This window comes from Pseudoalteromonas sp. SIMBA_162, assembly GCF_046535955.1.
In the GTDB taxonomy this organism is placed as follows: Bacteria; Pseudomonadota; Gammaproteobacteria; order Enterobacterales; family Alteromonadaceae; genus Pseudoalteromonas; species Pseudoalteromonas marina.
Genome location: NZ_JAWJBQ010000008.1, coordinates 1 through 170,355 on the forward strand (window position 1 = coordinate 1; position 170,355 = coordinate 170,355).

Below are 170,355 nucleotides of genomic sequence, written 5' to 3' on the forward strand. Positions count from 1 at the left end.
GAATCAAGCTGAAAAAGTGCCTGTGATTCCTGTTTCAATTAAGTTATCGGCATCACTAAAATATACTTTAATTTTTTATAACATTATTTAATTGTAAGTTTAGTAAAATTAAAAACCAGAGCGATGCTCTGGTTTTTCAATATATAAATTACAACTTAAAGTATTATTGTAATAAAGAAAGAGCTATTTGCGGTTGCTGGTTAGCCTGTGCAAGCATTGAGCTTGATGCTTGTTGCAGAACTTGATTACGGGCTAAATTGGCACTTTCTTTTGCAAAATCGGCATCCATAATTCGAGACTTAGATGCAGAAACATTTTCGGCAACATTTTCTAAATTACGGATAGTAGAACTGAACCGGTTTTGTTTAGCACCTAAATCTGCGCGAACGTCATTAACTGTAGATAACGCATTATCAATCGCTGTTATTGCATCTTGTGCATCAGAGGCTGTATCTATATCTATAGCACTCAGCGCTAAACCTGTTTGGTTCATGTTTGTAGTAATTTTGACGCCTATAATCTGATTTGCGTCTGCACCAACTTGGAAGTCAACATCATATGTACCATTTAACACTTTCACACCACCAAAGGTAGTATCACCTGCTATACGATCAATTTCTGCCTTCATCTCAATAAACTCTTTGTTCAAAGCACCACGGTCAGAAGCTGAGTTTGAGCCATTAGCGGATTGAATTGAAAGTACTCGCATTCTTTGAAGCATATTTGTGGTTTCGTTTAATGCCCCTTCAGCTGTCTGTGAAATAGAGATCCCATCATTTGCATTACGCGCTCCCTGATTGAGTCCATTAACTTGAGACTGCAACCTTGTACCTATCTGTAGACCTGCTGCATCATCTTTTGCGCTGTTTACACGTAACCCCGAAGACAGTCTTTCGAACGAGGTACTTAAGTCATTTGTAGAATTGCTCAAGTTTCGTTGTGAGTTAAGTGAAGATACATTTGTATTTACTGTTAAAGCCATTTTGCCTTCTCCTAGTCAAAGCAGAGTGTGGTTCAACTCTTTTAACAGAACCACTTTTATGTTGTTTTTATAAAGCATGTATTGTGCCAAGTTATAAAACCAATCAAAGGTACTGTTTTAAGGTGTTTTTTTGTTTGATCATGATAATAAGAGGTATATAAATTATTATATTTGCAGGAATGACAATTTATTGCCGTAGTGTCAGCGCAACTTATTGCCGCAATATAAAATAAAGCGGCAATAGTTTACAGTTTATAAATAATCAAATAAGGAAAGTTTTGATAAACGACCAAACGTGGCCTGTGAAGCCTGCAAAGCAGTTTCTTGCTTGGTGAGTTCGCTAATAGCCTCGGCCATATCAACTTCAATTAAATTGGCACGATTGTCTTTATTTTGTATGTCTTGCGCTAAGTTAGAATCAGTTATACGACTGAGAGCACTCATACGCCCTCCTAAGCTTGCCTGAGTAAACAAAACTTGTTCGCTGGCATTTTTTAATTGCACTAAACCATCATTTAAGACATCTTGAAAGTCAGCACCATCAAGTGAGCCATTATTTAATTCGCTGATCAGCTCTTGCAAAGTATTAAGCACATTTACTTTTTTTGGCTCTTCAAGACTAAAGTTAAACTGACCTAACGCGGTACTATCTAGTTGAATTTTCATACCAGCAAACTCAATTCCCCCCTCACTGACTTCACCCATAACAGGTGGAGACAGCGCGGAACCATCGCGAAGTATTTGGTATTGATTCGCATCACCAGGATTAACACCAGCTGTAACCTGTACGTTAAAGGTATTAGCAGTAGCTGCAGCTGCAGGGTCGGAGTTGTAATTGGATTTATGATATTGATCAAACATGCCTTGTTCATCAACATAAACTGTTCCTGTAAGCGTACTTGTTGTATCACCAGTATTTGATGCAACATCGAGACGTGCATCGACTTTTTCAAAGGTATCAAAACCATTATCACTTGATTTAACAGAGACTCCTTCTGCAATTGTAATGCTATGCTGCCCTTGATCACCATTGTAATTGTACTTACCAGAACTAGTTTCAAACTGGTAGGGTTGTGTACTATCCTGATAACCAGAAAAAATATATTTACCATCTTCAGATCGAGTATTCATGAGACTTAGTAATGTTTGCTGCAGCTCTTCAAGCTCTTTACTTATTGATACTTTATCGTTGGTATTTAAGGCACCATTACCAGCCTGAATAGTCAATGTTTGCGCTTTTTGAATTGCATCCGTGATACTGCTTAATACAGTTTCTTCTGTATTTAGGCGGTTATTCAATTGGTTAATATTTTTAGTGTACTGTTCGTTAGTTTGAATTTTAGTAGTGTATAGAGCCGCTTGTGAATAAGCTGATGGGCTTTCTGATGTGCTTAAATACTTTTCACCTGTTGTTACTCGCTCTTGAGCATTTGCAACACCTTGTTGGTTGTCGAGTATTTTATTTATATTGTTTTGGTACATCAAATTGTTTGATAAGCGCATAATTACCTCGCAGCACTTAATATAGTGTCAAAAACAGTACGAGCAGTTGCAAGTACCTGTGCAGAAGCCGCATAAGACTGTTGAAAACGTAATAAATTGGCAGCCTCTTCATCAAGGTTTACGCCAGAAAGCGATTCATACCAGGCTTCAGATTGCTGAGCAAGCGCTTCAAATGCTTCCCCATTCGTTTTTGCTTGGTTAGTTACCACACCTATATCGCTTACCAATCCTGCATAAGCTTGGTTAAATGTTTTGTGGTTGTCCGAATTTACACCACTAACAACATTTTGACGCACTAATTCACCTTGCTGTAACCCCGCTAACTTTTGACCGTTACGGTTATCATCAAAGCCACCTTGGTTAAACTCAAGTGTGAATGTATCGCCTGTTTCAGGGCTGCCTTCAATATCAAAGTCAAAACCATATAGTTCAAAGCCATTACCTGCTTGTTGTAACATGTCTTTTGCTGGCAAAGTTGCTGTAAAAGTACTGGTATTTACACCATCACTTATTGTGTATTCATTTAGGTTAGCGGTTTTAACAACAGTAATAGGGCCATTTGTAAGACCTGCCGGTGACGTTGTAAAGCTACCAGTAGTAACATCACTTACCTCACCAACCGTAATGGTGGCATTTCCTATATTGTTAATGTCGTTTGCTGTTCTTATTGGTGCTGCAAGCGCTAAATCTTCACCACGAGTGGTTGCTAAAGACATATTTGCCGCCGACTCAGAGTTAAGCTTTATTTGAAACTGATCACCTGTATTAGCAGCGCCCGCTACAGTAATTTCTAAACCAAACGATTCGCCACTCGTGATTGTAGATGAATCAATGACGCCAGCGGTTATATTTGCTGTCGATGCTGTGCCTAGCGGCTCACCTTTATTATCTATTGGCTGAATTTCGACCGTTGTAGCACTGGTATAAGTGATTATAAAGTCACTTGCAGGCAATTCACTACCCTTGCCAGCTTCAAGGGTTGCAGTCATGCTTGAACTGCCCGTATTCGCCGTATAAGCATAGCCACCAACCGTAGGAATATTAAAAATATTACCCCCGAGCTCTCCATTAGCGTCCATACCCAGCTTGTTTTGTTCATTAAAAGAATCGGCTATTGCTAAACCCATTTGGCCAATTTGATTTTGAGCAGGGACTAGCACATCGTCTCTAAATGCCAGTAATCCACCAATTTTTCCCTTTAATTTAGATACATCAACTTCAAGCGGCACTGCCTTGCCCCCATTAACATCTAACCTAAGTTCTTTAAAGTTTGGATCAGGATCGCCACGCATAGAAAACAAATTAAACGAGCCATTTTGCATTACAACCGCTTCACCGGTGCCCATAAATACAAGTTTTTCACCATTTGGGCCATCCAGTGTTTCTATATCAATAAGTTCTGATAAATCACGGATTGCCTTATCGCGTTCATTATAAGTAGAACTTGCATCAGCCTGGTTATTAGTGCCGTTAACAGCAGCAATATCTTGATTTAATGTACCAATTTTTTGAATTAAGCCATTTGCCTCTTCTGTAAATATGTCTAGCTGTTCATTTACAATATTTTTCTGATCGAAAACAATGCCTGAGAGTCTGTCCATTTGATTCACTAAATTTTCAGCATCCGTCATTACCAGCGAGCGAGCAACGGTAGACGAAGGCTGATTTAACGACTCCTGAACATTATTAAACAATGAATTTATACTAGTAGATAAACTATTAGAATCTTCTGAAAATAAACTATCAACGCGGTTTGACTCTGTAACAAATTGATCAAAAAACGTTTTATTAGAGGTATCTCTGTTGAGTTGCTCTTGGGCAAACTGGTTTAACAAGCGATAGGTTTCTCCTTTCCCTACCTGGTTATCGACCATAGTTGTATGCTCTGTGCGCTCTCGCACATAGCCTTCGGTATTTACATTCGCTATATTTTTACTTGTCGTTTGCAGTAGTTCCGAATTTGCTCTAACCCCAGAACTGGCAATGTTTAATAAGTTAAACGACATTTACTTTACTCCTTGGCGAATAACACTGGCTGCAACATCTTTTAATTGAGCACTGTTAAGCACTTTTTTTATTTTACTAGCGTAATTAGGATCCGTTGCGTAGCCGGCTTTTTGTAATGAATCTAAAAACTCGCTTGGCTTAGCTGTATTTTGTAATGCTTCTTGGTAGCGTGGGTTTTGGGTTAAAAAATCAACAAAGTCGTTTACGCTCTCTTTTATTGAGTCATAAGCTCTAAAGCTTGCTTGTTTTTTAACAGGCGTTCCTTGTTCAAACTCTAAGGTTACTTTACTTGCTTTTTCGCCATCCCAGCTTTTATCTGATTTGATATTGAATAAGTTATTTGAACTGTTACCGTCGCTTTTATTAATAATGTGCTTACCCCAACCGGTTTCAAGTGCGGCTTGTGCAACCATAACAGCAGGGTTTAAGCCAATTTTTTGTGCTGCAGTTTTAGCGTGTTCCCATACTGTAGTTACAAACTCTTCAGTACTTTTGAATGGCGCTGAAGAAGCTTCAGGCACTTTAGAATCGGTTTTATCGTTTTGAACATTAACAGCAGCTTTTTCTTCATTTTGGGTATGAGGAAGCGAAGAGCCCGCACGCATATCACTTAAAAAGTCATTGGTGGTTCTCAAAACAGAACCCGGCATAAAAGTTTTGCCGTCTGGCGATAACTGCTGAACAATTAAATCAGCAAGGCCTAAAGACCCATTTGATGAAAGCTCAGTAGATAATTGTTGATCATGCATGTCTTCAAAAAACTTAACGCTACTTGAGTTAAGTGGGCTTTCTTTATCTTCAAAAGCTTCGTTAGCTTTACGCATACTTTTAAGTAGCATTTGGGTAAAAATAGCTTCAAATTGCGCAGCTGCTTTTTTAAGAGCGGCTTTAGATGCATCGGTTGATGCATCACCACCGCTTAAGGCTTCTTTACGAAGTGAATCTAAATTGCCTAAATCAAAAAAGTTTTGTTTGTCTAGATGATTAGTTTCCATCAGCTTTTTGACACAATAATGAATAATACAAATTAAAATGCAAAAATTAAGCCAGATTGAAAATGTGAATGAGGGAGTGAAAGGGAAGCTTTAGCAAAGGCTTTGCTAAAGCTTAATAAATATTAAATAACAACAAGTTGACCGTTTATTGCTCCGGCTTCTTTAAGGGCCTCTAAAATAGCCATTAAATCGCCAGGCGCTGCGCCTACCTCGTTTATAGCACGAACTAAATCGTCTAAACTAACACCCGGGTTAAACACAAATGCACGCGAATCGTCTTCATTTACATCTATAATTGATTGCTGCGTTACAACGGTTTCGCCCTCAGCTAATGCATTAGGTTGAGCCACATTTTGTTGCTCTGAAATGGTGACGGTTAACCCGCCATGTGTTATTGCTGCAGGCTGTAACTTGACATTTTTACCAATCACAATGGTGCCCGTACGCGAGTTAACGATAATTTTTGCAGACATATCTGCAGGTTTAAATTCAAGATTTTCAAGCGTTGATAAATAAGACACACGTTGAGAAGCATCTCTAGGGGCAATCACACGAACAGACACAGAATCAATTGCTTTTGCACTGTTAGGCCCGACTAAATCGTTAATTGTTTTTTCAAGGCGCTTTGCCGTTGTAAAATCAGGGCGGTTCAAGTTAAACGTAATAAAATCGCCTTGCATAAACGGACTTTTAACTTCACGCTCTACTGTTGCGCCATTTGGAATACGACCAACTGTTGGGGTATTAATAACAACACGGCTGCCGTCAGCGCCTTGGGCACCTAAGCCCCCCACTATTAAACTACCCTGAGCTACGGCATATACATTGCCATCAGCCCCTTTTAAAAACGTTTGTAATAACGTGCCACCGCGCAAGCTACCCGCACTACCAATAGATGAAACGGTTATATCAATTGTTTGTCCTGGCTTTCTAAATGCGGGTAATTCAGCATGTACAGCAACGGCAGCAACGTTTTTAATTTTAGGGCTTAAATTTGCAGGTAGCGAAATACCAAAATTGCTTAACATGCCTTTAAAACTTTGCTGAGTGAAGCGGCTCTGCTCACCCGTGCCGGGTAAACCCACTACTAAGCCATAACCTACCAACTGGTTCGATCTAACCCCTTCAACCATAGAAATATCTTTAATACGCTCAGCATGTGCCGAAAATTGACAACCTATTAGCGTGATTAAACAAATTAATTTTAATACATTCATAATGAATGCCCTCTAAAAAGGAAAAATCGAGCTGCTGAAAAAGCGTGTTAACCAACCTGCACTTTGCGCTTCTTGTGTTTGCCCTTTGCCAGAGTACTGAATACGCGCATTGGCTATTCGGTTTGACTCAACCGTATTATCAGAACTCACATCTTGCGGGCGTACTAAACCTTCCAAACGAATAAATTCTTCGCCAGTGTTTAATGTTAACCACTTTTCGCCACGAATAACTAAGTTACCATTAGGTAAAACACGCATAACATTAACCGAAATATTGCCAAATAAGCTGTTTGATTGATTTGATTTAGAATCCCCCGTAAAAGAGGCGTCACTACCAATACCAAACTGAATACTGTCGCCACCTATATTCACAGGGAGGCCACCAAGCCCTATGACAGGGTCTAGGCTTGCATCAGATTGCTTATCGGTTTCGGTTTTAGCTGCTTTAGTAGCTTGAGTAGACTCTTGTAAATTTACAGTAATAATGTCGCCAGTACGCAGTGCTTTTCTATCTGCGTATAAGTCGTTTGAAACATTAGTATTAAATAACGAACCCGTTGCAACTACGGGTTCCATACTTGGTTCAGGATACATTGGCGCATAATAGGGGTCATCTTGAACAACATCACTATTTTGTGTTGAAACACAGCCACTTAAAAATAATGTACCTACCGCAAATAACATATAATGACGCATAATTCCCCCTACACCTTATAATTGCTGATTGATGTAACTCATCATCTCGTCAACAGCCGAGATGACTTTAGAGTTCATTTCGTAAATACGCTGCGTCTCAATTAGGTTAACCAGCTCTTCAGTTACATTTACGTTTGATGTTTCAAGTGAGCCCTGAATAATTGTGCCTAAGCCTTCTACACCCGGATTACCTTGCACAGGCGCGCCACTTACTGCCGTCTCGGTATAAAGATTTTGCCCTACAGGCTCAAGGCCCGATGGATTAATAAAATCACTAATTGTAAGCTGGCCAATAACAACATTATCGGCTTGACCTGAAATACGTACAGATACCTCACCATCTTGTGAAATAGTAATTGATTGAGCATCATCGGGAACATTCATTTCTGGTTGCACTACATAACCAGATCCAGACGTTACAATTCGACCATCGCCATCGGTAGTAAACTGCCCATTACGAGAATAAGCAATATTGCCATCGGGTTGTAATACTTCAAAAAAGCCAGGCCCTGAGATCATCCAATCCAATGAATTCTCAGTAGTTAGCATATTACCCTGAGAAAAGTTTTTTTGGTTAGCCACTACTTTTGCACCAGCACCTAACATTAAACCAGACGGCATTTCAGTGTCTTGCGACGATCGCCCACCTGGCTGGTTAATATTTTGATAAAGTAAATCTTCAAAAATAGCGCGGCTTTTTTTATAACCTACCGTACTGGCATTCGCTAAATTGTTTGATATAACCGAAATATCGGTTTGCTGAGCGTCTAGCCCCGTTTTACTGATCCACAATGCTGGATTCATAATCGTGTCCTCATTTAAAGTTAAACTATGCGCATCAGCTGATCTTGTGATCTATCCAGATCTTCAGCTGTTTTCATCAGTTTTACTTGTAACTCAAATTGACGTTGATGGCTGATCATATCGACCATTTCGTGAACTGGGTTCACATTAGACATTTCTAAGGTTCCGCTTAATACTTTGACATTGGCAGAAGTATCAACAACTTCTCCTGCCTTAGGCCTAAATAAACCATCATTCCCTTTTTCTAGTTGAAAACTATTAGCTTCAACCACCTTTAAGCGGTCAACTTCTTCTAAAAACGTAGCAGGCGCCCCCTGCGGGCGAACTTGAATTGCACCGTCTTCACTAAATTCAATTTTTTCAATCGGTACTGGTAAAATGACAGGCCCGCCTTCGCCAATTACTTGACGACCATGGCTGGTCATTAACATACCTTCAGCGGTAATATTTAATGTACCCACCTTGGTGTAAGCTTCATTGCCTGAGGCATCTTGGACGCTTAACCATGCGTTATCACTCATTGCAATGTCGAGGTCTCTGCCTGTTTCAACTATGCCGCCAGAAGTCATATTAGAACCTGGGCGCTCTTGCATAGAAAACACACGTGATGGCAACCCTTCACCAAAAGCCTGCATAGAGCGAGCTTGTGCAAAGTCTGACTTAAATCCAGTAGTATTCGCATTCGCCAAATTATTGGCTTTAAGGGCCAGCCCCTGTAGGCTTTGTTTAGCGCCTGAGGCCGCAATGTAGACCATTTTGTCCATAGCATCGACTCATATTAAAAATCTCTATACACAAGAAATGCAAAATAGATGCCACAATAGGAAGTGATGTGAAATGGTTATAAAACAAACTAAATGAAGTGAAAATAAAAAGGGCCACTTTAAAAAGCAGCCCTTAAAATTATGTTAAGTATTAAATTAACGAATCTGTAAGATTGCCTGTTGTAGTGTTGAGTTAACCTCAAGCGCACGAGAGTTAGCCTGGAAGTTACGCTGAGCACTTATTAGGTCAACCAGCTCATTAGTTAAATTCACATTTGATTGCTCTAGTGCTGATGAATTTATTGAACCTAAAGTACCTGAACCAGGTTCACCTGCAATTGGCTCTCCTGACGTTAAGCTCTTTTTCCAAGAGGTATCACCAACTTGCGATAAACCCTGTGAATTAGAAAAACGAACCATCGCTACCTGACCTAAGAAAGATGTGTCGCCATTACTGTATGAAGCCACTATTTTTCCGTCGGTACCAATATCAATACCCGCTAAACGACCAACCGTAGCGCCATCTTGGTCTAGCGCTTTAACTTCAAATCGACTTGCGTACTGAGTGGGCTGCTTATTTGTAGTTGCAGCCTCATCTCGCCAATTAAGCTCTACGCCCGTATCAGGAAATGACGCGCCGTTGGTCAGTAACGAAGATAAACCAGTCCCAGCACCCGCAGGTAAAACTAACTCATCGAAACTGCTTGGGTTTGCATTAGCAACCCCATTTGTTGTTTCAGGTAAACCGCTTGAGCTAAAACCTAGGGTAGTTAAAGGTGTATATGGCGCAGTAGTTTGCTCAGCGCCCGTTGCTGGATCAACAACTAAACCATCGAGCGTTGCATGTATATCCCACTCATTAGGGTTTGTCGTCGGATCATTTTTTACAAAAAAGTATTGTAAAACATGTGCCTCACCCAGTGAATCGTAAACAGTGGTTGAAGTTGATGAGTTATACGAAGCACTTTCTGTTGGATCAAATGGCAACGAAGGCGCATCCGCACGCGAATCTAAGTTAAATGAACTGTATACCGTTGCCGTTGCACGAGGTGACCCAGACGAATCAGGGATTTGAAGTGCCGACGAAGTACTCAAACTGACTGAGGTAGTATCTCCGGTAGCTTCATCAACAGGGAAACCTTGTAAAAAGTTACCTTTGGCATCTACGATAAAGTTATCTTTATCTAATTTAAAAGCCCCTGCTCTTGTAAAGGTAAAATCTTGCGCCCCCAGGTCTTGGCTCATTGCAAAGTAGCCTTCACCTGTAATGGCTAAATCCAATGAGTTATTAGTAAATTGCAGCGAACCTTGGTGGAATTGCTGAGCAACCATAGTAGTTTGAACACCGTCACCATTTTTAGTTCTACCTGAACTAAACACTGAAGAAGCATATACATCTGCAAACTCAGCGCGAGACTCTTTAAAGCCGGTTGTATTAACGTTCGCAATATTATTTGCGGTAACGTCTAAATCTTTTTGTGCGGCAGCTATGCCTGTTAATGCAATATTGAAGCTCATAATTGACCTCTAATCTATTAAATACAGCCTGCAAACAGGCGAAATATTATCAAACTCTATTACGCGATCTCTGCGACATCAGTCAGCCTAACCGCACCTTCTTTAGTGTTAATAATGATGCCATTGGCACCGTTTATATTTACACTTTCAATATTCTTGAACGTAGCAATGGGTAAGCTTGAAAACTCACCATTTGTACTGCCTTCAGCTACAATATTGTATTCACCCTCAGGCAACCGCTCACCGGCTTCGTTTTTACCATCCCAAGCAAAGCGTATTGCACCAGCAGACTGTGAACCTAAATCAATACTGCGAACTAATTGACCTGACTCATCAGTAATACGAAGCGTTAAGCTATCTACTGGGCTTTCTGCAACGACTGAACCTTTCGCTTCACCCGTTGCATTTAAATCTAAGGAATCCGACTCAAGTAATGCTTGCTTACCAACCAATGTTGATGCCTGCAAAGCAGAGTTAGATGTCATCGAAGCTGCTAGCGACTCAAAATTACTATTAAGATTTGAGATACCTTCAGCCATCGTGAAATTGGTCATTTGTGCAATCATTTGATCGTTATCAGCAGGTTTACTCGGATCCTGAAACGATAATTGCTGAGTTAACAACGAGAAGAAATCTTCTTGAGTTAACGCATCGCTTTGCTCTTCGGTTGTCGTTGGTGTTGTATCCTGCCAACGCAAAGAATCTAAATAGGATGAAGATGTACTAATATCGTTACTCATAACCTACCCTCGGTTAACGCTGACCTAGCAGCAGAGTTTTACTTAACATTTGCTTAGCTGCATCAGCAACTTGCACGTTTGTTTCATAAGAGCGAGAGGCAGAAATCATGTTCGCCATCTCCTCTACAACATTAACGTTGGGTTTGTAGATATAACCATTTTCATCCGCACTCGGGTGATTAGGGTTGTATTCAATCTGCAGTGGTGCACTGCTTTCAACAATGCCCAGCACTTTAACACCAACAGAAGAGCCCTGATTATTACTTACCGACTCAGAAGCTTTGGTAAGCTCTGCAGCAAATACAGGTTGTCGCGCTCGGTACGTTTTGTCTTGAGAAGAGCTAATTGTATTAGCATTCGAAATATTACTCGCAGTGGTATTTAAACGAACATTCTGTGCGCTCATACCAGAACCAGCAATATCAAAAACGTTATATAAACTCATAATTATTATCCTTGACTACCGAGGGCTTTATTCAGGCCTTTAAATTTGCCGCTTAAAAATTGTAAGCTGGCCTGATACTCCATAGCATTCTGTGTATACAAGTTCCGTTCCACCTGTACATCCACTGAGTTACCATCACCTGTATCTGTTTGATTTGGCGTACGAAATAATTCATCACCACCCACACTACGGGTACCACCACCAATGTGTTTTTCATTAGTAGTTACCATTGTATTGCCGCTTTGCTGGTGTGATTTTGCCGCTTTTAATGCTGAGGCAAAGTTAATATCTTTTGCTTTGTAGCCCGGCGTATCAGCATTAGCAATATTACTTGCTAGCACTTCTGCTCGTTGTGAACGGATCAACATAGTATGCTGATGCACACCTAAAGCTTTATCAAAACTGATAGCCATAACCATCTCCAAAAAATTGACTTAACTTGAATAAAGCAATAAATAAGCCATTTATAATTGAGTGATTATATTTTTTGTAATCGAATGATTTAAAATGAAAAACGACACATAATGTGTCGTTTTGAAGGAAAGAAAAAAGGTTTATTTCTTTTGGTAAATAATGCCAGGGTTGCATCTAACCATATCAAATTCGTCACTCAACCCGGCCATTGACTCCGAAGCCCCTAAAAATAAATAACCTTTAGGATTAAGCGCTTGTGCAAATTGTTTAATAATTTTTGCTTTTACCTCTGGAGAGAAGTAAATAAGTACATTGCGGCAAAAAATAATATCGAATTTACCCATTAATGCATACGAATCTAGCAAATTTAAATGCCTAAAGCTCACTTGTCTTTTCAAAGTGTCGTTAACTTTTGCCATACCATTGCCGCTGTCTGTAAAAAACTTTTTTCGACGTTCTGCAGACAACCCGCGCGCCAAGGCTAACGCGTCATACTCGCCATTTTTACACATGTCTAGCATAGTGTTAGAAATATCAGTACCAATGATCTGAGCACCCATTTTTAAAACGTTAGGCTGCTTAGATTGAAACTCAGCAACCGACATAGCAATAGAATAAGGCTCTTGACCAGACGAACTAGCTGCAGACCAAATTTTTACAGGCCGCCTCAAATCTTTAAACTCAGGAAACAATCTGTTTTGAAGTAGCTCAAAGGGGTATTGGTCTCTGAACCACAAGGTCTCGTTTGTAGTCATCGCATCAACAACAGCCGCGCGCAATTGCCTCTCATGCGGCCCGAGTGTTTTGCTAACAAGTTCAGATAACGACCCTACATCAAAACGAGCCATAAGGGGCGCAAGTCTACTTTTTACCAAGTATTGCTTGTTTTCACCAAGAACAATACCGCATTGCTGTTCTAAAAACGAACGGAACTGATCGTATTCATTTTGCTGCAAGTCTTTATTATTCAAATTAGTAGCACCTGTTTTGATTATTCACAATGAACCCACTTTTTAACCGCCGTGGCTAATTCATCAGGGTTAAATTTGGCAATAAAATCGTCAGCCCCAACCTTTTCAATCATTGCTTGGTTAAATACACCACTCAGTGATGTATGCAAAATGACATGCAAAGGGGCAAGTTTAGGGTCTGCTTTTATTTCTGCAGTTAGTGTATAGCCATCCATTTCAGGCATTTCAACATCAGATATAAGCAAAGCAACACGTTCTGTAATATCTGTTTGACAATCAAGCTTAGCAATTTCTTTTAATCTTACGAGTGCTTCTTTGCCATTTTTAGCCAACTCAGTTTGTACACCCAGCGGCTCAAGTGCTCGTTTTACCTGATTTCGCGCAACCGCACTGTCATCAGCTATAAATACAATTCGTTCACCTAAATCTTTTTGAATGTCACCACTTTCAGCAACTTCAGAACTTACTTCTGTGTTAACAGGGCAAATTTCATTTAATATTTTTTCAACATCTAAAATTTCTACTAGCTCGTTTTCTATTTCAGTAACGGCGGTTAAATATGAATAACGTCCGGCACCAGAAGGTGGTGGCATTATTTTTTCCCAGTTCATATTAACTATTCGTTCAACACCACCGACCAAAAAACCTTGCACTGAGCGATTATATTCAGCAATTATGATAAAGCTGTCTTTGATGTTATCAATTGGACGTCCACCTACCGCCATAGATAAATCTATGACAGAAATAGTTTGTCCACGAATATGAGCTACACCACGAATATAAGAATTCGATTTTGGCATACTAGTAAGCGGAGGACATTGAAGGACTTCTCTTACCTTAAATACATTGATCCCAAAACGCTGGCGCCCTCTGAGTTTAAATAATAGTAATTCTAGGCGGTTCTGGCCAACCAACTGAGTACGCTGGTTTACTGAGTCTAAAATGCCTGCCATTAAAATCTCCTTTAGAAAACAAATAATACGGAACGATAATTGCTTCCTACATATACAAAGCTACACAACATCGTGGGAGCGTCTTAATTTTGACGCAAAATATTTATACCCTGTTTGAAACCATAAGCATAGTCGAAACATTATGAGTTTGTTAAAAAAAATCAAAAGATACAGTGTTTTTTATTTTGTTACTAGCCTAGGAATGGCATTCCCTGTATCTGCACAAGTATTTAGTAAAGCATCACTACAAGAAATGGCTGTAAAATACATTGCTGAGCAAATTGGCGAACACGATAGTGAGCAAATACACCTCAGTGCATTGCCATTAGACAGCCGTATACCTGATCGTGCTTGTTCAACGACACCTGATATTATTTCATCAAGTGAACCACCGTTTAACAGACAAATTACAATACAAGTAAAATGCGACGATCCACAAAGCTGGGCACAATACGTACATATAAAGGTGCTAAAAATGGCACCTGTTGTTGTAACAACTGATAATATTGCGCGCGGTGAAGTAATAACCAGCGCTCACCTAACCATTGAGATGAAACCGACACACTTTGTAAGAGTGCAATATCAAGACGATCCTAAAGCACTTATTGGCAGTCGAAGTAAACGCAACATTCGCGAAGGTATGCCAATATTGCTCAATCAAATATGTATGGTATGCAAAGGTGATGCTATTAATATTTATGCAAGCACAAAAGGCTTACAGATAAAAACGACCGGTGTTGCGCTTGAAGATGGCACTCTGGGCGAACAAATACTTGTAGAGAACAAAAAAACAGGTAAAGTTTTAAATGCGCGTGTAGATGGTGTAGAGTCTGTACAAGTAAATATTTAATTAAAAATAATATTAAAGTTTACTAAAGATATGCCGATATACTGGTATTAGTTGGGTAAATTATGGATTTTTATTATGGTTAATCAAGTCAATTCAGGTAATCAACAACCAAGCGCTTTAGCTAATGCTAAACAACAAAAGGTTGATTTGCAAAGAGATAATGCAAATACACAAGCGGCTCAATCGGCTACGCCTAAAGCTGCTAGCGATTCTGTAAGCTTAACACCACAAGCACAGCAATTAAAAACACTGCAAGAAAAAGCACAGCAATCTTCTGGTTTTGACAGTAATAAAGTTGCTGAGCTAAAAAAAGCAATCACTGAAGGCAAGTACCAAATAGACAGTGAAAAGCTTGCCAAAAATTTAGCTGACTTCGAGTTTGATGTCTATGGCTGATCATAATAGCTTAATTATTGTTAAGCTAAACGAGCAAGATAAGTGTTTAGATTCTCTCTCTGTTTTATTAAACGACGAGCTAACAGCTATTGCCTCAAGAAGAGGTGAAGGTTTAAAAGAAATTACCCAACAAAAAATGACTTTTTTAACCAAGCTAAATAGCCTAGATCAAGAGTTGAACAAGTTACTTGCTAAGAATGACGAGCAGTCTGAAGAGCTTCCCGAGCTTATAGCCCAAGTTCGCAGTAAGTTAGAGAAATGCCAAAAACAAAACGAAGTAAACGCGCATGCAGCACATCAGGCGCAGCTTAGTGTAAAACAACTAAAAAACATTTTAATTGGTGCCCCATCGTCCACCACATATAATCAGTCTGGCGGTGAAGTTAACACCAACGGTCAGCTTGTCAGAAATTTAAAAGCATAAATTCAAAACGCTTCAGCCAAATTATCTACTTTTTATAATATTTAAACCTGCTAGTTACCGGTATCTCAAACTTGAAAACCCAAAAATTGAGCCAAGCTGCGTCAACTTTTTTGACTGAGGTTTTTGTACTCAGGTGAGACTGTTTAGTTGACGCATTGTAATATTTAAACTGCTGTATACTTAAAACTCTAACTTGCCTAAATACTAAACGTACAGCTGTAAAATTTATTGCGAACGTCAATTTATCAGTAATACGTTACTTTTTTTACTTCACGTGGTTTTATTTCGCCAATATATAAATCATGCACGCGCTTCATATTGAGTTCCAGCTCAGTGACGTATGTGTCGTCTACTGCATACGTTTTTATAATTTGTGCACCTTTAATAACGCCCTGCACTTTGCTTTCTAGATAATCATCCTTAGCGACTGCGTTTTCAACGCTCATACCCGCGGTTACCTTTTGCCCATATACTTGCTCTGTAAGCTCTCTGTATGCTTCAAGTTTAGAGGCTTTAATAGCCATAAGCTGCTTTTGTGATGCGCTTGCCCCTTTTTGTAAACTAATAGGTGCATAACCTACCGCTTTTAATACCGGGTAATTATTAGGCTCAACATATTTGTACTCAACATGCTTATCAAACACGCTGCTGCACCCACTCAAGGTTAAACACCCAAGTGTAATAACTAATGAAATTGCTCGCATAATTTTGTGCCCTAGTAAATTAATTACGGTGGTATATGCATGTTTAATGCCATTTATAACGTTATTTTTATTGATTAATAACATTGGTACAGTCCTTGCTGCCTCAAGGTAAAGCTAACGTTTATTTGGAGCAAAAAGTATGAAATCGTTTTTATTAAAGGCATTTGCAGGATTAAGCGCAACTGCGTTATTTACGTTTTCGACTTTTTCAAATGCGCAGTGGTATGAATCTACAGGGCACGCACTTATTCAAAACGACGACATAAGCGCGGCCAAATCTGCAGCTATAAAAGATGCCATAACTCAAGCGTTGGTTTTTTCTGGGGCGCGTGTCAGCTCAGTACAAACCTTGGTAGACGGCGTATTAATGCAAGATCAGTTAAAAATTAGTAGCCACGGCGAAATTCAAAAAATTGAACTTGTAAGTGAAAATAAATACGACGATAAATTTGCCATTACCCTGCGTTTAGATATATTTGCGCAAACAGAGCAATGCCCGCAAAGCAGCTTTAACAAGTTTGTTGCCGTAACACAAAGTCAGCTAGCTCATCGAGAGCAAGCTAGAATGGGTCAAATATTTGACGTAAACAAAGCAATCAGTAAACGAATATTCACTACCTTACAAAAATCAAAAATGAGCGCCCTACCCGTTGCTTATTACAATATACCTTTAAATGTAGATAGTTACTTTTCGCAGCAGTACGACTACTCAAAAGTTCAGTTAGAAGAAATATCATCTCGCACCAACGCTCAGTACGTATTACTGAGCCAAATTACCGACCTATCAACAAGTGATAAACTCAATAGCGATTATGCTTTTTGGCAAGACGATAGCTACCAACGCAACTACAAAATAGAGTTTAGTCTTTTTAATGGCACAACCTATGAGCAGCTTTGGAGCAATAGTTATCAGGGCCAAGGCACTTGGCCATTCGAAAAAACCGCCATCATTGATGTAAACAGTGATAGATTTTGGCAATCACCCTACGGTCAAAGTATACAAGATATAAATCAAACCCTAAGTTATGACTTACAAGCTGTATTAGCCTGCTTTCCAACGCAAGGTAAAATAATGCATATGGAAAACAGCAAAATAGTAATTAATTTAGGTAAAGCACATGGCCTAAAAAAAGGGCAAATGCTGAGTATTGCACACCATAACTACCTAACTGATGCAGCTGGTAATGTAATGCCTCACACCACTACAACACTCAACAAAATACGTGTAGAGCAGTTATATCAACAAACTGCGGTTGCAGTAAGCATTGACGACCAGCCCTTACCCGGCGTACAAATCAACGATGTAGTTGAAGTAATAAGCCAAGATCTTTAAAGCGCTTTAGCAAGCTGTGTTTTTAAATTAGGGTGAGCCGACAACCACTCACCCAACTGCTCAACCCCTGCCAAATGCGGATAATGCTTTCTGCATGCAAACACCACATTACGCTGCTGATTTGGAAATATAGGCATATAATCAATACCCGTTCGCTGTGTGCAAGCTAACTTTGGCACAAAAGTAACGCCATCATCCATTGCCACCAGCGCAAGTAACGTTTCTAAACTATTGCCTTTATATTGATTAGACACATCAACCCCTGCTGAAAAACAAAACTTTTGGGCTTGATCTTTAAAGCAATGGCCATCACTTAACATTAATAGGCTGCAACCTTGAAGATCGCTAAGCGCGACTTTTTTATGCTTAGCCAGCGCGTTATCTTTTGAAACAGCGACTAAAAAGTCTTCTTTATAAAGTGGAATAGTGTGGTAATGATTAAGCTCAGCTACATCGGCCAAAATTGCAAAATCAAGCTCACCATTGTTAAGCGCATCTAATATGGTGGCTGTTTGCATTTCAATAAACGCAAATTGGCTATCTACAAATGCTTCTTTCATTGAGGTTAACAAAGTTGGCAATAAATACGGCGCAATAGTTGGAATAATACCAATTGTTATCTTACCTTGTAATGGTTCATTAGAGGTAGAAGCCAGCTCTTTGAGTATTTGAGTTTGCTCTAAAATAACCTCTATTTGCGCTAATAAACGTACACCTTTAGCTGTTAGGGTTACTTGTTTGGTTGAGCGGTCAAATAAAGTAACACCTAATGTTTGTTCAAGTTTTTTAACCTGCCCACTCAGTGTAGGTTGGCTAACAAAGCACGCATCGGCTGCTTTACGAAAATGTTTATGTTGTGCTATGGCTTTAACGTATTCAAAGTCTTTTAAGTTCATGTTCAGCTCCACCCTGATAGCTTTTGACTATCAGTTTAATACAAACAAACGATTAGAACTATATTTAAATTTTCGCCATAATGGCTTTAACAAATCAAGAGGAACTAAACCATGTTAAAGAATATTGAAGGTCAAACAATCCCAAACGTTACATTTGCAACACGTCAAAACGACGAATGGAAATCGGTTACAACAGACGAAATTTTTAAAGGCAGAACAGTCGCTGTATTTTCACTACCGGGTGCATTCACCCCAACATGTTCATCTACTCACCTTCCTCGCTACAACGAGCTAGCTGGTGTGTTTAAGCAAAATGGCGTAGATGAAATTGTATGTTTGTCAGTTAACGATACATTTGTAATGAATGCATGGGCTGAACACCAAGAAGCGCAAAACATTACTTTACTACCAGACGGCAATGGCGAGTTTACAGACGGCATGGGTATGTTAGTAGACAAAAACGATTTAGGCTTTGGTAAGCGCAGCTGGAGATACTCTATGCTGGTAAAAGATGGCGTAATTGAAAAAATGTTCATCGAACCAGACCTTCCAGGCGACCCGTTTGAAGTGTCTGATGCAGACACCATGCTTGATTACATCAACCCTAAACAAGCTAAGCCTGAGCCAGTGAGCGTTTTCACTAAGCCCGGTTGTCCATTCTGTAAAAAAGCAAAAGAGCTTCTTACAGAAAAAGGCTTTGCCTATGAAGAAATTGTTATGGGTGCAGGTGCATCATTAACAAGCCTAAAAGCAATCTCTGGCCGCGACACCGTTCCACAAGTATTTATTGGTGGGAAACACATTGGTGGCTCAGACGACCTAGAAAAATACTTTGCTTAATAAGTAATATTAAATGGGGGCCAAGTGCCCCTATTTATTAAAGGAAAATACAATGAAACAATTGCAAACCGACGTAGTAGTTATAGGCGCAGGTACAGCAGGCTTAAGTGCATACCGAAACGCTAAACAGTTTACCCCTAACGTACTTATGATCGAATCAGGTCCTTATGGTACAACCTGCGCACGCGTAGGGTGTATGCCAAGCAAATTATTAATAGCTGCTGCAGAAGCTGCACACGCTATAGAAATGGCACCTGCATTTGGTGTGCATAGCTCAAAGCCGGTAATAGACGGCAAAGCAGTTATGGCACGCGTTAAAAGTGAACGCGATCGTTTTGCTGGTTTTGTAGTAGAAGCCGTTGATGAACTACCAGACGAAGACAAAATTAAAGGTTACGCTAAATTTTTAGATGCTAACCGCGTACAAATAGATGACCACACAATTATTACAGCCAAGCGGTTTGTCATTGCTACAGGCTCTCGCCCTTCTTACCCTGGCGTATTTAATAACTTTGGTGACAAATTAATCATTAACGACGACGTATTTGAGTGGGACGACCTACCAGAATCTGTTGCCGTATTTGGCCCGGGCGTAATTGGCCTTGAAATTGGTCAAGCACTTAGCCGTTTAGGTGTTAATGTAAAATTATTTGGTGTAGGTGGTGCAATTGGTCCACTCACCGACCCCGTAGTAAAAGACTATGCAAATACAGTTTTTGCAAAAGAGTTTTTTGTTGATACCGACTCAAACGTATCAGACATGATGCAAGTAGGCGATAAAGCGCAGCTTACTTACACCGACAAACAAGGTGAAAAACACACCGAACAGTTTGACTATGTACTAGCCGCAACAGGCCGAGTTCCTAATGTAGACAAGCTAGGCCTCGAAAACACAGGTATAGAACTTGACGAACGCGGCGTACCGCATGCCGATCCGCACACAATGCAATGTGGCGAATCAAACATATTTATAGCCGGCGATGCAAGCAACATGATCCCGCTACTTCATGAAGCGTCTGATCAGGGAACCATCGCAGGGCAAAATGCAGGGCGTTTCCCAGATGTACGTATTGGCCTGCGCAGAGCTAAAATTGCCGCTGTATTCAGCGACCCACAAATTGCCATGGTAGGCGAAAGCTTTACCCAAATAACAGACCGTTTAGGCTCATGTGGCTGTTTTGAAGTGGGCGAAGTCAGCTTTGAAAACCAAGGCAGAAGCCGCGTAATGCTTAAAAATAAGGGCTATATGCGTGTATACGCAGAGCAAGGCACCGGCTTATTTTTAGGCGCCGAATTTATTGGCCCACAAGCCGAGCACATAGCGCATCTGCTTGCATGGGCAGTACAAAATAAAATGACCGTACCACAAATGCTTAATATGCCGTATTACCACCCGGTTATTGAAGAAGGTTTACGCACCGCACTGCGCGATTTAAACGCCAAGCTTAAGTTTGGCCCAGATATCATTAACCACTGTATGGAATGTGGCCCAGGCGCATAACTTACAAAAAATAAACACTTGCTATCAAAAAGCCAAAACGTCTGTTTTGGCTTTTTTATTTATATAATTTTTAAGCACTGGTATCTCAAAAAATAGTTTAGCTGTTACACTTAATACGTAACTTAATTAAAAAGATGGAATAGCTATGCCCAATAATAAATTTAGACTAGTCACTCGTAGCGATTTTGATGGCCTTGTATGTGCTGTACTACTAAAAGATTTAGATCTAATTGATGACATTTTGTTTGTACACCCAAAAGACATGCAAGATGGAAAAATAGACATCACCGCTAACGATATTACCACTAACCTTCCCTACGTAGCGGGTTGTCACATAGCATTTGACCACCACTTAAGTGAAACCGTTCGAAACGCAAGCGACATTAAAAATCACATAATTGACCCTAAAGCGCCTTCAGCTGCGCGAGTCGTTTACGACTACTACGGCGGCGCCGAAAAATTTCCTAATATTTCAGTAGATATGATGGACGCTGTAGATAAAGGCGACGCAGCTCAGTTTTCTAAAGATGAAATACTCAATCCAACCGACTGGGTGTTAATGAACTTTATAATGGATGCCCGCACAGGCCTAGGCCGCTTTCGCGAATTCAAAATTTCAAACTACCAGTTAATGATGAAGCTCATTGATGCATGTAAAGATCAAAGCATCGACGACATTTTGCAAATGGAAGATGTTGCAGAGCGAGTTGCGCTTTATAATGAGCACAACGAAAAAGCAAAAGCACAAATAACACAGTGTGCAACAGTGCATAAAAACCTAGTGGTATTAGATCTAACCCAAGAAGAAACCATTTACGCCACCAACCGCTTTGTAATTTACGCCATGTACCCCGACTGCAATATTTCAATTCATAAAATGTGGGGGCTTAAAAAGCAAAACGTAGTATATGCAATTGGTAAGTCAATTACTAACCGCAGCTCAAACACAAACGTAGGTGAGTTATGCCTTAAATACGGCGGCGGCGGCCACTTAAATGCAGGCACCTGCCAAGTAGAGACCAGCCAAGCCGACACAGTACTCACTGAGCTGATCGATAAAATCACTAATGATGGTTAATTACTAACGATTAAATATCAAAATAAACAAGCGAGTAAATTTTCATTTACTCGCTTTTTTATGTGTAGTTATAAACTTTTAGCTATAAAAAACTGTTTTGCTAATGCTTCAACTCAATAGTTGTTGATATCTTAGGTTTTTAAGGGCAAGTTTGAGAGAGAAGTAATCAGTCAAAAGTTTTATTGTCTGCTCATGGCACTTTGAGGAAGTTCGGCTTGGAGCGATAACCAGTCATTGAGATTGGCTAAATATTGTAGTTAATTGATTTGTTAAACTGCTCTGCGCATATATTCATGAAAGTAAGCGCTGCGCGCATATTGGTTAATTTAACTTTACCTAAAAACTTTAGAAAACTTTGCGATAGTAATACCTTAGGTAATTTGTTAAAACTATATAATGTAGAAAAATGAGCGTAGCGTCGGCAGAAATATGCGTGACGAGCGCACTATTAAATTGTTATGAGCTTTAGTCGTCGTGTTAATTTTAAATAAAAGGAATTTTAAGTGTTTTATTTGCAGCTAGTATTTTCAATATTGTTTGTTTTTCTAACTATCTATGGGTATGTAAAAAACAAACGAAACACTATGCTTCTAGGCGCTATGTGTTTGGTAATTGCGACCGCGGTAGAGCCATTCTCTAAAGGTTTTAACGATGGTTTTTCCAGTGCTAAAGAGCAACTGAAAGAATCAAATGGAAAGGACTAAGGTTTGAAATCAGCTCATAACAAATCTATCAACCGGATGTTGGCAAGAGCGGCCAACACAGGTTAAAAGTGAATGGGTTCAAATCTTGACTTAAGACATTAAAGTCGATGTCTGCTAATGGCACAAAGCAGCCTGAATGTAATTTGGCTATTTTAATAAAAGGACAGCGCTAAATTCTTTATATTTCAATTTACGATGCTACATATGTACTACACAGAAATTAAAGAGAAGAAGTGGAAAAACGTAACTCATTGATTTTATTGGTAGCCCCTGCAGGAATCGAACCTGCAACTGCCCCTTAGGAGGGGGCCGTTATATCCATTTAACTAAGAGGCCACAGCGGTGTGCTAGGGTTAAATTATAACGGCATCTGATTTTTAATATCAAGTTTTAAATCAAGTGGAATTTGAGTTAATTACTTGATAAATATATATCTTCTTTGCTTAGTATGTATTGCGGTATAAACTCTCGGCTGCTGGCCACTATTTGCTTGGTGTTGACATTTATAATGCGTGTATTAATAACAATACCGTTTTGCCTGTAAATTAAGGTGCCCGCGAGTATATGACTTGCCATATGATCTTCACTCAGCTTTTTGATATTTCGTGAAAACACAAAATCACCGCGTCTGTTTACGTCTATTGTGCTGGTGGTTTTAAAATCAACCACACTGTAACCAAACTTTTGTAATTGATGGATTAGTGTTTCAGATATTTGGTTACCTAACTGATTACTTTTATTGAGTGACGAGTCAAAGTTTACCAATGTACTAACAGCAATATTAACCTGTGTATCGGCTTCTGTGTCGTACTCTAGCGTGTCAACTAAGTCTAAAGCCATTTGTTCTACGTAATTAACGAGCGTTTTATGATGCTTTACTGGCTTAAAGGGTTTTGACGCATCGTAATCATTGTTTGGTTGCACAGTTTGGCTGTGTGTTTGAGTATCGTAACGGCCATTTAGTACATAGCTGGTACTTGCTTGCGTTGTTGTGTGTGAATTTGAATCATGCTCATGGTGATGCGTTAGCGAGCAACCAGATAGAGCAACGACTAACCCAGCTAGTGATAATGTCCGTAAATTGGTGTTTAGTGTAAAGCGCATACTCACCTCACTCACTCGCTTGTTTTAGCATAATACCATCGGTACGGTAATTACCATTTAACGCATCAATAACTGATTGCGGTAAAAACCCTTGCGCCGAACCAACAACCGCTTTACTTGTTAAGCCAACAATTCGTGCATTGACTAACACTCCGCCTTGGTGACTTACTAGCGTGCCTGCCAGTACGTATTGAAAGTTTTGCTCTGGGTCTAATTCAAGATAGTCTCGGCTAAAAACAAAGTCGCCGGTTTGTGTTACACGCACATAATCGGTGGTTTTAAAATCAATGACCGGTACACCAAAATTGTGAAGCTCATGCATAAAGCTTTCAGCAATTTGATTTCCTAATAAGCTACCATTACTGTAATCGTCGTCTAAAAATACAAAACTTGATACCGCTAGTGGTGTTTTATCATTTACGTATTGTAAGTTTTCGACCATGTCTTGCATTATTCCGCGCACATAGTGGTTTATATTTTTATGCATTGGCGGCGTCGATTTTGTGTAGTTAGTTTGCTGAGCTAACCCCGACTGAAACATGTTATCGTGATTAACTGGAGCACTCACTTTGCGTTGGCTTGTTGCCAGTTGCGCTCCTTGGTTACTTTGCTCAACAGCTGGGTCGGCACTAGGGGTGTTCATAATTTGTGAACAACCAAAACCTAGTGGCAAACATAGCGTGATTAATAAGTTTCTCATTGTGTACTCCTCGTTAATATTCACTGCGATAGAGTGAGCCATCGCGCTGCTGAATTTTTTCATTTCCCCACATTACATTGATTGGGATCTCAGTACTGCCAGCAGATAAAACTTGCTTATTGCTAATGTTTACCATGCGCGCATTTACAATGTATGCATGCTGTTGACGTGTCACGGTGCCGGTGATTATAAGGTCAATATTTTGGCGCTCTCGTAACTGTTCTAAATTACGGGTCAGCGCGCTGTCGGCATTATGAGATAAGTGTAGGTTATTTGCTAAGCGATATTCGACCGTGTGATAACCCATTTGCGTCATTTTGGTTAATATACTTTCTTGTATTTGTTGGCTTAAGCCCGACGCTTGCTGCGTCATTAGCTTATTGTCGAGCGCATCTGCAAAGTAAAAACTACTCACACCTATGCGAGTATTGTTGCTTAATGGACCTTTTAAATGACTTAATTGCACAGTTAAGTTGTGTACATAGTCACTTACTGTATAAGGTGCCATCGCTGCTTTTGGGGCATATGTGCTTATACTTGGCTCGGGTTCAGGAATTAAACTGCACGCGGCCAAGTTAATTAATAATAAGGGTAGTAAAAGGCGCATAGTTGCCATCCTCTTGTGATCATACAAGAGACTAAGCAATTATTATGCCTAGAGGGTTGGTTGTGGTTTTTCCTGCGTATAATAGGTGACAAAACAATTAATTTTTTGCTGTTTTAATGCTTCGCAAGCGGTTGTTGCTTGTTTATTTGTTTTATATGCGCCTAACTTTAAACGATAAAACGTATTGGTTTTTATTACTTTAGTTTCAATATTAACAGCTATATTAGTATCAAAAAACGTCGGTATTTTACGTTTTAAATTAGCCAGTGCCGTGTTTAATTTAATTTTACTGTTAAATGCTGCTACTTGAATAGCGAAAAATGCCTGGTCGCTTTTTAAAATACTTTCTGTTGGAGTGGTTGTTTGAGCGTTGTTTGTTCCAGCCGTATTGGTTTCGTCAATGGCTTTTAAACGAGTAGTCAGCTTTGATAGCTGCCCTTCAAGCTCAAGCAGATCGTTAACTTTAGGCTCAACTGTTTTCCACTCATTTGCAGACTGTTTGAGCGCTTTTAAATCCTCGCTTGAAATAAGGACAGTGTTTGGTGTTGTTGAACTCGGTGGCGCTTTTTTAGATGAAGTACACCCTGTTATAACGAGCAAAACCCCAATACAAAATAAAGTGTTTATAAATTCCTTTTTAATAACCATACTTTTTACCTACCACCCTTTTAGTTATGGTCAGGTATTTTATGGATAAAAAAATTTTTAGCAAGTTTCTATTTTAACTACAGCTTTACGGGTTTATCTGTGTAGTTACTCACTATGCAGTCAAGCTTATACACTTTAAATACTTCGCAGTCTGCTTTGGCATTTTTTAGATTTTGGTACGAACCTAACTTAAGCCTGTAAAACGTTTTTTTGTTAATTTTTGCGGTTTCAACATTGGTCAGTATTTTTTTTCTGAATAAGGGGGCAGCTTTGGTGTTTAGCTCTTTCCACGCTTTTGCGATGTCTTTTTCTGAGTCAACCGATGCCACTTGCAGAGCAAAAATATGCCTAGGTGTATTAAGTTTAACCGTCTGCTTTTTATTTCTGTATTGATTAACACTTTGGCTACGCGAACGTGCAGCTTGCTGATTGTGAATTGTGCGCGTGCTGTACGAGCTATTTGTAGGCTGATTAGATTGGGCTATTGCCTTACTGTTAATAATATCTATGTGATTAACAAGGTAGGTAATTTCTTTTTCTAGCTTTAAAATACGCTCTATACCCGCTCTTGCCTGCTGCCATTGCAATGCTGCATCTTTTAACTGAGCCAGCTCTAATGCAGTAATAGGTACATACTCAGGCGAATTAGTTTGTGTTTCTGGTGCTGGCACTAATTTAGCTTCAGGCGTAATAGAGCATGCTGTACCAAATAGCAGTATCAGCAGGCTTAAAAGTAATCCTGTTATTTTTTTGTTATTAGTTAACATTTATTCGCTGTCCTGAAAGCAGTGTAATCACACTTACATTTCAGTTAAACATCCTCTTTACAAAGCGTTTAACCTTACTTTAAATTTTTGAGCCACACCCTAGCCCTTTACCTAAATAAGCGTATTTAATTCAATAAGCTTATGTTTTTGACTCCTCCATGAGAGCACATTTCAATACAATTTTAATGCCACTTAAAACAAACATTACAACATAAATTACATTATGTCTGTAAAGTAATCAAAACTATTCTAATTTTTACATTAAAAAAACAAGTTATGCAAAAAACAATAAAAAAAGCGCCTAATTAGGCGCTTTTTGCTGATTAAATGTAAACGGTTATACAAGTGTTTTAATAAACGTTTTTAACTCATCGGCAAATTCGTCACGACGAAGTGCAAACTCAATGGTTGCTTTTAAATAACCAATTTTACTACCACAATCGTGGCTTCGGCCTTTCATTGCGTAAGCATCTACTTTTTCGCTTTGCATCAACATAGCGATGGCATCGGTCAGCTGAATTTCATCGCCAGCACCTTGCGGCGTTTTTGCAAGTAGTGGCCAAATATTTTCACTTAACACGTAGCGCCCAACTACGGCTAGGTTTGAAGGTGCCTCGTCAACCGGTGGTTTTTCTACCATGCTAACAATTGGTGAGCTTTCACCCTGTGCTATTTCGGTGCCACCTAAGTCCACCACACCAAACTTATCTACTTCCTGCATTGGTACAGGCTCTACCATAATTTGGCTGTGCTTAGTTTGTTCAAAGTGAGCGATCATCTCTGCAAGGTTGTCTTTTTTAAGATCGCTTTCAACGTCGTCTATAATCACATCGGGTAAAATAACGACAAACGGTTCGTTACCAATAATTGGCGCGGCGCAATTAATAGCGTGGCCTAGCCCTTTTGCTTCGCCTTGGCGAACGTGAATTATTGTTACGTCTTTAGGGCATATAGCTTGCACTTCGGCAAGCAATTGCCGCTTAACACGCTTTTCAAGCGTTGCTTCTAACTCAAAGCTGGTATCAAAATGGTTTTCGATAGAGTTTTTACTTGAGTGGGTGACAAGTACTATTTCTTTTATACCTGCAGCAACCGCTTCGTTTACTACGTATTGTATTAAAGGTCGGTCTACGACAGGAAGCATCTCTTTAGGGATTGCTTTTGTGGCTGGTAGCATGCGCGTACCAAGTCCCGCTACTGGGATCACTGCTTTCATGTTGTTTTCCTTAATCGGTTATTATACTGAAAATGGATATTGAATTGCGTCATGGCATTGATAGCCAGTTACTTCAAAATCGTCTCGGGTAACCCACGTTTCTATGTCTTCAAGTGACTTTATATTTGGATTAATTGTAAGTGTAGGCGATTCAAATGGTTCGCGCTTGAGCTGGACGTCGCGCATTAATTCGAGCTGATTTTCGTAAATATGAGCGTTAGCTATTTTATGATACGCCTTACCCGGTTTGTGGCCGGTAATCTGAGCGACCAATGCAAGCAATACAAAACATTGAATTTGATTAAAATTTAGCCCCAACGGCACATCGCAGCTGCGCTGATAAGATGTTAAGTAAAGCGTGTCACCTAATAGTGAAAACGTGTGCGTGTGCATGCAAGGTCTTAAACAACCTAGTTCAAATTCACCTGGATTATAAAACGTGATTATTTCACCACGATCATCAATGCCATTTTTTAAATTGTTAATTACCTTAGCTAACTGATCGAGTGTTGAGCCATCAGGGCGTTGCCAGCCGCGGCCTTGGACGCCGTAAACGCGCCCCATATCGTCTTCACCTTTACGATTTGGGTTATTAAGCCAAGCTTGGTTATCGTTGGCATTAGCATCCCATGTTTTACAGCCAATTTCACGAAATTGTTCTGCGCTATCGTAGCCTCGTAAATAGCCAAGTAACTCTGCAATGGCCGCTTTATAGTAACTTTTACGCGTTGTGATCATCGGGAACTGATTGTTTGCTACATCATATTCTAAATCGGCGTTTATAACGGTTAAGCAACGTGTGCCTGTGCGTTTGTTTTCTACCCATTGACCTTCGTCAACGATACGCTGACATAATTTTAAATATTGTTTCATGCTTTTATTATGCCTTTGCTGCTGTTACTTGCTGCGGGTTTTTATAAGCCCAAATTAATAAACCTAAACCACCTATAATCATAGGCAGTGACAGTATTTGTCCCATAGAAATAAAGTCGGCAAATAAGCCTAGTTGTGCGTCTGGTTGGCGGAAGTATTCAATACCAAACCTAAACACACCGTAACCTAATAAAAATACACCGCCAACACTGCCCGCAGGGCGTGGTTTTTTAATAAACCATAGCATAATTAAAAATAAAACGAGCCCTTCAAAAAAGGCTTCGTATAACTGCGAAGGGTGGCGAGCAAGCGGCCCGCCGGTTGGAAATACCATAGCCCAAGGGACGTCTGATACACGCCCCCATAACTCACCATTTATAAAGTTACCTATACGCCCTGCTAATAACCCCACTGGCACTAGTGGCGCTACAAAGTCGCCAACTTGTAGCAGTGATTTTTTGCGTGTCCACGAAAAAATAGCAACGGCTGTAATTACGCCCAGCGTACCACCATGAAACGACATACCGCCCTGATCAATGCGGAATAAGTAAAGTGGGTTTTCTAAAAAATAGCTAAATTGGTAAAACAATACATAGCCAATACGACCACCAAGTATGACCCCTAACATGCCATAAAATAATAGATCACTTACCTGCTCTTTGGTCCAGCCAGAATTAGGCTTTGCTGCTTGACGATTTGCAAACCACATCGCAAATGCAAAACCAATTAAATACATCAATCCGTACCAACGTACGCTCAGTGGTCCAATCGAAAAAATAATTGGATCGATTTGAGGAAACTCAAGTGCCATAAAAATAAACCTTTAGCTAAAAACCATTTTAATTGCGATAACAACAAGCAGTACCGCGAAAACTTTCTTTATTGTATTAACAGGTAAATAATGAGTTGCTTTAGCCCCGTAAGGCGCCACAAACCACGACGTAATAACAATACCAAATAACGCAGGTAAATATACAAACCCTGCAAAACCATGTGCTAAGTCGGTCACCTTCCAACCCGCGCTAATGTAGCCAATAGAGCCAAATAAGGCAATTACAATGCCCGAAACGGCAGCGCAGCCAATGGCTTTTCTTATATCAATAGAAAAGTAATTGAGCATAGGCACAATTAACGCTCCACCACCAATACCAATCAAGCCCGATAAACCACCCATAATAGCGGAAATACACCCTAAAATAGGACCCGGTGGGAGCGGCTTAGTTGATGAGGGTTTATTACGTGATGATAGCGCCATTCTAGCTGCAATAAATACAACACTTACTGCAAATACACTACGAAGTAACTGCTCCGGTATTAAGCTTGCGGCAAAGCCACTAATTAAAGCCCCTACTGCTACACCAGCCATAACCCAAGGTGCAACATGCCAAGGCACATTATCATTTTTATGATGAGCCAATGCTGAAGACGTAGAAGTAAATAAAATAGAGGCCAAAGAGGTCGCAATCGAAATAACTACAACATGTTCTGCAGATGTAACATTAAATAAAATCAGCAATGTGCTCAGTGCGGGCACAATTATTAATCCGCCGCCAATACCTAATAATCCTGCTAAAAAACCAACAATACAGCCTAGTAGTACGCAACATGCGACCAACAAACCTAAGTCATACATAGTTATCTCAAATGCCTTTTGAAGGCTTATATGTTAAAGGATTATAAAACGAATAGCATCTGCGTATTAAAATTAATTAAGTCAGTACTTTTTACTTTGGGGTATAAAATAGGTCACCTAAATTATGCTCTAACATAAAATTGCGCGTTAAACGCAAGACCTGTTTAGCCGTTGATTGTGCTAAACACTCGCTCAACAACTGCTCCATGTCGGCAACGCTCAAACGCCTAAGCACCCATTTTACCTTATTTAAAGACGATAAGTTCATACTCAATCGTCTGTAGCCCATAGCTATTAGCAATATGGCCCCTTCTGGGTCACCACCAAGTTCACCACATAAACTAAAGGGTAACTCGTAATTTTCACACTCACTGGCTATTTTACTTAAAACTCTGAGCACCCCGGGATGATAAGGATTAAAAAGCTCAGCAACACGCGCGTTGGCTCTATCTACTGCCAATAAATATTGTGTTAAATCGTTACTGCCTACTGAACAAAAATCTACTTTTTTAGACCATTCAGGCAACATAAACACACTGGAAGGCACCTCAAGCATAATACCAATATCGGGGCGATCTATTTGCTGCTCAGGAAAGTGTTCGTTGAGTTCAAAATAAGCTTGCTCAAATAAACCCAATGCTTCATCTACTTCTTCAGTGCCGCTGATCATAGGCAGCATTATTTTTAAATTGCCTAAACCTATATTTGCCTTAAGCATTGCTTTGAGCTGATCTAAAAATAACTCGGGGTGATCAAGGCTAATACGTATACCGCGCCAACCCAAAAATGGGTTTTCTTCGGTTATATTAAAATAGTCGAGCACTTTATCGCCGCCAATGTCGAGCGTTCGCATTACAACTGGGTTAGGGTAATAACTAGTGAGCACTTCTCGATACCAATTCTCTTGCTCTAACTGAGAAGGAAACTGGCCTTTCTGCATAAACCACGCTTCAGTGCGGTATAAACCTACGCCGTCGCACACATGTGCGTTGTTTTGATCTGTTTTTAGCTCTAGCCCGGCATTTAACAATAAACTGACGTGTTCGCCATCTAAAGTAATAGACTCATACTCTTGCTCTGCTAAAAAGCGATTATTTAACAGGTTATCTTGATGTTGTAAGTCTGCATACTCATCTAATAACATCTGCGAGGGTGAGATATACAAGCGCCCTGCAAACGCATCTAAAATCATTGGCTTACCATCAAATTGAAGTAATGGTAAATCTTCTATCCCCCAAATAGCAGGGATCCCCATTGCGCGAGTCAAAATAGAAGCATGACTATTGGCAGAGCCGTTAACACTAACAACCCCTGCTAAATACCCTTTTGGTACTTCAGCAAGCATGGCGGGAGTTAATGTATTAGCAATCAAAATAGTATTTGGGGGGTAATCTTTTATTGCGTGTTCGGTATTAACTAAGTGATGTAATACGCGTAAGCCTATGTCTTTAACATCAACAGCACGCTCTTTTATGTATGGGTCTTGCATCGCATTAAATTGCGAAATTAAACGCTCAATCACAATTTTAAGTGCGCTTTTTGCACACCATCCCTCGAGTAACTGAACCTCTACATTTTGACCTAAACTTTTAGCATCCAATAACTGTTGGTAAACATCAAATACGGCTAACGCCTCTTGAGGAATAGAGTCACTCAACGTCATCGAAAGCGTGTTAAATTCTTTTCGTGTGGCGGCCACCGCTTGAGTAAATAGCCGCCGCTGCTCTGTTACATCACTATTTTTTTGAAGCTCAATTGATTTAAAGTCAAGCTTTGGTAAAAGTACAAAAGCAGTACCTATACCTATACCCGGTGCACTGGATACACCTTTTAAAACGGATGTTTGATGAGATGACTCGTCTTGGCGAAGTACTTCTTTAATTTCGGCATGTGCCAATTGTGAAGCAAGCTGAGCAGAAAGCGTTATTAAAAATGATTCTTCATCTTGGCTGAAAACACGGGCCACTTTTTGTTGAACAACAATAACGCCTAACACTTTTTTTTGATGTACCACAGGCACCGATAAAAAAGCATTATAGCCTTCTTCGTTTACCTCAGGAGAGAGCTTAAAACGCGGGTGTGATTTAGCAAAGGCAATGTTTATGGGCTCTTCGCGTTGAGCAACTAATCCCACTAAGCCTTCTGTAAAGCCAATTCTAAACTTACCAACCGCATCAGGATTTAACCCTTCGGTAGCCATAAGCACAAAGTTGTCTTGGCTATAATCAGCAAAATAAATAGAGCAGCACTGGGTTTTCATGGCGTCTTTAACCATTTGCACAAAGCACACTAATGCAGTGTCTAAATTCGCTTGTTGCGATACAGACTCAGCAATAGACCTCAATGTTGCCAGCATGTCCTGCTCCTTTATTTTACTATAATGTTATTACCTTTTACTTCGCCAGTGGTCTTTATGTTGTTCTCTTTTATTAAAAGGCATAGCGAAAGGAGCAAACTCCTTCATTACACGTCGGTAAACGTCCCGTTTAAACGACACAACCTGCCTTACAGGATACCAATAGCTCACCCAACGCCAGTCATCAAATTCTGGGTGATGAGTTTTAAGTAAGTTTACATCTTCGTCTTTACAACGAAGTTTCAGTAAAAACCATTTTTGTTTTTGCCCAATACACACCGGACTTGAGTCGCGACGAATTAATCGTTTGGGTAATTTATAGCGTAACCAATGTTTTGAACTTGCGACAATTTCTACATCTTCTGGTCGCAGTCCGACCTCTTCGTGTAATTCACGGTACATAGTTTGTTCTGGTGTTTCACCATCATCAACACCGCCTTGGGGAAATTGCCAAGAGTGCTGACCGTAGCGCCTGGCCCAAAATACTTGTCCCTGATTATTGCAAATTACAATTCCGACATTGGCACGAAAACCTTCGGCATCAATCACCTTAGTGCCTCATTTGTAAGTCGATTTTTAATGATTGTTCCACATTAGCCGCAATACGGCAAACACTATTATAAGCGAGCCACTGGGTAAGTGTAATTTACACCCAGCCCAGAGATGAAAATACTGAGATACGAGTAAAAAGATTTAAAAAAATGTATGAAAGCTATTGCAGTTATTATTTTGCTCTAGTTACTCACAGTTTGTGCATAACTTTTAAAAAACACGTTCATTTTGCAAACAAATCCACAATACAAGATCGAAAACGTGTTGTTCTCCACAGATTCTGTGGATAAACATGTTTATATAGTTGTATTTATCCCTGTAACTTTTATTACGACCGATACAAGCAATACTCGCTAACAAAAAAAAGCCAAGCTAGTCAGCAACTTAACAAATTAGGTGCAACTTTCACAATGTATAAAATTAACACACCCAACCACCGAACAAAAAACACACAACCCTAAAGATATCCACGGCTTAGCTGATTTGCTATCATGAGCATGGTATTTATTCAACTCAAATTAGTGCTATGCGTCCAACTAAACCACATTCAATTAATGACCTTATCCAGCGTGTTAACAGTATTGCAGGCCTTACGCTTGGGCAACTTGCCGAGCAATATAACTTTAAAACCCCTGATGACTTATTAAGAGAAAAAGGCTGGACGGGTCAATTAATTGAGTACGTTTTAGGTGCAACAGCGGGTTCTAAACCCCTTCCAGACTTTGAGGATTTAGGTATTGAACTCAAAACGCTACCTATTTCCTATAAGGGCAAACCTCTTGAAACCACCTTTGTATCGGTAACGCCACTAATAAACGTAACAGGCATGACATGGCACACTAGTGCGGTTCGTAAAAAGCTTAACCACGTTTTATGGCTTCCGGTTTTAAGCGAGCGTGATATAGCACCGTTTAATAGAACCATTGGCAGTGGCTTTTTATGGCAGCCAACGCCTGAGCAGGACGCTTTATTACAGCGCGACTGGGAAGAGCAAATGGAGCTTATTGCGCTTGGTAGGGTTGATGAAATATCAGGCCATTTAGGCGATGCAATGCAAATTCGTCCAAAAGCCGCAAATAGCAAAATTGTGACCGATGCCATTGGCCCAAACGGGCAAATAATAAAAACCCTGCCCCGTGGCTTTTATTTAAAAACCAGCTTTACGAGTGAAATTTTAAAGCAGCAATTCACTTTGTGAGCGTTTTATTATCAGGGACTTCGTTGAGCACTTTGTTAATAACGTAAAAAAAATGAAATAGACCTAAAATGATATTCACAAACGTCAAAACCAAACTTATACCTATACTACTTTTAGTATTAGAGTTTTTATTTAGAAAAAAAATAAAGCCTGAAAAAATAAGCAAAAATGGTAAGACGAGAATGTAATAAAAAGATGAGTGAAAATACATTATTTAAAACTCCTAAAAAGGGGAGTTCTCCCCTAAATTTAAATTATTGAGCGTTGCATTTACGCTTTTTTATTGATGTATAAATACACCAAATAAAATGTGCAAACCCAGCGGGGAAAAATAACATCGTTAAAATAAAGTTAAGTATAACGTTATGTTTAACGTTTGTTTTTAATGTCGCTTTTTTTAATAAATAAGCCATTGTTAACGCTATAGGCAATATTACTATTAAGTAACTGTAATCGTTGACTGAAATATTCACTTTAATTAAAGCCATTAAGTTGTGTAAGGATTGATAAGGAAAGCGCTGCAGAAAAAATGAAATGTTTTTTCACTACAATTCCCTGTAAGTTGAAGTTCATATTAACAAAAAAACCTAAAATAGAAATAAAAAATCCCCGCATTGGCGAGGATTTTATAGCTTAAAATTTAAAACCAGCTTCTAAAAAGAATTACTGACCTTTAACTTCTTTTAAACCGTTGTACGGTGCTTTAGCGCCTAATTGCTCTTCAATACGAAGCAATTGGTTGTACTTAGCTACGCGGTCAGAACGACTTAATGAACCTGTTTTGATTTGACCTGCCGCAGTACCTACTGCTAAATCAGCAATTGTTGCATCTTCTGTTTCACCAGAACGGTGAGAGATAACAACAGTAAAGCCAGCGTCTTTCGCCATTTTAATAGCTGCTAACGTTTCAGTTAGTGAGCCGATTTGGTTAAACTTAATTAAGATTGAGTTAGCAATACCGTTGTCGATACCACGTTTTAAAATCTTAGTGTTAGTTACGAATAAATCATCACCTACTAACTGGATTTTATCGCCCATTAATTTAGTTTGGTGAGCAAATCCATCCCAATCAGACTCATCTAAGCCATCTTCAATTGAAACAATTGGGTATTGCTGAGTAAGCTCTTGCAAGAAGAAGTTAAATTCTTCAGACGAGAATTTTTTGCCTTCACCTTTAAGATCGTAGATGTTTGCTTCTTTGTCGTAAAACTCAGAGGCAGCACAATCCATTGCAAGCGTAATATCTTTACCTAACTCGTAACCTGCATTTGCTACTGCAACTTTAATTGCTGCAAGTGCTGCTTCGTTAGACTCAAGGTTTGGCGCAAAGCCACCTTCATCACCTACAGCTGTTGAGTGACCATCTGCTTTAAGTACTTTTGCTAGGCTGTGGAAAACTTCTGCGCCCATACGTAGACCTTCGCGGAAGTTTGAAGCGCCAACAGGTTGGATCATAAATTCTTGAATATCTACAGAGTTATCCGCGTGTTCGCCACCATTGATGATGTTCATCATTGGAAGTGGCATTGAATAAACACCCGGTGTGCCGTTTAAATCAGCAATGTGCTCGTATAGCTCTACTTTTTTAGACTGAGCTGCGGCTTTAGCTGTTGCTAGTGATACTGCTAAGATTGCATTTGCACCTAATTTTTCTTTGTTTTCAGTGCCGTCTAAATCTAGCATTACTTTATCAACTGCACTTTGGTTAAGTGCGTCTTGGCCAGCTAGCGCATCAGCAATTTCTTTATTGATGTAACCAACCGCGTTTAATACGCCTTTACCTAAATAACGCGCTTTGTCACCATCACGTAACTCTAATGCTTCGCGAGTACCAGTAGATGCGCCAGAAGGTGCTGCCGCACGACCCCATGAGCCATCAGCTAAATGTACATCCGCTTCAACAGTTGGGTTACCACGCGAGTCCATGATTTCGCGACCAATTACTTTTACGATATTTGACATCTTGTTTCCTCTATATTCCCAAAATGGTGAGTTTTGTTAACTTTACTATGTTTGATATAGCTTAGTCAGTCTTAAAAACAAAAAAGCCGTACAATATATGCACGGCTTTTTATAAGTTACGATGACGCTTTTTGGTGGATATGCGCTGCTGCTACAAACCCTTCAAATAGCGGATGACCATCACGTGGTGTTGACGTGAATTCCGGGTGGAACTGCGCGGCAATAAACCAAGGGTGATCTTTGTTTTCAATAATTTCTACTAGTTTTTTATCTTCAGATAAACCCGAGAATGTTAAACCTGCTTTTTCTAGTTGGTCTACGAAGTTGTTATTTACTTCGTAACGATGGCGATGGCGTTCTACAATTTCCTCGCTACCGTAAACTTCGTGCACTTTAGAGCCTGGTGTTAAGTAACATTTTTGTGCGCCTAAGCGCATTGTGCCACCAAGATCTGATTTCTCGTCACGAACTTCTACTTTACCTTCGGCGTCTAACCACTCGGTGATTAAGCCAACAACCGGCGCTGCAGATTTGGCATTAAACTCAGTAGAGTTTGCATCAGCTAAGCCTGCTACATTTCGTGCATACTCAATAAGCGCGACTTGCATACCTAAACAAATACCTAAGTAAGGCACTTTATTTTCACGTGCGTATTTTGCCGCTAAAATTTTACCTTCAACACCACGACCACCAAAACCACCTGGAACTAAAATAGCATCAAGGTGAGAAAGTAATTCTACGCCTTTACTTTCTAGGTCTTGTGAATCTACATATTCGATGTTGATTGTTAAACGGTTTTTAAGGCCCGCATGTTTTAATGCTTCGTTAACCGACTTATAGGCATCAGGTAATTCAATGTATTTACCCACCATACCAATGGTCACTTCGCCCGTAGGGTTAGACTCTTGGTATAATACTTGTTCCCACTCAACCAAGTCAGCTTCAGGCGCGTCTAAGTGAAAACGACGACATACAAAATTGTCTAGCTCTTGTGATTTTAACAATGCTGGAATTTTATAAATACTGTCTACATCAGGTAATGAAATTACCGCTTTTTCTTCAACATTGGTAAACAATGCAATTTTTGCACGCTCGTTATTAGGTAACTTACGATCTGAGCGACAAATAAGAATATCTGGCTGAATACCAACAGAACGAAGCTCTTTAACTGAGTGCTGTGTTGGTTTTGTTTTCACTTCGCCCGCAGGGCCTAAGAAAGGCACTAACGTTAGGTGAATAAAGAGTGCGCGTTCGCGACCTATCTCTGTGCCCATTTGACGAATTGCTTCGATAAACGGTTGTGATTCAATATCACCTACCGTGCCACCAATTTCAACAATGGCAATATCGTGGCCTTCAGCGCCTTCATAAACACGCTGTTTAATATCGTTAGTAATATGAGGGATAACCTGAATAGTGGCGCCTAGGTATTCACCACGACGCTCGCGACGCAATACGTCTTCATATACGCGGCCTTGCGTGAAGTTATTTCGGCTAGTCATTTTGGTGCGAATAAAACGTTCGTAGTGACCTAAATCAAGATCAGTCTCTGCGCCGTCTTCTGTAACGTATACTTCACCGTGTTGAATTGGGCTCATTGTGCCTGGGTCAACGTTGATGTAAGGATCCAGCTTTAAAATAGTAACATTTAAGCCACGGGCTTCTAAAATAGCCGCCAACGATGCTGCTGCAATACCTTTACCCAACGAAGAAACAACCCCGCCAGTAACGAAGATAAATTTTGTACTCATGCGAACCCTAGAATATCAGGAATTAAAAGGAATATAACACCCAAAAAAGTGGCTATGGGCATATCATCAAGACGGGGCGAAATTGTACCAAAACCTGCTTTAGCAATCCAGCTAAAATTAGCGAATAAGCGATTAAAAAACGTGCGCTATTTTATTTATGTTTTTTGATTGCTTCCCACGCATTATCCATTTCTTCAAGGCTTGCTGTCTCTAGGCTTTTACCTTGCGCTTGCAAATATGCTTGTACCTTTTCAAACCGGGCAGAAAACTTATCGTTTGCATTTCTAAGGAGCTGCTCTGGGTCACGTTTGACATGACGCGCTACATTAACGGTGGCAAATAGTAAATCACCAAGCTCTTCTGCTGTGTGATCCGACAAGGGGTCGTGCGTTATTGCTTCTTTAACTTCAAGTACTTCTTCGCTTACTTTATCAAGCGCACCATGATAAGTCGGCCAGTCAAAACCCATTGAAGCTACTCGCTGTTGAATTTTTTTAGCCTTGCTAAGGCTTGGCATATTTGCAGGAATATCTTGCCATAACAGTGATTCTTCAGATATTGCTTTTTCGCTTCGCTCTTGGGCTTTAATAGCTTGCCACTGCAATGACAACTGCTCATCATTGAGGGCTTTTTTCTCGCCAAAAACATGGGGGTGGCGACGTGTTAATTTTGCATTTAATTGTTCTATTACGTCGTTAAAGTCAAACAAGCTTTGCTCTTGAGCTAATTGGGCATAAAAGACAATTTGAAACAGTAAGTCACCAAGCTCATTTTTAAGCTCATTTAAATTACCCGATTCGATGCAGTCGGCAACTTCATAGGCTTCTTCAAGTGTATGCGGCACAATTGATTTAAAGTCTTGCTTAAGATCCCACGGGCAGCCGCCATTGGGATCTCTGAGTGTTTGCATAATACTTAAAAGTTCTGTTAATGCTGAATGGTTAGCCAAAGCTACTGCCCTCGCTTAGCGTGGTGAACACCTTCAATTTGATGCAATTTAGACAGCACTCGGTTTGTGCCCGACAAATCGTGTACTTCTATTTGCATGGTAAATACCGCTAACTGGTCAGCACCCACGGTATTTACATTCATGTTAAGTACGTTTACTTTTTCGTTAGCCAGTACAGAACTGATATCGCGAATTAGTCCAGATCTGTCGCTTGCTTCAATTTTTATACTGAGCGCGTATGATCCATTTATATCTTCAGACCAACTAACTTCAACAACACGCTCTGGGTGCTGCGTTTTCAAATTATTAAATGAATCACAATCATCACGATGTACACCAATACCACGGCCTTGCGTGATATAACCGATGATCTGATCACCTGGAACGGGGCGGCAACATTTAGCAACGTGGCTCATTAAACTACCCACACCATCAACCACTATGCCGTTTTTATCGCCCGTTACTTTGCTTGGTGCTTTAAAACGAATAACAGGTTCGTCTTCTGTACGGTCAGTAACAAAATTAAGCATTTGGTTAAGACGCACATCGCCTGCTCCAATTGCGACCATTAAGTCATCAAGCTCTTTAAAGTTAAATCGCTTGATTGCTGGGGCTAAATCTTTGTATGTTAAATCAAGCTTTTGCAGCTCGTTATCAAGAATCTCTTTACCCGCACTTAAGTTTTTGTCGCGGTCAAGTTGCTTAAACCAATGGTGTATTTTGGCACGTGCACGAGATGATTTAATATAACCCAGTGACGGATTTAACCAATCTCTACTGGGATTTGGCTGTTTTTGTGTGAGGATTTCGACCTGATCGCCCGTCGTTAATTGATGCGTAAACGGCACTATTTTGCCAAATACTTTTGCGCCAATACAACGATGTCCCACATTAGAATGAATGTAGTAAGCAAAATCGAGCGGCGTGGCCCCTAATGGTAGATCAAAAATATCGCCGCGCGGGGTAAATACATATACACGGTCTTCAACAACTTGGTTTTTTAGCTCTTCAGCTAAATCGCCGCCATCCACCACTTCTTCCTGCCATTGCAGTAATTTACGTAACCAGCTAATTTTTTGCTCGTAACCCGAGCCACGCCCAGGTAAAGCCCCTTCTTTGTACATCCAATGAGCGGCTACACCGAGTTCTGCATCTTGATGCATATCTTGCGTGCGTATTTGTATTTCTACGGTTTTGCCCTCAGGGCCAAAAACAACGGTATGAATTGACTGATAGCCATTTTGCTTAGGCGTTGCAACATAGTCATCAAACTCTTTGTTCAAATGGCGCCAGTTGGTATGCACTATACCGAGCGCACCGTAGCAATCTTGCAAGCGGTCAACCACAATACGCATAGCACGTATGTCAAAAAGTTGATCAAACTCGTAGTTTTTTTGCGCCATTTTTTTGTAAATACTGTAGATATGCTTAGGCCGACCATATACCTCAGCCTCTATACCTGCTTCACTTAAACGGCTTTTAACCTGTTCTACCATGTCTTCCATATAGGCTTCACGAGCAAGACGTTTATCATCAAGCTGTTTTGCTATTTTTTTGTACGTATCTGGGCGTAAATACCTGAACGATAAATCTTCAAGTTCCCACTTTAACTGGCCAATACCAAGTCGGTTTGCTAAAGGAGCAAAAATGTCGGCTGTTTCTTTGGCGGCAATAACACGCTCTTCTTCACCTGCATTTTTAACGTTACGTAAATGACATACCTGCTCAGCAAGTTTAATCACCACAGCGCGCACATCCTCAACCATGGTTAATAACATTTTACGAATATTATCGACTTGAACAGTGCCTTTACCTTGGTGCGACAAAGTACTAATAGTCGCCATTTGAGAAACCCCCGTTAACAACAAGGATATATTGCTTCCAAGCTGCTCTTGAACGGTTTCAAGGGAGACCACATTATTTAAAAAATAGGGTGTTAGATACGCTGTAGCTAACGACTCAGCATCGAGGTTTAACTCGACTAAAATTTCCACCATTTCTATGGCTGTATTTTGCCAGTCTTGGTTATCACTTTTAACACAGAGCGCTTGCGCCTTATTAAGCAACTGAGTCTTTTCTGTAGATAGGTCGAGTGCTTTTAACCGTGTAAAAAGATCACCCGTTTCATCTTGTTGATGTGATTGACGTGTCGCTACCATAATGCGCTTTACCTCCGTTGAAATAACGCCATAGTTTCAATATGCCCAGTATGAGGAAACATATTCATTAGCCCAATTTTGTTGAGCTCAAAGCCTGCTTGCGAAATAATAGCGCTGTCACGGGCTAGGGTAACAGGGTCGCAAGAGACGTATAAAATTGTTTTAAATTGCTTTAAAGGTAACTGCTCTAATATAGCCATTGCACCAGTACGTGAAGGGTCTAATACCAACACATCTAGGTTTTTATTAAACCACTGCGCATTTTGTATTTTTTGCGTTAAATCAAAACAATGAAACTGCGCGTTACTGATAGAGTTAGTTTGCGCATTTTGCGCGGCCATTGCAACCGCAGAAGCAACACCTTCTATACCAATCACCGTTTTTGCTTGTTTTGCCAGCACAAGTGAAAAGTTACCAATACCACAAAATAAATCTAATATATTTTCATTACCACTTAAACCAAGCCAATCTACCGATTGTTTTAACATAGCTTGATTAACTTGAGCATTAACTTGAATAAAATTATCCAAACCAAACTCAAATTTTAGTTTAAATTCATCTAGGTAATAGTACGGCATAGTAATATTAGTATGGTCAATTACATCACTTTCGCTTTGCCAAATAACTGAGTATTTGTAAGGCGTACAGGCTTTTATTACCACAGCCTTTGCTTCATCACTAATTGCTTTAGTGTGACGAATGACCACAAAGTTATGCGTTTCACTTTGGCATAATTGTAGGTGGCTTATACTGTGTAATGGCTTATTGTGATTAATTAATTCATCAAAGAGTGTAAAAACAGTTTCATAGGCGTCAGTCAAAACCGCACACTTATTAATACTCACAATATTTTTTGAACCACTCGCTCTGTACCCTATACGCATTTTTTTAGCAGCCTTATCAAACATAACCGCTATTCGTGCACTTCGCCTATAATGCGTTGCACTACTTAATATTGGAGCTTGCCAGTTTAAATTTGTTTGCTTGGCAAATTTTTCGAAAAGCTGTTCAACTGCGGCTTGCTTTTCAACTACTTGCTGGTTTACATCTAAATGCTGTAATTGACAGCCTCCACAATGGTTATAATGCTCACAAAAAGGCGCTACTCTGGCTTCACTTGCTTTAATCACTTTGTGTGTAACAGCACTACTGTAACGCGCCTTATCATCAACAAGGGTCGCTTTTACTTTCTCGCCCGGTAATGCGCCTGCGACGAAGCACACTTTATTGTTATATTTTGCTATGCCACGGCCTTGGTGATCCATATTTGTTATATCGAGCACCACTGACTTTTGCTGAAGAGGTTTTTTTTTCGCTTTAAAAATTTGCGCCATGTGGCATTACCTTACATTTATTTAGGTTAAAACTCGTAACTAATCACGTGTAGGTGAAGCTTTGAGAATAGGCATCGAAACGTATATACTCAAAACATACTAATAATGATAATAATGCTCCCACTATGACCAAATTAGGCTTACGTGATTCTGTTTTAACTTTGACCCTGATCCCCACGGTGATCATTGGATTGCTGCTTGGTGGTTATTTTACAATAAATCGTTACATTGAGCTTGATGAAATTTTATATCAGCAAGGTGCAACTATTTCAGAGCCTTTAGCAATTGCCTTAGAACAACCGCTTCTTGATAAAAATAAAGTATTACTAAATCGTTTAATCAGTTTTACACATAATCGGCACTCCCCGTCTATTAAATCAATTGCTATATTTGACACTAACAACGAGCTGTTGATGACGAGTAATTACCACCGTTCATTCGATGAATTAATCAATCAAGCGTCTCTTGCATCACTTAAAGCCACAAAAATAGAATCCTCAAAAGATATAATTACTTTCTATACGCCAATTGTTGGTCATTCTTCACCTAATACTCAATGGGACGCTTCAGCCTTTCAAACATCGTTAGGTACGGTCATTTTACAGCTAAACAAAGATAAAGCCGTTATAGGCCAACAACGCGCCTTACTTATTAGTGGCATAGTTATTATTTTATCTTTGGTATTAGCGGCAATTATGGCATTTAAACTTAGCCGCATGTTCATGACCCCTTTAAATAAGTTAGTGCTTGCAACCGACAAACTCGTTGAGGGAAAAAGAAGTACTGGCCTTACTGATACCATGTTGGGTGAATTTGATATTCTTCGTGAAGGGTTAAATACCATAGCCGATACTATGGTAATGCAAAAAGACGAAATGCAAAAAAATATTGACCAAGCAACCAGTGATTATCGTGAAACGCTTGAACAATATGAAACGCAAAATATTCAGCTCACAATGGCAAAAAAAGAAGCACAAGATGCCAACCGTGTTAAGTCAGACTTTTTAGCAAAAATGAGTCACGAGTTACGTACGCCACTTAATGGTGTAATGGGATTTACCCGCCAGCTTTATAAAACACCACTGAACAAGCATCAAAAAGATTACCTCGATACAATCATGTTATCGGCTAATAGTTTAATGACTATTATCAGCGATATTTTAGATTTTTCTAAACTAGAAGCTGGAGCGATGGAACTTGAATCGATTCAATTTCAATTGCGCGATGCGGTAAATGAAGTAATGACATTGCTTGCCCCAAGCGCCCATGAAAAACAGCTTGAGCTCTCTATTTATATAAACCCACAAGTCCCTGACGATTTGACTGGCGATCCTACTCGCTTTAAACAAGTACTTATTAATTTATTAAGTAACGCAATTAAATTTACCGAGCAAGGTTCTATAAAAGTAGATATTAGCTACCGCTTACTTGATGAAGAAAGTGCCTCTGTTTTAGTGTCGGTAACAGATACCGGTGTGGGTATACCAATGGATAAGCAAGATTCATTGTTTACTCCTTTTGGCCAAGCAGATTCAAGCATAACGCGCAAATTTGGGGGGACCGGCCTCGGCCTGATTATCACGAAACATATTGTTGAAGCGATGAATGGTCGAATATCGTTAAACTCAGCACCTGGTAACGGAACGTGTTTTACATTTAATAGTGTTTTTAGACTGCCTAATCACGTATTTACAAACGATCTACCAAGTAAGTCACTCATTGGTAAGCGTATTTTATACCTTGAGCCGCACGAGCATACGCATCATGCTGTACTGTCTTTATTGACAGAGTGGCAAGCAAATGTAACGCCATGCTTTAACGAAGCCAGCTTTTTATCGGCCGTAGAAAATACCCAAACTAAATTTGATATTTGTTTAATTGGCCACATGGCATCGGTTGATCACATGCAACTATTAAAAGGCTATGTAAAAACAGTAAGAGACTCGACCGACTATTTATATTTAATGCTTAATACCGTTTCACATAATATGCGTGAGGCGTTTATTGGCAGCGGTGCAGATGCTTGCTTAAGTAAGCCGCTTAATCATCGTAAGTTATGTGAAGTGCTTGCCGCACCATATAGACTCGACCATCCTGTTCATAATATAGAGCAGAGCGAGCAAAAATTATTACCGCTTAAAGTGCTGGTTGTTGATGATAACGATGCTAACTTAAAACTTATATGTACATTGCTCGATGAACAGGTTGAAGTAATTGATACAGCTCATAATGGTTCACAAGCTTATAGTTTAAGTAAAAGCCATAAGTACGATGTTATTTTTATGGACATTCAAATGCCGATAATGGATGGCATAACCGCGTGTAAACTTATCCAAGAGTCATCGCTTAATGAAGACACACCTATAATAGCAGTAACTGCGCATGCCCTGCATAGTGAAAAAGAACAACTACTGAAAGATGGCTTTAAAGGATATTTAACCAAGCCTATTGATGAAGATACACTTAAACAAATTATTAGCGACCACAGCCCACAAACGCCAATAAACCGTGAAAAAAGCAAAAATGAAATACCACAAAGTCCAGCGCCTTTTGAGAGTAGCCGAATAGATTGGCCCCTTGCATTACAACGGGCTGGTGGAAAAAACGAATTGGCGCTTGAAATGCTTAATATGCTGCTTTTAAGCGTACCAGAAACGCTTAATTTACTGACTAAAGCTATTGATGATGAAGCTTGCGAACAAGTACTCAGTATTGTGCATAAATTTCATGGTGCGTGTTGCTACACCGGTGTACCTAAATTAAAATCGTTAGCTGAAACTATTGAGACTTCACTTAAAAATGAGTGCGTGCTCGAAAATATAGAACCTGAACTTTTTGAGCTACAAGATGAGCTTGAAAACCTATTGGTTGACGCAAAAATGGACAGTAAAAACAAAAAAGACGTGCTTTAAGCGCGTCTTTCAATTATGCCTTAACACTCATATGTGATTGTTAAGTTAAAACAGCTATTTATAATTGAAGTTAAATCCGCGCTTCAATCATTAGGCGCTTCATATCACGCACCGCTTTATCTAGGCCATCAATGGCGGCACGCGCAATAATAGCGTGGCCTATATTTAACTCATAAATTTCTGGCATAGCCGCTATTGGTTTTACATTATGGTAATTTAAACCATGCCCTGCATTTACAATTAAGCCTAAACTTGCTGCGTATTGTACACCTTGACGAATGTGTTCAAGTTCTTTGCTTAAGTCGCTATCGTTTGTAGCGTCTGCGTATGCACCGGTGTGTATTTCTACATAAGGTGCGCCACAGGCTTTTGCAGCATCTAATTGTGCAGTATCCGCGTCAATAAATAATGAGACTTTGATACCTGCATCAGTAAGGGTTTTAGTTGCCGCTTTTATTTTTTCTATATTACCTGCAACATCTAAACCGCCCTCAGTGGTCAATTCCTCTCGCTTTTCCGGCACTAAACAAACATATTCAGGCTTCACCTCTAAAGCAATAGCAATCATTTCATCGGTTACTGCTATTTCGAGGTTCATACGCGTTTGAATGGTTTTTGCCATTACGTACACGTCACGGTCTTGAATGTGGCGGCGGTCTTCACGTAAATGAATGGTAATGCCGTCTGCACCGGCGTGCTCTGCAACGCTTGCTGCATGTGCTGGGTCAGGATAAGTTGTTCCTCGTGCTTGGCGAAGCGTTGCAATGTGATCAACATTTACACCCAAAAGAATATCTTTCATTGTTTTACCTGTAAAATTACGTTTATTGAGAGGCCGTAAATAACTCACGACTTTTTAATGGCTTATTACCTAACAAAGGTTTTAGTAAATAGCGACTTAACTGTTTTGCCATATATAACACATCTTTTCGGCTAAAGTCATGATTTGCTATTGCTTGAAGCTGTTCACCGCTAAAACCTGAGCGAGTATCTTCTTGGATAACAAACCCAAGTTCAGAGAAATAACTATACGTAAGCGCTTCATCTATTGGCTCACCGTTGGTATCAAAACTGAAATCAACACCGTAACCCAGTAATTCTAGTAATTGAAATTCGTACGAACGCAAAACAGATTGCAAATTGGCGCCACGGTTTAAGTTTTCTAAATGAGATTTATAAAGCTCATAAGCTTGTTCAATAGGCTCATTAACAGGCACTATTCTGTTTGTTAACTCGTTTAAATAAAACCCACAATAAAGCTCGTCACCAGATAGAAAAAGCGGTGCGCCGTGCAGCTCAAATTTATTAATGTATTTTAAATCGTACTTACCACTATAGTGAACAAGTAGAGGTTGAAAAGGTTGTAATTGCGCTTTGTGTTTAGTGGCCTGGCGGCCACTAATTCGTGCGATCATTCTAAGCTGGCCAACGCCTTCTACTAGCATATCGAGCATTACTTGTGAGTCACTATAAGGACGTCGGTGTAATAAATATGCGGTATAGAAGTCACTATCCATAAAGTAGGTTACTTACTATTTTAGTCTTCACCATAGCCTAGGCTTCTAAGTGCGCGTTCGTCATCAGCCCAACCAGACTTAACTTTTACCCAAAGCTCTAAAAATACTTTGTTATCGAGCATTTCTTCAAGATCTTTACGGGCTTCACGGCCAATTACTTTTAGCTTTTCGCCTTTGTTACCAATAACCATGCGCTTTTGTGTTTCACGTTCAACTAAAATTAAGCCATTGATATGCCAAACACCGTTTTCTTGCCACTTAAACTGCTCTATTTCAACAGTAACCGAGTAAGGTAATTCTTCGCCCATAAAGCGCATTAGCTTTTCACGGATAACCTCTGCAGCCATAAAGCGCATTGAACGATCGGTCACGTAGTCATCTGGAAAGTAAAACTCACATGGCGGAAGACGTTTGGTTACTTCGTCTTTTATAAGGTCAATATTTTTACCTTGCTTAGCCGAAACCGGCATAATGCTTACAAAGTCAAACTTATCGCCTAATAACTTCATGTGCGGAAGCACTAAATCACGGTCTTTCACTTGGTCAATTTTATTAATAACCAACATCACGGGCTTACCGCTTTGTGATACTTTATTTAGTACCATTTCATCATCAGCAGTCCAGTGTGTTCCTTCAACCACAAAAATAATCAGTTCTACGTCACCAATCGAACTAGATGCAGCGCGGTTCATTAAACGGTTAATTGCGCGCTTTTCTTCTATGTGAAGTCCCGGCGTATCAACATAAACGGCTTGATGCTTACCTTCTGTATGAATACCCATAATACGGTGGCGCGTTGTTTGCGGCTTACGTGAAGTAATACTGACTTTTTGCTCAATAATCTCATTGAGTAAAGTCGATTTACCTACGTTAGGACGTCCTACAATGGCAATCATGCCACAAAATGTATCAATATCGCCTTCATGAGGTTGTATTAGGGTATCAAGATTCATTTTTAATTATCTTCAATGCTTTTTCAGCAGCTTTTTGTTCGGCCTTACGGCGTGAGCTACCAACAGAAATTATGCTATCCATTCCATCAACAATACATTCAACCGTGAATGTTTGATTGTGCGCTTGGCCCTTTGTATCAACCACAGTGTAACCTGGTAAAGGAAGTTTGCGACCTTGTAGATGCTCTTGCAGCAGGGTCTTCGGATCTTTTTGATTAAGCCCTGGTGAAATAGCATCTAACCGTGATTCGTACCACGATAAAATAAGCTCGCTGCAACGCTCAATACCTGAATCTAAGAACGCAGCACCAATGATGGCTTCTACTGCATCGGCAAGTGTTGATTCGCGGCGGAATCCACCACTTTTAAGCTCACCTGGGCCTAAACGTAAGTAATCACCTAAACCAAACTCAACGCCAAACTCAGCAAGTGTTTGACCACGTACCAGTGTTGAACGCATGCGGCTTAAGTCGCCTTCACGTGCTTTAGGGAATTTGGCATAAAGTGCATTAGCAATAACAAAACTCAAAATTGAGTCGCCTAAAAACTCCAAGCGCTCGTTATGCTGACCTTTGTGACTGCGGTGCGTCATTGCCTGTTCAAGTAAACCTTGATCAGAAAACTCGTAGCCGATTTTGTTGTATAACTCTGTTACATTTTTTTTCATTGTTACTGAATATTACCTAGGCGTTCAAAGCGAACACCAGTTGGAACCCATCCTGGTAAAACATCATCAGGGCCATTCTCAAATTCAAAACTCATCCATATAAAGACAGCTTTCCCCACCAAGTTTTCTTTTGGTACAAATCCCCAAAATCGACCATCTTCACTATTATCTCGGTTGTCACCCATCATAAAATAGTGATCTGCGGGTACAACCCACTCATCGGTGCGAGTACCAGCTTGTCTGAAGTAGCGACCTTTTTTCTCTGGAACCTCAGGGTAAATTAAAATATCGTGACCATCTTCTGTTAGCGATTCATTTATTCGAACCGACTCCATGCCTTTTAGCATAAACTCGCCTCTATCTTTCACTTCCATATCAATTTTGTTGTACTCACCACATTGTAAGTTACTGCGGTTTACTTCACCCTCAGTACACTTTGGCTGAATGTATAGGTGCTTATCGCGGTATACAACCTTATCGCCAGGTAGTCCTATTGTTCTTTTGATGTAGTCAATTGTTTCATTGCCAGGAAACTTAAAAACAACAATATCACCACGTTCAGGCTCGTCCATCTCAACTAATTGAGTGCGCCAAACGGGGTCTTTTATACCGTATGAATACTTTTGTACTAAAATAAAATCGCCCACGAGTAGTGTTGGCATCATTGAACCTGACGGAATTTGAAAAGGTTCAAAGATAAACGATCTGAAAATAGTAATAGCAGCAATCATCGGAAAAATCGATTTTGCAGTTTCAGTTAATACTGGCTCTGGTGCAATTAATGCTGCTGTTTCATCATCTAACTTTGCGCCAGCAGAGGTTTGTGCTAACGCTAAACGCTCTTGCCTTTTTGGTGCATACATTAAGTGGTCTATTAACCATATTAAGCCTGAGCCTAAGGTTAACAGCACCAATAAAATTGAAAAGTAACCAGCCATTTATAATCCTTTGTTGTTATTTGCCAACTTTCAAAATAGCTAAAAACGCCTCTTGAGGTACTTCTACATTACCTACTTGTTTCATGCGTTTTTTACCATCTTTTTGTTTTTTGAGTAGCTTTTTCTTACGACTCACATCACCACCGTAACATTTAGCAATTACGTTTTTACGTAGCTGTTTTACAGTTGTACGCGCAATAACATGCTGGCCAATCGCGGCTTGAATTGCAATATCAAACATTTGGCGCGGAATAAGCTCTTTAAGTGCATCAGCAAGTTGACGTCCACGCGATTGCGCACTGTCTCTGTGAGCAATAATTGCAAGCGCGTCAACACGTTCACCATTAATTAAAATATCAACGCGAACCATGTCTGAGGTTTGAAAGTGCTTAAAATTATAATCTAGCGATGCAAAACCACGACTTGTAGATTTAAGCTTATCGAAGAAATCCATTACCACTTCAGCCATTGGTAACTCATACGTTACTGCAACTTGCTTACCGTGATAAGTCATTTTGGTTTGGCTACCGCGCTTTTCTATACATAGGGTAATTACATTACCTAAGTACTCTTGCGGCACTAATATATTTGCCTCAACAATCGGCTCACGAATTTCTACAATGTCATTTACTGCGGGTAAGTCAGACGGATTATCGATTTGGAAAGTGCGATCGTCCTTCGTTACGATTTCGTAAATTACCGTTGGTGCGGTTGTAATCAAATCAATATCGTATTCGCGCTCTAAACGTTCCTGAATAATTTCCATGTGGAGCATACCCAAGAAACCACAACGAAAACCAAAACCAAGTGCCGTTGAGTTTTCTGGCTCGAAGAACAAAGACGCATCGTTTAAGCTTAGCTTGTTAAGCGCATCACGGAATGACTCATACTCGTCAGACGCAATTGGGAACATACCTGCATATACTTGCGGTTTAATTTTTTGAAAGCCAGGTAAACGTTCTGGTGCTGCGTTTCTTTGATGCGTAATCGTATCACCAACGGGTGCACCGTGAATCTCTTTAATACCTGCGATAACAAAACCTACTTCACCGGTACGTAAAATACCTGTATTGGTTTGCTTAGGTGTGAATATACCCACTTGATCGGCTGTATGAATGTGCTCGTTAGACATGATTTTAATTTTGTCACCCGTACGTAGCTCACCATGCTTAATGCGCACAAGCGATACAACGCCTTGGTATGGGTCAAACCATGAATCAATAATTAGCGCTTGTAGAGGCTCATCTTTTTCACCAACTGGTGGCGGGATGTCTTTGACGATCATTTCAAGTACTTCGGCAATACCAACACCTGTTTTAGCACTACACTGCACAGCGTCTAAAGCATCAATACCAATAATTTCTTCGATTTCTTCAGCAACACGCAATGGATCTGCTTGTGGCAAATCGATTTTGTTTAATACAGGAATTACTTCTAAGTCCATTTCAATTGCGGTGTAACAGTTTGCTAAAGTTTGCGCTTCAACGCCTTGTCCTGCATCAACAACTAATAATGCGCCTTCACATGCAGCCAAAGAACGCGATACTTCATAGGTGAAGTCAACGTGCCCTGGGGTATCGATAAAGTTAAGTTGATATGTTTCGCCGTCATTTGCTTTGTAGTTCAACGTTACACTTTGTGCTTTGATGGTAATACCACGTTCGCGCTCAATATCCATTGAATCTAAAACTTGTTTTTGCATTTCACGGTCGGTTAAACCGCCACAAACTTGAATCAAACGATCTGAAAGGGTCGATTTACCGTGGTCAATATGGGCGATTATCGAAAAATTACGGATATGCTTCATAAACTGAGTTCAATACTTCTTATTTAAAGGACTAAATATGGATACCTAAGTGACTTGCAAATACTTGTTTTAGTATGCTTTTGTTAGTTAATTTAAAACATACATAATGACGAAAAATGATATGAACAATCAATAAAGGCTCACACAGCAACCATGCTGATTAACTTTTATTAAATTGTTTTAAATCACAGCTTCCTGTATTTCCAAGTTACTTGGGTATAAAACACCAATTTTACATTTAATTGGCGTCAATCACCATCTATTTGAGTTAAAGGGATACTAATTGGGTGAATTTTTACTACTTTTATATCGTGCCTGAGCGATTTAACACGTGTTTTTGCAATATAAAACCCCAAAACACCGCCCATAACAGCTGCAAATATTTGCCACACTTCGCCCATTAGTAATAACTCAGACGTAGCAAGTGCAAAAACAAGACTTAAAAAAAGCGGCAGCATGTACACAGCAAATGCGTGTTTTACCATATGGCTATCATCAAGGGATAAAGTGATCTTCTGGCCTATTTCGACAGGGGACTCAAATTTATAAGGGAGTGTTTTTTTTGCAGTGCCAAATAATTTACTAAATACTTGGGAGCCGCAACGACCGTTGCAGCCAGCGCAAGCTTGCTTTTGCTCGGCTTCTAAATGAGCCGTGTGGCCACTAAGGGCCACAACAGTGAGGGTTTGTTCAATCATAACAATCCTTACGAATCGTTTATAAAGCGCGCGTAACAGATTCGGCTATTGCCTTTGCAGTTAAGCTTGGCACATTACCAACAACCGATACATCAAAATTACCGCCATTATGCACATAAACCGTTGTAGCGCCAGAGGTGAGTGCACCACTTAAACGTTTACCAGGTAGTGGTCGCTGAATAAATACCGACACTTCAACAAACCCATCTGAATATAGATAGTAATCCGTAAGCTCGTTATTCAAATCTAGCTTGTGTCTATCCGATTTGAGTAGCTCAAAACCGGCAGGTAACCAGCTTATTTTCCAGTTAGTTGACGAACTATCAACCCCTTCCAACTCGCTTTCAGGTAACGGTGTAGGAAAATTTCGATTTAACACTTCTAATAGCATAGGTGCTGGTTGTTCAGTCACACTAATATGAGTTAGCTGAAGCTGCTCAAGAGCCTCTCCTTGATGGTTTACATAAGCAGCTTTCAATAGCAGCGCCGATTCCATATCGAGCCAAATCCAGTAGTTATATTTGTGCTCATCTTTTGACTCTATACGTACAAGCTGTGCAGCACGCCCGGCAATACGCCCTTTTCCGCCAAGTACAAAATCGTAGTGCTCACTTAAGCGCTGTATGTCTTTAAAAAGTACTTCTGGGATAGGCCCTGCAATAGAGTCTGTTTTTAGTGAATAAGGTTCAGACTGAGGTTCAAAATAAGTTACCTGGTCGTTGACTCTAATCATTTCAAGGCCTGCGCCATTGAGCAAACTCAAGTGTTCGAGTTCAATTTCACCCTGTTTGGCGTGCACCCATCGATAGGGTTCCATTGATTTACCTTTAACAACCACAAACGAGGCATCAAAGTTACGATTATGAACAGCATTAGCCATTTCTAATAATAGCATTTTGGCAGGATTTGAGTCGTTGGCAACTGCAGTAAAGCTCAATACCAACGACAGAACAAAAGTGATTACTTTCATTTAATTAGTTTTTTTCCTCTTGCGCTTTTGTTTCATTTTGCGCTGTTTGAAGAGAGTTAGCAACACGTGCTTGACGTTGATGCTCTAATACTAACGCGCCAATACGCTGTTGTTGCAATTCACGTAAACCTTGCTCTGCGTTTTCAAGAGCGGGCGCAGATGAGTAGCTCACTGGTGACGCCATACCTGTTAACGGTGTTGTTTGCAGTAATGGGATTTCATTTTGCTGTGGATCACTTTGCGGTAAAGTGCTTACTCCCACAATCGCAAACATTGCCACACTTGCAGCGATTGCAAGCTGAGCAACAGGCTTACGCCAATTAAATGCCACTACGTTATTTTGTTCTGACTTATCGGCCACTTCAGACTGCGCTTTCGACTGGGTAAAGTCAGCATAAACAGGCTCGTTTTCAAGTGCTAGAGCAACGCGTTCGCTAATATCAATATGGATGTCGTGATTATTTTTTTGAGCACGCATTGCATCACCAATTAACGCATAACGACCAAACGTAGAAACATCTTGCTCTGCAATTTTTGCATCAGCTAGGTGCTGCTCGCCATCAAGTAATGCAGATAACGATTCGTTATCTAACTTGTTAAGGTGTGCTTTTGTCATACTAAGACTCGCCTATTAATGGGTTTAATTTGTTATCAATTGCTTCACGGGCACGAAATATACGCGAACGTACTGTGCCTACAGGGCAATCCATTACCACAGCTATTTCTTCATAGCTCATACCCTCAATTTCTCTGAGAGTTATTGCGGTTTTAAGGTCTTCAGGCAAACTATCAATTGTATTAAAAATTACAGCGCGAACCTCTTCACTTAATAAAAGGTTTTCAGGTGATGCGTTTGAACGCATCGAGTCACCACAATCATAAAATTCAGCTTCTTCAGCGTCAATATCATTAGCTGGCGGCTTACGTCCCTGAGCAACTAAATAATTTTTAGCACAATTAACGGCAATACGGTATAACCAAGTATAGAAAGCACTGTCGCCTCTAAAGTTGGGAAGTGCACGGTAAGCTTTTATAAAAGCTTCTTGCGCTACATCAGCAATATCGCCTTGATTTGATACATAACGAGAGATCAAACCTGCAATTTTGTTTTGATACTTCTTTACTAATAGATTGAAGGCATTTTTATCGCCCTGCTGCACTCTTCTTACTAGCACTAAATCCAATTCCTGCTCGCTCATTCGAGCCGGTACTCCTATGTCTGGTTTTTGCTTGTTATTCATATTATCGCCATTGTTCACAAATACTCTGACCGCGACATGAATAAAAAGTTCTGCTTAATATTATTTTTATATAAAATAGTTCATAAATAACGGCGCTAAGCCATTAAAATCACTACATAGTGGTATGACAAATATGATACAACTACAAATATTAAAAACAAATACTGCTTTATTTAAGCATTGTAACCGCAAAGTACCCCTGACATGAACCAAAATAAACATCACATCGCAGATGTCGCTATTATCGGAAGCGGCGCGGCTGGCTTATCTCTTGCCTTATCACTAGCTAACTATTGTAACGTTACCGTTATTAGTAAAGGCGCGCTTACCGAAGGCTCTACACTTTATGCACAAGGTGGTATAGCCGCAGTATTTGATAAAAAAAATGACAGTATTGAATCGCATGTTGAAGATACTCTGGATGCTGGCGGCGGCCTATGTGACCGTGAAGCTGTTCACTATACAGCAAGTAATGCACACGATTGCCTTCAATGGCTAATTGACCAAGGTGTGCCTTTTGACATGGAATTTGATAGCAAAGGCAAAGAGCGTTTTCACTTAACGCGAGAAGGCGGTCATAGCCATCGTCGAATTTTGCATGCCGCCGATGCGACTGGTAAAGCCGTTCAAACAACATTAATAAGCCAAGTAAAATTACATAAAAACATCACTCTACTTGAGCAATACAATGCAATTGATTTAATTACTGATAAAAATACTGGCAAAGCAGGAACACACGTTGAGGGTATGTATGTGTGGAACAAAAAAGCTAAAAAAGTCGAAACTATATCGGCTAAATTTGTAGCACTTGCGACCGGTGGAGCAAGCAAGGTGTACTTATATACATCTAATCCTGATGTATCAAGCGGTGACGGTATTGCTATGGCTTGGCGAGCTGGCTGTAAAGTAGCTAATATGGAATTTAACCAATTCCATCCCACCAGCTTATACCACCCTGAATTACAAAACTTTCTAATTACCGAGGCAATGCGCGGTGAGGGTGCGTATTTAAAACGCCCAGATGGCACTCGCTTTATGAAAGATTTTGATGAACGTGAAGAGCTAGCCCCTCGTGATATAGTCGCTCGCGCAATCGATTTTGAAATGAAGCGCTTAGGTGCAAATTGCGTTTATTTAGATATTAGCCACAAAGATAAAGAATTTATTATTGAGCACTTCCCTACCATTTATGCAAAATGCTTGAGTGTTGGGTTAGATATTACAAAAGAAGCGATTCCGGTTGTCCCTGCCGCACACTACACTTGCGGTGGTGTAATGACTGACTTTAACGGTAAAACAGATTTAGATAATCTATATGCCGTTGGTGAAGTAGCTTACACCGGCCTGCACGGTGCAAACAGAATGGCAAGTAACTCATTGTTAGAGTGCATTGTGTTTGCCCATGCTGCAGCGAAAGATATTTTAAGCAAAATTGAACATGCACCAGAACCCATGACCTTGCCGCAATGGGATGAAAGCCGTGTAACTAACTCGGACGAAGAAATAGTCATTACGCATAATTGGCATGAGCTACGCCTCTTTATGTGGGATTATGTCGGTATTGTTCGTTCAACTAAGCGTTTAGAGCGCGCACTACATCGGGTTGAGTTACTGCAACAAGAAATACACGACTATTATGCTAACTTTAGAGTAAGTAACAACTTACTCGAGCTACGTAATTTAGTGCAAGTAGCAGAGTTAATAATTAGAAGTGCAATGCAAAGAAAAGAAAGCAGAGGGCTTCATTACACAATTGATTACCCTGAGCAAAACGAAAACCCAACCCCCACTATTTTGACCCCTGAGCGCCATTAACCGCACTCAAAACAGCTCGTTTTAATCGGGCATAGCTTTGCTTATCAACACCATTGGCTGAAATAATAAGCCAATGGTTGTTATTAAATCCTCTTATAAATAGCCAAACACTGCCCGTAAACACTTTGCTTTTTGGACTTATTTGCCCTTCTATTTTATGTACGTCATTTTCGAATCTAAACAAACTAGGCTCTAAAATAATCACGCCCATTTGCGGTTGGCAGGCTTTTACTTTACGCCCGACTAAAACCCCAGTTATTAGGTTGGCAAAAATACATATTAGGGTTGCCAAAAAAGAGCTTAAAAATAAACACATTATTAAAGTAAGCACACAAAAAAAGACCACAATGGGTTTGTGGTCTGCTTTATTATTTTTTACAGTGAACCTATACACGAACTCTGTTTAATATGAGTTGTACCATACTATTTAGCTGCTCGTCTTTGCATTTTTCATGGCCCATAAACCATGCAAATAGATCAGGATCTTCTTGTGTTAACAAGCGCTGAAAAATAGCTTGTTGCTCTGCATTTAAAGAATCGTATGCTTCTTCTACAAACGGCATAAACAAAACATCTAGCTCTAACATACCACGACGACAAGCCCAACGAATACGTGCTTTACTATGAATTTCAACCATTTTAAACCTCATACTGAATTGACTCGAGTTTAACAAACACAAGCCGGTTTAGCAGCTATTAATCAACTATAAAATAAATACACCCCTGCGGGTGCTTGTCTGTACCATACGTAGCAACTGCGTTATTATGTCATTTCATTTGTATTGCAAAGAAGGTTTTTATGTCTAGCGTTTACGCATGTCCGTTATCTCACCAACTTATTAGCCTTACAGGTGTTGATAAATTATCTTATCTGCACGGGCAAATTACTCAAGATCTAAATAAACTAACCAGCAGCAATTTTTTATGGACCGGCCACTGTAGCGCCAAAGGAAAACTTTGGGGCGTATTTAAGCTATTTTCTCACCAAGACAGTTACTACTTATCTGGCAGTAGTGCTGAGGTAGAGCAATCGTTAGTTGAGCTAAAGAAATACGCAGTATTTGCAAAAGTAGACATAAGTGCGTCTTCAAACCGGTTAATTGGTCTTATTGGTGATGACTTATCTACGATTTTAACAGAGCTGGGTATTGCTTTTGACGACAATATAATAGCGTGTGACTTTGATAACGGTAAAGCATTGAAGCTGGCTGATAACCGAGTGTTGCTTATGGTTGATAGTCAGTTTGCAATCCCTGATAGCGTTTTAACGCTTGATAACGATGCCCCATGGCAGCAAGCAGCAATTTTAGCTGGCGAGCCACAGCTTAGCAGTGATGCAATTGGCGAATATGTACCGCAAATGGTTAACTTACAAGCCATTGGTGGCATCAGCTTTAAAAAAGGCTGTTACACAGGACAAGAAACTGTAGCGCGCATGAAGTACCTTGGTAAAAATAAGCGTGCAATGTATATCGTATCAGGGCAAAGCGAAAGCATGCTGGATGAACCCGAACTTGAAGTACAACTGGGTGAAAACTGGCGCCGTGCTGGTAAACTTATTGCGCAAAGCTTTAATGAAAAAACTAATATATTAACTGGCCTTGTTGTGTTGCCAAACGATACTGAAACAACGCAAGTACTTCGTGCAAAACACGCGCCTGAGGTAGAGCTAAGCATTCTGCCTTTACCTTACTCTTTAGATGATGAATAAATAGGAATGACTATGATCGTTGCGGCAAACAAAGTGGTAAAAATGCATTATTCAGTAATGGATAATGATAACAATAGCATTGATAACTCGTTCGGTGGTGAGCCGCTACATTTTATTGTGGGTACTGGTTACCTCATTTCAGGCCTTGAAAATGCGCTACTAGGCAAACAACCTGGTGATACGCTTAGCGTAAAAGTTGAGCCTGAAGATGGTTACGGTGAACGCCACGACAACCTAATGCAAGCTGTGCCAAAATCGATGTTCGAGGGTATGGAAATTGAAGTAGGTATGCAATTTCGCGCATCAACAGATGATGGCGACCAATCAGTAATGATTATTGATATTCAAGATGAAGAAGTGATTGTTGATGGCAATAACCCGCTTGCAGGTATTACACTTAACTTTGATGTAGAAATACTTGAAGTGCGTGACGCAACAGAAGACGAACTCACCCATGGCCATGTTCATGGCGAAGGGGGGTGTGGCCACGACCACTAACTCAAACATATAAAGAAAGCGCCTAAGGCGCTTTTTTTATATCATGTTATTGCGTTTGACCACTTTGGGTTCGCTTTGTTGCTTTTGAGGCTGCGCCATTGGTACGTTTTGTTTTTTTAGTGCGTCTAGTAACCCTTGTTGGTCGTTTGTACCCACTCTATACAAGGTGCCATCGTTAAGCGTTAGCTGAACAGCACTAAATCCAGACACAGTATAAACCCACCCATCGTGCGTTATTCGAATACCAATACCATGCCTGTAAGAGTTTTGAACTGCTTTCGCCTCAGAAATATCGCTAAGCGTAATTTGCTGGCCTGCCACACCAGGGCCAAATCCCCAGCTAATTGTTTTATCGTTTACTTTAACTGTTAAGCCATGAAACAAAAAGCCCACCAGTACCAATACACCTGCAAAAATAATTAACGGCCAATCTGCCCCAATTAAATTCCACGCTAAAGCAACAAAGCCACCAATCCAGGTCAAAACAAAAAAGATAAACACCGCATACTGTTTATGCTGATACATATTATTCTCTAATTAAATAAAATACTTAAAAGCTATACACTAAAGTAGCACTGAGCTCAGAATCAAACTTAAGTTTATCATCTTCTGGTTTTGAATTATAACGATACATATAAGCAAACTTAAGAGACACCGCCCCTATAACCTGACTAATCAGCGCAGTTTCAGATTTTAATCGTGAATTTAACCCTGACAATGACTGCTCTATACTCACATCTTGATTAAAACGAGTGCGTTTTGAAACCAGTCGTTCCCATTGCATAGCAACACGAAGTAAGTAACCGGTTTTATTTTCTTCGCTATCACTTACCGTTGAGTCTTCATCAGCCACCGAACGATACAGACCAGGCCCTATATCAATATCGACTTTGTTCTTAGTGCCCTGATAAACACGTGCGCCATACCCCGTTGCAATGGTACTTTTGAATTTAAGGCCACTAAACTGATCTTCCTCGTAATCGCCATAGATAAAGAACGATGAGTTTTTAACGCCTACTTTATAGTTACCTTGTGCAGATACAAATACACGGTTTGCAGTTACGTCGCTGTCTCCAGTGTCGTCATTTTCGTCGCGCTTATAGAGGGTGTCAATTTTAAATTGGTTTCGCCACTTTTCAAAATCTTGGTACAGGTTACCTTTGAGCTTAAAGCTGGTTGAATTAATATTTCCCCGAGACAAAATAAACCCAAACTCAGTATCGCCGTAAAGCATTTCACCTTTGTGCAAATCATGGATTTCTTCGTCAGAAAGCTGCCCATACTCATGAAAATCTTCAAATGGATCAACAGCCCAGCAAGAGCTACTAATTAAAATAAAAATTATAAATAAATACTTACGCAACATTCTCTCTCGCCACTTAATAAAAAATAAACAAGCAGTGGGGCTTATTCACTTTCTTTCCATAAAATATGGCAAAACGGAGCGTCTTTATCACGGCTAATTAAAATTTTTGCAAATAGCACATCTTCATTATCAAACTCTAAACCCACTAACACTTGAATAAAGTGTTCTGGCTCAATTTCAAGCGCTACAAAATCTTGCCACTGGTCGTCAGGTTCATCTTCTTCAATAAAGCCAAGGTCTTCTCGATATTCATTAAAGTTTTCAACGTCGTCATCACTTAAGTTACTCGGTGCTAACTCTAAAAAAATATCATAAGCTTGATGTGTTGCTTCTTCGATTGTAAATAAACGTGGACCCGACATAGTTGCGTAACCTTAACCTTAATAATTGGCGTATGTTATCAAATCTGATTAGCTATTTGATAAAAAAGCGTTTAAAAACCTGACTTTTTTAACCTCAAACCACACTTTGTTAATTATCAAAATAAAACCAAGTCATTCAGACTGCTCATTTACAAATAAATTCAATCTATTTTAAAAACTACATCACTTTACTTCACCTTTCTAACCGCATAAGCTCAAGCAACAGGTCAGAGGAGTTAATAATGATAAAACTAGAAAAGCAAGAAGGTATTGCAACGGTTACCTTGAGTCGAGCTGATAAACAAAACGCATTAAACTTTGCCATGTTTATGTCGTTAAATAACACGATTAAAAATATAAAAAAGGATCGTACTATTCGTGCGGTAATTATAAAGGGGGATGGCGATCATTTTTGTTCAGGGCTTGATATTGCCGCAGTTATGGCCTCACCTTTAAATATCATAAAATTACTGTTTAAGTGGTTACCCGGCAACCAAAACTTAGCCCAAAAAGTAGTACTGGGTTGGCAGTCTTTAAGCGTACCTGTTATTGCACAAATTAATGGCAATTGCTTAGGTGGGGGTTTACAAATAGCGTTAGGAGCTGATTACAGAATTGTTCACAATGACGCCAAGCTAGCTATTATGGAAGCCCGCTGGGGGCTTTGTCCTGACATGGGAGCAAATGTAATGATGGGCGGACTAGTTAAACGCGACCAAGCACTTTTACTTGCAAGCCATGCGAACCCTATAACTGCAGAGCAAGCAAACGAGCTTGGACTGGTCACACAACTAACAAACAACACCGAACTTGCAACCCAAACACTGCTGAGTACATTGCTTGAACGCTCACCCGATACCCTAGCTGCCATTAAACGTATTACTCAATTAAGCTACAAGTCACGGCAACGAAAAATACTCGCAAAAGAAACCTGGAGTCAAATTCGTTTACTAACAAACCCAAATACAAAAAAAGCCATTGCAAAAGCAAAAGGTAAATCCGATATAAAATACAAAAACGCCAAACGGTGGTAATGCATTAATATCGGTAATACTAAGGCACAATGTACACACTGTTTTTGATTGTTAAACTAAATGCACCCTATTAAATTGAGTAATAATGATGAAATACCTTTTAAGTAGCGCAATCATTTTGCTGTGTTTAGCCTGCGCTAAACTTATTATGCATTATACAGGAGGCAGCTTTCCTGCCCCTTTACTCGCTATGGTTATTTTATTAGCGTTGCTGCTAGCAGGCATAGTAAAAGAGCAACACCTAAAGCCTTGTGCCTCCCCAATTTTAAATGTTATGCCTATTTTTTTTATTCCCGCTGGCGTTGGCTTTATTGAACACCTAAACCTTATAAAATCTAATTGGCCTTTTTTAATGTCTGTTATTTTTATTGTGCCAGCTAGTACATTATTACTAGTAAGCTCAGTAATGTTTTTTTTTCAAAAGCAGAAAAAACAATGACTGAATTAAAGCCTGACATTTGGTGGTTGTGTGTTCCTATAGTTATTGCTTTATTTTTACTGCTTAGGGCCTTTAACACAAGCATGAAAAACAGTGCTTTAAAATCAATTACAAACCCTGTTTTTTTAAGTATTGCCATTATTGCTTTGTTATTGATTAACTTAAACCTGCCTTACTCCAAGTTTGCCCATCATAGCCAGCTACTAAGCTGGCTTTTAGAGCCCGCCATAGTCGCATTAGCGCTACCTTTGTATCAGCAGTTTATTCATGTACGTAAAAATCTATTACTCATACTAGGTACTTGCAGTCTAGGTATTGTAAATGCAACTTTTGTGGCTTTTTTATTAAGTGTATTTTTTAAGGTTCCTTCTGAGTTAAGTGCCTCTGTGGCGGCACTTAGCGTCACTACGCCTATTTCGTTAATTGTTACAGATTCGTTGGGGGGGATCAGCTCTTTGGCCGCCGCTATGGTTATTTTTATTGGCTTATTAGGGGCATTATTTGGTTTCATGCTGTTTAAATTAGTAAAAATAGGCAGTCATGAATCCCAAGGGGTTGCTATGGGGACGGCCTGCCACGCTATTGGGACAGCAGCGGCACTTGCTGAACACCCTAAAATAGGTGCATTTTCATCAGTAGCTATGGCGCTCAGTGCATTGCTAACGGCCATAATAGTCCCACTCCTCTATCCTTTTTTAGTAAACAGTTTGCTATAGTTTACAAAAATTTAATTACACGAGTTAAGAGCCCACAATGATCAGTTCTGAAATCGAACAGTTTGAAAAGTATTACAATATGCTCACTGAGTATTTAGTTACCTACAGCATGCAAATTGTAGGGGCTGTTTTTATATTGTTGATTGGCCTTTGGATAGCACAAAAACTATCTAAAATAGTCGCCAATTTAATGACTCGCCATAATGTGGATATTACGCTTACAAACTTTGTTAGTAGTGTTGTAAAAGTACTGCTTATTGTTATGGTTATTATTATAGCGCTTGGCAAGATAGGGATAAGTGTTACTCCCTTTGTGGCGGCAATAGGTGCAGCTTCTTTGGGTGCAGGTTTAGCACTACAGGGCATGCTGTCTAATTATGGTGCTGGCCTTGCCATTATCGCTACACGCCCTTTTGTAGTTGGCGATACCATTGAAGTTAAAAATGTAAGCGGTCAAGTTAAAACAATAGAGCTTGGCTACACCATTTTAATAGATGAAGAAAAAGTAGAAATCACCATCCCTAACAAACATATAATGGGCGAAATAATTCATAACTCATTTAGTTACTCGTTAGTTAAGGGTGAAATAGATATTGCCTATAGCGCATGTGCTGATACCGCAATCAATCTTATTGAAGAGGTACTCAACGCACACGAGTTAGTTGCTCAAAACCCGCACTCGCAAATAGGCATTGAGCGCTTTGCCGATAGCGGTGTTACCCTTAGCTACCGATACTGGGTACCCACCACGAAAATTATAGAAACAAAGTTAGCTATAAACGGTGGAGTGTACAAAGCCATTAACGACGCCAATATCGAAATTCCTTTCCCGCAACGTGTTGTTACCATAAATAAAAACGACCTATAACTGTAAATACAACGCTGGTCTAGCCAAGGGCTGGCGTTAAAATAACTCAACACCACTGACTAAAAGCCATACTGGTTTGCCATTTTTTCTGTACTATCAAGTTACAGCTTAACAAGCCGATACATTTTTAGAACCACAAAAACAATAATGAGTCACTATGAACCTCAGCCCATTTTATTTAGGCGATTGGCAGGTAAGCCCCCTATCAAACAGCATTCAACATGCTGGTAAAAACAAGCAGCTAGAACCAAAAGCCATGGATGTTTTAATCTATTTATGCTTAAAAAAAGGGGAGCTTGTAAGCAGTGACGAACTACTTAACCACTGTTGGAAAAATATTGAAGTAGGCGATAACCCGCTACATAAAATAATTACACAGTTGCGCAAAGCTCTTGGCGATAAAGCAAGTGCACCACAATACATAGAAACAATAAGAAAACGTGGCTACCGTATTATTGCAAAGTTAGACTTTCCTTTAAGTGAAGAAGCCCCCAAAGTAACAAGCTGGCAAGGTGGATCTCCATTTTTAGGATTAAGCGCTTATAATACAACCGATAACCACCTGTTTTTTGGCCGAAATCAGGCTATTACCACTTTATTGGAAAGAGTGGATAGCCAAGTGAATTTTGGTCGCGCTTTTTGCTTAATTTTAGGCCCAAGTGGTACAGGTAAATCATCCTTAGTGAACGCGGGCATTTTACCTAAACTGCTTGATAAGCGCGGCTACAATGGGATTGGTGTTGTTTCGTATACTCAACTAGATTTTGCAGATATTGACCACAGTCGACTTTATTTAGACTTAGCGTCTGCCATGCTTGATTGGGATATAAATAACCTTCCTGTATTTGATGGTTTAAGTGCCGAAACACTCGCCCAGCAATTAACGCAAAACACCAATAACGTTATTCATACTTTAACAAATGCCCTAACTAAAACGGTAACAACACTCAAAAACCCGAAATTATTTTTGTTCATAGATCGTTTAGAGGTCCTTCTTTCATCACCTTTATTTGATGATGAAACACGTAGCCAATTTTTATCAGTTATTGAGCGCTTAGCAACGTCTAAAGCGGTGATTGTATTTAGTGCGTGCAGAAACGATTTTTATCCTTTAGTGGTTGAGCAACCAAGCCTAATGGCTGGCAAGGCTCATGGCGCGCATTACGACTTAACACCACCGAACAGGCACGAGCTTCAACAAATTATTCGTTTGCCAGCAATAACCGCTAATTTAACGTTTTCACATGACCCACAAACCCAAACACCACTGGATGAAATACTCTGCGCCGATACCGCCAACAATCCCGATGCACTGCCCATGCTGCAATACACACTGCAAGAGCTGTATTTACAGCGCAGTGATAATAATGAGTTGTTACACAGTGTGTATAAAAAACTTGGCGGTATTGAGGGCGCCATAGGCAAAAAAGCAGAAGATGTATTTATAGGCCTTAGCAACAAACAACAACTGCAACTAAAAAGCGTGTTATCACAATTAATAACGCTAAACCCTGATGGTAAAACTATTACTAGCCGCGCAGCCCGCTGGAAGGCATTAACTAACACCAGCCAAATAGAACTTGTACAAGCCATGGTCGATAGCCGCTTATTTGTATCGCACTTACAAAATGGCGAAGCCTGTTTTAGCCTTGCGCACGAAGCATTATTGCGTCAATGGCCACGCGCAAAGCAGTGGATAAGCGATCACAAAGATTCATTAGCAATAAAAAGCCGTTTACAACACCAAGCACAAAATTGGATAGATGAAGGTAAAAGTAATGCTTACCTCCTTGCGACAGGAAAACCGCTGCAAGAGGCCGTTACCTTATTGAACGACAACACATTCGAACTAGGTGATGACGAACACGCCCTTATAACCAGCTCTCTTAAGCATAGTAAAACAAAAACCACCCTGAAACGTGGCACCGTCGCTTTGCTTTGTTTACTTACCTGTGTTGCCCTATTAATGAGTGTTACTAGCTATCAAGCACAGCAACTAGCACAGCAAAAACGCCAAGAGGCCGAAAGCTTACTGGGGTTTATGGTCGGCGACTTTGCGGATAAATTACGTAGCGTTGAACGTATGGACTTACTTGATGGTATTAGTAATAAAGCACTTGAGTATTTTACTGATCAAACTGACGATTCAAGTTCACTTTTTAGCTTTAGCAATAATAAAGCACAATTTAACAACCGTTTTCAGTACGCACAAACCCTTGAGGCCATGGGGGAAGTGGCCTATTCGCGCGGAAAAACCATTGAGGCCTTCACCGCCTTTGAAAACGCCCGCATTCGCCTTGAGGCATTATTAAAAATTCAGCCAAACAACTTAGAGCTACTCACGCTTGCAGGCGCCAATGCCTTTTGGCTTGGTCAATTAGCTTATGATCAAAATGATCATCAAGCTACTGAGCAAATGTTTAAAAGATACCACGATTACAGTAAAAAAATGTATGCGCTGGCAGCCAATGATTTTAACTCCATTATGGAATTATCGTATTCATCTAATTCTTTAGGTTCTTTATACATAGAAAAATCTAACTACAGCGCTGCAAAAAAGAACTTTGCAGAGTCACTTTTACTTAAGAATAAAGCGCTTGAACTGAAACCTAATAACAAAGACTTACTTCGAGATAAATCCGATACAATTAGTTGGCTTGCAAAAACAGAAGAGAGGCTAAGTAACTTTAATGAAGCAGTTAATATATTAGAAGCTGCAGTTAAAGTAATCACAAAATTGATTGCTAACTACCCTAGTGATGCAAGCCTTTTTTACACATCAGCAAACCTATATATGCAACAAAGTTATTTACTGAGCTATTTGAGTGATAAACGGATGGCACATAAAAAAGCCAGCTTGGCTAATCAAGTTATCAATGAAGCTTTAGTACAAGATCCAAAAAACAATAAATTTCAGCTTATGTATTATCGCTCTTTAGCACTTTCACTAATGCTATCTACTGATGAAGCTACTGACTCAACAATTGAAAAAATAATTAATTTTTTAAAATCTCAAAATTTTAAAAATACCAGCACTATTAATACACAAATTACACTGATTCAATATTTTATAAATAGACAATCATCACTCAAAGCGCAGAAGTTATTAACTGAGCTTGAGAATAATGAAAACTACAAACATCAATTATCCAACCTAACTAAAACTGGTGATTACTTAGTATATACAAGAATAAACTTAATCAAAGCAAACTTAGCTACAACTAATAAACAGCGAGAGCAATTTTGCTTAAGCGCTATCAAAGCTATTTCTGAAGCTGCAAAAATAAGTCAGAGCGTAAAAATAACATACCCACTAGTACAAGCTTATACCTGTTTAAACAGGGAAGACGAGATATCAGAAATAAAAACAAGCCTAGTTAAATTAGGCATTACGAACTTCCAACTATAATTACTCATAAAGGAAATAATATGAATAACACCCTAGAAAATGTCGACTTTCAAGTAAATATTAAACTTAACAACAATGAAGCTATTTTTAGCTATACAAAAAATGGCGAACCCGCTACTGGCGGTGGTGTTGTAAGAACTGAAACCGCTGGCAACTATAATTTAGACGACGCCACAATTCAAAATGGTTTCGTATTTACTGGCGCTACTATCACCGATATCGACACACAAAAACCATGCGCCCAAGACTTCAGCTATAAAGTAAGTGACAACGGCCACACAATTATCATTACCGACACAGATGAAAATAATGGCTCTGTATGCTTAATTTTTAACGTTGAATGTAATGGCAATAAATATGAAAGCGCTGATCCACAAGTTAAGAATGAAAAAGAACTCTAATTAGTAATACTTATTCTTAAAATTAAATAAATATAAATAACAATAACTTAAACCAGAAGGTTACCGAAAGGTTTAAAAACCATAAATTGAATAAACTGCTAGACATCAAGTTTCATTAACAATAAAAATGAGCAACACCATGTCTAACAATAATGAAAATAGCAGAGAAAATAACACCGACAACGCTGTATCTGCATTAATGAGCAGCATTTCTAATACCGTTAACAATGAAAAAATAAGCGCGATTATTAATGTTACTAATGTGATGGCCGATGCTATTTTTATTGTAAATGCACACGGTGTGTTTGAATCGGTAAACCCGGTAGCTGCACGATTTTTTAATGTTCCTTCAGATATACTAATTGGTAAAAAGTGGCAGCATTTTTTACAAGAGCAATACCGTAACGATTATGAATACATGTTTGAAAGTTGGAAAAGCAATTATCAAACCCCCCTTAATCATGGCCCCAAAGAAGTAAAAATAATTAAAGCCAATGGTAACTTTTTAGATGTAGAACTTTCGGTTTCATGCATTCCACCAGCAACAACTAATAATACTCCTTTATTTATTTGCATCATGCATGACATTTCTAAACATATAAAAAAGTATAAAGTACTCGAAACACTTTCAAAGCTCGATCACCTAACGGGTATTGCAAATCGTGGCACGTTAGAAAAAACAATCCACAAAGATTGGCAAACATGCCTAATGAACAAGCAGCCATTAAGTTTTATATTGATTGATATTGATTATTTTAAACTATTTAACGATAACTTTGGGCATGTAAAAGGTGACAAGTGTTTACAAAAAGTAGCAAAAACAATTGAAGAATGCCTACCGTCAAAAGACAGCTTAGTTGCCCGATACGGTGGAGAAGAGTTTGCCGTGATATTACCACGGTCTCATATTTCGAACGCTGAGATGATAGCCAAGCGTATTCAAGATAGAATTTTAAATTTAAACTTTAGAGAAATAGGCCTACCTGACAACATTAAAATTAGCGTTAGCCAAGGCTTAGCGTGTGAATACAATAACCAATATAGAACATCTGAAGCATTAATGTGTGCGGCCGATAACGCTTTGTATAGAGCTAAATCGGAAGGAAGAAACATGATTTGTATCAGGTAATGATTAATATTTAAAACAATAAACTTTTTAAAGGCCATTTTATAAGCGAAATGGCTTTTAAATTTATCCAGAACTGACAATAAAAACTTACATTTCTTTACAAATCTCGTTTAAAATCCAAGCCTTTCTTGAAGGTTTTATTTATTTAAATTCATTAACTTGCAATAATAAAACCACCTAAATAATAGATTAATTTAGTATAAATTTAAAACAACATGATAGACCTTTTATTTTTGTTAACATATAATAATACTTAATAACTAATACAAAATAACTAGAAAAGCCTCGAAATGCTTTCCTTTGAGCAATAGTTTAAAATTAACATAACGAATCATTAATGAAATATATTTTATGGCTTTTGCTTTTAGTATCAGCGCAGTTACTAGCAAAGCCCGTTAATAACAGCCTGGCATTTTACTATTCAGCCCCAATGCCTTTAGCTGAAATGACTTTTTACTCGCGCGTTGTTGTGCAACCTGAGTTAGTGACTGAGCATGAATTAAATTGGTTTAAAGAACGTAACATTGCTGTTTATGCTTATTTGAGCATTGGCGAATCATATAATAAAAGTGACTATTCACTCACCACTAACCCGAATTGGAACAGCTATATTTCCGATTTAACTTCAACACAATGGCAACAACAATTAAATAGCTCGGCTGTTATATTAAAAGAACGTGGCTTTAGTGGGTTGTTTTTAGACACCCTTGATAGCTATCAATTATTAGACAACGCACGCTATGATAAATCAGCGCAGCAGGCTGGATTAGTTTCAATAATAAAAGATCTTTCTTTAGTATTTCAAAAGCAATTAGTGCTCAATCGTGGCTTTGAATTACTGCCAAGCCTACAAAACCTTGCAACCGACTTAGTTGCTGAGGGATTATTTAGCCACTTTAATCCACTTGATAATAGCTACAAGTTAACCTCTAAGAACGATCAAGCATGGTTAACAGCTCAACTTAAAAAAGCGCAAAGCTTCGGTTTTAATGTTCAAGTAATTGACTATGCAAAACCTGATAAACGCCTTGTAATGGCTGAAAAAATTATCGCTTCTGGGTTTAGTGCTTGGGTGACCGATGGGCATTTACAAACCTGGGGAACATCAACTATTAGCCCCGTGCCTAGGCGCGTACTTATTCCGTACAATAGTGACTTAAAACCCCTTATTTATTCTACAGTTCATTTAAAGCTAGCCACTCTTATTGAGTATTTAGGTTATATTCCTGACTACATTGATATAGCAAAACGAGAGTTGCCATTAGTTGATCCAAGTTTACATGCTGGAATTATTTCATGGACAAACATGGGGGGCTTTTACTCCCCAAGTGTAATAAATTGGCTCGAAGCTAGCCTAGGTACAGTGCCTCAGTTAGTGGTAGGTGAGCTACCACAATCAGCTAAATTATTAGCCGCATTAGGCGTGGAAACACTTAACAGCTCCCCTCCAGGGCCTTATGAACTTAACTATTTAGCACCATGGTTAAAAGGTGAGTCAAGCTCTTCGCCTGCCATTACCAAACCTTATTTATTAAAATTAGCGCCAGAAGCCACAACTCTTATTGATATAAAAGCGGCTGATGGCAGCACCGTTGTACAAAGTGCCAAAACCAAATATGGCGCAGTTATTGTTGCCCCATGGCTGATTGATACGCTCCCAATGGAAGGTAGTAATTGGGTTATTGACCCACTGACACTGCTTACTAAAGCCATGGGGTTACCCACAATACTCGCTCCAGACACAACGACAGAAAGTGGCAGACGTATGCTTACTATGCATATAGATGGGGATGGCTTTACCAGCATTGCACACTTTGATGGCAGCCCGTACGCCGCAGAGGTAATACGCGATGATATTATTAAACCTTATAAACTTCCCATCACATCTTCTATTATTCAGGCTGATATAGAGCCTGGAGGAATTCATGCTAAGCACAGTAAAAAACTAGAAAAAATTGCGCGTAGTATTTTTGAACTTCCCTATGTAGAGGTCGCTTCGCATACTTATAGTCACCCTTACTTTTGGACCGCGCTTTCTGGCCGAAAAGAAATTGACGAAGAAGATACAGATTATGGGTTTCACTTAGATGTACCTGGCTATGACACAATTAGCTTAGAAAAAGAAATTACCGGCACCATTAATTATATTAATGAAAGACTAGTACCTAAAGGAAAAAAAACGGTGCTTATGTTGTGGTCGGGCGATGCTACACCCGGTCCAGACGCATTAAAAATAGCGCGTAATGCTGGTGTACTAAACGTAAATGGCGGCAATACTGATGTAAATAGTGATAACCCTAGCCTTTCACATATATCGCCGATTGCGCGCCCTGAGGGTGATTTACTGTATCAAATTTACGCGCCAATACTGAACGAAAACGTATACACTAATTTATGGCATGGTCCGTATTACGGATTTAAGCGACTAACAGAAACCTTTGAAATAACCGAAAAGCCATACAGGTTAAAGCCCTATACTATTTACTATCATTTTTATTCTGGCGAAGTTCCTGCAGGGCTTGACGCCCTAAAGCATAATATTGACTATGTATTACAAAGACCTAATACACCGGTGTACTTAAGCCACTATGCAAAAATTGCGAAAGATTTTTACTTTTCTGCTTTAGCTAAAAATAGTAAAGGCGACTGGTTGTTTAGTTCAAAAAATATTCGCACCCTTCGCATACCAAGCGACTTTGACATTGCAAATATATCACAAAGCGATGGGCTGCTAGGGGTAACGCAACAAGGCAACTACGTACACACTATTGAGGGTATCTCGCGTATTAGTTTTGACCACAGCCAAAAAAATAATACCCCTTATTTAGCCTCTGCCAATGTAGTAATAGATACATGGCAAGTAAATGGTGCGGTTAGTTTTAAAGCGTGGATACCTGCAACACTTGATTTAGTGAATGCCCGCTCATGCCAATTTATATCTCACATGGGAAAAAGGTATAAAGGTATCACTCGTGGAAAAATAACCCACTTTAAACTCCCTGCAGGTGATTTTTTTGGTTATTTAAACTGCACAGGGGTTGCTAAGTAATGAATACCAAAAAGCGCCCTCATTTAGTTTCAATAAAAACAATTTTAACAATACTCGCTGTTAGCTGTTTTTCGTTGTATGCGCTATTTCCGCACACCTTATTTTTTGAAGACGATGCACTTTCGCAAGACTACACGTTTGAAAAGTCATACTTGCATGCTGCACTTAATACTGACCCTAACAATGAAAAGCTGCGCGCTAAATTGGCTGAACTTCATATAGCATTGAGTGAATATTCAAACGCAACTAATGAGCTTGAAAAACTGCCAAAAAGTAAGCGTAAAACAGAACTTGAAATAAAGTTACTTTACTCATTATGGCTTGCAAGTGGTGCCAATGTAGATGACCGATTTGAAGAACTTTCATTAAAGGTTAGCGCCTATAAACCATGGAACGAAGACATCCTTAGTATAGCTAAAGCACTCGGCTTGAATGTAAAGCTTGCACAATATTATGAAACACACAAAAAGCCGTTAATTGCCGCTGATTATTGGCTAACGGCAGGCCAACCTGTAAAAGCGTTGCTGCTTTACAAAAATAACATGAGCAAAACAATAGCCGAAAAAGCGATTGAAACCGCACTGGGTGCAAACGAAGCGGTGCAAGCTTATGCGTGGTGGAAGCAATATGGAGATCAATCAAATATAAAGCGCACACTTTATCTTGCTGACTTAGCAGGCAATAAAGAAGATGCAATTATTGCAGCTACAAAACTTCTGCAAGAAGAGCCTAACAATATTAAGTATTTAACACAGGCAATGCAGCTTCACTTAGCCAATGGCGATGCTAACGGCGCTGAATTATTGCTTTCAAAACTACTAAAACAAAAACCTAACGATAAAGATCTTCATTTACTAAATTGGAAAATAAAGCGCTGGCTCAATAAGCCAAGAGCTGCACTTAAAGAATTTAAATGGTTAATGATAAATAAAGCCGTTACCGCAGCTATGCTTACAGACAGTATTAACGATGCAACGGCATTATATTTGTACCAAGACGCTAACGACATTTACGCTTACAAAGCTAAAAATAGGCAACTAAAAGGCAATGGCTTTTCTAAATGGATGCAAACCAACGAGTTTATTGGCGATGCCAAACAAGAGCTCAAGCATATAGAGCGTTTTGAAAGCATAAACGGTAAAAGCGTATTATCACAATATTGGAAAGCAAAAGTATTACATGACACAGGTAACTTAAGCGGTTTACGTAATTTGTGGCCTATTTATCAGGGCCCCAAAAACGAAGAAGATTTAATGTGGCTAGCCCGTGCGTTTTGGTTAAATAATGACTTTAACACGGCACTAACTATTTTAAAGCAAAAGCAGCAAAGCAGCGACGACGAGTTCTGGAGTGCCCGCGTTGACATGGCGCTCAGGGTAAATGATAAAAAAGAACAGCTTCATGCGCTTGAGCAACTAAAGTTACTGGGTAAATTAGGCGAAAGCGATTTATTGCAATACCAGCAAGTACGCTTTGAAGGTAACCCCAAAGCGTTACTTGCGCATTTATGGCAGCAACCTTCGCTGAGCGAAAGTCAGTTAATTGACATTGCTAATTTAAGTACGCAAATAAACGATTCAAACGCCGTTGAACGAATCCACAACGAACTGAACAAGCAACGCTACAACAAGGCGCTATACCCTGCTTGGTTAACGCTTGCTAGCTGGTATCAAAATCAAAGCGATTTGAATTCAGCTTATACAACACTTAACCGCGCCGCAAAACTGAGCGAATACAGCCCCGATGTGGTACTAGCACAAGGCTGGTTAGCACTGCAAATGCATGACAGCATCATGATTAAACGTATTTTGAATAACTATGCGGACAACGACCCAACGTATGCGTGGGGTCAACTTTTAGCGAGCTTATCTATTTATGAAAAGTCATATAATAGTGCTTATTTTTACCTACGAAAACTAGCGATAGCTGAGCCTAGCGACTTAACCACATTAGTAAACTTAGCCGATGTAATGAAACAACTCGGCTATTACGCCAACGCCACAGAGCTTAATCATTATCTTCTTCAGCATTTACCTAAAGATAAATATGCATATCGAGGACTTATGTTTAGATGGGCTGGCGCTATGGCTATGCCACATTTAATGCAGCTAAACACACTCGATGAGTTAGCCCCTGAAACCATAGGCACAGCACAAGCAAACTGGTGGTTATCACGCCGTGCTGCTCAAAAACTTGAGCCTTGGCAAGCACTTCAGCTATACATGACTCAAGGTGAATTTAGTAAAGTAAAACAATTAGTTGATACAAATACACTTGGCAAAAACGATCAGTTAAGTGCGCTTTTATACTTAAACCAACCTTATGCAACTATGCAACGTTGGTATGAAGAGCTAATTAACGAGCCAAGTGAAGCCCAGCTAGGCTTTTTAAGAAACGCGCGCACAGCTTACTTTCGCGCACTTGAAGTAAACCTATCACCACAAGCAGGGCTCAATAGTACGCAATACGACATAAATGTGTATTTTCCTTATGCAAAAGGCCAGTGGAAACTGAGCCTTAGCGATCAGCAAAACCTTGGCAATAACGGACTGCTATTCGCAATAGAAAACACTATGACGTTTGGCCGGTGGGCTTTTAATACAAAAGTTGATACGCATCAGGGCAGTATTCTTAGCCGACAAGGCGTAAATTTAGACTCTCGTTATCAGTGGGATGCGCGCACTCAAGTTGGCGTAAACTTACAATACAAAGCCGAAAACCGTCAATCTGAAGTGTTACTTAGCTATGCGCAACTTAATAAAGCCACGGCTTATATAAATTATAATATTGATAACAGGCAAAGCGTGCAGCTATCAGCAGCTGCTATGTCGTTCACGCGTAGAGACAACGACAGCACACTCGTTAATGGACAAGAATATAACGCACGCTACCAATATAGTATTTTAAAAGATCGCCCCATTTGGAACGCCTACTTTAGTGCGCAATGGCAAGACTTTGACCCAGTAAATACTGCTATTAATACAAATAGAAGACCCAGACGCATAGTTATTGAACCTTTTAGGCGCTTTGCCCTAGGTACTTCGTTTGCCTCAACAGGCTCATTAACGCCCCCATACTTGGGTGCCAGTCCATCTTGGTTATTTGACATAAGTACGGGCTACCAAACACTGAACGATACAATTGATGTGTCTGTTTCCAGTGGTGCTGGATGGTCAGTACTTGGTGATGATTTATTTAAATTACAGCTCGGTTACCAAAGTAGTAATAAGGTCGGTAACTCAGATACACAGTTACAATTAGGATATTACATACATTTTTAATGTTAGGAGAGAATATGTTTCGCTTAGTTATACTTAGTTTGGTTTTGCTCTTGTCGGCGTGTACTACAAGTCGAATTGCTGATGATATCGAAATTAGCCCAGCAACTACCGTGGCTTTATTACCGCTTGTTAATCATGCACAAACACCACTGGCAGGTGAGCGCGCTGAAGGTATATTAGCAAGTATTTGGCAACAAAATAAGCTTCCTAAGTTACTTCGTGCACCAAGAAATAGCAGTAAAGACCTGCCACCTTTAGACGATCAATACCGTTTAAACAACGCAATGCAATGGCTCAATACTCAACAAGCTGACTATGTACTTAGTGGCAGTATTGAAGAATGGCGTTACAAAGCAGGTCTTGATGGAGAGCCTGTGGTTGCACTTACTTTATTGCTTACAAAAAACGGTGAAACAACGCCAATTTGGACCGGCACCATTGCAAAAAGCGGTTGGGGACGCGATAGCATTGCAGCAACTGCGCAAGATGTAATTGCCGATTTAGTGTCTTATATTGAGGTTAGTGAGTGAAAACACATTTCTTACGCCCAAGAGACGTTCCTGAGCTACAGATATGGGCTGAGGTATGTTTTTTTACCGCTTTAGCTTTAGGGCTGCCTGTTCTATTTAATGCTGAGGACCCCTATTGGACGCAAGGAGGGTTTTCTTGGCCAGTATTAGGGCCGTTGCTTGTTGCTTTACGCTATGGCTTTTCAAAAGGTTTTATTAGTATTTTAACCTTACTAGTAGGGCAATTATTGCTAATACAAAGCAATATATTAGACCCTCAAAGTGAGTTTAATATTAACGCCATGATTGGCTACATTATTGTAGTTATGGTAGCAGGTGAATTTAGAGATGTATGGGAGCGAACTAATCAACAGCAAAGCATTCAACTAGCCTATGTATCAGACCGACTTGAAAAATTTACGCGCCAGTATCACTTAATTAGCTCATCACATGACCGAATCGAACAAATGCTTGCTGGACATACACTTAGTTTACGTGAGTCATTACAAGCCGTACGAGAATCAATTGGTAAATTAAAAGAAAGACGCTTAGACAGTGCCGCTGAGGTTATTTTAAATCTATTTATAGAATATGGCTCAATAGAAAAAGCAGGCTTATATAAAGTTGAAAACGATAAAATACAAGAGCCTGCACTAGCTAGTGTAGGAAAAATGAGTGAGCCATCTAATTCAGACCCATTAATAGCTGCCATGTTTGACGAAAAAGAACTGGTGTCACTTAAAAATCCAAAGGCTTCGTCGGGTGATAGCAAGTATCATATTGCTATTCCATTGATTGATGTGAACGACACAATTTATGGGGCTATCTTAGTTGAAAAAGTGAAGTTTTTTGCTCTCAAAGAAAACACCCTTACTTTACTTGCCGTTATGGCCGGACATCTTGGTGACCTACTGCGTCACGAAATCACTAATCCAATAATGACCCGTGAAGAGTCGCCATACTTTAAGCGCCAAGTTAAACACGCAAACAAAGAAGCAAAGCGTTATAAAATTCCTTCACACTTTTTAAAGGTGAACGCGCTAAGTATTAATGATGAATCTCGACGGCTGATGGAGTATTTAACCGAGGCTCGCCGAGGGTTAGACATCTATTTATACGATAATGAAAAACAAGTTCTGTTAATACTGATGCCGCTTGCCGATGAGCTTGAAAAAGATGGTTTTGTAATGCGAATGAATAGCTGGTGTAAAGAACGTACCGGTAAAACATTACAAGAACTCGATATTATTATTGAGCAAGAAGTGGCGTTTCCAGTCAATAAGGATGAATTATCTAAACTGGTAGCCCTACATGATTAAAGTTGTGATAGCCGCCTTAGTTGCATGTTTATGCGAGTATTTTGCACTGCAAGAAATTCTTAGTACACCAAACTGGTTTGGTGTACTTTTCCTGCATGCCATTGCAAGCATACTTTTTACCTTTGTAAGCTACGTTTTAATTCCTAAAAAATATAAAACAACGCTTATAAATGGCACGCTATTATTATTCTTATTACTGTTTAGCTTACCTGTATTTGGTATTTTAGGTGTTGTGATGGCGCTTACGTTTGCGCTATGTAAGCCACTTAAAAGTGATGATACCGAAATAATAGAGCATGAAATTCCAGAGCTCCCCTTTGAAGTTCCTGATACTTCAGCGAACCCTACTTATTCAATTGGTGGTGTAAAAGCCATTTTAAAATACGCAAGCGAACCTAACAAACGCTTAACTGCAGTAATGGCTGCTCGCCACATGCGCGACAGCCAAGCAATCCCAATATTAAAACTCGCACTCAAAGATTTAGAAGACGATATACGCTTACTGGCCTACTCAACACTTGATGCCAAAGAAACAAAATTAAACGAAAAAATTAGTGTTTATCAGCAACAAATAGCTAACACCACAAAGCAGCCTGAGCTGAGTAACTTACAACAACAATTAGCACACGTATATTGGGAGCTTAGTTATTTAGGGCTTGCACAAGGCGCTCTAAAAACATATGTATTAGAAAAAGCTGAAGCACTCAGTTTACAAAGTATTGAGTACGCACAAAAACCAGCCAGTTATGTATTTTTAGGGCGTGTTTATCTAGCGCTGGGTCATTACGAACGTGCGCTTGATTTTCTTGTACAAGCAACTGAATTAGGTATGGCGCGTCGCCATGTTTTACCCTACAAAGCCGAAGTTGCCTTTTGCATGAATAAGTATGATGACTGTAAACGCTACTTAAAAGAGTTACCTGAACAACCTAAAGGGAGCGAACTTCGCCAATTACAGGAGTATTGGAATGCCTAAACCCAATGCCGATATATTATTATTATTAGAAGGTACTTATCCTTATGTTCGGGGGGGGGTATCAAGTTGGGTTCATCAAATTATTGAAGGGCTACCTCATTATAACTTTGAGCTTATTTTTTTAGGCGGTGCTTCTGAGCACTATGGCGATATTAAATACACACTTCCAAAAAATGTTACAAAATTGCATGTTCATTATCTAGTAGAGCAAAATAATACTGATATAAAAGCAAAGCACGGCGTTAAATATAAAAAAGAGTTGTTTGAGTTTTGGCAGCAACTGCAAAGTTATTTTAGAGACTCAAAAGAGCCTATTCCCACCGAGTTACTTGAATTTACATTTGAACAACTTGGGCAAAAAAACGGTATAAACGAAGCTGACTTTTTATATAGCGAGTCATCTTGGCAGGTATTGGCTGACTACTATTTAACATTTTGCGACGAATCATCTTTTATTGATTTCTTTTGGTCGTACCGTAATTTGTATAAGCCTTTGTTTAAAATTGCAGATATTGCCCGCCAATTACCGAATGTTAAACTTATACACTCTATTTCTACAGGCTATGCTGGTTTTTTAGGTGCAGGTGCAAGCGTAATTAATAACACGCCTTACTTATTAACAGAGCACGGTATTTATACGAAAGAGCGAAAAATAGACTTAATTCAAGCCGATTGGATAAAAGAGTCTGAAGCTATTTTAGGTAAAAACTTAAATACCGAAATGGGCTTTATTCGCCGAATGTGGATCACTTTTTTCGAGCAAATTGGCCGCACGAGTTACCACCAAGCCGATAGAATAATTTCACTATACGAAGGTAATAGGCAGCGCCAAATTAAAGATGGAGCCTGTGAGAAGCGCTCTTTAGTCGTACCAAACGGCATTAAAACCGCTCACTACGCTAAAGCACTGGCTGCACGTTCTAAAACTATTCCATTAACAGTAGGCTTAATTGGGCGTGTAGTACCAATCAAAGACATTAAAACCTTTATTCGTGCCATTAAAGAAGTGCAATCAAGCATGCCCGCAATAGAGGGATGGATCATAGGTCCTTTTGAAGAAGACCCAAAGTACTACAAAGAGTGCAAGTTACTGGTGGGCAGCCTTGAGTTACAGAACAGTGTGAAGTTTTTGGGTATGCAAAATATAGCTGAAATACTCCCTAAATTAGGCCTTGTTGCATTAACATCTATTTCTGAAGCCCAACCCTTAGTGTTACTAGAAGCAATGGCAGCAGGCGTACCTGTTCTAGCCAGTGATGTTGGCTCGTGTCGAGAAATTATTGAAGGTGCCACAGAACAAGACAAGGCTTTAGGTAAAGCAGGTGAAGTTGTTTCTATTGCATCGCCAAGCGATACAGCCGTACAAATTACAAGCATACTTAATAACGACGATAAATGGCATGAGTATCAATCAAGCGGCTTAAAACGTGTAAAAGCATTTTATGACGAAAGCCACATGTTTGCCCGATACGACAAGCTTTATAAGGATACAATGTCATGGCCGGAATAGGTTTTGAGATACGAAAAATTCTCAAAAAAAATACCCTCCTCTCTGTTTTTGAAGCCTATAGCTACGCTGGTCTCATTGGTTCAGGCCCTTGGTTATTGTCAATCATCGCACTAATGCTTATTGGTATTTTAAGCCTTGGAATAGTATTACCTAAGCTGTTAATTATTCAGTTTCTAACCCTGATAACTTACATGATGGCGGCCTCGTTAATATTAACTGGCGGCTTACAGCTTATGCTAACGCGCTTTGTGGCAGATTTATTTTTTACAAAAGACGACGACTCAGTACTCCCCAATTTACTTGGTGCGCAACTTATTACAACGATTGGTGCATTACTGGTTGGATTTGCTGTTTGGCCATTTTTACCTTTACCCGTTGTAACCAAGATTATTATTTTAGGTGGCTTTGTTAGCCTTTGTAATCAATGGCTTGGTGCTATATTTTTATCGGGTATGAAAGAGTATCGGCTTATTTTAATCACTATGCTCAGCGGGTACGCGTTTATGGTGCTACTTGCATTATTACTACGTGACTGGCAATTAGATGGACTCTTTTTTGCTTTTTTTGCAGGTGAGGCACTGTTATTTTTTAGTTTTTTATTCATGATTATTCGTCGCTACCCAGGTAATAAACTAATAAGCTTCGACTTTATGAGTCGAAAAAAAGTCTATTACATGCTGTTCTTTTGCGGGCTATTTTACAATATTGGCGTTTGGGCAGATAAAATTTTGTTTTGGTTTTCACCAAGTACATCCATACATATTATAGGCCCCCTTAGAGCTAGCCCAATTTACGATCTCCCCATATTTTTGGCCTATTTATCAATTATCCCCGGCATGGCGGTATTTTTAGTAAGAATGGAAACTGACTTTGTAGAACAATATGACCGGTTTTATTCTGCGATAAGGGGTGGCTCCTCGCTCGAAGAAATTTACTTTTTAAAAGACAACATGATAACGACAGCCCGAGGTGGCTTGTACGACATATTTAAAATTCAAGGCATTACTGTTGCATGTTTACTATTGTGGGGCGAGCAAATTCTTACCTACATTGGGATTGATCCTAACTATAAAACACTACTTTTTATTGATGTAGTAGGCGTAGGCGTGCAGGTAATATTTTTATCTATTCTCAATATTTTGTTCTATCTTGATAAGCGCTTTACTGTGTTGGTTCTTTCGGGCCTATTTTTAGCATTAAACATTGTGCTTACGTATTTATCTATTGCACTTGGGCCACAGTTTTATGGCTACGGATTTGCCCTTTCTACAATAATTACTTCTGTAGTTGGCTTGTTTTGGTTATCTAGGCAGTTTGAAGACCTAGAATACGAAACGTTTATGTTGCAATAAAAACACTTACACCTAATAAAAAGTAGCTAATATATTTATTGTTTATTAGGTGTAAACTTTATTTACTTACCCAGCGGGCTTTAAAACCACGTGTATCTACATGTATAAATGCCCCTCGGTGCGGTTTAGGGCCATAAACGCCCAACCCACCTAATAAGCCTTTAAATGATTCGCGTCTGGCTAAAGACTCTACAATATTTGCCATCACTTTTGCATCTTCAATAGTGTATTTTGCATCTTTATTAATATCATCCATACGGTAATTTCCATCGTTATCGATAAAAATATCTGCTGCGTCCCCAAACACATGACGGCTCAGTTTCACATTCCCAATGGCTTTATTGTAATAAGGTGTTCGGTAACCACTCATCACCACCATGTTACTAACTGGAATGCCTTCTAAAATTAGTTCCTTACGAATCATTTCTAACTTTAGCAGCAGTTTATTTTGTAAAAAAAGATACTTGGGATGATTGCTTTTTTGCTTACTCACAAATTCTTTTAAAGAAAAGTGAGGCGATAATTTGGTACTTTCATTCTCTGGGGTCACTTCAACAAACCCGTCAGGAACAATATAGTGCTTTGAATCTTTTATTTGCGATGGCTTTGGGTAGTGCCCTATTTGGTAATATTTTAGCTTTCCGCCCTCTACTCTATCGGCAGGTACTTTTACAAACACGTTAATTTTCATACGCTGTTTTTTATTTGGCGATTCAATTATTACCGATGTTAAGCCGGGAGTATCCGGTGCCTGCCATTGCCAACGGTTAGTATCATTTAGCATGAACTTTTCATCGCTAATTAATGTGTAAGCATCGGGTGATTGCGCATATAGCACTTCAAATTCAACCTGCTCATTGGGCATTACAAACACCGAAAAAAGTGAGTATGGCATGACAATATCGTTAATTTTTAAACTAAATTCTGCATCCTCAAAAACAGGCCTGTTTTGTATATCAACAACCTGATGAGCCGTTTTAGCAGGCTGAGAAGCAAATAAATGCGTACTAAGCAGAGTAGTCAGCATACTAATTAATAAAATACCGATTAATTTCATATTACCTCTCATTATTTACTTTCTAATAATGCTGCAATAACCGACTGGTTATCATTTTTTATGAGTGCTTTTTGATCGCGTTTGTAAATATCATCTCTAAAATTAACGAGCTTGTTTTCATCCACCCACGCAGTCCAATAAACTAAATGAATAGGTAATGGCTCGTCCAAATAAAATGTTTGTGTGCTGTTTTCATTTCGTGCATCGTTAACTTGTGCCAATGCATGCTCTTCACCTTGGTGTTTAATTATTTCTTGAGCAAGTGAAAAAGGGTCTTCAATTCTTATGCAGCCATGCGATAGCGCACGTCTTGTTTGGCTAAATCGCTGCTTTGCAGGTGTATCATGAACATATATAGCCTCGGGGTTAGGGAACAAATATTTTACTTCACCAAGGGGATTTTTTTCACCCGCACGCTTCACTAAAAAATGGTCAAACTGATAAGGCTTAATTGAATCCCAATCAATATTATTTGAGTTAACTGTTTGTGAGTCTATGTAGCTGTTTTTTCTGATTTCAATATTGTTTTTAACAAGGTAATCAGGATCTTCTGCTACTTTAGGGGCTATTTCCCTAGTAGCAATTGAAATAGGTATGCGCCACTCAGGATTAACAACAAATTTTTCTATTTCATCACTAAATGCCGGTGTTTCCCAGCTAGGTTTGCCAACAATCACGTTGTTTTGAAGTTTAACATCACCTACTTTCACATAACGCAACTGATACTCAGGAATATTTACATACACGTACTGTTCATCGCTCGAACCGGCAAAGTTGGTAATGCGATAAAAGTTTAACTTTAGCTTATTGAGTTTTTGCTCAGCTGAAATATTAAGTTTAGCAAACGTGTTTTTGCCAACTCGTCCATCAACGTTTAAGCCATGGCGATGTTGAAACTGCTTTACAGCGCGCTCAATATGTTCATCAAAAATGCACGGCGCTTTAGTGCATACGTTAGTGAGTAAATCTTGTTCTTGAAATAAACGCATAGCGAGTAAACTTACCGCTTTACTGTTACTACCTAGTTCAAGCAACTCGCTGGCGGGTAAAGAAATAAACCCACCGCGATTCACTATTTCTTGGTACCAATTAATCGCTTTTTCAGTACGCTTTATTAATTGGGCTGAGTATTGATCAAAGTAATAGCTATCTTTAGTTTGCGTGTAGCGCTGCGAGCTGTAGGTGGTCAGTGATGAGCTGGCAAGTAAAACACCATCAAGATCATCATTCGCGAGTAAAGGTGAAGCAAACATGCTTGCTAAGCTCACAAACAAAGCCCCTTTCAAAGTAGCTTTGTTTGTTTTGGTAAAACCTTTTTTTGTAAATAATCCCTTCACGGTGCGCCCCTCGCTAAATAGTGTTGATAAATGCATGTGTACTTGCCGTTTAATTATCAACGAGAGGTGCAACGTCAGTGCCAAAAACAAACTCAACACTAAGACACTGAAAAGGTTAGGCTTATTAAAATAAAATCATTTCATTTAAGTTACAATACAAACTACTTGTGTAATAAATATACTCAAGTGTGTAAAGTTGCTATGTCGATTAATCGCTTAAAAACGCTAAAAAACCACGTTCGTATCTGCTTAAATACTTAGTCTTGCGAGGTAACGTAAGTGACTCACGCCACGCATTTTGAGCTGCTTCATCTTCTTTACACAGTGTAATTAAATCAGGGTGAACATAAGATTTGCGTGCTATTGCTGGGGTATTACCTAATTGCTGAGATACACAATCGAGCATGCTTTTTAAGGTAAGTGCGCCTTTGGCTTTAGCGAGCTGCTTAAAAGCAATAACGCTTGCTCGCCAGGTTCTAAAATGTTTTGCACTAAACTCCTCCCCCATTATGTGCTGTATATATTGGTTTATTTCGCTCGATGTTACGTTAGTGCGCTCACCTTCACTTATATACTGAAATAGATGTTGCCCAGGTAAGTCTTGTAAGTCTTTAATTACATGGCTTAGTACTCTGTCGGTAATGTTAACCTCACGCTCTTTTCCAGATTTAGCCCGGTATTTTAACTGAATATTTTTCCCAGTCAGCTTTGCGTGTCGGGTGCGTAAGGTTGTAGCGCCAAAGCTTTTGTTTTGTTTTACGTTTCGCTCGTTACCGACTCTAAGTGCCCCTAAGTCCATAAGCCTAACTACTGCAGCTAATGTACGTTCTACATTAAGCTCACTGCCTTGTAAGTCTGACTCCAAGCGAGCTCTCAATAAAGGAAGTTTATGGCCAAATACACCACAAGCCTGGTATTTTTTGGCTTCTTGCTGAGCTCTAAACTCTGGGTGGTATCGGTATTGTTTTCTCCCTTTACTGTCAAACCCTGTCGCTAAAATATGTCCGTTTTCTTCGGGGCAAAACCATGCGCTTTTATACGCAGGCGGAAATGCTAAGCCATTCAAACGCTCAATAACCGCTTCATCTTTTATTACTTTGCCAATAGGGTCGAAATACTGCCATTGCTTGTTTTTAAGCTTTCGAGTGATACCAGGTAAATTATCATCCACATAAATTAACTTCATAATCACTGCACTCCGTTTTGATCAATGACAGCCTATAAAACATTTAAACTAACATATTCAAATAACCTTAAACTGAACACTATTATTGATATACAATCAAAAATTAAGCAATAATGTTTAAAGTGCATACGTTATTGTAACTCTACTGATATTCCCTTTTTTGGATGTGTTATTTATAAGGAGCATTTAATGGCTTTTGATTACGGATCAATCGATCTTGGACTAAAAAACCCTTTTAAACTAGAAGGTAAAGTAAAGGCTGTAAGAGGGCTGATTGAGGCTGTTGTGGGTGTTAGCCTGTTAGTTACCGCATCTAGCTCTGTAAAAGACGATGCTACCGCAGGTTGGATTTTGATGATATTTGGCATGTTAATACTCGCGCTAGGTATTCGTACCTTATCTGGCGGTATATATGCCACACTTAAGTACTTTGTAGGAAGAAATCACCCTACATCGCTGGCGTTTAACTTTAGTAAATCGCAAACCTCAACTGCACAAGAAGAAAAAAACGAAGTAGCCTACACAGCACAAACATTAGAGGAAATGCTTGTTGGGCGCAAAAACAGTACGTTCAAAGAACCAAACGGCTTTTTATCTCGCTTACTACACAGCTTAATACCAAAACTATTATTTCTACCCTATCCAATACGTAATGTTGCCCAACGTTTATTTGGCTCATGGGTTAGCACGCTGGTTGCACTTATTGCTTATGCGTTGGTTGCATTTGTATCACTGTCAGGCTTTACAGGCGAAGCAGGAGAACTTGCTTTTCCGATATATAGCGCAATTTTAATGTTTTACGTGCTGTTTTCTTGGCGTTCGTCTGGCAAACCCATTTCACGAAATGCCGAAAAAAACATTGAAGCCTTGGGTACGGGTGCGCTTGCTAAAATCATTTCCTTATCGTTTATATTACCCATTGCTATAGGGCTTTCTATGTCGTGGCTAATGCAAGAGCAACGCATTAGTAAACAACAAATAGACAACTGGCTAGAACAATTACCTAGCCTTAATGCTGGGCTGTATTTAACAGCCATTATTATACTCGCTACACTAAGTTGCGCCCTTGTGTTTGTAATGATTAAAGCTCGTTTAAATATTGTGACCCCCACTGCCGAGGTATCAGAACTGAGAGAGAACTGGCAAGAGTCTGTTCATCCCGATGAAATTTTTATAAACCTTGATAATTTAGTGATGGCAAACCGTCGTTACAAAGAAGTACCTAATAGGGTTTACCGTGAGCTAGATCCTAAATTACAAGAGCAAATTGAAGGCAAAGGCGGCTTTAAAGGTGAAATGATTCAAGAAATCCAACCTAAACTGCACACGATGGATTTAGGTAAGCACTTTAGTCTTTCGCGTTTAATTGCGTTAATTAGCGGTAACTTACTTTATATTGTAGCGCTTACTTTTACCGTATTACTTGCCTACTCGTTTATTAATATTTACCACTATATTAATGCAGCAAATATAAATAGCATTGAGCAAGCGTTTAATAATCAAAATATTATTGAGTTTAGTGAACTGTTAATGGCAAGTGTTCACTTATTACTGATTGGTGTATTAATTAAAGCCTTTGCCCAGTTGCTAAGCAACAGTGCACACTTGTTTTTTGCCGAAATGCAATTTGAATCTTTACTGGTATATTTTAAATGCGAAGGCACATTTACTGAGTCAAAAATATCAACAGGTACAGGTATTCACGATAGCACTCGTTCAGAAAACACCTTAGTGCGCAGCAGCATAACACCTTGGGTGATTGTTTCGCGTGTCGTTTCGACAACCTTTGCCGCAACAGGTATGAAAAACCTTGAGCATCCTCGCCATATTATGGAAATGCACAAAGATGAAGGTCAATTACAAGCAATCAAAAAAGATGTAATCGCCTTTTTGAAAGACCGCGAATCCATAGCCTCTATTACGAGTGAACGCGATTTAGGTAATGCATCTCAACTACATCAGTTGAATCAACAAACTCGCGCAATGCCTATGCAACCTACTCTAACTAAAGACGATGAAGAAGCCGCTGGCTTTTTACGTCAAGAAGACGACTTGGCGTCTGAGCCAAAAAAATAGCATTTTCAGATAAATGCCACCTGTATAATTGGGTGGCATTTTTTATTTACCTAAATATGCCCCACCGCTATGTAACGTCTAAATTAAACTAAAAGCGTGCAATAACATGATTAATATTTGATTAGCCCACAAAGCCCTTGCTTTATGTGTTAAAACACAAATAATGAAACATTAATCACAGGGTAAGAATGAGGAAAATGAGTTACATACTAACCACCCAATGTGCCGACGATGTGGGCTTAATTGCTAAAATCACCGGGCTTTGTCATCAAAATAACTTGAACATTACTCGTAATAACGAATTTGTAGACAAAGACGCCAAACGTTTCTTTATGCGCACTGAGCTGACGGGGCAACCACAAAGTGACTTTTTAGAGCAGCTACGCGCTTTATTACCTGAAGGCGCCAAACTTGCATTGCACGACGATGCAAAAACTAAAGTGGTGCTGCTTGCCACCAAAGAAGCACACTGCTTAGGTGGTATGCTATTAAAACAGTTTGAGCAAACACTTAATATTGAAGTGCTAGCTGTTATTGCTAACTACCCTGATTTAGAACCACTTGCTAAAGGGTTTGGTGTGCCATTTCATGTGGTATCGCATGTTGGGCTAAGCCGAAGTGAACATGACCAACAAGTAGGTGACTTAATTGCTAGTTATAACCCAGATATAATTGGTTTAGCCAAGTATATGCGTATTTTAAGCCCTGAATTTGTAGGCCGCTTTGACGGTAAAATTATTAATATTCATCACTCTTTTTTACCCGCATTTATTGGTGCAAAACCGTATCATCAGGCATTTGAGCGCGGCGTAAAAATTATTGGTGCAACGGCTCACTTTGTAAATAATGAATTAGATGAAGGCCCAATTATTTTGCAAGACGTGACAAGTGTTACGCATGCTAACACGGCTGAAATGATGGCAAAAATGGGTAAAGACGTTGAAAAAACAGTTTTTTGTAAAGCGTTGCAACTCGCTTCAGAGCACAAGCTATTTATAAATGGTAATAAAACCGTGGTATTTAGCTAACGCTTATAAACCTTTGTAGTTACCCCGCGTTAATTTTATAAAAAAAGCCAGCTTAGCTGGCTTTTTATTGTTCGCATATAATAAGTAATTATGGCGTGTAATACGTAGGAGACTCAGGCCCTACCGGCATGCCAAGTAAAAATACCCACACATAAAACAAAATGACCCAGCCAATAAAAAATATAATGCTGTATGGCAGCATGGTGGCAACCAGAGTACCTATCCCCATATCTTTTTTGTACTTAACAGCCACAGCAAGGATTAAACCAAAGTAACTCATCATCGGGGTTATTAAGTTTGTTACCGAGTCACCAATACGGTAAGCCGCTTGAATAGTTTCTGGCGCGTAACCGATTAGCATAAGCATAGGAACAAAAATAGGCGCTGTAATCGCCCATTGCGCTGACGACGAGCCTAAGCTTAGGTTTACTAGTGCACACATTAAAATAAACAATACAAATACTTCAGGACCTGTCAGGTTTAAAGCTTGTAAAAGCGCCGCACCATTTATAGCTAAAATAGTGCCTAAATTAGTCCACTTAAAGAATGCTACAAACTGAGCCGCAAAAAATACCAAAACAATATATAACCCCATTGAGCTCATACTTTTACTCATGGCGTTAATAACATCTTTATCGTTTTTCATAGTGCCAACAACACGGCCATACACAAAACCAGGAATACTAAATGTCACAAATATAATAACCACAATCCCTTTTAAAAAAGGAGAACCCGCAACTTCACCGGTTGCAGGGTTTCGTAAAATGCCATCGTCAGGAACGATGGTCCAAGCAAGTAATAAAGAGACTGCTAATAAAGAAACGCCAGCCCATTTTAGACCCGATTTTTCTTGTTGAGTAAGGGTGTCTATGCTGTTTTGAGACAGATCAATACCGGCTTCGTCTGGGTTATATTTACCTAAACGTGGCTCAACTATTTTTTCAGTCACCAAAGTACCTAGTACTGAAATTAATAGCACCGATATCATCATAAAATACCAGTTTGCCTCTGCGCCAACAACATAGGTTGGGTCGATCATTTGAGCCGCAGGAGTTGTAATACCAGCAAGAAGTGGGTCAATAGTTCCTAATAATAAGTTAGCACTATAGCCACCCGACACGCCTGCAAATGCAGCGGCAAGGCCAGCTAAAGGATGACGTCCTAAACTGTGAAAAATCATCGCTGCGAGTGGAATTAAAACCACATAACCTAGCTCTGAGGCGGTATTAGACATAATAGCGGCAAACACCACCATAAACGTAACTAAACGTTTAGAAGCGCCCATTACCATGCCTCGCATGGCTGCAGAGAGCAAACCCGAGTGCTCAGCAACGCTTACACCAAGTAGTGCAACCAACACGGTACCTAAGGGTGCAAACCCCGTAAAGTTAGTGACAAGCCCAGCCATAATGCGCTGTAAACCTTCAGCGCTTAATAAGCTTACGACTTCAATAACGCCATCAGCGTCGCGCCCTGGCGCACCTACCGGGCGAGGGTCTATCGCACTTAATCCAAACCAATCTGCAATACCGCTAAACACAACAATTGCCACTGCAAATATTGCAAATAGTGTAATTGGATGAGGCAGCATATTGCCTAAAAATTCGACGGTGGCTAAAAACCGATTAAACAACCCCTTATTTGGGTTGTTGCTAGGTGAGTGTGTGGAGTCTGTCATACCCTGCTCTTAAAGTTATAAAATTGCCGTAACCTAGCATTATTTGTAATTTAGATCATGTATAAAAGGTGAATGGTTTGTGAGTAAAGTCAAAAAACACAAAAGGAGGAATAGGTATTAAGCCTGTTTTTTATCAGTAAAAGATAAAAAAGCATAAATGCTAAGCAGACGCTGCCTAGAGGAGCTAACCTACGCCTGCTCTAAATTTAGCGAGTTTCAAAACATAACCGTCAATATACTCTTGCGCTAAAATACCAATTCAAAATAGCGGGTAAAATTATAACGGTAATAAATCGCTTCAAAGCCGTTAAACCATTATTGAGCTGGCTCAATAGGCTCTAGTTGTAATTTAGCAGCGATCAGTACGGCTTGTGTTCGGTTATAGACACCGAGCTTTCTAAAAATTGCGGTAATGTGTGCTTTTACTGTTGCTTCTGAAATATGCAACTCATAAGCAATTTGCTTATTGAGTAATCCTTCATGCAAATATTGTAAAACGCGGTATTGCTGAGGTGTAAGAGAAGCGACTTGCGCTGCAATTTCTCTGTCTTCACCTTCAATTTCGGCTACTTTGTTTTTAAGCTCTTTTGGCAGCCATGTATCACCTTCAAGTATTTGGTTAATTGCATTGGCAATATCGTCCGATGACGATGATTTGGGAATGAACCCCATAGCACCATAACCCATGACTTTAGAAACAATATTAACGTCTTCACTGCCTGAAACCACAGCAATAGGTAAACTTGGGTACTCTTCTCGGATACGAATAAGACCATACAAATCACCATTACCTGGCATATGAAGGTCTAGCAGTAATATATCAAGATCTTCTTGCTCGCTTAGCACTTGCAGTGTGCTATCAAAATCTGACGACTCGAACACTTCTAGCCCTTCAAATTTTGCGCTCAGTGCGCCCTTTAGTGCTTCACGAAATAACGGATGATCGTCCGCTATTAAAAACTGACTCATGGTTCACTCCTAAAAATTCGGCTGATACTTATTACTAAGTAACAGCCGATATACTACGTTTAGAATTAACTTGTAATCAAGCTTTTAACGTGTATTTATCGATTTAATCGATTATCGATAAGTTCATCCACTACCGACGGATCAGCAAGGGTTGACGTATCACCCAATTGCTCGTGCTCATTGGCAGCAATTTTGCGCAAAATTCGACGCATTATTTTACCTGAGCGTGTTTTAGGTAAACCCGGAGACCATTGAATCATATCTGGAGAGGCTATTGGGCTGAGCTCTTTACGAACCCAATTACGAACCGCTGTTGTAAGCTCATCACTCACCGTGACCCCTTCGTTAGGCGTAATATAAACATAAATGCCTTGGCCTTTGATATTATGCGGGTAACCTACTACTGCAGCCTCTGCCACAGCTTCATGGGCAACTAATGCGCTTTCTATTTCAGCAGTGCCTAAACGGTGCCCCGATACATTGAGTACATCATCAACACGCCCTGTTATCCAGTAATAGCTATCTTCATCACGACGACAACCATCACCGGTAAAGTAAACGCCAGGGTATGCACTAAAGTAAGTTTGTTCAAAACGCTCATGGTCACCATAAACGGTACGCGCTTGTGATGGCCAGCTATCTAAAATAACTAAATTGCCGTCAACCGCGCCCTCTAGTGTATTTCCCTCTGCATCATAAAGTGCCGGAGCAATACCAAAAAATGGATGGGTTGCAGAACCCGGCTTCGTGTCTGTAGCACCAGGTAGTGGCGTGATCATAATGCCACCTGTTTCTGTTTGCCACCAGGTATCCACAATTGGACAATTAGATTTACCTATACTCTCGTAGTACCAGTTCCATGCCTCTGGGTTAATTGGCTCACCTACTGAACCCAAAATACGTAAACTATCGCGATGTGAAGTTGCGGTAGGCTCATCACCTTTGGCCATTAATGCTCGAATCGCTGTAGGCGCAGTATATAAAATAGTGACACCATGCTTATCAACCACCTCACCCATTCTTCCTGCGCTTGGGTATGTAGGTACGCCTTCAAATACAACTTGTGTACAGCCATTCACCAGCGGTCCGTATGCAATATAACTGTGCCCAGTGATCCAACCTACATCGGCACTACACCAATACACATCATCATCTTGTAAATCAAATACGTACTCGTGAGTCATTGACGCATAAACTAAATAACCGCCAGTTGTGTGTACAACCCCTTTAGGTTGGCCTGTTGAACCTGATGTATACAAAATAAATAGCGGATCTTCTGCGTTCATTGGCTCTGGTTCACACTGCGCTGGCAAGTCAACGACTAAGTCGTGCCACCAAATATCGTGATCGTGCCAATCAACTTCACCACCTGTTAACTGATGTACAATCACGTGCTCAATAGTGGTTACAGAATCTTGTAATACGGCTTCATCAACATTCGCTTTTAATGGCACGCAGTTACCTGCACGTCGGCCTTCATCAGATGTAATGACCACTTTCGCACCTGAGTCTTTAATACGGTCAGCTATTGCCGAAGGTGAAAAGCCACCAAATACAACTGAGTGAATTGCACCAATGCGAGCACACGCTTGCATAGCATAAATAGCCTGCGGGGTCATTGGCATGTAAATAGCAACTCGGTCACCTTTTTGCACACCTAGCTTTTTTAAACCATTAGCAAATTTGGCCACTTCATCGTGTAATTGCTGATACGTAATATTTTCGCTTTGTGACGGGTCATCACCTTCCCAAATAAGTGCAATTTTATCGGCTTTGGTTTTTAAATGACGATCAATACAATTATAAGAGGCATTTAAGAAACCATCTTCATACCATTTGATACTGATGTGCCCTTTATCAAAAGAGGTGTTTTTAACTTTAGTATAAGGAGTAGACCAATCGAGGCGTTGCCCATGCTCTCGCCTGAAGCTTTCGGGGTCATTAATTGACTGCTGGTACATCGAATTATATTTATTTTTATCAACGAGTGTTGTGTCTTTTATATGATTAGGAACAGGATAGATACTTTGTGACATCTTAGTCTCCGTTTAAATTACTTGCCTTAGGCTCTTAACAAGGATTACTCAGCAGTGCTTTATTAAGTATTAGACCTTAGTTGTACTCGCCTCCATATTACTAATTTGTACTATATAATTAATAAGCTTAAATATTTTTACCTAAACAATACATGATGTTAAATAAAGGTAGCAAAAGATTACTTCACTGTTAAACCTTAGTCTTATAGACCAATAGATAATTGAGTAAACACTACACATATCTAAAGTATTTGTGTTGAACAATTAAGCAAATCTAAAAACTATTGCATGCATTGTTTAAAAATTAAAAGAATATTTATTAACACTGAACAGACTCACACTATTTATTTTTATTCGTAATCTATACCTGTAGCAAGTATTGGCAAAAACGAGTAAAAAATTATAAACAACAAGTAGCCTAAACAAGGGATACCAGTATGAAAATAACTCCATTAAAAACACTCGCAGCAAGCGCTGTTTTATGTGCACTATCAAGCACTACTTATGCGGCTACAGCTGCAAAGATTGGTGACACAGAGTTCACTTACGGCGGATATATTAAACTCGACACGATGTGGAGTGATTATTCAGCGGGTGCCTCTGCTGGTACAAGCGTTGGTCGTGACTTTTATGTACCCAGTACTTTAACTGTAGGTGATGATGACAGCTCAGACGCAGTATTTGATATGCATGCGCGTCAATCGCGTTTTAATTTTGGTACGTCGACCTTGCTAGATAACGGTAAAAAAATTAACAGCAAGATTGAAATTGATTTTCTTGCCTCAGCCGCAGGTGGTAATGAACGCGTATCAAACTCTTTCGCTCCACGCATCCGCCACGCTTTTATAACCTACGACGGATGGTTATTTGGCCAAACATGGTCAAACTTTCAAAACGTAGGCGTTCTTCCTGAAACGTTAGACTTTGTAGGCCCTGCTGAAGGCACAGTGTTTGTTCGCCAAGCTCAAATTAAATACACAACAGGTGCGTGGTCTTTCTCATTAGAAAACCCTGAAAGCACAATCACAACAACAGGCGGAGCACGCGTTGCAACTGATGATGCTTCGCTTCCTGATTTTACCGCACGATACACACACAAAGCAGACTGGGGTAACCTTGTTGTAACCGCACTTGCTCGCCAATTAACGTATAAAGTGGGCGGTATTGATGCTGATGAAACGTCATTTGGCGTAAGTGCATCGGGTATGTTTAAAGTAGGCGACGACAACATTAAATTTATGCTGACACAAGGTAAAGGTTTAGGCCGATATGTAGGTTTAAATGTTGCTCATGGTGCCGTACTCAATGGTGATGAGTTAGATGCAATCGACTCAACGTCTGGCTTTGTTGCTTATCAGCATAAATGGAGCAGCCAATGGCGTTCAACATTCCTTTACTCATTCTTTTCAGCTGACAACAACACTGATTTGTTGAGCATTTCAGGTGATCCAACTGAATCAACGCAAAGCTATAGCGCAAATATTTTATACTCTCCGGTTAAACGCCTAACATTTGGTGCAGAGTTAAAACATGCTGAGAGAGAAACTCAGAGCGGTATTGATGGTGATTTAGACCGCTTACAATTCTCTGTTAAATACGCTTTTTAGTTTAAAGTCTACTCCATAAATTAAGCGGCTTAGGCCGCTTTTTTTTATGCGTATAACTTTAAATTTGGTTAATAAACCTCTTAATTAAACCCTACATAATTTTAAAATAAACCTAAGGGTATTAATTAAGCTGGCCCAAATTAGTTAAAAGATAAATAAACCACAACAATGCAATTGCAATTGCAAATCAATATCATTTAGATTAGCATAAGTTCCAATTTTTTAACGAACTGGAACCGATATGTCGTCCCCTACTATTTTGCGTTTGTCTAAACTAAGCATTGTTACTTCTTTAATTTTATCTGGAAATACGTTTGCGCAGGAGTTAAAAACTAACAACGAGTCATTAGAGAAAATAGCCGTATATGGCCAGCATCATAAAAACTACATTACCGAAGATGCGCAGTCTGCAACTAAGTTAGGCCTATCAATAAAAGAAACCCCACAAAGTATTTCGGTTGTTTCGCGCGCATTAATGGACGATTTTTCGTTAGATGATATTAACTCCGTTCTTGAAAGCACACCCGGTGTAACGGTGGAGCAAATAGAAACAGATCGGACTTACTTTAAAGCCCGTGGATTTGAAATCACAAACTTTCAAGTAGATGGCTTGGGTATTCCACAAAGTTCGGGGTCAATTCAAGGCTCATTAGATACCTCTATTTACGACCGTGTTGAAATTGTTCGTGGGGCTAACGGTTTAATGACCGGTGCAGGAAACCCTTCTGCAACAGTGAACATGGTACTTAAAAAACCGACCTACATAACACAAGCGCATGCATCTGTATCTTATGGCTCCTGGAATAACAAACGACTAGAGGTTGATGTTTCGACTCCAATAAACGATGAGCACGCTGTACGCGCGGTATTTACTAAGCATAAAGCAGAATCTTACTTGGACCGTTACGAAACTGACAAAACAATAGGTTACTTAGCCTATGAAGGTAAATTAACAGATGATACAACACTAAGTCTCAACTACGTTAATCAACAAAAAGATGCCGATAGCCCGCTTTGGGGAGCATTACCCCTTTACTACACTGATGGCTCAGCCACTGATTACGATGCATCTACTAGTACTGCATCAGATTGGTCATATTGGGACAACAGTGCTGAACAGGTCTATGTAACACTTGAGCAAAACTTATCAGCAACTTGGGTAGCAACCGCCCGTTATGCACACATTGAAAACGAGCAAGATTCAGAGCTGTTTTATGTTTATGGCACACCCGATAGAGAAACAGGTCTAGGCCTTACAGGTTACGCAAGCCGTTATGATTACGAGGATAAACACGACCTGTTTGATCTATACGCTAGTGGTAAGTTTGATTTATTTGGCCAAGAGCACGACCTATCATTTGGTGTTAGCCAAGCAAACATGGATTATAACGAGCAGTCACTATACGATTACACAACGGGTAATGGCTTTCCTGCCATGCCATCGCTTGATACATGGAATGGCGTAGCGCCAGAAGCAACACTTGCAGATGGTTTAAACGGCAGTGATATTGAAAACAAGCAGCAATCTGCTTATATATCTACTCGCATAAAACTTAGTGACCCACTAAGTGTGCTTGCAGGTGTTCGTTACACCGACTGGGAAACAAAAGGCACTGCGTATGGAGTAGTGCAAACACGAGATGACAGTGAAGTTATTCCTTATATAGGTGCGGTTTACGACTTTACAGATTCACTCTCAGCCTACGCAAGCTATACCGAAACATTCGTGCCCCAGGAAGAGCTGGATATAAACGCTGAGCAACTTGCCCCCATTACAGGCAAAAGTAGCGAAATAGGTTTAAAAGCACAGCTTTTAGAAGACCAAGTGTTTTTAACGTTGGCGTACTTTGATGCTAAACAAGAAGGCCTTGCTGTTGCACTACCTGATTCATTACCGAGTGATACGCGCTACTATGCTGCTGATGGCATTAGTAGTGACGGTTTTGAGGTAGAACTAAGCGGTAAACTTACTGAGAGTTTAAGCACTAGCGTAAGCTTCAGTAATCTAAGCATTAAAGGTGACGATTTAGTAAAAGACTACACACCAGAAAATCAATTAAAACTTGCCGCTACTTATCAGGTACCGTTTTTTGAAGGCTTAACATTTGGTGCAAACTATCGCTGGCAAGGTTCGGTGAGCCGTGTACAAGTCTTTGACGCAACGGGTACAGCACTTGTAACAACAAACCAAGGTGCTTATGGTATTCTTGATTTGATGGCTAACTACAAGATTACTCAAAACGTAGGTGTTACTTTTAACGTAAATAACACCACCGACGAAAAGTATTTGCATAGCTTATTTTGGGCGCAAGGTTACTACGGAGCGCCGCGTAACTATGCCTTATCTGTTAACTGGCAACTGTAAAGTTAATTATAAGTATATTTTAATCACACAATTTAAGCGACACAGCTTTTGTGTCGTTTTTCATTTTTAAAACTGTAGTTACAAAACCGCCATAGTGTTAATACAGTAAACCCGATGCTATTAAGGCTTAATAACCTAAAAACAGCACGTTTAGTTAGGCGAATTAATAACGACTTAATAAATGCTTTCACACAAAAAAACGCTAACCATTACTGGCTAGCGTTTTTGTAAAGCTCGGGTCAAATCAAGCTTGAAGAACGTTTTAAACCTTAAAGGTCAGCGTCATTACCAAGTACATCTTCGCCATCTTCTGGTTCAATTGTCGCTTTAAGCAATAACATATCGCGTAGTTTGCCTTCAATTTCGTTTGCAATTTCTACGTTTTCTTTTAAGAATTTAATTGAATTGTTTTTACCTTGTCCTACCTTGTTACCATTGTAGCTGTACCAAGCACCTGCTTTTTCAACAATTTTGTGCTTAACACCTAAATCAATTAGCTCGCCTTGCTTAGAAATACCTTCACCATACATGATAATAAATTCGGCTTGTTTAAACGGAGGCGCTACTTTGTTTTTAACAATTTTAACGCGCGTTTCGTTACCAACAACTTCATCACCTTCTTTCACCGAACCAATACGACGAATATCAATACGAACTGATGCGTAAAACTTAAGCGCGTTACCACCGGTTGTTGTTTCTGGGTTACCAAACATTACACCAATTTTCATACGAATTTGGTTAATGAAAATACATAATGTATTTGAACGTTTAATATTACCCGTAAGCTTACGTAATGCTTGCGACATTAAACGTGCTTGTAAGCCCATGTGCGAGTCGCCCATGTCGCCTTCAATTTCAGCTTTAGGTGTTAGGGCTGCAACTGAATCGACAATCACAACATCTACAGCACTTGAACGCACTAACATGTCACAAATTTCTAACGCTTGCTCACCCGTATCTGGTTGAGAAACTAACAGCTCATCAATGTTAACACCTAGCTTTTGAGCGTATACAGGATCTAGAGCATGCTCAGCATCAACAAAGGCACATGTTTTACCTTCTTTTTGAGCTTGTGCGATAACTTGCAAAGTCAGTGTTGTTTTACCTGAAGATTCAGGACCATATACTTCAACAATACGACCCATTGGTAAACCGCCTATGCCTAAAGCAATGTCGATCCCTAATGAACCTGTAGATACTGCATCAATGTTCAGGGCTTTATTGTCGCCCAGCTTCATGATTGAACCTTTACCAAATTGACGCTCAATTTGTGATAGTGCAGCGTCTAACGCTTTTTGTTTGTTATCGTTCATTTTGTTCTCCAAATCCGGCTAATGCGAACAAGTATACTGTATGAAACCACAGTATCAAGCGAAATTTATAAATTTATCTTTTCAATTGTATTTTTCAAAGCAAATTCAATAGCCTGCATTCTAACTTGGGCTCTATCACCACTAAATATTTGCTTAAATGTAAATTGTTTATCTGCAATTTGTAGGCAAAACCATACAAAACCCACTGGCTTATCTTGTGTTGCTCCACCCGGCCCTGCTATCCCCGATATAGCAATAGCAACGTCAACATTAGCAATATTTTTTGCACCCAACGCCATTTCTTTTACGGTTTGCTCGCTCACAGCACCATACTGCTCTAACGTACTCGTCGCTACATTGAGTAGTTCGTGCTTTGCCTCATTGCTATAAGTAACAAATGCACGCCCTAAATAGAGCGAGCTGCCAGGTGTGTCTGTTAGTGCATAACTCACTCCACCACCTGTGCATGATTCAGCAGTAGTGATCCATAAGCATTTATCCGTTAAAATAACACCTAATTTCGCAGCAAGTGTTTTAATCTCTTGATGTAATTCCATATTCAGCCTTTGGGTAAATACATGTCGTTTGATCTTTTTGCACCACACACTATAAAACAACAAACCCCTATGATGCAGCAGTATCTAAAAATAAAATCAGAGCATCGCGATATTTTATTGTTTTATCGTATGGGTGATTTTTATGAGCTTTTCTTTGACGACGCAAAACGTGCAGCTCAATTGCTCGATATTTCGCAAACTCAACGCGGCAAAGCCGGTGGCGACCCTATTCCTATGGCAGGTGTGCCTTATCATGCCGTAGAAAACTACCTAGCTCGTTTAGTACAAATGGGCGAATCAGTTGCTATTTGTGAACAAGTTGGCGACCCCGCAACCAGTAAAGGCCCTGTTGAGCGAAAGGTAGTGCGCATTGTTACACCGGGCACTATTTCAGATGAGGCGCTTCTTCAAGAACGACAAGACAACTTACTGACCAGTGTCTGGCAAAATAAAAAAGGCCAATACGGTGTTGCGTATCTTGATATAAATTCTGGGCGTTTTAACGTTGTAGAAGTCAATACTGACGAAGCGTTAAGCTCAACGCTACAACGTTTATCGCCAGCAGAATTGCTTTATAGCGAAAATTTTGAAAACACCCATCTAATCGAACATATTAAAGGCGCTCGTCGTCGCCCTGAATGGGAGTTCGACTTAGATACGGCTCAGCACTTATTATGCGATCAATTTGGAACAAAAGATTTAGTTGGATTTGGTGTAGAAAAAGCTCACTCAGCGCTCGTAGCTGCAGGCTGTTTAATGCAATACGTGAAAGATACACAGCGCATTGCTTTGCCTCATATTCGCGCCATTACACTTGAGCATAACGAACACGCTGTTATATTAGATGCCGCTACCCGTAAAAATTTAGAACTAACGGTTAATCTATCGGGTGGATTTGAAAACACGCTTGCACAAGTACTTGATAAAACAGCCACGGCAATGGGCTCACGCTTATTAAAACGCCGCATTCATACACCTGTTCGAAATAAAGACGAGTTGAACTCTCGTCTAAATGCTATTAGCGCAATTTTAGACGTACAACTGTGCGGCGAATTGCACGAGTCTCTAAAAGAGATTGGTGATATAGAACGTGTAATAGCGCGTTTAGCATTATGCACTGCACGCCCAAGGGATTTAACACGCTTACGCAGTGCACTACAAGCACTTGCCCCCCTGCATAATTTATTAAGTGATGCGAGCGACCCACGCATTACAAGTATTATCAAACACTCGCCTGAATTACCTGAGCTACAAGCATTGCTAGAGCGAGCTGTTATTGATAACCCGCCAGTACTTATTCGTGATGGGGGCGTAATTGCGCCGAGTTATAACAGTGAACTTGATGAATGGCGTAACCTAAGTAAAGGGGCAACTGATGTACTTGAGCAGCTTGAACAACGCGAGCGTGAACGTACTGGGATTAGTACGTTAAAAATTGGCTATAACCGAGTGCACGGCTTTTTTATAGAAGTGAGCCGCGCTAATTCACATTTAGTACCTGCTGATTATATTCGCCGTCAAACGCTTAAAAATAATGAACGCTATATTATTCCAGAGCTTAAAGAGCATGAAGACAAAGTACTTGGTAGCCAATCAAAAGCACTCGCGCTTGAGAAACAATTATACGAAGAGTTGTTTGAATTTATCGCCCCACACATTGAACAGCTGCAAATAATGGCTGCAGCGCTTGCTGACTTAGATGTATTAAATAACTTAGCAGAGCGTGCCTTTGCGCTTAATTATACTAAACCAGAGCTTTGTGACAACGACAACATTAGCATTCAACAAGGCCGTCATCCGGTTGTTGAACAGGTAATGAAAGACCCATTTATTGCAAACCCTGTAGAGCTTAATAGTCAGCGCAAAATGCTGATTATTACCGGTCCAAATATGGGTGGTAAATCAACCTATATGCGCCAAACAGCACTTATTGTATTAATGGCGCACATCGGCTGCTATGTCCCTGCCGATAGCGCAAAAATAGGTAATATCGATCGTATATTTACGCGTATTGGTGCAAGTGATGATTTAGCGTCTGGCCGCTCAACCTTTATGGTTGAAATGACCGAAACCGCCACTATTTTAAATAATGCGACAGCGCAGTCGTTGGTATTAATGGATGAAATTGGGCGTGGTACAAGTACCTATGACGGGCTTTCGCTTGCATATGCCACAGCGAATCATTTAGCATCAAAAATATCCGCTAAAACCCTGTTTGCAACTCACTACTTTGAATTAACTGAGCTTGCAGAGCAAACGCAGGGCCTTGTAAACGTTCACCTTGATGCAATAGAGCATAACGACACTATTGCATTTATGCATACTGTGTTGGACGGTGCAGCAAGCAAAAGCTTTGGTTTACAAGTAGCCGCGCTGGCAGGTGTGCCTAAAGCGGTAATTTCACAAGCTAAACAAAAGCTTAAGTTACTTGAAAATCACCAAAGTGTTACTGCACCTAATGCTGAGCAACACGCATTTTCATTTAATAACGGCACTGTTATTGAACCTTCATTAGTGGAAGAACAATTAAGTGCAATTGACCCAGATAACTTATCGCCTCGTCAAGCACACGAATTGCTCTATAAATTAAAAGCGTTGCTTTAACAAAAAATGCCGAAGAATAATTTCTTCGGCATTTTTTATTCAAGCCTTGTAAGGCCTTACATTTATTATTAAGAAAATTGGTTAAATAAACTATCTGTGCTTAACCCTTCTTGTTGCAAAATATCTTTTAAACGACGTAGTGCTTCGACTTGTATTTGTCTTACTCGCTCTCGTGTTAGCCCTATTTCTCTACCTACATCTTCAAGTGTAGATGGCTCATAGCCGAGTAATCCAAACCTACGCGCCAGTACTTCACGTTGCTTAAGGTTTAATTCCCCTAACCAATCAACAATGTGTTTATTAATTTCTGTGTCTTGCACTTCACCTTCAGGGCCGTTGCCTTTTTCGTCAGGTAAAATATCAAGCAGCACGCTGTCGTTTTCGCCACCAATAGGCATATCAACCGACGCTATTTTTTCATTCAAACGTAACATTTTGGTTACGTCTTCAACTGGCTTGTCTAGGCATTCAGCTATTTCTTCAGCTGTTGGCTCATGGTCGAGTTTTTGGGTTAGCTCTCGCGCTGTACGTAAGTAAACGTTTAGCTCTTTCACTACGTGGATGGGCAAACGAATAGTGCGTGTTTGGTTCATAATGGCGCGTTCAATTGTTTGACGTATCCACCATGTTGCATAGGTTGAAAATCTAAACCCGCGTTCAGGGTCAAACTTTTCAACAGCACGAATTAACCCTAAATTACCTTCTTCAATTAAATCGAGTAGCGCTAGTCCACGGTTATTGTATCTACGTGCAATTTTAACAACTAAACGTAAGTTGCTCTCAATCATACGTTTACGAGAGGCTTCACAGCCTTTGAGGGATTTACGCGCGAAAAATACTTCTTCTTCAGCGCTTAATAATGGAGAGAAGCCTATTTCACCTAAGTAAAGTTGGGTGGCATCTAGGTTTTTAGTCACTTCATCTTTGGCAAATATGTCTTCGTCATCTACTTTTTCAAGTAGCGGTGTTGCTTCTTCAACGGTGTTTTCATCAAACTTGTCGTCATTGCTGATATTTTTTTCAATCTTTGCTGCGCTAGCCATAAGCCTTCTCCAGAGCAATTATCAATACCTAAAATCTAAGGAAGGTATTTAGCAGGATTGACAGCTTTCCCACGGTAACGAATTTCAAAGCGAAGCGCGGTAACCGAAGACTCTGAATTGCCAATTTCTGCTATTTTTTGTCCTGCCTTAACTTTTTGCTTTTCTTTTACAAGTAATTTCGAGTTATGTGCATAAGCACTAAGATAATCATCATTATGTTTCAAAATGATTAAATTACCATAACCTCGAAGCGCGTTACCCGCATACACCACCGTTCCTTGTGCAGCGGCTAAAACTGTAGCCCCCATTTTATTAGTAATTTGTAAGCCTTTATAGCCGTTTTCCTTATTAGAAAAGCGTTTGGTAATTTTGCCCTTTGCTGGCCAAAACCACTTTAATTTATCGCTCGACAACTGCTTTTGGTTACTAACTTTATATTTGGCTTGTTTTTGAACATACTCTCGTTTTTTTGGCTGATCAAGTCCTTTCTTTAATTTTTTGTTATTATTTTGTATGTTTTTTCTAGACTTTTTACTCGAATTCGTATATTTTTTTGAACTTTTAATTTTTTTGATAGTGGGAGAGAAAGAGATTGACTGGCCTGGATATATAACATAAGGACTTGAAATTGAGTTGTTTTTAGCAAGTTCTCTAAAGTCTTTTCCTGCGCTAAATGCGATTGAATAAAGTGTATCTCCTTTTTGTACTGTATATTTGCCATCTACAATGTTAATTAAATGGTTTGATTCATTAACATTATTATTTAAACTACTAACGGGCGCTGGAACATGGCGAGATGAACAACCAAAAAGAAAAACACTAATGAACAAAGCAACATAAAGCATAAATTGTCTATTCATCGTGCTTTTCTCCATGTTTAAGTAACATTATTTTATATAGCTTAACGCAACAAAAAGTACGCAACGGCTATTAATATTACTAATCCCCAGCCAAGCACTTCAATATACTGACGTAATTTTTTCTCCATTTGCGCTCCGCCCCATTTCATAAGTGCAGCAACTAGAAAAAACCGAGCACCGCGCCCGATTGCTGAAGCAATTAAAAACGGTAAAAACGCCATCTGTAAAACGCCCGCACCAATTGTAAATACTTTATAGGGTATGGGTGAAAAACCAGCTAAGAACACCACCCAAACGCCATACTCTTTAAACCAATTTAATGCTACATCAAACTTTTCTTGCCAATGCATCTGTGCAATTAGCGGCTCTACAACAGGTTCAAAAAGCCAAAAACCAAGTAGATAGCCAATTACCCCGCCCAGCACAGATGCAATCGTTGCGAAGCTTGCAAAACGCCACGCCTTACTAGGTTGAGCCAGCGACATTGGCGCTAACATTACATCGGGTGGGATAGGAAAAAAAACAGACTCGGCAAAACTCATTCCTGCTAAATAACGCTCCGCATGGCGGTGCTTTGCCCATACTAGGGCCATATCGTACAACTTAGTAAACAACTTCAAAGTGAATTCCTATTCAATATCACCAGGTACCAAAGGTACAAATCTTACTGGTGCAATAACATGCTCTGTAAAGCTTTCGCCCTTTCGAATAACCATTATTAATTTTTGATCAGCTTCGCCAACCGGCGCTAATAATACACCGCCATCGGCGAGTTGACTTAACAAACCTTGAGGTAAGGTAGCAGCCGCAGCGGTAACAATAATACCGTCAAATGGTGCTTGAGATTGCCAACCTTGCCAGCCATCTCCATGTTTCATTGTTACATTGTATAAATCAAGCTGCTGCAGACGCCGTTTAGCCTGCCATTGCAAAGCTTTGATCCGCTCAACAGAATATACTTTAGTAAACGTTTTAGCCAATACCGCTGTTTGATAGCCAGAGCCCGTGCCGATTTCTAATACTTTATCGCGCACGCCGGCCAACCTCAAAAGCTCCGTCATACGGGCTACAATATAAGGCTGCGAAATAGTTTGCCCTTGCCCAATAGGTAGCGCTGTATTTTCATAAGCTTTGTGCTGCAATACGTCGTCAATAAATAAATGACGAGGTATACCTGCAATGGCATCAAGTACGCCTTGATCCTCAACACCTTCGCGTTTAAGTAAATCTGATAACGCTTTCGCACTTCGCGTGTAATTAGCGAGCACGATTTATCTCCAAATTAGATAACCAGTCCCCAACTGCCTTAATGCTATTATGTGCGGTCATATCAACACTGAGTGGTGTCACCGATGCAAAACCATTATTAATGGCGTAAAAGTCAGTTCCTTCACCTGCATCACTCTCTGTGCCAAGCGAGCCATACCAGTAAATACTTCGACCCCAAGGGTCTGTTTGCTTGGTCATAGTTTCAGCTTTATGCCGAGCGCCTAAACGCGTAACCTGCACACCTTTTAATTCACTTAGTGGAACATCTGGCACATTAACATTAATAATTTGGTCTTTTGGTAATGGGTGCGATGCAAGTTCTTTAATTATATTAACTGTTACCGCGGCCGCTGTTTCAAAGTGCTCGCCATTGTGTGAGCAAAGTGAAACTGCAATAGCAGGCAACCCCAAATGACGACCTTCGGTCGCTGCAGCAACAGTGCCTGAATAAAGCGTATCATCACCTAAATTGGCACCATGATTAATGCCTGCCACAACTAAATCTGGTTTTTGGTCAACAAGCTGATTAACACCTAAATGAACGCAATCGGTTGGCGTACCATTAACTGACATAAACCCATTTTCAAGAGTTGTTGCACGCAATGGGTTCATTAATGTGAGCGAGTTACTTGCACCACTGCAATTGCGATCTGGTGCCACCAAAGTGACGTCTGCAATTTTTGTAAGCGCGTTATATAAGACCGCTATGCCTTTAGCATTAACGCCATCATCGTTACTTAACAGTATCTTCATTTATGCCATTATCCTTTTCTTTTCGCTCTTTTGGACTTGCATCTGTATAGTCCACCAGCTCACGTAGTAATGCGGTTGCAAAACATCCTTTAGGTAAACCAAAGCTCAGCTTAAGTGTGGTGTTATCAAGTGTTTCTACAGCCAAGTTATCAGGAATCAAACGCAACATTCTACGCTCGTTTTTAAGCCCTAATTCACCCAGGCCTTCACACCAAGCCTGATAGGGTTTAAGCCATATTTTTTCTTGCTCAGTTAACCCTTTATCACTTTTGCCTGCCATTGGTGCCGACATTACAATATCACCAGAGGCCAAACGTGCTATGTTTTCGTCGTTAATTGCATCTTCAAAAAATGCATTACTGCCGCTGAGCATAAATACTTCGCGGTGCATCGTTTTAGCTAAACCGTGTTCTTTCACACGTAAACTTACAAGTTGATTAAAAATATGTGAACGCGCAGCTGAAATTATAATACCGCGTAACTTTTTATCGCGAATACGTTCGCCGGCAAACATTTTTTCGGCCATAACCAAATTATGCCCATCGCGGCCAAAACGCTGCTCACCAAAGTAGTTTGGCACACCAGCACGCACAGCATTTATGCGGCATAATATATCAAGCGGCTCGGTAACATTACGAAGGGTAATGGTAAATTTATTGCCCTTGTGGCAACCGGTGCGTAATTTACGCTCGTGGCGCTGTTGCGACACTATAAAAATGCTTTCGCTATTTAACTCTGTAAAATCTATATGCTTTTTAATGGGCACTTTTACACTAAACCATTGGCTACATACACCATGACGATCTTTCATGCCCGCGTAGCTTACATCGCGAGGGGATACACCGGCTTTTTGCGCGATAATTTTAGCCACGTATTGTGTGTTTTCGCCTTTTTTAACCACCTGCAAGCATACATGCTCACCGTTACCTGTAAACTCTATACCTAGATCTTCATCTACCATAAAGTCTTCTGCAGTGGTTTTAAAGTCAGCTTTTGAAAGCGGTGCGCCGTATAAATAATTTAAGTCGCTCATGCGTTTTTTGTACTCGCAAGCTCTTTACTCATAATAACCACGGCATGACTAGAAATACCTTCTTTACGTCCTTCAAAACCCAACTTTTCAGTTGTTGTAGCCTTAACATTTATTTGGCTAAGGTCGCAGTTTAAATCATTAGCTAAATTTACACGCATAGCCTGTATGTGCGGCAGCATTTTTGGTGCTTGTGCCACAATGGTGACATCGCCGTTTCCTAATACATAGCCTTGCTCTTTAGCTAACTTAACAACATGACGAAGCAAAATGCGGCTGTCTATATTTTCATATTCGCTCGCTGTATCAGGAAAGTGCTTACCAATATCGCCCATAGCGAGTGCACCTAGAATAGCATCACATAATGCATGAATAGCTACATCGCCATCTGAGTGTGCTAAAAAGCCTTGTGGGTAATCAATTTTTTCACCACAAATAGTTAACGGGCCTTCGCCGCCAAATTTATGTACGTCAAAACCATGGCCAATTCGTATCATACTGCACTCTCGTTTTGTTGTTTATTTAATAAAAACCCTGCCAAAGCTAAATCTTCTGGCGTGGTTATTTTAATATTATCGCTACGACCCGCTATAAGTTTTACTGGTTTGTTTACCCACTCAATTGCACTGGCTTCGTCGGTAATAGGCACCCCACTTTGTAGCGCATTTTGCAGCGCATTTTTAAGGTCACTGTACTTAAAAAATTGAGGGGTAAGCGCTTGCCATAAATCATCCCTTGGTACGGTTTGCTTTGAGTGTGTATCGCCGCGTTTGATGGTGTCTTTTACTTTAGTGGCTAAAATTCCGCCTTCATTTGCACTAAGGCACTCACTGATAAGGCGCTCTATGTCTGCTAGGTCAACCAATGGGCGCGCTGCATCGTGCACTAATACCCAATCAGGAGGATTGGGTGCTAAAAATAACAAACTATTAAGTACTGAATCAGCACGTTCTTTGCCACCACTTGAACGAACAATGCGCGCATCGGTTAATGGTAGTTCATCAAAGTATGGGTCTGTATCGCTAAGGGCAACAACAATAGTTTGTAGTTGTGGTAATTGAGATAGTTTAGTTAGGGTGTGTTCTAAAATTGTTTTACCCGCTAACTGTATATATTGTTTAGGTGCATTGTGCTGCATTCTGCTGCCTACACCTGCTGCGGGTACAATCGCAACGATAGTTTGTTTATTTCTCATATTGGTTGCCCGGTAAAACACGAATAAATGTTTCGTCCGGCTTAATCATTCCTAATTCGTTTCGGGCACGTTCTTCAATGCCTTCAAGGCCAAGCTTTAAATCTTCTATGTCGGCTTTGAGCACTTTATTACGTTTTATCAACTTTTCGTTAGTGTCTTGGTGGGTTGCCACTGCCCCTTTTAAGCGCGAGTAATCTTGCACACCATTTTGACCAAACCATAACCTGTATTGAACAAACAGTGCTAAGCACAGTAAGCACACTTGAAAAACACGCATTTAACACTCCTTATTTAATAATTTAAAAGTTTTAACTTAACTAAGCTAATGGGCGTTTTATATTGCGCCAATTAATGTTCCCTGCCAGTAGCATTTCACGTAATGATAATACACGTGGTGTGCAACGCTTTGAAAACTGCCACTGATGCCCACAGCACGCTGCAGCTAAACTCAACTTACTTGGCTTTAAAAGTTGTGCATATTGCTGCTCTAGGCCGTTGCCTAAAAAATCAAACCACCCTAGCTCGTTGCAATGCAACTTGTTTTCAGACACCTGATCAATACTGTCTATCCTAAGGTGTAATTTGTCGTACTGGTTTACTATCACCGGAACAATTAGTCCCACTTTGGCATGCGCTTGAAAAAAAAGTTCATTGGCTTGTTTATTTACATCGGGCGGCGTTGCTTTTTGTTTTTCGAGCCACGAGCCATTTTGTGCATCAAGCGTAAAAGGCGAATGCCCGTTTACTACAAGCGATGCAGCTCGTTCAATGTAATAAGGCAAACTTTTTAACTGCCTACGCAACTTATCGGCATTAGGTTCGGCGACTAAACGCTGAACTTCTCGCTGATAAAATGCATTGCACAACTGCGCATAAAGCGCCTTTTGCGCATCAGTTTGCCAAATTTCAACTTGCTGCTGTTCACCAAGTGACTGATTTTTCGCGACCAATTGCTTTACTCAAAAACATTCAGATAACTGTTTTATAACATAGTACTGAATAGTTTTTAAGCACACATAATAAATTAAGCGCTTGGTTTTTCACCTAACTTAGCTTTACCCGACTCTAAAAATTGCACAACACTGTTGCGCTTTTTACCAACTAGTAAACTGCCATCGGCTAAAAACATAAAGTTTTGCCAATTACGTTTAAATACGTCAAACGTTGTTTCAATAACATTATCGCGCGCCATACAAAAATATACCGTGGTATTTGCTTCCCACCCTAAAAACTCTAAAATTTCTTGAGGTGGTAAAGCATCGCCATTTTCCCAAGCTGCTTCCCAGTTAACTTCATCACTAAAACTTTTATCTTGACCGCACCACATACTGTCATCAAAAAAGTCGGGGTGGTCAAACTCCCGGCTTACCATTGTGCTCCAAAGCACAGCAGCGCGCTCGTCGCTCATTGCTTTTATTTTAGCTGCGTCATCACTTGATACCGGAATGTCTTTATGGCGAAAAACCCACGCTTTTCTGTAATCATCTAACGAAATATAGTTCATAATATTGGCAAATTAGTTAGCATTAAAAGTGCAAACACAAATTATACAAGAGATTGAAGCATGACTACAGCACTAAAACTGGGTTTATATCAACACTACAAAGGCCCGCAGTACAAAGTTTTATATCAGGCAACACATAGCGAAACAGACGAACAATTGGTGATATACCAAGCCTTATATGGTGAGTTCGGTATTTGGGCACGACCACTTAGTATGTTTTTAGAAACCGTTGAAAAAGAGGGCAAAACTATACCTCGTTTTGCCTACCTTGGACCTGCAGATTAACTGTGGCATTATAACCCCATTCAATACTGCTCAGACCAGACAAGGGTACACCGTGCAATTTAATTCTACTGACAATTACATCGCAAGCAGCTCGCTAAAACAGGCTGTAAATGCTGCTATTATGCTTGAAAAACCATTACTTATTAAAGGTGAACCTGGTACAGGCAAAACGATGCTGGCCGAAGAGCTTGCGAAAAGTTTAGACACCGAGCTTATTCAGTGGCACATTAAATCGACCACCAAAGCACAGCAAGGTTTATACGAATACGATGCCGTATCGCGTTTGCGTGACAGCCAGCTAGGTGATGAGCGCGTGCATGATATTGGCAACTACATTGTTAAAGGTAAGCTGTGGCAAGCATTTACCTATGCCGAGCTTAACGGCAAACGCCCCGTTTTACTCATTGACGAAATAGACAAAGCCGACATTGAGTTTCCAAACGATTTACTGCTCGAACTTGATAAAATGGAGTTTCACGTTTACGAAACAGGTGAGCGCATTATCGCAAAAGAGCGCCCTATTGTGATCATCACTTCAAATAACGAAAAAGAGCTGCCTGATGCCTTTTTACGCCGCTGTTTTTTTCATTATATTGACTTTCCAAGCAGCGAGGAAATGCAGCAAATTGTTGATGTACATTACCCTAACGTTAAACAAGATTTAGTACGCCAAGCATTAGAAGTATTTTTTAACTTACGTGAAGCCAACGGCCTTAAAAAGAAGCCCTCGACCAGCGAATTACTGGATTGGTTAAAACTTTTAATGGCAGAGGATATAGACGCTAAAACATTACACGACAAAAGCCAAAAAGGCGGCTTAATGCCGATGTTTGGCGCACTGCTTAAAAATGAGCAAGACATAAGCCTCATCGAAAAACTTGCGTTCATGAGCCGCCGTTAATATGTTGATTGCGTTTTTCTTCAAATTACGTGAATACCGCTTACCGGTAAGCCTGCGCGAACTACTCGATTTAATTAACGCCTTAAAAAAAGGCGTTATATTTGCAGACGTAGATGCCTTTTACCATTTGGCCCGCACCATAATGGTAAAGGACGAAACCCATTTTGACCGCTTCGACAAAGCCTTTAGCGACTATTTTAGCGGTATTGCCGACTTAGACCTACTCGAGAGTTTAAAGCAACAGCACAACTTACCTGAAGATTGGCTACGCAAAGAGTTTGAAAAAAACCTAAGCGATGAAGAAAAAGCCCAACTAAAAGCGATGGGCGGGCTCGACGAGCTCATGAAAACCCTGAAAGAGCGTTTAGAAGAGCAACAAAAACGCCACGCAGGCGGTAATAAATGGGTAGGCACCGGTGGTACATCTCCTTTTGGCGCGTATGGTTATAACCCTGAGGGCGTGCGTATAGGACAAGACGGCAACCGCAACCGCCAAGCGGTAAAAGTGTGGGACAAGCGCGAATACCGTAACCTAGACTCAGACCGCGAAATTGGCTCACGCACTATAAAACTCGCCCTTAAAAAGCTGCGCAAATTTGCCCGCACCGGCGCAAGTGACACCCTGGATTTAAACGAGACCATTCGCGCAACCGCCAAGCAAGGCGGCATGCTGGATGTAAAAATGGCACCCGAGCGCCACAATGCGGTAAAAGTATTAATGCTGTTTGATATTGGCGGCTCAATGGATGACTACATTCATACCTGCGAAGAATTATTTAGCGCAGCCCACAGTGAATTTAAGCATTTAGAGTTTTACTACTTTCATAACTGTTTATACGAGCACGTTTGGCAGGATAACCAACGCCGCCATTCAAACATCATCGACACCATGACGCTGATTAATAAATTTACCAGCGACTACAAAGTCATATTTGTGGGTGATGCCACTATGGGCCCATACGAAATAGCCTACCCTGGCGGCTCGGTAGAGCACTACAACGAAGAGCCAGGCAGTGCATGGTTATCACGCATAACTAACCATTTCGATAAAGTAGCGTGGCTCAACCCACAACCGGTTGAACACTGGCCGTATTATCAATCAATTGGCTTTATAAAAGAGCTAATGAACAATCGCATGTACGCGCTGAGCTTGGATGGGATAAGTAGAGCGATAAAAGATCTGAGTTAATACTGAGTATTAATAAAATGCATTCTTAAATTATAAAGATATATTCTCAATAAAATGGGGGGGATTTTGTTGAGAAATCTAATATGACTAATTTACTTTAACCGTGAAATACCGACTAGAACACAAATAGCGCCACCGACCATACCAGCCCACGCTTCAATTGGCGTATCGCCGCTTAATGTTCTGCTGATTTGCGACGCAGCTGCATCGTAAACATTGTAGCCCCACGTAGCTAATGCTGCGCCAACTACTACAAGTACTATTCCTAAAATTTTATTATTCATTTTTTCTCCAAATATTACTACTATTTACCTGAATCAGTTAAGTACCAACACCGCTATATAGTTAACGCACACCTTAGGTAGTTAACGTAACTTGAACAGATAATATAGAAAGTCATAACTATTTTTTAAGTGTAAAAATACAACCTTTGAAGTTATTATTTACATCCAATATATACAGATTGCTAACCAACAGTACCCTCTGAATAACTCTACATTTTAATCATCGCAAGTGTAGTCAGGTATAATAAACAGAGTTATAACAATCAATGTTAGTTTACGGTTTCAATTGCGCAGTCGAGGAGTTTATTGAAAATAAAGGGCTATATGAGTTAAATATTTAGAAGCGAGCCCCTTAATAAAAGAGGCTCGTAAATATATTACTTAGCGTAATACTTACCAGTTATCAGTTTATTATAAATGCTTTCATAATACTTAATTTTTGGCTCAATATTAGAGTTTGGAACTAAAGAGTTACTCGAATAAAAGTAATAAGGTTCAAATATATCTACCTTATTGACTTGCACATTCCCTACTTCACTTACAATTAAATCAAAAACATGCCACATTTCATCTGCACCTTCACTAGGTGGAGTAAACACATACCTACGGTCGTCAATTAATAACTCAACCTTAGTCGTATCAGAGTCAATTTCTGGAGTACCAGAATAATTATGTACTTTGTAAGAGTATGTTCCTGGTAAAGCAAACTCTGGTATAGAGATCACCTCAGGGCCATAACTAGTGACATCGTCAACGTCTAAAAACATAACTACGTCGTTTACTATTACTTGCTCATTTCCAAAATAAATATGGAACTGTTCGCCGTTCGTACTTGAAGGCCCCCATAAATGAGAATCCAAATCAGTTGGCATTAATCCCCAATTTAACTTTATCTTAGTAAATGCTTCATTTAAAACAACACACTCACTTAGAGTAATATCAGTATTAAAAGTATCAATAGAAAATGTACGACTTTGAATACCAGCCGAAGATGAAATAAGAACAGTACTATTCATCTTTGCAGGTATTGAAAAGTCGCCATTTTCATCAGTAACCGCTGATGACGAACCTATATAGTCCCTGCCTTCTGAATTAATTTGTACACCTTCAAGTCGATTTTGATCCTTGTCTTCAATACAACCATTTATAAAAATAGTTTCATATATCCGATCAGCATTCCATGTAGTAAAATGGGAAACCATTCCGGAATAGTAATTTCCTTGTGGTCCAGATACTAACTCAACCTGCCCCTCTTCTATCCAAAGGCCAGAGTTATTGTCAAAGTAATATAAAGGTACCGTTCCATCTAGCTCACCAACAGCTGGAATATTTATTTTGGCTTGCATATTTTCAGTCAAATTAAGTTCAACGCCATCAGCATCTTCAAAAGTAACCGTTATCGCTCCAAAAGACTCAATAGGTTTAATCTCTCCATTAACATCTTTAGTAATCATTTCACCGGGCATAAGGTTAATATCAATAGCAGGGTTTATAATTGTGAGCTCTGCATTGACGAGTCCTGTAGCTAAAGTCCCATCCGCTCGCTGCAAGCTGTTAGCAGGTAACTCTACAAGTACAAAATCCTCAACTGAAAGATTATTCTCGATAGTTGGATCAAACGATATCTCAGCCTGAACAGGTTGTAATAAGATATTATTAGACAAGTCTATTTGCTCTTCATTTAAGCCTATAGCCATCTCAGCAAAGCCAGAAGCGTCACTGATAATAGACATGCGTTCAGTAATGTATATATCTTGGATAGAAAATGTAACAATCCCATTTTCATCAGAGACCGAATCAGCTAGGATTTCATTACCATTCGTCAAAAAAGCATCTGCATTTGGAATTACATCTTCAGTGTAGTAATTTTTTATAACCGCTGAAATACCTTGAAAGAATTGCTCATCAAGTATGAATGAAGCTCTTACAGGTAATACTCCATCTTCTTGTCCATCTCTCACTTCAACTGTTAAGTTATACTCAGTTGTCTCTGAAGCTCTGGCTTGATAAGTAATTACACCGTTTTGATCTATTTCCATTCCTTCAATTTCAGGGGAAACTGAAAACGAGAAGTCACCATTTTCTATATTATCGTCAGGATCAGTCAAAACTAATTGAAAACTAAAATCATCCCCACTTTTAACTGTTTGATTTGGTATGAGGGATAATACAGGGGTATCATTAACCGGAGTAACGACTACTTCAAATGATTGAATTACATTATCATTTTCCCCGTCATTAACGGCAACAACTACTTCACCTGAGCTTAATACTCCTTCGGTAGGAAGCCATTCAATTAAGCCTGTTTCAGATATAGACATACCCTCTGGGAATGAACTGAGTGTAAACGTCAAATCATCTCCATCATCTTGAACTTCAACTAAATAAGTATAAGTATTGTCTTCGATAGCAGAGGTTACCGCTTCAGATGTTATTAGAGGCGCATTATTTACAATAGCAACTTCATTATTAGTCGCTTTCTCATTTGAATCTGAAGAGCCACATGCGGTTAAAATAGTTACAAGAGGTAAAACAAGTAGGGATTTGAGTTTAAATTGATGTTCCATTATATTTCCTTATATTTATCAACGGCAAAGATATTAATCATAAAAAAACATTAAAACAACCTTTATTTAACAAGTAGATATGGAAAAATGAGATCTTTGTAAATAAGTTTAGCAACTTAAAAGCATTGAAAGAAAAGGTTAAAGGTGATTTCTCTATCTACGAAATTTTTTATACTATTTAAAAAAACTTACACATTCCAAACCCTAAACTATCGCCATCACGTTTTACATAACCATAATGTGTATAAAAGCTTTCTTTACCGTGAGCACTTAATAAACCTACTGTAGCGCCATTAGAACAAGTGTTGGTTAAGTAGTTTTCAATGTGGGTCATAACTAAATGACCAATGCCTTGTTTTTGATAGCTTGGCGCAACAATTATATCTTGAATATAAAAATACATTGCGCCATCACCAATCACTCTCCCAGTGCCTATTAACTTATCAGTGTCGTATACAGTGACCCAAAAAAGTGAGTTTTCGATGCTTGCTTTTAATGTTTTATAGTCAGGGTTTTGCCACTTTACTTGTTTACGTAAATTAGCGAATTCATCCAGTGCTGGAGCTTTAAGTTCAACTTTATAACCCATAATATCCTCTACTCACTTTAAAGGAATTTACTCATAAACAAGCTATACGGGTCTGGCTCATAATTCCCAAACGGTTCGCACTCTTTAAAACCAAATTGGACGTAAAGCTTTTGTGCAGGTAAAAATGCCTTAGCAGTGCCGGTTTCTAAGCTAAGTTTTTTATACCCTCGCCGTGTTGCTTGCTCAATAATGTGCGTGAGTAACTTAGCCGCTATGCCTTGGCGTAAATAGTTGCTTGAGGTGCGCATTGATTTAATTTCGCCATGCGTTGTATTTAGCGCTTTTAATGCGCCGACACCCGCTAAGTTATTATCAATCCATAAGCTATAAAAGGTTATATTGGGCTGAGTGAGTTTAGTTACATCAAGTGCATGTATGCTTTCTATGGGGGAGTGTTTTAGCATATCGTTATGATGCGCTTGTAGTAGCTTAATAACGTGTGGGTTTGAAAGCTCGCCTGTTCTAATATCCATTTATGCCTCGTTTAATCCTAAAATTTTATATTTTAGGGCTTTAATTGAAGCCCTAAAGTAAGTGGCTATATTTAGGCTGCTAGCTTCCACACCACAAACGCAACAGCAAAACCAACTAAATACACTAAGCCTAACCACGTTAAGCTGCGCAATAGTGCGCTATGTTTAATGGTGGGCTCTGAGCGCACTAGGCTAAAGTTAAGCCATGCAAAAACGGGGGTGGTTACAAAAGCAAGTGTCATGGCAAAGGTAAGCATGGGGCCAAGAGCTGATTTAAAAAATAAAATAACGGCCATGCCTGCAAGTGCTTGCAGTACAAGCCAAATATTTAAACTGTGTTGAGATTGCTTAAAACCAAGCAATTTATGTGACTCGTTAAGCGTGCGGGCGTAGCCGTCAAGCACGGTGAGCGTAGTGCCAAACATACACAAAAACGCAATGGCTGATACCAGCGGCCTTGCCCACTCACCAATAGTGAGTGCGTACATATCAATAAGCTGTTTAGCAAAGGCAACACCGCCAAGCTCAATACTGCTGCTTTGCCCGTATTGCACCAGCACACCTAAGCTAAAAAATACCAATGCTAAGCAGGCTGTTAGCCAATAGCCAACGTTAAAATCAAACAAACCTTGGCTTTTAGTAACCGCTTGCTGGGCTTGCTTTTCTTTAAGCCAAAGCGAGCTAAGGGCTGATATTTCTATGGGTGCTGGCATCCAGCCCATTAACGCGACCATAAAGCTGAGCATAGCCAGTTCGTACGGTGGCGGGCCAATATAGTCAGCTGGCGCCATTGGGCCGTTACTAAATGCGATAACTAGCGCAATAACAGTAGCGAGCGTTAAGAGCCCCATAATGCCTTTAGCAACGCTATCAAGCGCTTTAAAGTGACCTAACAATAATATGGCTAAGCAAACACCGAGCAATATCCAACATAGCAGGGTTACCTCTATCACTACAGGCAGTGCGTAATGCAGTAAGCTGGCGGTAAGTAGTAATACGCCTGCGGTATTAACAACTGCAGCGAGTATGTTTAGGCCAATAAAACTATAAAAATATACCGGGCCTTTGTTTTTATAGCCTTCTACTAAACTGTTTTTAGTGGCTAAGGTGTATTCCATACCAAAGCGAAAAAACGGATATTTTAATACGTTAACAGCCAGTATTAACCAAAATAGTTGCCAGCCAAATAGCGCGCCAGCCTGAGTAGATGCAACTAAGTGAGACCCACCAATTGCTGCGGTTGCCATTAAAATACCAGGGCCTAGTGCGCCTACGTGAGATTTCCAAGAAGTGTGTGTTTGCTGCATTAATTTCTCAAATTATGTGTGTTATTCACTCTGGTTATTAATTTTCACAATTAATAACACCGAAGGCTGCATAACTTACCTAAATTAAAGGCAATAAAAAAGAGCCGTAAGGCTCTTTTTTATAGTACTTTGGGACTAAATATTATTTTAGTTCCATCTCTTGGATGATTTCGTGCGCTATTTCTGGCGTTGTACTTACAGGCTTTTCGTGTAAATTTGCTTTTATTTGCCCTTTTCGATGTTTTAGTGCTGCATCGAGTTTTTTAGCTGCGCTTGCAATAGCTGGGTACATTACTTCGTTTTCCCCTTTTACTGATATTCGCGCACCTTCGTAATTAGTGCTAATTTCGGCTTGGATTTTATGATGCTCTTTAGACAAGATCATATCGAGAGAAATAAGTGATGGAAAGTGGCTCTCAATTTTAGAAAATTTTTCGTTGATGTGCTCTCTAATAGAGTCAGTAACTTCAACATGGTGACCAGAAAGATTAATTTTCATAGGGTATCCTTTTATTTGTTACCTCATAAATAGTATTGGGGGCTATTTAGATTAACACAAGGAAAAAAGAGAGATATTTGAGGTTTATTTGCGGTTTTTGGTGATTTAAATCATGTGTTGCGCAAAGTTTATGCAAAGCCCATAAACCATGGGCTTTCAGACGTCTAGCTGTGCTAGCTATTAATCTGTGTACGAGCAACAGTAGTCGGCAAAATCACTTACTTTTACTTTAAAGCTTACGTTAGCGTCTACATTAAACGATTCGCCCGCGTTAAATGTTTTCCACTCGCTTGCCCCTGGTAATAAAATATCCCACTGGCCACCTAACAACTCCATGAGTTCTTTTTTACTGGTATCGAATACAAACTCACCCGGCTGCATAAAGCCTAATGTTTTGGTAGTTCCATCGCTAAATACAACCGTACGGCTTGACACTTTACCGTCAAAATACACGTTGGCCTTTTTAACTACGCTTACATTTTCAAACTGAGACATTTTAGCTCCTGCTATTAATTTAAAGATCTTTATTTATAAATTTTATCGCACTACCTTGCCTGATAGCTTACTTTCTTGCAAGAAAAGCAGTAACGCTTAATACCAATTCGCAATAATACTTAATCATTTTCAGGGGCTAAAAGTGTCGCTATCTGCGTTAAAAAATCCTCATTTAGAACAACTAAATAACGAATTTTTTGCCTAGCTATCAACACGTTTATCTATCCTCAAAATAGATCACTTAATTAAGCGGATTGGTATAAGATGAAGTTGTTTCATATATGGGCATAAAAAAACCCGCACATTGGCGGGTTTTTAAGTTACTTAACTTATTTAATCAAAAACGATTAAAAAAGTGCGTTTGCTTTACTTACAATGTTTTCAACCGTAAAGCCAAAGTGCTCAAACAACTCGTTAGCTGGTGCAGACTCACCAAAGGTGGTCATACCGACTACGGCGCCATTTAGGCCTACATACTTGTACCAATAATCAGCAATACCTGCCTCTACCGCTACGCGACGTGAAACGCTTGCTGGTAATACGCTTTCTTTGTACTCAGGCGATTGATCTTCGAATGCATCAGTACATGGCATAGATACAACACGTACCTTTTTACCTTGGCTGCGTAATTCAGTAGCTGAATCTTGTGCTAATTGCACCTCAGAACCGGTTGCAATAATAATTAGCTCTGGGTTGCCGTCACAGCTAAGGATGTAACCACCCTTTTTGACGTCGCTTAACTGTTGTGCGTCACGCGCCTGTTGCTCAAGACCTTGGCGTGTGAATATTAACGATGTAGGACCGTCTTTACGTTCAATAGCTTGTTGCCATGCAATTGCTGACTCAACTTGGTCACACGGGCGCCAGTTATAAAGGTTAGGCGTTAAACGCATGCTGGCAATTTGCTCTACTGGTTGGTGAGTTGGACCATCTTCACCTAAACCAATTGAATCGTGCGTGTATACAAAAATGCTTGGTTGCTTCATTAATGCAGCCATACGAACCGCATTGCGTGCGTATTCCATAAACATTAAGAACGTTGCACCGTAAGGAATAAAGCCTTTATGAAGTGCAATACCGTTCATAATTGCCGACATACCAAACTCACGCACACCGTAGTAAACGTAGTTACCACTTGCATCGTCCGCTGTTAGGCCTTTAGAGCCTTCCCAAATTGTTAAGTTTGAACCTGCTAAATCGGCAGAGCCGCCCATAAATTCTGGTAATAATGGACCAAATGCATTTAATGCATTTTGTGACGCTTTACGAGATGCTGGATTTGCCGGGTTTGCTTGTAACTGCTCAATATACGCTTGTGACTTTTCAGCCCAGTCGGCAGGTAAATCTGAATTTGTACGGCGTTTGTACTCAGCTGCAAGCTCTGGGAATGCTTTTGCATAGGCTGCAAACTTTTCGTCCCAGCTTGATTCAAGTTCTTGGCCTTTAGCTTTTCCATCCCACTGTGCGTAAATGTCTTCAGGGATTTCAAATGCATCACCCGTCCAACCTAAAAACTCACGCGATGCTTTAATTTCGTCATCGCCAAGTGGTGCACCGTGACAGTCGTGGCTACCCGATTTATTCGGTGAACCGTAACCAATAATTGTTTTACAACAAATTAGTGTTGGTTTATCAGTCACGCTTTTTGCTTCGCTAATTGCAGCACTTACTGCATCGCTGTCGTGGCCATCAACGTCACTAATTACGTGCCAGCCGTACGCTTTAAAACGTGCTGGTGTGTCATCGCTAAACCAACCTTCAACTTCACCATCAATAGAAATGCCGTTGTCATCCCAAAAAGCAACCAGCTTGCCAAGGCCTAATGTGCCGGCAAGCGAACAGGCTTCATGCGAAATGCCTTCCATTAAACAACCGTCGCCCATGAATGCATAGGTATGGTGATCAACAATGTCGTGACCTTCACGGTTAAATTGTGCCGCAAGCGCTTTTTCAGCAATTGCCATGCCTACCGCATTTGTGATCCCTTGGCCTAGTGGGCCCGTAGTGGTCTCGATACCTGGCGCATAACCGTATTCTGGGTGGCCTGGTGTTTTAGAGTGCATTTGACGGAAGTTTTTAATTTCGTCCAACGGTAAATCATAACCACTTAAGTGCAATAAAGAATAGATAAGCATTGAACCGTGGCCGTTTGACAGTATAAATCGATCTCGGTCTGCCCACTCTGGATTTGATGGATTATGTTTTAGATAATCGCGCCATAATACTTCTGCGATATCAGCCATGCCCATAGGGGCTCCAGGGTGACCAGATTTGGCCTTTTGTACTGCGTCCATTGACAAGACGCGAATAGCATTTGCAAGTTCTTTGCGAGATGGCATGAATTCTCCTACCTTATATATGTATTTGCGCGGGTATTTATGTGTTCGTTTATGTACTCAAGTTACAAGAGCACTTTTATTGCGACCATTCTTACTTATTGTGGGGGCTGTGTGCAATTAAAAACCCTATAAAAATGAGGTATTATGAATATTTTTTAAGACCATAATGTCATAACTAATTTAATTTAGACGTCTAGGCGTAAAAACACTATGCAAGGTGTTTCGTTTTAGATAAAATACGCCCCTTAATTTTTTAGCGCTAATACCGACGTTTGTGAAGCGCAATATTTGTGAGCATAATTACAATGGCAAAACATTTATTTACTTCTGAATCTGTTTCTGAAGGTCATCCGGATAAAATCGCCGACCAAATCTCTGATGCGGTTCTTGATGCTATCCTAGAGCAAGACTCTCATGCCCGCGTTGCGTGCGAAACATACGTGAAAACAGGTATGGTTATGGTTGGTGGTGAAATCACTACTAGCGCATGGGTTGATATAGAAGAAATTACGCGTAAAACAGTACGTGAAATTGGCTACACTCACTCAGACATGGGTTTTGATGCTGACTCGTGTGCAATTTTAAACACCATTGGTAAACAGTCTCCAGACATTAACCAAGGTGTTGACCGTACTAGCCCAGAAGAACAAGGCGCTGGTGACCAAGGCTTAATGTTTGGTTACGCATGTAACGAAACTGAAGTGTTAATGCCTGCACCTATTACGTATTCTCACCGTTTAGTTCAACGTCAAGCACAAGTACGTAAAAGCGGCGAGCTTAACTGGTTACGTCCAGATGCAAAATCTCAAGTTACTTTTGCATACGAAAACGGTAAGCCAGTAGGTATTGATGCGGTTGTTCTGTCAACTCAGCACAGCGAAGACATCTCTCAAAACGATTTAGTAGAAGCTGTGATGGAAACCATCATCAAGCCAGTACTTCCTGCTGAACTAATCACAAGCGCAACTAAGTTTTTTATTAACCCAACAGGCCGATTTGTAATTGGTGGTCCAATGGGTGACTGTGGTTTAACAGGTCGTAAAATCATTGTTGATACATACGGCGGTATGGCACGTCACGGTGGTGGTGCTTTCTCTGGTAAAGATCCATCAAAAGTTGACCGTTCAGCTGCATACGCTGCACGTTACGTGGCTAAAAACGTAGTGGCTGCTGGCCTTGCTGATAAGTGTGAATTACAAGTATCTTACGCAATAGGTGTTGCAGAGCCAACTTCTATTAGTGTTGAAACGTTTGGTACTGGTAAATTAGAAGAAGCACGTTTAATCGAATTAATTCGTGAACATTTTGACCTACGCCCTTACGGCTTAATTCAAATGCTTGATTTAGAGCGCCCTATCTACCTTCCTACTGCAGCTTACGGCCACTTTGGCCGTGACGAATTCCCATGGGAACGCACAGATAAAGCTGACGCACTTCGCGCAGCAGCGGGTCTTTAGGACTAAAGCAAAAAAACGGCCCTTTTAAGGGCCTTTTTTATAGCTAGCAATTATGTAACGCAACGCTAATTCATAGTTTAAAAAATAACTATTAATTGGTCCTCGAACTTTTTTATACTTTAGGTATATACTCATTTAATTATAAAGCTTTAGGGATATTTAAATGACCGATAACTTTCGCGTTATGTTTGCTGGACTCGCTGATAACGTTGACTCAAAAACAGCGTGTACAACACTGGCGGCAAAACTAAAAATCTCAGAAGAAAAAGTAGCCTTATTTTTTAAAGGTAAGCCTTTATTTGCGCCTAGCGATAAAAACAAAGCATTAAAACAAGCTAAGCTACTTGTTGGAATGGGTATTAAAAGTAAACTTCAAGCTGTATCGACAAATACTGAAAAAACCACTCAAACGGTAAGTGGTAGCCAGCGAGATGAGCGTATTTTTGACGCATTAGACTACATAACCAGCAGTTTAATCAGGCTAGAAGAAAAACTCGAAGACCTCGAGCAGCGCTTACCTGAAAACCAAACAAAAACCCCTGAAGTAGATGAAGACGAATGGCAAGACGAAGAGCTATTACTGGACGAGGAGCTAATAACTCAGCCTAAAAAACGCAGTAATGCATTGCTTTATTCGTTAATAGCTACGGTTGTTACGTTGCTTATTATACTTGCGGTGTACTTGGCGTTTCCTGCTTTATTTGCTTTTTAATTAGTTGGTAAGTTTGAAAAATGAGCGATTCACGCGCCCAAATAAGAAAATCTATTCGCGAATTACGTAATAATTTGTCTAATGAACAGCAAAATTTAGCATCTCAATCTTTAAGTATGAATTTTATTCAATACTTAAAAACAAAAAAAACAGCTAAAAATCAACATATCGCCATTTATTTAAGTAACGACGGAGAGCTTGATACCTCCTTGTTAATTAAAGAATTATGGAACTTAAATCACGTTATTTACCTACCAGTAATACACCCATTTAATGGCGCCACTTTGCTGTTTCAGCGCTATGAGAAAAACTCACCCATGAAGGCAAATCGCTATGGTATCTTTGAACCTAAGCTAAATTGCAGTCAAATATGCCCTTTACCCGAGCTGGACTACTTACTTATGCCATTAGTTGCATTTGATAATCAAGGTAATCGCTTAGGAATGGGAGGTGGGTTTTACGATAGAACACTGGCTCGTTTACACGATGAAAACTGGCAAAAACCACGACTTATAGGCCTTGCACATGAGTGCCAAAAAGTTGATGTATTGCCAATAGAGCCTTGGGACGTACCGCTTAAAACCATAATAACACCCAACAAAAATTACTGCTGGTGATGTGATTATTCGCATACTTGCAGCACACATTTGACATACATGAGCACAAAATAATGACACAAGACGAATTAAAAAAAGCAGCAGCATGGGCTGCACTCGAGTTTGTAAAAGAAAACACGATAGTAGGTGTAGGCACAGGCTCAACCGTTAATCACTTTATTGATGCCCTTGGCACAGTTAAAGACACTTTAGTAGGTGCAGTATCAAGCTCTGAAGCTTCTACAGCACGTTTAAAAGAGCTCGGTATTGAAGTGTTTGAGCTAAACGATATCGATGCACTCGATGTTTACATCGACGGCGCGGATGAAATTAACGCTCAAAACGAAATGATTAAAGGCGGTGGTGCTGCACTTACCCGTGAAAAAATTGTGGCTGCAGTTGCTAAGCAGTTTGTGTGTATTGTTGATGACACCAAACTAGTGGACACATTGGGGGAATTTCCGCTTCCAGTTGAAGTTATTCCAATGGCGCGCAGCTACGTAGCACGTGAGTTATTAAAGTTAGGCGGCGACCCAGTCTACCGCCAAGGTGTGGTTACCGATAACGGTAACGTTATTTTAGACGTATATAATTTAAATATTACCAATGCTAAGCAACTTGAGACAGATATAAATCAAATTGTTGGCGTAGTTACCAATGGCCTATTTGCGATGCGTGGTGCTGATAAAGTAATTATCGGCACTAAAAATGGGCCTCAAATTAAATAGGATGAGGTTATGAGTAAGGTATCGTTAGCAAAAGACAAAATTAAAATTCTCTTGCTTGAAGGTGTGCACCAAAGCGCAGTTGAAACGCTAAAACGAAATGGTTACAGCAATATAGACTACGTTAAAACATCGCTACCTGAAGACGAGCTTAAAGAACGTATTAAAGACGCTCACTTTGTAGGTCTGCGTTCTCGTACTCATATTAACGAAGCTGTTTTAGATGCTGCAGAAAAGCTGATTGCCATTGGTTGTTTTTGTATTGGCACAAACCAGGTTGACTTAAGTAACGCTCGCCAGCGTGGTATTGCTGTATTTAATGCGCCATTTTCAAATACACGCTCTGTTGCAGAGCTAGTACTTGGTGAAATACTGCTTTTACTTCGCGGTATACCTGAGAGAAATGCTGCGGCTCACCGTGGTGAGTGGCTAAAAACAGCAACGGGTTCATTTGAAGCACGTGGTAAAACGTTGGGTATTATTGGCTATGGCCACATTGGTACTCAGCTAGGTATTATGGCTGAAAACATAGGTATGAACGTCGAGTTTTACGACATTGAAGATAAGCTAACACTGGGTAATGCAAAACAAGTGCATAACTTGACTCAGCTACTTCAGCGCTCTGATGTAATTAGTTTGCATGTGCCAGAAACACCACAAACCAAAAACTTAATCGGTTCGGCAGAGCTTGCGGTAATGAAACAAGGCGCTATTTTAATTAACGCCTCTCGCGGCACCGTTGTTGATATTGACGCCCTTGCAGAATCACTTAGCGAGAAAAAGCTAAGTGGTGCAGCAATTGACGTGTTCCCTGTTGAACCTAAATCTAACGATGAAGAGTTTGTATCGCCACTACGCGACTTCGATAACGTTATTTTAACGCCGCATATTGGTGGTTCAACTCAAGAAGCTCAAGAAAATATTGGTATTGAAGTGGCAGGTAAATTGGCTAAATATTCAGATAACGGCTCTACAATTACCGCCGTTAACTTCCCTGAGGTATCACTGCCAGAGCTTGCTAACCGTAGTCGCTTATTGCATGTTCACCACAACCGCCCAGGTGTGTTAACGCAAATTAACCAAGCGTTTGCGCAGCACGGTATCAATATAGCAGCTCAGTACTTACAAACTGATGAAGCAATTGGTTATGTGGTTATTGACGTTGATACCGACCACTCTGAAGTAGCGCTTAAAGAGCTAAGTGCGGTTGAAGGAACAATTAGAGCGCGTATTCTTCACTAAACATTATCTATAATAAAAGCCGCATTTGATTAAACAAGTGCGGCTTTTTAAATTATGATTTAACAACTTATCGTGATTAGTCGCCTTTAACTTCTAAATTTATAAACTTAACCAGTTCTTCTGGCTTACCAGCTAGCATCATTAATTGCTGGTTAACTTCCATCATAGTTTGGCCTTCAGGCAATTTTGCTGAAACAGTTAACGAATTTAAACCGCTGGCAAAGCTGGTTAACGCATTCGCTATTTCTTCAGTTACAGGCGCTTGCTCTAACTGCTGGGCTAACATTGCTTGCATTTGCTCAATAGTCATACCTTGCTTTGAAAGCTCACTTTCTAATAACTCTTTAAGTTTACCTTGGTTATTTATAACAAAGCTTGCGTTACGGGGTTCAAGCTTGCTCATTGCTTGCATCATACGTGTTTGCTGTTGCAGTTGCTGCTCATAAGTTAGAGGGGTATCACCCGCTTGCTTTTGTTCTTTGCTCATCGCAAGCGACGTATCCATAAGCGGTTTAGAATTAGCTAGCCCTAAGTCCATATTAAAACTGACCACATCTTGAGCATTGAGCTTTACAACCATATCGCTTTCACCCGACTCTTCATTATAATCAAGAGATGAATGCAGATTGTAACTTGCTGATGCTAATATGGCATTTGTGTCAGCAGGCAGTGTGGCAATAAAGTCTTTACTGAGCGTCAGATTTTTTACATCAAGCGATGTATGCGGTGAAATTTTATCGGTTTCGTAGCCTTTAACTTCAATACTTTGAACGTTGGCTACACTCTCGCCCTCAGGGCTTATTACTTCCATACTTGTAATTTCAACACTTTTTGAAATAACACTTGCAGATAAGCCAGCATATTTAAATGTTGCACCCGTTTGCTCACTCACCATGGCCAGCTGCTTGTCTACTTCAGCACGAACCTCTTGGGTTGCAACATAGTTAGCATAGCTAACGCCGCCAACACCTGCGGCAATAATCGCTGCTGCTATAATTAATTTTTTCATGTTATTTCCTTATTCTATTTTTTTATAAAAATGGTATTAACCCAAGAGTAACATTGCATACCAGTCGCTGTAAGCGTTAATTAATCAGGCTCAATAACTCATGTACCGTTTTTACTGGAATTATTTTAGCGCCTAGGCCTTCCATTGATTTATGGTAGTTACGAAACGGGATAAATATTTCTGTAAAACCATGCTGTGCAGCTTCTTTAACTCGTGGTACGCCGCTGTCTATTGGGCGCACATCACCGTTTAAACTCAACTCCCCCATAATACAAGTGGTTCGAGGCACAACAAATTCGTTCAAGCTACTTAGTAACGCAGTAACAAGGGCTAAATCTATACAGGTTTCTGATTCATCAATTTTTAAACCACCCACAATATTAAAAAAGGTGTCGTGAAATATTTTTGTTTTTGTATGTTTACGTAAAATACCTGTGAGCATTTTTATGCGGTTCATATTTAAACCGACACAAACACGCTGTGGAAATTCAGCCTCGGTTTCTGTTGTTAAACATTGTATTTCAAGCAATAGATTCCGATTACCTTTACGGATACAGGTAATAGACGACCCCGGGGATTCAGTCGTCGAGCCCGATAAAAATATCTCACTCGGGTTGTCTACGCTTAACATTCCACGCTCACACATTTTAAAAATACCCACAGTATCAATGTCACCAAAGCGGTTTTTATTGGCACGTAGGGTACGTATTTGTCCATCATTGGTGTCTATGTGTAATAGCGCATCAACAATATGCACCAAGGTTTGCGGGCCTGCAATTTCGTTATTTTTATTCACGTGAGCAATAATAAACATGGTCACATCATTCTGCTTACAATATTGAGTTAATGCTTGAGCGGCACTTTTAACTTGCGAAGGAGAGCCTGGACTGCCATTTGCAGTATCTGTAACAACGGCTTGAATGGAGTCGATGACTGCAAACTTTATTTTATTTTTATCAAGCTCTTCAATAATAGTCTCAACGCTGGTTTCTGAAAGCAAATAAAGCTCATCGGCGTTATAGTCTAACTTTAAGCGGTTAACACGATTTTTAAACTGCGACAAAGACTCCTCAGCGGTACAGTAAAGAGACGGCATACGCTTTGACATTCTTGCTACCAAGTCAGATAAAAGCGTTGTTTTACCCGCACCAGGATCGCCCGAAATAATATTTACAGAACCCGTAGTAACACCACCGCTTAAAACACGGTCAAGCTCGCCTATTTCTGTGAGTTGCTTTTCAGCTTCAACAGTTGCTATGTCATTAATTTTTTTAGAACCACCGCCAATACCTCCGGCATAACCGCCAACACTTGAGCGCGCTGTTGCTTTCTTACTTTGTCCTGCTGAAGGTTTAAATTCAGCTAACGTGTTCCACGCACCGCAACGACACTGCCCCTGCCAACGTTGATAGTTCATGCCACACTCTGTACAAACAAACTCTACTTTTGCCGCTTTAGCCATTAATAACCTTATTTATTAATCATTGAATTTAAAAATGCGTACTGTTTTGTTGTTATTTTGCCATTTCATCTATTTACATAGCAACATAGCTTGCCTGTACAAATTTCTTAAGCCACAATCATTACCTAATTAACTGTTTTACCTTTATATATCTAAGGGCACAGTTTTTGCTTTAAAATTAAATAAAAGTAACTTGCCAATAAAATGGCACATAATACATACTAACAAAAACTAAATGGTAGTTGCTCCAAAACCGTACCTATATTAATAACATAGCACGGTTCACGTTTATTGAATTTCTAATAAATGGATTTAATAGTATACCTACTTTTTCAAAGAGACGGTGATGGTTTTATAAATGGCTGATGACATCATGCTCAAACACGAGTCCCTCGTGAATGAGCTAAAACAATATTTAGGCAACGCCAAGTTTGACCTAATTTTCAAATCAAAAACAGCAGAGCTTACGAAGCCTGAACAGTTTTTAATTAAAATGGAGATGTCGCGCCTTTCTCAGCCTGTCGAGCGCTTTATTGATCTACGCGGTTTAGTTACAGGACAAGTAAAACCTTACGAACATAATGGTAAACAGCACTTTATGGATGAAACGGCCATTGAAGTGTTTGAAAGCGCATTAAAACAGCATGGTAAATACACACTTGCTGTTTACGAAGCGGTTATGAATACGGAAAATAACCACCGCGTAATGCAAAAAGAAGCCGCCGAAAAAGGGAATAAGCAAGAGCAAGAAGATTTACTAAATACTAATGTTATTAAATTTGCATCTTACGAAAGCCGTGCAGAAGAAAGAATGAATTATTCAATAAAAGTTACTATTGAATATAACGATAAGAAAAATATTAAAGCAAGTACCTCTGATATTTCTTTGAGCGGCTGTAAAATAAAGCTGGCAAAGCGAAACATAATCAGAAAAGGCCAACTAATAGCAATGCGTTTGGTGGGTCTAGAGCAAGACTTTGAACTGGGTTTAAAAAATGGCATTCAATATGAAGTAGTTGCCGTTGAGAATATCTCACGTGAATTTAATCATATTCGTTTAAAGCGAACTTACGTTGAAAATAATGAAGCCTTTGATAACTTTTTAGAAAGCTTTATTCACGGAAATAAACGCCGCTACAAAGTTAATTTAGATAACACACTCGATGCGGTTGTATCAAAAGGTTATGAGCAATATTACATACCTCGTGTTACTTCATTGTATGTGTTTTTAAGTAAAAAAGACGATCAGTATTATCCTAGTTTAAGCCTAACAACCGAAAATAATATTTTTATTCAGCGCTACTTTACCGATGAAAGAAGTGTACCTTGCTTATACAACGTGCTTAACCATAAACGGGTCAGTGGGTTATTAACGCAACCAACAGCGGTTAAAGAAGATTACCTGTATACCTTTACACATGTGTCCTCTGGAAAGATTTATTACTATTCAGCAACCCGCACCGAATTAAACAACAATGCCAAACTACGTGATTTATTTTTAGGGTTTGGTAGTCAAAAAGAAAGCTGGCAATGCTTTAAAATTCAGATAATGCCGAGCCATCCTGATGATGCTTACATACCACTTTCACTGCCAAATTCTGCTGGTAGTAACATTGAAAAACTTAACAAACCTCCTTCGCCTCGTGTTGAAGGGTTAGTTAAAGACGTAAAATATATTGTTGTATTAACTAGTGTAGGTAATAGCGTTGAGCAATTGCGTTATAAACAAATAACTTACGATAAAGCTTTGGTCAATCAGCTTAAACTTTTTGGGCATGCCAAACATAAAACGGCTCCCTATTTAGACATTGTTGCGCTTGAGTATGTAAATTTACGTTCGCATAAACGCTATTTATACAAAACCGACGTTAAATTACACATAAATGATACGGTATTAAGTGGACATACGCGCGATTTTTCAGTCATGGGGCTACAACTAGAGTGCGATCAGCCTGTTAGCTTTAAAAAAGGCGACATTGTCTTTTTAACATTCCCTGATTTACAAAAAATAACTAAAAAGCATGCATTAAACGAACTCAAGTACGAGGTTATGGCTATCAGTAAGTCACTGACCACCGTTAACTTAAAAGCCAATAGAGTGGCTGACTTACCCCATGCTGGCGTTAGTTTTTTTACACAATTAATTGAAAATAACAAAGATAAATTAAAGGTAAGTGAAGAGGCTCCTAAAATTGAAGGACTCTCTACAGCACTTAGAAACATGGTAACAAAAAGCGTTTGCCAATTTCCGCTGTATTTACACAAAGAAGCGGCACATTTTAAAGTGGGTGCAATTGGTTATGGTTTATATTCAAGCCCGCTGCATGTACTTTTACAAAACTTTGGTTTACTGAGCAATAAAACAGACGTGTCGAGTATAATAACTAACGAGCAAATTTTAAATGTGATCACCCCAAATATAAAAGATCGCAGCAGACAAGATCCGCCACTTGCGTTTACACTGGCAATCAATTTTGATCCCCGACAAGATAAAGTCACCGAAGCTATTCAAAGCCAGTGTATATTAGGTGAAGATTACAGCAGCTTTAATGAACAAATTAGCAAGGGGATTAAGTCTCAAATTATATTTGTTATGCGACTATATATTTCACGTACTGGTCGCCCAGATACAGATTACCTATCCAACGAGCTTAGCTATGTGAGTCAATACGCGTTACATAAAGCTAAAGAGTTGGAAGAAGCTTTATGGTCGGTAACAGGTGTGGGTGATGTGGTTGATATTACAGAAGAAGCTTTAAGTCATTTTGAGTTAGATCAACAAAAGGTTGACCAAATGGGCCGTCGTAAACTGCTTTGGTTAAACCGCTCTCGCTAAGCGGTTTAACGCTAATATGCCATCGTTATTTTTTGTTTAACGGAATAGCGAGCATATAAAGTAACTGTAATAACGAGCCTTTACAAATAGCTGCTTGCGCTTGCTCAACTACTTTTGGTTTACCATGAACAGCAACCCCAAGCCCAGCCTTTGCCATCATAACGAGATCATTTGCACCATCGCCAATCGCCACTGTTTGTATTTTTTCAAGTCCGAGCTTAGCTTGCAAAGACTCTAAAATAACCGCTTTTTGCTGTGCATCCACAATCGTACCAAGTACCTTACCAGTTAATTTATCATCTTTAAATTCAAGCACATTTGCATGTACTTCATCTAAATTAATTAACTCCTTAACACGCTCTGCAAATGGCACAAAACCGCCCGATGCAATTGCTAAATACCAATTGTGATGTTTTAGTACTTGGCACAAGGCTTTTATGCCCGGCATTAGTGGCAAGGTATTTTTTAATTCTTCAATAAGTTTTTTTTCAATCCCTTTAAGCTTACCTACGCGTTGATTTAAGCTTTCACTAAAATCAAGTTTACCTGCCATTGCGAGGGCTGTTACAGATGCCACATCATCGTACACATTTGCTAAGCGTGCTATTTCATCAATACATTCAATAGTAATCGCTGTTGAATCCATATCCATCACTAACAAACCCGGCTCGAAAAGGTTAGGCGGTGTATTAATTTGTACTAATTGGCACTCTAGTGTTTCTGAAAACGCTTTAAGCGTTAATGGATTAATAGATTGCGTTGTATTTTGAGTATAAAAACACAGTGCTGGAGATAAGCCTAAATCAGGCTGGTATTGGCATAATGCTGTGACCGTTTGCCCATGATGAGCTAAAAACTGAATAAACGTATCTATACTTGTCGCATTAAAGTCACCTGCAAATGCAATACTAAACAACCCTGTTTGTGTATTTGGAACACCATCAAATAGTGTAAAAATCCCGTTGTTATGAGCAAACCATTGGTTGAGCGTTAACATTGACAATGATTGCTGAGAAGTAAGCTGTGCCATGCTGATTTGCGACATAGGATCTCCGTGTTTATTTTTATTCCACTGATATAAAACGAATTGAAGCGGTAATATGAATGCTAAATTCGCCATCGGGGTTAATTTAAGGTTATAGTAGTAGTTGTAACATCAAATCAAAACTCTGTCAGTAGCATATACGGTGACTATGAAAAATAACCATCTTAAAAATCCAATATCGGCATCACAAAAGAAACGACTTTTACGGTTATTATTAGCTGCTGGCTGTTTTGTATTGCTTAGTTGGGTAGGTGTAAATAGTAGCTTTCAAAGCCATCAGTTATTATATGATAGCGCCGACAACACAGCACAAAGCTTAACTCAATTTATGGCTTTAAATGTTAAAACACCACTGATAGAAAAAAACAAACCTCAGTTAAACACTATTTGTAACGACATAGCTAAAGACGAATTTGTACTGTCGGCTACCATTTATGATCATCAGGGGATTCTAGTCGCCAGCAGTGATAATTGGCAGTCACACCATATTTTAGGTCAACTTCCAGAATCGACTCCAGGAATAAGTAAACTTAAAACACCATTTGTTGAACCCGTTATAAGCGATGATGATCGCCCTCTAGGGTTTGTTTCGGTAACCTATTTAACACGAGCTGCTATTTCAGACAGCCACAGCCATTTTCATGATTTGGGTCGTCAGGTTTTATTAATGCTAGTTATTGCATGTATTTTTACATGGCAATTGGGGCGTGGCTTAAAGCGTTGGCAAGTAAACCGCTATATACGAAAAACCTCAGAGCAAGAGTCGTAGAGCATTTTAGCTAGCACCTCTTTATCGCTACTTTGTTTTAAACTACACAGAGCGTTGAACACATTTGGGATATGAAGCGGCGTATTAATCTCACCTTGATGACCATTTAGTGGCATTGAGGGCGAATCGGTTTCGAGCACTAAGTGCTGAGGTTCAATTTGAGTAATTACATTACGGGTTTTAGCTGCGCGCTCGTAAGTTATAACCCCACCCACGCCTAATTTAAAACCCTGTTTAATATAATACTGTGCTTGCTGTAGTGAGCCAGAAAACGCATGTATCACTCCACCATATTTTGGCTTACAGCGTTTAAACGATTGCGCAATTAAATCATGACTTTGCCGATGGTGGACAATAAGCGGCAAATTTAGCTCATTAGCAATTTTTATTTGCTGCTCAAACAATCTCGTTTGCTTTGCAAGGTCTTCGATACTTCTATCAAGCCCACACTCACCTATAGCTACTAAATGATGCTTATTTGCAACCCCGAACTCAAAAAGTGCCTCTATGTGCGATTCTTTATGTTGATCTAAAAAGTAAGGATGTAACCCTGCTGCTATTTTTATACTTGGAAAAGTAGCTTTGAGTTTGATAAGAGTATGCGATTGAGCGAGCGTAATACCCGGCACAACAAACTGATTGACTCCCTTTGCTATACACTCGTTTATGAGCGATTCACGAATTGAATCAAACTCGCTAAAGTCGAGATGGCAATGAGAGTCAATAAATTGCACGGTTACTTAATCATCAATTTATTAAGGGTTTAAGCGTGTAACTTGCCAGCTGTTATCTGCTTGGCGCTGGTACATAAAACGGTCATGTAAACGGTGTGCACCACCCTGCCAAAACTCAATTTTAGTAGGCACTACACAGTAACCGCCCCAAAAATCAGGCAATGGGATTTCACCTTTAGCAAACTTGCTTTTCATATTAGCAAAGGTTTCCATAAGTACTTTTCGCGACGACACTGGCCTACTTTGTTGCGACGCCCATGCTGCTAATTGGCTTTCTTTAGGACGCGATAAAAAGTATTTTGCCACGGCTGATGTAGGTAATGGTTTTGCCTCACCGTATACAATCACTTGGCGCTCCATATGGTGCCACGGAAAGTGCAGCGATATTTTGTTATTGCCTTTTAGCTCTTGTGCTTTACGTGAGCCGGTATTAGTAAAAAATACAAACCCGTTATCGTCTAAATGTTTTAACAATACAATACGCTGTGAAGGTTGCCCGGTTTCATCAACCGTAGCGACCACCATGGCCGTTGGGTCTGGGATATTACTGCCCACAGCATGCTCAAGCCACGTTTCAAATTGTTTGAATGGATCATCTTGCAAGTTATCTTCGCTTAGCGCGTCTTGCAGGTATTCACGGCGGATGTCTTCGAGTTTCATAAACAAATCCTTCTCTGTTTATTAAAGCGTATGTGGGTAAGTTAAGGTCAGGCTGTTAATCGTTTTAAGAGCAAAAATAAAAATGTTTTGTTTAATGTTAGTTTAGTGTTGGGTTTCGTTTCACTCTACTCAACCTACGGTGCTATCAGCTACACAATTAATTAACTTACAAGAGTTCGTCAAGTAAAGCCTAAAATCATCTGCAAGTGTAGGAGTGCTGACAAGGCGAACTACACGAAGCAGACGTACACCTAGGTAGTTTAGCCTAAGACAAGGCATTCACCCCTACTTATCCCTATGAGCATACGGTTTGTATGTGATTAGGATAAGTCGGGGTGGATAACGCAGTATTAGGTTAAAATACGACGGTGATTACATTTGCTCCATGACTTCAATGCCTAACAAATCCAATCCAGTTTTTAGCGTATCTGCCACTAAATTACACAACACTAAACGGCTGTCACGTACGCTTGGCTCTACGCCTTCTTTGAGTACTGGGCAGGCTTCGTAGAACGTCATGTATAGGCTAGCAAGCTCGTACAAGTACCCACATAATACGTGTGGAGTAGCCTCTGAGATCATTAAATCAAGCACTTCTTCAAGCTGCAGTAGTTTAAGCGCGAGTGCTTTTTCTTGCGGCTCGGCTATGGCTACATCAGCATTTAGCGTAGCGGCATCGACACCTGATTTACGGAAAATACTGCGTACACGGGTATAAGCATATTGTAAGTAAGGTGCTGTCGCGCCTTCAAAGCTTAACATGCTGTCCCAGTTGAATATGTAATCGCTGGTACGATGTTTAGAAAGATCAGCGTATTTAACAGCGCCAATACCTACTTTACGCGCAATTTCGCTGCGATCATGTTCTGATAAATCAGATTCACGCTCAGCAAGTTTTGTTGCTGCACGGCTAATCGACTCTTCAAGTAAGTCGGCAAGCTTAACAGTACCACCAGTACGGGTTTTAAATGGTTTACCATCGGCGCCCATCATGGTGCCAAACGGGCAAAACTCGTAGCTTGTTTCATCGCGTAAAAGGCCAGCTTTTCGTGCAGTAAGCTCCACTTGATTGAAGTGAAGGCTTTGGCGCGCATCAACAAATATTAAAATACGCTCAGCACCCAATTTATTTGAGCGGTAATCACACGCGGCTAAATCGGTGGTTGAATACAAAAAGCCGCCGCCAGATTTTTGCACGATAAACGCAGATGGCTCACCATCTTTATTGGCAAGCTCATCTAAAAATACTACTTGTGCACCTTGCGACTCTACCGCTATGTTTTTATCTTTTAATAAGCTAATAATGTCGTTAAGCTCACTGTTATAAGCACTTTCAGCCATAATGTCGTCTTGGGTAAGCGTTACATTTAGACGTTTGTAAACTTCTTCAGAATGCTTAACAGAGGTCGCTATAAATAGCTTCCATAGCTTTTCACAGTGCGCGTCGCCGCCTTGTAGTTTAACGACGTAATCACGGGCTTTATCGGCAAAACCTTCTTCATCGTCAAAACGTTTTTTAGCATCGCGGTAAAACGTTTCTAAATCAGCAAGCGCTACCGACTCTAAGTCTACGCCTTGGCTAATTTGATCTTCTAAATGCGCAATTAGCATACCAAATTGTGTGCCCCAATCGCCCATGTGGTTTTGACGAATGACTTTGTCGCCTCTAAATTCAAGCGCACGTACAATGGCATCACCAATAATGGTTGAACGCAAATGGCCTACGTGCATTTCTTTTGCAAGGTTAGGTGATGAGTAATCTACCACGACAGTTTGTGGATTAGTGTGCTCGTTTACGGCAAGCTTTGCATCGCTGTTAGCCGCTTCTACGCTTTTGGCTAAAAACTCAGGCTTTAAATGAATATTAATAAAACCAGGGCCGGCAATTTCAGTTTTTTCTGCAATGTCGGTTACATCTAGGTTATCAATAATTTTTTGCGCAAGCTCACGTGGGTTGCTTTTCATTTTTTTAGCGGCGCCCATTGCACCATTAATTTGGTAGTCACCAAATTGTGGGCGTGTGCTTTGTGTAACCGCTGGGTTTGTGTCTTCTGGTAGGCCTGCTGCGGTCATGGCGGCAATGGCTTTTTCTACTAAAATAGTACGAATGTTCATTATATTATTTACCTTTGTAAGCCCGCCATAGCAGGCTTTCAGTTTACTTTAGTCAGTCGATTCTAGTTTTCGCGAGTATGGTTAAAGGTTACTTCTGGGTAACGCTCTGTCGATAAATTAAGGTTTACACGGCTCGGTGCTATGTAAGTTAGGTTATCGCCACCATCAAGTGCTAAGTTGCTTTCGCACTTACGTTTAAACTCTTCAAACTTTTTAACATCAGTTGAGCTTACCCAACGTGCTGTATTTACGTTTACGCCTTCGTAAATTGCATCTACGTTGTACTCAGCTTTTAAGCGCGCTACAACTACGTCAAACTGAAGTACACCTACCGCGCCTACAATTAAGTCGTTATTAATGAGCGGTCTAAATACTTGTACTGCACCTTCTTCAGAAAGCTGAACTAAACCTTTTAATAGCTGCTTTTGTTTAAGCGGATCGCGCAAACGAATACGACGAAATAGCTCAGGCGCAAAGTTTGGAATACCGCTAAATTTAAGCTTTTCGCCTTGTGTAAAGGTATCACCAATTTGGATTGTACCGTGGTTATGTAGGCCTATAATATCGCCTGCGAATGCATCTGCTGCACGCTCACGATCGCCTGCCATAAAGGTTACTGCATCTGAAATACTCACCTGTTTACCAAGGCGTACATGATTCATCTTCATGCCTTGACTATATTTACCCGACACAATACGCATAAAGGCAATACGGTCACGGTGTTTTGGATCCATGTTAGCCTGTATTTTAAATACAAAACCAGTAAAGTTCTCTTCTGTTGCGACTACTTGGCGGTCTTCTGTCTCACGCGGTAGCGGCGTTGGCGCCCACTGTGTTAAACCATCAAGTACATGGTCTACACCAAAGTTACCAAGGGCGGTACCAAAGTATACTGGCGAAAGTTCACCCGCTAAAAATAGTTCAAGGTCAAATTCGTTTGAAGCACCAATAACAAGCTCTAGTTCTTCACGTAGTTGTTCAGCGAGTTCTTCACCAATGGCGATATCTAGCTCTGGGTTATCAAGGCCTTTAACAGTGCGAACTTCTTGAATTGTATGACCTTGGCCTGTTTTGTATAAAACCGCTTCGTCGTTATGAATGTGGTAAACACCTTTAAACTCTTTACCACAACCAATTGGCCAGGTAATAGGTGCACAGGCAATATTGAGCTCTGTTTCTACTTCATCAAGTAGCTCCATTGGGTCACGAATATCACGGTCACACTTATTCATAAAGGTCACAATAGGCGTAGTACGTAGGCGCGTAACTTCCATTAGCTTACGAGTACGTTCTTCTACACCTTTTGCGGCATCAATAACCATTAAGCACGAATCTACTGCGGTAAGAGTACGGTACGTATCTTCAGAGAAGTCTTCGTGTCCAGGGGTATCAAGTAAATTAACCAGCGCATTGTTATACGGAAATTGCATTACAGAGGTAGTAACCGATATACCACGCTCTTTTTCCATTTCCATCCAGTCAGACTTTGCATGCTGATTAGAGCCACGGCCTTTTACCGTTCCGGCTTTTTGAATCGCTTGTCCGAACAAAAGTACTTTTTCGGTGATGGTGGTTTTACCTGCATCCGGGTGAGATATAATTGCAAAAGTACGTCGTTTATTTATTTCGCTAAGGAGATTTTGGTCTGCCATTAAAAAGTTCTTATAGTTTGAATACGGATAATATCACCATAAAGTGTGCAGACGTTTAAAGGCTAAAACTGCTAAACCCCGAAACCTCAACACACCAAAACCAAGAGTAAATTAGCCCCTAGTTTGCGATCCGTTATGTTAATCGTAATTAAAGACTATTTTCGCTGATCTTGACCCTTTAAACAATCAATGGTTAGTTATTAACTGATCTTTTTTATCAATATTTAAACTCAGGCCGTTTAGTTTGTAATTTGACTCAAGCAAAATAAAAACTTTTACTTAATTAAGTAATTAAAACCTACGCATAAAGGGGAAGTTACCTCTAACTAAAGTTTATATTTTAGCGATGAGTAAAGCGCAGGCTTGTTTAATAAACTTGTAACGCATACTATAAAAAGATTGCGTCAAGGATATTAGTTAGTTAATGAAAACCAGTAAGTTAAGCATTAGATTATTATGGTATATAACCCCGCTTGTTATATTGCCCCTGCTATTTTTAGGTGGGTTTACGTTAACTAATGTAACTAACTCTACGCAAAAACAAGCCGATCTAATCATGAGCCGCTTTGTTGAGCAGCAACAACAAAAAGCGTTTAACTACATAGACTCATTCCACTCTACCACTAAGCTACTTTCTCGCTCTCCGGTACTTAACGACTTTTTGGCCAATGACGCACTTTTAGACGGAAATTATACGCGCAGGCTTGGCGCTCTAATGGATGTATTTGCCAGTTACAGCGAAGCCTACCCTGACATTATTAGTATAAATTTAGTGTCGGCTAGTGGTAAAAGTGACGCCTATCATTCAAATAATTTAACCATAGCGCCTAAAAACTACCCCTTTTTTAATCAGGTTATACAAAGCAATTTGAGCCAACAGCAGTTTATGGTTCAAAAACCCGACGGCACAACCAGCCTGTATTTTGTGCAACGAATAGATAGCGTGGGTTATTACCTAAAACGTCCACAACAACTGGGGTTTATTGTTGTAAATGTTGAGCCTTCAATTTTAAATACCAGTATTTTAGAAGCGCCTTATAACAATACGCTCAATTTATTGTTGACCAAAGACGGTAAAATACTATTTAGCTCTAATTATAATTTACGAGGCCAGTACATTAGCGAATATGAACTTAATAAGGTTCGCGATTTGGCCGACATAGGCTCACTTTCTACCATTGAGTTATCGAGCATTGATAAAATCGAACGTATGATTTTTGCCGTACAAATGAGCGGCGGCTATTATTACGTATCAACAATTCCCAAAGCGGTACTTCATCAGTCGGGCAAAGCCATTAGCCTAATTACGGGTCTGATTGTTATTATTTCAGTGATCTCGTTACCTATCTTGATATTTGTTGTTGTACGTAACCTATTGTTAAATCCAATAGAGCTATTAGGTGCAGCCAGTCACCGAGTAGGTGACGGTGACTTAGCAGTAAGCTTACCCGCTCATACCGATGATGAAGTAGGCATACTGTTTAACGACTTTAACCACATGGTTAATCAAATTAGGCACTATCAACAACAACTCGAAGAATACAAACATCACCTAGAAGACAAGGTGGAAAGCCGAACTCAAGCGCTTGAGTCTATGAATAGCCAACTTGAACTCGCAATTACTCAAGCAGAGCAAGCTAACCAACTTAAAAGTCGTTTTTTAGCAAACATGAGTCATGAAATACGAACCCCTCTCACCGCTATTATGGGCTTTACAGAGCAGTTGCTACATAACGATAAAATAGTAAACGACAAACAACATTTAAGTACTATTTTACGAAACTCAAAGCACTTACTTGAACTCATTAACAATATTTTGGATTTATCTAAAATTGAAGCTGAAAAATTAGCTGTAGAGCAAGCCTCTGTGAACGTTGTGCAGTTAGTCCATGATATTGAGTCAATCATAACGCCACTGGCGCAAGAAAAGCGTTTAGAACTTAATATTATTTTTGACTTACCAATACCGCAAACTATATACACTGATGTAACACGCTTAAAACAAATTTTAATTAATGTGGCCAACAACGCCGTTAAATTTACAGAGCAAGGGCATGTCTCTATTTGTGTGCATTATCATGCTAAAAGCAACCTCATTGAGTTTGTAATAACCGACACCGGTATTGGTATGTCTGAGCATCAAATTTCTCGTGTATTTAAACCGTTTGAACAAGCAGATGCGACAACTACACGTCGCTTTGGTGGTACTGGGTTAGGATTATGTATATCCAAAAATCTGGCAAATTTATTGGGTGGCGACATAAAACTAGAAAGCGAAGTGGGCGAAGGAAGTGAATTTTCAATTAGTGCTGCTTGCCACTTAAAAGGCAAAACACCCGAGCTTGAGCTGCTTGTCGATCATGCACAATTAACCCCTGAAAAAGACCCTCTATTATCATTTGCGACTAACAGCTTTGACGCAAATATTTTGGTTGCTGAAGATAACCCAGATAATCAGCTACTGATTAAGTTGCTGTTGCAAACTTGGGGGCTTGAGCCTGACATAGCTAATAATGGTGCACAAGCCGTAGAAATGGCGCTAGTAAACGACTATCAACTCATTATTATGGATATGCAAATGCCCGTCATGGGTGGGCTTGAAGCCACCAAAATGCTACGACATGCTGCTTACGACGGTCCCATTATTGCACTTACCGCAAACGTAATGAATCACGATATTGGTACCTATATAGAAGCTGGCTGCGACAAAGCGCTTGGAAAACCAATAGATAAAGATGCCCTCGAAAACGTACTTGTTAGCTACTTGCACCTTGAAAAGGATAATCAAAATAAGTGGGATGACTTGTTAAAAAGTGAAAAGTTTCAACAGATATCTGATAATTACTTAGCAAACTTACCCAGTTATTTGGAACAAATAAAAACATTTCACCATGCACAAGATTGGGAAAGTCTAAAAGCAGTTGCGCATAGTGTTAAAGGCAGCGCAGGATGTTTTAACTTTGATGCCATTTACAAAAGCGCTGGCAACCTTGAAGAAAACCTAAAAAGTAACGATAAATCACAAAGAGATGAAATTATAAACTCAGTAATAGTGGCAATACAGCAGGCTATTAACTCAAAATAAAACAGTTGGCTGCCTGCAACTAAAAAGAATTACATAAACCCTAAGCTTAATGCCATACCCATTAAAATAGCATCTTCAAAACCGTTTTTAGTTGCATCATCACTTGGGTAATAATTCTTTCGTACCGACATCTCTATAAACCCAGCTTGCTCATAAAGCTTAATTGCACGCGTATTTGACTCCCGCACTTCTAAAAATAAATTTTCGGCATTTTTCTGTTCACCATGCTCTATAAATTTACTCAATAGCTGCTTAGCAATCCCCTTACCTTGGTGCTCAGGCGTCACGCATATATCCATAAGCGTAAAATCGGGCCCTGCTTTTTCACCAATGTAAAAACCAACGAGTATGTCACTATCAAAGGCCGCTAAATTAAAATAACGCCCACCAATACATGAACTCATCGTTTTTAAAGTCCAAGGATGACTATGACACGCATTTTCAATAGCCATAAGCGCTTCTACGGCATCGTTATTTACAGGTTTAAAGTTTATCAAGGTGTTCACTTATTAAAGCCCACAAAGCACGTTTATCGGTTGCATTTAGTTGTGGGGATGGCAATTCAAGCTGATCACCCGTTAATTGCATGTGCTTGCTTTTCACCACGCTATTTATAGCTACAGGCACTGCTGCACGATTAATATCTGCAAGTAATTGGCTAGAAAGCTCAAGGGGTTCAAATGAAGCAGGCGTTAATTCTTTTTCAACGTTATTTCTAAGGGGTTCAGCATTTTCTGGTCGAAAATGAGTATTTAATTCGAGATTTTCAATATCAAAAACAGCTGCGTACCGTGAATGCATAACGACTCGATGAAATGAGGAAGTAAGATAATATAAGAATTAATAAATACGATGTAAAGAAGAAATGGCAGGGGCGGAGAGATTCGAACTCCCAACCGTCGGTTTTGGAGACCGCTGTTCTACCAATTGGAACTACGCCCCTGCAATGACGACGAATTATAGAGAAGTTTCGCTAAAGGTAAAGAGAAAAATCACACATTTAGTTTAACTGCTTTTTAAATAAACAAAACGGCGAATTAGCATGCTAATTCGCCGTTTTTTATCACTTTAATTTACAAAACTAAATGCAGGGTAAATTATTCCCACTCAATGGTTGCCGGTGGCTTACCAGAAATATCGTAAACAACGCGTGAAATACCATCAATTTCGTTAATGATACGGTTAGAAACCACACCCAAAAACTCATACGGCAAATGTGACCAACGCGCCGTCATAAAGTCGATAGTTTCAACACAACGAAGTGAAACAACCCAATCGTATTTACGTGCATCACCCATAACCCCTACCGATTTAACCGGTAAGAACACAGTAAACGCTTGGCTTACTTTATGGTAAAGCTCGGCTTTGTGTAGCTCTTCAATGAAAATAGCATCTGCACGGCGAAGTAAATCACAGTACTCTTTTTTAATTTCACCAAGTACACGTACACCTAAACCAGGGCCCGGGAATGGGTGGCGGTAAAGCATGTCGTACGGTAAACCCAGCTCTAAACCAATTTTACGTACTTCATCTTTAAATAACTCACGAAGTGGCTCAACTAGACCCATTTTCATGTCATCTGGTAATCCGCCCACATTGTGGTGAGATTTAATAACGTGTGCTTTACCTGTAGCAGATGCTGCAGACTCAATGACGTCTGGGTAAATGGTACCTTGACCTAACCATTTAGCGTTCTTAAGTTTTTTAGCTTGCTCATCAAATACATTAATGAACGTGTGGCCAATAGCTTTACGCTTATCTTCTGGATCTGACTTACCGGCAAGGTCAGCTAAAAATTGATCTTCAGCATCAACCTTAACAATGTTTAAACCAAACTTGTTGCCAAACATGTCCATTACTTGCTGACCTTCGTTTAAACGAAGTAAACCGTTATCAACAAATACACATGTTAATCTATCACCAATGGCACGATGAATAAGCATAGCTACAACCGATGAATCAACACCGCCTGATAAGCCTAAGATAACTTCGTCGTCGCCAACGGTTTCTTTAATGCGCTCAATGGCATCATCAATAATTTTTGCTGGAGTCCACAGTTTTTCACAACCACAAATATCAATAGCAAAGCGCTCTAATAAACGCTGCCCTTGATGAGTGTGCGTTACTTCTGGGTGAAACTGTACGCCGTAAAAACGTTTTTCTTCGTTAGACATAGCAGCATGCGGACACGTTGGTGTTTTAGCTGTAGTGCTAAAGCTTGCTGGTACTTCCATTACTTTATCGCCGTGGCTCATCCATACGTCTAAAACGCCATTGCCGCCATCGGTAATATGATCTTCAATTGCATCAAACAATGCACAGTTGCCTACCTTTTCAACTTGCGCATAACCAAACTCTTTTTTATCAGAGCTGTGAACACTTCCACCAAGCTGAGTAGCCATTGTTTGCATGCCATAACAAATGCCTAATACAGGAACGCCTGCATTAAACACATACTCAGGAGCGCGCGGGCTGTTTTCAAGTGTGGTTGACTCTGGGCCACCAGAAAGAATAATACCTTGTGGGTTAAACTCGCGAATTTGCTCTTCAGTCACATCCCATGCCCACAGCTCACAGTAAACACCAATTTCGCGTATACGGCGAGCGATTAGTTGAGTGTATTGTGAACCAAAGTCTAAAATGAGAATTCGTGAATCGTGAATATCTTTGCTCATGGAGTATCTCGTAAAGTAGATGCTAAATTCCACTAATTTGCTTAGTGGCTATTAAAGAGGGCTGGTAAAAGCCAGCCCCGTAATTTCAAGTCGTTGTTTAACCTAAGCGGTAATTTGGTGCTTCTTTGGTAATTTGCACATCATGAACATGCGACTCACCCATACCTGCAGATGTAACACGCACAAACTGAGGCTTAGTGTTTAGCTCTTCAATTGTTGCACAACCCGTTAAGCCCATTGCGCTGCGAAGGCCACCTACCTGCTGGTGAATAATAGTCGCTATTGGCCCTTTATACGCTACGCGGCCTTCAATACCTTCAGGGACTAACTTGTCAGCTTCGTTTGATTTTTGGAAGTAGCGATCTGATGAACCTTCTTTTTGATCCATCGCGCCTAAGCTGCCCATACCACGGTATGATTTGTAGTAACGGCCTTGATATAGTTCTACTTCGCCTGGCGCTTCTTCGGTACCTGCGAGCATTGAGCCCACCATTACACACGATGCACCCGCAACAAGCGCTTTCACAATGTCGCCTGAAAAACGAATACCACCATCGGCAATTACTGGAATGTCGCGACCTTTTAAGCCATCAACTGCATCTGAAATAGCCGTGATTTGTGGAACACCACAACCGGTAACAATACGAGTTGTACAAATAGAACCAGGGCCGATCCCTACTTTTACTGCATCAACGCCTGCATCAGCAAGCGCTATTGCTCCCTCTGCAGTTGCAACGTTACCCGCTACAATTTGAAGATCTGGATAAGCCTGACGAGTTGCAGATACACGGTCAATAACACCTTGAGAGTGGCCATGAGAAGTATCGATAAGTAGAACATCAACACCCGCTTCAACTAATGCAGCAATACGCTCATCAGTACCCGCACCAACGCCTACCGCAGCACCTACACGTAAACGACCTAACTCGTCTTTACATGCATGTGGTTTATCTTGCGCTTTTTGGTAATCTTTTACGGTGATCATGCCTTTAAGTTTAAACGCATCATCAACAACTAAAATCTTCTCAATGCGGTGTTCGTGCATTAAACCTAAAATTTCTTCGCGAGCTGCGCCTTCCTTAACGGTAACTAGCTTTTCTTTTTTAGTCATAACAGTCGAAATTGGCTGTTCAAGTTTTGTCTCAAAACGCATATCACGGCTTGTAACAATACCTACTAAAGTGTTTTCTGGGTCGGTAACTGGAAAGCCTGAGAACCCTTTTTCTTCAGCAAGGTCCATAGCATCTGCAATTGTTAAATCAGCAGTCACTGTTACAGGGTAAGACACAATACCCGCTTCGTAGGTTTTAACTTTACGTACGTTTTTCGCTTGTTCTTCAATAGTCATGTTTTTATGAATAAAACCAAGACCACCTTCTTGCGCAAGGGCAATAGCTAAACGAGCTTCTGTAACAGTATCCATAGATGCTGAAATAAGCGGCAAGTTAAGTTTGATACCACGCGTTAAGCGAGTTGAAATATTTGCCGTGTGTGGCAAAACAGTAGAATGACCTGGTACTAAAAGTACGTCATCAAAGGTAAGAGCTTCTTTAGCAATTCTAAGCATTTTGGCAACTTCTCACATGTGGATCTAAGATAAGGAATTGCGGTCAAATTTTAACAGCGTTATAGGCATTCGTAAATAATATTTCGCAAATATTTATGATAAACTTCCCTTATAACTTGCCTCATAAATAGTTTTAGGTTGTTTTTTATGTTTTCAAAGCCTTCGCAAACGGTTTATACCGTCTCGCGCCTTAATAGAGAGATCAGAACAGTACTAGAGCAAGGCTTTGCTTCATTAGTGCTTACCGGTGAAATTTCTAATTTTATTGCGCCAGCTTCTGGGCATTGGTATTTTTCGTTAAAAGATGACAAAGCACAAATTAAAGCGGCTATGTGGCGAGGTAATAACCGAAGCCAAAGTTACCGCCCAGAAAACGGCGCACAAGTAACAGTAAAAGCTCGCGTGTCACTTTATGAGCCCCGCGGCGATTACCAGCTTATTGTTGAACATATGGAACCGGCAGGCGAAGGCCAACTCAAGCAAGAGTTTGATGCGCTAAAAATGCGTCTTGCTGCTGAAGGACTGTTTAGCTCTGCATACAAAAAACCACTGCCGCAAAATATAAACCGTATTGGTGTAATCACCTCTGCAACGGGCGCAGCTATAAAAGATATATTAACCGTACTTAAACGCCGCGCACCGCAATTAGAAGTCATTATTTACCCAGCCATGGTGCAAGGTAAAGAAGCCCACATACATTTGATTAACCAAATAGAGTTAGCCAATACACGCAACGAAGTAGACATACTTATTTTAGGGCGCGGCGGTGGTTCACTTGAAGATCTTTGGTGTTTTAATCACGAACAACTCGCCCGCGCTATTCATAACAGTGATTTACCTATTATAAGTGCCGTAGGCCATGAAATAGACACCACAATCAGTGATTATGTTGCCGATATGCGGGCCCCTACCCCCTCTGCGGCGGCTGAGCTTGTAAGTCCTAACACGCAAGAGTTGCATAGCAAAGTAACCCAGCTTATTAACCGCTTAAATAATGCATTTAAACATAGCATTGCAGATAAGCGTGCACTCGCAACCCAATTGCAACATCGTTTAAATCTATGCCACCCGCGCAATCAGCTAAATCAAAAAGCGCAGCGATTAGATGAGTTAAGTATTGCCTTACAACAAGCTATGCAAAACCGGTTGTACCAACAAGAGCGCACGCTTAATAATTTAACGCCACGTTTAATGCGTCAATCTCCCGACAAAAAGCTAGCGCAAGCTTCTCATCAGCTGTCGCAGTTACAAGCAAGATTAAACCAAGCTATACAACAACAATTACAACAAGCCAATAATAGCCTGGCATTACAAGCAAGTAAGCTAGATTCGGTAAGCCCGCTTAATGTTTTAGCACGCGGTTATAGCATCACTAAAACACAACAAGGGAAGGTGGTTAAATCTGTGGGTCAAATTAAAGCCGGTGATGTTTTAGTTACAGAGCTGGTCGATGGCTCTGTAAAGTCAACAGCGCTTTAAAGCTCTGTTGCCATTAGTAACGTTAGTTCGGTGTCGCTTGAAGTAGAGGTTGTTCTTTTAAATTGCAACCAAAGCTTTTGCTTCATTAACTTATCGTTTAGCTCTCGCCATTGGGTATGATCGAATGAATCGTTATCCGTTGGCGCTGCAAGTTTAAATTTACAAACCGATGTTTTACATTCTGCGCTGACAATATCAGGTATCGATGCTAAATCTGCGGTAAGTAAAAAATCCTGTAATGCGGTTTCAGTTTGATAAGCCCACTCTTCATCACGTTGTTGTTCATCAAACTGTGCCTGTAAAGCGGCTTGCACATCATTTGGAGCTCGCAACTGCTTGACCACACTTTCCATTACCGATTTTTGCTGAGCTAATTGCAGCTTAAGCTGTGTAACTTGCTCTTCTAGGGGAAGCTCTTCTAGGGGAAGCTCATCAAGGGGTTGTGGATCTGGTTTAGGGGAAATATCTTTTTGCTCTAAGCGAGCACTTTGCTCAGGCGCAGCTGGTACAACACGCTTTGCTGTTGCTTCACTTATTTTAGCTGGCTGAACAAGAGGGGTCTGCTGCTTTGTATCAGCATGCTGTACCTTTGCGGGAGTTGAGTCACTTGAAAATAAATTAAAGTAGCTCCAAGTTAAACCCACACCAGCAATAAACCCAACTCCAAGTGTTAAAACGTTATTTTTGTTCATATTAATTCCTTTTAAGTTTTATTTTTATTCTATGTCACAGCATAGCGCTGGTATGCGATTCGTTTTCTGGCTCTGGTGTAGCTAAAAAGTTTTGGTTCATACTTTGCGCCGGACACGGACAATCCGGTCTGCCAATAATTTTAGCTGGTACGCCTACAGCGGTGGTATGTGGCGGTACCGCAGTTAAAACCACCGACCCTGCACCAATACGTGCGCCCTCACCCACTTCAATATTACCCAGCACTTTTGCTCCTGCGCCAATTAACACACCCGCTCTAATCTTAGGATGACGATCACCTTGCTCATTACCTGTACCACCAAGCGTAACCGATTGCAGTATTGATACGTTATCTTCAATGACTGCAGTTTCACCAATAACAATACCCGTTGCGTGGTCAAACATTATGCCTTTACCAACCTGACACGCAGGGTGAATATCTACGCCAAACACCTCAGAGGTACGGCTTTGAATAAAACGCGCCAGTTCTTTACGGTTTTGTTGCCATAGGCAATTAGCTAAACGGTGAGCCTGAATAGCATGAAACCCTTTTAAATTTAAAATAACAGTCAGGTAGGTTTCTGCGGCTGGGTCTCTATCTTTTACAGCTTTAATGTCTTCTGCGACAAAAGACAGCATGCGATCGCATTTTACAAATGATTGATCGAATAATTCACGAATAGTAAATGCAGATACAACAGCATCGGCCAATTTGTTAGCAACAATAAAGCTTAACGCCGAACCTAAACACTCATGGTTCAAAATACATGAATACACATGACTTGCTAAAAGTGGTTCGCGAGTGACGACTTCATTTGCTTCACTTCGAAGCTGTTGCCAAATTTCATGACGCATAATACTGAACTGCCTTAAATTGATAAAAAAAGAGCCTTTTGCTAAGTCTAACGGATTTAAAGCTCAAGGTGTTAACGCCTTAGTTATTTGTTCTGGTTATTAGGTATAACAAAGCACATTTAACAACTAAGTATTTAAAATTTAGTCAACCACGGTTAAATCGGCTGCACATACTAAATTTTTACCCGCAGTTTTTGCTTTGTATAATAAGTCATCGGCTTCTTTAACCATATTTCGTATTTTATAACTGTTACAAGGAATAACACTTGCCAGCCCAACACTAACAGTAAGTGTTTTACTTGGTAATGACAGCTCATTACAAATATTAAGCTGCTTCAACTGCTCTACAATAGCATTAATAATTATTGTTGCTTGTTCAGCGTTTGTGTTGCCATAAACAAGTACAAACTCCTCCCCGCCAAAACGTGCGCAAATATCACTGGGTCTTTTTGTATATTGCTTAAGGACTGCCGCAACTTGTTTTAAACACTCATCACCTTGTTGATGACCATAAGTGTCGTTAAGTAGCTTAAAGTCATCTAAATCAATTAATGCCAATGAAAGAGGCATGTTTAAACGCTTACACCTATTCCATTCTTGCTCTAAAAAGCTATCAAAATAACCACGATTAAATATATCGGTTAGCCCATCAATATTTGCCAGTTTCTGGACTTCTTCTTCAGCGAGCTTTCGCTCTGTAATATTTTGATGCGTAATTACATAATAAAAATCAGTACTGTACTTAAATGGTACTACGCGCATCATAAACCAGCGTTTTTCATCATCACTATGGCATGGGTATTCTAAATAAAACGCTTCTTGCTCTGCATTAATAACAGCATTAATTCCCTTCAATGCCCTTTCGCCTATTTCGTCACCATTGTCTGCTGCTTTTTTACAGGTAAATAAATAATTTTCTTTTTCCCAAGCACCGCATGAGCAGTCATTTTCTTCACCAAAGTTTTGCCATCCTTTATTTATAAAAACCATTTCTCCTTCTTTATTAATTACAACAACCTGCTCTGGCATAGTGTCCAAAACTAAATTTAAAAATAATTTATCATCTAGCACGCTTACCTTCAGACTTATAAGAATAATTGTCTGAAAGTATATGTACTTAGCGTTTTTTTGACAAAAATAAATGCGTACTTTTCTTTAAATTTATTATTTACCCAATCAAAGAATAAAAATGATACGACAGCAACACTCATTTTAAACCTGAACGAAAATTAAATAAAACACATTAAAATCAGTAGTTAAACACACATGACATACACAGTGTCATATGCCAAACTGCTCACTGGCATATTCATGACGGCGTAAAAAATAATAATAAACGCTAAATTAGCATCATCAACTCAACAAGGATAACGATGATGAAAAACGACATATTAAATACTAAAAAACTCGGCTATAAATTTTATTTTCAAGATGGCGACAATCAAATAGCCTGTTTTGGAAGTTACTTTACTGGTAAAGAAGAGGTGTACATAAATGATGATTTATTTAGTAAAAGGCGCAATGTAAATTGCACAAGCACCCACTCTTTTGATTTTGAAAACTCACAGTACCAAGTAAAGTTTGACATGCTCAACATACTCACAGGGCGAATGGAATGCACACTTTATAAAGATACAAAAGTCGTTGCCAAACAAATTCAATGCAGTCTTCCTGACGATCCTAAAAAGGCTTTCTTTTTTATTGCTGGTTGCGCATTAGGCGGTGCAGTGTTTGGCTATGTAACTGCAACCATTGTTGAACTATTTGTAGGGAAGCTTTAACGTGCAATTAAATGCTACAACTGTTAAATCACTCAGAGGCCAGTTAAATTGGACTCAGCAGCAACTTGCTGACGCCTGCGATGTTAGTTTAAGAACAATTCAACGGGTAGAGAAAGAAGGTGCAGCATCAAAAGAAACAACAATGGCTTTATGTGCTGTATTGGAAGTACGCCAAGGTGAATTAATTAAACTTGAAGATAACACTAACTCTTGCGATGTTAGTCCAGTTTTAAACACGCGTAATATAACCTCAATTTTAGCACTATCGTCAGTAGTCAGCTTTATATTGGGGATGATCACTGTATTTTTTATAATGAGTTGAGGCGCTAAAAAATGTCAAAACGTAAAGAAAAAGAATTACGAGGCCATATCACATTAATAGCCATAATAAGCGCAGTAATAATTTTAGGGTTAGGGATAAACGTTGGCTCAATGCTATAAAAAAGCCCCAAACGTGGGGCTTTTAATTATCTACAAGTCGTTTTGTTTAAGGTTTATTTAAAAACACTGTCAACTTTCACTACTTCAATATTGTTAGCTGGAATAGCTAATGCGTAATCGGCAATAACTTTATCTTCTGCAACAAGCGCTGCTGGTTTTTCTGTGTTGTAAACCATTGGCGATGTTTGCTCTGACACTAAACGTTTTTTCATGTCTTCACCGTCACCGGTAATAAACACGTACTGCACGTTATCGGTTTGCAGATTATCTTTAATCACGCGATTCACATCAGCAAGCGTTAGCTTTTCAAGTTTACTTGTTACGTATTTTACAAACGATTCTGTGTTATAAAATTCGCTATCAAGTGCATAACCTAACTGGCGGTTTTGACTTGCTACAAGCTGCGGCACGTAGTTAATTAAAAAGTTACGTGTTGCCTCAAAATCTTTTTCGGTTAAGCCGTTTTTAATAAGCTTATCCAGCTCAAATAATGCGGTACGCGTTGCAAAGTGCGCGTCGTTGTTAGAGCGAAGTGGGCGCAACCATACTTGGAATATTTGCTCAGAACGCCCTAAATTTGCATCAGGCTTAGTTTGAAACATACCACGTGGGAAGTATTCAATATATGCGTAATCGCCGTAGTTCATACCGCGCGTTTGACGAATTCGTTCATATAAGTATGAGTTAGAACTACGATGCTCACCAAAGTACGAACGCACAAGCCAAAGGGCAGTCCAATCTTCGCTGCTGCGAATAGTATCAATCGGGAAGCCAAACGATACTGCCGTCGATTGCGCTGATTTTTCTACAATCGTTGCATGATGGCCTTTAAGCTCTGGCGCATCAGGAATACTTAAACGGCTTTGCTCGCCTTTAGGTAAGGTTGCTAAATCGCTCATAATATTTGCTTTAAGCGCGTTTGGCACGGCGCCAATTAAACCCAGTGTTAGTTTAGATTGAGTAAGCTCTGAATTGTAAAATGCTTTTACATCATCAAGCGTTAATGCTTCTAAATCAGAAATATCACCGTAGTTGTAGCTTTCGTATGGGTGGCCTTTGTAAAGCGTGCTGTAGAGTACTTCTTTACCTAGCTCTTCATCGTTAGATGCTTTTAATCCTGACTTAATACCGTCGATCATTTCTTTTTTAAGGCGTTTAAAGTCATCGTCTCTAAAGCCTGGGTTAAGTAATTGTTCGCTTACAAGTGCATACCAAGTTTCAGCGTTATCTTTATGAATACGCCCTTGGAACGACAGCATTTCTTTGTCAATCTGGTAACCAAAACTACCTGCAAGCGGATAAAGCGCTTTTTGAATTTCTTTGTAGCTGGTGCTTTGCGACCCACCTTGAGCAAGCATTGCGGCGGTAAGCGCAGCTACACCTTTTTTACCTTGAGGATCAGCAGCTGCCCCTGTATTAAATAAAAAGTTTACATCAATCAGCGGCGAGCTATTGGTTTTATCAAGCACTTTAAATACAGGTGCCTCTGGGGCTTGTTCAAGTTTTGCAACTACTGCACTTAAACTCGCCTCTTCTGCAAACCCCGGTGCTTTATCAAGTGCCGACATAGTTACAGTAGTACGCGTGTTATCTACAAAGTATTTATTAGCAACCGCTTTAATATCTTCTGCTGTGATGTTGTCGGCTGATTTATAAAGCTGGTTAATAACCTCAGGATCGCGTTCAAAATGCATGTAACTTGCAAGCGTTGATGCAATTGCTTGCGAAGAATCTAAACCATTAATAAAGCCATATTTAAGGTTAGACTTTAAGTCACTTAATTTTTGTGCATCGACCAATTCTGTTCTGGCTTTTGCATAAGTGCGGTTAATTGCATCACGCGCTTTTGCTAAATCATCAGCGTTTTCTACTTTTACAAATACATGCAGTAAGCCTGGATCTTTGGTTTCTGGATTATAAGTAAACATTTGACTCGCTATTTGTTTATCAACAACGAGCTCTTGATATAAATCTGAGTTACTTGAAAAATAAAGCTGCGAGATTAAATCAAGTGCAGCTCTGTCTTTTTTAGCGGGTTCCCACGCAGCACCCTTATACGATACCAATAGCCAATGCCCCGGCAAGGCTTTATTCTGTTCATGCAAATATTTAGGAGCTTGCTGTTTTGGCTCAGCTTTAATATCGGCAACGTAATTGCCTTTTTCCCAACCACCCCAGTGTTTTTTAACCATTGCCATTGTGGCTTTTGGGTCAACATCACCCACAATAACTAGCGATACATATTCTGGCTTATAAAACTTATCAAAAAACTCTTTACCGTAAGCCATTTGGTCTGGCATGGCTTCTATGTCTTCAAAAAAGCCCATTGTGGTGTGTTTGTAAGTATGCTTTTCAAAAGCCTCTGCACGCACAGCACTTAACAACTTACGAATTGGACTGGCGTTATTTTTTAAGTACTCACCTTTTACCGTCAATGCTTCGGTTCTAAATTGCTCTTCGGTATAGGTTAAGTTTTGGAAAATATCAGCTTCAATCTCAAGTACTTTATCAAGGTGCTGCTTTGAAAAGTTTAAATGGTAGTTAGTGTAATCGTTGGTAGTGTATGCACGGTTATCAACCCCTGCATTTTTGAATATGGCGGTGTATTCGTCTTGCGGAAATTTTTTAGAGCCTTTAAATACCATATGTTCAAAAAAATGAGCAAAACCAGTTTTGCCTGCCTCTACTTCATTACGCGAGCCAACAGAAACGGGGATTTGCAACGAAACGACATCAGGGTAATCCGTTTTTACAACCATTACACGTAAGCCATTCTCAAGCTCTTCAATTAAGTAATCTTGTGAAAAAACACGGTCGTCAGTTTTTTTTATTTGTTCTTGTTTTGCTGCTTGTGTTGTTTCATTTTTTTGCATTGCACAGCCAGTTAAAGCGAGTGATACCGCAAGGCTTGTTGCTAATAATTTAAATTTCATAATTGTCCTTTAGTAAATTGAGCAAAGTTGTTGTCAAAATATTTACAATTTCAATACTAATTATGCCCCAAAGCCAATGAATATAAGAGCCCTCAGTCGCTTTATTATGTAAACAACTGTGTCATGCACTTAATTTAGGAACTCCTTTGTATGAATAATCCTCACGTTGCTTGAAAAACTTTCACTTAAAAAATCTATCTAGACGTCTAAATGGCTGCTATATTAAATCTATCAACCATTGAGCTGGAATGAGGATTATGGCTTTATCACTTCAAGAGAAAATTGAGGACACTAATCAAGGTGTTTATCTTATTGGCACAACGCCACCCAAAATAGGCACTGATAAAGCGCAGTTAAAAACCATTGCAGAAAAACTATTAGGCCGCTTACACGAAATTGAATACGACGGTGTTGTAATTTACGATATTCAAGATGAGAGTAGCCGTACTAATCAGGCTCGTCCGTTTCCATTTAAACAAACGGTTGATCCGCGTGAGTACAGTAAGTTGCTAAAAGACTTATCACGCCTAGATGTAATTACCTACAAAAGCGTAGCGCAACGCGGTGAGGCTGAATTTAAAGAGTGGCTAGATGAAACTAAAAACGAGTTTGATTTAAAAAATGTCGTTTTAGTGGGCAGCCCATCGTCGGAAGGTGATATTAAACTAAGCCTACCTGACGCTTATAAAACATTAGCTGAGCAAAGTGATGACTTCTTTTTAGGAGGCGTAACCATTGCAGAGCGACATGCAAGCAAGCGCAATGAACACGAGCGCTTAATAGAAAAAACAACACAAGGTTGCCAATTTTTTATATCGCAAGCGGTTTATAATGCTCAAGCTACTATTGATTTAATAACAAGTTACGCGCGTACTTGCAAAGCACAAGGCGTTGCACCAAAACGTATTATACTAACGTTTACGCCGTGTGGCGGAGAAAAAACCTTAGAGTTCATGCAATGGCTAGGGATTTCTGTTCCTGAGGCGACCAAATGGCGCATGCTTGACGCCGACAACACCTTGAGTGAATCGGTGCGTATTTGCCGCGAAAATCTCGATTCAATTTTAAAAAGCTGTGCACACCTAGACGTGCCACTGGGTTTAAACATTGAAAGCTTAACAAACCGTAAAGAAGAAATTGACGCATCAATTAACCTATACCGTTTATTAAAAGCAACTATGGAGCTCAACCTAGCTGAGAAACAAATAGCGTAAAGTTAAACTAATTTACACCCTTCTTGGCAAGCTAATGCTTGCCTTTTTTATCTCACCAGCTTACTTAGTAAACAACTCAAAAAAATTAAATACACACCCACTTTGCTATTACTTCAAACATACTTTCAACCTTAATGGGCTTTGAAATATAGCCATTCATACCGCAGTCTTGCGCCTTTAATAAATCGGTTTCTCTTGTATTAGCAGTCATTGCAATGATGGGTAAATTTTTAAACTTTGCTTGTTTTTTTATTTCTATGGCTGCCGTATAACCATCCATTCTAGGCATTTGGCAGTCCATTAACACACCATCGTAAGTTTTATGTTTTAGCGCATCTAATGCCTCAAGGCCATCGTTAGCAATATCAACAATCAAGCCATTTTTACGCAGTATTTGTGTTGCTACTTGTTGATTGAGCGGGTTATCTTCAACCAATAAAATATGAATGCCTTGCAGTTTTTGTAGTGTGTTTTGTGTATTTAAGCTCTCTTGCGATTCTGGTTTTTTCAGTGTTTTTATATGCATAATTTGTAAAAGCACGTTATGCAAAGTACTTTTAATTATTGGTTTTATAAGTATTTTATAAGTGTTATTACCAAACCCTAGTAGGCTTTCGTTTAGCGCTTTATTTTCACAAGGCGCTATTACAATTAGCTTTTTTGCATTTAATTTAAGCTTATTGCGCAAAGACTGCGCAGCACTATCATGATTTAAATTTAACGTTCGCCAATCTATAAATATAAAATCGTAATCATGTAGCATACCTAGCCGGTCTAATACTTGGTTGATGTTATTTACAGTGTCAAATTTTACTTCAAAACCTAAAAGCAGCGTTTGTAATGATGTTAACTGACTATCTGAACTCTCAATAACAAGTGCTCGCTTGGCTCTAATATGTGAAATGTCAAACTCATTTTGCTTAGTCGAATAATTTAGTGGAATAGTAAAACTAAAGCAGCTCCCCTTATTTAATTTGCTGTTTACTGTAATATCGCCCTGCATTAGTTCGACCAATGTTTTGCTTATTACCAAACCAAGCCCCGTTCCACCAAACTTTCGGGTTGTCGATACGTCAGCCTGAGTAAAAGGTTTAAATAGTGAGTCAACTTGTGCTTGGGTCATCCCAATGCCGTTATCTGAAATAGAAAAAGCAACACTGCAATAACTATCTACTTTCTGAACTAGTTTTACAGCTAATATAACCTTACCCCGTGTTGAAAATTTAAGTGCATTATTTAACAGATTTAATAGTACTTGGTTGAGTCTTAATGCATCACCAATAAAAAAGTCAGGCAGTAAGGGGTCAATATCAAACACCACTTCAATTTTTCTTTGTGATGCTAGCGTGCTAATAATATTTACAAGATTTTCTAGGAAGGTATTAAAATTGAATTCTTTTTGTTCTAGCTCTATTTTACCCGCTTCAACCTTTGAAAAGTCTAAAATATCGTTGATGATCCCTAATAAAGACTCTGCCGAATAATGAATTTTTTCAACATAGTCGCGCTGTTTTTCCGAAAGCTCAGTATCTAAAGCCAAATAAGCCATGCCTATTATGGCATTCATCGGGGTGCGAATCTCATGGCTCATGTTTGCTAAAAAGTCTGATTTAGCCTCATTCGCAGCTTCTGCATCTTGTTTAGCCAGTTCAAGGTCGTGAGTTCTGTTAGCAACCTCCTGCTCCAAATTTTCAGCCGCACCTTTGAGTACCTTATTGGCTTCGTAAAGCTGTAACGATTTGGCTTCAAGTAGTTTTTCAGCTTCTTTTCGTGCCAAACGCTCTCGTTCTAATCTGCGCTGTAAAAGAGCTACATCCATATTTAACCGACCAGAGTTAAGTTAAATGTAGCAACTTGATGATCGTCACTGATATCGCTGCGTATGCTGATATTTTCCTTAAAATGCTCGGCTGCACCTTCTATTAACCCCTCAGCGAGCACTGCAAAGGGATTACTCGAATGGTAAACCATCTGCATTTGAGTATCACTTAATCGCTTGGTTTGAAAACTAGGTAACTCAACGTCGGTGTACAATTTTTCAACTTCTACATGTACGTGCCTATCTATGGTATCTAAAAAATCAAACGTGGTAGTGAGATTTTCAAAAAACTGTGGATAGTAAACCAAGAAGCGCGTTAACAGATATTTTCCGTACTCTTTAACCAGTACATCTACTGGAACATCGACGATGTTGCTCAACGAAGTCACTAATTTTAAAAGCTCTTGCTTGTTATAGTTACCAACGCTGGTGTAAATCCCATTGGAATCCAGTTCGTTTTGTACAATAATTTGATCGGCAACGGCAGGTGAAAATGTGCTTTCGACCATTTCTAAAAATTCAGTAAAAATAATACCTTTCATCGCTCTACCAACCTATTAGTCGTAGATTAAGTATAGATTTAAACTGTAATAATGCACATTTGTAAGAAGAAAAAACACTTACAAAGTATTGCTATTTAAAGGGGGGGGATTTATTTAGCCGCTTTATGTAAAAGAGACCATTAAAATAAGCGCAGCGGATGTGTATAAAATTGCTAAATACTATTTAAAACTCATTTTTTATCACTAAATGGGGCATTAACTGCCCCATGCTATTGGCTATTATTTTCGTCGTCTGCTTGGTGCCCTTTTACCTGTAATACGCTTTTTGTCACGATCTTTACGCGCTTTATTGGTGTTTTTTCGGTTATCTTTAGGGGCTTTGTTTAAGTCAGGCTCGTAACCTTCTAACCATTGTGGTGCTAAACGCGTATCAAGCAGTACTTCAATTTCTTCAAGTAACCATTGCTCGTCAATACTAACTAATGACATAGCAAGCCCTTGCTCGCCTGCGCGACCCGTACGGCCTATGCGGTGGACATAATCTTCAGCTATGTATGGCAATTCAAAGTTAATTACGTATTTAAGGGCTGGAATATCTAAACCACGGGCAGCTACATCGGTGGCAACTAATACGCGAGTAGTACCTTCTTTAAAGTTTTGTAGTGCACGGTCGCGCGCGCCTTGCGATTTATCGCCATGAATGGATTCGGTTTTTAAACCGTCTTTACACATTTCTTTGGCAAGCTTATCGGCCATTTGTTTGGTGCGCGTAAATATAAGTACTTGGCGCCAATTTTTCATGCCGATCATATGCGATACAAGTTCGCGCTTACGGTCTTCATCAACTGCGTAAATAATTTGTTCTACTTCAACGGCAGCCGAGTTACGTTTATCAACTTCAATCAGCTCGGGGTTTTTAAGTAGCTTTTTACTTAGCTCAAACACGCTGTCATCGAATGTGGCTGAAAACAATAAGGTTTGGCGATCGCCTGGAATGTGGCGCAAAATACGTTTTATTTCATCAATAAAGCCCATGTCGAGCATGCGGTCGGCTTCATCAAATACTAATGAATCAACACTAGAAAGCACCACACTGCCTTTAACTATATGATCGAGCAAGCGACCTGGTGTTGCTACTATCACTTGCGCCGTTTTCAGTGCTTTAATTTGCGGGCCAATACTTGCGCCGCCATACGCTAAAGCGCCCTGAATGTTAGTGCCTTGTGCGTACTTTTCAAAGCTGGCAAACACTTGCTGAGCAAGCTCACGCGTAGGCGTTAAAATGACCACTCGAGCAATGCCTGGCTCATCCTTTTTAGGTGTATTTAAAAGCTTATGTAGTAGTGGCAATACAAAGGCGGCTGTTTTACCTGTGCCAGTTTGCGCGCTGCCCATTACATCGTTGCCCGCGAGAATTGGCGGAATAGTTTTAATCTGAATTGCGGTTGGCGTAGTGTAATTATTTTGCTCAATCGCTGTTAATAATAACGGGTCGAGATTAAGTGATGAAAATGATGTAGCAGACATAGGCTTAGCTTTAAAATAACAAAGAGCGCCATTATACCTGAGCTTTAGCAATAAAAAAGGCGCTATCAATAGCGCCTTTTTTAAATGCTGATTTTAAACCGGTTTTAAGGTCGCTTTTCGCTCATTATAAAATGCGATTAAGTCATCAACCGTTGCTTGGCAGTATTCACGAATACCCGACACCACCATGTGCTTTTCACCAAAACCAACTTTTTCGCCGTTTTCTAATAGGTTAAAGCGCAGAGTAATTTTGCCGCGTTTACCTGTATATTCAAAGCTTGGCTCTGCAAATTCAAGCGTTGGTGCTTTAATCTCAATGTTATCAAGATTAATAATCATCGATTCGTAAATAACCATAGGGCGCGCTGGGTTAATCATTACATCTTGCTTACCCATTAGCGGAATAATGACATGCGGGAAAGCTGCACCAGAAAACTCAACATAGTTTTTTATTAAGCTATTAGTAAGTGTTGGGCATTTGCTGGTTTTACCTTCGCGCTTTACCTTTAAAATTACTTTATCGCCGTTGGTTACATCAAACTCATCATCCCCTTGTGGAAAGTTAAGTTTGGTATTTTCGTCAACCATGCCAGCAAAGGTAAATTCCATTCGCTCACTTATACCGTAGCGGTCTAACACTAAAGAAAAAAGTAAGTCTCCTGGCGCGCAAAACTTTTTGGCATCTTTGTCATGAAGTGGATTGTAATCATCTGCAACGCACTTTGCGAAACGACACCCTTGCTCACGAGAGATAGAAACATAATCAGCGTGCTGCTGAAAGTAAGGACTTAACATAGTTTGTTCACTGCTTAAACTGCTTATAACTTACCCATACTACCAGAAAAAATTTAAAGAGAGGTCGAATCACTTACAAAATGATACAACTTACTTTTGTTTTTGTTTTGCTTGCTTTTGTTTTTATTGATAATTTGCTCTTAAGCCAACAATAACTAAGGGATTAATCATTATGCTGCGTATTTTTGCTGTAACCTGTGTGCTAACTGCTCTAACAGGGTGTTCTGGCGTTACTTACCATACCAATATAAACAACGATGTTTTAGGCGATGAAATTGGTACTTATGTAAATAAAAGAGACCTTCACCAATTTTATAGTGACCAACAAGCCCACGAAAGTGGTGCTTCATTATTAGGTCGAATTGAAGGCGAGAGCTGTCATGGAGATGGCCGAGGTACAAACAGTAACGTTAGTTACAATCGCGCTAAATCAAGTGCCATTGATTCACTTAAAGCGGATGCAATGCGCAGAGGCGGTAATGCCTTTACTATTAATTCTTGTAGAGAAACTCCTCAATCTTATTGCGACATTTCGGTTACTTGTACGGGTCAAGCTTACGACTTGAAATAAATGCAGTAATACCAGAACTAATTAACACTGGCTCCCTAAAACAAAAAAGCCGAGCTTATTTAATAAGCTCGGCTTTTTAAAAAGTATGACTAAAGATTATGCGCTTGGGTATGTGCGGTACGCACGCTCAATATTTTTAGCTTGTTTTTTAGAAATACCTAAATGAGCAAGTGCTACACGTAAACGCGCACGTGATAGGTCAGAGCCTAAAATTTCCATTGCATCAAGTACCGACGTCGATGACGTTTTACCCGTGATTGCTACAAATATTGGCTCTAAAAAGTCTTTAATTTTAAGCTCGTGGAATGTGGCAACCTCTTTTGCAATGGCAAAAATAGCTGGCTTATCAAAACTACGTAAGCCTTCTAATTGCCATACAAAAAATTGTAGCGCTTGGCGTATTACATTTTCGTCGGCTTTGCCCGCCGTTAACAGTGCTGGGTCGTAAGTTGGAATACCACCTACAAAATGACCTGCTAAATCAACCATATCCGACAGCGTATTAATACGCGTTTTAGCTTCTGGTAATACTTTAGCTAGCATTTCGCCATTAAACTTCCAATCAACAAAGCGCTGCACAAGCTCTTCGTCAGTCAAGTTTTCGCGGATCCACGTCCCGTTTAACCAGCTTAACTTATCTACGTCAAATACTGGGCCACCAAGCGATACACGCTTCATGTCAAAGTGTTCAATCATTTCATCAAGTGTGAACTTTTCTCGCTCGTCTGGCATTGACCAGCCCATGCGGCCTAAGTAGTTAAGTACCGCTTCTGGTAAGTAACCCATTTCTTTGTAGTAATTGATACTTGTAGGGTTTTTACGCTTAGAAAGCTTTGACTTATCTGGGTTACGTAATAATGGCAGGTGCCCAAGTACTGGCGCTTCCCAACCAAAATCCTCGTAAAGCTTTAATAGTTTAGGTGCTGAGTTAATCCACTCTTCACCACGGAAAATATGGCTAATTTGCATGTGGTGATCGTCTACCACATTTGCTAAGAAATACGTTGGGAAGCCATCGGCTTTTAATAGCACTTGCATGTCTACGTTTTCCCACGGGATCTCAATTTCGTCGCGTAGGTAGTCGTTGAACTTAAAGGTCCCTTCGCTTGGAATTTTCATACGGATAACGTAAGGCTTACCTGCAGCTAGGTTAGCTTTAATTTCGTCTTCTGTGTGGTTTAAACCACGACCGTCGTATTTAGGACGCAGACCCTCAGCCATTTGCTCTTCGCGCATTTGGTCAAGCTCTTCGCTTGTTGCAAAACAGTAAAATGCTTTGCCTTGCTCAACTAGTTGGTGCGCGTATTTTTTATATAAATCGCTACGTTCAGACTGACGGTACGGGCCAAATTCACCGCCTACATCAGGGCCATGATCCCACTCAAGACCTAACCAACGTAGGCTATCCATTATCGCTTGTTCCGACTCAGGTGTGCTTCGTACTTGGTCTGTATCTTCGATACGAAGAACAAATTCGCCGCCTTGCTGCTTAGCAAAACAGTAGTTAAATAATGCAATATAAGCGGTGCCAAGATGCGGGTCACCAGTAGGTGACGGGGCAACACGAGTACGGATTGTCATGATAATGTCTCTTTAAATAAGTGAGATAAAAATTAAATGAATCGTTTAAGCAGCTACTTTATTTAAGTACGCAATAATATCGTTAGATTCGTAAAGCCATTGAGTTTGGCCATTTTGCTCTATACGTAAACAAGGCACTTTTATTTTGCCACCTTGTTCTAGTAGCTCTTGACGATATTGCTCATTGTCTTTTGCATCGCGTGTTTCTATGTTTAAGCCTTCGCGCTTAATAGCACGACGTACTTTCACACAAAACGGGCATGCTTTAAATTGATAAAGTTTAAAATGAGAGGTTTGTAGATCAAGCTTGGCTTGCTCTTCGCTTGCACGCTTTTTACTACGAGGAGTAAATATAAAATTAAAGAATAAAATTATACAACCTAAAAACCAACGAACGAATTTCATGCTTAATACTCTGACTACAACAATTTAAGGAGCCAGATTTTAGCACAAATTTACAATCAAAAAAGCTCAATACTATTGAGAAATCCTGACTTCTTTGCTGAGCGTAAGTTCGTGACATGATGTCACCTTATTCCGTCCTGTTTTTTTTGAGTGATATAACGCCATGTCGGCTTGGTTTACTATGCTTGAAACGGTATCAGCGCTTTGTAGCTCTAAAAAGCCAATGCTAATTGTTAACTGCTGTATGTGCTCAAAATCATGACTGGCTACTCGCTGTCGTAAACGAGTGAGTGCATTAAGTGCATCCGTATTTGTTTGCGACTGAAACACTATTGCAAACTCTTCCCCTCCGTATCTAAAAGCATAATCTTCAATTCTAAAATTATTTTTTATGAGTTTAGCAACTTGTGCAATTACACCGTCGCCAACTACATGGCCAAATGTATCGTTAACATTTTTAAATAAATCAATGTCAACAATGGCTAAATACCAACAGCGTTTTGTATCTGCTTGCTCTCGGGGTAATAAAAAACCATTACCGGTGACTATTTCCATTACTTTTTTGTCAAAGGTTTGCCGATTTAAAAGCCCCGTTAAAGGATCAAGCCGCGACTTATGCAAAATCCATAATTGATTCGCATACACATTTAAAATGTACATCGCTAATGCACTTATTCTATCGGTTATTAACTGCTTGGTTTTAATTATTAAAACACCCAGAATAGTATCGCTATGATTAACCGGGATGTATGTTGTTACATCATCAGTCGTATGAACAACCCTTGTTTTACTAGGTGTTGCTTTATTAAGTATTAATTGGGCTTGATTGGGCTCTAGGTATGTTAAGTTGCTGTGTGTGTTTATCAGTATTGGTGGGGCTTGCAAGGTAACGTGCTTGTTTATGTAAATCGCAAAATTATCGACGCTTAGTAAGTCACCTAGCACGTCTATTAAAGCCGAATCTAAATGGCTTTCGTCTTCCTGACAAGTGAGTTCGACTACCCACTCGTGGCCACATGAATTGGCTTGCATTGCCACACCCAATTTGAATAATTTTTAACCATTGTAGACGTAATCTATAACTTTACTAAATAATTAGACAGTTAATTAAAATACATGCTTTTTAGCTAAGCATTAAAGTAGTACCAAATCATCCCTATGCAATACTTCTGCCCCAGCGTCATAACTAAGTAACTGTGCAATATTTTTTGAATGTGCGCCTTTAATTTTATTAACCTCCGAGCGACTAAAGCGGGTTAAACCACGCGCAATTACTTGGTTATTTGTATCAATCAAATCTATTAAATCACCACGCTCAAAATCCCCAAAGGCACAAGTGACTCCTTTGGCCAATAAACTTGCCCCATTATTTTGCAGCGCACTAATAGCGCCTGTGTCTATTGCTATTTGCCCATTACTTTTAGGCCCGGCTAATAACCATTTTTTGCGACCATCTTTAGGCGCTGTTAACTTTAAAAAGCGAGTACCCGGTAATTGCTCGCTCATGCATTTTAAAATAACATTGCTGCCAGCGCCTTTGGCAATAATGACTTCAACGCCTGCACGCCTTGCTATATCAGCCGCTTGCAGCTTTGTTGCCATACCGCCAGTGCCTAAGCTTGTACCGCTGCCACCAGCAAGTTGACGCAGTTCATCGTTTATGTGAGTTACTTCGTCAATAAGCTTTGCATCGGCATTGGTGCGCGGATCGCTGGTAAACAAGCCGTCTTGATCGGTAAGTAATAGTAATTTGTCTGCATTAGCTAATATAGCCACCAAGGCCGATAGGTTATCGTTATCACCCACTTTTATTTCGCTTGTCGCCACCGCATCGTTTTCATTTATAATAGGCACCACGTTGTAACTAAGTAAGGCCGTTAATGTATCGCGTGCGTTTAAGTATCGCTCTCTGTCATCAACATCAGCGCGTGTTAGCAGCATTTGCCCTACGTTTACACCATACAAGGCAAATAAACTTTGCCATATATGAATAAGTTGGCCCTGCCCAATGGCGGCTAACATTTGTTTATCCACTAAGCTCGTACCACAGGATTTTAATAGTTGCTCACGGCCTGCAGCTACGGCGCCGCTCGATACCATAACAACCTGATGCCCCTGCTTTTTAAGCTCGCAGCATTGGCGAACTAACTCAACCATATGAGCTTTATCTAGTTTATCGGTGCCACCAGTTAGTACGCTTGTACCTAACTTTACAACTATTATCTGTTCCCTTTGCATTGTTTTTAGCTATTAAAATTTTATTATGATTTAACTTATACCAGCTCGGTATTTTTGAACAAGTTAAAAATATTCATGCTAGGATCGCGCTATATTTTATTGTTTAAATTACGTCTTATGCCTGCCAGTTTATGTTTAATTATTGCCACTTTTTTATGGGGCAGTTCGTTTATAGCGCTTAAATACGCCATTGCCATTTACGATCCAGCATTAGTGATATTTTTACGTATGCTTACTACGCTCGTTATTTCATTGTGTTTATGGCGTTATGTTATTCGCTTTGAATATCAAAAAGGTGATTGGAAGTATTTAGTAGGCATGTCGCTTGCTGAGCCTTGCTTGTACTTTTTATTTGAAGGCCACGCAATGGAATATACATCGGCATCTCAGGCGGGTGTTATTGTGTCGTGCTTGCCAATAATAGTGGCGTTTTTAGCATTTTTTATGCTCAAAGAATACATAAGTAAAGCCATTGTAGTGGGCTTTACGCTATGTATTGGCGGCAGTATTTTACTTACGCTGCTCTCACCAAGTTCAGAACAAGCGCCTAATCCTATATTGGGTAACTTTTTAGAGTTAATGGCTATGGTGTGCGCTGCATTTTATACTGTTAGTATTAAGCACTTAGCAAACCGGTATTCACCACTGACTTTAATTGCATTACAAGGCATTAGCGGGAGTTTGTTTTTTGCCCCCTTTTTATTTTTTATTGACCTACCCAGCGAAAATCAACACGACCTAACGGCACTTATGAGTATTTTATATTTAGGCTCTTGCGTTACTTTAGGCGGCTACGGTATGTACAACTATGCAATTAGCAAGGTATCGGTGCTTACTGCAGCGGCGTATTCAAATTTAATTCCTATTTTTACACTTATTTTATCGGCCATTATTTTGGGAGAAGTACTTACACTTTGGCAGTGGCTTAGTATTTTTGTGGTATTTATTGGCGTTATGGTTAGTCAGCGCCATCAAGAGCTTGTTGTTGATATACCACTTAGTGAATCTGGTGAAGATATTTCTGCCGATACCAATAACCTCAAATCGGTGCCCGACGCTAATGCATCAAAGGGATAACAGGTAAGTAAATAAAGCCCCGGTGTGCGTAAAAAGTCATGCTGCGATTGATGAATTATATCAACCGCCGTGACTTTATACTGCTGTAACTCCCCGCTTTGTAACTGCATAGTAAACTGATCCCCCACTTTGGCGTGCTGTAAAAACGCAAAGTGGGTGTCGTTATGACCTGCTATTAACGATCCCTTCTGGCGATTGCCCAATTCCCCCGCGGGCAAAAAATGGCTTGGTGCAAATGCTAAATTTCGACCACTCGCACCACCGAGCACACTTAACGTTTTTTTATGCGATGGAAAGTGAAGCTGCGCGGTTACAAAACTGTCAGCATAAAACCACGGTTTTACTTTTTTACCCGGCTCTGCAAGAGCTTGCTGCCACGCATGCTCAATAAGCACTTGTGCAAGCCATGCCTTTGCTTGCATATACACACCGTGGCCAAACAAGCTGAGCCCAGCAATTAATAGCCCTGCACTTAACCACTTTTTCATGTTTTAACGCGTCTTTTTAATTTAAGAGCACCAAACGTTATAAGTAACATACTACCCAACATTATATGCAGCCTACTTTGACCATCGGTTTGCGGCAAACGCATTTCCATTCCTTGCGGGACTTGGTTAGCGGCTTGCGCAGTTTGATCTGCAACGTCTTTAATTTGAGTGTGTTCAATGGCAATAAACGCAGTAAATGGACTTAAAAGCTGATGCGTTAAAGCTAATTTTTGCACCTCGTCTTTAACACTACTTTGCTCGTTATATAAAAGTAGTGACTTAATTTTTTGACGCGCCCACAATTTTGCTATGCCTTTGGCTTGAGAGCTATTTTGTGTGCTTAATTTGATACTTAAAGGCCCTTGTGCTGTTTGCCCTGTAAATATCACACTTTTAGCATCATTAAGTTTTATAGCAACCATAACTGGCTCACCAAAATATAAATCAGGCAGTGGTGACGGCCAAAAATCTAAGCTGTTACCGTTTTCATCGCTTAAAGCGAGGTCTGTAATGGCTGGGTGGGCGAGCTTATCAAATAACTGCTCCATTTTAGGCTGTACTTCTTGTGTGCTGCCGATAAAAGTAAATGTGCCTTTTCCTATATCGGCTGCACGGCGCATAAAAAAGCTATTAGGAGCACTACCAATTCCTACCGTAAATAAACGGCTATCACCTAATTTAGCCTGAATATTTTTAAATAGAGTAGCTTCGTTACTTACACTGCCGTCTGTTAAAAACACTACTTGGCGTACAAAACCATCAAACGTACTGCCATCAAGTACCGCGTCAAGCGCGCCTTGTATTTCGGTGCCACCATCGGCTTCAAGGCTGTAAATAAAACGCTCTGCTCGGCGTAAGTTAAAATCACTGGCTATAAGAGGCTTATCACTCATGGCGGTGACATTATTATCAAAACCAATAATGTTAAAACTGTCGTCGCTTTCAAGTAACGACAGCGCATAAAATAATGCCTTTTTGGCCTGCTCAATAGACTGCCCATGCATTGAGCCAGATGTATCTACTACAAATACCATTTCTCGGGGTAAGCGCTGAGTTTGCGTAAAATGATCCCCTGGCGGCATTACCATAGCAAGGCCATAGCGGTCTGCATTTTCAAACTGCTGGGTAAAAAAGGCTGCTTGCGCGTTTTCTTTTTGAAGCGGCTTAAACGCTAAAACAAAGTCACGATTAGCCCCATTTGTATCGTTCAGTGCTATTTTATATTGCCCAAACGCGGGATTATTAAAATTAATACGGTGATGTTTAGAGGTTATATCAACAAGCTCTAACCCCACATCTATGTCTATGTTTAAAGTAAACTCACTGCTAGGTGCATCATTATTTTTTTGAACGTTATATACCGGGCTTAGCCAACCACTGGGTGGTAAGTTTTGATCCATAAGGCTTGAACTAGGCTGCTCTAATGTGCCATTTATTGCATGGTAGCGCGGCGTAATTGTGGTAGGGAAACGAATGGTAAAAGTGCCACTGCGGTAATTAATAATTTCTTGATACTCAAGCTCAATGGCCACCTGTTCACCAGGACCAATATTTGCCACATTAGTGACAAACATATTTGCCCGTTGTTGACGCACCAATGCAGCCTGCTTTCCTGCCTTTTGAGCTTGTGCGTATTTTTTTTCGGCCTCAATTTTTTTATCAATGTGCCCTTTAATAACGCGCTCACCAATACGCATTGTCATGGCGTGCACTGCACTTTCGTCGGGTAGTGGAAACACATAACGTGCATTCACCGCATATGGGTTTTCGTTTTGATAAGTTTGCTTAACTACAACATGGTTAATTAACCCTGTTACTGTCATATGAGCGTCGCTTTTTAATATTATGGCAGGGCTAACGGGCTTACCTAAGGTATCGGTTAGTTCAAGCTTTGGCGATTGCGCATAGCTGCTATTACTTGCTAATAGCGCTATTGCCGTGAATATAAAAATGCTTGCCTTAACAAGCATTTTGGTTGGGTTACTCAACATAAAATCACTCCATCGAATGCTAAAATTAGTTACTCGCCGTTTGGCCATTTACAGGCGCTAGTGAACGGGTAGTCAGCGTTACTCGACGGTCAAAAAAGTTATCTTCTGTGGTATTGCTATTTGCCAATGTGTGTTGTTCACCAAAGGCTTGCGTACTTAAACGTTTGTGGCTAACGCCGTGTTTTATTAAATAACTTTGCACTGCATTTACACGTTTTTTAGACAGTAAAAAATTAGCCTGTTCATCTCCTCGTTGGTCGGCAAAGCCACTTAAATCAAGCGCTAATTGAGGTTGGTTGTTTAAAAGTACAACTAACTGGTCGAGCTGCTTAGCAAAGTGAGGCGCTATAGTGCTTGAACCAGTTTTAAATTGAACGGTCATTGCAAGCAGGTTATTAATTTGAGATTGTGTTAACTGCTCGTTTTGCTGTGCTAGCACCTCTAATTGCTGCTCTAACAAGTTGTTATGATTAAGTACGTGTTGATAGTCGTTGGTTTTTTGTTTCATTACTGCCAAGGCGCGTTGTTGTTCATCAAGTTTGTTGTCGGCGACTTTTGCATCACCAATTAAGCCACCAGCAAATGCGCCTAAAAACGCACCAATGGGTCCACCAACCACACCACCAATAATAGCGCCTGTACCTAAACCTATTGCGGTTTCTTGAGTTGCTTCTTTTGAGGGCGAATGTTCAGATGCCGATGAAAATGTCGGGGCAGAAAAACTAGCAACAAGCGTTAGCGCGATTAATGTCTTCTTCATAATATGATCCTTAAAATTGATTTAACTTTGTGATGTTTTGTTTCGATAGGTGCATTAAAACAACACCAAGTGGCAACAAAGGGGAGCAAAAATGGCAAACCGCTGAGCAATTGTGGCAAAAAAATGGCAATTGCCTTTTTAACCGTACATAGCTGAAAAACTTCGATATAGTGCGTTTTAAAATAAATAAGGGTGTGTAGAATGAAAAAAATAGCCATCATTGAAGATGAAACCGCCATTCGCGAAAACTACATGGAAATGTTAGGCGCACAAGGCTACCAAGTGAGTGGTTACAGCAACCGCATAACGGCAGAAAATGCATTTAAAGACGCACTCCCCGATTTAGCCATCGTTGATATAGGCCTTGGCCACGAAATTGATGGCGGCTTTTTACTATGCCAAACCCTGCGTACCTTATCTAAAACGCTCCCTATTATTTTTTTAACCGCACGCGATAGCGAAATAGATACGGTTTGCGGCTTACGTATGGGCGCTGACGACTACTTAACAAAAGACATTAGCTTGGCACATTTAGCAGCCCGAATAGGCGCATTATTTCGCAGAATGGAAGCCCTTGAACACCCTGCCGATGCCAATGCACTTATAACACGCGGGCAGTTAACGCTCGACACTCAACGCATGCAGGTATTTTGGCAACAGCAATTAGTGGATTTAACCGTGACCGAATTTTGGATGCTACATTCACTGGCGCAGCGCCCAGGCCATGTAAAAAGCCGTAACGATTTAATGAGCGATGCAAAAATATATGTGGACGACAGCACCATCACCTCTCACGTTAAACGCATTCGCAAAAAGTTTATAGCCCTCGACTCACAATTTGATTGTATCGATACCGTGTATGGTATGGGTTATAGGTGGGAGCAGCATTAATGCTTAGATTTGGCCTGCGTAGTAAGTTTATTGTGCTTTCTTGTTTTTTATTTTTACTGCCGTGGCTAGGCTACGAGTACGTATGGGAAATGGAAAAGTTTTTACGCCAAGGCCAAGAAAAAACACTCGTAGGCACAACGCGTGCACTTGCCACTGCTCTGCACGAACGTCCAGCCTTATTTGACGAGCAAACTAACTTTTTAGACCAAGTAATAAAAGGCCGCGATTTATACGCCTACAACTTAAAAAACCCAATTCAGCTCGACGGCAAACTAACCGACTGGGAACCCTACAAACCGTTATTTTGGCATTACGATAAACGCTATTTACAAAAAACTAATAAAGATCACCAAGCCAGCGATTTATCGTTCGACCACATGGTAGGTAAATTTGATAACTACTTATATGCCGTTTTTAATGTTACCGACAACACACTTATTTATCGTGCTAAAAACAGCTTAAGCATTACTAATAACGACCATTTAAAAATTGGTTTAAAAGCCCCTGATGGCCAATTTAATACCTATATCATCGCCCCAAGGCAAGACGGCTGGGTTAATGCATTTAATGCAGACACCAAAGCACCATTTACAAAAATTCAGGGCTATTTTAAACGCACCCAAACAGGCTACACCGTTGAACTGCGCTTTCCGTTAGCCATGCTAGGAAACAAACTGGGCTTTGCTATTGTAGATACCGATAGCTTAAGCGAGTTACCTAACGCTAACGTTATGTCGACCTCTAATTTAAATAACCCAAGCGATTTAGGCTCAGTGCTTGTGCCTTCACCAGAAATTAGCCGCATTTTAAAAGGGATGGGCCACAGTGGCAGCCGTATATGGGTGGTAGACAATCATCACCGCGTACTTGCGCAATCGGGCACGATTCAAAACGCTGATGGTGTATGGGCCGATGGCCTTAAAAATCAGCCACCCAAAAATGCCTGGCAACGCTTTGAGCAAACCTATTTGCACCCACTTTATTATAAAATTTTAACCCGTCCCGAAAACGAATTTATAGATACCCTACACGACGTAGCATCTATGCAAGGCAGTCATTTAGCTAATGCATTAAAAGGCCAACCTGCATCGTCTTGGCGGCTCACCCCCGACAGCAAAGCCGTTATTTTATCTGCCGCCTACCCTATTTGGATTGAAGACAAAGTCATTGGTGCAGTAATAGCAGAGGAAACTACAAATGGTGTGCGTACGCTTCGTAATAAATCGCTCGAAAAGTTATTTAACGTTATTTTAGCCGTTATGCTAATTGGTACCGTGACTTTATTCTTTTTTGCATCACGAATATCGAGCCGTATTAGGCGCCTTCGCGATACCGCAGAGCAAGCAATAGATGCACAAGGGCGTGTTACTGGCAGTATTAGTTACAGTGATTCTAATGATGAAATTGGCGACCTGTCGCGTAGCTTTGCTAATATTGTGAGCCGATTGGGCGGCTATACCGACTATTTAGAAAACATGTCGTCGCGTTTATCTCACGAACTACGCACGCCTGTTGCCGTGGTGCGATCATCCCTTGAAAACTTACAAAGTTTGGAACAAACCGAACTTAGCCAAAAATACCTCGATCGCGCCAGTGAAGGCGTTGAGCGCTTAGGTAAAATTATCACCACCATGAGTGAGGCTACTCGCCTTGAGCAAAGCATTCAAAGTAACGAGCCTGAGCCTTTTGATTTACAAAAAGTAATAAATGGTTGCATGCAAGGCTATCAGCTTACTTACCCAAACCAGTTATTTACGCTTGATGTATGCCAAAACAAATTACCCATGCAAGGCGCACCTGAGTTTATAGCGCAGCTGCTTGATAAGCTCATTAATAACGCATTAGAGTTTAGCCAAGCTAATACCGCGATTAACGTAACGTTACAAAGCAAAGATACACAAGCAGTTCTTAGCGTAAGTAACACAGGCCCATTATTACCCGAAGGGTTGAGCGAGCACATATTTGATTCTATGGTGTCTGTGCGCAGCCAGCACATGCAGCAACAACCGCATTTAGGCTTGGGGCTTTATATTGTAAGGCTGGTGTGCGATTACCATAAAGGCAGTGTAACTGCGCAAAATAATACACAAAATAATGGGGTCACTTTTACAGTGAGTTTGCCATTAGCAAATTAGTTGAATGAGCTTTTAATATTGATTAGTTTTAGCCTAGCCTAGCGGGGAAACTTGTAAGACTTAATTAAACCAAGGAGCTTAATACCTGCTGATTACAAACCATTAGAAAAACGGCGAGCAAAGTATAAAGTAGTGGGTAAACGGGCATCAAAACGAAAAAAATGAATTGAACGCATATCTTTCTTGTTATTACACCTTAATCAATCTTATATCTTTAATCATATTCACGGACATTTTTACCCACAAAAGAATACCAATAAAACCTAAACCGAGTAATAAGTAGTGCTTAATGTTGCTTAACCCATCAGCATACATAAAGATAATAAAGCTGTACCCGAATAAAAACACCGCAAATAGTGGGATGGTAATTATTGCAGCAAATATTTTAAATTTACGTGATTGACGAACCATTGTAGGAACTCCTCTTACTGTAATACCTTGAACAAGCGGCGGAATACAGCTCTTATATTCCGTCCCTCTTAATCCATTTGTTATCTAACGTGGACAACTACCCCGAATTTTTTCCTATTTAAACTTAACGTTATCAACCCCATCAATCCCAAAAATGAACCAATAGGAATTAGAAAAAGTAATAAAATTGAATAAGTTAACAAAGTCCAAAACAGCCAATTAGTTCGGTAATTTAGGCCTATAACGGAAATTAATAAAAACATAAGCCCCAATATAAATATACCAAAACCGACCACAATAGATTTCAACATTGATATTTCTTCTGGATTTATTTTAGGTTCATTTGTTCCAAAAAGACTTATATCTTGGAATGATGAGTACATAGGGTAAAACGCATCTGCCACTCCCAATGGAAATGCCCAAAAAAGCAATAAGCCTAAAATTGCAATGTACTTCCCTATAACCTCTTTGCTCATTTGCTACCTCTTACTTAGTTACATAACGCTTGCCTAACACGCAATGTGTTGGCGTGGTTGTTTACTTCAATGGCGTACACAAAATTTAATAATTGAGCTTCATCATCTTGTAAAGATGAAAAACAAGTTGTTTTGATTTCCCCCTTACTGTCACCATACTTAATTTCATATGGATAACTGCTAACACATATTTTTTCTAGATCGATTAAACCAGCATTGCCATCGCGTATGTCTTGTTTGGCAAAGCGAAAAAGTTTCTGCTTTTCACTTTTTGTAAAGAGTAAAGCAACTTCTACATTCTCTTGGTTTACGAAGCAAAGTGAGCGTTTAAAAACTCCTTTTCGAGAATCGAAAAAATCGCTCCTAGCTCTTAATTATGCGAACTCAGTGTAACGGGTTAACGAACAAGAACTTAATAAAAGAGTTAATAAAACTAGAATTATTCTCACAGCTATCCTTTGTACATAACGCTTCATTAAGAGGAAATTTGTAGTTGGCTAAAATGTTGAACGCAGTGAAAACAGCCAACTGTAAATTTTCCTGCTTTAATGCCTTATAGTTCGACCA

Annotated in this window: 150 protein-coding genes, 2 tRNA genes and 1 pseudogene; 50 read left to right on the forward strand and 103 right to left on the reverse strand. The window is 39.9% G+C overall.

Annotated elements, in window-relative coordinates; genetic code table 11:
- Positions 1 to 163: 163 nt before the first annotated feature.
- From R0J88_RS07690 to R0J88_RS07755, 14 genes are all read right to left on the reverse strand, one after another.
- Positions 164 to 982 carry a flagellin domain-containing protein gene (locus tag R0J88_RS07690; RefSeq protein ID WP_138740786.1) on the reverse strand — a complete coding sequence of 273 codons (819 nt, stop codon included), beginning with the start codon at positions 980 to 982 and terminating at the stop codon, positions 164 to 166.
- 252 nt (positions 983 to 1,234) lie between these two features.
- Positions 1,235 to 2,485, reverse strand: coding sequence for a flagellar hook-associated protein FlgL (gene flgL / locus R0J88_RS07695; RefSeq protein WP_138740785.1), 1,251 nt, complete (start codon positions 2,483 to 2,485; stop codon positions 1,235 to 1,237).
- A gap of 2 nt (positions 2,486 to 2,487) precedes the next feature.
- A complete protein-coding gene (gene flgK / locus R0J88_RS07700; RefSeq protein ID WP_410899591.1) occupies positions 2,488 to 4,491 on the reverse strand; it encodes a flagellar hook-associated protein FlgK in 2,004 nt (667 codons plus the stop codon).
- Complete coding sequence (gene flgJ, locus R0J88_RS07705) at positions 4,492 to 5,487, reverse strand: flagellar assembly peptidoglycan hydrolase FlgJ (protein WP_375277941.1); 996 nt, start codon at positions 5,485 to 5,487, stop codon at positions 4,492 to 4,494. It abuts the gene before it with no gap.
- 122 nt (positions 5,488 to 5,609) lie between these two features.
- Positions 5,610 to 6,704, reverse strand: coding sequence for a flagellar basal body P-ring protein FlgI (locus R0J88_RS07710; protein WP_006792705.1), 1,095 nt, complete (start codon positions 6,702 to 6,704; stop codon positions 5,610 to 5,612).
- Positions 6,705 to 6,716: 12 nt separating this feature from the next.
- Positions 6,717 to 7,400: a flagellar basal body L-ring protein FlgH gene (gene flgH, locus R0J88_RS07715; RefSeq protein WP_006792704.1), complete on the reverse strand. Its 684-nt coding sequence runs from the start codon at positions 7,398 to 7,400 to the stop codon at positions 6,717 to 6,719.
- Between the two features lie 15 nt (positions 7,401 to 7,415).
- On the reverse strand, positions 7,416 to 8,204 hold the full coding sequence (flgG, locus tag R0J88_RS07720) for a flagellar basal-body rod protein FlgG (protein ID WP_006792703.1): 789 nt from the start codon (positions 8,202 to 8,204) through the stop codon (positions 7,416 to 7,418).
- 20 nt (positions 8,205 to 8,224) lie between these two features.
- The gene (locus R0J88_RS07725) at positions 8,225 to 8,968 is read right to left on the reverse strand and encodes a flagellar basal body rod protein FlgF (RefSeq protein WP_006792702.1); all 744 of its coding nucleotides are present in this window, start codon (positions 8,966 to 8,968) and stop codon (positions 8,225 to 8,227) included.
- Positions 8,969 to 9,124: 156 nt separating this feature from the next.
- Entirely contained in the window at positions 9,125 to 10,486 is a 1,362-nt protein-coding gene (gene flgE, locus R0J88_RS07730) for a flagellar hook protein FlgE (protein ID WP_058403535.1), read from the reverse strand.
- A 59-nt stretch (positions 10,487 to 10,545) separates the two neighbouring features.
- On the reverse strand, positions 10,546 to 11,226 hold the full coding sequence (locus R0J88_RS07735) for a flagellar hook assembly protein FlgD (protein WP_006792700.1): 681 nt from the start codon (positions 11,224 to 11,226) through the stop codon (positions 10,546 to 10,548).
- A 13-nt stretch (positions 11,227 to 11,239) separates the two neighbouring features.
- A complete protein-coding gene (gene flgC / locus R0J88_RS07740; protein WP_006792699.1) occupies positions 11,240 to 11,671 on the reverse strand; it encodes a flagellar basal body rod protein FlgC in 432 nt (143 codons plus the stop codon).
- A gap of 5 nt (positions 11,672 to 11,676) precedes the next feature.
- Positions 11,677 to 12,084 (reverse strand): flagellar basal body rod protein FlgB, encoded by a 408-nt coding sequence (gene flgB, locus R0J88_RS07745; protein WP_006792698.1) that lies wholly within the window; start codon positions 12,082 to 12,084, stop codon positions 11,677 to 11,679.
- 141 nt (positions 12,085 to 12,225) lie between these two features.
- Entirely contained in the window at positions 12,226 to 13,056 is an 831-nt protein-coding gene (locus R0J88_RS07750; protein ID WP_006792697.1) for a CheR family methyltransferase, read from the reverse strand.
- A 20-nt stretch (positions 13,057 to 13,076) separates the two neighbouring features.
- Complete coding sequence (locus R0J88_RS07755) at positions 13,077 to 14,009, reverse strand: chemotaxis protein CheV (protein ID WP_006792696.1); 933 nt, start codon at positions 14,007 to 14,009, stop codon at positions 13,077 to 13,079.
- 142 nt (positions 14,010 to 14,151) lie between these two features.
- On the opposite strand from R0J88_RS07755, the gene flgA reads away from it, so the two are divergent.
- From flgA to flgN, 3 genes are all read left to right on the forward strand, one after another.
- On the forward strand, positions 14,152 to 14,859 hold the full coding sequence (gene flgA / locus R0J88_RS07760; protein ID WP_243532935.1) for a flagellar basal body P-ring formation chaperone FlgA: 708 nt from the start codon (positions 14,152 to 14,154) through the stop codon (positions 14,857 to 14,859).
- A gap of 75 nt (positions 14,860 to 14,934) precedes the next feature.
- The gene (flgM, locus tag R0J88_RS07765; RefSeq protein ID WP_006792694.1) at positions 14,935 to 15,255 is read left to right on the forward strand and encodes a flagellar biosynthesis anti-sigma factor FlgM; all 321 of its coding nucleotides are present in this window, start codon (positions 14,935 to 14,937) and stop codon (positions 15,253 to 15,255) included.
- Positions 15,248 to 15,679, forward strand: coding sequence for a flagellar protein FlgN (flgN, locus tag R0J88_RS07770; RefSeq protein ID WP_010555884.1), 432 nt, complete (start codon positions 15,248 to 15,250; stop codon positions 15,677 to 15,679). Before flgM ends, flgN begins: the two co-directional genes overlap by 8 nt.
- Positions 15,680 to 15,924: 245 nt before the next feature.
- Here flgN and R0J88_RS07775 read toward each other — a convergent pair whose 3' ends face one another.
- Positions 15,925 to 16,383, reverse strand: coding sequence for an LPP20 family lipoprotein (locus R0J88_RS07775; protein ID WP_033019180.1), 459 nt, complete (start codon positions 16,381 to 16,383; stop codon positions 15,925 to 15,927).
- Positions 16,384 to 16,522: 139 nt separating this feature from the next.
- Here R0J88_RS07775 and R0J88_RS07780 point away from each other — a divergent pair, with 139 nt between their 5' ends.
- Positions 16,523 to 17,716, forward strand: a complete 1,194-nt coding sequence (locus R0J88_RS07780) for a flagellar assembly protein FlgT (protein WP_008132688.1) — start codon at positions 16,523 to 16,525, stop codon at positions 17,714 to 17,716.
- Here the strand turns inward: R0J88_RS07780 and R0J88_RS07785 are convergent.
- Positions 17,713 to 18,612, reverse strand: a complete 900-nt coding sequence (locus R0J88_RS07785; RefSeq protein ID WP_243532932.1) for a LysR substrate-binding domain-containing protein — start codon at positions 18,610 to 18,612, stop codon at positions 17,713 to 17,715. The genes R0J88_RS07780 and R0J88_RS07785 overlap by 4 nt on opposite strands.
- A gap of 111 nt (positions 18,613 to 18,723) precedes the next feature.
- Between R0J88_RS07785 and R0J88_RS07790 the strand changes: the two genes are divergently transcribed.
- From R0J88_RS07790 to R0J88_RS07800, 3 genes are all read left to right on the forward strand, one after another.
- Positions 18,724 to 19,452 carry a glutathione peroxidase gene (locus R0J88_RS07790; protein WP_010555882.1) on the forward strand — a complete coding sequence of 243 codons (729 nt, stop codon included), beginning with the start codon at positions 18,724 to 18,726 and terminating at the stop codon, positions 19,450 to 19,452.
- Between the two features lie 52 nt (positions 19,453 to 19,504).
- Entirely contained in the window at positions 19,505 to 20,953 is a 1,449-nt protein-coding gene (locus R0J88_RS07795) for a dihydrolipoyl dehydrogenase (RefSeq protein WP_410899592.1), read from the forward strand.
- A gap of 145 nt (positions 20,954 to 21,098) precedes the next feature.
- A complete protein-coding gene (locus tag R0J88_RS07800; RefSeq protein WP_010555880.1) occupies positions 21,099 to 22,031 on the forward strand; it encodes an exopolyphosphatase in 933 nt (310 codons plus the stop codon).
- A 965-nt stretch (positions 22,032 to 22,996) separates the two neighbouring features.
- Here R0J88_RS07800 and R0J88_RS07805 read toward each other — a convergent pair.
- The 12 genes from R0J88_RS07805 to rppH all read right to left on the reverse strand — a co-directional run bounded on the left by R0J88_RS07805 (position 22,997) and on the right by rppH (position 33,188).
- Positions 22,997 to 23,071: transfer RNA gene (locus R0J88_RS07805), tRNA-Arg, on the reverse strand.
- Positions 23,072 to 23,146: 75 nt separating this feature from the next.
- On the reverse strand, positions 23,147 to 23,839 hold the full coding sequence (locus tag R0J88_RS07810; RefSeq protein WP_410899593.1) for a FlgO family outer membrane protein: 693 nt from the start codon (positions 23,837 to 23,839) through the stop codon (positions 23,147 to 23,149).
- 7 nt (positions 23,840 to 23,846) lie between these two features.
- Complete coding sequence (locus R0J88_RS07815) at positions 23,847 to 24,539, reverse strand: FlgO family outer membrane protein (RefSeq protein ID WP_006792683.1); 693 nt, start codon at positions 24,537 to 24,539, stop codon at positions 23,847 to 23,849.
- Between the two features lie 13 nt (positions 24,540 to 24,552).
- Complete coding sequence (locus R0J88_RS07820) at positions 24,553 to 25,146, reverse strand: FlgO family outer membrane protein (RefSeq protein ID WP_410899594.1); 594 nt, start codon at positions 25,144 to 25,146, stop codon at positions 24,553 to 24,555.
- A 48-nt stretch (positions 25,147 to 25,194) separates the two neighbouring features.
- Positions 25,195 to 25,794, reverse strand: a complete 600-nt coding sequence (locus R0J88_RS07825; protein ID WP_410899595.1) for an SPOR domain-containing protein — start codon at positions 25,792 to 25,794, stop codon at positions 25,195 to 25,197.
- A gap of 77 nt (positions 25,795 to 25,871) precedes the next feature.
- Positions 25,872 to 26,561 carry an SPOR domain-containing protein gene (locus R0J88_RS07830; RefSeq protein WP_276755422.1) on the reverse strand — a complete coding sequence of 230 codons (690 nt, stop codon included), beginning with the start codon at positions 26,559 to 26,561 and terminating at the stop codon, positions 25,872 to 25,874.
- A 337-nt stretch (positions 26,562 to 26,898) separates the two neighbouring features.
- A complete protein-coding gene (gene galU / locus R0J88_RS07835) occupies positions 26,899 to 27,777 on the reverse strand; it encodes a UTP--glucose-1-phosphate uridylyltransferase GalU (protein ID WP_006792679.1) in 879 nt (292 codons plus the stop codon).
- Positions 27,778 to 27,798: 21 nt separating this feature from the next.
- On the reverse strand, positions 27,799 to 28,650 hold the full coding sequence (locus R0J88_RS07840; protein WP_006792678.1) for a thymidylate synthase: 852 nt from the start codon (positions 28,648 to 28,650) through the stop codon (positions 27,799 to 27,801).
- Between the two features lie 7 nt (positions 28,651 to 28,657).
- Complete coding sequence (gene lgt, locus R0J88_RS07845) at positions 28,658 to 29,461, reverse strand: prolipoprotein diacylglyceryl transferase (RefSeq protein WP_008132732.1); 804 nt, start codon at positions 29,459 to 29,461, stop codon at positions 28,658 to 28,660.
- A gap of 12 nt (positions 29,462 to 29,473) precedes the next feature.
- A complete protein-coding gene (locus R0J88_RS07850) occupies positions 29,474 to 30,283 on the reverse strand; it encodes a sulfite exporter TauE/SafE family protein (RefSeq protein WP_410899596.1) in 810 nt (269 codons plus the stop codon).
- Positions 30,284 to 30,374: 91 nt separating this feature from the next.
- On the reverse strand, positions 30,375 to 32,639 hold the full coding sequence (gene ptsP, locus R0J88_RS07855; protein WP_410899597.1) for a phosphoenolpyruvate--protein phosphotransferase: 2,265 nt from the start codon (positions 32,637 to 32,639) through the stop codon (positions 30,375 to 30,377).
- Between the two features lie 30 nt (positions 32,640 to 32,669).
- Entirely contained in the window at positions 32,670 to 33,188 is a 519-nt protein-coding gene (rppH, locus tag R0J88_RS07860; RefSeq protein ID WP_006792674.1) for an RNA pyrophosphohydrolase, read from the reverse strand.
- 529 nt (positions 33,189 to 33,717) lie between these two features.
- On the opposite strand from rppH, the gene mutH reads away from it, so the two are divergent.
- Positions 33,718 to 34,389, forward strand: coding sequence for a DNA mismatch repair endonuclease MutH (mutH, locus tag R0J88_RS07865; RefSeq protein WP_410899598.1), 672 nt, complete (start codon positions 33,718 to 33,720; stop codon positions 34,387 to 34,389).
- 663 nt (positions 34,390 to 35,052) lie between these two features.
- On the opposite strand, the gene eno is transcribed toward mutH, so the two are convergent.
- The 5 genes from eno to rlmD all read right to left on the reverse strand — a co-directional run bounded on the left by eno (position 35,053) and on the right by rlmD (position 42,544).
- Complete coding sequence (gene eno / locus R0J88_RS07870) at positions 35,053 to 36,351, reverse strand: phosphopyruvate hydratase (protein WP_410899599.1); 1,299 nt, start codon at positions 36,349 to 36,351, stop codon at positions 35,053 to 35,055.
- 116 nt (positions 36,352 to 36,467) lie between these two features.
- Entirely contained in the window at positions 36,468 to 38,102 is a 1,635-nt protein-coding gene (locus R0J88_RS07875) for a CTP synthase (RefSeq protein ID WP_410899600.1), read from the reverse strand.
- 151 nt (positions 38,103 to 38,253) lie between these two features.
- Positions 38,254 to 39,051 carry a nucleoside triphosphate pyrophosphohydrolase gene (gene mazG / locus R0J88_RS07880; RefSeq protein WP_410899601.1) on the reverse strand — a complete coding sequence of 266 codons (798 nt, stop codon included), beginning with the start codon at positions 39,049 to 39,051 and terminating at the stop codon, positions 38,254 to 38,256.
- Positions 39,052 to 39,053: 2 nt separating this feature from the next.
- On the reverse strand, positions 39,054 to 41,210 hold the full coding sequence (gene relA / locus R0J88_RS07885; RefSeq protein ID WP_410899602.1) for a GTP diphosphokinase: 2,157 nt from the start codon (positions 41,208 to 41,210) through the stop codon (positions 39,054 to 39,056).
- An 8-nt stretch (positions 41,211 to 41,218) separates the two neighbouring features.
- A complete protein-coding gene (rlmD, locus tag R0J88_RS07890; protein WP_410899603.1) occupies positions 41,219 to 42,544 on the reverse strand; it encodes a 23S rRNA (uracil(1939)-C(5))-methyltransferase RlmD in 1,326 nt (441 codons plus the stop codon).
- 125 nt (positions 42,545 to 42,669) lie between these two features.
- On the opposite strand from rlmD, the gene barA reads away from it, so the two are divergent.
- A complete protein-coding gene (gene barA, locus R0J88_RS07895; RefSeq protein WP_410899604.1) occupies positions 42,670 to 45,456 on the forward strand; it encodes a two-component sensor histidine kinase BarA in 2,787 nt (928 codons plus the stop codon).
- Positions 45,457 to 45,526: 70 nt separating this feature from the next.
- Here the strand turns inward: barA and pdxJ are convergent, their stop codons facing one another.
- From pdxJ to rpoE, 10 genes are all read right to left on the reverse strand, one after another.
- Positions 45,527 to 46,258 carry a pyridoxine 5'-phosphate synthase gene (gene pdxJ, locus R0J88_RS07900; protein WP_410899605.1) on the reverse strand — a complete coding sequence of 244 codons (732 nt, stop codon included), beginning with the start codon at positions 46,256 to 46,258 and terminating at the stop codon, positions 45,527 to 45,529.
- Between the two features lie 22 nt (positions 46,259 to 46,280).
- On the reverse strand, positions 46,281 to 46,973 hold the full coding sequence (gene recO / locus R0J88_RS07905; protein ID WP_276755414.1) for a DNA repair protein RecO: 693 nt from the start codon (positions 46,971 to 46,973) through the stop codon (positions 46,281 to 46,283).
- 20 nt (positions 46,974 to 46,993) lie between these two features.
- Positions 46,994 to 47,926 carry a GTPase Era gene (era, locus tag R0J88_RS07910; protein ID WP_006794150.1) on the reverse strand — a complete coding sequence of 311 codons (933 nt, stop codon included), beginning with the start codon at positions 47,924 to 47,926 and terminating at the stop codon, positions 46,994 to 46,996.
- Entirely contained in the window at positions 47,916 to 48,593 is a 678-nt protein-coding gene (gene rnc, locus R0J88_RS07915) for a ribonuclease III (RefSeq protein ID WP_006794149.1), read from the reverse strand. Before rnc ends, era begins: the two co-directional genes overlap by 11 nt.
- A gap of 2 nt (positions 48,594 to 48,595) precedes the next feature.
- Positions 48,596 to 49,531, reverse strand: a complete 936-nt coding sequence (lepB, locus tag R0J88_RS07920; protein WP_203984474.1) for a signal peptidase I — start codon at positions 49,529 to 49,531, stop codon at positions 48,596 to 48,598.
- Between the two features lie 16 nt (positions 49,532 to 49,547).
- Entirely contained in the window at positions 49,548 to 51,338 is a 1,791-nt protein-coding gene (gene lepA, locus R0J88_RS07925; protein WP_008132753.1) for a translation elongation factor 4, read from the reverse strand.
- Between the two features lie 248 nt (positions 51,339 to 51,586).
- Positions 51,587 to 52,036: a SoxR reducing system RseC family protein gene (locus R0J88_RS07930; protein ID WP_410899606.1), complete on the reverse strand. Its 450-nt coding sequence runs from the start codon at positions 52,034 to 52,036 to the stop codon at positions 51,587 to 51,589.
- A gap of 19 nt (positions 52,037 to 52,055) precedes the next feature.
- The gene (locus R0J88_RS07935; protein WP_410899607.1) at positions 52,056 to 53,006 is read right to left on the reverse strand and encodes a MucB/RseB C-terminal domain-containing protein; all 951 of its coding nucleotides are present in this window, start codon (positions 53,004 to 53,006) and stop codon (positions 52,056 to 52,058) included.
- A 4-nt stretch (positions 53,007 to 53,010) separates the two neighbouring features.
- Positions 53,011 to 53,622: a sigma-E factor negative regulatory protein gene (locus R0J88_RS07940; protein WP_410899608.1), complete on the reverse strand. Its 612-nt coding sequence runs from the start codon at positions 53,620 to 53,622 to the stop codon at positions 53,011 to 53,013.
- Between the two features lies 1 nt (position 53,623).
- A complete protein-coding gene (rpoE, locus tag R0J88_RS07945) occupies positions 53,624 to 54,205 on the reverse strand; it encodes an RNA polymerase sigma factor RpoE (RefSeq protein ID WP_006794143.1) in 582 nt (193 codons plus the stop codon).
- 246 nt (positions 54,206 to 54,451) lie between these two features.
- Between rpoE and nadB the strand changes: the two genes are divergently transcribed.
- A complete protein-coding gene (gene nadB / locus R0J88_RS07950; RefSeq protein WP_006794142.1) occupies positions 54,452 to 56,062 on the forward strand; it encodes an L-aspartate oxidase in 1,611 nt (536 codons plus the stop codon).
- Here nadB and R0J88_RS07955 read toward each other — a convergent pair.
- Together R0J88_RS07955 and R0J88_RS07960 are read right to left on the reverse strand one after the other, a co-directional pair.
- Positions 56,037 to 56,378: a hypothetical protein gene (locus R0J88_RS07955; RefSeq protein WP_410899660.1), complete on the reverse strand. Its 342-nt coding sequence runs from the start codon at positions 56,376 to 56,378 to the stop codon at positions 56,037 to 56,039. The two genes, nadB and R0J88_RS07955, sit on opposite strands and share 26 nt — an antisense overlap.
- Positions 56,379 to 56,448: 70 nt before the next feature.
- Entirely contained in the window at positions 56,449 to 56,700 is a 252-nt protein-coding gene (locus R0J88_RS07960; protein ID WP_006794140.1) for a succinate dehydrogenase assembly factor 2, read from the reverse strand.
- A 161-nt stretch (positions 56,701 to 56,861) separates the two neighbouring features.
- On the opposite strand from R0J88_RS07960, the gene ygfZ reads away from it, so the two are divergent.
- Both ygfZ and R0J88_RS07970 read left to right on the forward strand, forming a co-directional pair.
- Complete coding sequence (ygfZ, locus tag R0J88_RS07965) at positions 56,862 to 57,773, forward strand: tRNA-modifying protein YgfZ (RefSeq protein WP_410899609.1); 912 nt, start codon at positions 56,862 to 56,864, stop codon at positions 57,771 to 57,773.
- Between the two features lie 12 nt (positions 57,774 to 57,785).
- Positions 57,786 to 58,271 carry a peptidylprolyl isomerase gene (locus R0J88_RS07970; protein ID WP_006794138.1) on the forward strand — a complete coding sequence of 162 codons (486 nt, stop codon included), beginning with the start codon at positions 57,786 to 57,788 and terminating at the stop codon, positions 58,269 to 58,271.
- A gap of 36 nt (positions 58,272 to 58,307) precedes the next feature.
- Here R0J88_RS07970 and R0J88_RS07975 read toward each other — a convergent pair whose 3' ends face one another.
- From R0J88_RS07975 to R0J88_RS07985, 3 genes are read right to left on the reverse strand one after another with little or no spacing between them, the layout of a single operon-like run.
- A complete protein-coding gene (locus tag R0J88_RS07975) occupies positions 58,308 to 58,796 on the reverse strand; it encodes a hypothetical protein (protein WP_410899610.1) in 489 nt (162 codons plus the stop codon).
- A 25-nt stretch (positions 58,797 to 58,821) separates the two neighbouring features.
- Positions 58,822 to 59,637, reverse strand: a complete 816-nt coding sequence (locus R0J88_RS07980; RefSeq protein ID WP_006794136.1) for a DUF481 domain-containing protein — start codon at positions 59,635 to 59,637, stop codon at positions 58,822 to 58,824.
- Positions 59,638 to 59,678: 41 nt separating this feature from the next.
- Positions 59,679 to 59,999 (reverse strand): HI1450 family dsDNA-mimic protein, encoded by a 321-nt coding sequence (locus R0J88_RS07985; protein WP_006794135.1) that lies wholly within the window; start codon positions 59,997 to 59,999, stop codon positions 59,679 to 59,681.
- Between the two features lie 242 nt (positions 60,000 to 60,241).
- On the opposite strand from R0J88_RS07985, the gene R0J88_RS07990 reads away from it, so the two are divergent.
- The 14 genes and pseudogenes from R0J88_RS07990 to pelG all read left to right on the forward strand — a co-directional run bounded on the left by R0J88_RS07990 (position 60,242) and on the right by pelG (position 79,991).
- Positions 60,242 to 61,033, forward strand: a complete 792-nt coding sequence (locus R0J88_RS07990) for a crotonase/enoyl-CoA hydratase family protein (protein WP_410899611.1) — start codon at positions 60,242 to 60,244, stop codon at positions 61,031 to 61,033.
- Between the two features lie 88 nt (positions 61,034 to 61,121).
- Positions 61,122 to 61,476: pseudogene (locus R0J88_RS07995) on the forward strand (CidA/LrgA family protein).
- Entirely contained in the window at positions 61,469 to 62,188 is a 720-nt protein-coding gene (locus R0J88_RS08000; RefSeq protein ID WP_410899612.1) for an LrgB family protein, read from the forward strand. Before R0J88_RS07995 ends, R0J88_RS08000 begins: the two are co-directional and overlap by 8 nt.
- Before the next feature lie 37 nt (positions 62,189 to 62,225).
- A complete protein-coding gene (locus R0J88_RS08005; protein ID WP_008132787.1) occupies positions 62,226 to 63,056 on the forward strand; it encodes a mechanosensitive ion channel family protein in 831 nt (276 codons plus the stop codon).
- Positions 63,057 to 63,213: 157 nt separating this feature from the next.
- Positions 63,214 to 66,465, forward strand: a complete 3,252-nt coding sequence (locus R0J88_RS08010; RefSeq protein ID WP_410899613.1) for a winged helix-turn-helix domain-containing protein — start codon at positions 63,214 to 63,216, stop codon at positions 66,463 to 66,465.
- 20 nt (positions 66,466 to 66,485) lie between these two features.
- Positions 66,486 to 66,866 (forward strand): DP-EP family protein, encoded by a 381-nt coding sequence (locus R0J88_RS08015; RefSeq protein ID WP_276756550.1) that lies wholly within the window; start codon positions 66,486 to 66,488, stop codon positions 66,864 to 66,866.
- A 139-nt stretch (positions 66,867 to 67,005) separates the two neighbouring features.
- A complete protein-coding gene (locus tag R0J88_RS08020; protein ID WP_276756548.1) occupies positions 67,006 to 67,995 on the forward strand; it encodes a sensor domain-containing diguanylate cyclase in 990 nt (329 codons plus the stop codon).
- A 337-nt stretch (positions 67,996 to 68,332) separates the two neighbouring features.
- Complete coding sequence (locus R0J88_RS08025) at positions 68,333 to 71,044, forward strand: endo alpha-1,4 polygalactosaminidase (protein ID WP_410899614.1); 2,712 nt, start codon at positions 68,333 to 68,335, stop codon at positions 71,042 to 71,044.
- On the forward strand, positions 71,044 to 74,325 hold the full coding sequence (locus R0J88_RS08030; RefSeq protein WP_410899615.1) for a protein PelB: 3,282 nt from the start codon (positions 71,044 to 71,046) through the stop codon (positions 74,323 to 74,325). Before R0J88_RS08025 ends, R0J88_RS08030 begins: the two co-directional genes overlap by 1 nt.
- A 14-nt stretch (positions 74,326 to 74,339) precedes the next feature.
- Complete coding sequence (locus R0J88_RS08035) at positions 74,340 to 74,855, forward strand: protein PelC (protein WP_410899616.1); 516 nt, start codon at positions 74,340 to 74,342, stop codon at positions 74,853 to 74,855.
- Positions 74,852 to 76,153, forward strand: a complete 1,302-nt coding sequence (locus R0J88_RS08040) for a PelD GGDEF domain-containing protein (RefSeq protein ID WP_410899617.1) — start codon at positions 74,852 to 74,854, stop codon at positions 76,151 to 76,153. The genes R0J88_RS08035 and R0J88_RS08040 overlap by 4 nt, the downstream gene beginning before the upstream one ends.
- Entirely contained in the window at positions 76,146 to 77,129 is a 984-nt protein-coding gene (locus R0J88_RS08045) for a tetratricopeptide repeat protein (protein WP_410899618.1), read from the forward strand. Before R0J88_RS08040 ends, R0J88_RS08045 begins: the two co-directional genes overlap by 8 nt.
- The gene (gene pelF / locus R0J88_RS08050) at positions 77,122 to 78,639 is read left to right on the forward strand and encodes a GT4 family glycosyltransferase PelF (RefSeq protein ID WP_410899619.1); all 1,518 of its coding nucleotides are present in this window, start codon (positions 77,122 to 77,124) and stop codon (positions 78,637 to 78,639) included. The genes R0J88_RS08045 and pelF overlap by 8 nt, the downstream gene beginning before the upstream one ends.
- Entirely contained in the window at positions 78,627 to 79,991 is a 1,365-nt protein-coding gene (pelG, locus tag R0J88_RS08055) for an exopolysaccharide Pel transporter PelG (RefSeq protein WP_010555847.1), read from the forward strand. The genes pelF and pelG overlap by 13 nt, the downstream gene beginning before the upstream one ends.
- 58 nt (positions 79,992 to 80,049) lie before the next feature.
- Here the strand turns inward: pelG and R0J88_RS08060 are convergent, their stop codons facing one another.
- The 3 genes from R0J88_RS08060 to R0J88_RS08070 all read right to left on the reverse strand — a co-directional run bounded on the left by R0J88_RS08060 (position 80,050) and on the right by R0J88_RS08070 (position 83,571).
- A complete protein-coding gene (locus tag R0J88_RS08060; protein ID WP_410899620.1) occupies positions 80,050 to 81,048 on the reverse strand; it encodes a D-Ala-D-Ala carboxypeptidase family metallohydrolase in 999 nt (332 codons plus the stop codon).
- An 11-nt stretch (positions 81,049 to 81,059) separates the two neighbouring features.
- The gene (locus tag R0J88_RS08065) at positions 81,060 to 82,421 is read right to left on the reverse strand and encodes a L,D-transpeptidase family protein (protein WP_410899621.1); all 1,362 of its coding nucleotides are present in this window, start codon (positions 82,419 to 82,421) and stop codon (positions 81,060 to 81,062) included.
- Positions 82,422 to 82,593: 172 nt separating this feature from the next.
- A complete protein-coding gene (locus R0J88_RS08070) occupies positions 82,594 to 83,571 on the reverse strand; it encodes a DNA topoisomerase IB (RefSeq protein ID WP_305397678.1) in 978 nt (325 codons plus the stop codon).
- A 189-nt stretch (positions 83,572 to 83,760) separates the two neighbouring features.
- Here R0J88_RS08070 and R0J88_RS08075 point away from each other — a divergent pair, with 189 nt between their 5' ends.
- Both R0J88_RS08075 and purU read left to right on the forward strand, forming a co-directional pair.
- Positions 83,761 to 85,647, forward strand: a complete 1,887-nt coding sequence (locus R0J88_RS08075) for a hypothetical protein (RefSeq protein ID WP_410899622.1) — start codon at positions 83,761 to 83,763, stop codon at positions 85,645 to 85,647.
- Between the two features lie 197 nt (positions 85,648 to 85,844).
- Entirely contained in the window at positions 85,845 to 86,675 is an 831-nt protein-coding gene (gene purU, locus R0J88_RS08080) for a formyltetrahydrofolate deformylase (RefSeq protein ID WP_010555843.1), read from the forward strand.
- Positions 86,676 to 86,763: 88 nt separating this feature from the next.
- Here the strand turns inward: purU and R0J88_RS08085 are convergent, their stop codons facing one another.
- From R0J88_RS08085 to acs, 3 genes are all read right to left on the reverse strand, one after another.
- Positions 86,764 to 88,353 (reverse strand): AbgT family transporter, encoded by a 1,590-nt coding sequence (locus R0J88_RS08085; protein WP_410899623.1) that lies wholly within the window; start codon positions 88,351 to 88,353, stop codon positions 86,764 to 86,766.
- Between the two features lie 315 nt (positions 88,354 to 88,668).
- Positions 88,669 to 89,322: a response regulator transcription factor gene (locus R0J88_RS08090; RefSeq protein ID WP_006791970.1), complete on the reverse strand. Its 654-nt coding sequence runs from the start codon at positions 89,320 to 89,322 to the stop codon at positions 88,669 to 88,671.
- A gap of 95 nt (positions 89,323 to 89,417) precedes the next feature.
- Positions 89,418 to 91,358 (reverse strand): acetate--CoA ligase, encoded by a 1,941-nt coding sequence (acs, locus tag R0J88_RS08095; RefSeq protein WP_410899624.1) that lies wholly within the window; start codon positions 91,356 to 91,358, stop codon positions 89,418 to 89,420.
- 437 nt (positions 91,359 to 91,795) lie between these two features.
- Here acs and R0J88_RS08100 point away from each other — a divergent pair, with 437 nt between their 5' ends.
- Together R0J88_RS08100 and R0J88_RS08105 are read left to right on the forward strand one after the other, a co-directional pair.
- The gene (locus R0J88_RS08100; protein ID WP_410899625.1) at positions 91,796 to 92,965 is read left to right on the forward strand and encodes a DcaP family trimeric outer membrane transporter; all 1,170 of its coding nucleotides are present in this window, start codon (positions 91,796 to 91,798) and stop codon (positions 92,963 to 92,965) included.
- A 241-nt stretch (positions 92,966 to 93,206) separates the two neighbouring features.
- Entirely contained in the window at positions 93,207 to 95,330 is a 2,124-nt protein-coding gene (locus R0J88_RS08105; protein ID WP_410899626.1) for a TonB-dependent siderophore receptor, read from the forward strand.
- Positions 95,331 to 95,599: 269 nt separating this feature from the next.
- On the opposite strand, the gene recA is transcribed toward R0J88_RS08105, so the two are convergent.
- Both recA and R0J88_RS08115 read right to left on the reverse strand, forming a co-directional pair.
- Positions 95,600 to 96,643, reverse strand: a complete 1,044-nt coding sequence (gene recA, locus R0J88_RS08110) for a recombinase RecA (RefSeq protein WP_410899627.1) — start codon at positions 96,641 to 96,643, stop codon at positions 95,600 to 95,602.
- A gap of 65 nt (positions 96,644 to 96,708) precedes the next feature.
- Positions 96,709 to 97,200 (reverse strand): CinA family protein, encoded by a 492-nt coding sequence (locus R0J88_RS08115; protein WP_410899628.1) that lies wholly within the window; start codon positions 97,198 to 97,200, stop codon positions 96,709 to 96,711.
- Between the two features lie 21 nt (positions 97,201 to 97,221).
- Here R0J88_RS08115 and mutS point away from each other — a divergent pair, with 21 nt between their 5' ends.
- Positions 97,222 to 99,804, forward strand: coding sequence for a DNA mismatch repair protein MutS (mutS, locus tag R0J88_RS08120; RefSeq protein WP_410899629.1), 2,583 nt, complete (start codon positions 97,222 to 97,224; stop codon positions 99,802 to 99,804).
- Positions 99,805 to 99,872: 68 nt separating this feature from the next.
- Here the strand turns inward: mutS and rpoS are convergent, their stop codons facing one another.
- The 11 genes from rpoS to R0J88_RS08175 all read right to left on the reverse strand — a co-directional run bounded on the left by rpoS (position 99,873) and on the right by R0J88_RS08175 (position 107,458).
- Positions 99,873 to 100,847: an RNA polymerase sigma factor RpoS gene (gene rpoS, locus R0J88_RS08125; protein ID WP_410899630.1), complete on the reverse strand. Its 975-nt coding sequence runs from the start codon at positions 100,845 to 100,847 to the stop codon at positions 99,873 to 99,875.
- Positions 100,848 to 100,882: 35 nt separating this feature from the next.
- Positions 100,883 to 101,707 (reverse strand): peptidoglycan DD-metalloendopeptidase family protein, encoded by an 825-nt coding sequence (locus R0J88_RS08130; RefSeq protein ID WP_410899631.1) that lies wholly within the window; start codon positions 101,705 to 101,707, stop codon positions 100,883 to 100,885.
- Between the two features lie 41 nt (positions 101,708 to 101,748).
- Positions 101,749 to 102,327 (reverse strand): YqaA family protein, encoded by a 579-nt coding sequence (locus tag R0J88_RS08135; protein ID WP_008126892.1) that lies wholly within the window; start codon positions 102,325 to 102,327, stop codon positions 101,749 to 101,751.
- A 9-nt stretch (positions 102,328 to 102,336) separates the two neighbouring features.
- The gene (locus tag R0J88_RS08140; protein WP_008126889.1) at positions 102,337 to 102,975 is read right to left on the reverse strand and encodes a protein-L-isoaspartate(D-aspartate) O-methyltransferase; all 639 of its coding nucleotides are present in this window, start codon (positions 102,973 to 102,975) and stop codon (positions 102,337 to 102,339) included.
- On the reverse strand, positions 102,965 to 103,729 hold the full coding sequence (surE, locus tag R0J88_RS08145) for a 5'/3'-nucleotidase SurE (protein ID WP_006791959.1): 765 nt from the start codon (positions 103,727 to 103,729) through the stop codon (positions 102,965 to 102,967). Before surE ends, R0J88_RS08140 begins: the two co-directional genes overlap by 11 nt.
- Positions 103,710 to 104,762 carry a tRNA pseudouridine(13) synthase TruD gene (gene truD, locus R0J88_RS08150; RefSeq protein WP_006791958.1) on the reverse strand — a complete coding sequence of 351 codons (1,053 nt, stop codon included), beginning with the start codon at positions 104,760 to 104,762 and terminating at the stop codon, positions 103,710 to 103,712. The genes surE and truD overlap by 20 nt, the downstream gene beginning before the upstream one ends.
- Complete coding sequence (gene ispF, locus R0J88_RS08155) at positions 104,759 to 105,256, reverse strand: 2-C-methyl-D-erythritol 2,4-cyclodiphosphate synthase (RefSeq protein ID WP_008126885.1); 498 nt, start codon at positions 105,254 to 105,256, stop codon at positions 104,759 to 104,761. The genes truD and ispF overlap by 4 nt, the downstream gene beginning before the upstream one ends.
- Positions 105,253 to 105,954: a 2-C-methyl-D-erythritol 4-phosphate cytidylyltransferase gene (gene ispD, locus R0J88_RS08160; protein ID WP_410899632.1), complete on the reverse strand. Its 702-nt coding sequence runs from the start codon at positions 105,952 to 105,954 to the stop codon at positions 105,253 to 105,255. The genes ispF and ispD overlap by 4 nt, the downstream gene beginning before the upstream one ends.
- Complete coding sequence (gene ftsB / locus R0J88_RS08165) at positions 105,944 to 106,231, reverse strand: cell division protein FtsB (protein ID WP_006791955.1); 288 nt, start codon at positions 106,229 to 106,231, stop codon at positions 105,944 to 105,946. The genes ispD and ftsB overlap by 11 nt, the downstream gene beginning before the upstream one ends.
- A 40-nt stretch (positions 106,232 to 106,271) precedes the next feature.
- Complete coding sequence (locus R0J88_RS08170; RefSeq protein ID WP_006791954.1) at positions 106,272 to 106,904, reverse strand: hypothetical protein; 633 nt, start codon at positions 106,902 to 106,904, stop codon at positions 106,272 to 106,274.
- Between the two features lie 74 nt (positions 106,905 to 106,978).
- Positions 106,979 to 107,458, reverse strand: coding sequence for a DUF2947 domain-containing protein (locus R0J88_RS08175; RefSeq protein WP_410899633.1), 480 nt, complete (start codon positions 107,456 to 107,458; stop codon positions 106,979 to 106,981).
- A gap of 60 nt (positions 107,459 to 107,518) precedes the next feature.
- On the opposite strand from R0J88_RS08175, the gene R0J88_RS08180 reads away from it, so the two are divergent.
- Genes R0J88_RS08180 through R0J88_RS08190 form a run of 3 tightly spaced genes read left to right on the forward strand, consistent with a single transcriptional unit; the run spans position 107,519 to position 109,833 of the window.
- Positions 107,519 to 107,743: a DUF1653 domain-containing protein gene (locus tag R0J88_RS08180; RefSeq protein WP_006791952.1), complete on the forward strand. Its 225-nt coding sequence runs from the start codon at positions 107,519 to 107,521 to the stop codon at positions 107,741 to 107,743.
- Positions 107,744 to 107,795: 52 nt separating this feature from the next.
- Entirely contained in the window at positions 107,796 to 108,644 is an 849-nt protein-coding gene (locus tag R0J88_RS08185; protein ID WP_058428479.1) for an AAA family ATPase, read from the forward strand.
- Between the two features lies 1 nt (position 108,645).
- Positions 108,646 to 109,833: a vWA domain-containing protein gene (locus R0J88_RS08190; protein ID WP_410899634.1), complete on the forward strand. Its 1,188-nt coding sequence runs from the start codon at positions 108,646 to 108,648 to the stop codon at positions 109,831 to 109,833.
- Positions 109,834 to 109,925: 92 nt separating this feature from the next.
- Here R0J88_RS08190 and R0J88_RS08195 read toward each other — a convergent pair whose 3' ends face one another.
- From R0J88_RS08195 to tkt, 8 genes are all read right to left on the reverse strand, one after another.
- On the reverse strand, positions 109,926 to 110,117 hold the full coding sequence (locus R0J88_RS08195) for a DUF3185 family protein (RefSeq protein ID WP_410899635.1): 192 nt from the start codon (positions 110,115 to 110,117) through the stop codon (positions 109,926 to 109,928).
- 377 nt (positions 110,118 to 110,494) lie between these two features.
- Positions 110,495 to 112,684: a putative Ig domain-containing protein gene (locus tag R0J88_RS08200; protein ID WP_410899636.1), complete on the reverse strand. Its 2,190-nt coding sequence runs from the start codon at positions 112,682 to 112,684 to the stop codon at positions 110,495 to 110,497.
- A gap of 178 nt (positions 112,685 to 112,862) precedes the next feature.
- On the reverse strand, positions 112,863 to 113,273 hold the full coding sequence (locus R0J88_RS08205) for a GNAT family N-acetyltransferase (protein WP_410899637.1): 411 nt from the start codon (positions 113,271 to 113,273) through the stop codon (positions 112,863 to 112,865).
- Positions 113,274 to 113,290: 17 nt separating this feature from the next.
- Positions 113,291 to 113,746 carry a GNAT family N-acetyltransferase gene (locus R0J88_RS08210; RefSeq protein WP_410899638.1) on the reverse strand — a complete coding sequence of 152 codons (456 nt, stop codon included), beginning with the start codon at positions 113,744 to 113,746 and terminating at the stop codon, positions 113,291 to 113,293.
- A gap of 71 nt (positions 113,747 to 113,817) precedes the next feature.
- Positions 113,818 to 115,053, reverse strand: coding sequence for an NRAMP family divalent metal transporter (locus R0J88_RS08215; RefSeq protein WP_410899639.1), 1,236 nt, complete (start codon positions 115,051 to 115,053; stop codon positions 113,818 to 113,820).
- Positions 115,054 to 115,195: 142 nt separating this feature from the next.
- Positions 115,196 to 115,552 carry a ribosome hibernation-promoting factor, HPF/YfiA family gene (gene hpf / locus R0J88_RS08220; protein ID WP_006791946.1) on the reverse strand — a complete coding sequence of 119 codons (357 nt, stop codon included), beginning with the start codon at positions 115,550 to 115,552 and terminating at the stop codon, positions 115,196 to 115,198.
- A 180-nt stretch (positions 115,553 to 115,732) separates the two neighbouring features.
- Positions 115,733 to 116,047: a pyrimidine/purine nucleoside phosphorylase gene (locus tag R0J88_RS08225; RefSeq protein WP_006791945.1), complete on the reverse strand. Its 315-nt coding sequence runs from the start codon at positions 116,045 to 116,047 to the stop codon at positions 115,733 to 115,735.
- A gap of 347 nt (positions 116,048 to 116,394) precedes the next feature.
- Positions 116,395 to 118,386 carry a transketolase gene (gene tkt / locus R0J88_RS08230; protein WP_203984545.1) on the reverse strand — a complete coding sequence of 664 codons (1,992 nt, stop codon included), beginning with the start codon at positions 118,384 to 118,386 and terminating at the stop codon, positions 116,395 to 116,397.
- 305 nt (positions 118,387 to 118,691) lie between these two features.
- Between tkt and metK the strand changes: the two genes are divergently transcribed.
- The 5 genes from metK to serA all read left to right on the forward strand — a co-directional run bounded on the left by metK (position 118,692) and on the right by serA (position 123,118).
- Positions 118,692 to 119,843 carry a methionine adenosyltransferase gene (gene metK, locus R0J88_RS08235; protein WP_006791943.1) on the forward strand — a complete coding sequence of 384 codons (1,152 nt, stop codon included), beginning with the start codon at positions 118,692 to 118,694 and terminating at the stop codon, positions 119,841 to 119,843.
- A gap of 163 nt (positions 119,844 to 120,006) precedes the next feature.
- Entirely contained in the window at positions 120,007 to 120,555 is a 549-nt protein-coding gene (locus tag R0J88_RS08240) for a hypothetical protein (RefSeq protein ID WP_006791942.1), read from the forward strand.
- Between the two features lie 20 nt (positions 120,556 to 120,575).
- Positions 120,576 to 121,172 carry a 5-formyltetrahydrofolate cyclo-ligase gene (locus tag R0J88_RS08245; RefSeq protein WP_410899640.1) on the forward strand — a complete coding sequence of 199 codons (597 nt, stop codon included), beginning with the start codon at positions 120,576 to 120,578 and terminating at the stop codon, positions 121,170 to 121,172.
- A 53-nt stretch (positions 121,173 to 121,225) separates the two neighbouring features.
- Positions 121,226 to 121,879, forward strand: coding sequence for a ribose-5-phosphate isomerase RpiA (gene rpiA / locus R0J88_RS08250; RefSeq protein WP_058428471.1), 654 nt, complete (start codon positions 121,226 to 121,228; stop codon positions 121,877 to 121,879).
- Positions 121,880 to 121,888: 9 nt separating this feature from the next.
- Entirely contained in the window at positions 121,889 to 123,118 is a 1,230-nt protein-coding gene (gene serA, locus R0J88_RS08255) for a phosphoglycerate dehydrogenase (RefSeq protein WP_006791939.1), read from the forward strand.
- 76 nt (positions 123,119 to 123,194) lie between these two features.
- On the opposite strand, the gene R0J88_RS08260 is transcribed toward serA, so the two are convergent.
- Together R0J88_RS08260 and radA are read right to left on the reverse strand one after the other, a co-directional pair.
- Positions 123,195 to 124,127 (reverse strand): hypothetical protein, encoded by a 933-nt coding sequence (locus R0J88_RS08260; protein WP_248518526.1) that lies wholly within the window; start codon positions 124,125 to 124,127, stop codon positions 123,195 to 123,197.
- Positions 124,128 to 124,203: 76 nt separating this feature from the next.
- Positions 124,204 to 125,589 (reverse strand): DNA repair protein RadA, encoded by a 1,386-nt coding sequence (radA, locus tag R0J88_RS08265; protein ID WP_010555824.1) that lies wholly within the window; start codon positions 125,587 to 125,589, stop codon positions 124,204 to 124,206.
- A 358-nt stretch (positions 125,590 to 125,947) separates the two neighbouring features.
- On the opposite strand from radA, the gene R0J88_RS08270 reads away from it, so the two are divergent.
- On the forward strand, positions 125,948 to 128,425 hold the full coding sequence (locus R0J88_RS08270; RefSeq protein WP_058428468.1) for a PilZ domain-containing protein: 2,478 nt from the start codon (positions 125,948 to 125,950) through the stop codon (positions 128,423 to 128,425).
- Between the two features lie 25 nt (positions 128,426 to 128,450).
- On the opposite strand, the gene serB is transcribed toward R0J88_RS08270, so the two are convergent.
- Complete coding sequence (gene serB / locus R0J88_RS08275) at positions 128,451 to 129,470, reverse strand: phosphoserine phosphatase SerB (RefSeq protein WP_410899641.1); 1,020 nt, start codon at positions 129,468 to 129,470, stop codon at positions 128,451 to 128,453.
- Between the two features lie 148 nt (positions 129,471 to 129,618).
- On the opposite strand from serB, the gene R0J88_RS08280 reads away from it, so the two are divergent.
- Entirely contained in the window at positions 129,619 to 130,239 is a 621-nt protein-coding gene (locus R0J88_RS08280; protein ID WP_006791934.1) for an AhpA/YtjB family protein, read from the forward strand.
- On the opposite strand, the gene R0J88_RS08285 is transcribed toward R0J88_RS08280, so the two are convergent.
- From R0J88_RS08285 to prfC, 4 genes are all read right to left on the reverse strand, one after another.
- Positions 130,206 to 130,973: a TatD family hydrolase gene (locus R0J88_RS08285; protein ID WP_410899642.1), complete on the reverse strand. Its 768-nt coding sequence runs from the start codon at positions 130,971 to 130,973 to the stop codon at positions 130,206 to 130,208. The genes R0J88_RS08280 and R0J88_RS08285 overlap by 34 nt on opposite strands.
- Positions 130,974 to 130,994: 21 nt before the next feature.
- Positions 130,995 to 131,633 carry a pyridoxamine 5'-phosphate oxidase gene (gene pdxH, locus R0J88_RS08290; RefSeq protein ID WP_006791932.1) on the reverse strand — a complete coding sequence of 213 codons (639 nt, stop codon included), beginning with the start codon at positions 131,631 to 131,633 and terminating at the stop codon, positions 130,995 to 130,997.
- Positions 131,634 to 132,005: 372 nt separating this feature from the next.
- Positions 132,006 to 133,748, reverse strand: a complete 1,743-nt coding sequence (argS, locus tag R0J88_RS08295) for an arginine--tRNA ligase (RefSeq protein WP_410899643.1) — start codon at positions 133,746 to 133,748, stop codon at positions 132,006 to 132,008.
- Between the two features lie 62 nt (positions 133,749 to 133,810).
- Positions 133,811 to 135,400, reverse strand: coding sequence for a peptide chain release factor 3 (gene prfC / locus R0J88_RS08300; RefSeq protein WP_410899644.1), 1,590 nt, complete (start codon positions 135,398 to 135,400; stop codon positions 133,811 to 133,813).
- A 424-nt stretch (positions 135,401 to 135,824) separates the two neighbouring features.
- Here prfC and R0J88_RS08305 point away from each other — a divergent pair, with 424 nt between their 5' ends.
- Positions 135,825 to 138,485 (forward strand): ATP-binding protein, encoded by a 2,661-nt coding sequence (locus R0J88_RS08305; RefSeq protein WP_410899645.1) that lies wholly within the window; start codon positions 135,825 to 135,827, stop codon positions 138,483 to 138,485.
- Positions 138,486 to 138,514: 29 nt separating this feature from the next.
- Here the strand turns inward: R0J88_RS08305 and rimI are convergent, their stop codons facing one another.
- From rimI to guaB, 5 genes are all read right to left on the reverse strand, one after another.
- Positions 138,515 to 138,982: a ribosomal protein S18-alanine N-acetyltransferase gene (rimI, locus tag R0J88_RS08310; protein WP_058428462.1), complete on the reverse strand. Its 468-nt coding sequence runs from the start codon at positions 138,980 to 138,982 to the stop codon at positions 138,515 to 138,517.
- Positions 138,969 to 139,286: a hypothetical protein gene (locus R0J88_RS08315; RefSeq protein ID WP_410899646.1), complete on the reverse strand. Its 318-nt coding sequence runs from the start codon at positions 139,284 to 139,286 to the stop codon at positions 138,969 to 138,971. The genes rimI and R0J88_RS08315 overlap by 14 nt, the downstream gene beginning before the upstream one ends.
- Positions 139,287 to 139,351: 65 nt before the next feature.
- Positions 139,352 to 139,428 (reverse strand) — tRNA-Trp (locus R0J88_RS08320).
- 154 nt (positions 139,429 to 139,582) lie between these two features.
- Positions 139,583 to 141,160, reverse strand: a complete 1,578-nt coding sequence (guaA, locus tag R0J88_RS08325; RefSeq protein ID WP_039036494.1) for a glutamine-hydrolyzing GMP synthase — start codon at positions 141,158 to 141,160, stop codon at positions 139,583 to 139,585.
- Positions 141,161 to 141,257: 97 nt separating this feature from the next.
- Complete coding sequence (gene guaB, locus R0J88_RS08330) at positions 141,258 to 142,727, reverse strand: IMP dehydrogenase (RefSeq protein ID WP_008130378.1); 1,470 nt, start codon at positions 142,725 to 142,727, stop codon at positions 141,258 to 141,260.
- A 147-nt stretch (positions 142,728 to 142,874) separates the two neighbouring features.
- Between guaB and xseA the strand changes: the two genes are divergently transcribed.
- Positions 142,875 to 144,206 carry an exodeoxyribonuclease VII large subunit gene (xseA, locus tag R0J88_RS08335; protein WP_410899647.1) on the forward strand — a complete coding sequence of 444 codons (1,332 nt, stop codon included), beginning with the start codon at positions 142,875 to 142,877 and terminating at the stop codon, positions 144,204 to 144,206.
- Here the strand turns inward: xseA and R0J88_RS08340 are convergent.
- From R0J88_RS08340 to R0J88_RS08350, 3 genes are all read right to left on the reverse strand, one after another.
- Positions 144,203 to 144,898: a hypothetical protein gene (locus R0J88_RS08340; RefSeq protein ID WP_410899648.1), complete on the reverse strand. Its 696-nt coding sequence runs from the start codon at positions 144,896 to 144,898 to the stop codon at positions 144,203 to 144,205. The two genes, xseA and R0J88_RS08340, sit on opposite strands and share 4 nt — an antisense overlap.
- A gap of 34 nt (positions 144,899 to 144,932) precedes the next feature.
- Complete coding sequence (cysE, locus tag R0J88_RS08345; RefSeq protein WP_138527736.1) at positions 144,933 to 145,751, reverse strand: serine O-acetyltransferase; 819 nt, start codon at positions 145,749 to 145,751, stop codon at positions 144,933 to 144,935.
- Between the two features lie 141 nt (positions 145,752 to 145,892).
- Positions 145,893 to 146,822, reverse strand: coding sequence for a diguanylate cyclase (locus R0J88_RS08350; RefSeq protein ID WP_410899649.1), 930 nt, complete (start codon positions 146,820 to 146,822; stop codon positions 145,893 to 145,895).
- 302 nt (positions 146,823 to 147,124) lie between these two features.
- On the opposite strand from R0J88_RS08350, the gene R0J88_RS08355 reads away from it, so the two are divergent.
- Both R0J88_RS08355 and R0J88_RS08360 read left to right on the forward strand, forming a co-directional pair.
- Positions 147,125 to 147,532 (forward strand): hypothetical protein, encoded by a 408-nt coding sequence (locus R0J88_RS08355; RefSeq protein ID WP_410899650.1) that lies wholly within the window; start codon positions 147,125 to 147,127, stop codon positions 147,530 to 147,532.
- Position 147,533: 1 nt separating this feature from the next.
- On the forward strand, positions 147,534 to 147,854 hold the full coding sequence (locus R0J88_RS08360) for a helix-turn-helix transcriptional regulator (protein ID WP_410899651.1): 321 nt from the start codon (positions 147,534 to 147,536) through the stop codon (positions 147,852 to 147,854).
- A 172-nt stretch (positions 147,855 to 148,026) separates the two neighbouring features.
- Here the strand turns inward: R0J88_RS08360 and R0J88_RS08365 are convergent, their stop codons facing one another.
- Positions 148,027 to 150,906, reverse strand: coding sequence for a M16 family metallopeptidase (locus R0J88_RS08365; protein ID WP_410899652.1), 2,880 nt, complete (start codon positions 150,904 to 150,906; stop codon positions 148,027 to 148,029).
- Positions 150,907 to 151,163: 257 nt separating this feature from the next.
- On the opposite strand from R0J88_RS08365, the gene R0J88_RS08370 reads away from it, so the two are divergent.
- The gene (locus tag R0J88_RS08370; RefSeq protein ID WP_006791916.1) at positions 151,164 to 152,120 is read left to right on the forward strand and encodes a methylenetetrahydrofolate reductase; all 957 of its coding nucleotides are present in this window, start codon (positions 151,164 to 151,166) and stop codon (positions 152,118 to 152,120) included.
- 85 nt (positions 152,121 to 152,205) lie between these two features.
- Here the strand turns inward: R0J88_RS08370 and R0J88_RS08375 are convergent, their stop codons facing one another.
- The 4 genes from R0J88_RS08375 to R0J88_RS08390 form a co-directional block, all read right to left on the reverse strand.
- Complete coding sequence (locus R0J88_RS08375) at positions 152,206 to 153,939, reverse strand: response regulator (RefSeq protein ID WP_203984574.1); 1,734 nt, start codon at positions 153,937 to 153,939, stop codon at positions 152,206 to 152,208.
- A 2-nt stretch (positions 153,940 to 153,941) separates the two neighbouring features.
- A complete protein-coding gene (locus R0J88_RS08380) occupies positions 153,942 to 154,481 on the reverse strand; it encodes a heme NO-binding domain-containing protein (protein WP_010555805.1) in 540 nt (179 codons plus the stop codon).
- A 240-nt stretch (positions 154,482 to 154,721) separates the two neighbouring features.
- Positions 154,722 to 155,969: a DEAD/DEAH box helicase gene (locus R0J88_RS08385; RefSeq protein ID WP_410899653.1), complete on the reverse strand. Its 1,248-nt coding sequence runs from the start codon at positions 155,967 to 155,969 to the stop codon at positions 154,722 to 154,724.
- 93 nt (positions 155,970 to 156,062) lie between these two features.
- Positions 156,063 to 156,764, reverse strand: coding sequence for a DUF3581 domain-containing protein (locus R0J88_RS08390; RefSeq protein WP_008130402.1), 702 nt, complete (start codon positions 156,762 to 156,764; stop codon positions 156,063 to 156,065).
- A 172-nt stretch (positions 156,765 to 156,936) separates the two neighbouring features.
- Between R0J88_RS08390 and R0J88_RS08395 the strand changes: the two genes are divergently transcribed.
- A complete protein-coding gene (locus R0J88_RS08395; RefSeq protein ID WP_410899654.1) occupies positions 156,937 to 157,335 on the forward strand; it encodes a hypothetical protein in 399 nt (132 codons plus the stop codon).
- A gap of 96 nt (positions 157,336 to 157,431) precedes the next feature.
- On the opposite strand, the gene gltX is transcribed toward R0J88_RS08395, so the two are convergent.
- From gltX to proB, 4 genes are all read right to left on the reverse strand, one after another.
- Positions 157,432 to 158,916, reverse strand: coding sequence for a glutamate--tRNA ligase (gene gltX / locus R0J88_RS08400; RefSeq protein WP_008130406.1), 1,485 nt, complete (start codon positions 158,914 to 158,916; stop codon positions 157,432 to 157,434).
- Between the two features lie 45 nt (positions 158,917 to 158,961).
- Entirely contained in the window at positions 158,962 to 159,321 is a 360-nt protein-coding gene (locus R0J88_RS08405) for a glutaredoxin family protein (RefSeq protein WP_006791909.1), read from the reverse strand.
- Positions 159,322 to 159,393: 72 nt separating this feature from the next.
- Positions 159,394 to 160,353, reverse strand: coding sequence for a GGDEF domain-containing protein (locus tag R0J88_RS08410; RefSeq protein WP_006791908.1), 960 nt, complete (start codon positions 160,351 to 160,353; stop codon positions 159,394 to 159,396).
- A 102-nt stretch (positions 160,354 to 160,455) separates the two neighbouring features.
- Positions 160,456 to 161,559, reverse strand: a complete 1,104-nt coding sequence (proB, locus tag R0J88_RS08415; protein WP_010555800.1) for a glutamate 5-kinase — start codon at positions 161,557 to 161,559, stop codon at positions 160,456 to 160,458.
- Between the two features lie 117 nt (positions 161,560 to 161,676).
- Here proB and R0J88_RS08420 point away from each other — a divergent pair, with 117 nt between their 5' ends.
- Positions 161,677 to 162,636 (forward strand): DMT family transporter, encoded by a 960-nt coding sequence (locus R0J88_RS08420; RefSeq protein ID WP_008130411.1) that lies wholly within the window; start codon positions 161,677 to 161,679, stop codon positions 162,634 to 162,636.
- On the opposite strand, the gene R0J88_RS08425 is transcribed toward R0J88_RS08420, so the two are convergent.
- The 3 genes from R0J88_RS08425 to pdsO are packed head-to-tail and all read right to left on the reverse strand — an operon-like array spanning position 162,531 to position 165,875.
- Positions 162,531 to 163,124: a class GN sortase gene (locus R0J88_RS08425; protein ID WP_410899655.1), complete on the reverse strand. Its 594-nt coding sequence runs from the start codon at positions 163,122 to 163,124 to the stop codon at positions 162,531 to 162,533. The two genes, R0J88_RS08420 and R0J88_RS08425, sit on opposite strands and share 106 nt — an antisense overlap.
- On the reverse strand, positions 163,121 to 165,115 hold the full coding sequence (locus R0J88_RS08430) for a marine proteobacterial sortase target protein (RefSeq protein WP_410899656.1): 1,995 nt from the start codon (positions 165,113 to 165,115) through the stop codon (positions 163,121 to 163,123). The genes R0J88_RS08425 and R0J88_RS08430 overlap by 4 nt, the downstream gene beginning before the upstream one ends.
- Positions 165,116 to 165,140: 25 nt before the next feature.
- A complete protein-coding gene (gene pdsO, locus R0J88_RS08435) occupies positions 165,141 to 165,875 on the reverse strand; it encodes a sortase-associated OmpA-like protein PdsO (RefSeq protein ID WP_410899657.1) in 735 nt (244 codons plus the stop codon).
- A 201-nt stretch (positions 165,876 to 166,076) separates the two neighbouring features.
- On the opposite strand from pdsO, the gene pdsR reads away from it, so the two are divergent.
- Both pdsR and pdsS read left to right on the forward strand, forming a co-directional pair.
- Positions 166,077 to 166,766, forward strand: a complete 690-nt coding sequence (gene pdsR / locus R0J88_RS08440) for a proteobacterial dedicated sortase system response regulator (RefSeq protein WP_410899658.1) — start codon at positions 166,077 to 166,079, stop codon at positions 166,764 to 166,766.
- Positions 166,766 to 168,901: a proteobacterial dedicated sortase system histidine kinase gene (gene pdsS / locus R0J88_RS08445; protein ID WP_410899659.1), complete on the forward strand. Its 2,136-nt coding sequence runs from the start codon at positions 166,766 to 166,768 to the stop codon at positions 168,899 to 168,901. The genes pdsR and pdsS overlap by 1 nt, the downstream gene beginning before the upstream one ends.
- Positions 168,902 to 169,392: 491 nt before the next feature.
- On the opposite strand, the gene R0J88_RS08450 is transcribed toward pdsS, so the two are convergent.
- On the reverse strand, positions 169,393 to 169,788 hold the full coding sequence (locus tag R0J88_RS08450; RefSeq protein ID WP_006791897.1) for a hypothetical protein: 396 nt from the start codon (positions 169,786 to 169,788) through the stop codon (positions 169,393 to 169,395).
- Positions 169,789 to 170,355: the final 567 nt, after the last annotated feature.

Coding starts and splice junctions, on each gene's coding strand:
- R0J88_RS07690 (WP_138740786.1), bottom strand. CDS start 982: ATGGCTTTAACAGTAAATACAAATGTATCTTCACTTAACTCACAACGA.
- flgL (WP_138740785.1), bottom strand. CDS start 2,485: ATGCGCTTATCAAACAATTTGATGTACCAAAACAATATAAATAAAATA.
- flgK (WP_410899591.1), bottom strand. CDS start 4,491: ATGTCGTTTAACTTATTAAACATTGCCAGTTCTGGGGTTAGAGCAAAT.
- flgJ (WP_375277941.1), bottom strand. CDS start 5,487: ATGGAAACTAATCATCTAGACAAACAAAACTTTTTTGATTTAGGCAAT.
- R0J88_RS07710 (WP_006792705.1), bottom strand. CDS start 6,704: ATGAATGTATTAAAATTAATTTGTTTAATCACGCTAATAGGTTGTCAA.
- flgH (WP_006792704.1), bottom strand. CDS start 7,400: ATGCGTCATTATATGTTATTTGCGGTAGGTACATTATTTTTAAGTGGC.
- flgG (WP_006792703.1), bottom strand. CDS start 8,204: ATGAATCCAGCATTGTGGATCAGTAAAACGGGGCTAGACGCTCAGCAA.
- R0J88_RS07725 (WP_006792702.1), bottom strand. CDS start 8,968: ATGGACAAAATGGTCTACATTGCGGCCTCAGGCGCTAAACAAAGCCTA.
- flgE (WP_058403535.1), bottom strand. CDS start 10,486: ATGAGCTTCAATATTGCATTAACAGGCATAGCTGCCGCACAAAAAGAT.
- R0J88_RS07735 (WP_006792700.1), bottom strand. CDS start 11,226: ATGAGTAACGATATTAGTACATCTTCATCCTATTTAGATTCTTTGCGT.
- flgC (WP_006792699.1), bottom strand. CDS start 11,671: ATGAGTTTATATAACGTTTTTGATATTGCTGGTTCTGGTATGAGCGCA.
- flgB (WP_006792698.1), bottom strand. CDS start 12,084: ATGGCTATCAGTTTTGATAAAGCTTTAGGTGTGCATCAGCATACTATG.
- R0J88_RS07755 (WP_006792696.1), bottom strand. CDS start 14,009: ATGGCAGGCATTTTAGACTCAGTAAACCAGCGTACTCAGTTGGTTGGC.
- flgA (WP_243532935.1), top strand. CDS start 14,152: ATGAGTTTGTTAAAAAAAATCAAAAGATACAGTGTTTTTTATTTTGTT.
- flgM (WP_006792694.1), top strand. CDS start 14,935: ATGGTTAATCAAGTCAATTCAGGTAATCAACAACCAAGCGCTTTAGCT.
- flgN (WP_010555884.1), top strand. CDS start 15,248: ATGGCTGATCATAATAGCTTAATTATTGTTAAGCTAAACGAGCAAGAT.
- R0J88_RS07775 (WP_033019180.1), bottom strand. CDS start 16,383: ATGCGAGCAATTTCATTAGTTATTACACTTGGGTGTTTAACCTTGAGT.
- R0J88_RS07780 (WP_008132688.1), top strand. CDS start 16,523: ATGAAATCGTTTTTATTAAAGGCATTTGCAGGATTAAGCGCAACTGCG.
- R0J88_RS07785 (WP_243532932.1), bottom strand. CDS start 18,612: ATGAACTTAAAAGACTTTGAATACGTTAAAGCCATAGCACAACATAAA.
- R0J88_RS07790 (WP_010555882.1), top strand. CDS start 18,724: ATGTTAAAGAATATTGAAGGTCAAACAATCCCAAACGTTACATTTGCA.
- R0J88_RS07795 (WP_410899592.1), top strand. CDS start 19,505: ATGAAACAATTGCAAACCGACGTAGTAGTTATAGGCGCAGGTACAGCA.
- R0J88_RS07800 (WP_010555880.1), top strand. CDS start 21,099: ATGCCCAATAATAAATTTAGACTAGTCACTCGTAGCGATTTTGATGGC.
- R0J88_RS07810 (WP_410899593.1), bottom strand. CDS start 23,839: ATGCGCTTTACACTAAACACCAATTTACGGACATTATCACTAGCTGGG.
- R0J88_RS07815 (WP_006792683.1), bottom strand. CDS start 24,539: ATGAGAAACTTATTAATCACGCTATGTTTGCCACTAGGTTTTGGTTGT.
- R0J88_RS07820 (WP_410899594.1), bottom strand. CDS start 25,146: ATGCGCCTTTTACTACCCTTATTATTAATTAACTTGGCCGCGTGCAGT.
- R0J88_RS07825 (WP_410899595.1), bottom strand. CDS start 25,794: ATGGTTATTAAAAAGGAATTTATAAACACTTTATTTTGTATTGGGGTT.
- R0J88_RS07830 (WP_276755422.1), bottom strand. CDS start 26,561: ATGTTAACTAATAACAAAAAAATAACAGGATTACTTTTAAGCCTGCTG.
- galU (WP_006792679.1), bottom strand. CDS start 27,777: ATGAAAGCAGTGATCCCAGTAGCGGGACTTGGTACGCGCATGCTACCA.
- R0J88_RS07840 (WP_006792678.1), bottom strand. CDS start 28,650: ATGAAACAATATTTAAAATTATGTCAGCGTATCGTTGACGAAGGTCAA.
- lgt (WP_008132732.1), bottom strand. CDS start 29,461: ATGGCACTTGAGTTTCCTCAAATCGATCCAATTATTTTTTCGATTGGA.
- R0J88_RS07850 (WP_410899596.1), bottom strand. CDS start 30,283: ATGTATGACTTAGGTTTGTTGGTCGCATGTTGCGTACTACTAGGCTGT.
- ptsP (WP_410899597.1), bottom strand. CDS start 32,639: ATGCTGGCAACATTGAGGTCTATTGCTGAGTCTGTATCGCAACAAGCG.
- mutH (WP_410899598.1), top strand. CDS start 33,718: ATGCGTCCAACTAAACCACATTCAATTAATGACCTTATCCAGCGTGTT.
- eno (WP_410899599.1), bottom strand. CDS start 36,351: ATGTCAAATATCGTAAAAGTAATTGGTCGCGAAATCATGGACTCGCGT.
- R0J88_RS07875 (WP_410899600.1), bottom strand. CDS start 38,102: ATGAGTACAAAATTTATCTTCGTTACTGGCGGGGTTGTTTCTTCGTTG.
- relA (WP_410899602.1), bottom strand. CDS start 41,210: ATGGTAGCGACACGTCAATCACATCAACAAGATGAAACGGGTGATCTT.
- rlmD (WP_410899603.1), bottom strand. CDS start 42,544: ATGGCGCAAATTTTTAAAGCGAAAAAAAAACCTCTTCAGCAAAAGTCA.
- barA (WP_410899604.1), top strand. CDS start 42,670: ATGACCAAATTAGGCTTACGTGATTCTGTTTTAACTTTGACCCTGATC.
- pdxJ (WP_410899605.1), bottom strand. CDS start 46,258: ATGAAAGATATTCTTTTGGGTGTAAATGTTGATCACATTGCAACGCTT.
- recO (WP_276755414.1), bottom strand. CDS start 46,973: ATGGATAGTGACTTCTATACCGCATATTTATTACACCGACGTCCTTAT.
- era (WP_006794150.1), bottom strand. CDS start 47,926: ATGAATCTTGATACCCTAATACAACCTCATGAAGGCGATATTGATACA.
- rnc (WP_006794149.1), bottom strand. CDS start 48,593: ATGAAAAAAAATGTAACAGAGTTATACAACAAAATCGGCTACGAGTTT.
- lepB (WP_203984474.1), bottom strand. CDS start 49,531: ATGGCTGGTTACTTTTCAATTTTATTGGTGCTGTTAACCTTAGGCTCA.
- lepA (WP_008132753.1), bottom strand. CDS start 51,338: ATGAAGCATATCCGTAATTTTTCGATAATCGCCCATATTGACCACGGT.
- R0J88_RS07930 (WP_410899606.1), bottom strand. CDS start 52,036: ATGATTGAACAAACCCTCACTGTTGTGGCCCTTAGTGGCCACACGGCT.
- R0J88_RS07935 (WP_410899607.1), bottom strand. CDS start 53,006: ATGAAAGTAATCACTTTTGTTCTGTCGTTGGTATTGAGCTTTACTGCA.
- R0J88_RS07940 (WP_410899608.1), bottom strand. CDS start 53,622: ATGACAAAAGCACACCTTAACAAGTTAGATAACGAATCGTTATCTGCA.
- rpoE (WP_006794143.1), bottom strand. CDS start 54,205: ATGAGCGAGCAGGAATTGGATTTAGTGCTAGTAAGAAGAGTGCAGCAG.
- nadB (WP_006794142.1), top strand. CDS start 54,452: ATGAACCAAAATAAACATCACATCGCAGATGTCGCTATTATCGGAAGC.
- R0J88_RS07955 (WP_410899660.1), bottom strand. CDS start 56,378: ATGTGTTTATTTTTAAGCTCTTTTTTGGCAACCCTAATATGTATTTTT.
- R0J88_RS07960 (WP_006794140.1), bottom strand. CDS start 56,700: ATGGTTGAAATTCATAGTAAAGCACGTATTCGTTGGGCTTGTCGTCGT.
- ygfZ (WP_410899609.1), top strand. CDS start 56,862: ATGTCTAGCGTTTACGCATGTCCGTTATCTCACCAACTTATTAGCCTT.
- R0J88_RS07970 (WP_006794138.1), top strand. CDS start 57,786: ATGATCGTTGCGGCAAACAAAGTGGTAAAAATGCATTATTCAGTAATG.
- R0J88_RS07975 (WP_410899610.1), bottom strand. CDS start 58,796: ATGTATCAGCATAAACAGTATGCGGTGTTTATCTTTTTTGTTTTGACC.
- R0J88_RS07980 (WP_006794136.1), bottom strand. CDS start 59,637: ATGTTGCGTAAGTATTTATTTATAATTTTTATTTTAATTAGTAGCTCT.
- R0J88_RS07985 (WP_006794135.1), bottom strand. CDS start 59,999: ATGTCGGGTCCACGTTTATTTACAATCGAAGAAGCAACACATCAAGCT.
- R0J88_RS07990 (WP_410899611.1), top strand. CDS start 60,242: ATGATAAAACTAGAAAAGCAAGAAGGTATTGCAACGGTTACCTTGAGT.
- R0J88_RS08000 (WP_410899612.1), top strand. CDS start 61,469: ATGACTGAATTAAAGCCTGACATTTGGTGGTTGTGTGTTCCTATAGTT.
- R0J88_RS08005 (WP_008132787.1), top strand. CDS start 62,226: ATGATCAGTTCTGAAATCGAACAGTTTGAAAAGTATTACAATATGCTC.
- R0J88_RS08010 (WP_410899613.1), top strand. CDS start 63,214: ATGAACCTCAGCCCATTTTATTTAGGCGATTGGCAGGTAAGCCCCCTA.
- R0J88_RS08015 (WP_276756550.1), top strand. CDS start 66,486: ATGAATAACACCCTAGAAAATGTCGACTTTCAAGTAAATATTAAACTT.
- R0J88_RS08020 (WP_276756548.1), top strand. CDS start 67,006: ATGTCTAACAATAATGAAAATAGCAGAGAAAATAACACCGACAACGCT.
- R0J88_RS08025 (WP_410899614.1), top strand. CDS start 68,333: ATGAAATATATTTTATGGCTTTTGCTTTTAGTATCAGCGCAGTTACTA.
- R0J88_RS08030 (WP_410899615.1), top strand. CDS start 71,044: ATGAATACCAAAAAGCGCCCTCATTTAGTTTCAATAAAAACAATTTTA.
- R0J88_RS08035 (WP_410899616.1), top strand. CDS start 74,340: ATGTTTCGCTTAGTTATACTTAGTTTGGTTTTGCTCTTGTCGGCGTGT.
- R0J88_RS08045 (WP_410899618.1), top strand. CDS start 76,146: ATGATTAAAGTTGTGATAGCCGCCTTAGTTGCATGTTTATGCGAGTAT.
- pelF (WP_410899619.1), top strand. CDS start 77,122: ATGCCTAAACCCAATGCCGATATATTATTATTATTAGAAGGTACTTAT.
- pelG (WP_010555847.1), top strand. CDS start 78,627: ATGGCCGGAATAGGTTTTGAGATACGAAAAATTCTCAAAAAAAATACC.
- R0J88_RS08060 (WP_410899620.1), bottom strand. CDS start 81,048: ATGAAATTAATCGGTATTTTATTAATTAGTATGCTGACTACTCTGCTT.
- R0J88_RS08065 (WP_410899621.1), bottom strand. CDS start 82,421: ATGCATTTATCAACACTATTTAGCGAGGGGCGCACCGTGAAGGGATTA.
- R0J88_RS08070 (WP_305397678.1), bottom strand. CDS start 83,571: ATGAAGTTAATTTATGTGGATGATAATTTACCTGGTATCACTCGAAAG.
- R0J88_RS08075 (WP_410899622.1), top strand. CDS start 83,761: ATGGCTTTTGATTACGGATCAATCGATCTTGGACTAAAAAACCCTTTT.
- purU (WP_010555843.1), top strand. CDS start 85,845: ATGAGTTACATACTAACCACCCAATGTGCCGACGATGTGGGCTTAATT.
- R0J88_RS08085 (WP_410899623.1), bottom strand. CDS start 88,353: ATGACAGACTCCACACACTCACCTAGCAACAACCCAAATAAGGGGTTG.
- R0J88_RS08090 (WP_006791970.1), bottom strand. CDS start 89,322: ATGAGTCAGTTTTTAATAGCGGACGATCATCCGTTATTTCGTGAAGCA.
- acs (WP_410899624.1), bottom strand. CDS start 91,358: ATGTCACAAAGTATCTATCCTGTTCCTAATCATATAAAAGACACAACA.
- R0J88_RS08100 (WP_410899625.1), top strand. CDS start 91,796: ATGAAAATAACTCCATTAAAAACACTCGCAGCAAGCGCTGTTTTATGT.
- R0J88_RS08105 (WP_410899626.1), top strand. CDS start 93,207: ATGTCGTCCCCTACTATTTTGCGTTTGTCTAAACTAAGCATTGTTACT.
- recA (WP_410899627.1), bottom strand. CDS start 96,643: ATGAACGATAACAAACAAAAAGCGTTAGACGCTGCACTATCACAAATT.
- R0J88_RS08115 (WP_410899628.1), bottom strand. CDS start 97,200: ATGGAATTACATCAAGAGATTAAAACACTTGCTGCGAAATTAGGTGTT.
- mutS (WP_410899629.1), top strand. CDS start 97,222: ATGTCGTTTGATCTTTTTGCACCACACACTATAAAACAACAAACCCCT.
- rpoS (WP_410899630.1), bottom strand. CDS start 100,847: ATGGCTAGCGCAGCAAAGATTGAAAAAAATATCAGCAATGACGACAAG.
- R0J88_RS08130 (WP_410899631.1), bottom strand. CDS start 101,707: ATGAATAGACAATTTATGCTTTATGTTGCTTTGTTCATTAGTGTTTTT.
- surE (WP_006791959.1), bottom strand. CDS start 103,729: ATGAAGATACTGTTAAGTAACGATGATGGCGTTAATGCTAAAGGCATA.
- truD (WP_006791958.1), bottom strand. CDS start 104,762: ATGAGCGACTTAAATTATTTATACGGCGCACCGCTTTCAAAAGCTGAC.
- ispF (WP_008126885.1), bottom strand. CDS start 105,256: ATGATACGAATTGGCCATGGTTTTGACGTACATAAATTTGGCGGCGAA.
- ispD (WP_410899632.1), bottom strand. CDS start 105,954: ATGAGAAATAAACAAACTATCGTTGCGATTGTACCCGCAGCAGGTGTA.
- ftsB (WP_006791955.1), bottom strand. CDS start 106,231: ATGCGTGTTTTTCAAGTGTGCTTACTGTGCTTAGCACTGTTTGTTCAA.
- R0J88_RS08175 (WP_410899633.1), bottom strand. CDS start 107,458: ATGAACTATATTTCGTTAGATGATTACAGAAAAGCGTGGGTTTTTCGC.
- R0J88_RS08180 (WP_006791952.1), top strand. CDS start 107,519: ATGACTACAGCACTAAAACTGGGTTTATATCAACACTACAAAGGCCCG.
- R0J88_RS08190 (WP_410899634.1), top strand. CDS start 108,646: ATGTTGATTGCGTTTTTCTTCAAATTACGTGAATACCGCTTACCGGTA.
- R0J88_RS08195 (WP_410899635.1), bottom strand. CDS start 110,117: ATGAATAATAAAATTTTAGGAATAGTACTTGTAGTAGTTGGCGCAGCA.
- R0J88_RS08200 (WP_410899636.1), bottom strand. CDS start 112,684: ATGGAACATCAATTTAAACTCAAATCCCTACTTGTTTTACCTCTTGTA.
- R0J88_RS08205 (WP_410899637.1), bottom strand. CDS start 113,273: ATGGGTTATAAAGTTGAACTTAAAGCTCCAGCACTGGATGAATTCGCT.
- R0J88_RS08210 (WP_410899638.1), bottom strand. CDS start 113,746: ATGGATATTAGAACAGGCGAGCTTTCAAACCCACACGTTATTAAGCTA.
- R0J88_RS08215 (WP_410899639.1), bottom strand. CDS start 115,053: ATGCAGCAAACACACACTTCTTGGAAATCTCACGTAGGCGCACTAGGC.
- hpf (WP_006791946.1), bottom strand. CDS start 115,552: ATGAAAATTAATCTTTCTGGTCACCATGTTGAAGTTACTGACTCTATT.
- R0J88_RS08225 (WP_006791945.1), bottom strand. CDS start 116,047: ATGTCTCAGTTTGAAAATGTAAGCGTAGTTAAAAAGGCCAACGTGTAT.
- tkt (WP_203984545.1), bottom strand. CDS start 118,386: ATGCCATCTCGCAAAGAACTTGCAAATGCTATTCGCGTCTTGTCAATG.
- metK (WP_006791943.1), top strand. CDS start 118,692: ATGGCAAAACATTTATTTACTTCTGAATCTGTTTCTGAAGGTCATCCG.
- R0J88_RS08240 (WP_006791942.1), top strand. CDS start 120,007: ATGACCGATAACTTTCGCGTTATGTTTGCTGGACTCGCTGATAACGTT.
- R0J88_RS08245 (WP_410899640.1), top strand. CDS start 120,576: ATGAGCGATTCACGCGCCCAAATAAGAAAATCTATTCGCGAATTACGT.
- rpiA (WP_058428471.1), top strand. CDS start 121,226: ATGACACAAGACGAATTAAAAAAAGCAGCAGCATGGGCTGCACTCGAG.
- serA (WP_006791939.1), top strand. CDS start 121,889: ATGAGTAAGGTATCGTTAGCAAAAGACAAAATTAAAATTCTCTTGCTT.
- R0J88_RS08260 (WP_248518526.1), bottom strand. CDS start 124,127: ATGAAAAAATTAATTATAGCAGCAGCGATTATTGCCGCAGGTGTTGGC.
- radA (WP_010555824.1), bottom strand. CDS start 125,589: ATGGCTAAAGCGGCAAAAGTAGAGTTTGTTTGTACAGAGTGTGGCATG.
- R0J88_RS08270 (WP_058428468.1), top strand. CDS start 125,948: ATGGCTGATGACATCATGCTCAAACACGAGTCCCTCGTGAATGAGCTA.
- serB (WP_410899641.1), bottom strand. CDS start 129,470: ATGTCGCAAATCAGCATGGCACAGCTTACTTCTCAGCAATCATTGTCA.
- R0J88_RS08280 (WP_006791934.1), top strand. CDS start 129,619: ATGAAAAATAACCATCTTAAAAATCCAATATCGGCATCACAAAAGAAA.
- pdxH (WP_006791932.1), bottom strand. CDS start 131,633: ATGAAACTCGAAGACATCCGCCGTGAATACCTGCAAGACGCGCTAAGC.
- argS (WP_410899643.1), bottom strand. CDS start 133,748: ATGAACATTCGTACTATTTTAGTAGAAAAAGCCATTGCCGCCATGACC.
- prfC (WP_410899644.1), bottom strand. CDS start 135,400: ATGGCAGACCAAAATCTCCTTAGCGAAATAAATAAACGACGTACTTTT.
- R0J88_RS08305 (WP_410899645.1), top strand. CDS start 135,825: ATGAAAACCAGTAAGTTAAGCATTAGATTATTATGGTATATAACCCCG.
- R0J88_RS08315 (WP_410899646.1), bottom strand. CDS start 139,286: ATGCATTCACGGTACGCAGCTGTTTTTGATATTGAAAATCTCGAATTA.
- guaA (WP_039036494.1), bottom strand. CDS start 141,160: ATGAGCAAAGATATTCACGATTCACGAATTCTCATTTTAGACTTTGGT.
- guaB (WP_008130378.1), bottom strand. CDS start 142,727: ATGCTTAGAATTGCTAAAGAAGCTCTTACCTTTGATGACGTACTTTTA.
- xseA (WP_410899647.1), top strand. CDS start 142,875: ATGTTTTCAAAGCCTTCGCAAACGGTTTATACCGTCTCGCGCCTTAAT.
- R0J88_RS08340 (WP_410899648.1), bottom strand. CDS start 144,898: ATGAACAAAAATAACGTTTTAACACTTGGAGTTGGGTTTATTGCTGGT.
- cysE (WP_138527736.1), bottom strand. CDS start 145,751: ATGCGTCATGAAATTTGGCAACAGCTTCGAAGTGAAGCAAATGAAGTC.
- R0J88_RS08355 (WP_410899650.1), top strand. CDS start 147,125: ATGATGAAAAACGACATATTAAATACTAAAAAACTCGGCTATAAATTT.
- R0J88_RS08365 (WP_410899652.1), bottom strand. CDS start 150,906: ATGAAATTTAAATTATTAGCAACAAGCCTTGCGGTATCACTCGCTTTA.
- R0J88_RS08370 (WP_006791916.1), top strand. CDS start 151,164: ATGGCTTTATCACTTCAAGAGAAAATTGAGGACACTAATCAAGGTGTT.
- R0J88_RS08375 (WP_203984574.1), bottom strand. CDS start 153,939: ATGGATGTAGCTCTTTTACAGCGCAGATTAGAACGAGAGCGTTTGGCA.
- R0J88_RS08380 (WP_010555805.1), bottom strand. CDS start 154,481: ATGAAAGGTATTATTTTTACTGAATTTTTAGAAATGGTCGAAAGCACA.
- R0J88_RS08385 (WP_410899653.1), bottom strand. CDS start 155,969: ATGTCTGCTACATCATTTTCATCACTTAATCTCGACCCGTTATTATTA.
- R0J88_RS08390 (WP_008130402.1), bottom strand. CDS start 156,764: ATGTTAAGTCCTTACTTTCAGCAGCACGCTGATTATGTTTCTATCTCT.
- R0J88_RS08395 (WP_410899654.1), top strand. CDS start 156,937: ATGCTGCGTATTTTTGCTGTAACCTGTGTGCTAACTGCTCTAACAGGG.
- gltX (WP_008130406.1), bottom strand. CDS start 158,916: ATGACAATCCGTACTCGTGTTGCCCCGTCACCTACTGGTGACCCGCAT.
- R0J88_RS08405 (WP_006791909.1), bottom strand. CDS start 159,321: ATGAAATTCGTTCGTTGGTTTTTAGGTTGTATAATTTTATTCTTTAAT.
- R0J88_RS08410 (WP_006791908.1), bottom strand. CDS start 160,353: ATGCAAGCCAATTCATGTGGCCACGAGTGGGTAGTCGAACTCACTTGT.
- proB (WP_010555800.1), bottom strand. CDS start 161,559: ATGCAAAGGGAACAGATAATAGTTGTAAAGTTAGGTACAAGCGTACTA.
- R0J88_RS08420 (WP_008130411.1), top strand. CDS start 161,677: ATGCCTGCCAGTTTATGTTTAATTATTGCCACTTTTTTATGGGGCAGT.
- R0J88_RS08425 (WP_410899655.1), bottom strand. CDS start 163,124: ATGAAAAAGTGGTTAAGTGCAGGGCTATTAATTGCTGGGCTCAGCTTG.
- R0J88_RS08430 (WP_410899656.1), bottom strand. CDS start 165,115: ATGTTGAGTAACCCAACCAAAATGCTTGTTAAGGCAAGCATTTTTATA.
- pdsO (WP_410899657.1), bottom strand. CDS start 165,875: ATGAAGAAGACATTAATCGCGCTAACGCTTGTTGCTAGTTTTTCTGCC.
- pdsR (WP_410899658.1), top strand. CDS start 166,077: ATGAAAAAAATAGCCATCATTGAAGATGAAACCGCCATTCGCGAAAAC.
- pdsS (WP_410899659.1), top strand. CDS start 166,766: ATGCTTAGATTTGGCCTGCGTAGTAAGTTTATTGTGCTTTCTTGTTTT.
- R0J88_RS08450 (WP_006791897.1), bottom strand. CDS start 169,788: ATGAGCAAAGAGGTTATAGGGAAGTACATTGCAATTTTAGGCTTATTG.